Source organism: Neorhizobium sp. AL 9.2.2 (genome assembly GCF_013317225.1).
In the GTDB taxonomy this organism is placed as follows: Bacteria; Pseudomonadota; Alphaproteobacteria; order Rhizobiales; family Rhizobiaceae; genus Neorhizobium; species Neorhizobium soli.
Genome location: NZ_JAALXU010000003.1, coordinates 894,957 through 1,124,391 on the forward strand (window position 1 = coordinate 894,957; position 229,435 = coordinate 1,124,391).

Sequence of the window (229,435 nt, forward strand, 5' to 3'; positions counted from 1 at the left end):
GAAGACATGCTCGCCTCGATCGACGCTTTCGCCGAGGCGAATGGATTTACCCGATCCGGCTTTCTCGCCCGTGCAGCCAAGCATGAGATGGAGTCCGCCGAGTCGGGCAATGTCCGGAAGTTGGCGCTGGGCGCCTGAACCAGCTTCCTTCATCCCCGGCTTCCATTCATCTTTCGTTCTTTTCAGTTGCGCTGACGGGCAGAATCCTGCCAAGTCGCGGCCATGCAATTTGCGCCGCAACAAGACGAGGCCTTGAAGGCCGTTTCGAAATGGCTGAAGGAAGGCCGTAGCCAGGTTTTCCGTTTGTTCGGGTATGCGGGCACGGGCAAGACGACGCTTGCCAAGCATTTCGCCGAGCACGTCGATGGCGACGTGCTGTTTGCCGCGTTTACCGGCAAGGCGGCGCAGGTGCTGCGGTCGCGCGGCGCGCGCAATGCCAAAACCATCCACTCGCTGATCTATCGCCCCCGGGGCGAGGAAGAGGTTGAAAACGAGGAAACCGGCAAGACTTCCGTGTCGCCGATGTTTTCGATCAACCGCCAGAGCCCGCTCACCAAGGCCGCTTTGATCGTCATCGATGAATGCTCGATGGTAGACGAACAGCTTGGGCGTGACCTCTTAAGCTTCGGCACGCCTGTTCTGGTTCTGGGTGATCCCGGCCAGCTGCCGCCGGTCACAGGCGGCGGGTTCTTTACCGAACAGGAACCGGACTATCTGCTGACCGATATCCATCGCCAGGCGCAGGACAACCCGATCATCCAGCTCGCCATGACCGTGCGCGAAGGCAAGGAGATCATGCGTGGCGACTACGGCAAGGCGAAGGTCATCTCCCGCAACGAGGTGACGCAGGAACTGGTGATGGAGGCCGATCAGGTTCTGGTCGGAACCAACCGGACCCGCAAGCGCTACAACCAGCGCCTTCGCGAACTGAAGGGCTTTACCGCCGATTACCCACAGTCCGGCGACAAGCTGGTCTGCCTTCGCAACGATCAGGTCAAGGGCCTTTTGAACGGGTCTCTGTGGCAGGTGATGAGTTCGTCGCGAGAAACCGTCAAGCCCGGTATCAACCTGATGATCCGCCCGGAAGACGACGACATGGATCGCGGTGCAGCCAAGATCAAGCTGCTGAAGACTGCGTTTGAGAGCGACGAGGAAATTCCGTGGTCGACACGCAAACGCTATGACGAGTTCGATTACGGCTATGCGCTGACCGTCCACAAGGCGCAGGGTTCACAGTGGCAGAACGTCGTTCTGTTCGACGAGAGTTTTGCCTTTCGCGATACGCGGGAGCGCTGGCTCTACACGGCGATCACCCGCGCTGCCGAAACGCTGACGATCGTCCGCTAGAGCGGTTCAGTTGAGGACGACACCGGCAACCAGTGCCTTGGCGATAGCCTGAAAACGGTTGCTCGCCTCGAACTTGTCGATCAGCGCGATCTCGATTCGGCGCATTTCGTCGAGATCAATCTCAAGCTCGCGGGCTATCCTTGATGCGGAATATCCATCGCTCATCAACGAGAGGCATCGGCGTTCGATATCGGCAAGCGGCGGACAGGCTGCAGTCCGGCTGGTCTCGGCACGGTCGTCGGTGTCCTGCGACACCAAGGTCTCGATCTGCTGCATCTGCCGCCGGATCTGGGAGATCTCTGCGGTCATCTCCCGTTTGCGTTGTTGAAGTGCGGTACTGAAGATGTCGTCGGCCTTGGCCTGGCTGGCGGCTCCTGCCAGCTCCGCCAGAAGGTCCTGGATCATCACGATGCCGATGCCGACCTCGCGGCAGGCCGTGATAACTGCCATGCGACGGATCTGATCTGATGCGTAAACCCGCATCGGGGCCGTTCCGCGTCCCGTTGCACGGCCTGCGACCAGCAGCCCTTTTTCCTCGTAGAAATGCAGTGTCCGGTGCGTTACGCCGAACAGGTCCGCCACGTCGGCAATCGGCACAGGCTGATCCGGCAGCTCGAACGGCAACTGGATTTGCGGGAAAAATCTGATCGCCAGGAATTCCGGCGACAACAGGCAGGAGGGCTGGGAAGTCTGGCTCGGTGCATCAAACAGGTCGCTTCGCATCGGATCCTTCGGTCGCTACCTGGTCCTGCTCGATTGCATCCACAGGCCGCTTTATGCGTCATGATGAGCGGATGATCTTCGGTGAAAGGAATGCGGACCCGATTGATCGTGACAGCAGAATTCGCCTCGCCGGCCTCATGTGCCGCATCTTGCCGACTTGGCGAATTCTGCATGAAGACAACGTACGTAAAGTTTTAACGATTACTACTCCGGATTTTTGTAGATTATAATATGCTTACGTATCGGAAAGATCTATTTTCTACGTAATGTTCCCAAACGGTGGTCAACACGCTGCGCATGTCCTAAAAGCAGGCTGACATTTCTCGCTTCGGACGCTGCCATGACCACTACGCTCTCCGTCAATCTCAATGCTGTCGCCATGCTCCGCAATCGCCGCGATCTTCCGTGGCCGAGCGTTGAAGCTTTGGGGCGGATTGCGTTGCAGGCCGGGGCATCCGGACTGACGGTTCATCCGCGTCCCGACCAGCGCCATATCCGCTTTTCCGATCTGCCGGTTTTGCGCGCCCTGATCGACGACGAATTCCCGGATGCAGAATTCAACATCGAAGGCTATCCGAGCGAGGATTTTCTGGCGCTGTGCGAACGTATCCAGCCGGAGCAGGTGACATTGGTGCCTGACGATCCGGCCCAGGCGACGTCCGACCACGGTTTCGATTTCCGTGCGACAGGCGAAATGTTGAAGCCGATTGTGGCGCGCTTGAAAAAGGGCGGCATGCGGGTTTCGCTGTTTGCCGATGGTGACGGCGATGTCGAAGCGGTGGCGCTTGCCAAGGCGACCGGTGCCGATCGGATCGAACTTTATACCGGTCCCTATGGCGGCTGTTTCGACAATCCGGAACGCGGCATCGAATTTCTCGAGCTGTTGGGAAGGACTGCGGATGCTGCATTGGCGCACGGCCTTGGCGTCAATGCCGGGCACGACCTGACGGTCGACAATCTCCCCGCGCTGGTGAAGCGCATTCCGGCGCTTGCCGAAGTCTCGATCGGCCACGGGCTGACGGCCGATGCGCTGGAATACGGAATGGCCGAGACGGTGCGTCGTTTCTGCCGCGCCTGCGGTCAGACGATCTAACTGAACCCGCAGCCGCGGTTCTCTCTTCGACCATGAGGCTGTCAGCGTCTGGTGCCGTCACGGCAGGCTTGTCACCGCGTGAAGGCGACGGGTCGGATGCTGACCCCACGCGGCGCTATCGAGCGCCTGAATGCCTTGCATCAGGCGGCTCCCTGCCTTGCACAAAAGGCAGATGGACAAAGTGCCGCAGTTCCGTTGACTGAGAACTTGATTAAGACCTGCATCATATTGCGCTGCAGCATTTCATTGTCATTCGTCATTCGGGGAAGCATCCATCGTGAGCAAGCATAGAGTTGTCGTCGTCGGGGGAGGTTTCGGGGGATTGCAAACGGTGCATGGGCTGAAAGGTGCCGATGCCGACATCACGCTGATCGATCGTCGCAACCATCATCTGTTCCAGCCGCTCCTCTATCAGGTCGCGACGACGGTGCTCGCCACGTCGGAAATAGCATGGCCGATCCGCAGGCTGTTCCGCGATCGGCGCGATGTCACGACGGTGCTCGATGAGGTTCTCGGAATCGACAAGGGTGCGAAGACGGTGAAGCTCGCGTCCGGCCGTACGGTGCCCTATGATACGCTGGTTCTTGCAACCGGCGCACGCCACGCCTATTTCGGCCGCGACGAATGGGAAAGTGTCGCGCCCGGCCTGAAGACGTTGGAGGATGCGACGACATTGCGCCGCCGCATCCTGCTCGCATTCGAGCGGGCAGAGATGGCGGAAAAGACGTCGGAGCTGGATTCCGAGCTGACATTCGCGATCATCGGCGCCGGTCCAACAGGCGTGGAAATGGCCGGCATGATCGCGGAACTCGCGAACAAGGTGCTGCCAAAGGAATTCCGCAAGATCGACACGACCCGCACACGGGTGATGCTGATCGAGGCAGGTCCACGCGTGCTGCCGGCTTTCACCGAGGATCTGTCGGCTTACACGAAGACGGCGCTCGAAAAGCTCGGCGTCGAGGTTCATACCGGCAAGCCCGTCACCGCGATCACCGAGGAAGGCGTCACCGTTGGCGACGCGTTCATTCCCTGCAAGACGGTGATCTGGGCAGCCGGTGTTCAGGCATCGCCCGCAGCGCGTTGGATCGGCGCGTCGGCGGACCGGGCAGGGCGCGCCGTCGTCGGTCCGGATCTGTCAGTCCCCGAGCAGCCCGAGATCTTTGTCATCGGCGATACCGCGCTGGTCTCGCAGGACGACGGCAAGCCGGTGCCCGGCATCGCGCCGGCCGCCAAGCAGCAGGGCGAGTACGTCTCGAAGGTGATCAAGACGCGGCTCGCCGGCAAGCCTGTGCCTGCGGCGTTCCACTATCGCCACCAGGGCAGTCTCGCAACCATCGGCAAGCGTGCGGCGGTGATTGATTTCGGCAAGTTCAAGCTGACCGGCGGACTTGCCTGGTGGATCTGGGGGCTTGCCCATATCTACTTCCTGATCGGCACGAGATCACGCGCCGCCGTTGCCTGGAGCTGGCTGTGGATTTATCTGTCCGGCCAGCATAGCGCGCGGCTGATCACCCAGAAGGAAACGCTGAAGGACGAGTCCTGATCGCCTGGCGGGGTATGGATCCTCGGGCGTGATCCAGGGATTCAGCACGATCTCAGACATCGGTGCATTGAGCGTTCGTCAGATCGAGTTCCCAGGTCTGGCCAATGCATTCCGGGCCGAACATCGCGTGTCTCTCCTCGGCGACAAGCGTGAAGCCGGTGGCCTCGTAGATGTGGAGGGCAGCCTTCAGCACGTCATTGGTCCACAGCGACAGCTTGGCATAGCCTGCCGCCTTCGCGAAGGCGATGCAGTGCTCGACAAGGGTCCTGCCAAGGCCGAGGCCACGGCCTGCAGGATCGACATAAAGGACGCGCAGCTTGGCGATGTTTTCGCCAGCGTCAGCGACCAGAACCGAGCCTATGCGCTGTCCGTCTCTTTCGGCAATCCAGCACCGCTCCCTGTCCGGATTGAAGTTCTGGATGAACCGTCCCGCCACCTCGGCGACGAGACCTTCGAACCGGTCGTTCCACCCGTATTCCCGCGTATAGGCAACCGCCTGCGCCTCAATCAGCCAGCCCATGTCGCCGGTTCGGTGTTCACGGATCACGACCGGTGCCGTGGAGCGCTCTGTGGTTGCCAGGATGCCGTGGATGGTAGCCATCGCGGTGACCAATCTGTCTCGATCACCGTCGCTGACGCCGGAAAGCTCGCGGGCGATCTGCGCTCTCGATCGCGTGCCGAGCATTTCGTATTCCGCTTTCCCCGGCGCGGTAATCGTCAGGATTTGACTGCGCCGGTCCAACGGGTCGGGTTCGCTCTCGAGAAAGCCTGCTTCGCGGAATTTCTTCAGGATGCGGCTGAGATAGGCAGGATCGAGCCCGAGTTCACGGTTGAGCTCGGTGGCCGAAATCCTTTGGCGCGCACCGATCTCGTAGAGGATACGCGCTTCCGTCAGCGTGTGGTCGGTATCGAGGTATCCCTTTGAAAGCACGCCGAGCTTGTTGGTGTAGAAGCGGTTGAAGGCGCGGATTGCCTCGAAGGTCTCTGCTTTAGAAATGATGATCCTCCCATTCAGGAGGATAGATGTTCCGGTATTTAGTTGACTGAGTCAACTAAATACCGGAACTAGGTCGCCTGTTGTCTTACGCGGTGAGGTCGGCCTTGCGGCTGTCGAAATAGGACGCAAGCGATTGGGGCTTTGCACCCGTCAGCGTCTCGTAATCGTCGGTCACCAGATCGAAGTTGCCCGCCCTGATATTGGCATCGGCGGATACGAGCATCTTGATCAGGAAGTCGGGAAGCCCCGCATTGGCCATTCCGCCCGCAAGTTGCTCCTCGGTGACCTTGACGACCGCAAGCGTCTTGCCTGTGACCTTCGAAACCAGTGCTGCGATGTCGTCCGCGCCGAGGCTTTCCGAGCCCGTCAATGTCACCGTCCTGTTGCCGGCCGGGGGATTGGCGAGCGCTGCTGCGGCGGCGCGGGCGCAGTCATCGCGTGAGATGTTGGAAAGCTTGCCGTCGCCCATGGCCGTGTACCAGGTGCCGGTCGCGAGGTTATGCGGCATCGACATCAGATAATTGTCGCCGTACCAGGCGTTGCGCAGGATCGTGTAGGACAGCCCCGTCGCCTTGATGGCCTCCTCGGTGCCGAGATGATCCGGCGCGAAGCTCACCAGCGATCTGTCCGGGTTCGGCATCGATGTGTAGATGAGGTGCTTGACGCCGGCCTTTTCAGCAGCGGCAACGGCAGCCTTGTGCTGCTTGAGGCGACCGCCCGGCGTGGCGAGATCATCGGTCGAGATGATCAATACGCGATCGATCCCTTTGAACGCCTCTACCAGCCCGGCTTCGTCGGTGAAATCCGCCTTGCGGGTTTCGATACCCTTGGCCGCAAGCTCCGACAGTTTGGACGGATCGCGGCTTGCGGCAACGATATCGCCTGCGGAAACCTTCGATGTCTCCAGGAGGTGATGAAGAACGGCGCGGCCGAGCTGACCGGCGGCACCGGTGATGAGAAGTTTGGTCATCCTGCGTTTCCTATCTCTATAAGTCTCAAAAAGAGACCAGCACTAGAATAGGAATTGACGGTCTCCTGTAAAGGAGGCAGGTTTGAGGGAGATCGTTACCAAAAGGGAACCACCGCGATGGCCGTTACCGCACGCAAGCCGACGCTGGCTGAGCGACCCTGTGACACCTCGACCTGGGATGCCGGGAACTGTCCGGTCCGGGACGTGATGAACCAGATCGCAGGCAAGTGGTCGACGCTCATTCTTCAGGCGCTTTCGGAAAAGCCGTACCGGTTCGGCGAGCTGCGGCGGCTTGTGCCCGATATTTCCCAGCGGATGCTGACGCAGACGCTGCGGGATCTGCAGCGCGACGGTTACATCGATCGGCAGGTGTTTCCGACCAAGCCGCCAAGCGTCGAATACCGGATGACGCCGCTAGGCTACTCGCTGTTTGAACCACTCTCGGCAGTGCTTGCGTGGGCGGCAAGCAACCACGCCAACGTCAGGGCGGCACGGTCGAAGTTCGACGCGAGCGATCTTCGCTAACACAAAGGGCGGCCCGAAGACCGCCCTTGTCATTCCACTCTACCAAACGGATCAGGCGTCGAGCGATGCCATGTCGATGACGAAGCGGTAGCGCACGTCGCTCTTCAGCACGCGCTCATAGGCTTCGTTGACATCCTGGATCTTGATCATCTCGATTTCCGAAACGATGTCGTGCTTGCCGCAGAAATCCAGCATGTCCTGGGTTTCCTTGATCGAGCCGATCATCGAACCCGACAGGCTCTTGCGGCCCGGGATCAGCGAGAAGGCATGAACCGGGATCGCATGCTCCGGTGCACCGACAATGACCATCGAGCCGTTGACCTTGAGCAGGCCGAGATAGGCGTTCCAGTCGATCGCCACGCCTGCCGTGCAGATGATCAGATCGAATGTGCCGGCAAGCTTGGTGAAGGTTTCCGCGTCGCTCGTCGCGTAATATTCCTTGGCGCCGAGCTTCAGGCCGTCTTCCTTCTTGGAAAGGCCCTGCGAGAGGACGGTGATATCAGCGCCCATCGCGGAACCGATCTTGACACCCATATGGCCGAGACCGCCCATGCCGACGATCGCGACCTTCTTGCCAGGGCCAGCCTGCCAATGGTGGAGCGGCGAATAGAGCGTGATACCGGCGCACAGCAGCGGAGCGGCAGCGTCGAGCGGAAGATTGTCCGGGATCGACAGGACATAGCCTTCCTTGACGACGATGTGATCGGAATAGCCGCCCTGGGTGGCCGCATTGCCGTTCAACGTATCCACGTCGTTATAGGTCTGGACGAGGCCTGGCATATACTGCTCGTTGTCGACATCACGCGCTGCGCAGCCGACGCAGCTATCGACGAAGCAGCCGACGCCGACGCGGTCGCCGACCTTGAATTTGGTGACGGCCGAACCGACGGCGGTAACGATGCCGGCGATCTCGTGACCGGGAACGATCGGGTAGACGGCGTTCTTCCATTCGTTGCGGACGGTATGGATGTCGGAATGGCAGATGCCGGCAAATTTGATATCGATCACCACGTCATCTTCGTTCGGCTCGCGGCGCTCGAAGGTAAACGGTGTGAGCGGCTTGGTGGCGTCGGTCGCGGCATAGCCTCGTGCAATAGCCATGGAAAACTCCATTCATTTTCAGTTGAAATCAACTGCCGGACTATGCCGATCCGTCGTCACAAGCGTTAGATCGATCCTGCAAGCTTCTTGCACGATCCTACAAATTCCGTTTTCGGATACTACCTCTGTCTTGTGCCTGATATGGATTTGCCATGTCAGTGCCGGAACGCGCGACGGTGGTAAGACTTCATGACAATTTCCTTCATGCCCTATCAGGAACTGACGGCACTCGCTGCCCGGCATGCAGTCGAAGGCAATGATGGCACGACTGCGATCGAAGGGTTGCGGCTGCACCGATGTTCGGCTCCAACAGCGCCGCTTCATACGGCCTATTCTCCCAGTTACACGCTGGTCCTACAGGGCTCCAAGAGCCTGACGCTTGGCCGTGAGACGTATCGCTATGGCGTTGGTCAGTATCTTCTGACATCACTCGATCTGCCCGTCGCGTCCTGGGTGGTGGAGGCCAGCGGCGATATTCCCTACTACTGCCTCTGCCTCGATCTGAAGATGGAGCGGCTGCACGAATTGTTCGACCGTATCAACTTCCAGCCAGACTCTCTGGCAAGCGAGGGATACCGCGGGCTGACGGTCAACCATGCGTCGCCTGATCTGATCGATGCGACAACCAGACTGGTGCGGTTGCTCGATACGCCATCCGATATCGCTGCGATGGTGCCGCTTATCGAACAGGAGATCTTCTACCGCCTGCTGACCTCGCCCGATGGGCCAAGGCTTGTCCATATGGCCATGTCGGAAACGCAGAGTTCCAGAATCGCACGCGCCGTCAGTTGGTTGCGATTAAATTTCCATCGTCCGCTCAAGATCGAGGATCTGTCGGATCACGTGGGAATGAGCCCGTCCTCGTTCCACCATCACTTTAAGGCCGTGACGGCTCTCACGCCTGTCCAGTTCCAGAAGCATCTCCGCCTTCACGAGGCGCGCCGGTTGATGCTGGTCGACGGGCTGGATGCAGGCAATGCCGGCCACCGCGTCGGTTACCAGAGCCCGTCCCAGTTCAGCCGCGAATATGGCCGTCTCTACGGCATGTCGCCGAGCCGTGACATCAGCGCAGTGCGTGAGCCGTCCGCCGGCTGACGCGGATTAGCGAGAGTTCTCTCCCGGCTTGGCCGACCAAACTCTTCCCGCATCTTATTCGCATGACCTGCCAGAAGCACTTGACGGGCATGTGAAATCATTTATACCGGCAGAACCGTACCGTACGGTACTTCAGAGGTGAGCCGTGAGAACCGAAACCGCAGACATGCCCGACTTTTCGCCGCGCCAGAACGAGGTTCTGGAGCAGGCGCTGCGTCTGCTCGTCGAAGGCGGTGAGAAGGCGCTCACCACATCCGGGCTTGCACGGGCTGCAAGCTGCTCGAAGGAAAGCCTCTACAAGTGGTTCGGTGACCGCGAAGGCCTGCTGGCGGCGATGATCGCGCATCAGGCCGCCAAGGTCCGCACGTTCGAGCGGTCCGGCGAGCGGCTGAGTGCCGAGCTTTTGCGGGATCATCTCGAACTTTTTGCACGCGATCTGCTGGAGGTTTTATCCGGCGATGTGTCGCTGGCGCTCAACCGGCTGGCGATCGGCCAGTCGGGACCGGGTGCCGGACCGAACGGATCCAAGCTCGGCAAGCTGCTGGTCGAGCATGGCCGCCGCCAGATCGATCGTCGCGCAATGGCGCTGATCGATGCGGGCAAACGGGTAGGGCTCCTGCGGTTCGACAACGCGGATGCCGCCTATCATACGCTTTACGGCCTGATCGTCTCCGACCTGCATGTCCGCATGCTGCTCGGCGAACCCGGGCTGAAGGATACTGCACGCCAGGCGGAAAGAGCCATCGATGCCTTTCTGTCGCTGTATCGCACCGAGAAACAGCCGCTGGAGGTGTCACGCACCTCCGCGGCCCGCTAATCATCAACAACAGTTACGTTCATAGGGAAGGAACATACGATGCGCGTTTATTACGATCGGGATGCTGATCTCAATCTCATCAAGTCCAAGAAGGTTGCCATCATCGGTTACGGTTCGCAGGGTCGCGCCCACGCGCTGAACCTGAAGGACAGCGGTGCCAGCAATGTCGTCATCGCCCTGCGTGCCGATTCGCCGACCGTAAAGAAGGCCGAAGCCGATGGCTTTAAGGTCATGACCGTTGCCGAAGCTGCCGCCTGGGCAGATCTGATGATGATGGCGGCTCCCGACGAGCTGCAGGCAGACATCTACAAGGCCGACATCGCCGGCAACATTCGCGACGGCGCTGCCATCGCTTTCGCCCACGGCCTCAACGTCCATTTCGGCCTGATCGAGCCGAAGGCTTCCGTCGACGTCGTCATGATCGCACCAAAGGGCCCAGGCCATACGGTTCGCGGCGAATATCAGAAGGGCGGCGGCGTTCCTTGCCTCGTTGCCATCGACCAGAACGCGTCGGGCAATGCGCTTGAGATCGCTCTCTCCTACGCTTGTGGCGTTGGCGGCGGCCGGTCCGGCATTATCGAGACCACGTTCAAGGAAGAGTGCGAAACCGATCTGTTCGGCGAACAGGCTGTTCTCTGCGGCGGTCTCGTCGAACTGATCCGCGCCGGTTTCGAAACGCTGGTCGAAGGCGGATATGCGCCTGAGATGGCCTATTTCGAATGCCTGCACGAAGTGAAGCTGATCGTCGACCTGATCTATGAAGGCGGTATCGCCAACATGAACTACTCGATCTCCAACACGGCCGAGTGGGGCGAATACGTCACCGGTCCGCGCATCATCACCGCCGAGACAAAGGCCGAGATGAAGCGGGTTCTGACCGATATCCAGACTGGCAAGTTCACGTCCGACTGGATGCAGGAATACCGTGCCGGTGGCGCCCGCTTCAAGGGCATCCGCCGTATGAACGACAAGCACCAGATCGAGGAAGTCGGCACCAAGCTTCGCGCCATGATGCCATGGATCGGCAAGAACAAGCTGGTTGACAAGGCCGTCAACTAAGCGATTGTTGCAGATTGAAACGGAGGCCGGAGCCAAAAGCTCCGGCCTTTCGCATTTCTGGGTGACGTCGAGCGGGTGAAGTCGCCGGTCGAGGCTCCCCGGTCAACCATTGCTTAAGCAAGTTCTGCGATTCTCTCTCGCAGTTCGGATCGATCCTGATCCAGTTTAGCGTAATGGGTAGGCGTCTCGTGAGCATGTGGACCAAGCATCACAAGAAAAGAAAATTCGGTCGTTTCGTCCTGCCTGCCATCACGATCGCATTCGTTTCCTATTTCGGATATCATTCCGTGCATGGCGAACTCGGGCTGATCGCGACGGAGAAATTCGAGAAGCGGCGGATCGAGCGGGTTGCCGAACTGACAAGGCTGACCGACGGTCGCAAGGCGTTGGAGCGTCAGGTCCAGCTGATGAGCGACGGGTCTCTCGAGAAGGACATGCTCGACGAGATCGCCCGCTACCAGCTCAACGTCTCCAAGCGCGACGAGATCGTCATCTTCAACAACTACTTCTAAATTAACCAAAAGCTGGTTAATTTCACAATTCAGCAACGATATCAGTGATTTAATTTGGATGTGAGCCATGCAATTATGGCATTGCTGGTCCGTGCTTTCTTCCCTATGTTACGCTCCGAAACCAGGGTGCGTCATTTTGACATGATGTCCCCTTTATAAAGAGCAGCACACAGGGAGGGATCGATGGCGCAAGCTAAAACCGCGTCTACGTCCGGCCGCAAAACGGCGGCAAAGTCTGCAACCCAGAACGTTTCAAAGGATTTTACCGGCAAGAATATGTCGGACTTCGGCAAGGATGACGAGCTGCACGCGTATCGCGAAATGCTGCTCATCCGCCGCTTCGAGGAAAAGGCCGGCCAGCTTTACGGCATGGGCTTCATCGGTGGTTTCTGTCACCTCTACATCGGCCAGGAAGCTGTCGTCGTCGGCATGCAGATGGCGCAGAAAGAGGGCGATCAGGTCATCACCGCCTATCGTGATCACGGCCATATGCTGGCAACCGGCATGAGTGCCCGTGGCGTGATGGCGGAACTGACGGGGCGTCGCGGCGGCTATTCCAAGGGGAAGGGCGGCTCGATGCACATGTTCTCCAAGGAAAAGCAGTTCTACGGCGGCCACGGCATCGTCGGCGCGCAGGTGTCTCTCGGCACCGGTCTTGCCTTCGCCAATGCCTATCGCGGCAATGACAGCGTATCGGTCGCCTATTTCGGCGATGGCGCTGCCAACCAGGGTCAGGTCTACGAGAGCTTCAACATGGCTGCTCTCTGGAAGCTCCCGATCGTCTACATCGTCGAGAACAACCGTTATGCGATGGGCACATCGACCGCCCGCGCGACGGCGCAGTCGAACTATTCGCTGCGCGGCTCCGGCTTCGGCATTCCCGGCATCCAGGTGGATGGCATGGATGTGCGCGCCGTCAAGGCCGCCGGCGACGAGGCGCTCGCTCACTGCCGTTCCGGCAAGGGTCCGATCATTCTCGAAATGCTGACCTACCGCTACCGTGGTCACTCGATGTCCGACCCGGCGAAGTATCGCTCCAAGGAAGAAGTGCAGAAGATGCGCTCCGAGCAGGATCCGATCGAACAGGTGCGTCTGCGCATCCTCGACGGTGGCTGGGCGACCGAGGACGAACTGAAGGCGATCGACAAGGATATCCGTGACGTGGTCTCGGATTCTGCAGATTTTGCCCAGAACGATCCGGAGCCGGATGTATCCGAGCTCTACACCGACATTCTGCTCTGATCGCGGGGAGGGAACCTCAATGCCAATCGATATCCTGATGCCCGCGCTTTCTCCCACGATGGAAGAAGGCACGCTCAGCAAGTGGCTGAAAAAAGAGGGTGACAAGGTCACCTCCGGCGACGTGATCGCCGAAATCGAGACCGACAAGGCGACCATGGAAGTGGAAGCTGTGGATGAAGGCGTGATCGGCAAGCTGCTGATCGAGGCCGGCACCGAGAACGTCAAGGTCAACACCAAGATCGCAATCCTGCTTGCCGAAGGCGAAACCGCCGACGACATGAAGGCTGACAAGCCTGCACAGGAAAGCGCGCCCCAGGCGGATGCTCCGAAGGCCGATGCAGACACTCCGGCGGCGACCTCCGATGCGGCCGGCGGCAAGGCCCGCGAAGCCAAGGACGAGACACCTGCTGACGCCAAGGTTCCGGCCCAGCCGAAGATCGAAATTGCTGCCGATCCGGACATTCCGGCCGGCACCGAAATGGTGATGACCACGGTTCGCGAAGCGCTTCGCGATGCCATGGCCGAAGAAATGCGTCGCGATGGCGATGTGTTCGTGATGGGTGAGGAAGTCGCCGAATACCAGGGCGCCTACAAGATCACGCAAGGCCTGTTGCAGGAATTCGGCGCGCGTCGCGTCGTCGATACGCCGATCACCGAACACGGCTTTGCCGGCGTCGGCGTCGGTGCTGCAATGGCCGGCCTGAAGCCGATCGTCGAGTTCATGACGTTCAACTTCGCCATGCAGGCGATCGACCACATCATCAACTCGGCTGCCAAGACGCTCTACATGTCCGGCGGCCAGATGGGTGCGCCGATCGTGTTCCGTGGTCCGAACGGCGCCGCTGCCCGCGTTGGCGCACAGCACAGCCAGGACTATGCCGCTTGGTACAGCCAGATCCCGGGCCTCAAGGTCGTCATGCCCTATACGGCTGCCGATGCGAAGGGTCTTCTGAAGGCTGCGGTCCGCGATCCGAACCCGGTCATCTTCCTGGAAAACGAGATCCTCTACGGGCAGCAGTTCGAAGTGCCGAAGCTGGACGATTTCGTCCTGCCGATCGGCAAGGCGCGTATCCACAAGACCGGCAAGGACGTGACGGTCGTGTCCTTTGGCATCGGCATGGCCTATGCCACGAAGGCGGTTGCCGAACTCGAGAAGGACGGCATCGATGTCGAACTGATCGATCTTCGCACCATCCGTCCGATGGACCTGCCGACCGTGATCGAATCGGTGAAGAAGACCGGTCGTCTTGTGACCGTCGAGGAAGGCTATCCGCAGTCGTCGGTTGGTACCGAAATTGCCACCCGCGTGATGCAGCAGGCCTTCGACTATCTCGATGCGCCGATCCTGACGATCGCCGGCAAGGACGTGCCCATGCCTTACGCCGCCAACCTTGAAAAGCTGGCGCTGCCGAATGTCGGTGAAGTCGTTCAGGCGGTTAAGACCGTCTGCTACAAGTAAGGATCCGGTTATGCCGAAATCTTCTGTGAAGCAGATTCTGCCGGTTTCCGGTTCTTGGTTCCGAGTGATCGGCACCAAGAACAACCCGGTCTTTGAAAGAATTGTGTTCTGGGCCTTGGTCAAGACCGAAGACACCGAGGTGATCGTCGGTGTCCCGCGCGAAGAGATTGGCGTGATTGGTGCCGTAGACGGCTGGCTTGAAGACGTTGCCGGTTACATCGAAGTGACGCCTGAGGACGTCACCCGGCTGACGGAACATCCTGACGAACTTGCCCAGTTTGAACTTGTGTGGGCGGAGGATTAACATGCCTATCAACATCACCATGCCTGCCCTGTCGCCGACCATGGAGGAGGGCAACCTCGCCAAGTGGCTGGTCAAGGAAGGCGATACGGTCAAGTCCGGCGACGTGATCGCCGAAATCGAGACCGACAAGGCGACGATGGAAGTCGAAGCCGTCGACGAAGGCGTTGTCGCCAAGCTGGTGGTTCCGGCCGGCACCGAAGGCGTCAAGGTCAACGCCCTGATCGCCATCCTTGCGGTCGACGGCGAAGATGTTTCGGCTGCCGCTTCCGGCGGCGAGGCTCCGAAGGCTGAAGCCCCGAAGGCAGATGCTCCGAAGGCTGAAGCAGCTCCTGCGGAGAAGGCGTCCGAAGCGCCGAAGTCCGAAGCCAGTTCCGACAAGCCGCTGACGGATGCCGCTCCGGCACCGTCGACGCCTGCTCCGAAGGCAGAAGACGGCAAGCGTGTGTTTTCGTCGCCGCTCGCCCGTCGTATGGCCAAGGAAGCCGGTCTTGATCTCACCGGTGTTACCGGCACCGGTCCCCATGGGCGTGTCGTCAAGGCCGATATCGAGAAGGCCGCCGCTTCCGGTGGTGCAAAGTCTGCTCCGTCTCAAGCGACTTCGGCAACGGCTGGTGCCGCACAGGCTGCAGCCGCGCCGATGGCAAAGGGTCCGTCGGACGACAACATCATGAAGCTGTTTGCGGAAGGCTCGTACGAGCTTCTGCCGCATGACGGCATGCGCAAGACGATTGCCTCGCGCCTGACCGAGTCGACCCAGACGGTTCCGTCGTATTTCGTTTCGATGGATTGCGAACTCGATGCCATGCTCAAGCTGCGCGCCGAGATCAATGCGTCCGCGCCGGTGAAGAAGACGGAAAAGGGTGAGGTTCCGGCCTTCAAGCTTTCCGTCAATGACTTCATCATCAAGGCGATGGCGCTGGCGCTGCGGGATGTTCCCATGGCAAACGCCTCCTGGACGTCTTCTGCCCGCGTCCTGCACAAGCATGCGGATGTCGGCGTCGCCGTGTCGATCCCGGATGGTCTGATCACTCCGATCGTCCGCAAGGCCGAGACGAAGACGCTTTCGGTCATCTCCAACGAGGTCAAGGACCTTGCCAAGCGGGCCCGCGACAAGAAGCTGAAGCCGGAAGAATACCAGGGCGGCACCACGTCGGTGTCAAACCTCGGCATGTTCGGTGTCTCCAACTTCACGTCGATCATCAACCTGCCGCAGGCCTCGATCGTCTCCATTGGCGCCGGTGTCGAAAAGCCGATCGTTCGTGGCGGCAAACTCGAAGTCGGCACTGTGATGACGGCAACCTTTGCCTTCGACCACCGAGTCATCGACGGGGCGCTCGGCGCAGAGCTGGCCTCGGCCTTCAAGCGCTACATCGAAAGCCCGATGGGCATGCTGGTTTAAGAAATCTCCCTCCCCCTTGCGGGGAGGGTGTCCGCGTCAGCGGACGGGTGGGGGTTGGTCTGTCGGCGGAGGCGCTGCATGGCATGGAATCGAGAGAAGCCAAATCCACCCCGTCCCGCTGCTGCGCGGAATGCTTCGCGATTGCGAAAAGCGATGACCGATGCGGAACGCCGTCTCTGGACGGCGCTTCGTGGCGAAATGTCTAAGTTACCTGGAACGCATTTTCGCCGGCAGATGGCGATTGGTCCTTATGTTGCGGATTTTGTCTGTCTGGGGCGGCGATTGATCATCGAAGTTGATGGAAAAATTCACGATGATCGGGATCAACGTCTTCGCGATGCTGACCGGAATTCCTATCTTGAGGGTCAGAACTTTCGCGTGCTGCGCTTCTCGAACAGTGACGTGATGTTGGATGTGCCCTGGGTGCTGAAACTGATCGCGGCGGCAACGGCCACCCCCACCCCTGGCCCCTCCCCACAAGGGGGCGGGGAAAGAGAGACATGACTATGAAAACCGTTCTCTGCTTCGGCGACAGTCTCACCTGGGGATATGACCCCATCGGTCCCGGCCGTCACGCGTTCGAGGATCGCTGGACGAGCGTGCTCGGCGCCGCACTCGGAGACGAGGTCACGGTGATTGCCGAGGGCCTGAACGGGCGCACGACAGGCTATGATGATAACCTCGCCGATTGCGATCGCAACGGCGTCAGAAATTTTCCGACCGTCCTCCACACCCACATGCCGCTTGATCTGGTCGTCATCATGCTCGGCACCAACGACATGAAGCCAGTGATCGCCGGCACGGCGCATGCGGCGCGGGCCGGGATCCAGCGGCTGGTCGCTTTGATCCGGCACCACGAATGGTCGTTCGACTATGATGCACCTGACGTGCTGATCGTTTCGCCGCCACCACTTTGCGAGACCGGAGATCCGATCTTTTCGGCGATGTTCCAGGGCGGGATCGAGCAGTCGTCGATGCTGGCCTCGCTGTACCGCGATCTCGCCGACGAGCTCGGGTGCGGCTTCTTCGATGCAGGATCGGTCGCAAAGACCAGCCCGCTCGATGGTGTGCACCTGACGGCGGAAGACACCCGCGCCATCGGTCGTGGGCTTGAGCCGATCGTCCGGATGATGCTCGGCATCTGACCCAAGAATTCACATCGGCAGGCCGCGTATGGATGGTCGCCGCAGACACAGACTTAAAAAGACAAAGGCAGGAAACAATGGCTCAGTCCTACGATCTCATCGTTATCGGCGCCGGTCCGGGCGGTTATATCGCCGCGATCCGTGCATCCCAGCTGGGCATGAAGGTTGCCGTCGTCGAGCGCGAGCATCTGGCTGGCATCTGCTCCAACTGGGGCTGCATCCCGACCAAGGCGCTGCTGCGAACCGCTGACGTGCTGCACACCGCGCAGCATGCCAAGGATTACGGCCTGACGCTGGAAGGCACGATCACGCCTGACGTCAAGGCGGTCGTTGCGCGGTCGCGCGGCATTGCCAACCGCATGAACAGCGGCGTCGGCTTCCTGTTCAAGAAGAACAAGATCGATATCATCTGGGGCGAGGCCAAGGTCACCAAGCCGGCATCCGGTTCGCAGATGGCCGAAATCGTCGTCGGCAAGATCACCAAGGAGATCGTCCAGCCGCAGGGTCCGGTGCCCAAGAACACGCTGGGCGAGGGCACATACAACGCCAAGCACGTCATCGTCGCCACCGGCGCCCGTCCGCGTGCGCTGCCGGGTATCGAGCCGGATGGCAAGCTGATCTGGACCTATTTCGAAGCGATGAAGCCCGAAGAGCTGCCGAAGTCGCTGCTCGTCATGGGGTCTGGCGCGATCGGCATCGAGTTCGCGTCGTTCTACCGCACCATGGGCGTCGACGTGACCGTGGTCGAAATCATGAGCCAGGTCATGCCGGTCGAGGATGCCGAGATTTCGGCCTTCGCCAAGAAGCAGTTCGACAAGCAGGGCATCAAGATCCATCTCGAAGCCAAGGTCTCGAAGGTCGAGAAGGGTGCAAACTCGATCACGGCCACGATCGAGAAGAAGGACGGCACGTCGGAGAAGATCACCGCAGACCGGATGATCTCGGCTGTCGGCGTGCAGGCCAATATCGAGAATATCGGCCTTGAGGCTGTCGGCGTGAAGACCGACCGCGGCTTTATCGTCATCGACGGTTACGGCAAGACCAATGTCGAGGGTATCTACGCGATCGGCGATGTCGCAGGCGGTCCGCTGCTGGCGCACAAGGCCGAGCATGAAGCCGTCGTCTGCATCGAGAAGATCGCCGGCCTGCCCAACGTCCACGCCATGGACAAGAGCAAGATCCCGGGCTGCACCTATTGCAATCCGCAGGTCGCGTCGGTTGGTCTGACGGAAGCGAAAGCCAAGGAGCAGGGCCGCGAGATTCGCGTCGGCCGCTTCTCGTTTGCGGCCAATGGCAAGGCCGTGGCCCTCGGCGAGGACCAGGGCATGGTCAAGACGATCTTCGACAAGAAGACAGGCGAGCTCATCGGTGCACATATGGTCGGGGCGGAAGTGACCGAACTGATCCAGGGTTTCGTCGTCGCGATGAACCTCGAGACGACGGAAGAAGACCTGATGCACACCATCTTCCCGCATCCCACGATTTCGGAATCGATGAAGGAAAGCGTGCTCGACGCCTATGGTCGCGTCCTGAACGCTTAGGTTTCAGCGCCGATTGCATATGGGCGGCTCGCCGCCCATATCTGCTGAAGAGGTTTGAACGGAGTAAGACATGGGCGTGGGCTGGTTTGCAGCAATCATCATCGGAGGCCTGGCAGGCTGGCTTGCCGGCAAGCTGATGGATATGCGCTTCGGCATCTTCATGAATATCGTGATCGGCATTGTCGGCGCGGTGATTGCCAATGCGATCTTCGATTCTGCCAACATCCATGTTGCCAGCGGTTGGCTGGGTTACCTCGTGCAGGGTTTCGTCGGCTCGTGCATTTTGCTATTTGTCGCAAAACTCGTCAGGCGTTGACGGTACCCGCATTCAAGGCGGTTGAGGACAGTAATTTATGGTCACCATTCTCGACAGGATAAACCTCATCACCCCGGCAACGGGCGATGAGAAGCGTGTCCGCCATCCGGAAAAGGCGCATCGGCCCGATACCGAAGTGTTGCGCAAGCCGGAATGGATCCGTGTCAAGGCGCCGGTTTCCAAGGGCTATCAGGAAACCCGTTCGATCGTGAAGGAGCACAAGCTCGTCACTGTTTGTGAAGAAGCGGGTTGCCCCAACATCGGCGAGTGCTGGGACAAGAAGCACGCCACGTTCATGATCATGGGCGAGATCTGCACGCGCGCCTGCGCGTTCTGCAACGTCTCGACAGGAAAGCCGAACGCGCTCGACCTGTCAGAGCCTGAAAACGTCGCAAAGGCCGTCAAGGAGATGGGCCTCAGCCACGTCGTCATCACCTCGGTCGATCGTGACGATCTGGCCGATGGCGGTGCGGAGCATTTCGAAAAGGTGATCTGGGCAATCCGTGCAGCGTCACCGTTGACGACGATCGAGATCCTGACGCCGGACTTCCTCAAGAAGCCGGGCGCTCTCGAGCGCGTCGTTGCGGCAAAGCCCGACGTCTTCAACCACAATATGGAGACGGTTCCTGGCAACTACCTGACGGTTCGCCCCGGTGCGCGGTATTTCCACTCGGTTCGTCTGCTGCAGCGGGTGAAGGAACTGGATCCGACGATGTTTACCAAGTCGGGCATCATGGTCGGCCTCGGCGAAGAGCGCAACGAAGTGCTGCAGCTGATGGACGACCTGCGGACCGCCGACGTCGACTTCCTGACGATCGGCCAGTATCTGCAGCCGACCCGCAAGCATCATGCGGTGATGAGTTTCGTGACGCCGGAAGAGTTCAAGTCCTACGAGACTGTGGCCTATACGAAGGGCTTCCTGATGGTGGCGTCCAGCCCGCTGACGCGATCGTCGCATCACGCAGGCGATGATTTCGCCCGTCTGCGCGCCAATCGCGCCCGCAAGCTGCTCGCAGCAGCGGTGTAATCCGCACTTCTGCGGTCTGGCGGCCGATCACTCGGCCGCTTGAACCTTCTCGATCTTATCCTGGTTCTTGTCCTGCCCGCGGCGGCGCTCGCGCAGCGTCGTACGATGTCCGCGTGTCTCGGCTTTCGCCATTTCCACAAAATAGGCGAGCATGGGGAGCTGGTTCATATCGGCCAGTTGCTTGGCGGATTCGAGCAGCTTGATCATTTGTGTGAAGTCATCCATGGAATGCGTCTTTCCGACAGGTAAAAGCCAGTCATCTCCCGTGAAGCGTTATACGCAGGATTGATCCCGCGGATCATTACAACTTCATTGCTGAGACATTAAAATTATTTAATCTTCGGGCGTCCCGTTATCGAGCCGAGCGGCGACGTCCCAGATATGCCTTGAAGCAACAACCCGCCAGAGGGCAGGGCCATTTTTTTGGACGACAGCGAGAGCGCAGGATTTGGGCGCGCCTGATGTTGAAATCGCACCGACACATGCGTCAGCTTCTTGATCTTCTGCCTGTGCGCGATTAACTCCACGACATGCCCAAGTTCGAAATACGCCGCCCCGTCAAGCATAGTCCCGAGAAGATGTACGCGCTGGTCGCCGACATCGAGAAATATCCGGAATTCCTGCCGCTTTGTGAAGCGCTGTCGATCCGTTCCCGCAAGGAACGTGATGGCAAGGAGTTGCTGCTTGCCGACATGACCGTCGGCTACAAGGCGATCCGTGAAACTTTTACGACCCAGGTCCTGCTGCATCCGGCGGAGCAGGCGATCGATGTCAAATATATCGAAGGTCCGTTCAAGTATCTCGATAACCGCTGGCGGTTCGAGCCGGCGACGGACGGTTCCGACGGTTGCACCGTTGCCTTCTTCATCGACTATGAATTCAAGAGCATGATTCTCGGCGCGCTGATGGGTTCGATGTTCGACCGCGCTTTCCGCATGTTTGCTGAAGCGTTCGAAGCGCGCGCGGACAAGATCTACGCCTGATTAGGGTCAGGTTCAGGCCGCCGCCTCGAGCAGCATGTCCAACGCTGTGATGATGGTCGCAATCCGGATCTCGGTTCGGCCGATGTCGCCATAGCGCATCTCCCGGTGCAGGATCTTTCCGTTCCGGCCGCGCGCTGCGAGATGGACCAGCCCGACTGGCTTTTCGGACGAGCCGCCGCCGGGGCCTGCTATGCCTGTTACGGCAACCGCGAGACCGGCGCGGGAGCGGAACAGGGCGCCAGTTGCCATCAGCAGGGCAGTTTCCCTTGAGACGGCGCCGTGTGTTGCAAGCACCGACGAGGGCACTCCCAGCATGTCTGTCTTCGCGTCATTGGTATAAGTGACGAAGCCGCGATCGACGACCGCCGACGACCCGGCGATTTCGGTCAGCGCGCCTGCGATCAGGCCGCCGGTGCAGGACTCCGCCGTCGAGACCATCAGCTTGCGCGCCGAAAACGTCTCGATGATGCGCCGGGCCTGTGCCTCGATATCATCAGGAAAGAGGCTCATGCCCGCACCGATCCGAACACCACGGTGGCTGTGGCAATCGCTGCGATCCCCTCGCCACGGCCGACAAAGCCGATCTTCTCGTTGGTCGTCGCCTTGACCGAACAGCGGTCGAGCGAGATGCCGAGAATTTCGGCAAGCTTTTCGCGCATTTCCTGACGATGCGGACCGATCTTGGGGGCTTCCGCGATCAGCGACACATCGGCATTCATGATGGTGCCGCCGTGCTCGCGCACGATCTTCGCAGCATGTTCGAGAAAGATCCGTGAGGCCGCGCCCTTCCACTGCATATCGGAGGGCGGGAAGTGGTCGCCGATGTCGCCGGCGCCGCAAGTGGCGAGCAGCGCGTCGGTGAGGGCATGCAGCGCCACGTCGGCATCCGAATGGCCGCTCAGTTTCTGATCGTGCGGAATGAAGATCCCGCACAGCGTCACGCCGTCGCCCGGCACGAGCTGGTGGACGTCGTAGCCATTGCCGGTGCGAACATCCGGCAGATAGTGTGGGGCAGGGTTGCCCTGCGTGAGTTTTTCGTCAGCCATATCGATATCCCGCTTCAGCGTCAGTTTGATATTGTCGACGGAGCCTTCCACAATCGTCACGGCAAGGCCCGCCCATTCGGCGATCGAGGCATCGTCGGTGAAGTCGTCGTGGCGAAGGGCTGCGGCCTTTTCATGCGCGGTGCGGATTTCCGAGAGACGGAAGCTCTGCGGTGTCTGGGCCGCATAGAGCCCCGCCCGCGAAACCGTTTCGTGCACCAGCCCGTCCGATCCGCCACGCTTCAGCGTATCGGTCACCGCCATCGCCGGCAAGATTCCGTCATTGCCCGCGGCAAAGCCCTCTGCAATGCGATCCAGCAGTGCGTGGTCGACGAAAGGGCGGGCCGCGTCATGGATCATCACGTGGGTCGCCTCCGTTGCCGCAATCGCCCGCAGGCCCTCGTAGACGGAGCGCTGCCTTGTGTCGCCGCCGAAGGTGACAATGATGTTCTCGGCTCCGCCAAGTCCGTCCGTCGAGGCGGCGTAGAGCGCCTCGTCTTCTGGATGGATGACCACGACGATCGGGCCGCTCTTTGGCCAGGTCAGAAATTTCTGCAGCGTATGATGAATGACCGGCCGGCCACCGATACGGCGATATTGTTTCGGCCCGTCTCCCGGCGCGCCCGCACGCTCTCCGCGGCCAGCAGCCACGATGACGATGCCTATCTTGAAGATCTCGCCGTCCATGAGCCCTCGGAAATTGGTGGGAGGTTGACAGCCGCAGAACTATAGGACCAAAAGCCTTAATTCCAGCACGTCGCTTAAAAATAACGCAGCCTGTGAATTGCCCTTGGCAAACGCATGACTCCTGAATAAAAATAGTGCAGAAGAATTATCTGCCCGAAAGATCATCATTTGTCGCTCCCTGATCTATCCTCATCTTTTCATATCGGGCCAGTCGTCATCCGTAATCGGGTCGTCCTGGCGCCGATGTCCGGCGTCACCGATCTCCCGTTCCGCACGCTTGCCTGGCGTCACGGTGCGGGTCTGGTCGTGACCGAGATGGTGGCGAGCCGCGAGCTGGTGATGAACCGCGAGGAATCCTGGTCGCGCCTGCAGGGAACGGGGATCACGCCGCATATGGTGCAGCTCGCCGGTCGCGAAGCGCACTGGATGGCGGAGGCGGCAAAGATCGCCGAAGCCAATGGTGCCGATATCATCGACATCAACATGGGCTGTCCGGCGAAAAAGGTCACAGGGGGCTATTCGGGTTCTGCGCTGATGCGCGATCCCGATCACGCGCTGTCGATGATCGAGGCGACCGTCAAGGCGGTCAACGTGCCGGTCACCGTCAAGATGCGGCTCGGCTGGGACGAGAATACCATCAACGCACCGGAAATTTCGCGCCGTGCCGAACAGGCGGGCGCCCGGATGATCACCATCCATGGCCGCACCCGCATGCAGTTCTACGAGGGCAGGGCGGACTGGGATGCCATTCGTGCCGTTCGCGATGAGATCAAGATCCCGCTCATCGCCAACGGCGATGTCGAGACGCCGGAAGATGCGGCCGAGATCATCCGGCGTTCAGGCGCCGATGCGGTCATGGTCGGACGCGGTGCTCAGGGTCGTCCCTGGCATATCGGATGGCTGTCCGGCGCTTCTGCACCGGGCCGCGAGGAGATGGCTGTCATCGTCGTTGAACATTACGGAGCGATGCTGGAGCTTTACGGCCGCGAGGCCGGGCTTCGACACGCAAGAAAACATCTCGGCTGGTATCTCGACCGGTTCGCGCCGAACCTGCCCGCAGATCAGAAGGGCGCAATCATGATCTCGAAGGACGCGACCGACGTTTCGAAAAGAATGTCGTCGGCACTGCTCGACGGTGCGTTCGATGAGTCGGCAAGGAAGGCAGCATGACCAAGTCTCCCGCACCCGATGCCGCGCAGGGACAAGCGCTGGCCATGGCGGTTCTCAATTCCGTTCAGAACCCGGTCATTCTTGTCGATGCCGAAGGCAGGGTCGCATTTGCCAACTGGGAAGCCGAGTCGTTCTTCGGCTCCAGCGCCTCGCATCTGGCCAAGAACACGATCTCGAGTTTCATTCCGTTCGGAAGCCCGCTTCTTGCGCTGATCGATCAGGTGCGCGAGCGTAAGGCGCCCGTCAACGAGTACCGCGTCGACCTGTCGTCACCGCGCCTCGGCCAGGAAAAGCTGGTCGACCTCTATGTCGCGCCTGTCGTCAGCGAACCGGGGTCTGTCGTCGTGGTGTTCCAGGAACGCTCGATGGCCGACAAGATCGACCGCCAGCTGACACACCGGGCCGCAGCGCGCTCCGTCACCGGCCTTGCGTCGATGCTGGCGCACGAGATCAAGAACCCGCTCTCCGGCATCCGCGGAGCAGCCCAGCTGCTCGAGTCGGTCGTGCCGGACGAAGACCGCTCGCTGACCCGGCTGATCTGCGACGAGACCGACCGGATCGTCTCGCTGGTCGACCGCATGGAAGTGTTTTCCGACGAGCGTCCGATCGACCGGATGCCGCTCAACATCCATTCCGTGCTCGATCATGTGAAGGCTATCGCCAAGGCCGGGTTCGGACGCGACATCAAAATCGCGGAAATGTACGATCCGTCGCTGCCGCCGGTCTATGCGAACCGCGACCAGCTGGTGCAGGTGTTTTTGAACCTCATCAAGAATGCCGCCGAAGCGGTGGGTGATCAGCCGGATGCGGAGATCATGCTGACCACCGCCTACCGGCCGGGCATCCGCCTGTCGGTTGCCGGCACGCGGGAGAAGATCTCGCTGCCGCTGGAATTTTGCGTCATCGACAACGGTCCGGGCGTCCCGGCCGATATCCTGCCGCATCTGTTTGACCCCTTCATCACCACCAAGACGAACGGTTCCGGCCTTGGTCTGGCGCTGGTTGCTAAGATCATTGGTGCCCATGGCGGCATCATCGAATGCGACAGCCAGCCGCGCCGGACGATATTCCGCGTTCTTATGCCCATGCACAAGGAAGAAGGCGGCGATGGCCGCGCCTTGAACTTCACAGGAAGCGATTAATGACTGCCACGATCCTTGTCGCAGACGACGACGCAGCCATCCGCACGGTTCTCAACCAGGCGCTAACCCGCGCCGGTTATGACGTCCGCATTACATCGAATGCCGCAACGCTATGGCGCTGGATTTCCGCCGGCGAGGGCGATCTTGTCGTCACCGACGTGATCATGCCGGACGAGAACGCGTTCGACCTCCTGCCGCGCATCAAGAAGGCGAGGCCGGATCTTCCGGTACTGGTCATGAGCGCCCAGAACACGTTCATGACCGCCATCAAGGCCTCGGAGAAGGGCGCTTACGACTATCTGCCGAAGCCGTTCGACCTCACCGAGCTGATCGCCATCATCGGCCGGGCGCTGGCCGAGCCGAAGCGCAAGCCGGCCCGCCTCGACGACGATACGCAGGACGGCATGCCGCTGGTCGGCCGTTCGACGGCGATGCAGGAAATCTACCGCGTTCTGGCGCGTCTGATGCAGACCGACCTGACGCTGATGATTACCGGCGAGTCGGGCACCGGCAAGGAACTGGTCGCCCGCGCCCTGCATGACTACGGCAAGCGCCGCAACGGCCCGTTCGTCGCCATCAACATGGCGGCAATTCCGCGCGATCTGATCGAGTCGGAACTGTTCGGCCACGAAAAGGGAGCCTTCACCGGCGCCCAGAACCGCTCGACGGGCCGTTTCGAACAGGCCGAGGGCGGCACGCTGTTTCTCGACGAGATCGGCGACATGCCGATGGATGCTCAGACACGGCTTCTTCGTGTTCTGCAGCAGGGTGAATACACGACGGTCGGTGGCCGTACGCCGATCCGCACCGACGTCCGCATTGTTGCCGCGACAAACAAGGATCTGAAGCAACTCATCAACCAGGGTCTGTTCCGCGAGGACCTTTACTATCGCCTCAACGTCGTTCCGTTGCGCCTTCCGCCGCTCCGAGACCGCGCCGAAGATATTCCCGATCTCGTCCGTCATTTCATGCAGATGGCGGAAAAGGAGGGCCTCGACGGCAAGCGTTTCGAGACGGAAGCGCTGGATGCGATGAAGGCCTATGCCTGGCCGGGCAACGTCCGCGAGCTGGAAAACCTCGTGCGCCGCCTGATGGCGCTTTATCCACAGGATGTGATCACCCGCGAGATCATAGAGACGGAGCTTCGCTCCGATGTGCCGGATAGCCCGATCGACAAGATGACGGCCCGTTCAGGGTCTCTCACCATTGCCCAGGCGGTCGAAGAGAACATGCGGTCATACTTTGCCGGTTTCGGCGAAAACCTGCCGCCGCCAGGTCTTTACGACCGGGTTTTGACAGAAATGGAGTATCCGCTGATTCTTGCCGCGCTGACTGCCACCCGTGGCAACCAGATCAAGGCAGCAGATCTTCTCGGCCTCAACCGCAATACTCTGCGCAAGAAGATCCGCGAACTGGGCGTTTCGGTCTATCGCAGCTCGCGCGGCGCATAGTCCTGTCATTTCCGTTCGCCACAATCGCTTGACACTTCTGCTTCATCGTTGCATTTTCGCCACAAAGCGTTGCTTAAACATCACGCAGATTTACGCTTCAGGCTGAGCCTCCAGGCTCGGCCCGAGCAGCGCGAGTTTTCGTTGCAAATGAATGACTGGCGTCTGCGTCCGGATGAGATATCCGCACCGGCCACGCCACGAAGGCCGGGGTTTTAACGATGACGGATGGCGCTGCAACGCAGTCGGCCGAAACGGAGCCGGCAGCTGTAGTCCACGATCGGCGTGCATCCTTCGCGCTGCCGGGCCTGCTTCTTGCCGGTGGTGCACTGATCTGCGCCACACTCACACTGTTCGTGCTGCTGGGCGTGACGCCGGTCGCACCGACGACCAATGTTGTGATCGCGTCCGCCGCCATCAACTCGCTGTTTATTCTTGGCCTCGTCTACCTGATCGGCAGAGAGGTCGGACGACTGGTAAAGGCCAGGCGTCGCGGCCGTGCTGCCGCCCGTCTACATGTGCGCATCGTCGTCCTGTTCTCCTTCGTCGCCATCACGCCCGCCGTGCTGGTTGCGATTTTCGCCAGCCTGACGCTGAGCGTCGGTCTCGATCGCTGGTTTTCGCTGCGCACGCAGTCGATCGTGCAGTCGTCGCAGGACGTTGCACGAGCCTATATGATGGAGAACGCAAGTTACCTTCAGGGCCAGACCGTCTCGATGTCGAACGATCTCGAGCGGAACCGCGCGATGTATTATCTCGACCGCACCGGTTTCATCGATCTGCTGACCCGTCAGGCACGGGGCCGTGGTCTGCTCGGCGCCTTCCTGGTGCAGGAGGATGGCCAGGCGGTCGCGCAGGCCGACATCAAGACGGAAAAGCCGCTGCCGGCCATTCCTCAGGATGCCCTCAAGAGTGCTGCGTCAGGTCAGCCGACGCTTATCCCGCCGGGCATTACCAATCTGGTTGGCGCCGTCATCAAGATCGATACGATCCCGGGCGCCTTTCTCTACACGATCCGGGCCGTCGATCCGCGCGTCATGAACGCGATGCGGCTGATGGAGGAGAACACGGCCGAATACAAGGCGATGGAAGCCGGCCGCATGTCGCTGCAGGTCGCCTTCGCCGTGCTCTATCTCGGCTTTGCGCTGATCGTGCTTCTCGCCGCCATCTGGGCCGCGATTGCTGTCGCCGACCGTATCGTGCGTCCGATCCGGCTTCTGATCAGTGCGGCAGACAGCGTCGCCACCGGCAATCTTAACGTGGTCGTCCCGGTTCGCACTGTCGACGGCGACGTCGGCAGCTTGTCGCGGACCTTCAACAAGATGATTTCCGAGATCCGCAGCCAGCGCGATGAAATCCTCGAGGCCAAGGACGAGGTCGACGATCGCCGCCGGTTTATCGAGGCGGTGCTGTCGGGCGTCACCGCTGCCGTCATCGGCGTCGAGGCCGACCGCCGCATCACCATCGTCAATCCGACGGCCGAAGACTTCCTCGGTGCGCCTGCCGAAGAGCTGATGGGCAAGACGCTGGATGACGTGGCGCCTGAGATCGACCACGTTCTGACCGAGGCGACCGCCCGTTCGCGCGGCGATTTCCGCAAGCAGGTCAATCTGATGCGCAACGGTACCGAGCGGACGCTGTCCGTGCAGGTCACCCGTGAAGAGCAGCGTTCGCCGCAGGACGCCTATGTGATCACCCTTGATGACATTACCGACCTCGTGATCGCGCAGCGTTCCACCGCCTGGGCGGATGTGGCGCGGCGTATCGCGCATGAGATCAAGAACCCGCTCACCCCGATCCAGCTTTCCGCCGAGCGCCTGAAGCGCCGCTACGGCAAGCAGATCGACCCCAGCGACCGGGCCGTGTTCGACCAGTGCACCGATACGATCGTGCGCCAGGTGGGCGATATCGGCCGCATGGTCGATGAATTCTCATCGTTTGCCCGAATGCCGAAGCCGGCCAAGGAAGATGCGGACTTACGCGATATCCTGCGCGATGCCATCTTCCTGCGCGAAATGGGTGAGACACATGTGGACTTCATTCGCGAGCTCGGAGATCAACCGCTGAAAGGTCTTTTCGATGCCCGCATGCTGGGCCAGGCTTTCGGAAACCTCGTCAAGAATGCAGTCGAGGCAATCGAGGCTGTGCCGAGCGATCAGCAGCGCGACGGCCGCAAGATCATGGTTCGCGCAGCGCTTGAAAAAGGTCGGGACACGTTCGTCGTCGATATCATCGACAACGGCAACGGACTGCCGACCGAGAACCGGCACCGCATTCTGGAGCCTTACATGACGATGCGCGAGAAGGGCACGGGCCTTGGCCTCGCGATCGTGAAGAAGATCATCGAGGAGCATGGCGGGCAGCTGGAGCTGCACGATGCTCCCAACGATTTCGATCATGGCAAGGGCGCCATGATCCGGGTGCTGCTGCCGCATGTCGAGCGGGTGGCAAAGCCCAACACAGATAATAACGATAGGGAACTGGCATATGGCATCTGATATTCTTGTCGTCGATGACGAGGCCGACATTCGTGACATCGTTTCGGGGATCCTGTCCGACGAGGGCCATGAAACACGAACGGCACACGATGCGGACAGCGCGCTTGCGACGATATCCGACCGTGTGCCACGGCTCGTCTTTCTCGATATCTGGATGCAGGGATCTCGTCTCGATGGTCTAGCGCTCCTCGAGGAGATCAAGTCCCGTCATCCGGATCTCCCTGTCGTCATGATTTCCGGTCACGGCAATGTCGAGACGGCGGTATCAGCCATCAAGCGCGGTGCCTTCGACTTTATCGAGAAGCCGTTCAAGGCCGATCGGCTGATCCTGATCGCCGAGCGGGCGCTCGAAAACTCCAAGCTGAAGCGCGAAGTGACAGAGCTGAAACGCCGTACCGGGGACGCCGCCGAACTGGTTGGCACGTCGGTTGCCGTGTCGCAGCTTCGCCAGACGATCGAGAAGGTCTCGCCCACCAACAGCCGCATCATGATCCTTGGCCCTTCCGGTTCCGGCAAGGAGCTTGTGGCGCGGATGATCCACAAGAAGTCCTCGCGGGTAACGGGGCCGTTCGTTGCACTGAATGCCGCAACGATCACGCCTGACCGCATGGAGATCGCGCTGTTCGGGACCGAGGGCGGCCCCGGCCAGCCGCGCAAGATCGGCGCGCTGGAAGAGGCGCATCGCGGCATTCTCTATCTCGACGAGATCGGTGAAATGCCGCGCGAGACGCAGAACAAGATCCTCCGTGTGCTTGTCGATCAGCAGTTCGAACGCGTCGGCGGTTCCAAGCGGGTCAAGGTGGATGTGCGCATCATCTCGTCGACCGCCCTCAATCTCGAGAGCCTGATTGCCGAAGGGGCGTTTCGCGAAGATCTCTATCACCGCCTCGCTGTCGTGCCAGTCAAGGTGCCGGCGCTGGCCGAACGGCGGGAGGATATTCCGTTCCTTGTCGACATGTTCATGCGCCAGATCTCCGAGCAGGCGGGTATCCGTGCCCGCAAGATCGGGGACGATGCCATGGCGGTGCTGCAGGCGCATGACTGGCCGGGCAATATCCGTCAGCTGCGCAACAATATCGAACGGCTGATGATCCTTGCCCGCACCGATGGTCCGGACACCGCGATATCAGCGGACATGCTGCCGCCGGATCTCGGCGACATGCTGCCGAAAGTCTCGGCGAAGGGCGATGTGCATATCATGACGCTGCCCCTGCGTGAGGCACGCGAAATGTTCGAACGCGACTATCTCGTCGCGCAGATCAACCGCTTCGGCGGCAACATTTCGCGAACTGCAGAATTCGTCGGCATGGAGCGCTCGGCGCTGCACCGGAAACTGAAGTCGCTGGGCGTATAAGGGATCAGCATGCGTATCGCTTACGTCAACGGCCAGTATGTAAGGCATTCCGAGGCTGCGGTTCATATCGAGGACCGCGGTTTCCAGTTCGCCGATGGTGTCTACGAAGTCTGCGAGGTCCGGGACGGGCTGATCGTAGATCTGACGCGGCATCTGAAACGGCTCGACCGGTCGCTGAGCGAGCTGCGCATGACCCAGCCGATGAGCCGCGCGGCACTCACCCTCGTCATCCGGGAAGTGCTGCGCCGCAACCGGGTTCGCAACGGCATCTTCTACATGCAGGTGACACGCGGTGCGGCAAAGCGCGACCATTTCTTCCCGCCGGAAGGGACGGCTCCGACCATCACGATCACTGCCAAGAGCACCGATCCGTCGCTGCTTGCCAAGAAGTACGCCACCGGCATCAAGGTGATCACGCTGCTCGAAAACCGCTGGGACCGCGTCGACATCAAGACCGTCGGTCTGTTGCCCAACGTTCTCGCCAAGCAGCAGGCCCGTGATGCGGGTGCGCATGACGCGATCTTCGTTACGCGGGACGGCATGGTGCTGGAAGGTGCGTCCGCCAATGCCTGGATCGTCACGCCGGATGGCGAGCTCGTCACGCGGCCGGCCGAGCGCGGCATCCTGAAGGGCATTACCCGCACGACGGCGATCGATGTTGCGGCGAAGCTCGGTCTCGTTTTTGTCGAGCGGGAGTTCTCCGTGGACGAAATGCTGTCCGCCCGCGAGGCCTTCATGACGTCTGCAACCGGCATTTGTGTACCGGTCGTCGAGGTCGATGGTAAGCCTGTCGCCAACGGCCATCCAGGCACCGTCTCAAGCGATATAAGGGACGCTTTTTTCGCGATTGCGGAGAAGACGGCGATTTGATAACCACACTGTCAGGGGAAGGGAAACACGAGGGCGTTTCCCGCTCAACTCTAGAAATTTTGATCAGCTTCCGGCAATGACCGGCAAGAAAGAAAGAAGCGACGCTATGGCGGAACGTTCTCAGAACCTGCAGGATTTGTTTCTCAACACAGTCCGCAAACAGAAGATTTCCCTGACGATATTTTTGATCAATGGGGTAAAGCTCACGGGCGTCGTGACCTCGTTCGACAATTTCTGTGTGCTTCTACGCCGTGACGGACACTCGCAGCTCGTGTATAAGCACGCTATCTCCACCATCATGCCGGGCCAGCCGATGCAGATGTTCGAGACCGAAGAAAACGCTGCTTAAGGATCGATAGAATCTCCAATCGCGATACCTCGAACGAATCAATAGTCCCGGAAGCTGAAAAGCACCGGGACGACATGCGCGCTGTTGTCATCGTGCCGGTACTAAAACAGAGCCGGACACGCGGCGGGCAGGGCGATGCGACAGCCACGCCTGTGCCCTCAAGACCTGCCGCACCGCAGCGATCCAACGAAGCCCGGCTTGAAGAAGCGACCGGCCTTGCGCGCGCGATCGATCTCGAGATCGCCGAAGGCATGATCGTGACCGTCGGTCAGCCGCGTCCGGCCACGCTGATGGGAACCGGCAAGATCGAAGAGATCAAGGCGCTTCTCGACGAGAAGGATGCCGGGCTCGTCATCGTCGACCATCCGCTGACGCCTGTGCAGCAACGCAATCTCGAAAAGGAATGGGGCGCCAAGGTCATCGACCGCACCGGCCTCATTCTGGAGATTTTCGGCCGCCGTGCCTCCACCAAGGAAGGCACGCTGCAGGTCGATCTCGCTCACCTGAATTACCAGAAGGGCCGTCTCGTTCGGTCCTGGACCCACCTTGAACGCCAGCGCGGTGGTGCGGGCTTCATGGGTGGTCCCGGTGAAACCCAGATCGAAGCCGACAGACGGCAGTTGCAGGACAAGATCATCAAGCTCGAGAGGGAGCTTGAACAGGTCGTGCGGACCCGCCAGCTGCACCGCGCCAAACGCCGCAAGGTGCCGCATCCGATCGTGGCGCTGGTCGGCTATACCAATGCCGGCAAGTCGACGCTGTTCAACCGCATTACCGGCGCCGGTGTGCTGGCCGAGGACATGCTGTTTGCGACGCTCGATCCAACGCTGCGCCGGATGAAGCTGCCGCATGGCCGCACCGTCATCATGTCCGATACGGTGGGGTTCATCTCCGATCTTCCGACCCACCTTGTCGCCGCCTTCCGCGCGACGCTGGAAGAGGTGCTGGAAGCCGATCTCGTGCTGCATGTGCGCGACATGTCCGACCCTGACAATGCCGCCCAGTCGGCTGACGTGCTGCGCATCCTCGCCGATCTCGGGATCGACGAGAAGGAGAGCGAGAAGCGCATCATCGAGGTCTGGAACAAGATCGACCGGCTCGACCCGGAAAGCCACGACGCGCTGTTCGAGCGTGCCCAGGGGCGCGCCAACATCATGGCCGTCTCGGCGATCACAGGCGAAGGCGTCGAGGCACTGCTCGATGAAGTCTCGAACCGGCTTTCCGGCGTGCTGACCGAGGCCGAGATCGTGATCCCGGCCGATAAGCTGGCACTCGTCTCCTGGGTCTACGGCAATGCCGTGGTGAGCGAGCGTGAGGACAATGAGGACGGCTCGGTGACGCTGGTCGTCAAACTCACGGATCGGCAGGCTTCTGAACTGGAGCGCAGGCTCGGGAACGGCGCAAAGCCGGACAAGGAAGAGTGGGAGCGGTAAGACGCTCCTTCTTCATTCCCTGTAGCTGCTGCGAAGGTTCGCGGGAGCGTATTTCCCTCCATACGGATGGTAATTCGCTTTGTGAACCTATGTCGGAAAACGCCAGTCCAGTAACGCTCCATTGTGATACGTATTCATCTTCGTGGCGCGAAGCTAACACACTGACAATATTTGAGTATTAAATAGGGTTTACGCGTAATTCACGGGCGGCGGAAGCAACCAAAGCTTGGCGGATGCATTTAGGCTGCGCTCTCCAGCTAAGGTTCGCTCCTGATGACATCATCCGTTCTTCACAAATCTGCGGGTGGCAATCCACCGCGCATCTTCTCCGACCGATCTCTGGCGGCGCTCTGCCTCCTCAATTTCTTTCTAGCCGATGCGCGTGATGGGCTCGGGCCGTTTCTTGATGCTTTCCTTGCGACGCAAGGCTGGTCATCGATGTCACTCGGCCTGATCGCCACAGTCGGTGGTTTGATCGGACTGGCGGCCACGCCGCTTTGCGGGGCGCTGGTCGATGGAACGTCGTGGAAACGGGCGCTCGTTGCCATTCCGGTCGTGGTGGTCACCGCTGCAGCGCTGGTGACGCTTCTTTCCCCCAATCCGGCAATTGTCTGGATCGGTCAGATCGGGACCGCCGTCGTCGGCGCCGTGATCGGTCCGGCACTGGCCGGCCTGACGCTGGGTCTCGTCGGCGAGAAGCTGTTTTCGCAACAGATCGCTCGCAACGAGTTCTGGAACCACACAGGCAATTTCGCCTCGCTGTTTGCCGTCTATGTCATCATCTCGCTGTTCGGCCAGGGTGGCATGATCTGGCTGATGATCGCGACGGCGTTCGGTGCTCTTGCGGCAGTCGCAATGATCGATCCTGATCGCATCGATCACAAGGTCGCCCGCGGCCTTGCGGCGAACGACGGCAGCGGAGCAGACGCTAGCGCGGCGGAGGCGCCATCCGGTTTTAGTGTGCTTCTGAAAAGCCGGGGACTTATTCTGCTTGCACTGATCCTGATGATCTTCCATTTCGGCAACGCGCCGATGAGCCGGTTGATCGCCCAGCAGTTCGCCATCGAACTCGGAACACCATTCCGGACCACGGCGATCATCACAGGCATCGCCCAGCTTTCGATGGTGGCTGTCGCGGTCGTGACGCCGTTCCTGATCCGAAGGCTTGGCCTTGCCGCGACGCTTGCGATCGGGCTTGCAGCGCTGCCGATCCGCGGGTTGATCGCCGGCAGCTTCGACGGTTTCTGGGTCGTGTGGCCCGTCCAGATCCTCGACGGCGTCGGTGCCGGGCTGCTTGGCATCGTCACACCGGTTGCAGTGGAACGCATCCTGAAGGGTACAGGCCGTTTCAATGTCGGCTTTGCGAGCTTGATGACGGTCCAGGGCCTCGGCGCATCGCTCAGCAACGTCGTTGCCGGCTATGTGGTCAGCCAGGGAGGCTATGCGGTCTCGCATCTCGTCGGGGGCGGCGTCGCGCTGATCGCCGTGGCCGTCTTCGCGATCTACCACAAGGAAATCGCGCCATCGCAAAAGTCGATTGGCTGAAAAATGAATGCCGCGATCCCGGCTCAGTTCGGGGATCGCGGCATTTATGTTCAAATCATTAGGTCGGTCTTTTAAACCAATATCTCAGAAGCTCAGCCGACGAACGCGCGTTCGATAACGAACTCGCTCGGCTTGTTGTTGGCACCTTCGGTGAGGCCTGCATTCTCCAGACGTTCCTTGGTGTCTTTCAGCATCGCAGCCGAGCCGCAGATCATGCCGCGGTCGACCGCGGGGTCGAGCGGCGGCACGCCGAGATCGGTGAACAGCTTGCCGTTGTCGATCAGGTCCGTGATGCGGCCCTGATAGGGGAATGCCGCGTCGCGGGTGACGGTCGGATAATGCTTCAGCTTGGTGCCGACGACTTCGGAGAGGAACTCGTGATTTCGGATCTCTTCCATCAGGTCGAAACCGTATTTCAGCTCCGCCACTTCGCGGCAGGTATGGGTCAGGATGACCTCATCGAACTTCTCGTAGGTTTCCGGATCGCGGATCAGGCTTGCGAACGGAGCGATGCCTGTACCTGTCGAGAACATGTAGAGACGCTTGCCCGGCGTCAGCGCGTCGAGCACAAGCGTTCCTGTCGGCTTCTTGCGCATCAGAACCGTATCGCCCGGCTTGATCGCCTGCAGATGCGAGGTCAGCGGGCCATCCGGAACCTTGATCGAGAAGATCTCGATCTCCTCGTCCCAGGAGGGGCTGGCAATCGAATAGGCGCGGTAGATCGGCTTGTCGCCGACCATCAGGCCGATCATGGCAAATTCGCCGGACCGGAAGCGGAAGCCTGCCGGACGTGTCATGCGGAAGCGGAACAGATGATCCGTGAAATGCTCCACCGAAAGCACGGTTTCGGCGTAGACTCCATCCGGGATCTTCACGGCAAACTCTTCGGTCTTGGCAGGTGCGTTCATAGTCTCGTCCGTTACTCGGTCAGATTGGTCTCGCAGCAGCGAAATACACTATCGAGCCGCGCTTATGAAGCAATCGGCCGCGCTTTCTGGCCGATCGCTTAGAAAATATGTCTTCTGGGGTCAGCTTTTCAAGCCGGCACAGAGCGGCGGCGCCAGCTATAGCCTTCACCCGGTTCCGCAGGACGCGCCGTCGGCTGGTAGTGAACGTCAATGCCCGGCAGGCGGCCTTCCTCCAGACGCTGCAATGCCGTCGCGTTGGTGACCGCGAAGCTGTCGATGCCACAGCGCAGCATCAGCGGGACCTGGTCGATCAGGACATCGCCCACGGCGCGCAACTCGTTCTTGTAGGCCAGACGATCGCGCAGCAGCGAGGCGTGGCTGAAAGCGCGGCCATCGCTGAAGGCCGGAAACTCCACCGCCACAAGCTCGATGCGGTAGAGATAGGGCTCAAGCTTCCGGACGTCGTCGGCGGGCTTGATCAGCACACCGAGACCGACATCGTTGCTGGCTTCCGCCTTCTCGATGAATTCGGCAAGGGCTAGAAGCGGCTTCTGCTCGCCCTCGGCCTTTACCTCTTCCGTCTCGATCACCCATTGGTCGTTGGCGACGAAGCCGGTTTCTCTCCAGATCTTCGCCATCACGCCGCCTCCGCCTTCGCGTCACCGTAGAGCGCATCCTTGAAGGGCTGCGGTCCAACCCGGCGATAGGCGGCGAGGAAGGTTTCTTCCTGGCCATGCCGAAGCCCGAGATAGGTGTTGACGATGGTTTCGATCGCGTCCGTCACCTTCGACGGCTCGAAGCCGCGACCGATGATTTCGCCGATCGAGGTGTTCTCGTCGGCCGAACCGCCAAGCGTGATCTGGTAGAGCTCGGTGCCCTTCTTCTCGACGCCCAGAAGGCCGATATGGCCCACATGGTGGTGGCCGCAGGCGTTGATGCAGCCGGAGATCTTGATCTTCAGCTCACCGATTTCCGCCTGCCGCTCCGGGGAGCCGAAGCGTGTGGAGATTTCCTGCGCGACCGGGATCGAACGGGCGTTTGCTAGAGCACAATAGTCCAAGCCCGGACAGACGATCATGTCCGTGATCAGGTTGGAATTTGCCGTTGCCAGATTGTGGGCGGCGAGGGCGCGATAAAGCGGCTCGAGATCGGCCAGCGCCACGTGCGGCAGGATGACGTTCTGCTCGTGGCTGATGCGGATCTCGTCATGGCCGAACTCTTCCGCGAGATCGGCCATCGCATCCATCTGCACATCGGACGCATCGCCCGGAATGCCGCCGATGGGCTTCAGCGAGATGGTAACCATGCCGTAGTCCGGATGCTTGTGCGGCTGGACGTTCTGGTCCACCCAGCGGGCAAAGTTCTCGTCCTGCCGCTTCCAGCTCGCGAGTTCCTTCCATCCTTCGGCGCGGTTCGCCAAGGCGGGCGGTGCGAAGTAGGCGGTGATCGCCTCGATATCCCGTTCCGGCAGTTTCAGCTCGGTGCCCTGCAGGTGCTGGAATTCTTCCTCCACCTGACGGGTCAGTTCCTCGACGCCGGTTTCGTGCACTAGGATCTTGATGCGAGCCTTGTACTTGTTGTCGCGGCGACCGTTGAGATTGTACACCCGCATGATGGCGGTCGTGTAGGAGAGGAGGTCCTCTTCCGGCAGGAAGTCGCGGATCTTCTTGGCGATCAGCGGTGTGCGGCCCTGTCCGCCGCCGACATAGACAGCAAAGCCGATCTCGCCCTTGTCGTTCTTCTTCAGGTGCAGGCCGATGTCATGCACCTGGATCGCGGCGCGGTCGCGCTCGGCGCCGGTCACGGCGATCTTGAACTTGCGGGGCAGGAACGAGAATTCCGGATGGACCGACGACCACTGGCGCAGGATTTCCGCATAAGGGCGCGGATCTGCAACTTCATCGGCTGCAGCGCCGGCGAAATGATCCGCGGTGACGTTACGAATGCAGTTGCCCGATGTCTGCAGCGCGTGCATTTCGACGGTTGCGAGTTCGGACAGGATATCCGGCGTGTCCGACAGTTTCGGCCAGTTGTACTGGATGTTCTGCCTGGTGGTGAAATGGCCGTAGCCGCGGTCGTACTTGCGGGCGATATGCGCCAGCATCCGCATCTGCTTTGCATTCAGCGTGCCGTAGGGGATGGCGACGCGCAGCATATAGGCATGCAGCTGGAGATAGACGCCGTTCATCAGGCGCAGCGGCTTGAACGCATCCTCGGCAAGCGCGCCGGACAGGCGACGCTCCACCTGATCGCGGAACTGCTCCACGCGGCCTGATACAAATGCGTGGTCGAATTCGTCGTAACGATACATGATCTCTGTGAACTCTCGGTATCAGACTGCGATGAATGCCGGATCGGCGTGGCTGTAGCCGACGGCATAATCCATTGTCGGGCCCTGTGCACGAATGCGTTCTCGAAGACGCGTGGGCCACAACCTGCCTTCGGTTTCCTCGACATCGATGACATTGACGTCGACAACCTTGTTTTCGGCGAAGTCGCGCTTGCCGATCGCTTCCAGAGAGGAAACGGCTTCCGCATGGCGCGCCACGAGCGCGTCCTGCAGGTTTTCCGTCCAGCGGCCGGCGGCATCGAGCCATACGGCGATGCCATCGGACAGGCGGTTGGCAGTCAGAACCTTGTCGGCCATTATTCCACTCCAATGCTTGTCCGCTCTTCCGTCCTTGCAAAGGCGGAAAGCGGTTCGGACTTCTCAAAATTCGCACCAGCGACGGCCTCGCCGATAATCACCATAACCGGGCCATCGAGATCATCCCGCGTCTCCAGCGCCGGCAGTTCCTGGAGGACCCCGTGGAACAGCTTGCGGTCGGTGCGGCTGGCATTCTCGATGACGGCGACGGTGGTGAGCGGGGATACTCCGGCCTGCATCAGCCGTTCGGCGACCGATGCTGCGACCGTGCGGCCCATATAGACGGCGATGGTGGCGCCGGAGATCGCAAGGCTTTCCCAATCCGGCAGGGCTTTGCCGGTGAGATCATGGCCGGTGGTGAAGATCAGCGACGAGGCGACACCGCGAAGGGTCAGCGGCAGTTCAAAATCGGCAGCAGCAGCAAAGGCCGAGGTGATGCCGGGGACGATCTCATAGGCGATGCCGGCTTCGCGCAGGGCTGCCATCTCTTCGCCGGCGCGGCCATAGACCAGCGGATCGCCGCTTTTCAGGCGCACGACGCGCTTGCCCTGGCGACCGAGATCGACCAGCAGGCGATTGATTTCGTCCTGGCTCTTGGAATGGCAGTTCTTGCGCTTGCCGACCGAAAGGCGTTCCGCATCGCGGCGGCCCATATCGACGATCGCTTGGGGAACGAGAGCATCGTAGACGATCGCGTCCGCTTCCATCAGCACGCGCTGGGCACGCAGTGTCAGGAGATCCTCGGCGCCAGGACCTGCTCCGACCAGCCAGATCTTGCCTTCGGCCTTGCCGGTGACCGAGAGAAGAGCATCTGCGGCACGGCGGGCCGCGGTAGGATCATTGGCGTCGACGGCATCGGCGACGTCGCCGGAGAAGAAGCGGTGCCAGAAGATGCGACGCGAGACACCGCGCGGGACGGCGCGTTCGACGGCATCGCGGTAATCGGTCGCAAGCGAGGCAAGTTTGCCAAGCGATGGCGACAGCATCTGATCGATGCGGGCGCGGATCATCTGGGCAAGCACCGGACCAGCACCCTCGGTGCCGATGGCGATGGCAAGCGGAGCGCGATTGACGAGGGCCGGCGTGAAGAAATCGCAGTGATCCGGCTGGTCCACGGCGTTGGACGGGATTCCGTGAGCGCGGGCGGCGATGACGATGGTCTGGTCGAGCGCCTGATCGCCGGTTGCGGCAAACACGAGGGTGGCGCCCGCAACCTGAGCGGCGGCAAAGGTCTCGCGGATCGGCTCGATCTTGCGCTCGGCCAGCCATGCCGCGTAATCGGCTTGCGGATCATCCGCATAGGCAATGATCAGGGCGTCCGTATTGGCGATCAACCGCGCCTTGGCATAGGCCTCGTCGCCGTTGCCGAACACGGCAACGTTTTTTCCGCGCACGCGAAAAAACGCCGGGAAGACCGACAGGCGTTGAAGGCTCTGAGACATGCGATTATCCTGCATCATATGAACCTGAATATCCACAATGCGGTGGCATAATTGAAGAAATGGATGTGCAAAAGGCCGGGGCGCCCGGTATTTCTGTTTCCCGTTCGCTCGCTTCTTGAGCAAAAGCCACCGCCATTGACCAGTCCATTGTGTGCAGCTCCACACGACCACAACCCTAGACACGTCCGATTTCGCTCTGCGGCAGACCTGGAGATGAGTGCCCCATGACCATTGCTTCCCGCCTTCTCGATGTCATCGAGCACGATATTCTGCCACTGACGCAAACGGGCGTTGCCGCCGGGAACAAGGTGTTCGGGGCGGCGATCCTGCGCAAGTCGGATCTGTCGCTGGTGATCGCCGAGACCAATAACGAGCTCGAAAATCCGCTCTGGCATGGCGAGGTGCACACGCTGAAGCGCTTCTACGAGATTGATTCCGGACTTCCCGCCAAGGATCTGATTTTCCTCTCGACTCACGAACCGTGCACGATGTGCATGTCGGCGATTACCTGGGCCGGGTTCGACAATTTCTACTCGTTCTTCAGCCATGAGGACAGCCGCGATGCGTTTGCCATTCCGCATGACCTGAAGATCCTGAAGGAGGTGTTCGGGCTGGAGCCCGGCGGCTACCGGCGCGCCAACGCCTTCTGGAATTCCTTCTTCATCGCCGACCTGATCGAGGCCGAGGAGGACGACGCCATCCGGCAGGACCTGAAGGCCCGGGCCGGGCGGATCAGGCAGCGCTACCAGCTGCTGTCGCAGAGCTATCAGGCCGGCAAGGCTGACAACACGATACCGCTCAATTGAAGGCCAAGGATTTCGGCATGCATGCTTCCAAGGATATTTCCCGCCTGATCGAGATCATGGCGGCGCTGCGCACGCCGGTGACCGGTTGCCCTTGGGATCTCGAACAGAGTTTCGAGACGATCATTCCCTATACGATCGAGGAGGCCTACGAGGTGGCCGATGCGGTCGAGCGGCATGACATGGACGATCTGCGCGAGGAACTGGGCGACCTGCTTTTGCAGGTCGTGTTTCATGCTCGGATGGCGGAGGAGGCCGGTGCGTTTGCCTTCGGCGACGTGGTCGAGGCCGTCACCACCAAAATGATCCGCCGGCATCCGCATGTGTTTGCGCGCTCCGATGCGGATACGCCCGGCGCCGTGAAGCTGCAGTGGGATGCGATCAAGGCCGAGGAGAAGCGCGAGCGGGCCGAGCGACGCGCGCTGCGCGGCACGACCGACACTGCCAAATCCGGCTTTCTCGGCGGCGTGCACCGGGCCCAGCCGGCGCTGAGCGAGGCGGTGAAGCTGCAGCAGCAGGCGGCCCGCGTCGGGTTCGACTGGTCGGAACCCGGCCCGATCCTCGACAAGATCGAGGAGGAAGTTGCCGAGCTGCGCGAGGCCTTGGCGGCCGGGCAGCCCGATAAAGTGTCCGACGAACTCGGCGACCTCATCTTTGCCCTCGTCAACATCGGCCGCCATGTGGACGCCGATCCGGAGACGGCGCTGCGTGGGACGAATGCCAAATTCCGCAGACGTTTCAGACATATAGAGACGGAGCTTCAGAAATCAGGCGAGACGCTGGAGGCCGCGACGCTGGAGCGGATGGAGGGGCTTTGGCAGGCGGCGAAGGCGATTGAGCGGGCGCTGTAAGCCGCTCAGCTTCCTGCCGCCCATCTCGGCCCGGCGGAGCTGGTTCCATCCGCGGTCCGCATCACGGCAGGGTTGGCGGGGGCAGTTTTTCGCGGGCCCGGTAGGCCGCCATCCATCGCTTGGCATCCTCTTTCGGGAGCGCGTTTCGGGCGACCTCGACACAGGCATCCTGCAATTCACGCTCGATGGCGGAGGGCGATGCGAACATCATGCCCTGCCGGCCGAGATCGGCGCGGGCGGCAAGCGCGATGAGGTAGATCAGGGTAAAGCTTTCGGGGTAGTCGGGGCCGAAATTGATCAGACAGGCCGGGGCGCGGGTGTCTAGATCGACATGCAAGCATCGGTTGGCGCGACGGCATTCGCGCCGGAGGCAGGCCTGCGGAAAGGCCAGGATCTCTGCCGTGCAGCAGGCCAGATGGGTCTCGATTTCCGTGATTTCGACAGACATGGTGCTTCTCCTGTCCGGTTTCGGATGATCCGCCCCGCTGGGCAGACCTGTGCCTTGGCGATCGAGGGGTGGAAAATTCGGACGGGGCGCCGGAAGCTGCCTCGATATAGAAAGTAGTGGGTGACACCTTTCGGCACCCCGTTCGGCGGTTTTTGCCCGCGACTCCGGTCTCTCTGCAATGACCCGGCCGGGCGGTTGTTCGCCGCCAGCTTCCCGGTGTTTCCGACGGATCAGGAATCCGGCGAAACCACCCGGCGGGCCACCTTGTGTGCCGCACAGGCACATCCGGCGCGCTCTTTCGGGCATCGGAAACCGGCGGTCGGTCCGTGACCCGCCTGTTTCCCCCGTGTCGCCGGAGGGAGACCATTTTCCGCGGACCCGGAGCATGGGGTGTTGCGTCCTTTCCCCATGACCCGCGCCGGTTCCGCCTCGCCGGGACGCCTCCCGGTGTATCCGCGACGGAACGCAGCATTATAGGCACGGAAAAAATCCGTGAGGATGTAACCTGCGTTAAGTCATTGAAATTGAGTGGGGCGGTGCGTCAAAAGTCGCCGCAGCGCAAACAAAAGCGCTGTTCTCGAGTCGCATCTAAGGACCGGAAATGCGGGCGTTGCGCCCTCGGCGCAAAAAGCTGCCGCTCAGCGCGGCGCGGTGCCGGCCAGTTTCGACTGCACGAGATCGACGCTGCCGCGAACATGGATCGTCACCGGTTTGCCACCGGCACCCGTGACCGCCAGCGCAATCACCGAGACGTCTTCCTCATAGGTGGTGACGTAGAGGACCTGAGCCTGATTGACGTAAACGGGCTGATTGTGGGTGTTCTTGAAGCCAATCATCGTGGCTGTGCTCCATCTTCGTTGTGAAGAAGGTATCGCATGGAAGGGGTTGATGGAGGGTGAATGCGGGGGGTGATGGTGTATGGGGATGTGGAGGCGGGGAACTGTCGAGACGAGAGGTTTTGCCGACGGATCTATTTCTTCTCGATCCACCGGGTAGCTTCGCCGTCGTTGGGCGGTTGCCTTCGCATCTAATGGAGGCGCTTTGGCAGGCGGCGCAGGCGACTGAGCGGGAAATTGGGTAGGGTGGTCGGTCGCTCCGTAGAGATTTGAAGAGCAGCAATAGGGAAATTCGCTGCAATGGGACTATGTATCCGCCGGCCCCGTGTCGAGGAGCGATAGATAATGCACATTGATTGGCGCTTCCGAGCCTTCATATCCCGCTCGCTGCGACACTAGGGAGATGGGAAAGACACGGCGAGCCGTTAGGGCGGCATGCGCAGGGATGAATCATCCCAGGTTTGATCTGAGAACATGCTTACACGAGGGATTGACTGCGAAAGACTGTCCATACACGCTATTCCGTAACTCTATCCACGATGGGCCCGTTCTCACCACTACCGAATGCGAGGAGGAAATAGCAAAGTATTCTGCACCGATTCGTAGGCGAAAAAACAATGAAGACCTGTTCACTTTTTGTTCTTAATGTGTTAGCGATAAAGGCATGACAGACGATACGGTCCCCGACCCCGCAGCAAAGACGCGCCGCCGTGCGACGAAGATCGATGCCGTTTCAGCGGCACTTGCCAAGCCGAAGGGCAAAAGTCTTCAGAGCCATGGCAAGAATTCGAAGGTATACGTTCCCGTAATCCTGAAATTGTTTCAGGATCGTTGGCGACCTGGGGCATCGACAGTTGTGTTCTCACTCGACGATGTGCGAACGACTGTTGAGGCAGTAAGGGCAGTATCCGCCAATCCTGACTCTATTTCGTCGCGTAACCCAGCTGACGTAATTTATCGTATGCGATCACGTACCAAGCTTCCTGACGAAATTCTTGCGAAGGGATTTCATGTCCTCCGCGCTGTTGGTCGTGGTCGCTATCAGTTCGAGAAGGCGTCGAGTGGCATCATGGAAGTGCCTGTTTGCGACCTTACGGCGGCGATCGACCAAACGCCTATGCCAGTTAGGCGCCTGCTGCCCGAAACTATGGCGGAAATGGATGAGCAAGCGCTGCTGTCCGTCGTTGGCTACTGCCAACTACTTGACCATTTCACCGGTATGAAGGTTTACAGATTGCGGTCTCATGTACGGAAAAGTGTGCCTGGCGTTGGTCAAGCCGAACTGGATGCCATTGACGTAGGCATTGCATCGGGAGACGATGATGTGCCTGTTATTTTTCCAATTGAGGCAAAGGCTGTTTCAGACGAACTTAATCGCGTTCAGATTTTTAACATGATTCAATACGCTTCCCATTATTTTCCCGGTTTGAAAGTTCGGCCGCTGGCCCTGAAGGTCGATTTCCAGTCTGCCGTACATCTTATGGAGTTCAATATAGCTGCTCGTCCGGGCGACCTGCGGATTATTCGAAACGCCAGTTACGCCATCAACACGTCGGAGGCTCAACTAGCCATGATCCGCGCAACGAACGTGCCAAAGCAATGAATATAACTCCTCCAAATGGAATTGAACTTTTCGCCGGATGCGGTGGGTTATCAACCGGTTTCCTGGATGCGGGCTTGCAAGTCGCTGCAGGTTTCGAGATAGACGCACGCGCTGTGGATGCGTACAATTACAACCATGAGTATAGAGGCGGTCGGGGATTTATAACGGATCTTAGTGTCGCTTCGGGAGCCGAACTGTTAGAGAAGGCTGGAATAACAAATGCAGACTTCGTAATCGGCGGGCCGCCATGCCAACCCTTTTCAATCGCCGGAAAGCGACGGGGTAAAGGTGATGTTCGTGCTGATCTAATCCACCACTTCATCCGCATTGTAGAAGAACTAAAGCCGTCCGCATTTGTGCTGGAAAATGTTCCTAATCTTACTGCAATTCACGACGGGGAATTCCTCAACGAAGTCAAAGCCCAATTCTTTTCCCTCGGCTATAATGTAAATCATTTCGTTGTCTCTGCCGCTGATTTTGGAGTTCCGCAGAACCGCAAGCGACTCGTTATGCTTGGCGCAAAGGGGATTGACGAAATTAGTGTGCCAAAAGCTACTCATGGCACGACTGAAAGCCCGTACGTATCCGCGTCGCGTGCCATCGATGATTTACCTGACGCTGGTGAGTTTGGCGAAATCGGCATTTACAACCACGAACCCACAATGCATTCGGAAGATATGGTCTTGCGTTTGAGTGCCTTGGAGCCGGGTAAGCGCGAACGGGGATCCTTTCACGATCGTCTGCATCCGGAGCGGCCATCGTACACATTACGTGCAGGGTCGGGCAACTTTAGTCCGCTGCGGCCAGTCCACTACAGGTACCACCGCGTGATCACTGTTCGTGAAAGTGCACGATTGCAGGGTTTTTCGGACGATTTCCTTTGGCCGGATCGTATTCCCCGCCTACAGCAGTACCGTCAAGTCGGCAACGCTGTTCCGCCGCCGATGGCGCGTGCGTTCGCTAAATGCCTCGCGGATCAAATGGGTTGGCCCCTCGATCCAGCGTTGTGTGCTGGTGATCCCTCCATGCGAGAGCCTGCGAATACGTTTACCGACGCTCAAAGGAAAGCATTGCGCACTGCCCGGATGCGCGGGGCATCTCTTGGTAAGGTCGCGCTCGCTGCGAAAATAGCGTAGCAAAAAAAACCGGGTCGGACCGAAGGTCCGGGGTGGGGTCATCCGAGGTGGACGTGTCACCCCCACTCGCCGCGTTGCGGCGACGTCCCCCTCAAGGGGGAGGTGTTTTTAGGGATGCCCGGGGGCGAGTGACCGCTGCCTATTCGCAGAAGTCATGTCGGTGCCTACCGCCCCGGTCGTCCCGTCTTCCCCTTGGTCCGGCGCTTTTGCTGCTTGGCGCCGCCAGCATCCCCGTAACTCCCGGAGCCGACCGTCCTTACCCGCCCCTTGAGGGGGAGGGTCGGACCGGAGGGGTGGGGTGATGGTTTGAGGTTTTGGCGGGTCACCCCCGCCCGTCGCGTTGCGGCGACCTCCCCCCTCAAGGGGAGGTGTTTTCCGGGGTTCCCGAGGGCGAGTGACCGCTGCCTGTTCGGAGCCGTCATGTCGGTGCCTACCGCCCCGGCGTCCCGTCTTGCCCTTGGTCCGTCGCTTCTGCTGCTTGGCGTCGCCAGCATGCTCGTAACTCCCGGCGCTGGCCGTTTCTTACCCGCCCCTTGAGGGGGAGGGTCGGACCGGAGGTCCGGGGTGGGGTGATGGTATGAGGTTTTCGCGGGTCACCCCCACCCGCCGCGTTGCGGCGACCTCCCCCACAAGGGGGAGGTGGTTTCCGGGGTTCCTGAGGGCGAGTGACGGCTACCTATTCAGAGCCGTCATGGCGGTGTCTACCGGCCCGGCCGGCCCGTCTTGCCCTTGGTCCGACGCTTTTGCTGCTTGGCATCGGTCGCATCCTCGTAACTCCCGGCGCCGACCTTGCCGCGGACGATGGGGCGGGGGTCGTCCTTGCCTTCGCCGCGTTCCGGCTGGCCTTCCAGCAGCGGGGAGAAGCGTTTCTTGGTGCTGATCGTTTCCGGTGGGCGTTCCGGCAGGGTGCCGGGGGCGGGTTTTTCGGTGCGGCCGACGGTCATCTCGTCGAGGGAGTTGCGGCGGAACAGTGGGGTGGCCGTGTCGGTGCCCGGGCCCATGTCGTCGAGTGAGGGTTTGGCGAAGTAGGAGGGTGACGCCTCGTCTCCGGCCTTGGCGGCTTTGCCTTTGCCACCGCCGAGCGAGGTGCGGGTGGCTTCGGCGCTGCGGCGCACGCCTTCCTGCGCCTTGGATTCCTCGCGGGCGATCGGGTCGTCCATGGTGGCGAGTTCGGAGGCCTTGAGGCGTTTGATTTCGTCGCGCAGGCGGGCGGCCTTTTCGAAGTCGAGGTCGGCTGCGGCGTCGCGCATGGATTTCTCCATGGCGTTGAGATGGCTCTGGAGGTTGTTGCCGACGAGGTGGCCGCCGTCTGCGAAACCCTTGCCCGAGGCGCCGGAGATATCGGCGCGGACGTGGTCGCGTTCGTAGACGCTGTCGAGGATGTCGGAAATGCGGGCCTTGACCGATTCCGGGGTGATGCCGTGTTCTGTGTTGTAGGCGACCTGCTTTTCGCGGCGGCGGGCTGTTTCGTCCATGGCGCGCTGCATCGAGCCGGTGATCTTGTCGGCGTAGAGGATGACCTTGCCATCGACGTTACGGGCGGCGCGGCCGATGGTCTGGACGAGCGAGGTTTCCGAGCGCAGGAAACCTTCCTTGTCGGCATCGAGAATGGCGACGAAGCCGCATTCGGGAATGTCGAGACCTTCGCGCAGGAGGTTGATGCCGATCAGCACGTCGAAGGCACCGAGGCGCAGGTCGCGGATGATCTCGATGCGTTCCAGCGTGTCGATGTCCGAGTGCATGTAGCGGACGCGCACGCCCTGTTCATGCAGGTATTCGGTGAGGTCTTCGGCCATGCGCTTGGTGAGCACGGTGACCAGGGTGCGGTATCCCTTTTCGGCGGTCTCTCGGATCTCGCCGAGCACGTCGTCGACCTGGCTGCGGGCGGAGCGGACTTCGACCGGCGGGTCGATGAGGCCGGTCGGGCGGATGACCTGCTCGGCAAACACGCCGCCGGCCTGTTCCATTTCCCAGTTGCCGGGCGTGGCCGACACGGCGACGGTGAGGGGGCGCATGGCATCCCATTCCTCGAAGCGCAGCGGCCGGTTGTCCATGCACGACGGCAGGCGGAAACCGTATTCGGCCAGCGTCGCTTTTCGGCGGAAGTCGCCCCGGTACATGCCGCCGATCTGGCTGACGGAGACGTGGCTCTCATCGATGAACAGCAGCGCATTGTCAGGGATGTATTCGAACAGCGTCGGTGGCGGCTCGCCGGGCGTGCGGCCGGTGAGATAGCGCGAATAGTTCTCGATGCCGGCGCAGGAGCCGGTCGCCTCGAGCATTTCGATGTCGTAGCGGGTGCGCTGTTCCAGACGCTGCGCTTCCAGCAGGCGGCCGCCCTTTTCGAGCTCGTTGAGGCGGAGCTTCAGCTCTTCCTTGATCGACTTGATGGCGCCGTTGAGGGTGGGGCGCGGCGTCACATAGTGGGAGTTGGCGTAGATCTTGACCGACTTCAGGTCGCCGGTCTTGTGGCCGGTCAGCGGGTCGAATTCGGTGATTGAGTCGATCTCGTCGCCGAACATCGAGATGCGCCAGGCGGCATCTTCAAGGTGGGCGGGAAAGATCTCGATCGTATCGCCGCGCACGCGGAACGATCCGCGGATGAAGTTGATGTCCTGGCGCTTGTATTGCTGGGCCACGAGATCGGCCAGAAGCTGGCGCTGGTCGAGCTTGTCGCCCACCGCCATCTGGAAGGTCATGGCGGTGTAGGTTTCGACGGAGCCGATACCATAGATGCAGGAGACCGAGGCGACGATGATGCAGTCATCGCGTTCCAGCAGCGAGCGGGTGGCGGAGTGGCGCATGCGGTCGATCTGTTCGTTGATCGAGGATTCCTTCTCGATGAACGTGTCGGAGCGCGGCACATAGGCCTCCGGCTGGTAATAGTCGTAGTAGGAGACGAAATATTCCACCGCGTTGTCGGGGAAGAAGTTCTTGAATTCGGAATAGAGCTGCGCCGCCAGCGTCTTGTTGGGCGCAAGGATGACGGCCGGGCGCTGGGTGGCCTCGATCACCTTGGCCATCGTGAACGTCTTGCCGGAGCCGGTGACGCCGAGCAGGACCTGCGAGCGTTCGTTGTTGTTGATGCCCTCGACGAGATCCTTGATGGCGGTCGGCTGGTCGCCGGCGGGCTGATAGTCCGAGGCCATGCGGATGGTGACGCCGCCTTCGGACTTTTCCGGACGGTGGGGACGGTGCGGCGTCCACATTTTGCCGTCCTTGAACAGCGGGTTGCCGCTTTCGATCAGCGCCGACAGGGCCTCCACCGTCGCGGTGACGGCGCCGGTGGCGAGGTGTTCGGCCTCTTCCAGCGATACGTCCATGCCCGCGACCGGATTGAGGCCGGCGGCGGCGCGGGTTTTGGGATCGGACGAGCCGCCCATCGACGTGCCGCGAGACGATTTCGACGAGGTCGTGTGCTTGGCGGTTTTCGGCGTCTCTTTCGCGGCGGCCTTGATGGCCTCCTCGCGGGCGGCGATCTCGATCTTCTTGCGGTGCTTGCCGGCCTTGGAGGCGATCTCGCGCTGGGTCTCGACGCCGGACATTTCCGCCTCGGATTCCAGCTGCCTCACCCAGTCCGAAACATTCCCCTCCAGCGGCGCGCCTTCAAACGACGATTGCGGGGATTCCTCGAAACCGCTGGGCTTGGAGGAGGGGGATTTTTTCGGAGATCTGGCCATGCCGCGAATATGGAGGCGGCACGGCGGAAAGTGAAGAGGGGGATGGTGGGAAAATGAGTACAAAAGGGCAACGGGGTAGTTTGTGCTTTTGGCGCGGTCTCCAGCAGATCCCGAAGGCTACCATTGTCCACAGTTCTACGATGCATAGCGTGGGCTGCGTCTCTCACATCCCCACGCCGTAAAGTGACCGGATGACAGAATGTTGTATCGACCGTGGCTGGACAGGCGAGCCGTCGTTGGCGATATCGCAGCTGATGGCATTCTTGCCGAGGCGTGTCGAAATCGTTTAGAGGAGCCACTTCCGAGGTTCTTCGGTCCCAGACCGCGGTTGGCTGGCGGCAAATCGTCCGGGTCGCGAAATGGCCGTAATTGTCTTTCGTTTCGGACACATTCGTCTCCGACTCTGGGGGACCGAAACAGGAGTGGCCGGATGGCGATCTCGAGACCGACATTGGCAGCGATTCGCTTCGGCTACGGGCTGCGTCCCGGCGAGGAGCCGCCCCGCGATGCAGAGGCTCTGCTCGCCCAGCTCGATCAGGCCGCAAAGCGGAAGCCGCGTTTTCCGCGCGAGGGAGCGGGTGGCCGCCGCGAGACTGCGTCTCGCGTGATGTCGCTGCGGGCGGCCGAGGCGAAGGCGGCCAAGGACGGCAAGCCGAACGAAAGCATTCGCAAGGAAACCCAGAAGGAAGCGCTGCAGATCTATCGGCAGGATGCGATGGCGCGGCTGGCGCAGGCGATCCTGTCGCCCTTCGGGTTTCACGAACGGCTGGCATCGTTCTGGACGGACCATTTTTCCACCAGCGCGCTCAAGTCGCTGCCGATGCGGATGGTCGTGCCTTTGTACGAGGCGGAGGCGATCCGTCCCAATCTGGCCGAGTCGTTCGCGAACCTGCTGAAAGCCGCCATGCTGCATCCCGCGATGCTGATCTATCTCGACCAGAGTGATGGTGCCGGCATGGACGCCCCCGCGGGGCGGCCGGGCGGGCGTGCCGTGAACGAAAGCCTTGGCCGCGAACTGCTGGAACTGCACACGCTGGGAGCTGGGAGCGGGTATACCCAGGAGGATGTCCGGGCCGCCGCGCTGATCCTGACGGGACTGTCGGTCGATCGCCGCGCTCTCGAAGTCGTCTACCGGCCACGCATTTCCGAAGGCGGCTCGATCAGCTTGCTCGGAGAGGTTTATGAGGACGACGAGGCGGGGAGCCAGGATCACGTGCGGATGCTCGAGGATCTGGCTATGAACCCGATGACGGCGGAACATGTCTGCCGAAAACTGGTGATCCACTTCGTTGCCGACGAACCCCCGGCGGATGTGGTTGCCGCGATGACGGCAGCCTGGGCTGAAACCGAGGGTGATCTGAAGGCCGTCTATCGTGCCATGCTAAATCATCCCCGTGCCTGGAGCGATCCTGGACAGAAGATCAAGCGTCCGTTCGAATTCGTCGTGTCCGGATTCCGAGCCGTCGACATTTCCGATAAAGACCTCTCCCGGTTGCTGGACGAGATGGACGACGATGAGCAGGAAGACGACGGACCGATGCGAAAGGCGCTGAAGATGGCCAGCAGCACGGCTGCCCGCGAGGATGCCAAGCAACGTGCCGCACGCGCCAACGACCTGACGCTTGCCGCGCTCCAGCGGATGGACCAGCCGATCTGGCAGCCACCGAGCCCGGCCGGCTATGCCGACCTGGCGAGTGTCTGGCTGTCGCCGGGCCAGCTGAGCGAGCGGATCGCCTGGGCGCGGCTGATGGCCGGCCGTTTCGGCCAGAGGCGCGATCCCGGCACGTTTCTCGATGCGGCGCTCGGGGACGCGGCGGGCCAGAATACCAGGGACGTGATTGCTCAGGCACCCAACACCAACCACGCCATCGCGATGGTTCTGGCGTCGCCCGAGTTCAACAGGAGATAGCGATGACGATCAAGCCAAGCTTTTCGCTCTCCCGCCGCGGCTTTCTGGCCGGCGCATGCTGCGCCGCTGCCGCACCCGTGCTGACACCGTTCAGCGTTGCGGCTGCTCCTGGCGAAAGCCGGTTCGTGACGATCATATTGCGCGGAGGGATGGACGGCCTGGATCTGGTGCAGCCCTATGGCGATGCGGCTTTCGCCGGATTGCGACCGACGCTCGGTCTGACGCCCGGGACCGGACTTGTTGATCTCGACGGATTTTTCGGTCTCAACCCGGCGGCGTCGGCATTGATGCCGCTCTGGCAGGAGAATGCGCTTTCCTTCGTGCAAGCGGTCGCGACGCCCTACCGCGACGGGCGCAGTCATTTCGACGGCCAGACCATGCTGGAAAACGGTGGTACCGACGCATCGCAGAAGAGTGGCTGGCTCAACCGGACGCTGGCGGTCATTCCGCGCACCGACGGTCGCAAGGCGCTCGACATCCATACGTCGATGGAACTGATCCTGAGCGGGCCGAACAAGGCCGACAACCGTCCGGGAACGGGCGACGTGGAGATGGCGCAGGACGAGATCGGCTTTCTCGAGCGGCTCTACGCAGCCGATGCGCCGTTTGCCGCGGCGATGGAGGAGGTCAAGCGGACGGGGTTTTCGGCTGACGGGTACCGTCAGAAGCGGAGCCGCAGCGTCGTCGACATGGCGCGGCTTGCCGGTGGCATGCTGCGGGAAGACTACCGGATTGCCAGCTTTTCGATCAACGGCTGGGATACGCATCGCGAACAGGCTAGCCAGTTCGGATCGGTGGCTGGCGAGCTTGCCGCTGCCATCGTGGCGCTCAAGGACGCATTGGGTGCTGACGCCTGGGCCCACACGGTGGTGCTGGCCGTCACGGAATTCGGACGTTCCGTGCGTGAGAACGGCACCGGCGGGACCGATCACGGCACGGGCAGCGTTGCAGTCCTCGCGGGCGGTGCGGTGTCGGGTGGGAAGGTGATGGGGACCTGGCCCGGTCTTGCCGAGGACAGGCTTCTGGATGGCCAGGATCTGATGCCGACCGGCGATGTGCGCGAGATCGCCGCGGCCATGCTGCACAAGCAGTTCGGCATTGCGCCGGACAAGCTGACGTCGCGCGTCTTTCCCGGGCTGTCCTTCGACAGGTCCTCCATCTATCTTCAGGGGTAACTGGCTATCTACAGCGATAGACCGGCTAGCTAAAGGGATAGACTAGGGCCAGTCCGACCTGGCCACTATTCTGCCGGGACGGGTCTTGGCTTGCCGTCGTCTCCCAGCGCCACCATGACGAAGGTCCCGGCCGTTACCTTTTCCAGCATCCGGTACCGGGCACGCTGCGCCCAGGCTTCGACATTCAGCGTGATCGAACTCGTGCCGACGCGGGTGATCTCGGTGTAGACGTTCAACGTGTCACCGATCTTGACTGGGAGCTGGAATGCCATTTCCTTCACGGCTGCGGTCACCGTGCGGCCATGGGCCCGCTCGGTGGCGCGGATGCCGCTGGCAAGGTCCATCTGGGCCATCACCCAGCCGCCGAAGATATCCCCCGCTGGATTGGCGTCGGCCGGCATCGCAAGTGTGCGCAGTGTCAGTTCGCCGGTCGGAGAGGCAGGTTGCGGCTGTTCGGTCATTCGTCACGTCCTTGCTGAGTCTCGTATCTGTTGAGACCAGACTAGAGCGAAAGACGGGTCCGGCCCACCCTTGTTTTGGATTGGAGCAATGCTCCAGCAACATGGCTTGGATACATGCCGCTTTGATGCGTGCGCACCCAATCCGAGTAAGTGTTTCCGCCGCTTACATGCTTTACGACCTGCTAACCCTCTTCACCTAAGCTCCGCGCAGTTTTACTGGAGGGGGAAACTATGCAGCGTATCGCTATTTCTTGGCGTCTCTACAGCCTTGTCGTCCTGTCGCTCGTCATTCTCGGTGGCGCGATGGTGTTCAGCCTGTTTCAAAGCTATCGTTCGTCGGAGCAGGAGCGCAAGGCGGGTCTTGCCCAGATGAACGACAACGCTGTTGCCATCCTGAAGAAGTACCAGGGTCTCGAAGCTGCCGGCACGATGAGCCGTGACGAGGCGCAGGCAGCCGCCAAGGCCATCGTCAGCGCCATGCGCTATGGCGGCGGATCGGGGTATTTCTGGATCAACGACATGCACCCGACCATGGTGATGCATCCGATCAAGCCGGAACTGAACGGGTCGGACCTGACCCAGAACAAGGACCCCAACGGGAAATTCCTGTTTGTGGAATTCACCAATGTGGTGAAGGCAGGCGGTCAAGGCTTTGTCGACTATTACTGGCCCAAGCCCGGTGCCGCCGAACCGGTCGAGAAATACTCGCATGTTATCGGTTTTTCGCCCTGGGGCTGGATCGTCGGTACCGGTGTCTATACCGATGACCTAAAGGCGATGTTCCGCCAGGACGCGATGAAGTTTGCCGCCATGTTTGCGGGTGGTGCGGTGCTGCTGCTTGCCGGCGCCTGGTTTGTGGTCAGAAGCGTGACCCGACCGATCCGTCAGGTAAAGGGCGTGCTGACCGCGATTGCGGCCGGCGAGACCGGCATGGCTGTTCCGTGCACGGCTTATCCGAACGAGGTGGGCGAGATGGCACGTGCCGTCGAAGTGCTGCGTAACAGCGTCGAAGAAAGTGCGGCACTTCGGGCACGCGAGGCCGATCAGCAGCGTGCCATGGCGACGGAACGTTTTGAAAGCGAGCGCAGCAGCGGTGCTGCGGCCGAGAGACAGGCGCGGGCGATCGGCGAGCTGGGATGGGCGCTGGAGGCACTTGCCGCCGGCAACCTCTCCGTTTCGCTCGGTGATATTGGCGCTGATTATGCGAAGCTGCGGCGCGATTTTAATGCGGCGGTCGAAGCGCTTCACAATGCCATCGCTGCAATTTCGGAAACCGGCCATGTGGTGCGCGACAGCGCTTCCGACATTTCCGGCGCTACCGGCAACCTTGCCAAGCGGACCGAGCAGCAGGCTGCGGCACTGGAAGAGACGGCCGCCGCACTCGACGAGATCACCGCGACAGTCGGAACTGCGGCAGAGCGGGCTCGCGAGGCACGCGTCATGGTCGCCGAGACCAAGGCAAGTGCCGGCCGTTCCGGAGAGATCGTCCGCAGCGCGGTGGATGCTATGGGCCGTATCGAAACGTCGTCCAGCCGTATCAGCCAGATCATCGGGGTGATCGACGAGATCGCGTTCCAGACCAATCTTCTGGCGCTCAATGCCGGCGTCGAGGCGGCGCGGGCAGGCGAGGCGGGTCGCGGCTTCGCCGTGGTTGCGCAGGAAGTGCGCGAACTGGCGCAGCGCTCTGCCAAGGCCGCCAAGGAGATCAAGGCGCTGATCAGTGCTTCCGTGCACGAGGTCGAGACCGGCGTGGCGCTGGTGCGCTCCACCGGTGATGCGCTGGTGGAGATTGCGGTGCTGGTCGAAAAGGTCAACGCCCATGTGGATACGATCGCGACGACCGCGCACGAACAGTCGGGCGGGCTGCGGGAGATCAACGCGTCGGTCAACCACATGGACCAGATGACCCAGCAGAACGCTGCCATGGTGGAGGAGACGACCGCTGCCAGCCAGACTCTGGCCGACCAGAGCCATCATCTGCAGCATCTGCTTTCGACCTTCCGACTGAATGGCGAGGCCGTAAAGGACACTCGTCAACCGGACCGGGTTCGCGCGGCCTGAGTGACTGACGTCGATGCGCCCGTCCGCAGCTTGCGGGCGGGCGTTTTTACGCGCGGCGGACATGCGATGGTCTTCACAAAGGTGCAGTTGTAGTGTGTGGCAGCTCGCGCTGCCTGCATGAAATGACCATGAAACGGCCTCGATTGGGCAAGGCTTCGTTTACCGAATCTTCCTACAATTTGCGCTTGTGTGATTTCGGCACCAGAGGGTGGCAACTGGTATGGCGTATGCGCTTCTCGAGAAGCAGGCCCAACGGATGGCCCCGAAGACTTTTATGCGCAAAGCTTTGGCGCTGCTGATGGTCTCCACCATGCTTGCCGCCTGTTCTTCCAGCGACCTTGTTCCGCCTGCGTCGATCGATAGCGGGACGCGCGTCGGCGCGATCCAGCCTGTCGCGCCGCTGCCGCCCGACACGATCGCCCAGTCGCCCTACCAGACAAACGCCGGTTATCAGGCTGGTCCTTCGCCAGCCGCTTCGGTTGGCATGATGAATGCTCCGGTCGCCTCGAACAGCCCTCCCGGTGACGGGGGACATTATCTGCGCGCGCCGCAACCGATGCAGTCAGCCTCGCTGGCGCCACCCGTATCCTCCTCGCCGCTCGGGCAGGGCGGAATGCCCACCGCCTCGCCTGAAGAGGGCGTCAACATGGATAGCGAGCTCGGCTTCGATCCGGACGAGAGCGGTGTGACGGGCCTTGCGGAAGAGCAGGACAGCGATATCGCCGAAGGCGTCGGCGACCAGCCGGTGGTCGATGGCATCGGCACGGACAATCCGCGTGCACTGAGTGCGAGACGCCAGCCGATTTCCAACGTCGAAGATGATCGTGTCATTGTGCCGCCGAAGCGTTCCGGCGCGGGCGCGCGCGATGAAATGATGAATGACGGATTGGCCGGCGGTAGCCAGGTCTGGGGCGACCGTTCGCCCGTGACGCCGCCGAGCCGTGCGCCGGTTCGCAGCCAGCAGGTGGCGATGCTGCGTCCGAACAATCCAACGATCCAGTCGGGTCCGATGAGCGAGCCGGACAAGCCGTTTCTGCGCAACGTCATGCCGCAATCGGAAGTGAGCTGCCGGGCGGAACTGCGCCGGATGGGCGTCGAGTTCCGGGATCAGCCGCGCATCTCCAACGGTCCGAGCTGCGGCGTCGACTACCCCGTGAAGCTTTCCGGTCTTTCCGGCGGCATCGATGTCAAGCCGGCGGTGACGCTGAACTGTCAGGTGACGCTTGCCTTCGCCAAGTGGGTGAAGAGCGAACTCGCACCATCGGCACGTCTGCGCTACCTCTCCGGCATCCAGAAGATCCAGCCGATGGGTGGCTATTCCTGCCGTCGCATGAACAATTCGCGGCAGCGCTACAACCCGATGTCGGAACATGCCAAGGGCAACGCAATCGATATCGGTGCCATCGTGCTGAAGAACGGTCACGATATCAACGTGCGCAAGAAGGGGCTGTTTTCCTTCCGCGAGGGTGCGCTGCTCAAATCCGTGCGCACCGACAGCTGCAAGTATTTCAACACGGTGCTTGGACCCGGCAGCAATGCCGAGCACTGGAACCACTTCCACTTCGACCTGCGCCCACGCAAGGGCGGTCGGCGCTACTGTAGCTGACGTCCACGCTACGGTTGCCCAAGCTCACGCAGCACAAGAAAAAGCCGGCTCTGGGTTTTCACCCGGAGGCCGGCGAAAGTGGAGACGGCTCGCGGGGGGAAGCCTGTCTCCCGGTAGGAGACCCGCCTTTGGCTGAGGCGGGGTGATGCGGCAAGCGAAAGAAAATGCTGAAAAGGATCTGGTGATAACGGCCGACCGGCTTGGTGTTGCGGCACTCCAGAAACCTGGAACCGGGCGCCCATTGCTTGCCTCTGCGCAATCATGCTGTCAGAACGTCACGGGAAAATGACAGCGGCATGCAGAATCCAATTTTTGAGCGCTGCCTTCGGAGACGAACGATGCAGCCTCTCATGCCGCCGCTGGCCGACCTTTTGCCTTTCATCGCAGCACTTCTGGCAGCGGGCGTGCTGGCGGGACTTCTTGCCGGGCTGTTCGGGATCGGTGGCGGCGCGATCCTGGTGCCGATCTTCTTTCACGTGTTCGGCCTGCTGGGCATTTCCGACGCGGTGCGTATGCATCTGGCGCTCGGCACCTCTCTTGCGATCATCGTGCCGACGTCGATCCGCTCCTTCATGGCGCATCGAAAGAAAAACGCCGATGCTGTCGACATCGATCTCCTGAAGGGCTGGATCATTGCCGTGCCGCTCGGCACGATGATCGCCGCCGTCGTCGCGGCATGGTCGTCCAGCACCGAGCTCAGGATCATCTTTGCCGTCATCTCGCTGCTTCTGGCGCTGCGGATGATATTCAACCGGGCAAGCTGGCGGCTGGGTGACGATCTGCCCAGGAACCCGGTGAAATTCCTGGTCGGCACGGGGATCGGTATTCTCTCAGGCCTGATGGGCATTGGCGGCGGTGTGATGAACAACACTTTCATGACCCTCTATGGCCGCTCCATCCATCAGGCGGTCGCGACATCGTCCGGCGTCGGCGTGCTGATTTCGCTGCCGGGCCTGATCGGCTACGTCTGGGGCGGATGGGGTGAACCCGGCCTGCCGCCGTTTTCCACCGGCTATATCAACTGGATGGCGGTGGCTCTGCTGATCCCGGTGACGCTGCTGATGGCACCCTATGGGGCGAGACTGGCGCACGCGCTTTCGAAGCGGCAGCTGGAATTCGGTTTCGCGCTGTTTCTGGTGGGAATATCGATCCAGTTCTTCCTGAGCGTGTTTGCCTGACACCATTGGTCGCGAAATCCGAACGCAATATTCGACTGCCTGGGGATGGTTGCGCGATGCGTTGAGCCTATATCTGATGCCAATTCAGAAATTCAGTTCCCCATTCAAGTCTCCCAGCGAGTAACAATGACTTCTATCGTTTCCATCCGCCAGCTGACCAAGACCTACGGTAATGGTTTTCAGGCGCTGAAGGGCGTCGATCTCGATATCGAGGAGGGCGAAATCCTTGCGCTTCTCGGCCCCAACGGCGCCGGCAAGACGACGCTGATCTCGATCATCTGCGGGATCGTCAACCCGAGTTCCGGCACTGTCAAAGTCGGCGGCTACGACGTCGTGAAGGACTTTCGCAAGACCCGGTCGCTGATCGGACTGGTGCCGCAGGAACTCACCACGGACCAGTTCGAAACCGTGTGGAACACCGTCTGCTTTTCGCGCGGCGTCTACGGGTGCAAGCCGGATCCGGCCCTGATCGAGAGGATCCTCAAGGACCTCTCGCTCTGGACGAAGAAGGACAGCATGCTGCGCGAGCTTTCCGGCGGCATGAAGCGTCGCGTGCTGATTGCCAAGGCGCTGTCGCATGAGCCGAAAGTGCTGTTCCTCGACGAGCCGACCGCCGGCGTCGACGTCAACCTGCGCCGCGACATGTGGCTGGTGGTGGAAAAGCTGCGCGAAAGCGGCGTCACGATCATTCTTACCACCCACTATATCGAGGAGGCCGAGGAGATCGCCGACCGGGTCGGTGTCATCGATGGCGGCAGCCTTCTTCTGCTGGAGGAAAAGGCAAAGCTGATGACGAAGCTCGGCCGCAAGCAGTTGCGGCTGGAGCTTGCAGCACCGCTTTCTGCGCTGCCGGACAGCCTAGAATCCTACAATCTGACGCTGTCCGACGATCGCACGACGCTGATCCACGACTATCAGGGCGAGGAAGCGCAGGACAGTATCGCCTCGCTTCTGGCGACGCTTGCGCGGGAGAACATCCATTTCCGCGATCTCTCCACGCGGCAAAGCTCGCTGGAGGATATTTTTGTGGCGCTGGTGGCTGAAAAAGCGGGAGAACGGGCATGAATTTCGAAGCCGTCAAATCGATCTACTATTTCGAGATGGCCCGTATGCGCCGCACTCTGCTGCAAAGCGTGCTGTCGCCGGTCATCACCACGTCGCTCTATTTCATCGTGTTCGGCACGGCGATCGGCTCGCGTATCCAGACCATCGAAGGCGTGTCCTACGGGTCGTTCATCACGCCGGGCCTGATCATGCTGACATTGCTGACGCAATGCGTTTCCAACGGCTCGATCGGCATCTACTTCCCGAAGTTTACAGGCACGATCTACGAGATCCTTTCGGCGCCGGTGGCGATGACGGAGGTGCTGCTCGGCTATGTGGGAGCGGCGGCGAGCAAAGGGCTGATCATCGGCCTGATTATTCTCGCGACCGCGTCCTTCTTCGTGGAGATCCGTATCGCCCATCCATTCATGATGATCCTCTTCCTGGTGCTGACGGCGATCACTTTCAGCCTGTTCGGCTTCATCATCGGCATCTGGGCGAAGAATTTCGAGCAGTTGAACGTCGTGCCGATGCTGGTCGTGCCGCCTCTGACGTTTCTCGGCGGCAGCTTCTACTCGATCGACATGCTGCCGCCCTTCTGGCAGGCGGTCAGCCACCTCAATCCGGTTCTGTATCTGGTCAGCGGTTTCCGCTGGAGCTTTTACGAAATCGCCGACGTCAACCCGATGATCTCGGTCGGCATGATCGCGCTGTTTCTGGTGATCTGCCTGTCGGTGTTGGGCTGGATGTTCAAGACCGGGTATCGGTTGCGGAACTAACCGGCTCAGCCGGTCCGCACCTGGCTGCCTCCACTAAATAGACCCTCACAGAAACGCCCGCAACATTGCTGTTGCGGGCGTTTCTTTTGCGCGTTGGTTCAGGCCTGTCTAGCCCAGTGACAACCGGCGGCGTTCGCCGCGGGCGGCCATGACCGAGGTGCCGGCGAGGGCGGCGAGGCCGAGGAAGGAGATGACGGCGATCGGTCCCTGTGTTTCGATCAGGATGCCGCCGAGGACGGCACCGCTGGAGATCGCGATCTGGAAGGCGGGGATCACGAGCGCACCGGCGCTTTCGGCCTCGTCAGGGGCGTGACGCACGACGAAACTCTGGATGCTGACCGGGAATGCACCGAAGGCGAGGCCCCAGAGGGCTATTGCGACAGCTGAGACGACAAGCGATGCGCCGCCGATCGCCAGTATCAGGGCCGATACGGCGACAAGGCTGCCGAAGATCGTCACCGACAGACGTGCACTGCGTTCCGAGACAATGCCGCCGAGGATGTTGCCGACGAAGCCTGCGATGCCGTAGCCGAGGAGGATGAGCGAGATCGTTTCGACGTCGAGCTTCGGCACGCGCTCCAGGAACGGACGGATATAGGTGAAGCCGGCGAAATGGCCTGCGACGAAGAGGAGGATGGTGAAGAGTGCGGTGCGGATGGCCGGACGGCGCATCAGGGCCGCGAGCGTTCCAAGACCTGCGTGGCCGGTCGGCGGCAAGGCGGGCAGGGTGAAGGCCTGAACGGCCAGTGCGACCACGCCCACGGCTGCGGAGAGGTAGAATGCCGAGCGCCAGCCGAGTGTCGAACCCAGCCAGGCGCCGAGCGGGGCAGCGCAGACGGTGGCAAGCGAGACGCCGGCCATGATGATGGCCATGGCGCGCGGCATGCGGGCCGGCGGCACGAGGCGCATGGCAAGTGCTGCCGACATGGCCCAGAACCCGCCAAGGCCGATGCCGAGCAGGACACGGGCGGCCAGCAGCATGACGATGTGGTTGGCGACCGCCGCCAGCAGGCTCGAGATGATCAGAAGCGTGGTCAGGGCGAGAACCGTCCAGCGCCGGTCGATATTGCGGGTGCCGATGATGACGCCGGGGCCGGCGATGGCTGCAATGACCGCGGTCGTCGTGATCGACTGGCCGGCAACGCCGGTGCCGACGCCAAGATCCGCCGACAGCGGCGTCAGCAGGCTGACGGGCAGGAATTCCGCGGTGACAAGGCCGAAGACGCCAAGGGTCAGCGATATGACAGCTCCCCAGCGCGCGGGTGTGTCGTCGGCCTGCGGCGACGTGGCTCGTTGGACGCTCATATCCATTGGTATAGACTCCTGACTGAATGATGCGCCCTGGATAGGCTTCACTCGCCGGATGTTCCATGCTAGATAATCCGATATGCTTGATCATTCGTCCAATCTGACTGCTGAGCTCATTTCCGATCCGCTGACCGAGATGTTGCGGGGCTTGCGTCTCGACGGGGTCGACTACGGTCGTTGCCGTCTGGCCGAGCCGTGGGGAACGGCGTTTCCGGCGCAGGACGCCGCGCGGTTTCATTTCATCAAATGCGGCCGGGCGATCATCAAGACCGAAACCGGCGACTGGCAGGAACTGAAAACCGGCGATGCGGTGCTGATCCCGCGGGGCGAGGCGCATGTTCTGGCCAGCGCTGCCGATGTGCCGACCTTGCCGTTCGAAAATTACGGCCGCAAGGAAGTCTGCACCGGCATCTATGACCTGAAGTGCCGCAATACGGCGGAGAGCGGCGGTACGCTGGTGTTCAGCGGCTCCCTGCGCTTCAACGTCGACCGGCTGCATCCGCTGCTCCAGATGATGCCGGAGACGATGCTGACCAGCGATCTTGCCAAGGATGACCCGGCCATTCCGCATCTCCTCGAGGCGATGACGCGCGAAGTGGATATGGACCGAGTCGGTGCCGGTGGCATTCTGGCACGATTGGCTGACGTGCTGATGGCGACGATGATCCGCACCTGGGTGGAACACGGTTGCGGCGAGACGCGCGGTTGGATTGCAGCCGTCCGGAGCCCCGATGTCGGCCGGGTGCTCGCGGCCATCCATCTTCAGCCGGAACGCGACTGGAACAATGTGGAACTGGCGCGGCTGATGGGCATCTCCCGCTCCGGCTTCGCAGAACGGTTCGCGCGCGTCGTCGGCGAAACGCCGGCGCGGTATGTGGCAAGGGTACGGATGCACCAGGCCCGGCTGTGGCTGAAGGACGGGATGCGCGTGGCAATGGTTGCCGAGCGGCTGGGCTATGACGCCGAGGCCTCGTTCAGCCGCGCCTTCAAACGCGTGATCGGCGATCCGCCCAGCCATTATCGCAGCAAGGCCGATCCGGTCCGAGCGCTGGCGCCCCTTGCTGCGGTGTCCTTGGTCGCTGCCGAGTAGGTTTGGCAGCGGAAGCCGCTAATCCTTTAGCCTCAGCTCATCGGACTGCATCTGCATCGAGCTGAGTGTGGAGAGGAAGGTCATGCCGAGAAGGCTTTCGTCGAGCCTGCCTTCTTCCGCCACCATGGCGCGGACATCGCGCCGGACGATCGGGCCGATCGAGACTTCGCTCAAACGCACCGGCGCTGCCTGGGCGCGGCCGTTGGCGGTCATGACAGTTACCGAGTAGCTCAGCGCCGAAGGATCAAGGCCGATGCGGCGTGCATCTTCGTAGGTCAATACGATGCTGCTTGCACCGGTATCGACCAGCATCGGCAGGACCTTGCCGTCGACGCCGACATTGGCTTTGAAATGGTCGCCGAGCGTCTTGTGGATGACTACTTCGCTGCTGCCGTCGCTGGATGTGGTGACGACCGCGGTGCCGGGCAGCAGGCCTGCCGTCATGCGGGCGCCAAAGCTGCTGAAGTCGTTTCGGTAGAGATAGCCCGCAACCAGCGCCATGATGATGACCAGCCAGATGGCAAGCTGGCGGGCAACGGTTCCGAGGTTGCCGCGGCGGCCCTGCAGGACGCCGGCGGATAAAAGTGCGGCGATCGGGATCAGATAGACGAGGCTGCCGAAATCCTCGTTGGCCATGCCGAATGTGCGGCCGCTGTCGTGGTTGTAGACGAGCAGCGCCAGACCGGCACCGAGGATGAGGAGGACAACGGTAAAGCCGTTCATGCGGTGGTTGTTTCCTTCCTGACGGTGGCGTTTGCTGTTCTTCTGCGCTTGAGCTCACCGAGCTTTTCGGGTTCGACGGTGTCGAGCCGTGTGGGCAGCAGATCCATCAGCTGAACGCGCTCGTCATCGGTGAAACCGGTCCATCCGGCTATCTCGTCGCCGGTGCGTCCGCAGCCGAGGCAAAAGCCTGTTTTCATGTCGATCGAACATATCAGTGTGCAAGGCGAAATCATCGCGTCCATATCGTGGGTTCAGAGGCCGAGAGCAAGGGCCGATAACAGGGCGATCTCGCAGAGTTGTTGCGTGGCACCGATCGTATCGCCGGTATGCCCGCCGAGTTTTTTCGAGACGTAGCGGGTAAAACCCCAGGCGGCGGCGGCAGACAGGCCAAGCGCGATCAGCGCATGCAGCAGGCCGAAACCGGGTATGAGCAAGACAAGGCCGGCGGCAGCGCCGATCAAGAGCGCGAGATTGCGGGCGTCGTCGTCGGGCATTCCGGCACCGGCTGCGACGCCGTTGTTTCGAGCGGGGGGCAGGGCGCGCCAATGGGCAACCAGCAGTGCGCGGCTGACGGCGGCGCTGGAGAGAAGGGCAAGAGCCGCCGCTTCCGGTGAAAGGCGCGCAATGCCGGCCAGTGCTGCGGCGCGCAGGCCGAAGGATAGAATAAGCGCGACGACGCCGTAGGAGCCGATGCGGCTGTCTTTCATGATGAGAAGCGCATGATCCGCATCGCGTCCGCCGCCGAGACCGTCGGCGGCATCGGCAAGGCCATCTTCGTGTAGCGCGCCGGTCAGGAGGGTGATGAGTGCGAGTGCGATCAGAACCGGCAGGAGCGTATCCCCAGCGGTTGACTGGATGCTGCAGAGGCTCAGGAGAAGGAGAGCGGGAAGAAACGCGATCAGCAATCCGGCGACCGGAAAGGCGCGCACGGCGCGTGAGACGGTGCCATCATAGCCGGCAAAGAAGCGATCCGGCACGGGCAGGCGGCTGAGGAACCCTACCGAGCGGGCGAGATCTGCAACGAAGTGGTTTGCGTGTAGCAGTTTGTCTCTCCTGCCTTTGCGAGGCCTGTTTTTAGAATGGGTTTTTCGGCCGCAGCCTTTTTGACCTTGTCCCGTCCGACCTGACCTTGTCGCGTCGCTGATAGCCGATTATGAGATGGCGCATAAAGTATGATTTGCTGAATGATCAATCCCTACCCGATCCAGCGTCAGAAGACGATACCGCCCGAAAAGACCGAAGAGAGTTTTCCATGAGCATGACCGGCCTGCCGTTCGACGATTTCCGCACCCTGATGCAGAACCTTCCCGGCCCCGATGCAAGGGCATTGGTGGCGGCCCGCGAACGCGACGCGCAACTGACAAAGCCGGCGGGCTCGCTCGGACGTCTTGAGGAGATCGCCTATTGGCTGGCGGCCTGGTCTGGGCGGGCGCCGAGCGTGACGCGGCCGCTGGTGGCGATCTTTGCCGGCAATCACGGCGTCACCAGACACGGGATTACGCCGTTTCCCTCGTCCGTGACGCAGCAGATGGTCGAGAATTTTGCGGCTGGCGGTGCGGCGATCAACCAGATCTGCGTCACGCATGATCTAGGCCTCAAGATCTTCGACCTGGCGCTCGATTATCCGACCGGCGACATCGCCACCGAAGCGGCACTGTCCGAGCGCGACTGTGCGGCGACCATGGCGTTCGGCATGGAGGCGATTGCCGGCGGCACGGATCTCCTGTGTATCGGCGAAATGGGGATCGGCAACACGACGGTTGCGGCCGCAATCAACCTGGCGCTCTACGGCGGCGAAGCGGAAGACTGGGTTGGTCCCGGGACCGGTTCGCATGGCGAGCTTCTCGCCCGCAAAGTGGCCGTAGTGAAGCAGGCGGTCGAGTTCCACAAGGAGCATCTGTCGGACCCGCTGGAAGTGCTGCGTCGCCTCGGCGGGCGCGAGCTTGCAGCGATCGCCGGCGCTATCCTCGCGGCGCGGATGGAGAAGATCCCCGTTCTGCTCGATGGTTATGTGGTGACGGCTGCGGCCGCTATCTTGAAGGCGGCCAATCCGTCGGCGATCGATCACTGCCTGATCGGCCATGTCTCTGGTGAGCCGGGGCATCTGAAGGCCATCGAGAAGCTTGGCAAGACGCCGCTTCTGGCGCTCGGCATGCGGCTGGGCGAGGGTACCGGTGCAGCGCTTGCGGCCGGTATCGTCAAGGCGGCGGCTGCGTGTCACACCGGCATGGCGACTTTCGAGCAGGCCGGCGTCAGCAACAAGGACTGATGCTGGATGGAAAAGACGCCGCTGGACAGCCATATCGAAAAAGCGGCGACCTTTCGCAGGATCATCGCCTCGTTCCGGTATTCGATGCAGGGCCTCGCCAGGCTCTGGCGCGAGGCGGCGTTCCGGCAGGAGGTTTACGCCTTCCTGATCGGGATCGTCATCTTTGCGGTCGCCGGAGCGGGCTTTGGCGACTATTTCATCTTCATCATCCTGATGCTCGTGCTGTTTTGCGTGGAAGCGCTCAACACGGCAATCGAGGAACTTGTCGATAGGGTGTCGCCGGAGATTTCGGTTGTCGGGCGGCACGCGAAGGATCTTGGCTCCTTCGCCGTGTTCTGTCTGCTCTGCGCCAACGGCCTGTTTGCGCTCTATGTGGTGGTGAAGCAGATCTGGATCTGATCCGAAATGCGCTTGTGCCTCAGCCGATGATGTCGAAATCGGCGGCGGTGAGGCCGAGGTTCTTGTCAAGTTGGGCAAATTGCACGGCGGCGGTCTTGCCGGCGCCGTCGGCGTCGTAGAACAGTTTGCCTGTCAGCTTTTCGTAGATGATCCGGTCGCTGGCATCATGCGCCTTGGTGCCGGTGTGGAATGCGCTGGACAGGAGATCTCCGACCTTGCCGGCCTTGGCGAAGATATCGTCGTCCAGCCAGATGGTGTCGTCCTTCGCACTGAAAGCGCTGATCGTGTCGCTATTGGACACGCCGAACTTCGTATCGAACACGAAGATATCCGCGCCGGTGCTTCCGGACAGGACGTCCTTGCCGGCGCCGCCGTAGAGTTTGTCGTTTCCGGCCCCGCCGGAAAGCTTGTCGTTGCCGGATCCGCCGATCAGGGTGTCGTTGCCCTTGCCGCCATCGAGGCGATCATTGCCGTTGCGTCCGTCGATCCGGTCGTTGCCGGCAAGACCGTCGATCGTATCGGCAAGCTGCGAGCCGCGCAGGCTATCGTCCTTGTCGGTGGGGCGGATGAAGGCCGGGTCGCCGTCATGGGGGGCGGCCAGGCGGTCGAGATCGCGATCTGGTGCGGCGTATGGGATGAACCCGTCTTTCAGAGCGAGCTTGTTGAACTCATCGATCCGCGCCGTGCCGTTGATATAATCGACGGCGAAGACCGGTTTGCCGTTCGCGAGGAAATCCTTTTTGAGGATGTCGATCGTCTCGCGGTCCGGGTTGAGCTTGTTGTTCTCATCCGCATCGCCGCCATAATAGACGTCCTCGACTGCGATGCCGCCGATTGCGCCGAGATAGGCCTTTTTGCGGGCGCTGTCGGAGCCGAGGTCCTCCATGATGAAGGCACCGTTTTGCGGAATGACGAAAAAGTCGGGATTGGTTTTGCGGGCATGGTCGGTCAGCGCGACGATGAAATCCACCATGCGCTGCGCCGCTTGCTTCGTGTTTGCGGGATCGCCCGGCTGTCTGTCCTTGGCGGAGGCCTCGGCGCCCCAGAAATAATAGGCATCGACGATATCGAGATAGGCGGCGTCGAAGCCTGCCTTGACGATCGCATCGAAATCCCCGGTCTTCTTGTCGTTGAAGATCAGGTCCTGCCAGTCCTTGTCCCAGTAGCGAACCTTGCGCGATTCCGGCCAGTCGGCGTTGACGGGACCGAGCCAGTCAGGGGCTTTCGACGTCAGCTTGTCGCTGGCTTCGCCGCCCGATGTCCACGTCGTCTTCCAGTAGTCGCGAAACTCCGCGGCCTCGCCGATCGAGATATAGGACGCGACCACCGAGGGGCCGCCCATGCCGTCCTTCATCCGGGTGATCTCGTCGGCGGTAAACCGCTCCGCATTGCTGCCGTCACGCGTGGAATCGATGACAAGAAAATCATGGGTCGCGGACGCCAGCAGACCGCCATCAAGCGGATTGCCGTTCGTGCCCTGGAGCTCATAGCCCCAGTTGTCGACTGTGACTTTGCCGGACGACGTTGTGAAACTGACCATTTGGTGCCCCGGCTCGTGACTGATGTCGCAACGTGATGTTAAGCGAAACTCTTGCGGCGGCGTTCGATGGCGGGGGCGTCGGCGATGGCGGGGACGCTTTGGAGGATGCGGGTCGAGGGCAGGATGGCGATGGCTTCGGTGCCTTCGCGCAGCTTCGAGCGCAGGATGAACTGACCGTCGTGCTTGGCAAGGATCGCCTGGACGATCGGAAGGCCGAGACCGGTCCCCTGTTCGGCGTTCTTGATGGCAATCGATCCCTGACCGAAGGCGGAGAGCACGATCGGGATTTCCTCTTCCGGAATGCCCGGTCCGTTATCCTTGATCGCCACATACTGGCCGCCGCCCGCGGTCCAGCCCACCTTGACGGTGATTTCGCCACCCTGGGGCGTGAACTTGACCGCGTTGGAGAGAAGATTGAGCATGACTTGGCGCATCGACTTCTCGTCGGCCCAGACCTGCGGCATGTGCTTTTCGAACTGGTCGCGGATGGTGATGCTTTTCGCCCGGGCCCGCAGTTGGACCATGCCGATGCAATCTTCCGCCACTTCCAGAAGCGACAGCGAATCCTCCGTCAGATCGTAGCGGCCCGCTTCGATGCGCGACAGGTCGAGGATCTCGTTGATGAGGTTCAGGAGGTGTTGGCCGGAGCGGTGGATGTCGCCGGAGTATTCCCGGTAGGTCGGGTTGGCGAGCGGGCCCAGGACCTCGGAACTCATCACCTCCGAGAAGCCGAGGATAGCGTTGAGCGGGGTGCGAAGCTCGTGCGACATCGAGGCAAGAAAGCGGGATTTTGCCAGATTGGCTTCTTCTGCACGGCGGCGGGCCTCGTCGGACATGGACTTTGCCACTTCGAGCTCGGCGATCAGATCGTCCTTTTCCGACTGATAGGACATCAGCGTCAGGTTGGAGCGGTAGAGGCGCTCGGCGACGTAATGGAAAAACACGACCGCCGTCGCACACATGGCGGTAAGGCCGATATCGAGGACCTGACCCGACAGGATGGCGATGCTGAGAAGCGCCGCAATCATCGGCACGAAGCCGTAGAGAACGCTCTGGCGCAGCATGAACGTGCTCATGGCGGTGTAGGACACCGCAAACAGAAGCACCGCGCCCTTGTAGAAATAGAAGCTGTCGCCAGCGCAGGTGGAGCAGCCCTGAAGCGCGAAGACGCCCCAGCCGCAGCCGAGCAGGATATGTCCCGTCAGAAGGCGTCTACGCCATTTCCTGGTGTCGGCAGCCGTTATCTCCACCTTGCTCGCACGGCGTGCCAGAAGCACGTTGATCGCGTGCAGGCACAGCATCAGCAGCGCCCAGGCGAAGATGTGGATATCCGGATTGAGATAGAAGCCGATGGCGGTGACGACAGCAACAACGAGCGGCGTCATCAGTGCCGCCTGCAAACCGGAGCCGATATGGATGGAGAGCATATCGCGATCAAACGCGAAATTGCCATTGGACGACGACTGCAGCCGATCACGGGTCGCACGGACAGCCTTCGAGACAGCCTTGTTGCGGTGGCTGCGCGTGCGATCGACGATATTCTTGTCGGTTGATGTGCTGACGCCGCTACTCATAGGCTGTGTACTGGGCCTGTAAACTGATATCCCCGGGGTACTTGAGAGGCTAATCCGCAAACCTTAAGAAGATGCTGCCGGGAAAGGATTTGTTTGCCATTTCCGTGAAGCTTCCGTTTTGTTGTAAGGCTCAAATGTGACCCGTATCGTTAAAATAGGCCGCGACGCCGTGTTCCTGGCGGCGTTCATCTTCCTGGGCTCGCTGATTATCGCCAAGCTCGATATCGGCCAGGGAAGCGCGATCAACGGTCCGTTTTTTGCGATTGATGGCGACACGCTGGCCGCCGGTGCTGAGCGGCTTCGGCTTGTCGATATCGATGCGCCGGAGGCTGGCCAGACCTGTGGCGATGGCAAGGGCGCAGAGTGGGCCTGCGGCGATGCGGCTCGCGAAGCCTTGTCGAAGCTTGCGGCGAGTTCCATGACCGAGTGCCGCGGCGACGCGCGCGATCGCTACCGGCGTGTTCTGGTCTCCTGCCGCCGCGGTGACCTCGACATCAATGGCGAGATGGTGCGCCAGGGCATGGCTGTGGCGTCCGGTGGTTACGGGCGCGAGGAGGCGGCCGCGAAGGGTGCAGGCGAGGGGATCTGGGTCGGACCGTTCGAGAGGCCGAAAGCGTACCGGGCGGCGAAGGGGGCGATGGATGACGACGAGGGCACAACGGCGCTTGTCGATCGCGTAGGCGAGATGTTCGACCGGCTGAAGGCTGCGGTTTCGTGGTGAATGGCGATCCGGCTGGCATCGCGTCCCTCGCGGCCTCGTTCGCGCAGTGTCGCATCTGTCGCGATCATCCACTGAAAGGTGAAGCGGACCGGCTGCCGCACGAGCCGCGGCCGGTTGCCGTGCTGTCTGCCACCGCTCGGTTGCTGATCGCCGGGCAGGCGCCGGGCTTGAGGGTTCACGAGAGTGGTCTGCCGTTCAACGATGCATCGGGCAACCGCCTGCGGGACTGGATGGACGTGACGCGCGAGGAGTTCTACGATGCGCGGCGACTTGCGATCGTGCCGATGGGGTTCTGTTTTCCGGGCTATGACGCGAAGGGCAGCGACCTGCCGCCGCGCAAGGAATGTGCGCCGGCCTGGCGCAGCCAGGTGATGGCGGCGATGCCGCAGATCGATACGATCCTCGTGATCGGGCAGTATGCGAGTGCATGGCATCTCGGGTCGCAGCGCAAGCCGAGCATGACGGAAACGGTCATGAACTGGCGGCAGTATTTCCTCGCCAATGAGGGCCCGCGCGTTCTTCCGCTTCCGCATCCGAGCTGGCGCAATAGCGGTTGGCTGCGCAAGAATCCGTGGTTCGAGGCAGAGGTTATTCCAGCGCTTCGGCATCATGTGGATAGCCTGGTGCGGGGAACAAATTTCGCTTAACTGTGCGATAATGGGGTATATAACGGAAAATCATTTCGAAAGGACGTTTGATGGACCGCCTGGACCGCAAGATTCTGCGCATACTGCAAGAAGACTCCACGCTCGCCGTTGCAGATCTCGCAAAGAAGGTCGGACTGTCGACGACTCCGTGCTGGCGGCGCATCCAGAAGATGGAAGAGGACGGCGTGATCCGCCGTCGCGTGGCGCTTCTCGATCCGGTCAAGGTCAATACCAAGGTCACGGTGTTTGTCTCCATCCGCACCGCAAGCCACTCGATCGAATGGCTAAAGCGGTTTTCCGAAGTGGTGGTGGATTTCCCCGAAGTGGTTGAATTCTACCGCATGAGCGGTGACGTCGATTATCTGCTGCGCGTGGTCGTGCCCGACATTGCTGCCTATGACGCGTTCTACAAGCGCCTCATCGCCAAGATCGAGATCCGTGACGTGTCGTCCGTGTTCGCGATGGAGCAGATCAAGTACACGACCGAACTGCCGCTCGACTATATGTTGCTCGACAATCAGAAGTCCGGCGACAGCGACTGATGGTCAAGGCGCTTCACAGGGCTGTTATTTTCGATTGCCCTTAATGAGGCCGGACCTACCTTGGGCGTGTGACCCGGTGCATGCCATGTGCCGGGCGCGAGCCTCAAGGAGACCTGATGCCCACGCCATTCCTACGTTCTATCGTTGTCGTTGCTGCTGCCTTAGCCCTGCCGGGCCTCGGCGCCGCGCAAGGCGTGTCCTCGGAGCACCCGACCTATGGTCCGAGGCTTGAAGGCTTCGAGTATCCGTTCAAGACTGAAGTCTTCAGCGTGGCGGGGCAGAGGCCGGATGCCGCGGCCGCAGGCGACAGCCAGCCGCTGGAAATGGTCTTCATGGATATCGCCCCTGAGACGCCGAACGGGCGCACCGTGGTGCTTCTGCACGGCAAGAATTTCTGTGCGGCAACCTGGGAGGCGACGATCGGTCGGCTGACGGGCGCCGGTTACAGGGTGATCGCACCCGACCAGATCGGTTTCTGCAAGTCGAGCAAGCCGGCCGCGTATCAATTCAGCTTCCAGCAACTGGCGCAAAACACCAAGGCGCTGCTCGACGCGCGCGGTATCGACAAGGCGACGGTGGTTGGTCATTCGATGGGCGGCATGCTGGCGACGCGGTTTGCGCTGATGTATCCGGACTTTACCGAGCAGCTGGTTCTGGTGAACCCGATCGGTCTCGAAGACTGGAAGGCGAAGGGCGTGCCCTACCAGTCGATCTCGACGGCCTTCGAAGGTGAGCAGAAGACCAGCTTCGAGAGCATCAAGGCCTACCAGCAGAAGTTCTATTATTCCGGCCAGTGGAAGCCGAGCTATGACAAGTGGGTGGAGATGAGCGCCGGCATGTCTGCGGGCGAGGGAGGAGATCAGGTGGCCTGGAACCAGGCGCTGACTTCCGACATGGTCTTTACCCAGCCTGTTGTCCACGAGTTCGGGCAGGTGAAAACGCCGACCCTGCTCATCATCGGCACGACGGACAAGACGGCTCCGGGCGCTAACCGCGCCAGCAAGGCGATCGCCGCATCGCTTGGCGATTATACCAAGCTCGGCAAGCAGGCGGCGGAATCGATCCCCGAGGCGAAGCTGGTGGAGTTCGAAGACCTCGGCCATTCCCCGCAGATCCAGGATCCGGACCGGTTCCACAAGGCGCTGCTCGATGGGCTGAATGATCGCTCGTGATACTAGGAACCGCGTTCGCTTCAGAGAACGCGGTTCCTGATCAGCTTTCCGGCACGATTGCCGGCATGCGGAAGGTGAACACCGTCTGGGTATCATCAGAGGTGACATCGATATGGCCACCATGGGCCTTGGCGATCTGCGACGCGATGTAGAGGCCAAGGCCTAGACCCTGATCATGGGTGCCCGCATCGCTGCGGCTGAAGGGCTGGAACAGTTTTTCGATCGCCTTGCCGGTGATCGCGGTTCCGGCATTGGCGATTTCCAATTTCAGTTCGTCCCCTTCGACCGTTCCCAGAATGCGGATCGGATGTTCTGTAGAGCCGTGGGTGATCGCGTTGCCCAGAAGGTTGGAGAACATCTGCGCAAGGCGGTCATGGTCGACATCGAACAGGCCCGGCAGCTCTATCTCGACGTCAATCTGCCGCTCTGGATGGGCAGAGCAGATTTCCGAGACGACCTGCATCAGTGTGGGGCCAAGCGGACGATCTGCTTCCCTGCGTAGACCCAGACCGCCACCAAGCCTTCCGCGGGCGAAATCCATGACGTTATCGATCAGGCCGGACATGCGCAGGATACTGCCGCGCATCATGTTGAGCACCCTGGTAGACCGCTCGCTTTGCGCTTCGCGCTGCAGGATGTTGATGCCGCCGTCGAGCGACGCAAGGGGATTTCGAAGATCGTGGCCGAGGACTGCGATGAACTGTTCCCGCAACCGAGCCGTCGCTTCCGCATCGAGCAGACTTGCATTGGCCCGATCGAGCTTCTCGTCGGCTTCCAGATGGTAGGCAATCAGTTCGGCAAACAGCTTGAATGTTCCAATCACCAGCGGATTGTTAAGCGCTGCCGGCTTGGGATCTATGGCGCACAGGGTTCCGAAATAACGGCCATCCGGCAGGATGATAGGCATGGAAATGTAGCTCTTCAATCCGTAGAGCTTCGGGGTTTGATGCTGGAAGTAAACAGGGTCTTCGGCGACGTTGTCGATGACGATAACGTCGCGCGATTGCCGGACTTCGTGGCAGAGCGTCGTTTCGACCGGCAGTTCGCCTCCGGCCGGGAGGCCGAAATGGATGTTGTCGAGAACCTGGCAGGCAACCCACCGATCCTCCGTGACGCGAACCACTGCCGCATATCCCATCCCGGTCGCGCGACAGACAACATCAAGGATCGTTGGTACGGCACCGATACGCTGGACTGCGTCTATGTCGTCCTGAAAGTCATGCGCCATCAATATTCACCAATCCGGCTGACCTTGGTCCTCCAAAATACCCTCTACCCATGGGGCGTCGCAAGGACATCCACCACGCGTCAGGCTCACCGTCGCCGCATAATGCCGATGTAACCGCGAGTCCGGGTTTGCACCAGTCTGCTCTAGCTAAGGATAGAGCAACGGCCAATGTCAACGGGCCGTCGCCACGACTACTGTCGTATCGATAAATTACTTCCGCTCCAGCCGTGCCAGCAGCGACGACGTGTCCCAACGCTTGCCGCCCATCGCCTGCACTTCAGCATAGAACTGGTCGACCAGTGCCGTCATTGGCAGGTTTGCGCCGTTGCGACGGGCTTCGGTGAGGACGATATCGAGATCTTTGCGCATCCAGTCGACGGCAAAGCCGAAGTCGTATTTGCCCTGGTCCATCGTCTTGTGGCGGTTTTCCATCTGCCAGGATCCGGCAGCTCCCTTGGAGATGACGCCGACGACGGTCTCGATGTCGAGGCCTGCCTGCTTGCCGAAATGCACGGCTTCCGCCAGGCCTTGGACGACGCCGGCAATGCAGATCTGGTTCATCATCTTGGTCAGCTGGCCGCTGCCGACCGGACCCATCAGGCCGACCATGCGGGCATAGGCCTCGATCACAGGCTTTGCCGTGTCGAAGGTTTTCTGATCGCCGCCGCACATGACAGTCAGCACGCCGCCTTCGGCACCCGCCTGGCCGCCGGAAACCGGTGCATCGATAAAGCCGATGCCTTTCTCGCTGGCGGCTGTCTCCAGTTCACGGGCGACTTCGGCGCTGGCGGTCGTGTTGTCGATCAGGATCGCGCCGGATTTCATGCCAGAGAGAACGCCGTTCTCACCTGTGGTCACCTGGCGCAGATCGTCGTCGTTGCCGACGCAGATGAAGACGAAATCGGCATCTTTTGCGGCTTCGGCTGGCGTTGCACCGGTTCCTCCGCCGAACTTCTTTGCCCACTCGGCAGCTTTGGACGCGGTGCGGTTATAGACCGTGACGTCATGGCCGCCCTTTTCCTTCAGGTGGCCTGCCATGGGGAAACCCATAACGCCAAGACCGATGAATGCCACTTTCGCCATGCCGGAACTCCCTGAATTGCTGTGATGCGAGGATTAGAACAAAGCAAGGCCGACGGGAAGGGCAAAGCGCTCGCAAGCCTAACTAGCTGACCTGTCACGACGCTCCACCCGCCGGCTGCGGCGCGTTGGAGATTGGTTCGGTGATACCGTCGTGCAGAGCAGGGTCTCTCTTCTGATCAGAACGGCTTGATCACGGCGAGTGCCACGATCAGCACGAGACAGATCATGATGATTGGCATGCCGAGACGCACGAAGGCGTTCGGATCGCGTTTCGGATCGGCCGCCATCTTGCGCATGGCCGCCCCCTGCATGCCGTGCAGCGCGGAAAGCAGGATCACCAGCACGAACTTGGCGTGAAGCCAGCCGCCGGAAAAGCCGACGTAACCGATCGCCAGCCAAAGGCCGAAGATCCACGCGCCGGCAAGGGCTGCGGTCGTGACGGTGCGGTCGTATTTGCGCAGCGACTGGATGACGCCGACCCGGATCGTCGGGGGCACCATGGAGATGACGAAGGCGTTCACCAGCATGCCGCCGATCAGCAGGAAGTCGGAGATGAGGTGCAGGGTTTTTAGAACGAAATACAGCATGGGTCAGTCACTCCAGATCATGGATTCGGTAAAGCCGAGTTCGGCGAAGTCTTTTGCGCGCAATGCCTGTTCCTGCGGGTCCGACGGAAAGAACTCGTCGAGCTGCGGTGGGGAAACAGGGGTGGAAGACAGCATCGCATGCACCTGGCCGCGATGATGGATCTGGTGCTGGAAGAGGTGCAGCAGAATTCGATCGGCACGCTCGACCTGGACATGGTTTTGTCGCGGGATCCGGATTTCCCCGGCGAGGTCGGCCTCGCTCGGCGACGACAGTGATCGATCATGCGACGGTCGACGGCCCGTTGTTCCCGATCGAGATCCGCGATCGCGGGGAAGGGTGTCTGCGGCTCGAAGGCCGAAGCGCCGGGACAGTGTCCTTCGAGCGCACCGACGTAAAGCCAGTCCACCGTGAGAATGTGGTTGAGCGTGTGGATGATCGACGGGAAGAAGCTTTGCCGCGGCGCATCAAGATCCGCGGCCGACAGCAGCGCACAGGCTTTGAGCAGCCGATGATTGGCCCAGGCATTGTTATAGGCCTGGGCGAGAATATAACGCTGCGGTCCCATCGCCACCTCCATTGCGAAGTTGGTTTAGCCGTTCGGCACGGAGATGAGAAGACGGAAGTTGGTGTGGCTGCTCCGATGATGAACGGGGGGAGCTCAATGCCTAGACAGTATCCGATGCTGGACCTGACGTTTCCTGCTTTTTGTTCTGGGGATTGCGCTTGGAATCCCGGAAGTAGGAGGATCCTGGCTCGAGGCTGTCAGCAATGTCGTTCCACAACCGACGCAGGCGGCGGACGTGCAGATCGTCCGAAATCCATGTCATCAGATGTTCGGCGGCTTTCGTGATCAGTTTCGGCTCGCTGCTGACCCGCTCCCGGGCCCACTTGGCGTATTCGTCCACCGAGACCGGGCGGGCATTCGTACCGTCCATGATCATGAAGTTCATTTTCGCGATGTCAGCAAGCCTGCGCAGGTTGCTGGTCGGCGACATGAGGATGCTCATGTAGATGTCGTCGAATTCTTCCGGAGAATCGACGCTGTCGATTGCGCGTTCGAGGTCGAAGATCGTCCGGATGTTTAACTCCCGCAAAGCCAGGAACCGCTCGAGGCCGACGATATGACAGAGCTGCGCCTGGGCGACCCAGTCGATGCACTGATAGATCCCGAACGGCGTTTCGACGTGAAGGAGGATGGGATTGTAGGTGGCAAGGTTCTGGATGTCGTAGATGCCGCAGTCTTCAAGACGGAAGCGGATTTCGTAATCGATGCCGTTGATCACATCGAGCGACACGATCGGGGTGATGGACACGAAGCGGTCGTCGCTCACCTTGACCCAGGTGAAGATCTGCTGGAGCTTGACGAAGAGGAACTTGGTCGAGCTCTGCGGGAGCAGCCCGAGCATCGGCGCGAGTGCTATCCATGTGAGCGGCAAGGATTGGCCCGTGGTTTCGGCACCTGAGGTTGCCCCACCAGTCAGAACACGTCCGATGCCGCCGAGCGGGTCCGGAAAGGCTGCAAACAGGATGGCCGCAAAGAGAACCGATGCCAGGCTTTCGATGGTGATCCTCAGAAATGTGGTCGACGAAAGATCGAACACAGCGAGGCGGGCAAGAAGGGTGCGTGCCGAGGAAATGTAGGCGCCGATAAAGGCGAGCGACCCTATCACGATAAGCTTCGAGGAGGTGTCACCGCCGACGAGACCGGGCACAGGGCACTGAACGGAGATTTGTAGCCCGCAGCAGATCGCGGAAATGAAGATGTGGAAGCCGATATAACTGAGAAGGACAAACCCCAGCGACGACAGGAACAGACGATACGCGAATGTCACGCGGCCCTTTGCCGCGAGACTGATAAACTGCCGCAGCTTGTCCGCTTCCGGGAGAGCATCGAATTTGTCCTTCTCCGGAAAAACCAGATCGGCCGTGTATTTCGAGCGGACGAATTCGAAGGATGGATTGGTGCCGAGTCGCGAAGCTACGGTGTTTGAGGTACTGCCTTTTTCACTGCTGAAGTTGACGTAGAAATCCTGGATCTGTCGCAGCCGGCGCAAGCGCACTTCGTTTCGAGCTGCGAAGATGAGAAGCGGGCCAAGCAGGGCGATGACGAGAGCTATCCAGTCAATGCTCGAAAACAAGCCGCCCAAAAACGATAGTTTTGAGAAGGGGCTATCCAGCAGCCCAGTCCAAGACGTGGCATCCATAGCAATCCCCCCAATCAATCCGAATGCTATTATCGGTTGATTGGGTAAGATTTGCGCAACTTATACGTAATGTCAATATGACTCGACGAACCGTCCAGTTTAAGGTCTCAGCCCTTCAACTTCGCAATCACCAGATGGCCGGGGCTCGGGTTGCCGTCCTGCATCCGCACATTGATCTCGGTCATTTCCACGACGGTAAAGCCGGTCTCTTCAAGCCGCGAGCGGATGTAGGATTCCGAGTGGACAAAGCGCTGGTGGGGGCCGACCCGGTAGGGGGTGGTGTCGGATGCGGGGAGCGTTTCGGACGAGAAGGCGAACAGGCCGCCTGGCACCATGTTTTCGGCAGCGCCGAAGAACAGGGGCTCAAGCGCGCCGAGATAGGGCAGGACATCGGTTGCGGTGACGAGGTCGAAAGGCTCGTCGTCGTTGTCGTCAAGGAAGTCCTCGACCTCAGCGACGTAGAGCGTCTCGTAGAGATCCTTCTCATGGGCGATCTCGACCATTTTTTCGGAGAGATCGATACCGGTGATGTCGTCCACCATGTCGCGCAGCGTACCGCCGGTCAGACCGGTGCCGCAGCCGAGATCGAGCATGCGCTTGAACGGGCCAAGGTTCAGTTCCTGCAGACGCTGGCGCAGGATGACGGGCACGGCGTAGCCGAGCTGTTCGACAAGAATGTCTTCGAAGCTTTCGGCATGCTGGTCGAACAGGGTTTCGACATAGGCGTCCGGCGCTCTCGGCGGCGTTTCGCCACGACCCATGGAGGCGATGCGCACGGCTGCGCCACCATGATCCTCGGGGTCGATTGCCAGCACGTCTTCGTAGGCTTTTACCGCCGCGTCAATATCGCCGGCCTTTTCCAGCGCCAATGCGCGGTTGTAGGCCTCGGCCAGAGCTTCCTCGTCGATCTTCGTCATCGCCATCATCCTTTTCGTTGCGAAGCGCTTTAAGGGGCGGAGCGCCGTTTGGCAATCTGGACTAGCGTTTCAGGTGACGGGTCAGGCGGGCTTCCATGAATGCCCAGAGGTGCCTCAGCGCTTCCACCATCGTCAGGTAGAAGATCGCCGCCCAGAGATAGGTCTGGTAGTCGAAGGTGCGCGAAAAGGCATAGCGCGTCTCGCCCATCAGATCGAAGACGGTAACGATCGCGACCACGGCGGAGCCTTTGATCATCAGGATCACTTCGTTGCCGTAAGGGCGAAGGGCGACGATCAGTGCCTGCGGCAGGATGACCTTGCGCAGCGTGATGCGCTTGGAAATGCCCAGCGCCGCGGCGCCTTCGTGCTGGCCGCGCGGCACGCTTTCGATGGCACCGCGCAGGATTTCGGCCTGATACGCGGCCGTGTTGATCGTCAGCGAAAACAGTCCGCAATACCAGGCCTCGCGGAAGAACCACCATAGACCGACGGATTCGAGTTCCGCCCTGAAACTGCCGAGACCGTAATAGATCAGGAAGAGCTGCGCGAGCAGCGGCGTCGAGCGGAACAGATAGACGTAGGCGTAGGCGATCGTGTTGAGCACGCGGTTCTTCGACATGCGGGCGAACGCGATCGGCAGCGAAAGCAGCGCGCCGAGAACGATGGAGATGCCGACAATCGAGATGGTCGTCCACAGGCCGTTGAGGTAGCGCGGCCCATAGCGCTCAAACTTGGCCGTATCCCAGCCGTTGATGACCATCATCACCAACCCTGCTGCGAGCAGGCCCCAGAGTACAAGAACGACGATGCCCGCAACCTTGGCAGCGGTCAGCGGCCTCGCGACGACGGCGGGCGCAGGGCGTGGCGCTATCAGCTCTTTCACAAAGCTCATCGCGATACTCCCGAGCGTTTGGCCCAGCGTTCGATGAAGCCCAGTCCGAACGAGGAGATCATCGCAAGCACAAGATAGAGAAGGCAGGCGATGGTATAGAAGAAGAACGCCTCACGGCTGACGCGCGCGGCAATGCCTGTCTGGCGGATGATATCGGCAAGGCCGATGACCGAGACATAGGACGTATCCTTCAGCAAGATCAGCCAGAGATTGGTGAGGCCCGGCAGCGCGATGCGGATCAGCTGCGGCAGGACGATCAGGAACATCGTGCGCCAGCGACGAAGACCAAGCGCATCGCCCGCCTCGTACTGGCCGCGTGGAATGGCTCGAAAGGCGGAGAGGAGCACTTCCGACGAATAGGAGGAGAACACGACCGCGAGCGCCACCATGCCGGCGACGAAGGCGTTGATCTCGACGCGGCCGTCATAGCCGAAGGTCGACAGCACCGTCTGGAGAAGGATCTGGGCACCGTAATAGACGATGAACAGCGTCAGCAGCTCGGGAAGGCCGCGAAAGATCGTGGTGTAGATGCCGGCAGCCAGCCGCAGCAGCCGTTCTTCCGACTGCGCCGCGAGCGCGATCAGGAAGCCGATGATGAGGCCGACCGGCAGGGTCGCCAAGGCCAGCGTGATCGTGACCTTGACGCCAAAGGCGATCTCGTCGCCCCATCCGGCGTCGCCGCAGGCGATCAGGGAACCTTGGCCGAGCCAGGTAAAGATGCCGGCCGGGCCGCAAAACGGGTCGAGCGTATCGAAGAGGGCGGAGAGCCATCCGCTCATAGGGTCATTCCGGTTCGTTCCCCATGCGGCTTTTAAGATGCCGCTTCAGTCATAGGTGTCATTAAAAAGGAAAACGGCGGAAGGGCAAGCCTTCCGCCGTTCATATTCCGGCGTATAGACGATTACTTGTCGCCGTACACGTCGAAGTCGAAATACTTCTTGTTGATTTCGGCGTATTTGCCGTTGGCGCGGATCGCGGCGATCGCGGCGGTGAACTTGTCGGCCAGTGCCGTTTCGTCCTTGCGCACGGCGATGCCGGCGCCTTCGCCGTTGATCTCAGCATCGACCGGGAGCGGTGCAAGGATCTTGCAGCAGTTGCCGGCTTCGGACTTCACCCATTCCGACAGGACGACGATGTCGTCCACAACGCCGTCGATGCGGCCGTTGGTGAGGTCGAGCTTGTACTCGTCAGACGTCGGGTAGAGCTTCAGTTCGGAATCGGGGAAATGCTTCTCGGTGTAGTTCGAGTGGGTGGTCGAACCCTGGGCACCGAGCGTCTTGCCCTTGAGCGAGGCCGCGGTCGCATCCTTCAGCGGCGAATCCTTCGGTACGGCGACTGCCGGCGGCGTGTTGTAGTATTTCTTCGAGAACGCAACCTGCTGCATGCGTTCCGGCGTGATCGACATGGAGGCGATGATAGCATCGAACTTCTTCGACTGCAGCGCCGGGATGATGCCATCCCAGTCGTTGGTGACGAAGGTGCAGGTGACCTTCATTTCGTCACACAGCGCCTTGGCGATGTCGATGTCGAAACCGGTCAGATTGCCGTTGGATTCGAGAACGTTGAAGGGCGGGTAAGCGCCCTCGGTGCCGATCGTGAGCTTTTCCTGGGCAAGCGCGGATCCGGCGAAAAGCGATACAGCCGCGATGGATGCAGCTGCGAAAAGGCGGGACATGGTCATAATGATCCTCTCTGTTGGCAAGACCGGCGGCGTTGAATTCATACGCCATCCGGGTTGCGGGGCTTAAGGCCAGCTCGCCCCGTCTGACGTTTTATAGATACCGGCCAACGGGAAATTGCAACGGCATTTTCCTGCCCCATGACACCTCGAGGGAGGTGAACGCGGCATTCAGTTGTCATTCATGTGGTTGGGAACAGTCTTTGCGGAACCATATCGGTTGAATACCCGTTCAGCCGGCGCGTCAGCCCGAGGTCATTCTTTCGAACGATGCATAATACGGGATGCGCCAAGGGAAGAGACGCTTGAGAAGAGGAAGATTGCATGTCTAAAAAATTCAGACTGTTTGCCAGCGTGGCTGCGCCGGTGCTGTCGCTGCCGCTGATGCTGCAGCCGGTTGGTGCCATGCCGCTGAAGGCCGCCATTGAAGTCAACCAGGCTCCGGCCTCGGTACCAGGTTTCATCCAGGTTCAGCAGGAAGTCATCGCGCCTGAAGATGGTGGTGGCGAAAAGCCGCAGCGTCCGCGCCGCGAAAAGAGCGAAGCAGGCCAGGGCGAAGACAAGCCAGAGCGGCCGCAGCGTCGCCAGGCCGCGGAAGACGGTGGCGGTGCCAGCGAGCGCCCGCAGCGTCGCCAGCAGGCTGAAGACAACGGCGGCGCAAGCGAGCGTCCAGCACGCCGCGCGCAGGCTGAACAGGGCGAGCCCGAGCAGAAGAAGCCAGCGCGCCGCGATGCCGAGCGTCAGCAGGATGCACCTGCAGCAGCCGAACGCCCGCGCCGTGAAGCGCAGGGAAGCGATGCCAAGGAGCGTCCGCCTGCAGCGGACCGTTCCAATGCCGAAGGCGAGCGCCCGAAGCCATCCCGTGACCGCGCCGATCCGTCCAAGGCCGATGCTGCCGACAGGGCAAAGCCGGACGATGCAAAGCCGGCCAAGCCTGAAAAGGCACAGGCTGATCGTGCAAAGCCAGACCAGGCCGATCCGGATCAGGCTCGTCCGCAGCGCCAAAAGGCAGGCGATGAACAGTCGCCTGAGCGTCCGCGCGCGCAGGGCGATCGCAGCAAGGTAGATCCGAAGGCCGACCCCAAGGTTGATCCGAAGGCTGCGGAACGCAATGCTCGAGACACCGACGCTGAGAACGGGGCTACGCCTCCGCGCGACGCCAAGGATCGCAACCAGCGCGACCAGACCCGTCCGGATACTGCCGCGCAGCCAGACGCGGCTCGCCCAGACCGTAATCAGGCTGACCGTAACCCAGCCGATCGCGACCAGAACAACCGTCGCCCGGGTGATGCCGATCAGGCCAGTCCGAACGAGCCCGGCCGTGATCGTCCCGATCGCAACCAGGCCGATCGCAATCAGCCAGAGACCGATCAGCCCGCAAACGGCCGTCCACGGCCGCCGCAGGTTGCCGATACGCCTGACAAGGTGGAGCGCGCCAAGGAACTGGCGAAGGATCCGAAGTCTGCGCAGCGTGGCGAACAGCCGACCCTGCCGGTCGAAAACGGTGCAGCGGTGCTCGACAGCGCCAAGGAAGATGCACGTCCGCGTCGTCCGGACCGCGATGGTGAGCGTCCGCGCCGCGACCGCGACCGCGATGCCCAGCAGGCCGATCGTGCACCACCACGTTCCGACGCTGATTCCCAGTCCAACACCCGGGAGACAGCCGACCAGAGGCGCAATTTCCGCGAACTGTCCGAAGAGCGCGGCGAACGGCTCGACCGTCGTCCACAGTTCGATCGCCCGCGTGGCTGGGATTATCGGGGTCAGGACGGCCAGGATGTCGGTCGTAACGATCGCGGCAGGGATCGTGGCCGCGTGATCATCTCGATCGACAACCAGTCGGTCGTGCGCCACGACGACAGCCGCCGCTTCTACGAAGAAGACGGTCGCCAGCCGGAATACGAGCGTCTGCGCGATGGTCGTGTACGTGAAGTGATCGAGCGCGACGACGGCACCCGGATCGTCACCGTGCGGAACCGTTACGGCGAGATCGTCCAGCGGTCGCGTATCGTGCGCGGGGGCGAGGAATACGTTCTCTACTATGCTCCGGAACTGTCGGAACAGAACCGCGGTGCAGATTATACCTGGCGCGATCCGGGTGACGATCTGCCGCCGATGCGTCTCGACGTTCCACTCGACGACTACATTATCGACACGTCGTCGGAGCCTGACCGGAACTACTACGAGTTCCTCGAACAGCCGCCGGTCGAACAGGTCGAGCGCGTCTATTCGCTGGATGAGGTTCGCTACTCGGCCCGTATCCGCGACAAGGTTCGTCGTATCGACTTGGATACGGTCACCTTTGCAACAGGCAGTGCCGAAATTCCGATGAACCAGGCAAGCTCGCTGCGCAAGGTTGCGGATGCGATCAACCAGGTGCTGAAGAAGGACCCGGCTGAAACCTTCCTGATCGAAGGCCATACCGACGCCGTCGGCGCGGATGATGCCAACCTCGTCCTGTCCGACGAGCGTGCGGAAAGCGTTGCCCGCGTTCTGACCGACGCTTACGGCATCCCGCCGGAAAACCTGGCGACCCAGGGCTACGGCGAACGCTACCTGAAGGTTCGCACCGACGGACCGAACCAGGAAAACCGCCGCGTCACCATCCGCCGCATCACGGCGCTGGTAAAGCCGGTTGCGTCGAAATAGTCTGGTTCACCAGAGTTGATCAGAGAGCGCCCGGTTTATCCGGGCGTTTTCATTTCTGCGGGAGAGAAACGACGTTCGCGATGAAATCCGCGATGGCGACCGTGTCGTCGAGATCGAAGACGGGCAGGGACGTACCCTCCACCGCATGATCGGCAGCGATGGCAACAATGTGCGGATCGGTCGGAGCCAGTGGCTCGCGGCTTTTCGATTCGAGCCTGCGAGCCTCGATCTTGGGCACAGGCTCGCGCTTGTAGCCCTCTATCAGCACCAGATCGCAGGGCGCGATACGATCGAGAACGTCCTGCAGACTGGGTTCCGGATCGCCGCGCAGCTCGTGCATGATGGCAAACCGGGTGCCGGAGACGATCGTCACTTCATGCGCGCCGGCCTGACGGTGCCGGAACGAGTCGGCGCCGACCTTGTCGATGTCGAAATCGTGGTGGGCGTGCTTGATCGTCGAGATCTTGTAGCCGCGGCGGGTGAACTCGGTCACCAGTCGCACGGCAAGGCCGGTCTTGCCGGAGTTCTTCCAGCCGGCAATTCCAAAGACACGGGGCGGCACTGTCATCTCAGAGCCTCGGTGAAGCGCTTGGCCAAGGCCAGATCCTCCGGAGTGTTGATATTGAGAAAAGGATCGAGCATTTCGCCGCCGATGTCGAGAATTGGGAAATCCACATAGACCGTCGAATGGCGATCCAGAAATGCCCTGAGGCGACGGTTGTCGGGATCGACAAGCCAGTGTTCGAGATCGTCGGCGATCGACTTCGGCCAGAGCGCGAAAACGGGATGCGTGCGACCATCCGACGTAGCGACGGCAATGGTTTCAGGGCCAGCGTCGGCTTCGAGACGTGCCACCAGATCGAGCGGCAGGAACGGACTGTCGCAAGGGACCGTCACCAGATGGGACGCATCGGTGTCCTGCGCCTGAAGGTCGAGAAGACCGGCCAGGACGCCTTCGAGCGGGCCGGCCTGGCCCGGTCTCAAGTCGGGAACGAGACGTAGCCCGCGAATATTCTCTGAGGCTTCGGGCGCATTCAGAACGATCGATATCACCTGAGGCGCGAGCCGATCGACGACATGGCCGAGGATCGTCTTTCCGGCGAGCGGCAGATCAGCCTTGTTTTGCCCCATGCGGCTGGATCGGCCGCCGGCGAGAATGAGAGCCGGGAGATCGTTTGAGGCAGTTATCATCGGCCCGTTTCTCTCGTCTGCGTGGAGCCGGGCGGGGCGACGTCGGCGGCGGTCGCGACCTGCTGCTTCCTCTTCTTTTCGCGCGCGAACGTGTAGAGACCGGAGCCGATCACGATTGCCGCTCCCGCAAGCATGCTGCCGCTCGGCTCCTCGCCGAAGAACAGGATCCCGATCGCCAGAGCCCAGATCAGGCTCGTGTAGCGGAACGGCGTCACGAACGAGACCTCTCCCGTGCGCATCGCCATGATCACGGTCTGATAACCCGCAAAAACCAGGAGCGATGTCAGGACGAGAATGGAGAAGGTGCCGGCGCTCACCGGTTGCCAACCGCCCATCGGCACGATCAGGATAATGCCGAGAAGCGTGTTGGCGAAACTCGTGAAGAAGGTGATGCTGATGGTCGGGATTTCAGCGCTGATCCGCCGGGTCGTCAGGTCACGGCAGGCGGTGAAGCATAAAGCGATGAGCGGATAGACCGCGTCCGCCGAAAAGCCTTCCGCGCCGGGGCGCAGAATGAGAAGGACGCCAACGAGCCCGACCCCGATCGCGCTCCAGCGCCGCCAGCCAACCGGTTCACGAAAAATGAGTGCTGCGCCGAGCGTGACGACCAGTGGCAGCGACTGCATGATGGAGGCAGCGGTGGCAAATTCGAGCCGGGCGAGCGCGGTGAAATACGCAAGGGTGGCGCCGAGTTCGCAAAATCCTCGCAAAAGGACGAGGGGATGGCTCAGCGTTTTCAGCGAAATCGACGCGCGAAGGTGGCGCGCGATGAAATAGACGAGGGTTGTGGTCATGACCCCGCGCACGGCAATGATCTGTGCAATGCTGAGCTCTGACGTAACGGATTTGACCAAAGCGTCGTTGAAGGTAAATGCCGCCATGGCGAACGCCATAACCAGGGCGCCGCGTGCGTTTTCGGACAGACTCATGATGTCTCCTCGGGACCGCGCCGTCTTAACGCAGCTTCAAACGGTCCGCCAGCAGCCACATGTCCCCGTTCTTGCGAAATCGCAACTCGGACGTCCTTGAGTTAACGCTTGTTCAACCGAATTTGCAGATTGTGTGCAGCAATGTTACCCGCATGACGTGGGGGCGCTTGCTGGATAACCCGCGAATGAACAGCGGAGCCGGGGGCTACTCAACAACCCGGGGGTTCCATGTCATTCGTCGATCGTCTGCTTCAAAGACGCAAAATTGTCACGAAGGTTCTTCTCTTCGTCGTGCCACTGGTGCTTCTCATTGCAGGCGTGGGAATGGCTGGCTTCTATACGGCCGAAACGCTGAACGGTCATATGACCGTGACGCGTGCCACGATCGAAAATATCGGCGATTTCGAAGATCTCCAGTCATCGCTTCAGGCATTCACCGAGGCTCCGTCGGATCAGACCGTCGCGACCCTGCGGTCCAGTATCGCGCGTCAGGCTGACGGCGTCGGCCGGTTGCAAGGGCTGTTGCAGACCGAGGGTGACCGTAACCGGATAGCCGTTGTCCGCGAGCTTGCGGCTAAGCTCTCAGCCGACACGGATGGGCTGTGGGCGATCGAACAGATGCGCAAGCGCAATGTCGAGGAGATCAATCAGATCCTCAAAGGCGTGCGCGATGCTTCCAACGGCGTCGACAAGCAGGTCGAGATCATCCAGAAACAGTTTGACGGCAAAGAGAAATTCGCCAAGCGGCAGCTGTTTGAAGCCTACGCGTATCGATCCGTCGCGCGTCGGCTGGAAAATCTGCGCAATGCCGTGCGGGCCTCCGAAACCGACGAAGCCACCGTCAAGGGCGCGGAGCTTTACGGCCACACGCTTAAAAAGGAATTCGCGATCGTCGCTCCAATGCTGTCGTCCAACGGCAAGGCGGCCATGGCGCCGATCGAGCAGTCAGCCGATCAGCTTCTGGCCGTCATCGCCAGCGACAAGCCGGTTGCCGACAAGGCCCAGGCTTTGCGCATTGCGACAAGTGCCTTCATGAGACCGCAGGGGGAACTTGCCGCCGAAGTGACGAAGAAATCCGGTGACGCAGCCGAGCGTTTCGTCGATCTCGAAGGCGAGGTGGAAGTGCTGAAGAGCGTTCTCGACCAGATCGACCAGTCGCTCCAGATTTCGAACGCGATGCAGCTGCATGCCGAGCGTTTCATGACGGTGCCGACCGATGAAGCACGTTCGCATATCATTGCCGACATCGTGGCGCTGAGGGCAACAAGCGCAAAAGTCTCCGAACTCAATTCACGCAATGCCGCCACCCGCGACTTTGGACCGACCCTTGCGACACTGCTGAGCGCGCTCGACAAGAGCACGGCGACGACGATTGTCAACGCGGGTGAATGGACTGCGGCACGCACGAAGGCGACAGAAACGTTGACGGCAGGCATGGCCGGCCTCAAGAACTTCGTGGCGCAGGCGCAGGAGGTCGGCAAGGCGGACAGCGAGCGTTCGGCCACCGTTTCCGTGATCGCCATGGTGGCGGGCACGCTGCTTGCCATCGCCGGCGGCCTCATGCTGGTCGAGACGCTGCGCGGACCTTTGCGCCGCGTCACCGAGATCATGAAGCGTCTGGCCGATGGCGATCTCGATGTGAAGATCGAAGGCCGCGAGCGGGGCGACGAGATCGGCGACATGGTGCGCTCGGTCAGCGTGTTCCGCGATTCGGCGCTGGAGAATATCCGGCTGGAAAAAGAGGCGACGTCGGCACGGGAGCTTTCGAGCGCCGAATCGGACCGCCGCACAAGCGAACGTGCCCGGATTGCCGCCGAACAGCGTCAGGCGCTGACCGCTCTCTCGAGCGTTCTTGGTCAGCTTGCCGAAGGCGACCTGGAGCAGACCATGGATGAAAACCTGCCCGAGGATTTCATCGAGATGGCCCGCACATACAACCGCGCTGTCGAAGAGTTGCGCGGCACGCTTGCCGACGTCCGTTCCACGGCCGACGAGATCGAAGGCGGCACCGGCAATCTTGCGGCATCCGCCGACGACCTTGCCCGGCGCACCGAGCAGCAGGCGGCGGCACTCGAGCAGAGTTCGCGTGCGCTCCGCCATCTCGGCGACATCGTCCGCGCAACGGCGCAGAGCGCTCGCGAAACCTCGACATCCGTCAACGAGACTGAAGCTTTTGCGGTGCGTTCGGGCGAGGTCGTGGCACGCGCTGTCGGCGCCATGGGCGAGATCAGCCGGTCGTCGGAGAAGATTGCAACCATCATCGGCGTCATCGATGAGATCGCCTTCCAGACCAACCTGCTTGCGCTCAATGCCGGTGTCGAAGCCGCACGCGCAGGTGAGGCGGGTCGCGGTTTTGCCGTGGTCGCGCAGGAAGTCCGCGAACTGGCGCAACGCTGCGCAGGTGCTGCCCGGGAAATCAAGGGGCTGATCTCGGCAAGTTCCGCCCAGGTGACCAATGGCGTGCACCTGGTTGAAGAGACAGGTGGCGCGCTCTCGCAGATCATCGCCCATGTGACCGACGTGCGCAAACTGGTGACGCAGATCTCCGATGCTGCCGAGGAACAGTCGACGGGGATCAGCCAAGTCACCCGCGCGGTTCAGGAAGTGGAACACATCACCCAGCGGAACGCCGCGATGGTGGAAGAAAACAATGCCGAGATCCACGGCCTGCGCCAACGGGTCGGCGTTCTCTCCGAAAAGATCGAGCGGTTCAAGACCCGCGAACCGCATGCACAGTTCGGCATGGGAAGTTATGACCGGCGCGATCAGCAGCGGCGCGACGTCGCCTGAGACGATCGCTGCAGTCCCAAAATGAAAAGAGCCGGCTCAAGCCGGCTCTTTTCACATCTGAGCTTTGCTTCGTTTACATCACCCGCCGGTGACGCTCATGTGCCGCGACACCGCCGGGCGGTTGTTGCGGTCGATGATGAAGTCGTGGCCTTTCGGCTTGCGCGAGATCGCCTCGTCGATCGCCGCCGAGAGAACGGCCGGATCGTCCGAGGAGCGCAGGGCGGCACGAAGATCGGCGGCGTCGTTCTGGCCGAGGCACATATAGAGCGTGCCGGTGCAGGTCAGGCGGACGCGGTTGCAGCCCTCGCAGAAGTTATGGGTCATCGGCGTGATGAAGCCGACGCGGCCACCGGTTTCGGCGACCTCGACATAGCGGGCAGGGCCACCGGTCTTGTAGGGGATGTCGGTGAACGTGAACTGCTGTTCGAGATCGGCGCGCAGCTTCGACAGCGGCAGATAGCGGTCCGTGCGGTCTTCCTCGATCTCGCCCATCGGCATGGTCTCGATGACCGTCAGGTCCATTCCGCGGCCATGCGCAAAGCGCAGCATGTCGGCGATCTCGAATTCGTTGAAATCCTTGAGCGCGACCGCATTCAGCTTGATCTTCAAGCCCGCCTTTTGCGCCGCATCGATGCCTTCCATGACCTTGGAGAAGTCACCCCAGCGCGTGATGGCCTTGAACTTGTCGGGATCGAGCGTATCGAGCGAGACGTTGATGCGACGCACGCCGCAATCGTAGAGTTCCTGTGCATGGCGGGCGAGCTGGGAGCCGTTCGTCGTCAGCGTCAGCTCGTCGAGATTGCCCTCTTCGATGTGGCGACCGATCGAGCGGACCAGATACATGATGTTCTTGCGCACCAAAGGTTCGCCGCCGGTTAGCCGAAGCTTTCGGACGCCCTTTGCGACGAAGGCCGAACAGAGCCTGTCGAGCTCTTCGAGCGTCAGCAGGTCCTTTTTCGGCAGGAACGTCATGTTTTCCGCCATGCAATAGGTACAGCGAAAGTCGCAGCGATCCGTGACCGAGACACGCAGATAGGTGACCGCGCGACCAAACTTGTCGATCATCGGTGCGTTGGTCGCGGCAGGGCCGGCAGTCAGTGGCGGTATGACAAATGAATTCACGGGTAAATACTCCTGACGCCAGAACTTGGGTCCGATCCGGGGCAACGTCAAGGTTTGTACTCCTTAACGTGATGATGGACCGTTCACGGCGAACGGGCTTGCGAGGCATGAGCGAAGTCCATAATCGTGAGACATTCAAATTGGAAGAGAAACATGACTGACGTTCCCAACGACAGCTGGCCGACGGAATTGCGGGTTTCGCCGGACAAGAGAACACTGACCGTGCACTTTGAAGACGGTGCGTCTTACGCCCTGTCCGCCGAGATGATGCGCGTGCTCTCGCCTTCCGCAGAAGTTCAGGGCCACAGCCCGGACCAGAAGGTGACGGTACCGGGAAAGCGCCTTGTGGGCATACGCAACGTCGTCGCGACCGGCAATTATGCGGTCCGCATCGCGTTCGACGACGGCCATGACAGCGGTATCTTTACCTGGCGCTATCTGCGCGAGCTCGGGACCGAGGGCGACGCGCTTTTCCAGGGTTACGAAAATGATCTGGCGGCCAAGGGACTGAGCCGCGATAGTGTCACGCAGACGCGCTAAAGCGATTGCGAAAACAAAGGGGATTGTCGGGGTGGCAGCGGAATCAAATGCGGGCGATCTGGTTCAGGTCGTCGCGCTTCTCGGGGCAGCGGTTATTGCGGCACCCCTCTTCAAGAAGATCGGTCTCGGATCCGTGCTCGGCTATCTCGCCGCCGGTTTGGCGATCGGGCCTTTTGGACTGAAGCTTGTCTCGGATCCGCAGGCGATCCTGCACATTGCCGAACTCGGCGTCGTCATGTTCCTGTTCGTCATCGGCCTGGAAATGCAGCCATCGCGGCTTTGGAGCATGCGAAAGGATATTTTCGGGCTTGGCGCACTTCAGGTGTGCGCCTGTATTGTTTTGCTGATGGCTGTCGGGATCGGCTTCGGTTATCCGGCGCCTGTCGCCTTCGTCGCCGGCACCGGCTTCGTCCTGACCTCGACGGCAATCGTCATGCAGATGCTTCAGGAGCGCAACCATCTGCATACGCCGAAGGGCCAGCATATCGTTGCGATCCTGCTGTTTGAGGATCTCGCCATCGTGCCGCTGCTGGCTATCGTCGCCCTCCTGGCGGCGCAGGGCGAGGCCGTTTCCTTGACCGAGCGGCTGCAATCGGTCGGCATCGGGTTTGCAGCGCTTGCCGCACTCGTTCTTGCCGGGCGATACCTGCTCAACCCGTTCTTCCGGCTGCTTGCCAATTCCGGCGCTCGGGAGGTGATGACCGCCGCGGCTCTGCTCGTCGTGCTCGGATCGGCGCTGCTGATGCAGTTTGCCGGTCTGTCGATGGCGATGGGCGCGTTTCTTGCCGGCGTTCTCCTGTCCGAATCATCCTTCCGGCACCAGCTTGAGGCCGATATCGAGCCGTTTCGCGGTATCCTGCTCGGTCTGTTCTTTCTCGGCGTCGGCATGGCGGTCGATCTGTCGGTGATTGCCGCCAACTGGCAGCACGTGCTCCTCGCCGTCATCGCCTACATGATCGTCAAGGGGCTGGTGATCTATGGGGTCGCAAGGCTGCTTGGCACGTCTCATGCCGAGGGTCTCGGCCGTGCGATCCTGATGGCGCAGGGCGGCGAATTTGCGTTCGTGCTCTACGCGGCGGCGGCCTCCGTCGGCATCTTGGATTCCGATACGAATGCCGTGCTGACGGCGACGATCGTTATCTCGATGGCGGTGACGCCGCTGGTCGTTGCGATCTACGTGCGCACCGCGCCGAAGCCGGAAGTGGATACGAGCGGTTTGGCCGAGCCAGAGAATATCGAAAATACGGTGCTGTTGATCGGCTTCGGGCGTTTTGGACAGATCGTCAGCCAGCCGGTTCTGGCGCGAGGCTATACGCTGTCGATCATCGACAGCAATGCGGAGTTTATCCGCGACATCGGCGATTTCGGCTTCAAGGTCTATTACGGTGACGGTGTCCGACCCGAGATCCTGCATGCAGCCGGTGCAGCGACGGCAAGGGCGATCCTGATCTGTGTGGACGACAAGGAAGCGGCGCTGAAGATCGCCGAGATCGTCAAGGAAGAGTTCCCGCTGGTTCCGGTTCTCGCCCGCGCCTATGACCGCGGCCATGCAATCGATCTCCTGAAGGCCGGCGTCGATTACCAGATCCGCGAAACCTACGATTCGGCGCTGAGCTTCGGAGGCGAGGTACTGCGCGCTCTGGGTGAGGCCGACGAGACCGCGCTTCAGATGGTCGAGGAGTTCCGTGAGATCGATCGCGAACGGTTTGCGCTGGAACAAGTCGGCGGCATCTATGCCGGCCGGTCGCTAATCAAGGGCAATGCGCAACCGGCAGACATCATCGCCGCCAAAACGGCGCGCGAACGGGAACGACGGGCGGCCGCACAGGACGCGGCGCAAGGGGCAGCAAGATGACAATCATCACAACGGTCGACGAACTGAAGGCGATCTATGGCGACAGCAGCGAGGCATCGCTTGCCAAGGTGACCCGCTTCCTGACGGCTGAATATCGGCAGATGATCGAGGCGTCACCGTTCGTGGCGCTGGCAACCGTCGGGCCGGAAGGGATCGACTGCTCGCCGCGCGGCGATCTCGGCGGGGTGGTGCGGATCGAGGACGAGCGGACGCTGGCGCTTCCGGACTGGCGTGGCAATAACCGCATCGATTCGCTGATCAACATCGTTCGAGATCCGCGGGTCGCGCTGATGTTTCTCGTGCCGGGCTCGACGATGACGATGCGGATCAATGGTCGCGCGGTGGTGTCGGTGGAGCCCGGACTGCTCCAAAGCTTCGAGATGGACGGCAAGCACCCGCGCAGCGTGACGGTGATTGCTATCGGCGAGGTCTATTTCCAATGCGCGCGGGCGCTGATGCGGTCGGAACTGTGGAACCCTGCGCGTTTTGTGGACCCGAGGACCCTTCCCACGCCCGGCACATTGCTGAAGGCGGCCAAGGCCGACTTCGACAAGGAAACCTATGACCGCGACTGGGCGGACCGTGCCGCCAAGACGATGTGGTGAGAGCAGGCGATCACTTCTTGTAGATCAGCCAGCTCTTGCTGACGTAATCCTTGGTCATGCTGTCTTCATAGAACACGGTCCGGTTTCGTCCGGAGTTCTTGGCATGATAGAGCGCCGTGTCTGCGCGGGCGTAAAGATCGCCCGGATCGGCTGCCTGCGAGGCCATCGAGTATCCGAGCGAGATGGTGACTGGCCCATAGTTGATGCCCGAGCGGGAATTGCGAAAGGCGCGCGTTTCGAGAGCACGACGCACCCGCTCGCAGATGATCATGACCTCGTCGGGTGTGTTGCCCTGAACGATGATCGCAAACTCCTCGCCGCCTGTGCGTGCGACGAAGACTTCCTTGCGGACGTTCGAACGGATGACCGAGGCGACGGTCGACAGGATCTTGTCGCCGACCGGATGGCCGTAGCTGTCGTTGATCTTCTTGAAATTGTCGATGTCGGCAAGGACCAGCGCCGTCACGGGCAGGCTTGGCGCATGGTCGAAGATCGTTGCCAGGCGCTCGTCGAAGGCGCGTCGGTTGGAAAGCCGCGTCAAGGAATCGGTATTGGCGATCCGCTTGTACTCGTCGAGTTCGCGGCGAACCTGATCCATCTCCTGCGAGCGCTGCTCCATGTCGCCGGCGGTCTTTTCGCCCTGCGCGATCTTGTCGCCGGTCGCATCGTTGAGAAGGCTGACGGCATTGCGGATCAGTTCGCTCGAAAAGCTGCTTTTGGCATTGATACGGACGGCGGTCTCGCCAAGAAGACGGCTGTAGCTTTCGAGCGACGCCTGTTCCTGACGCAACAGCTTCAAAACGGAGTCCAGCTCCGTCAAGATGCGGTCATGCGCCTTCTCGATGACATCGACCTGACCCGTTCCCAGATGCCGGGCAGAAAGGTCGTCGAGTTCCTCTTGCGTCGCGCGTGAGCCCAGCGCCGCAAGATCCTGTGCCAGCTCGGGGTTGGAGCCGATGTAAGCTTCATAGAATAGCTGATAATTACGCGGTATCGAAGCGACCCCCATCGCCCGAATTGCGTATATGACTTGACTGATCAAATCACTGGATTGCGCCTTCGGCGCCACACCCGTCGTCATCGACGACCCCCACTAGACCTCATCCACTGTGTGGATAAATTTATATGTGACGAATATTGGAAAACAATTAAGAGCAGTTTGTATTTGCGCAATTTTGTACGCGTTATTTTAATTATGATTCTATGTTATATTGCGTGAAAGTGCAAATCTTGGCTGAGCTTGCCATGCGAGCAAAAGATATGGTTCGATCTAGCTCATTCCGGATGTAATCTTGACGACGGGGCCTATCGGTTGACCGACCCCGTCATCGCTCTAGCGACCGATTTACTTGGGGCCGATCATGTTTTCCGGACGGACATACTGATCGAACTCCTCGTTCGTCAGATAGCCACCGCCAACGGCTTCCTCACGCAGGGTGGTGCCATTCTTGTGCGCGGTCTTGGCGATCTTCGCGCAGGTGTCGTAGCCGAGCCTGGAATTCAGCGCGGTGACCAGCATCAGGGAGTTTTCGACGCCCTTGCGGATATTGTCTTCACGCGCTTCGATGCCGACGACACAGTTGTCGGTAAAGGAAACCGCAGCATCACCGAGCAGCTGAACCGACTGAAGGAAGTTGTAGGCCATCATCGGATTGTAGACGTTCAGCTCGAAATGCCCCTGGCTGCCGGCGAAGGTGAGGGCAGCATGGTTGCCGAAGATGTGGGCGCAGACCTGTGTGAGCGCTTCCGACTGCGTGGGGTTGACCTTGCCCGGCATGATCGACGAGCCCGGCTCGTTTTCCGGCAGCGACAGTTCGCCAAGGCCGGCACGCGGACCGGAGCCCAGGAAGCGGATGTCGTTGGCGATCTTGAACAGCGCCGCAGCGGCCGCATTGATCGCGCCGTGCGAAAACACCATCGAGTCGTGTGAAGCGAGCGCCTCGAACTTGTTCGGCGCCGTCACGAAGGGCAGGCCGGTGATCTTCGAGATTTCGTCGGCGACCTTTTCGGCAAAGCCGACCGGGGCGTTGAGGCCTGTGCCGACTGCAGTGCCGCCCTGAGCAAGCTTGGAGAGCGCCGGAAGCGTCAGCTCGATATTGGCAATGGCTGAGGCGACCTGCGCCGCATAGCCGGAAAATTCCTGGCCGAGCGTCAACGGCGTCGCGTCCTGCGTGTGGGTGCGGCCGATCTTGATGATGTGGGCGAAAGCCTTCACCTTGGCTTCCAGCGCCTCATGCAGATGCCTGAGCGCCGGCAGGAGATGGCGGACGATGGTTTCGACGCAGGCAATGTGCATGGCCGTCGGATACGTATCGTTCGACGACTGGCTCATGTTGACATGGTCGTTCGGGTGCACAGGCTTCTTGGAGCCCATGACGCCACCGAGGACTTCGATCGCCCGGTTGGAGATCACTTCGTTGGCGTTCATGTTCGACTGCGTGCCGGAACCGGTCTGCCAGACGACCAGCGGAAAATGATCGTTGAGCTTGCCGTCGATCACTTCCTGGGCGGCATCGACGATCGCCTTGCCGACGGTCTGGTCGAGGCCTGCCAGTTCCATATTGGCGACGGCTGCGGCCTGCTTGACGATGCCGAGCGCACGGACCACGGCCAGCGGCTGCTTTTCCCAGCCGATCTTGAAGTTTCCTAGCGAACGTTGCGCCTGAGCGCCCCAGTAGCGGTCTGCGGCCACGTCGATCGGGCCAAAAGTATCGGTTTCGGTGCGCGTTGTGGTCATCGTGTCGCCTCTGTCTCCCATGCCCGCGAACGCGGGCGAACTATCGCGTGCCGGGCACGAAACCGGCGCCGGCATTACTATACCATTACCGGGTGACTTCAAGCGCAGCCGGGGTCGATTTGTGACCGTGTCCGCGTGCCATTTCGGTCACGCCGCGTGGAATTGTGCCCGATGGAACAATGGTCGGCCAAATAAACTAGGTTACCCATTGGTGAAAATTTAACGAATAATTTCTTAATCTTCGCCGGCGTTCGCGTATGCTTTGCCGCTCAGATCCGGCTTTGTGTGCGCTCGGGCGTTTCTTTCCACAGGCCACGCGATCGGATAGATGGCGGGCTGCACGAATTGATCCCGCAGATTTGCAAGCGGGTGGAAATGACGGGGACAAAATTGCCGCAAGATACCAAAAAGACTTCGCTCGCTCTGGCTTTGGTTTCCGGAATTTCGGCCTTTGCCGTCCTGGCCGGCCCCGCCAACGCCCTGACCCTGATGGATTTCCTGAAAGGCGGCCCTGGCAAGAGCCGCGCCGCCGACAACGGCGTTCCGGGTGTGACGACTGTTGCTCCTACCGAAAAGGCGCTGGCCGATCCCGAGCCGCTGCCGAAGGTGTCCGGACCCCGCTACTATACGTATAAAGCCGATGCCAGCCGGGCTGTGCAGACCGCAGGCTTTGCCGCGGCTTCAGCGACCGATGCGACCCGCCTGATCGCGCAGGCAAAGGTTTCGGCCCCGTCTGCGATCGCGTCCGCACTCGAAGCCTATTACAGCAAGAACGCAGCTCCGCTCTGGGTCTCCGGCGGCGATGCCAACGACCATGCGCGGGCGCTGATCAGCGTGCTGGAAAAGGCCGCCGACTTCGGTCTGGATCCCGCCGACTACGCGTTGAAGGTTCCGAACCTGACGACCGCCAGCGTCGCGCCGGTCGCGTCGGCTGAAGCCGAGGCCACTGTCGACCCCGCAGCGGCGCCGGAAGCTGCAACCGCCACACCCGTCGCTGCCACGCCGGACACAGCTACCACCTTGGCTGAGACGCCTGCCGTAGCATCACCTGCCGCCGGTCCGGCCGAGGGTCACGACCGCGATCTGATGCAGTTCGAGCTTGCTCTGTCTGCCAAGGCATTGACGTTTGCGCAGGATATGACGCGCGGGCGCATCGATCCGAACAAGATCTCCGGATTCCACGACTTCAAGCTGAAGACCGTCGATCTGAATGGCGTCATGGCGTTCCTGGCGACAGGTCATGAACCCGGCGCCTATCTTGCAGGCCTTGCTCCGCAGGATCGGCATTTCACGGCTTTGAAAGCCGAGCTTGTCAGGCTGCGTGCTGAAGCTGCGAGTGAAGCGACCGCCGTGAAGCTTCCGGACAATCTGCTCCTGAAGCCGGGCAACAGCAGCCCTGATCTGTCAGCTGTTGTTGCGGCGATCCAGCATTCGGGGTCCGATGCGCTGAAGACCAAGCACGAAGCGACGCTTGCGAGCTACCAGCAGACGCCGGAATACACGCCCGAGCTGGTCGATCTGGTCAAAAGTTTCCAGAGCGAAGCAGGCCTGAAGGCCGATGGCGTCATCGGTGCGGCGACCGTTCGCAAGATGGTCGGCCATACGTCGCAGGACAAGATCAAAAAGCTTGTGGTCGCCATGGAACAGGCGCGCTGGCTGCCGAGCGATCTCGGTCAGCGCTACGTGTTCATCAACCAGCCTGCATTCCGCGTTTACTACAACGAGAACGGCGCCGAGCAGTTCTCGATGCGCACAGTTGTGGGATCGAAGGCGCATCAGACGTTCTTCTTCCAAGACGAGATCGAGACTGTCGAGTTCAACCCATACTGGGGCGTGCCGCAGTCGATCATCGTCAACGAGATGCTGCCGAAGCTTCGCGCGGACCCGTCCTATCTCGATCGTCTCGGCTATGAAGTCGCGGTCAATGGCAAGGCGGTGCCGTCGCGCAGCGTCAACTGGTACACTTCGACCCAGAACGTCTCGGTCCGTCAGCCTCCGTCGAGCGACAATGCTCTCGGCGACCTGAAGATCCTGTTTCCGAACGCCCATGCGATCTACATGCATGACACGCCTTCGAAGAGCTTCTTCCAGCGTGACATGCGTGCGCTCAGCCATGGCTGCGTGAGACTTGCAGAGCCGCGCAAGATGGCTGCGGCCGTCCTCGGCATTTCGGAGCAGGAGGTCGATGCTCGGATCGCCGGTGGTGAAAACGTTGCGGCCAAGGTCACCGCAAAGATCCCGGTCTACGTTTCCTACTTTACCGCATGGCCGAACAAGGACGGAAAGGTCGAGTATTTCGACGACGTCTACGATCGCGACGCGGCCGTGAGAAAGGCATTCGAGGCAACCACGAAGGCACGTTCGGCTTAAAGCTGAAAATCTTGACGTCCAATTGGAAACGGCGGCCTTCGAGCCGCCGTTTTCGTTCGTGTTGACCTCAGATCATCTGCCGGATGACCTGGACGGTCAGGTCGTCGAAGTGATCAATGACGATGTCGGCGTTGAGGTCCACGACGGGGACGTCTGAATAGCCGAAGCTGACGGCGATCGAGCCAATCCTTGCATTTTGCGCGGCGAGGATGTCGTTGATGCTGTCGCCGATCATGATGCTGCATGCCGGGTCGGCGCCTGCCTTCTCGATCGTGCCGAGAATATGCCCGGCATCGGGTTTGCGGACCGCAAACGTGTCTCCGCCGGTGATGACGTCGAAACGCGAGGCAAGGCCAAGGCCCTGCATCAGCGGCAGCGCCAGTTCTTCCAGCTTGTTGGTGCAGACGGCAAGCCGGACGCCCGCACATGCGAGGCGATCAAGACAGTCGATGACACCCGGATAGACCTTGCTCTTGCCCGGCATATTCGCCTTATAATGCGCCATGAAGCGATCAAAAAGCCGCCCCGCCAGGTCATCGTCGAGCGGCGTGTTGCGCAGGTGGAAGGCGCGGGCGATCATCATCCGCACGCCCTGGCCGACGAGATGGGTGATGTCCTCATAGGCGACAGGCTGCAGATCGGCCGCGGCAATCGTGTGATTGAGGCTATCGATGAGATCGGGCGCGGTATCAACGAGGGTACCATCCAGATCGAAGATGACGAGGGGAGTTTTCACGGGTGCCTCTTGGTTTCGATGAATGCCGGCTGGAATATCAACACAGAAAAAAGCAAGGCAGCGACTAACACGGATCCGGCGACGCCGCAAAACCTCAGCAAGCCTGTGTGCAAGACGTTAGGCTCTTTCGTTTGTCAAAAGAGCCGTGTAAACAGCGACCGCAGGAACATTCTGGAGCTTTTGGCGGATGGACGCCCGAGAAATGAAGGTCAAGGCGGCTGAGGCTGCGCTGGGATATGTCGAAGACGGAATGCGTCTTGGCATCGGCACAGGCTCGACTGCCGAAGAGTTCGTTCGTCTCCTGGCCGAAAAGGTGCATGGCGGCTTGAAGGTTCTCGGCGTGCCGACCTCGGAGCGGACCGCCCGCCTTTGCGTCGAACTCGGCGTTCCCCTCAAATCGCTCGACGAACTGCCGGAGCTCGATCTGACGATTGACGGTACCGACGAGGTGGACGGGAACCTGATCCTGATCAAGGGCGGCGGCGGGGCTTTGCTGCGTGAAAAGATCGTTGCGGCGGCGTCTGCTCAGGTGATCGTGATTGCCGACGAAAGCAAGGTCGTGGAAACCCTCGGCGCGTTTCCGCTGCCGATCGAGATCAATCCGTTCGGGATGGCCTCGACACGCATTGCCATCGAAAAGGCGGCCTCCAGGCTTGGTCTTTCCGGCGAACTGAAGCTGCGCCGCGGTGGCGAAGATGTGTTTCGCACCGACGGCGGGCACTATATTCTTGACGCATCTTTTGGCCGCATTCCTGATGCAGAGGCCTTGTCAGCTCAACTTCATCTCATTCCCGGCGTCGTCGAGCACGGGCTGTTCATTCACATCGCGTCCTTTGCGATCATCGCCGGCGAGGCTGGTGCGCGGACGTTGAAGGCGAAATAACCTTAGGAGCAATCAACCCATGATCAAATTCGCGGTTCTTGGCCGTGCCGCCGCCCTCGCAATTGTGATGTCCGGCGCCGTTTCCGTTTCTGCTCAGGCCCAGGAAATTCCTGAGGCCCATATGGCGGCTGCGCGCGATGCTATCGCTTCGCTCAACGTCACCGATCGGTTCGACAACATTCTGCCCAACATGGCCGAAGCGTTGAAGGGTCAGTTTATCCAGTCTTCGCCGAACTTCCAGGAACAGATCAACGCCATCGTCGACGAAGAGGCGCTGGCGCTTGCTCCGCGTCGTGCGGATCTCGAAAAGGAAGCCGCGACGATCTACGCCAAAAGCTTTTCCGTGGATGAGCTGAAGACGATCTCGACCTTCTTCACGACCGAAGCCGGCAAGAAGCTTTTGAACAACCAGCCGCTGGTTGCCCGCGAACTCGGACGTGCGGCTGAAATCTGGGCCAACGGCATTTCGCGCGACCTGAACACCCAGGCGACCGCCAAGCTGCGCGGCGTTATCGATGCCAACCCGATCAAGGCACCTGTCGTCGATACGCCGGCACCTGCGGCGGCTGGCGCCAAGCCGGCTCCGACGCCTGCTGCCAAGCCCTGATCGACTGATCCACAAGACTTCTGAAAAGCCCGGAGAAATCCGGGCTTTTGTTTATGGCGGCTGCAGCATTATATGTGGCTGGCACCTATCTATGCCCCAAGCATCCCACCCATGTTCTTTCTTCAGGAGCCTGCCATGACCGCCTATGACTATGACCTGTTCGTGATCGGTGCAGGCTCCGGTGGCGTCAGGGCAGGGCGCGTTGCCGCGTCGCTCGGCAAGACGGTCGCCGTGGCCGAGGAATATCGGTTCGGCGGCACCTGCGTCATCCGCGGCTGCGTGCCGAAGAAGCTGCTTGTCTACGCGTCGCAGTTCTCGGAGCATTTCGAAGATGCTGTCGGCTTCGGCTGGACGGTCGGCGAAACCAGCTTCGACTGGAAGAAGCTGATCGCGGCCAAGGATGCCGAAATCGCGAGGCTCGAGGCGATCTACAAGCGCAACCTCTCCAATAGCGGCGCCGAGGCGATCGAAGATCGGGCCGAGCTTGTCGATGCCCATACGGTGCGCCTGGTGAAATCCGGAAGAACCGTGACGGCGGACAAGATCGTGATTGCCACGGGCGGCACACCCAACCCGCATGTGGCCCTTCCCGGCTACGAGCTCTGCATCTCGTCCAACGAGGCTTTCGATCTGCCGGAACTGCCGAAATCGATCCTGATCGCCGGCGGCGGTTATATCGCGGTGGAATTCGCCAACATCTTTCATGGCCTCGGCGTCGAGGTGACGCTGATATATCGCGGCCAGGAGATCCTGTCGCGGTTCGACCAGGACATGCGCCACGGACTCCGCAAGGCGATGGAAGACAAGGGGATGCGGGTCATCCTGACGGACGTGATCGCCGAAGTGACGAAATCTCCGGCCGGTCATCTCATCGCGTCGACCATGGGCGGCGAAACGCTTGCCGTTGATACGGTGATGCTGGCGCTCGGTCGTGATCCGAACACCGATGGATTGGGGCTTGAGGCTGCCGGTGTCGAGGTGGATGATCTCGGTGCCATCGTCGTCGACGAGTATTCGCGCACCAATATCGAAAACATCTATGCGCTCGGCGATGTCACCAACCGGGTACAGCTGACGCCGGTCGCGATCCATGAGGCGATGTGCTTTATCGAGACCGCGTTCAGGAACAATCCGACCAAGCCGGATCACGAGCTGATTGCGACGGCGGTGTTCTCGCAGCCGGAAATCGGCACGGTCGGTCTTTCGGAAGAGGAAGCGGCCAAGCGCTATGCCGAGCTCGAAGTCTACCGCGCGGAATTCCGGCCGATGAAGGCAACGCTCTCCGGCCGGCAGGAAAAGACGATCATGAAGCTGATCGTCGATGCCGAGAGCCGCAAGGTGATCGGATCCCACATCCTTGGTCACGAAGCCGGAGAAATGGCGCAGCTGATCGGCATCTGCCTCAAGGCCGGGGTGACGAAGGACGATTTCGACCGCACGATGGCGGTGCATCCGACGGCTTCGGAGGAACTGGTGACCATGTACACGCCGAGCTACCGCATCAGGAATGGCGAGCGGGTCTGAGGTCTGCTTGGACCGGGACGAATATAATTTAGCAATGTGAGATGGTTCGACGTCGTTTGTTGCACTGGTGGAAGCCCGGCCGGGCGCTTATCTACCCGCTATGCAAACGAGGCCGTTCGGTCTATAAGCCCCGCAAAATTTGAAGCTTTGCCCGGCGGGGGAGCCGGGGTGGAAACAGGTGAGTATCATGGCGCAGAACTGGACCCCGAGCACGTGGCGGAACAAGCCGATCCAGCAGGTTCCGGACTATCCGAACATGGCTGCATTGGAAGCAACCGAGGCGCAGCTTTCCACATTCCCGCCGCTCGTGTTTGCGGGTGAGGCTCGCCGCCTGAAATCCCAGCTTGCCAAGGTGGCGGAAGGTGACGCGTTCCTTCTGCAGGGCGGCGACTGCGCCGAAAGCTTTGCCGAGCATGGCGCCGACAACATCCGCGACTTCTTCCGCTCGTTCCTGCAGATGGCCGTCGTGCTCACCTACGGTGCGCAGCTTCCTGTCGTGAAGGTTGGCCGCATCGCCGGTCAGTTCGCAAAGCCGCGCTCGTCCAATATCGAGAAGCAGGGCGATATCGAGCTGCCGTCCTACCGCGGCGATATCATCAACGGCATCGATTTTACCGAGGCCTCACGCATTCCGAACCCGGAGCGCCAGCTGGATGCCTATCGCCAGTCGGCGGCAACGCTGAACCTTCTGCGTGCGTTCGCGATGGGTGGCTATGCCAACCTCGAAAACGTCCACAAGTGGATGCTGGGCTTCGTCAAGGACAGTCCGCAGGGCGAGCGCTATCGCATGCTGGCTGGCCGGATCAGCGAAACAATGGAGTTCATGCGGGCGATCGGTATCACGGCCGACAACCAGCCGAGCCTGCGCGAGACGGATTTCTTCACCAGCCATGAAGCCCTGCTTCTCGGCTATGAGGAAGCTTTCACGCGCGTCGATTCGACATCCGGCGACTGGTACGCAACGTCGGGCCACATGCTGTGGATCGGCGACCGCACACGCCAGCTCGACCACGCGCATGTGGAATACTTCCGCGGCATCAAGAACCCGATCGGCCTTAAATGCGGTCCGTCGCTGCAGCCGGACAATCTGATCCAGCTGATCGACGCGCTGAACCCGGCCAACGAGCCGGGTCGGTTGACGCTGATTGCGCGCTTCGGCCACGACAAGGTTGCCGATGGCCTGCCGAAGCTGATCCGTGCCGTCGAGCGCGAAGGTCGCAAGGTCGTCTGGTCCTGCGATCCGATGCATGGCAACACGATCACGCTCAACAACTACAAGACCCGTCCTTTCGAGCGGATCCTGTCGGAAGTGGAAAGCTTCTTCCAGATCCACCGGTCGGAAGGGACCCATCCGGGCGGCATCCATATCGAGATGACCGGCAAGGATGTGACCGAATGCACCGGAGGCGCCCGTGCGGTGTCGGCCGGCGACCTGCAGGACCGCTACCACACGCACTGCGATCCGCGCCTCAATGCCGACCAGGCGCTGGAACTGGCGTTCCTCCTGGCCGAGCGCATGAAGAGCGGTCGCGACGAGAAGCGAATGGTCGTCAACGGCTGAACCCCGGTTCGACACAACGCAAAAGGCCGGCGTGAAAACGCCGGCCTTTTGCGTTGCAAGGGCCGCCTACTGGACGAGAACGGGGTTGCGGCAGGACGCGCCACCGACCTGGACATCCGCTTCACCAACGCGCACGCCGAGGGTCAGCAGGACGTTGTAGAGGACGGTGTCGACCGGGGTCATGGCCGCACCGAGCGTGGCGCCGACGGCAGAGATAATGGGTTGCGGCAGCCCGAGCCCAAGGCCGAGAAGGTCTACCCGCACAACGAGCTTGGAAAGCAGGCTCGTCGTCAGCGACTCAAGCACGTTCTTGACCGACGTCGACTTTACCCTGTTCGCGCTGATATCCGCCGGCGAGAACGTCAATCGCTCTGTCTTGAGATTGGTCGACGTGGTGTCCGCCATGGCGGAGACCTTGAGAAGAAGGGTCGAGATGATGTCGGCTCGCGTGACACGCGGATCTTTGCCGAAGTTCGTGAATGCCGTCGTATCGACGTCGCCCAATGCGATCGACGCGATGCCCGGGACGGCGTCGACATCGACGGTGGCGCTGTTGGCCGCGCCCGTACAGGTGATGCCGGCAAGCCGTCCTTCGGCATAGGCAACTTCCAGGTAGAGGGGGACGCGGACCTTGAGCCCGAGGATCGCCTGAAGCCCATCAACCACGACCTCGACCGCCACGCGTGTCTGAGCGGTGCGGACGATCGTGCCCGGCGCGCCGACTGCGAGGTAGGACGACCCGACGGGCGGCTCCCCGATCGCAACGGTCACCTTGGACGAGGCGACACCGGGAATGGATGTCCCAAGGTCGACAGAGAGCTGCTTGCCGCCGCTGGCAGCGGTTGCGGCCGCCGACAGCAGATCGAAGACGCTGGTGTTGACAGATAGTCCACTCGATTGGCCGATCAGCTTTTGAGATACGGGTCCCAGCTTCAGCGTATCCTCGAGCTTGACCACGACCTTCGTCTTGTTGAGCGTCTTTTCGAGATTGGAGAGGACCGTCGAGACCGAGGGGGTAAGTCCGGTCGTCTTGCCGAGGGCTCCGACAAACTTGCCATAGTTGATGTCAGTTGTGAGAACATCCGCGTAAGTCCCTGACTGGAGACCAAGATCAAGAGCAAGCTGGTCGATCGTTTTCAAGGCATTGACCTGGGCATCGGCGAGGGCCCGATAATCCATCGCCTTCAGGGAAATCGTCGTTCCGAGCATCTGGCCAAGCAGGGCATTGAGGACACCCTCGTTGACGCTTGCCAAACGACTGCCGATCGAGAAGGACGCAAGCTTATCCGTTGCTGCTGTGCCGGATGCGGCAAGCGCCGGCGGGGTGGTGAGACTTGCCCCGAACATCAGGTTGCTCTTGCTGCGGAGCGTCAAGCGGACCGCATCGGGCGGTGTTGCGCCGGCGACAAAACGGTTCGCGGCAGGCTGCGCGGGATCGGGTACATAGCGGCCCCTGGTGATCTCGGCATAGCTGCCATAGGCTTCGAGCGCCGTCTTGGGGTTGAATGGGACAACCCCCTTGGTCGTCAGCAGGCCGCCGGCGCTGACGACGCCAATGCTTTGACCGTTCATCGCGAAAAAGTCGAAAGCGGATTTTTCTGCAGTCGAAATGTTGGCCGCTGCTGCAATCGCGGCAAGGTCGGCGCTTGCCTGCAACTGCCGCTGCTGGAGCGTCAGGCTGCCATAGTCGACGCCGAGTGCCAGCGCTCCGATGGCAAGCGGCATGGCAAGTGCAGCAGTAATGGCAATGTTGCCGGCTCGGTCACCGGCGATAGTCTGACGACGCTTCAGGCGGAAAAGCATCTCAAATGCCTCCGATCCGCATGGTCGAATAGCGCCTTATGTGCTTGTCCGGCATGGCGTAGCTGTAGAGACTGAAGATCGGCAGGGTACTTGCGTCGTATTCGATCGAAACGGTGAACTGGTTGGGGTTGCTCGGGTCGCTTTGCACCTTCGTCGTGAAGTTCTTCTTGTCGAGAAGCGCATAGTCCATCGTCGACTTGGTGAGATACTCCTGCACCAGCTTCTGGCGTTCGCTGGCATCGAGGCCGGCAACAGCCGTGCGTGCCGCATCCGCGGCAATCTGCTGCACGGCGTGGGCCGCAGCGAGGTAGACGCCATAGCCGATCAGGCTGAAGAGCATCAGAAGCAGGACCGGCGCGATGATTGCGAATTCGACGGCGGAACTGCCCGAACGGCATCGCAGCAAGGATCGGATTCTCATCACCAACTCCCATTGTATGAGTATATTCGAATATAATGTTATGCGGTTATAAAGAATCCATGAATCGCGTCCGTCAGTTTTTAATGATGTGTTTTTAGAGTTCCGAAGGCTAATCTCGCGTGACTTGCCACCTTGTGTTCAGGCGTCGTAACCTCACGCTGGCAGCAAATCGCCGGGAGAGAATGCAATGCGCAGTTCGGTCGAAATTTATAATATCCGGACGCGACAGAGCCGGATTGTCTGGCAAACGAGCGCGCTTTTCGAAGCGCCGAACTGGGCGCCGGACGGACGTTTCCTCATGCTCAACAGCGACGGGCTGATCTATCGGCTGCCCGTGGCCGGCGACACGCCTCCGATGATCGTTGACACCGAGTTCGCGGTTGCCTGCAACAACGACCATGGCATCTCGCCCGACGGCACGCTGGTTGCGATTTCCGATAAGGTCGAATTCGGCAAGTCCGCGATCTATGTGCTTGCCGCGACCGGGGGCAAGCCAAGGTTGGTAACACGGAACCTTCCCTCCTACTGGCACGGCTGGTCTCCGGACGGACAGCGCTTCGCCTATTGCGGCATCCGCGACGACGTTTTCGATATCTATACGATTGCGGTCGAAGGCGGCGAGGAGATGCGGCTCACCCATGGCGAAGGCCGCAACGACGGGCCTGACTACTCCCCGGACGGGAACTGGATCTATTTCAATTCGAGCCGCACGGGCACCATGCAGATCTGGCGCGTGCCGGCTTTGGGCGGCTCGGCGGAGCGCATCACCGACAGCCCCTATGGCGACTGGTTTCCGCATCCGTCACCGAAGGGAGACAAGATCGTTTTCGTATCCTATGACGGCGACGTGTTCGATCATCCGCGCGATCTCGATGTCCGGGTTCGGCTGATGGATATGGATGGCCGCAATGTCGAAACGCTGTTCGAACTGTTCGGCGGGCAGGGCACGATGAATTCGCCAAACTGGTCACCGGACGGTGACGAATTCGCCTATGTCAGGTATTTTCCTGTTTCGTGATGGGCTTGCGATATCTGGTATGGTCGGGCATAGCCTCGGCAGTTTTGCTTCAGCCGTCGCAAGCATTGTTGGGGATAGACGATGCCGCCAATTCCAGACCCGTCCGACGATACGCAAGCGGGCCTTGCTCCGGCAGGCGCCTTTTCCGCGGCGGAGCGGGCAGCGATCTACCGGGTGATCGAAACGCGACGCGACGTTCGCGACCAGTTTCTTGGCGATCCCTTGAGCGACGAGCTTGTATCCCGTCTTCTGGCGGCCGCGCATGCCGCACCGTCAGTCGGTTTCATGCAGCCGTGGAATTTCATCCTCGTCCGTGACCAGGCGATGCGGCAGGCGGCCTGGGAGGCCTTTTCCAAGGCCAATGACGAGGCGGCGGAGATGTTTTCCGGCGGCGAGCGCGAGCTTTATCGCAGCCTCAAGCTTGAAGGCATTCGCAAGGCGCCACTGTCGATCTGCGTTACCTGTGATCCGGACAGGGCGGGACCGGTCGTACTCGGTCGCACCCACAATCCACGCATGGATGTCTACTCCACCGTCTGCGCCGTGCAGAACCTGTGGCTTGCCGCGCGCGCCGAAGGCGTCGGTGTCGGCTGGGTCAGCATTTTCCGCGATGAGGACGTGCGCAGGCTGCTGGGTATCCCAGAGCGCGTGGCGATCGTCGCTTGGCTCTGTCTCGGCCATGTGGACCAGCTCTACAGCGAGCCGGAACTGGCCGTGCGCGGCTGGCGCCAGCGCCTTGCACTGGAAGACCTGGTGTTTTCCGAGCGCTGGCAGGGTGACTGACTACTGCTGTTGCTGCGGACCATTTTCGCGGGGGTGGCGCAGATCAATACTGGCTTCAGGGAGAAAAATCGGACCCACCGTGCGGACCTTTGCGGAGGTTTCGTAATTCCGCTCCGGTACCGGCGGCGTGGGATCGATCGCAACCTTCTGGACGGTGGCAGGCTTGCGGGTCCGCAGGTCGGTGATGCTGCCGGAATAGGCCTCCTCATCCTTCGGTAGCGCGATCCCCTTTACCCGGATCCGTTCCTTTTCCTCCTCCTTCGCGACATCCTGGAAATCGGACGGAATGCAGGCATTCTGACGGATGGCAACGATGGTTGCGCCGCGCTCTTCCCCGGTGACGGACAGGTTGCGGGCTTTGTTGCGCTCGTCAACAAGCACTTCGCGGTTTTCCTCCAGGGCTTGCAACTGCTCGAGAAGGGGTTCGCACTGGTCGGCCTTGGCCGCGCCAAAGGAAACAATGCTGCCGCCACCGCATCCGGCGCGGCGCATGTCGACGCGAAGTTTGCGGATGTCGGAGTTTGCCTGGCTGAGGTCCTGCGCATATCGGCGCATCTCAGCGGTATTGCCGATCACAACGGGTGTGCTGTGAAGCTTGCGGTACAGATCTGCGCAAAGCTGCGCATCCCGCGCCAGGACGGAGGCGGGGACGAAGACGAGCGGAATGAAGATCAGGCCGCGAAATCGCATCGCTTTTCCGGCAATTCGTTGAAACCCATCAAACATAGGCCGGGGCGGATGAAGATATCCTAAACCGCCCCGGGTTCTGTGAGACCTAGCCGAACAGCGACTCTGGCTGCGAGGCTTCGACGACGGCCAGAGCCGCCATATTGACGACGCCGCGGGATGTGACGGACTGGCCGAGAACATGGGCGGGTTTTGCCGTGCCAAGCAGGATCGGGCCGACATGCAGCGCGTCCATCATGGTGCGCACCAGGCCAAGCGAGATGCTGGCCGCATCGAGGTTCGGGAAGACCAGCAGATTGGCTTCACCGGACAATGTGGTGCTCGGCATGGCGCGCTTGCGCAGTTCCTCGGAAAGCGCCGAGCCACCCTGCATTTCACCGTCGACTTCCAGATCCGGCGCCCGTTCGCGAATGATGGCGAGTGCGTCGCGCATCTTCGCGGCACTTTCGGAATTGCGCGAGCCGAAGTTGGAGTGGCAGATGAGGGCTGCCTTCGGTTTGATGCCGAAGCGGCGCACTTCCTGGGCCGAGAGAATGGTGATCTCGGCAATCTCTTCGGCGGTCGGATTGTAGTTGACGAACGTGTCTGTGAAGAAGATCGCACCGCGCTGCGAAATCAGCAGGCTGAGGCCGGCGAGCGTCTTCGTGCCTTCGCGTTTGCCGATGATCTGGTTGACGTCGCGCAGATGCCGGTCGTAGCGGCCTTCGATGCCACAGATCAGTGCATCGGCCTCGCCGCGCTGGACCGATAGCGCGCCGATGACCGTGTTGCTGGTGCGCACGATGGTTCGCGCTGCTTCCGGATTGACGCCCTGGCGGCCGACAAGCGCAAAATAGTCGTCGACATAGCCGCGGTAACGCGGATCGTCTTCCGGGTTGACGACGGCGAAATCGACATTCGGGCGGATGCGGATGCCGAAACGCTGAAGACGGGCTTCGATGACCGAGGGACGGCCGATCAGGATGGGCCTTGCGATCTGCTCTTCGAGCAAGATCTGTGCGGCCCTCAGAACGCGTTCGTCCTCGCCTTCGGCGAAGATGACACGGTTTCTTTCGGCAGTCTTGGCCGCCGTGAAGATTGGCTTCATCACGAAGCCGGAGCGCCAGACGAATCGGCTAAGCTGGTCGAGATAGGCCTCGAAATCCTGGATCGGACGAGCGGCGACGCCGCTTTCGGCCGCGGCCCTTGCGACGGCCGGCGCGATGCGCAGGATCAGCCGCGGATCAAATGGCGACGGGATCAGGTAGTCGGGGCCGAAGATCGGCGTTTCGCCGGAATAGGCTTTCGCGGCGACGTCAGAGACTTCCTCGCGGGCAAGTGCTGCGATCGCCTTGACCGCCGCCATCTTCATTTCTTCGTTGATCGTGCGGGCGCCGCAATCGAGTGCACCACGGAAGATGTAGGGGAAGCAGAGGACGTTGTTGACCTGGTTGGCGAAGTCCGAGCGGCCGGTGCAGATCATCGCGTCGGGACGCTCGGCGCGGGCGAGTTCCGGCATGATTTCCGGCGTCGGGTTGGCGAGCGCCATGATCAGCGGCTTTTCGGCCATCTGCACCAGAAGTTCGGGCTTCAACACGCCTGCGGCCGACAGGCCGAGGAAGACGTCTGCGCCGGCGATATTGTCGGCCAGAACGCGGTTGTCGCTCTTCTGGGCATAGATCGCCTTCCACTCGTCCATCAGCTCGACGCGGCCCTCATAGACCAGTCCTTCGATATCGTGGACCCAGATGTTTTCCTTCTTCGCGCCAAGCGACACGAGAAGATGCAGGCAGGCAAGCGCCGCTGCACCGGCGCCCGACGTGACGATCTTGACGTTATCGATCGTCTTGCCGGCAAGCTCCAGGCCGTTGAGGATCGCGGCGGCGACAATGATCGCCGTTCCGTGCTGATCGTCATGGAAGACCGGGATGTTCATCTTTTCGCGAAGACGACGCTCGACTTCGAAACATTCCGGAGACTTGATGTCTTCGAGGTTGATGCCGCCGAAGGTCGGCTCCAGTGCCGAGATCGTCGAGACCATGGCTTCGATGCCCGGCGCGTCGATTTCGATATCGAACACGTCGATGCCGGCGAATTTCTTGAAGAGGACGGCCTTGCCTTCCATCACCGGCTTGGAAGCGAGCGGGCCGATATTGCCGAGGCCGAGCACGGCAGTGCCATTGGAGACCACGGCGACCAGATTGGCACGCGCGGTGAATTCCGCGGCCATTTCCGGATTGTCGCGGATCGCAAGGCAAGGGGCGGCCACACCCGGGGAATAGGCAAGCGCCAGATCGCGCTGGTTGCCGAGCGGCTTGGTGGCCTGGATTTCCAGTTTGCCGGGGCGGGGATAGCGGTGGAAGAAGAGAGCCTGTTCGTCGAGATCTCCGGTTACCGGCGATGGTTTCGGATTGTCGTGCCCATCCATGCTCTTATGGCTCCTCGTATCGATTTCCGTCCTGACATGCGAGTCCCCTCCTTACATCAATCGATCCATCGAGAAACTACAATATTTGCGATGCTGTCGGATTTTGCCGCCGGTTTCGGGTGGTCGCCGACTGCGGCGATCGCGCCCCTGTCATCATCCTGAAACACGAGTCTGATTTTCGAAGGGTAGGACAAGGTAGGTAACGAAGGGACGTTTCCGTGGCCGATGCAATCGAGACAAGGCATTTCAGAACCCTGTTCATTTCGGACGTGCATCTCGGCTCCAAAGCCGCCCGCACGGACTTTCTCCTCGATTTCCTGCGCTACCACGAGGCGGAAACGATCGTGCTGGTCGGCGATATCGTCGACGGCTGGCGGTTGAAGCGCAGCTGGAACTGGCCGCAGGGCTGTAACGACGTGGTTCAGAAGCTTTTGCGCAAGGCGCGCAAGGGCACGCGGATCGTCTACATTCCGGGAAACCACGACGAATTCCTGCGCGATTTTCCCGGCATGCATTTTGGCGGTATCGAGGTCGCAGACCGGATGATCTACGAGATGGCAGACGGGCGGAAATACCTGGTGCTGCACGGTGACGAGTTCGACGTCGTGGTGCGCAATGCACGGCTGCTCGCCTATCTCGGGGACTGGGCCTACGACGCAGCGATCGCCATCAATGTCGGTCTTGCCGCCGTGCGCCGCCGCATCGGCCTGCCATACTGGTCATTCTCGGCCTGGGCCAAGCTGCAGGTGAAGCACGCGGTGAACTTCATCGGCGAGTTCCAGAAGGTTGTCGTCGACGAGGCTCGTCGCAACAATGTCGACGGGATCATCTGCGGCCATATCCATCATGCTGTGATGGAAGACATCGACGGGATCCACTACGTCAACACGGGCGACTGGGTCGAAAGCTGCACGGCGATTGCCGAGCATCGCGACGGGACGCTGGAGCTGATCTCCTGGCAGAAGATCGCGAAGACAGCGGAAATCACGACGCTGCCGGCACCGGAGACGATCAGGGGCATGCAGGCCGCGTAACGGCCTGACGATGCAAGGGACTCATTATCCCCAGAGGTTCGTCCGGGGCGGATAGACCAGCGATCCGTCGTATCGCAGCCCGTCCGGGCGGTCTTGCGCCAAGAGTAGCGGACCGTCGAGATCGGCGTAGTCGGCATCCTGCGCCAGAAGAACTGCGGGGGCCATGGCGAGCGACGTTCCGACCATGCAGCCGATCATGACGGCAAAGCCCAGTCGCTGCGCCTCCTCCTTCATGATCAGCGCCTCCGTCAGCCCGCCGGTCTTGTCGAGCTTGATGTTGACGGCGTCGTAGCGGTTTCTCAAACTTGCAAGATCGCCGGTCGCGTGCACGCTTTCGTCAGCGCAGATCATCACCTTGCGGCGGATGGTGGCAAGGATTGCATCCTTGCCGGCTGGCAGCGGTTGCTCGATCAACGAGATACCGAGGGCGTCGGCCACATCCAGATGTCGGGCCAGATTGTCCTCTGTCCAACCCTCGTTGGCATCGACGATCAGACGCGAATCGGGCGCTGCTTGCCTCACCGCCCGCATTCGGCTTTCGTCATCGTCTGTGCCGAGCTTGACTTTGAGGAGAGGGCGGTCCGCATTCCTGCGCGCATCCGCGGCCATTGCCTCCGGCTCGCCAAGCGACAGCGTGAAGGCGGTAATGAGCGGCTTTTCGGCAGCTTCAATCATCGATGCGACCGATCGGCCAAGGCTTTTGGCTTCCAGATCCCACAAGGCGCAGTCCACCGCGTTGCGGGCGGCTCCCGGTCGCAGGCGCGTCTGCAGTGTGTGTCGATCCATGCCATCGTGCATCATCGAAGCGAGGGAGTTGATCTCGTCGAGGACGCCTTCGGTTGTTTCACCGTAGCGTTTGTAGGGAACGCATTCGCCCCGGCCGGTCAGGCCGTCGCGGGTGATCGCACAGGTCACCACCTCGGCTTCTGTCTTGGAACCGCGGGAAATCGTAAACACCCCCGCGATCGGGAATTTCTCGATTGTTGCTTCGAAGTGACGCGTCATGGTTTTCCACCTGGGCGTTGTGGCAAATCCGTTCAGGGTCGCTATATTGCCGCTCTCAGTGCTGCGATCAACAGCAGATCGCAGCCGCGTGCTGCTTAACCTAAGCCGAAAGAAACCTGTGCCGTCACAACCTGCCGAAATCAAAGCCGAAGACCTGCCCGGCGGCGATGGCGAGCGCTACATTCTGGCCGGAGAATGGCGCAATCATTCGATTTCGCCGGTCCTCAAGGCGTTTGGCGATCTTGAAAAGAGCAGCGGGTCTGGATCCCTCGAGATCGACGTCTCGGGGATCGACGGAATCGATACATCCGGCGCCTGGCTGATTCGCCGTCTTCTGTCGGCAAAAGCCGAGCAGGGTCGCGACGCGAAGTTGGTCGGGGCGGAAGGGACGATCGAGGAACTGGTTGGCGCCCTGCCGGAAAAGACCCCGGCACCGCCGCCCAACGATCAGGACAAGCGGTCGCTGTTTGATCGCGTGTTCAGCCCGGTCGGCAAGACGATGACGGAATTTGCCGGTGACTTCGTCGCCGCCATGCACATTCTCGGCTCGGCGGTCCGTGGCGCACAGCTGAAATTCGGCCGCGGATCCGGCGTTTCTCCGGCATCCGTGGTGACGCATATCGACCGGATGGGCGTGCGTGCGGTTCCGATCATCCTGCTGATGTCGTTTCTGATCGGCGCGATCATTGCCCAGCAGGGCGCTTTCCAGCTCCGGTATTTCGGGGCAGAAATCTTCGTCGTCGACTTGGTCGGCATTCTGCAGCTTCGCGAAATCGGCGTTCTGATCACGGCGATCATGATCGCCGGCCGTTCGGGAAGCGCGATCACCGCCGAAATCGGCTCCATGAAGATGCGCGAAGAAATCGACGCGCTGACCGTCATCGGCCTCAATCCCGTCGGTGTGCTCGTGTTCCCGCGTCTCGTGGCGCTGACGATCGCGCTGCCGCTTCTGACAATCGTCGCAAACCTGTCGGCCCTCTACGGCGCCGCGGTGATCACGCTGGTCTACTCCGGCATTACTTTTGATACGTTCCTGTCGCGCCTCAAGGAGGCGGTCGACTTCTCGTCGGTGGCATCAGGCATGATCAAGGCGCCGTTCATGGCGCTGGCAATCGGCATCGTGGCGGCTGTCGAGGGAATGAAAGTTGGCGGCAGCGCAGAATCGCTCGGCCAACACGTCACCTCGTCGGTGGTGAAATCGATCTTCGCGGTGATCCTGATCGACGCGATGTTTGCGATTTTCTATTCCGCGATCGATTTTTGATGGGGACCGGCGTGGAAGACGTTCAAACCTTTGACAATACCAAACCCGCGGAGACGAAGAGCGACGAGCGCAAGGTCGTGCTGTCGGTCAAGGATCTGACGGTCGGCTTCGGCTCGAAGCTCGTGCTGGACAATCTGAACCTCGATATCTACCGGGGCGAGATCCTCGGCTTCGTCGGAGCGTCGGGCACCGGTAAGTCGGTGCTGATGCGCACGGTTCTCAGATTGCTGCCGCAGCGCTCAGGTACGATCGAGATCCTCGGAGTTGATTATGCCACGGCCGACGAACAGCAGCGCGTGGCGCTCGATACGCGGCTCGGCGTGCTGTTCCAGCACGGTGCGCTGTTTTCGGCGCTGACGGTGAAAGAAAACATCCAGCTGCCGATGCGCGAGTATCTCGATCTGCCGCAGTCGCTGATGGACGAACTCGCCTATGTGAAGCTCGAGATGGTGGGCCTGCCGCCCGATGCGGCTGACAAATATCCGTCCGAACTATCCGGCGGCATGATCAAGCGTGCAGCCCTTGCGCGCGCTCTTGCGCTCGACCCCGATCTGGTTTTCCTCGACGAGCCGACATCCGGCCTCGATCCCATCGGCGCTGCCGATTTCGATGCCTTGATTGCAAGGCTGCGCGATACGCTTGGCCTCACCGTCTACATGGTGACCCATGACCTCGACAGCCTGTTTTCCGTTTGTGATCGCATTGCCGTGCTTGGGCAGAAACGGGTCTTGGTGGAAGGCACGCTTGAGGATATGTTCGCCTTCGACGATCCGTGGGTTCAGTCCTATTTCAAGGGCAAGCGCGCGCGTTCCGTCGTGACCGATGAGACCAGGCCCGACGGCGAATCTGAGAAGTGATGTAACCTATGGAAACTAAAGCAAATTACGCCCTCGTCGGCTTTTTTACCTTGCTGGTAATGGCTGCCGCTTTCGGGTTCGTCTACTGGATGGCTTCGTCCGGCCGGGGAGGCCCCACGGCTGAGCTGGCGATTCGCATTCCGGGCTCCGCAAACGGTCTTTCCGTTGGTTCGGCGGTGCGCTTCAACGGCATCCCGGTCGGCTCCGTGCGCAGCCTCAGCATCGACCCGGATGATCCGCGCTACTCGATCGCGTTCACCGAAGTGCGCGCTGACGCACCTGTCTACCAGTCGACCAAGGCCGTTCTGGAAGTTCAGGGCCTGACGGGCGCTGCCTATGTGGAAATGTCGGGTGGTGCCAAGGGTGAAGAAAACATCCTGCAGAAGGCGATCGAGAGTGGCCGTCCAGCGGTGCTGATCGCCGACCAGTCGAGCGTAACCAACCTTCTTGCGACCGCCGACAAGATCCTCGACCGGGCCGACCAGGCGATCGGCGACATCCAGGGATTTGTCGGAGACGCACGTGGTCCGCTGACGCAGACCATTCGCAACGTCGAGACGTTTACGGCTGCGCTCAGCAACAATTCGGACAGCATCGACAAATTCCTGAACAGCCTCTCGACGCTGTCGGCGACGGTCGATCGCGTCTCCGGCACGTTGAACTCGACGCTCGAAGCAGCTGACCAGCTGGTACGGGCGATCGATGCCGAACGGGTCAACCAGGTTGTCACGAACGCCGAACGGGTGACTCGCAACATTGCCAATGCCTCGGACAACTTCGGCCCTCTGGTGCAGAACGTGACCCAGGCGGCTGCGAGCTTCCAGCAGGCAGGCGTCGATGCGCAGAGCGCCCTGAAACGCGCCGATACGCTGATGGCGGCTGTCGACGTCAATCAGGTCGGCGCTACGATCCGCAACATCTCGTCGGCATCCGAAGACGCACGCCAGACGCTCAGCTCGGCGCGCGACGTGATCGACGACGTGTCGCGCCGCCGCGACGACATCAACGGTGCGATCTCCAACTTCACGGACATGTCGACCAAGCTCAACAACGCTTCGAACCGCGTCGACGGAATTCTGGCGAAGGTGGACGGGCTGGTCTCCAGCGACGACTCGCAGGGTCTGTTTGCCGAGGCGCGCAAGACGCTCGAATCCTTCCGCACCGTCGCCGACAATATCAATTCGCGCGTTGGACCGATTGCCGACAACCTGTCGCGCTTTTCGTCCGGTGGCTTGAGAGACATCCAAACGCTGATCAACGACACGCGCGGAACCGTGCAGTCGCTCAATCAGGCAATCAGCAATTTTGACCAGAACCCCCAGCGCCTGATCTTCGGCGGCGAAACGGTGAAAGAGTACGATGGCAGGACACGGCGCTAACATGCGGGGAGTTCAGGGTTTCATGCAAGGATCTGCGATGCTTCGCGTCATGCGCCATCCGATCATCATCGCAGCCCCTTTGATGGCAGCACTTCTGGCCGGTTGTGGCAGCAAGGCGAACAACGACACGTTCGACCTGTCGATCACGCCGATGGCAAGTGGAGCAACCGCGAAGAGCCGGCAGATCCTGGTGCCTGAACCGACTGCGGTCAAGATGCTCAACAGCGACCAGGTCGTTGTGCGTATTTCGCCCTCAGAGGTTCAGTATCTGGCCAATTCCCGCTGGGGCGACAGGCTTCCGGCACTGGTCCAGTCGAAGCTGGTCGAAGCGTTCGAAAACTCAGGACGGGTTGGCGGCGTCGGCAAGCCGGGGCAGGGTCTGGCGATCGACTATCAGGTCGTAACCGATATCCGCAGCTTCGAGGTGGTGACTGAGGGCAACAGGCTTGCCACGGTGGAGATCTCGGCAAAGCTCTTGAACGACCGCAACGGCAGCGTTCGTGCACAGACCGTCTTCAAGGCAACGGTGCCGGTCGCCGGAACCGAGAACCGCCGCTTCATCGAAGCGCTGGACAAGGCATTTGCACAGGTCGGCGCGAATATTGTCGACTGGGCGCTGAAGGCCATGTGATCCCTTTCGTGCGGGGACGACCCGCGCGATATCGGCCTGGGGGAGACTTCTCTGGTGAACAATTCGCAGCAGAGAAGCACTCTCCTGCAGTACGTAATCTTACCCGAGCGAACGCTACCCAAGGGCGCTGGCGGTGAAGCTTGGCGATGGTCCCAAGCATCGCGTTAGGATGCCCACCCGGCTCCCGGACCCGCTCTGCCAGCTGAGCGATACGATACTGGTTCCAGCACTGCGATCCTCACGAGATCTGACATGCGTCTGTGACAGCTGGCTTTGCAATCCGAACTAATAGCCTGGCCGTTATGGAGTTGACCTGCGCTATAAACAGCGCTCCGATCTCGGTTGCCTCTCATGAGAGCCAAGCGAATGGCCGAACTTCCAATTCCCGTCTATCTTTTCACGCAGTCCGGTTTTGCTCCCTCCGGTGACACCGTGGTCAGCGTTGCACCGTTGGAAAGTGTCGTGGCGGTTTATGGCGCAGGCGGCGTGGTGGGCGAAGGCGGCCTGGCTTCTGCCTTTGGCGGCGCCGTGGTGTTTCGCAACGATGTCTCCGGCGCGTGCTATATCGGCGTCTGGGGCGCCCGGAACGCGTCACGCTTTCGCAGCGACCTTCGTGCACGGATGGAGATCATTCTCCTCAGGCACGCGCCCGATGCGCGGCTCAGTTTCTGGGGCGCGGCAAAAGAGCGGCCGTTGAGGAACTGCGTAGAAAGAGGGCCAGACTCAGGTTCGCTCCGATGTAGTGCAGCCCATCGAAAGCCGGCTTGATGGGCGACTGAGCGTTCTGTGAAGTACTGGCGAAAAACTCCGCAGGTCGCTTTGGAAACTGAGCCTGTAACATACTCCCTCATCCTCGCCCTTGTGTCGGGGATCCAGTCCGCTCGTGTCCTTGAGGTGAAGGAGTCTGTGACCCGGCAGACCTCGTGCCGCTGGGATTTCGGCACAAGGGCTGGGAGGGATGAGGGAGGTCGGGGTACCCCTCTCGCCAACAGCTTTTTCAGGGTTTATCCGCCAACGAAAAAGCCGCCCCGAAAGGCGGCTTTTCTTGTTTTTGGCACTCCCTGCGGAATGGATCGATCAGCTGAAACGTCCGGCCGCGTGGGCGAGCATGGTGTAGACCTTGCCCGTATCCGAGGTCAGGTAGCTCTGGGTGACCGTCTTGTCGCGATCTGTGCGGGCGACATCGGCGAGCAGCTTTTCGAAATCGGCGATGTAGCGATCGACTGCGGTGCGGAATTCCGGCTCGCGTTCGTATTTCCGCTTGATGTCGTCGAATGTCTGCTGACCCTTCAGCGTGTAGAGGCGGCGTGTGAACACGTCGCGCTCGCCGCGCTGGTAACGGCGCCAGAGGTCGACCGAGGCGTCGTGATCGATCGCGCGGGCGATGTCGACCGACAGAGAGTTGAGCGATTCCACCATGTGACGCGGGTTGCGGTTGTCGCCGTTGGTGCGAACAGGCTGGGCCGGTTCGGCTGCTGCCGGGCGTGCAGGCTGCTGCGGCTGGCGAGCAACTGTGCCTGATGTATCGTCACGCGATGCACCGCGAAGGAGATCGCTGATCCAGCCGCCTTCACCTGGACGCTGCGTTGCGTCAGGCGCGCGGGAGACCGGGGCCTGAGGCTGTGCGAGAACCTGCGTTACCGGTGGCGTCTGTGAAGGCGCCTGGGCAACCGGCTTGCTGACGCCCTGTGCGATGCTCGGCGTCGGACGATCGAGTGGCAGACTGTCACGAAGGACAGACGAGCCAAACGGTGCGCTCGTCGCCGCGGCTGGTGCCGTCGGGGCTGCAGGGCGCGGGGCCGCCGGCTGCGGAGCCGGCTGGGCGACCGGAGCAGGGCGCGACACTGCAACCGGCTCGGACACGTCGAGGCTCTGGGCGGACCGGCCGACTAGCTGCGAGATGTCCTGCAGGGCCTTGATCTGTTCAGCCACGGCACGGCGCATGGCGGCTGCGCTTTCCTTGGCTTCTTCGGGCAGATCGAACGCGCCGCGCTTCAGTTCGGTGCGAGTCGCATCGAGTTCCTGGCGAATGTCCTGGGCCGAGCGGCGGATCTCGTCGGTTGCGCCGGTAAAGCGGCCGATCGCCTCTTCAACGGAAACCCGCAGCGTATCGCGCAACTGCTGGGCTGCGCCATCGGTGCGGTTTGCGGCGTCGGCCAGCAGGCGCTCGATGTCGCCCATCGAACCGGTGATGCTGCCGCGCAGGCGCTCGGATAGATCGCGGGCGCGTGTCTCGGCATCCGACAGTGTCGTCTCGATGGCGCGGCTTGCCTCGTTGCCAGCCTCGCTCAGCGTCTCGCGCATAGCCTGGGCCGTGAGGTTGGCACGCTGCTGGGTTTCGCCCAGGCCGCGACCGATATCTGCGAAGGAAGCGTGCAGGCTTTCGCGCAGCGATGCGCCGATCTGCGAGGTGCGATCTTCGGCGCGGGTAAAGGCGCCATCGACGAGCGAGGTCAGACCATTGAGCGTGCCTTCGATTTCCTCCGAACGCTTGACGAGACCGGCAGAGAGGGTGCGGAGCGCCGTCTGGCGTTCGTCGAGCGTGCTGGCAAGGTTCGACTGGGCAGCGCCGAGCAGCTCGGATGCCTGAGCGAGAACCTTGGAGTGATCGTCGAAGCGACCGACAATGCCGCCGACCTGGCTGAGCGTCTGGCCGGAAATGCTGACCAGGCGATCGATGTTGTTTTCGAGCAGGCGGCTCGAACCGTGCACGAGGTCGGCCGCGCTGTTGGCCGACTCGGCAAAGCGGTTGGCGGTCGCATCGAGCTTCTGATCGGCGTCGGACAACTGTTCGCTGACACGGTCCGCTGCCTGGCCGAGATTGCGGGCGGCCTGTTCGACCAGCGATGCGATGCCCGAATTGCTTTCGGCAAGGCGCTCGATCAGGCTGTTGACGTTTGCCGACAGGCTCTGCTCGACGGCGCGCATGGCACCGGTGGCATTCTCTGTCCGCTGGCTGATGGCAGCGAGCGTCTCGTTGGTGCGGGCGGAAATCGCCTCCACCAGTGCGTCGTTCTCGTTGCGGATGCGGTCGGTCGTATCGCGGGCGGCCGTGGAAAGGCGCTCGGCGCTTTCCTGTGCGGCCTGGCTGATGCGCTCGGCGGCGGACCGGCCGGTCTCGGCATATTCCTCGACGAGAGGGCGTGCCTTTTCGTCGATCAGCTTGGAGAGTTCGGCCGAACGGCTTGAGAGCATCGAGTTCAGGTCGCGGGTGCGGCTGTCGAGCGACGAGCGGATCGATTCGCCACGGGCAGCGAGCGCCTTGTCGACGGCCGAAAGAGCGCTGTCGAGTTCGCCTGCGGTTTCGGCAAGCGTGTCGCGCAGAGACGTGCCGCGAGCATCAAGCGCCTTTTCGGCATCGCCGAGGGCTTCCGAAATCGCGTTGACCTGCTTCTTCACCAGGCTGTCTGCTTCGGCGACCTTGTGGACGATCGCGTTGCCGGCTTCCGAGAAGGCCTGCGCCACGGTTGCCGCCTGACCGGCAAGCCGGTTCTGGGTTTCCGAAATGCGGTCGACGATATCGTTGGAGCGCTGTTCGATCGAGCGGGCAAACTCATCGTTGCGGGTGCTGAGTTCTTCCGTGAAGTCTGCGCCGGCGCGGGCAAGAAGCTCTGCCGAACGGCTGGCTTCGCTATCCATGCCCTGCGCTGCGGCGCTGACGGCGTCGCGCAGGCTGGAGGCGAGGCCGACAGCCTTGCCTTCGATGGTGCGCGACACGGCGTCTAGGCCGACGGTGAGCGCCCGGTCCATGGTGCCGAGGCGTTCCTCGATGCGGGCGGTGCGTGTATCCAGCGTTTCGGCGATCCGATCCGAGGTTTCGGATCCGATGCGCTCAAATTCCTGCGTGCGGGATGCGAGCGCCTGATTGATGCGGTCCGCAGTTTCTCCCGACAAGCGCTCCAGTTCGGCCGTGCGATCACTCATCACCGTGGAAACGCGATCGGTCGCAAGGCTGGTAACGCGCTCCAGTTCCGCGGTGCGGGCGCCGAGTGCATCGGCGATACTGTTGCCGGCCGTGTCGACCAGGCTGGTCGCATTGCCCAGTTCCGAGCGGATGCGTTCTTCCAGACCACCGAAAGTCGTCTCGATCCGGGTGCCGGCGCCATCGAGGGCGGTAGAAACGCCGCCGACAGTTTCTTCGACGCGGCTCGAGAATCCCTCTGCGGAGGCTGTGATTTCGCGGGCGGCTTCGTTGAGCTGGCCTGCAATCGCGCCGACGTTTTCGCGCAGACGCGTTTCCAGGTTTTCACCGGCGCCGTCGATCGTGGCGCGCAGCGATTCCTGCTGGGCTTCGAGGGACATTTCCAGCATGCCGGCGCTGGTTGCGATGGTGGCGCCGATCGATGTTGCCTGATCCAGCATCAAGTCGGCCAGATGGTTTTGCGCATTGGTGAGCGTGCTGGCAATCAGGCCGCCGCGATCGTCGAGTGTCGAGCGAATGCGATCGTAGCCGCCATCGAGTGTAGACGAGAGCTGGCGGTTTGCCGTGTCGAGCGTCTCGGCCATCTGACCGTGTGCCGTCGTGACCTTTTCGGATATGTCGCGGCTTGCGGTATCGACGACGCCGGAGATCTGTACGGCAGCGGTGCCGACCGTGTCGCTGATGGTGCGGGTTGCTCCATCCAAGGTCGAAGCGATGTTGCGCGTTGCGTCGCCGACGGACTGAGAGATGTTCTGGGCGCCCGAACCGACCGTCGAGGAAATCTCGTAGTTGGCGGCGCCGAGCGTCTGCGCGATGTCCTGTCCGGCTGTGGCAAGCGTATCGGCGAGCTGCTGGTGACCGAGGCCGATCGTTGCAGCAATCCGCTGCTGGGTGGCGTCGAACATTTCGTCCATCCGCTGCAGGCCATCGGCCATGCCGGTTTCGAAGCGGCTGGTGCCATCGGTGAGGGCGGATTCAATACGTGTGGCTGCGCCACCGACCGAGTTTTCGAGACGAGCGCTGCCACCGTCGAGGATGCGGGACAGTTCCGCAGCCTGGGTTTCGAGCGTGATGTCGAGGCCGAGCTGGCCGTCCTGGTAGGCACTGCGGATTGCATCCGTGCGATCTGCAAAGGCGCTTTCGATGCGTTCCGCTGCACCGCCGACGGATGTCTCAAGCTGCGCGCTGCCGGACTGGATGATGCGCGACAGTTCCGAGGCGTGGGTCTCGAGCGCGATGTCGAGGCCGAGCTGGCCTTCCTGATAGGCGCTGCGGATGGCATCGGTACGATCGGCAAAGGCGCTTTCGATGCGCTGGGCTGCACCGCCGACGGACGTCTCAAGCTTCTCGCTACCGCCCTGGATGATGCGGGTGAGTTCCGAAGCGTGCGTTTCGAGTGTGATGTCGAGGCCGAGCTGACCTTCCTGATAGGCGGTGCGGATCGCATCGGTGCGATCGGCAAAGGCGCTTTCGATCCGCTGGGCTGCGCCGCCGACGGATGTCTCAAGCTTCTCGCTGCCGCCTTCGATGATGCGGGTAAGTTCCGAAGCGTGCGTTTCGAGTGTGATGTCGAGGCCGAGCTGACCTTCCTGATAGGCAGTGCGGATTGCGTCGGTACGATCTGCGAACGCCGTTTCGATACGCTGGGCTGCGCCGCCGACGGATGTCTCAAGCTTCTCGCTGCCGCCTTCGATGATGCGGGTGAGTTCCGAGGCGTGGGTTTCGAGCGAGATGTCGAGACCGAGCTGACCTTCCTGATAGGCGTTGCGGATCGCTTCGGTACGATCGGCGAAGGCGCTCTCGATGCGCTGGGCTGCGCCGCCGACGGATGTCTCAAGCTTCTCGCTGCCGCCTTCGATGATGCGGGTGAGTTCCGAGGCATGCGTTTCGAGCGTAATGTCGAGACCGAGCTGACCTTCCTGATAGGCGTTGCGGATCGCGTCGGTGCGATCGGCAAAGGCAGCTTCAATGCGGCCAGCAACCCCTTCTACGGAATTCTCGAGGCGTTCGCTGCCGCCGTCGAGAATGCGCGCCAGTTCCGAGGTCTGGGTCGCAAGCGTGATGTCGAGACCGATCTGGCCGTCCTGATAGACGCTGCGGATCGCTTCGGTGCGTTCGGCCAACGTGGCTTCGATCCGTTCGGCTGCACCGCCGACAGACTTATCGAGCCGTTCGCTGCCGCTGTCGATGATGCGGGAAAGCTCGGAGACGTGGCTTTCGAGCGAGAGATCGAGACCGAGCTGGCCGTCCGTATAGGCCGTGCGAATTGCCTCGGCGCGAGCGGCGAACGTGTGTTCGATACGGCTGTCTGCATCCGATACGGCGCCGATCAGAGCTGCCGTCTTTTCTTCGAGTGCGCCTGTGAGGCGATCTTCGTGCAGGGCAAGCGAAGTCGCGATGTCCATCGACCGGTCATCGAAGATCTCAGCGAGGCGGTCGCGGTTGGCGGCGAGCGTCGTGTCGAGGCTCGTCACCTTGCGCTCCAGTTCGCTGCCGAGCCGGATCTCGCTGTCGGACAGTGCCTTCGACAGGACTTCAGTCTTGTCGTCGAACATCGAGGACAGGCGCTCGGGTGTTCCCGACATCAGCTCGCTGATTGCCGAGGTGCGGCTGTCGAGGACTTCTGCAAGACGATCGTGGCTGCCGGTGACCGCATCGATGATGGCATCCGCACGCGAACCGACGGCGTCCTCGAAACGGGCCTGGCTATCGGAGAGTGCGGCGGCAAGTGCCGTGCCGCGTTCAGCCATGACGGCATCGACCTTGTTGTGGGCGTCGCCGAAGCTGTGGCTGATTTCGTTGCTGCGGGCAGCAAGCGCATCGGAAAATTCGCGGGCGCGGTTTTCGAGCATGGAGTCCAGCACTTCCTGGCCGGTTCCAAGCGTCGTTGCGAGCGCCAGCGACTGGTCGGTTAGTGCATTGCCGATCCGGTCGATGCTGGACGACAGGATGCCTTCTATCGCATCCGAACCGCCTGCGACGGTTTCGTTGATGCGGGCGAGGCTGTCCATCAGCTTGCTGTCGAGCGTGCCGGCGCGCTGGTCGAATGCCGTGGTAAAATGCGACAGGCCGTCGTCGAAGGTTGCCGAAAGCTGGCCAACGGTTGCCTGGAGACGGTCTTCGAACAGGCCGGAGCGGAGGTCGAGATCCATGATCGCATCGTCGGAAGCAGTCTGCAGGCTTTGACGGAAGGTGGCGCTCTTCTGGTCGAGCGAGCGGTTGAGCGCGGCGATTGCCGTGTCCAGCGTGCCGCCGAGCGTCTTCTCGCTGTCGTTCAGGCCCTCGGTGATTTCGCGGGTGCGGGCAAGCAGCGTTTCGTTGAGCTGACGGGTGCGGTCGGCGAGGGCGGCGTTGAGCTTTTCGGTGTTGGCATCGATGGTCGACGCACGGGTTTCGAACTGGCCGAGCAATTCCTGACCGCGTTCGGACATGGTCGATGTGAGCGTGTCGAGGCGGATATCGAACTCGGTGGCCAGAGCGATACCGGACGATGCCAGGCTCGAGACGAGGTTTTCGGCACGGGCCGCCATCAGGGAGCTGAGCGCTTCACCGGCAGCGTCGGATTTTGCGATGAGAGACGCGGCGCGGGTGTCGATCATCGAGGCAAAGGCCTCGCCTGACGTGGCAAGGCGAACGGAGATCTCCTCTGTCGACAGCGACAGGTCTTCCTTCAGCTGCTCGTGCACGCCGACGATCGACGAGCGGATACGTTCTGCGTGGTTGACGATCGCGTCGCGCTCGGCGCCGAGTTCGTGAACCAGGCCGCGGACGCGCAGCTCGTTGTCTGTATAGCTGCGTTCCAGCGCGTTGACTTCGGAATGAACCAGCGTTTCCAGCTCGGAGGCACGCGCAATGGTGCGCTCGATGCCTTCGTTCATCGCAGACACTTCGCGGCGGACAGCCTGGCCGACCGACATGATGCGCTCGGAGGCAATGGTTTCCGGTTCGGAGAGACGCAGGGCCACTTCCGCCATCGAGCGGGCCGCATTGCGCAGATCAGCAGCTCTCGCCATCATGATCGCGAAGGCGAAGAACAGCATGATCGGCAGCAGGATGCCGACGACGAGGGCGACGATTCCCGGTGCAGCGAGGACGCCGGCGACCGAGGTGAATTCCCACAGCTGGCTGCCGTAGATCAGCTGGCCGAGACCGATACCCGCAACAACCCAGAAGAACGAGATAATGGCGGCGTTGCGGACGGCGCTCTTGATCGAGCCGCCTTCGAGCGAGCGAAGAATCGCATTCGGGGTGCGGCGACCGGCATCATTGGCCGGCTCGAAAGCGGGCTGTCGGGCTGTCGTTTCGGGACCGGCCTGACGAGGCGGAGCGGATTGCGGATTTTGTGAGGACGATGGGGAGCGCTGCCTTGGCGTATCCGACACTCTGGTCTCCGAAGCGGTCTGAGTTGGTCGGGCGCGAGGCTGCTCGCCGTTGAAGTCGATCTTCAGCGCTTCTTCCAGTGCCTGGAAAGCCGTCTCATCGACCGACTCGCTGCTCGTTTTCTTCGCCATGCGGTTACGCCTCGTTACACTCACCCGGCGCTTTCGTTCCAGCTCTGCCGCCTGCAGGCTGGAAGTCGGGTCGCCGACCGGAACCCGGCCCGTGCGTCATGCTGGCCGCAATTCCACTTTACTCACAATTCGAACGGCCGTTGTTGCAAACGGATGATAATGAAAGCTTACCACCGTTCCGCCGTCAGACGCAGGATGGTTTACACACCCATCTCAACCGTCCTGTAGTGACACATTCGTGTCTTTCACACAATTGCTCGGCCGGGATCGGCCCGGAAAGCAGATTTGTTGTTAACAGAATTTAAACCACGAAAAATGTCGAAACCCCTGACATTCCGTGAGGTTGATGGAAATTAACCATGTCCCGAAATTTGCGCCGTGATTGTGCCGGAATTTAACGGGATAGGCAGCCGCTGTCCCGCATCACTGGGACGCATGATTGAGCCCCAAAGAGGAACAGAGTTTCATGTCAGCGGCGAATACTGCTTTTTCAACGCCCACTAGCCCGCGCGGGGCATGTCCTTCGCAGTCGCGCCCGATCGATCTCGTGCATCTTGCCCGCCAGACGATGGGCGACAAGACACTGGAAAACGAAGTGCTGATGATGTTTGCCCGCAACGCCCGCCGGGCGCTGCAGGACATGACGGGCGCAGACGCTGCCGGGGTTGCGATGACGGCGCATCGCCTGAGGGGGGCTGCATCTGCGGTCGGCGCGTTCGGCGTTTCCAAAGCTGCAGAAAAACTCGAAGCAGACGGTGCCGACGCCGCGCATTTGGCCGCGCTTGCCGCGTGTGTCGAGGAAGCGGAGAACTTCATCCTGAAACTCTGCCGCTGATCCGTGACAGTTGGAGGGCGCCGCAAGACAACGGCGCGTCGTCCGTTCGTGTTGACTGGACCGGTGATTTATCGGAAGACAACCGGCCAAGACTGCCACTCAATGCGGATTTCCTGATTATGACGAAACTGACCCTCGTTGCCTTCGACGGTACGCGCTTCGATATCGAAGCTGACAACGGCTCCACAGTAATGGAGAACGCCGTGCGCAATTCCGTGCCAGGCATAGAGGCCGAATGCGGCGGCGCCTGTGCCTGTGCCACCTGTCATGTCTATGTCGACGATGGCTGGACCGAAAAGGTCGGTCCTCCGGCAGCGATGGAAGAAGACATGCTCGACTTCGCCTTTGAGGTGAAGCCGACCTCGCGGCTGTCCTGTCAGATCAAGATCAAGGCCGATCTCGACGGTCTGATCGTGCACGTTCCAGAACGTCAGGCCTGAACCAAACCAGACGACCCTCTTCCAAAAAAATGCCTCGCTGCGCAGTTAGCGCAAGCGAGGCGAGGCAGGCGCATAGCCGCAAGGCGAGGGAGGAAAACGCCTGCGGCCGCAATTGCGCCGGGGAGACCTGTGAAGCTTGTACAAGGCAACAACGCGGGACCTCTCTCGGTCCAAGTGCCTGATCGCGGCCGCGAACATCTGCGGCGCCTGAACTGGTGGATCCGGGCACCGTGGCCGGGATCACGGGCGGCTGGATGACCCTTGATATGGGTCGTTGGCAGCGCCGTTCTGTTGCTACGGTTTTAGCCCAGACACACACATTAGTATATTGTTATAAGTCACCGATGAATGACAGGGTGGTGCGAAAGCTCCGCGCAAGTCTCGGGAAAGGTCGGGCTACGGGTCGGTGGATTGGCTGTGCCGATCAATGTCGTCTTTCGCTGCCCGATCAGTCGCGCTTCATCCGGTATTTCAGAAGACGGGTCATCCGCTCGTCGAAGTTCTTCGACTCGACCTGGTCGAACCGCATCTGTTCCCGGTCGTGTGCTTCCAGAAGATCGCGAGTCGCATCGGCCACCTTCTTTTCGAGACTATCGCAACTGCTGGGCGTCGATAGGTCCAGAAGCTGTCTCTCGAGAATGCGGGCGTGGGTGCGGGCAATCTCGGCATGGCGTTCTTCGTGGCGCTTGATGTCTGCCGAAAGCGTGTCCCATATCATGCCAAGATCCGCGTCTGCACGACGTCGATTGATCCAGCGTGGCAGAACGATATGGGTACGCAGTGTGACCCTTGCGGCGCCGACCGTGCAGCGATTGGCGCGCTCGACATAGGTCACTTCCCCGCCGAATTTGATTTCGGTTGCACCGGGATGACGGTGGCCGGTCGTGCGGGTCAGCGGACCGCGTTTTTCCAGCTCCTTGTCGAGGTCTTCGGCAGTTTTGCCGCCGATCTGAAAATACGAGTAAGTCTTGGTGATGATCGGTGCGGCCGATGCGGGAGAGGCGAAGACGCCTGCAAGAAGTACGGTACCGATGAGACGGCGAACCGCGCGCATTGAAAACATTCTGTGGCCTGCAACGTTGAACTTTAAAAGAGCTTGGGGCATAGCGAGACCAAGCGCAACACGAGGTCCCTGAATTTTGCGTCAACTCTCCGAAGATGATTGGCCGGTGATATCGCGGCGCAACACGCACTGGCAATTGGCGCGCGGACGCGTGCTGGAACTCGGCGCGCAAGGCCATATCATGGCGATCGTCAACGTGACCCCAGACTCGTTTTCCGACGGCGGTCGGCATGCGCAAACGGATGGCGCCGTGCGGCATGGGATGAGCTGCGTCGCCGAAGGTGCTGCCATCCTCGATATCGGTGGCGAATCGACACGGCCCGGCGCGGCGGCGGTGACGCCTGCCGAAGAACAGGATCGCATCCTGCCGGTGATCGAGAAGCTTGTCGGCGAAACCGACGCTATCATCTCGGTCGATACCTATCGTGCGGTAACGGCGCGGCTGGCGATGGCTGCCGGCGCCCACGTCATCAATGACGTACATGGACTTCAGCGCGAACCCGACATGGCTGATGTCGCGGCCGAGACAGGTGCTGGTATCTGCATCATGCATACGGGACGCGACCGGACGGATCGACGTGCGGACATGATCGAAGACCAGCAGTATTTCCTCACGCGGTCTCTCAAGATCGCGCATGCTGCCGGGATCAAGGATGCGGCGATCGTGCTCGATCCCGGGTTCGGATTTGCCAAGAACCGGGACGACGACATGGAACTTATCGCCCGATTCGGCGAGTTGCATACGTTCGGATTTCCGTTGCTCGCGGGGACGTCGCGAAAGCGGTTTATCGGTGCGGTCACGATGCGGGATCCGGCCGATCAGCGGGATATCGGCACAGCGGCAACGACAGCGATTCTCAGGCTTGCCGGGGCTGCGATCTTCCGGGTCCATAACGTGGCGGCCAACCGCGATGCACTGCTGATGGCAGATGCGGTTCTGGCATCCCATGCAGCACGAGGTAAGGACATCTGATGGGGACCTACAGCATCGCCCTCAAGAACTGCGCGTTCTTCGCTCGTCATGGAGCCTTTGCGGAAGAAGAGAGGCTCGGTCAGCGATTCTATGTCGATCTCGTCATGCATGTGGATGCCGAAGAAGCGCTGGAGGACGACAACGTCGAGAGCACCGTGCACTATGGCGAAGCCTATGAAATCGTCGAGAGGATCGTGACCGGCACGCGCCGCAACCTGATCGAGACGCTGGCCAAGGACATCGCTAAGGCGCTTTGCGCCTGGTCGTCGCAGATCCGAAGGGTCGAGGTGACGGTGCGCAAGCCGAGCGTGCCGATCCCGGGAATTCTTGATCATGCCGAAGTCAGGATCGAGCATGTCGCGTGACGGCTCGATGGAATTGGTAGCCCTTGGGCTCGGCGGTAACGTCGGTGATCCGCGGGCCGCGATGGCGGATGCGTTGAGGGAACTTGATGCCCGATCGGACTGTCGGGTGCTCGCCGTATCCCGGCTTTATGCCACGCCGCCATGGGGGAAGACGGATCAGGCCGAGTTCCTGAACTGCTGCGCCCTGATCGAGACGTTGCTTCATCCCGAGCCGCTTCTCGATGTCTGTCTTGATATGGAAAGGCGGCGCAAGCGCCAGCGCGTCGAGCGCTGGGGCCCGCGAACGATCGACATCGATATCCTGACCTACGGCGACAGCGCGTATCACTCCGAGACGCTGGAGCTTCCGCATCCGCGCATGACGGCGAGGGGCTTTGTGATGATGCCGCTTGCCGATGTCGCGCCGGAAATGGTCCTCGGACAGAAAAATGTCCGCGACTGGCTGACAGAGGCGGACATCGAAGGCATCAGGATCGCTGACGCAGACAGGGACTGGTGGATTAGGGCTTGATCGAACCGACGGCGATCGAATCGAGATCGCGATCCAGCGACAGGCCGATTACGGGCACCATCTGGTCTTCGACCTTCACCGAAATGGTGATGTTCATCTTGTTTTCGCCGCGCAGGCTGGCGACCATTGCGCCGTTCAGCTGTGCACGGTTGATGCCCATCACGACCTTGTCGCCATTGACGGAGCCGGAGACGATGTCGAGGCCCTTGCCCTGGGCGCCGTCCAGGAACTTGCCGGAATAACCGGTGCTGCTCTGGCTGATGACCGCGGACATCGGCTGCTGGAAGACGCCGACGCGGCAGGTGCCGTCGAGCTTGATGCCGACAGTGCCATCCGGCTGGGCAGCGCCAATCAGGTTGCAGCTGAACTTCGTACCCTTGTACTTGCCCGCGACGATTTCGCCCGGACCCTTCCAGACACCACCGACCTGCTGGAAAAAGGATTTGTCACGCGAAGCCGCGGAGGCCTCCGGTGCCAGGGCGGGAGCAGTTGCGATGGTCAGTGCAACGATGCCACCGAAAAGCGAAAAGAAGCGCGAATACATGTGCTTTCCCTTGGAAACCAGAAACTTCAAGTGCCTCGCAAATTAGCTTGGAATGGTTAATGACTGGTATCTTTTCGGGTCATTAGGGGTCACAGAGGCGCGATCAATCGGTCTTGCGCGGGCCGACGGGAGAGATGTCGGACATGAAATCGCCGATCCCCGGGCGCTTCACAGCGCGGAAGGGAAGCGGGCGGCAAAGATCCATCGCGGCAATGCCGATACGCGCCGTCAGCAGGCCGTTGATGACGCCTTCGCCGAGTTTGCTTGAAATCCTCGATGCCAAACCATGGCCCAGAACCTGCTGCGCGATTCCGTCTCCAACCGCGATCGAACCTGTCACCGCCAGATGCGCCATCACGTCCCGCATGAGCTTCAACAGTCCGAGCGTGCCTGGGCGCCCGCCGTAGAGGTCCGCCATCGCGCGGATCAGTCGTGTCACCTCGAACAGGACATAGACGAGATCAACGACCGCGCGGGGGCTGACAGCGGTGACGACCGAGACCCGTTTCGAGGCGCCAAGAATGAGGACGCGTGCCTGCCGGTCGAGCGGCGACAGGAGTTCGCGCTCCGCAAGATCGATCAGTTGCGGGCCGTCGATGATGTCGTCTTTCGTCGCATCAAGCGCGGCACGTCCGCGGGCGGTCTCCGCCCGGTGACCTGTCAGTTTCGTGAGCGCGGCGACGACGGTTCTGGCTGCCGTCGGCCTTGGCGATTTCAGGGCGTCTTCCGCTTGCGTCTTCAGCGTCTGGACCGCAGCTAGCCGCATCATCCCGATGATTTCACGACCGACCATGACCAGAAGCGCGACGATGCCGACGCCCAGTGCTGCCGCTGCGGCGTAACCGAGCCAGTCGGACCGTGCAAAGAGATCCCGGATGATCCGATCCGCCCAGAGGCCGAACGCAAGCGACAGGAACGTGCCGAAGGCCGCGGCCGCGAGGTTGGCGAAGGAGAAACGCTTTCGCTTCACCGGCACGGCGACGGCCAGCGCGTCTGCTGAAAGTTCCTGGGGGCTGATGAACGGATCGAGCTCGTCCGGCGTGATGGCAACGCCATCGTCAAACCGGCGGGGTGCGCGGTTCGGGTGGGTCTGCGGCTCTTCTTTTGTCGGAATGTCGTCGTCCACGGCGAAGGAAGACGGGCGGCGGCGGTCATCGGTGATCTTGCGGTCGGTCATGCGAGGCGATCTCCCAGCAGGAACTGCATGGCGCGGTCGAGCCTGATATGCGGGACCGATAGGGTGATGCCGCCCTTTTCGTCGAGAGCCGGGGGACGGAAGCGCACCACGTTGACATCCGGAAGCTCGGAGCCCGGCTGACCGAGCTGCCGAAACAGGGCTTCCGGGTCGGCCGGAAGGTCGCCAGGGAAGATCGCCGTCTGCCGCGTGCCGTCGAAGACTTCGCCATTGATGGTTTCGCCTGCCATCGGTGTGCCGACGATGACCGGCAGTTGGTGACTGCCGTCCTTCACGGAAGCTTCACGCGTGGCGCGCACGGAGGCGATTGCCATCACGTCGATGCCGGCGCCGGCCATGCCGATCCGCTCGATGGCGCGGTCGACGAGGCGGCCGGTCAGGCGCTCCAGCCGGTCGTGGCTTTCATGATGCAGATGGTCGGCCTTAGTGGCCGCGACCAGCACCTTGTCGATGCGTCGGCCGACCAGCGACGAGAAGAAGCTGTTGTGGCCGGGACGGAAGCAGGCGAGTACGTCGGTCAGTGCGCGTTCCAGATCCTGCACGGCCTCAGGGCCGCGGTTGATCGCCTGCAGCGCATCGATCAGCACGATCTGCCGGTCGAGACGCGCGAAATGCTCGCGGAAGAAGGGTTTGACGACGATTGTCTTGTAGGCGTCGTAGCGGCGCTCCATCATTGCCCGGAACGACCCCTTCGGGGCCGGCGTATCCGGAAGATCGGCGAGGGGCGCAAAGGTGAGGGCGGGCGAACCTTCCAGGTCGCCGGGCATCAGAAATCGCCCGGGCGGCAGGGTGGAGAGCGAGCGCTCATCAGATTTGCAGGCTTTCAGGTAGGCCGCAAAACTCTCGGCCAGCCGACGCGCGGTTCCTTCGTCCGCCGGTGCGTCCATGTCTATGCCGGAGGCGAACGAAAGCCAGTCCTTCGACAACTCGGCGCGAATGCCGGTCCGGGCAAGGTCTACGGTGTTGCGGCTGAAGGTCTCGTAATCCTGTGCCAGCAGCGGCAGATCGAGCAGCCATTCGCCGGGATAGTCGACGATGTCGATCGAAAGCCTTCCGCGGGAAAACATCCGGTTCCATCCACTGGCGCTTTGATATTCCAGCGTGACGCGGAGTTCCGAGATCGCGCGCGTCGAATCCGGCCAGATCCGTTCGCGCACCAGTGCGTCGATGTGATCCTCATACTGGAAACGCGGTATCGCGTCGTCCGGCTGCTGCTCGAGCCGCGCCTGCGAGACCCGGCCGGAGCGCATTGCCTCGAACAGCGGCAGTCGGCCGCCGTTCAGGAGATTGTGGACAAGCGACGAGATGAACACTGTCTTGCCGGCACGCGACAAGCCGGTAACGCCAAGCCGCATCGACGGGTTGACCAAGTTCGAGGCGCGATCGGCGAGATTATCGAGAGCAATCTTCGCGTCGTCGGTGATACTGGTGAGCGCTGGCGGCAAGGTTTCGTCCCAAAACTGTTTGTCGCTATATAGGGACCGTCAGGCAATGCGCAAAGGGATGGGATGCCTTGGAATCTGTGGTCACGGCGTGATGAAATCCGTCAGGTTCCATGCGGGTCGCGAGCCGTCGCTTCGGCCTGCGTGATCGATGACAGCAAGGCCTGCCGTCGGATACCCTGAGGGCAGGGCGCGGGCTGCATGCTCTTTTCCGATCAGTTCCCCGAACACGTCCTCGATCGTCGGGTTATGCCCGACGAGCATCACCGATCCGCTGCGGTCGCTGGTGAAAATCAGCGCGAGATAGGTGCCGACCGATCCGTTGTAGACCTCGTCGATGAATTCGGGCTCGATGGTTTCGCTGATTGCGCGGCGCACCGCCTCCGCAGTCTGGCGGCAACGCATAGCCGTCGAACTGATGACAGCGTCGGGGCGGTAGCGACGGTCCGCCGCCTTGTCGGCAACGATTTCCGCTTCGGCGAAACCATCCGTCGTCAGTGTTCGATCGAAATCTCTCTGACCCTGTTCCGGGTTGGCCGCCCGGCCGTGCCGGAGAAGGTAGATGCGTGACGGCGGCGGCGCGAGTGTCGGCATATCGGTGAAAGACGCCATTTCATTCTCCTTTGACCGCCTGGACGGTAATTCCGTGACTTCTGAACTTCAACCACGCCTGCGCCATGATTGCCAGTTGCGCTGCCCAGGAACCGGTTTCAACCGAAGTCGATTAAAGCATAGAAAATAGTCATTTAGCTGATTTTTGTGACAATTTTAAAATTGCCTCAATAACGAGCGGAAGGCTTGAACCGGAACAACCAAAGCGATATAGAGCGGCCACGAGATGTTCTTCAGGAGAATCGCGTTGAGTGAGAAGATCGATCTTAGCAATTATGTACTCTCGGAAACCGACGAGTTCATGAATGCAAACCAGAAGGCGTATTTCCGGGCAAAACTGACGGCCTGGAGAAACGATATCCTGCGGGAGGCGCGGGAGACTCTGGATCATCTGGCAGAGGAAAGTGCCAACCATCCCGATCTGGCCGATCGCGCATCTTCGGAAACCGATAGAGCCATCGAGCTTCGTGCCCGTGACCGGCAGCGCAAGTTGATCTCCAAGATCGATGCGGCGATGCAGCGCATCGACGACGGGACCTATGGCTATTGCGAAGAAACCGGCGAGCCGATCGGACTGAAGCGTCTTGACGCCCGGCCGATCGCAACCCTGTCGATCGAGGCCCAGGAGCGGCACGAGCGTCGCGAAAAGGTCTATCGCGACGAATGATTTCTGCTTGACGCATGGTCTACGGCAGAAACGACAAAAGGCACGGGAAACCGTGCCTTTTGTCGTTTGATGTCATGGATACGGGCAAAGCCCGCGGCCCTGCATGTCATTTATCGCGCGTGGCGGACATTTCCCCAAATATACGGGCGACTTCGTCCTGAAGTGATGGCTCGGCAGTCGCGCCGGTAATCGGTGCGACAGCAGGATCGCGCTGCGGCAACTGGCGGTTTGGTGCAGGCACCGCGATCGTCTCGCGGCCGGCGTTTTCCCGCGCCGCAAGGTTTTGTGCCATTTCCTCTTCCAGAATTTTCTCGAAATCACTCCCGAGCATCTTCGGCTTTTCGAGAGCCGATTGTCCGCCGGTCGAGAGGTCCTCAGGATTGATCGGGACAACGCGTGACGGTTCTGTCGGCTGGTCGGGCTCGGCGTGAGCAAGAACCCGACTGCGCGCGGCTTCAAGCGCGTTTGCCGCATCGTCGACCCTGGATGGTGCAGGCTGCGGGATCGCCGTGATCGCTGCCGCGGCGATCGGCGCTGTGGCAACGCCAGCGGCTGTCGAAACCGTTGCCGGGATGACGACGGTCGGTGCCGGCCGCTGCGGCTCGGGGGCGGACTGTCTCGCTGGCGGATCCAGTCGCTGCGGGGCGGGTGGTGATACGGACGCAGTCGGCGTCGGCTCCGACCGGGATACCGGGCTCACAGGGCGAGCGGGAATGGGAGATGGCTGGGTCGCGAGTGGTGGCTTCGCACGCGGGGTGTCGTCGCGCACAGAAATCTCCCGCATGGGCTCAGGCCGTTCGGCCTCTGGCAGAGCTGCCGGGCGAGGGTCCGGACGCTGCCTCTGGGCAAGTGCGGGACGTGGTTCAGAAGGCGCGCTTTCAATGACGGATGGCTGTGAGGGCGAGTTCGTCGCGATGCCGGTTTCGATCACGATATCGGTCGGCCCGCCGATCATGACGAGGTGCTCCACGCCGTCGCGGCGGATCAGCACGAGGCGGCGACGTGCATCGACGGCTGCCGCATCCAGCACCTGCAGCCGCGGATTGCGGTTGCGTCCCCCGCGGACGAACGGCGACGGTCCATTGCGACCGCGCAGCATCCACAAGATGCCGAACAGGAAGAGAAGCCCGATGCCGACACCGAGGACCGCGATAACCATCCGGCTGCCATAGGCGCCCATCAGTTCTTCGGCCATATGCTGATACTCCTCATGCCAATCGTCACATTTGAAAAGACGACAATTTTCGCTTCGATCAAGGGGTGCTGCGATGCTGTCTTGATGGAAAACATCACTTCGGAGAGGAAAGATAGGGCACAAGTCTTCACTGTCCCGGGTTTTCTGGCACAACGGAGCTTTTTGCGTCGCCGACAACTTGCTAAGAAGGAATCATAGGGTTTTCGGCTCCGTGGAGCATGACGGCCGCAGTAGGATGGCTTCGGCAGTCGGCCGTTGCGAAATGCGAGGGATTGATGACGAAGTTGCAGCAGGGCGGCAACTACGAGACCCCACTGGTCGAGCGTAAGACGCGGGGTGGAACCATTCTTCGGATCGTGCTTCTGGCGCTGGTGCTGCTGGGCGTTGCAGTCGCTTTTGTGGTTTTTCAGCAGGCACTCGACAATGAAATTGTGCTCGGCCTGCTGGGCATCCTTGCCATGGTCGGCATATTTTTCCTCGTCTCTTCGATGATAGGCCTCGTGGAAGTCATGCCGCAATCGCGGTCCGACGATCTCGCCCGCGCTTTCCTGGCCGGCCATCCGGACGGTATCCTGATCACGGACATCAAGGGTCGCATCGTCTACGCGAACGCTGCCTATGGTCGGATGACCGGTGCGACGAAAAAGAGCGATATCCAGTCCCTTGAAACGCTTCTGTCCAAGTCGCGCGAATCCAACGAGGCGCTTTACAGGCTGACATCCGCGCTGCGGGAAGGCCGCGAGGGTCATGAAGAATTCCGCCTGCTGCAGCCGCTTGGCCGCAGCACGGGCACTGCCGTCGTTGGAGAGAATGGTGCGGGCGCCTTCTGGTACAGGCTCAAGGCCGGCCTTCTGGCGGGTTCCGGAAACAACAAGGCGCAGCTCGACATCTGGCAGATTACCGACACGACCTCGGAACGGTCGGACCAGGAGCGCTTCTTTCGCGAACTGCAAAACGCCATCGACTACCTCGATCATGCGCCGGTCGGGTTCTTTTCCGCGGGCAAGAAGGGCGAGATCTTTTATCTCAACGCCACGCTGGCTGAATGGCTGGGTCTCGATCTGACCAAGTTTTCTCCGGGATCGATGACGATCGACGATCTCGTGGCGGGCGAGGGCATGGCGCTGATCCAGTCGGTTCAACCGGCGCCAGGCCTGAAGCGCACGGAGACTCTCGATCTCGACCTGCGCCGTGCCAACGGCCAGAGCCTGCCGGTGCGACTTGTTCACAGCGTCAGCTCCATGCGCGACGGTGCGCCCGGCGAAAGCCGCAGTGTCGTGATCAACCGGCCGCATGGTGAGGACACCGATCAATCCGCGTCTGCGATGCGTTTCACGCGCTTTTTCAACAACACGCCGATGGCCATTGCATCCGTCGATGGCGAGGGCCGGATCCTGCGCATCAATGCGCCGTTCCTGCGACTGTTCGCCGGGGTTCTGACCCGCGACGACGTGGAAAGTGGTGCGTCGCTGGAGCGTATCGCGCACGAGACGACCCGCGATCAGCTGATGGCGGCGCTTGCTGCCGCACGCGACCGGCAGGGCGATATTACCCCGATCGATTCGCGGCATCCGGGCGACGAGACCCGCTATCTGCGTTTCTACGTCAATGCGGTGATCGACGAGAGCGACGAGGCACCCGAAGAGGCGGCGATCATCTATTCCGTCGAGACGACCGAGCAAAAGGCGCTCGAGACGCAGATGGCGCAGACCCAGAAGCTGAATGCGGTCGGCACTCTTGCCGGCGGTATCGCGCACGATTTCAACAACGTGCTGACGGCTATCCTTCTGTCGTCCGATCACCTGCTTCTGCAGGCGCGTCCGTCCGACGCAAGCTTTGCCGACCTGATGGAAATAAAGCGCAACGCCAACCGGGCCGCCGTTCTGGTGCGCCAGCTTTTGGCCTTCTCGCGTAAGCAGACGATGCGTCCGGCGGTGCTGAACCTCACCGATGTGGTGGGCGACCTGCGGATGCTGGTCGACCGGCTGATTTCCGGCACCAATGTCAAGCTCGATGTCGACTACGGGCGTGACCTGTGGCCGGTGCGTACCGACCTGTCGCAGTTCGAACAGGTTCTCATCAACCTCTGCGTCAACGCGCGCGATGCGATGCCGCAGGGCGGCACGATCCTGATCAAGACCCGCAATGTGATGGCCGAGGAAACCAGCAGCTTCCATCAGGCCGATCTGCCGGCGGAAGATCTCGTGATGGTTGAGGTTGCCGACAGCGGCACGGGCATTCCGCCCGAGATCATGGACAAGATCTTCGAGCCGTTCTTCACCACCAAGGAAGTGGGCAAGGGGACAGGTCTCGGCCTTTCGATGGTCTATGGCATCATCAAACAGTCCGGCGGCTATATCTATCCGGAATCCGAAGTCGGTCGCGGAACGAGTTTCCGGCTGTTCCTGCCGCGTCACATTCCCGAAATACCGGTCATCACGCCGGAGGCGGCAGAGGCTGCAGCTCTGGCAGCCGCACAGCCCGTGGCTTTGAAGGCGCCGGCAGAGGATATGGATCTCACCGGCAAGTCCGCGGTCGTGCTCCTGGTGGAAGATGAAGAAGCGGTTCGCCGGGGCGGCAAGCGGATGCTGGAGACACGCGGTTATACCGTGCACGAAGCCGGATCCGGCGTCGAAGCACTCGACATCATGGACGAGCTCGAAGGCAAGGTTGATATCGTCGTTTCCGACGTTGTCATGCCTGAGATGGACGGGCCGACGCTTCTGACGGAGCTGCGGAAATCCTATCCGGATCTGAAGTTCATTTTCGTCTCCGGATACGCGGAGGACGCGTTTGCGCGCAACCTGCCGGCCGATGCGAAGTTCGGTTTTCTGCCCAAGCCGTTTTCGCTGAAGCAGCTTGCCGTTGCGGTTCGCGAGATGCTCGACTCGGACTGATTTTCTGATCCGCCTGCCAACCTTTATGGAGCCTCGCGATTCGTCCGTCGAACCGCGAGGCTTCTTGCTTTAACGCCTGATTTTCCACAGGTTATGCGCGCGAGAACGTTCCAGGAACGAAATCGCGATAACGCTGTTCGATCAAGCTGATAAAAGCCTCTTGATTAATGAGAACAAAAAGAGTACACGATGTCCATCGGCTGCTTCATTGCTTGCGTGGCGGCAATAACCTAAAGGTGGGACCTCATGGCACAGAATTCATTGCGGCTCGTAGAGGATAAAGGCGTGGACAAGAGCAAGGCGCTCGAAGCAGCACTCTCACAGATCGAACGATCCTTCGGTAAGGGATCGATCATGAAGCTTGGCTCGAACGATAGCATCGTCGAGATCGAGACAGTTTCCACCGGTTCCCTGAGCCTCGATATTGCGCTCGGCATCGGCGGTCTGCCGAAGGGCCGTATCGTCGAAATCTATGGTCCGGAAAGCTCGGGCAAGACAACGCTTGCCCTGCAGACCATTGCCGAGGCTCAGAAGGGTGGCGGTGTTTGCGCCTTCGTTGACGCGGAACACGCACTCGATCCGGTTTATGCCCGCAAGCTCGGCGTCGATCTGCATAACCTCCTGATCTCGCAGCCGGACACCGGTGAGCAGGCGCTTGAGATCACCGATACGCTGGTGCGTTCCGGTGCTGTCGACGTTCTCGTCATCGACTCGGTTGCGGCATTGACGCCGCGTGCCGAAATCGAAGGCGAAATGGGCGACAGCCTGCCGGGTCTTCAGGCCCGTCTGATGAGCCAGGCACTGCGCAAGCTGACAGCGTCGATCTCCAAGTCGAAGACGATGGTGATCTTCATCAACCAGATCCGCATGAAGATCGGCGTGATGTTCGGTTCGCCGGAAACGACGACAGGCGGTAACGCGCTAAAATTCTACGCGTCCGTTCGTCTCGACATTCGCCGCATCGGCCAGGTCAAGGAACGCGAAGAAGTCGTCGGCAACCAGACACGCGTCAAGGTCGTCAAGAACAAGATGGCGCCTCCCTTCAAGCAGGTCGAATTCGACATCATGTATGGCGAGGGCGTTTCCAAGACCGGCGAGCTCGTTGATCTCGGCGTCAAGGCAGGGATCGTCGAGAAGTCGGGTGCCTGGTTCTCCTACAACAGCCAGCGTCTCGGTCAGGGCCGCGAGAACGCGAAGTCGTTCCTGCGAGACAACCCGGAAGTGGCGCGTGAAATCGAGACGTCGCTGCGCCAGAATGCCGGCTTGATCGCCGATAAGTTCCTGCAGAATGGCGGACCCGATGCCAATGACGGCGACCAGGCCCCCGACCCTTGATCGGGCTTGGGTTGGGATGCCGGTCTAGGGCTTCCTGACGCTGATCTTCGCCAGTTTTTCGGCTTTCAAATCTTGCCGGCCGCCATCTACGAGATGCGCGGCCGGTCTGCGTTTCGGGCGGGTTTGGGATGATTAGGGGTGCTGTGGCTGGACAGTCGGGAACGCGGACGATACAAGCCTTTCGTCTTCGAATAACAGCATCGCACCCGGCGATAAAAAGGGCTTAGCATGAGCGGCGTGAATGAAATCCGGTCGACGTTTCTCGACTATTTCCAAATGAACGGCCACGAGGTTGTGTCCTCGTCCCCGCTTGTGCCGCGCAATGACCCGACGCTGATGTTTACCAATGCCGGTATGGTGCAGTTCAAGAACGTCTTTACCGGTCTTGAAAAGCGCCCCTACACCACGGCCACCACCTCCCAGAAATGCGTGCGCGCCGGTGGCAAGCACAACGACCTCGACAATGTCGGTTACACCGCCCGCCATCTCACCTTCTTCGAAATGCTCGGCAACTTCTCGTTTGGCGACTACTTCAAGGAAAACGCGATCGAGCTTGCCTGGAAGCTGGTTACCGAAGGGTTCGATCTGCCCAAGCACCGGTTGCTGGTCACCGTCTATTCGGAAGACGAGGAAGCTGCGACGCTGTGGAAGAAGATCGCCGGCATTTCCGACGACAAGATCATCCGCATTCCCACCTCCGACAATTTCTGGCAGATGGGCGATACCGGCCCCTGCGGTCCGTGCTCGGAAATCTTCATCGACCAGGGCGAAAATGTCTGGGGCGGACCTCCGGGCTCGCCTGAAGAAGACGGCGACCGCTTTCTGGAATTCTGGAACCTCGTGTTCATGCAGTACGAGCAGACCGCTCCCGGCGAGCGTTCGCTACTGCCGCGCCCGTCGATCGATACCGGAATGGGTCTCGAGCGCATGGCCTGTGTCCTGCAGGGCAAGCAGAGTGTGTTCGACACCGACCTGTTCCAGACGCTGATCGGAACGATCGAGGATGTGCTGAGCGTGAAGGCCGAGGGCAGTGCCAGCCACCGCGTCATCGCCGACCATCTGCGGTCGTCCGCGTTCCTGATTGCCGACGGCGTGCTGCCATCCAACGAAGGCCGTGGTTACGTGCTTCGCCGCATCATGCGCCGCGCCATGCGCCATGCGCAGCTGCTCGGTGCCAAAGAACCGGTCATGTACAAGCTGCTGCCGACGCTGGTGCAGGAAATGGGCCGCGCCTATCCGGAACTGGTGCGCGCAGAGGCGCTGACCGCGGAAACGCTGAAGCTCGAGGAAACCCGCTTCCTCAAGACGCTCGAACGTGGTTTGTCGCTGCTTTCGGACGCGACCAGCACGCTCGACAAGGGCGACATGCTGGACGGCGAGACGGCGTTCAAGCTTTACGACACCTACGGCTTCCCGCTCGATCTGACGCAGGACGCGCTCCGCGCCCGCGAAATCGGCGTCGATTTGTCGGGCTTTACCGATGCGATGGAACGCCAGAAGGCCGAAGCCCGCTCGCATTGGGCAGGTTCCGGCGACAAGGCGACCGAAACCGTCTGGTTCGAAATCAAGGAAAAGTTCGGCGCCACCGAATTCCTCGGCTATGACACCGAAACTGCCGAAGGCGTCGTTCAGGCGATCGTCAAGGATGGCAAGGCCATCGACAGTGCCTCGAGCGGCGATGCCGTTCAGATCGTCGTCAGCCAGACGCCGTTCTACGGTGAATCCGGCGGTCAGATGGGCGATGCCGGTTTGATTTCGACCGACCACGCCAAGCTTGAAGTGACCGACGTCCAGAAGCGGGGCGAGGGGCTGTTCGTCCATATCGCAACCGTGACCGAGGGCACGTTGAAGGCTGGTGACGCGGTCATTCTCGCCGTCGATCACGCCCGCCGTTCGCGCCTGCGCTCGAACCATTCCGCCACGCATCTGCTGCATGAAGCCCTGCGCGAAGTGCTCGGCACCCATGTGGCGCAGAAGGGCTCGCTTGTCGCTCCTGAGCGTCTTCGTTTCGACGTGTCGCATCCAAAGCCGATGTCATCAGAAGAACTGCAGGTCGTCGAGGATATGGCCAACGCCATCATCCTGCAGAACGCACAGGTTACGACGCGCCTGATGAGCGTCGACGACGCGATAGCCGAAGGGGCAATGGCGCTGTTCGGCGAGAAATACGGCGATGAAGTTCGTGTCGTCTCGATGGGCAAGGCTGTCGATGGCCCGAAAGCCGGCAAGCCCTACTCGATCGAACTCTGCGGCGGCACGCATGTCAACGCGACGGGTGATATCGGCCTCGTGCGCATTCTGTCTGAAAGCGCCGTCGGCGCCGGTGTTCGCCGTGTCGAAGCGGTCACGGGGGATGCGGCGCGTGTCTATCTCGCCGAGCAGGATGAGCGCGTGAAGACCTTGTCCGGTGCGCTGAAGGTTCAGCCGACCGAACTCGTTTCTCGCGTCGAGGCGCTGATCGACGAGCGTCGCAAGCTTGAGAAGGAACTGGCGGATGCCAAGCGTCGGCTCGCCATGGGTGGCGGTCAGCAGGGCGGCTCTGCCGACGACATCCGCGAGATCGTTGGCATCAAGTTCATGGGCAAGGCACTGGCCGGCATCGACGCGAAGGACCTGAAGGGGCTCGCGGACGAAGGCAAGGCCACGCTCGGTTCGGGCGTCGTGACGCTGATCGGTGTGTCCGAAGACGGCAAGGCGAGTGCGGTCGTGGCTGTCACGCCTGATCTTATCGGCCGCTTCAGCGCTGTCGATCTGGTGCGGATTGCTTCGGCCGCGCTCGGCGGCAAGGGCGGCGGCGGACGGCCGGATATGGCGCAGGCCGGTGGCCCTGACGGTGCCAAGGCCAATGAAGCGCTGGAAGCCGTGGCCGCAGCGCTCGGCGCCTGAGAGTTGGAATGATCGGGCGGCCACTGGCCGCCCGTTTCACATGAGGTTTGGACATGGGATTGAACGCAACAATACCGGATGAGATCGACAAGGTCGTGGATGGCCTCGTGCCGTCCCTATTCAGGGATGCGCCGAGTTCGGTCTCGTTCAACAAGTTGCGCAAGCGGCTGCTGCGGCAGGTTCGCCAGGCGTTCGACGATTTCGGCATGCTGAAGGATCAGAAGCGTTGGCTTGTCGGCCTGTCGGGCGGCAAGGACAGCTATTCGCTGCTGGCCATCCTTCTTGATCTGCAATGGCGCGGCCTGCTTCCGGTCGAGCTGCTGGCCTGCAATCTCGATCAGGGACAGCCGAATTTCCCCAAACACATCCTGCCGGACTATCTCACCTCGATCGGCGTCAAGCACCGGATCGAGTATCGCGATACCTATTCGATCGTGAAGGAAAAGGTGCCGGCGGGCGGAACCTACTGCGCGCTCTGTTCGCGGCTTCGGCGCGGCAATCTCTACCGGGTTGCCCGCGAAGAGGGTTGCGACGCTCTGGTTCTCGGGCACCACCGGGAGGATATTCTCGAAACCTTCTTCATGAACTTCTTTCACGGTGGACGGCTTGCCGGGATGCCGGCGAAGCTTCTGAACGACGAAGGCGACGTGATGGTGCTGCGGCCGCTCGCCTATTGCGCCGAGGACGATCTGGCGAAGTTTTCTGCTGCCATGGAATTCCCGATCATCCCGTGCGACCTCTGTGGCTCGCAGGACGGGCTGCAGCGCAATGCGATGAAGGCCATGCTTGCCGATATCGAGACACGCATGCCGGGCCGCAAGGACACGATGCTGCGGGCGCTGGCGCATGTGAACCCGTCGCATCTGCTTGACCCGAAACTGTTCGACTTCTCCGGCCTCAGCGCCAACCCCGCCGCCTGATCCCCAACAAGCTGCTCCCACCACTGCAGGATCACACACCATGACCATGCCGCTCGATACAGCCAAGCTTGCCGACATCCTGCGCCTTGCGGCGAAGGAAGAGATCCTGCCGCGATTCCGGCGGCTTGGAAGCGGCGACGTGCGTTCCAAAAGCGAGCCGTCGGATCTGGTGACCGAAGCGGACGAGGCAGCCGAGCGTCTGATCCGCCGCGAGCTTGAAGCGCTGGCGCCTGATGCTCTGTTTGTTGGCGAAGAATCGGTGGCCGCCGATCCGTCGCTTCTCGCCAAGCTTGGAGGCTCGGATTTCGCGATCGTCGTCGATCCTGTCGATGGCACGTTCAATTTCGCCTCCGGCATTCCTGCCTTCGGTGTCATGGCCTCTGTCGTCTGGAAAGGCGAAACGGTCGCCGGCATCATCTACGATCCGATGGGTGACGATTGGGTGATGGCGGAAAAGGGCGCAGGCGCCTTCCTGCGCCGTCCTGACGGCGATGCGGTGCGCCTTGCGGTCGCGGAAGCGACACCGATCGGCGACATGGTCGGAATGGCGTCACCCGGGTATTTCTTCGGCGAGGAGAGAGAGCGGCTGCTGGCCAATCTGGCGAAGGTGCGTTTCTTTGCCAACTATCGATGTGCCGCGCACGAGTATCGCACCTTTGCCGGCGGGCACGTGCAATACCTTCTCTACAACAAGCTCATGCCTTGGGATCATCTGGCGGGCACCCTGATTGCCACGGAGGCCGGCGGTTATGCGGCGCGCTTCGACGGATCCGATTACCTGCCGAACCACGTGGATGGCGGGCTGCTGGTCGCGACCTGCAAGGACAGCTGGCAGATGCTGCGCCGCGAACTCATCGGCGACTGAGCCTTCAAGGGGTCGGTCCCAGTAGAGGGCGAAACGACACCGTAAGCCAACTCCGTTGTCCTCGTTGAACCCTCGTGTATTTTGGTGCCGGAAGGCGGCATGCGGAAGCATATCCAGGTTCTCGAACGAGCGGGGCTCGTTGTCACCGAGTAGATCGGACGGGTGAGAACCTGCAGGCTTGCGAGACACGGACTTGAGGCGGAGGCAGAGTGCGTAGAGGCGCATCGAAAGCTTTTCGAGGCCCGCTTCGAACCATTGAATGAACTCATCAGTACCATGCAACGGGAGGTAACCGATGAATCAGCAAGTTGACGTGACATCATTGGAGCGCAGGGGCGATCGCGAATTGGTCGTCACGCGGACATTCAATGCGCCGCCGATTGCCGTTTTCAGGGCGTGGAGTGAGCCCGAGATGTTCCAGGCTTGGTGGGTTCCCAAATCGGTCCCTGGCCTCTCGCTCGTATCGTGCGACATGGACGTGCGTACCGGCGGCAAGTATCGGCTGGAATTCGGTGCTGGCGGCGATTCCGATACCATGGCCTTTCATGGCAAGTATCTCGAGGTCGTACCGAACGAGCGCATTGTCTGGACCAACGACGAGGGCGAAGAGGGCGCGGTCACGACCGTGAGCCTCAAGGACCAGGGCGGAATGACGCTGTTGCGTTTCCACGAGGTCTATCCGTCCAAGGAGGTGCTTGAGGAGGCCCTGCAGGGCTCGGCGGTCGCATTGCCCGAGCAGTTGGACCAGCTCGACGAATTGCTGACCAGCAAAGCTGAGTAGCGCTGTTGCGGAAACGCATCGGGGCAACGTATGCCTTAGGCGCGCTAACCTCCCGAGCTTTTCGCGGGTGGTGAAGGCAAAGCAAACCAATCTCGCGGCGCCGTTTTATGTCCGCAACGGGCCGAAAGGCGTCTTCGGCAGCGTTGCGCCAGAAGCGGACGTGCCATGTGGCAAGAGATCAAAATCCGTAGTAGATGAACCCGATGAAAATCAAAGAGAGCTTGATTGGCTTTCGCCGGTGGGAGCGGCGTCACCCCTTCTTAGGCTTCATCGCCTTCATAATCATTTCCTGCATCACCGTGCCCATATTCTTCGGCACGATTTTCTACCTCTTGTGGCCGGAGGGGTTTTGAACAGACCGGCGGTTACCGGTGGTGAACCATCGGAAGTATGACCGCAAAGGGCCGAAAGCTGTCTCTCTCCGTTAGAGTGTCATTTCGCACTCTACCGGAACCGACCCCTTCAAGACAAAGCGGATACGAAAAAGGCCGGATCGCTCCGGCCTTTTACGCGCTCTGACGTGATGGACTGTCAGGCCTTGTGGTTGTGGGGCCGGAAGAGCTTTCCCTTTTCGCCGACCAGCACGAAGATCAGGCCGATGACGGAGACGGTAAAGAAGCCTGCCACCATCGGGGTTGCCGTGCCGTCGAAGGCCTGGCCGATGGATGCGCCGATGATTGCGCCGCCGACCGTGCCCATGAAGCCGAGAACGGAGGATGCGGTGCCCGCCACGTGGCCGAGGGGCTCCATTGCCAGCGAATTGAAGTTCGAGGCGATCACGCCGAACAGGAACATGGCCATGGCGAAGAAGGCCAGGAACAGCAGGAAGGGCATCGGTTCGGATGACAGCAGTTGTACGGTCAGCCACAGGAAGGTGACCACGACGAAGCCGATGATGGCGGCATGCGACAGCTTGCGCATTCCGAGCCGGCCGACCCAGCGGGAGTTGAGGAAGGCCGAGATCGACATGAACAGAGCGACCGCAGCAAACGCCACCGGGAACCAGACGCCGAGCTGGTAGATGCCGACATAGACCTGCTGGGCCGAGTTGATAAAGCCGAACAGGGCGCCGAAGATGAAGGTGCTCGCAAGCGTGTAGCAGAGCGCCATGCGGTTGGTGAGAACGATCAGGAAGCCGGCGACGATGGACTTTACCGTGAACGGGCGGACATCGGCCGGATCGAGCGTTTCGGGCAGCTTGCGGGCAACCCAGATCGTGACGATGACCGCGACGACGGCGATGAAGACGAAGATCAGGTGCCAGTCACCAAAGAGCAGCACGAGCTGTCCCGTTCCGGGCGCGATAATCGGCACAATCATGAACACCATCATGATGAGTGACATGACTTCCGCCATGGCACGCCCGCCGAACACGTCGCGGACGATCGAGACCGAGATGACGCGGGTCGCAGCCGATCCGATGCCCTGGATAAAGCGCAGGATGAGCAGGCCGGCAAACGAGGGTACGAAAACGACGGCGATCGCGGAGACGATGTAGATGCCGAGACCGATCAGGAGCGGCGTGCGGCGACCGAAACGGTCGGAGATCGGGCCATAGAAGAGCTGGGCGATGCCGAAGCCGAACAGATAGGCCGAGACGACATACTGTCGATGGTTCTCGTTCTCGACGCCGAGTGCTGCACCGATCTGCTGTAGTCCGGGAAGCATGATATCGATGGCGAGGGCGTTGAGTGCCATCAGAGCCGCCATCATGGCAATGAATTGTGCCCTTCCCATGCCTTGCAGCTTTGGGACAACGGGATGTGAAGGATTTGTCACGGGGGATTTCCTAAAGAATGGGAAAGGCGCCGTGGGAGCGGCGCCTTCAAAATTTTGGAGAGTATATCAAGCCGGATCAGGCTGCGCGGACGGTAATGCCCTGTTCCTCGATATGGGTTTTGAGCTCGCCCGACTGGAACATTTCGCGGACGATATCGCATCCGCCAACGAACTCACCCTTGATGTAGAGCTGGGGGATCGTCGGCCAGTTGGAATAGTCCTTGATGCCCTGCCGGATTTCCGCGTCGGCCAGAACATTCACGCCCTTATAGTCGAGCCCGAGGTAATCGAGGATCTGGACGACCTGGCCGGAGAAGCCGCATTGCGGGAACTGGGGCGTGCCCTTGAGGAAGAGAACGACATCGTTCGTCTTGATTTCGTTTGCGATGAAGTCGTGAATGCCGCTCATGATCTTTCCTTTCACATGCGGTTTCAAGGACCGCTGCGGTGTATTGCCCCTTAAATAGCAAGGTGACCTTACTAATTCCAGCGCAATTCCGCTTGGGGTGTCAAACTGTTTTTTGCCTTCGCGCAACGCCACCAATGACGTGCCCCTTAGGGCTATCGGCTGCGTTGCTTGCTGCGGCTGGTGGCAGTGCGCCGGCGGCTCGTCTGCTTTTTCGCTGGCTTCGCAAGTTTTGATCGCGTTCTGGGCTTTTTGCCGGTGAACCTACCCGTTGTCGCGGACCGCGTGCTTCCCGATGCAGCGGTGCGGGTCTGACGCTTTTTGCGCTTGGAAGGCGTGCGGCCGTGCGACTTGCCCAGAAGCTGCTTGACGACATCGTCGACAACGCTGGTAACGATCTGCTTGATCAGGTCGGACATCGCACCGGCAGCCTCGTTACTCGGCGGGGGCGGAGGTCTGAAGCGCCAGGGCGTGCAGAACGCCGCCCATATTGCCCTTCAGCGCTTCGTAGACCATCTGGTGCTGCTGGACGCGGCTCTTGCCGCGGAACGCGTCCGCGACGACCTCGGCTGCGTAGTGGTCACCGTCACCCGCCAGATCGCGGATCGTGACCTTGGCGCCGGGAATTCCGGCCTTGATCATGTCTTCGATATCGCCGGGACGCATGGGCATAGTGTCTTCCTCTTCTTCGGCCGCAGACTCATATCGCGGCATGCTTTGACCGAAAGACTGCCTGAAAGCCGTCCTCCGGTCAAAGAGGTAACAACCTCAAATCCAGATTGCTAGAGGATTTGGATCGATCGACGCCGCCCGGTCGTTGCTCATGCCATGAACGAGGGGAACCAGCTCTCGTGAGCGATGGTGAGATCCTCGACAGTGATGTCGACGATGTCATCGACGACGACGCGTTCGCCGGCGACCTTGCCGAGGCGGCGGAAGGGCACGGCTGCACCTTCAGCATTGGCCTGCAGGAAATTGGCGATGTCGGCCGGAACGGCGATCACGTAACGTGCCTGATCTTCCCCGAACAGGAGAGCATGCGACGGTCCGCGCTGTTCCGACAGGCTGACGGTCATGCCCTTTTCCGACGCCATCGCCATTTCGACAAGTGCGAGACCGAGGCCACCGGAGGAGATGTCGTGGCAGGCGCTGACATGGCCGTTGCGGATCGCCGAGCGCACGAAGTCGCCATTGCGGCGTTCGGCGGAAAGATCGACGGTCGGTGCTGGACCTTCTGTCGAGCCGAGGATGTCGCGCAGGTAGATCGAGGAGCCGAGATGGCTACCATCGGTGCCGATCATGATCAGCACGTCGCCGTCGCCAGCGGAGCCGATCCTTGCCATCTTCTGCCAGTCGGGCAGCAGGCCGACGCCGGCGATCGTCGGGGTCGGCAGGATGGCGACGCCGTTGGTCTCGTTATAGAGCGACACGTTGCCGGAGACGATCGGGAAATCGAGGGCGAGGCACGCTTCGCCGATACCCTTGATGGCGCCGACGAGCTGGCCCATGATTTCAGGCTTTTCGGGATTGCCGAAATTGAGGTTGTCGGTGGCCGCGAGCGGCTCGGCGCCGGTTGCGACGATGTTGCGCCAGCATTCGGCCACAGCCTGCTTGCCACCTTCATACGGGTCCGCCTCGACATAACGCGGCGTGACATCAGACGAGAAGGCCAGCGCCTTGGTGGGATGGGTCTCGATGCGCACGACACCGGCATCGCCGCCGGGGCGCTGCAGCGAATTGCCCTGGATCAGCGTGTCATACTGTTCCCAGACCCAGCGGCGGCTGGACTGGTTGGCAGAGCCGACCAGCTTCAGAATGGCATCGTTGTAATCCGTCGGGGCTGCAACGTCTGCCGCCGGCAGATCAGGGCGCGGGTTGTGCTGGATCCAGGGACGGTCGTATTCCGGTGCCTCGTCACCCAGCTCCTTGATCGGCAGGTTGGCGACTTCCTCGCCCTGATGGATGACGCGGAAACGCAGGTCATCCGTGGTCTTGCCGACGATTGCGAAATCGAGGCCCCATTTGACGAAGATCGCCTTGGCGACTTCTTCCTTCGAAGGCTCCAGCACCATGAGCATCCGCTCCTGGCTTTCCGAGAGCATCATTTCGTAGGCGGTCATGCGCTCTTCGCGGACCGGGACCTGATCGAGCTGCAGCTCGATGCCGAGGCCGCCCTTGGCGCCCATTTCGACGGCCGAGCAGGTGAGGCCGGCGGCACCCATATCCTGAATGGCGATGACGGCGCCGGTCTTCATCAGCTCGAGGCAGGCTTCCAGCAGGCACTTTTCGGTAAAGGGGTCGCCGACCTGAACGGTTGGGCGCTTCTCCTCGATATCGGCGTCGAATTCGGCCGATGCCATCGTGGCGCCGCCGACACCGTCGCGGCCTGTCTTCGCGCCGAGATAGACGACGGGCAAGCCAACGCCCTTGGCTTCCGACAGGAAGATTCCGTCGGATTTTGCAAGTCCGGCTGCGAAGGCGTTGACGAGGATGTTGCCATTGTAGCGTTCGTCAAACTCGACTTCGCCGCCGACCGTCGGCACGCCAAAGGAGTTGCCGTAACCACCGACGCCGGCAACGACGCCGGAGACGAGGTGTTTTGTCTTTGCGTGGTCAGGGGCACCGAAACGCAGGGCGTTCATGGCCGCAATCGGCCGTGCACCCATGGTGAAGACGTCGCGCAGGATGCCGCCGACGCCCGTCGCCGCACCCTGGTAGGGCTCGATATAGGACGGGTGGTTGTGGCTCTCCATCTTGAAGACGACGACATCGCCGTCATCGATATCGACCACGCCGGCGTTCTCGCCAGGGCCCTGGATGACGCGCGGGCCCTTGGTGGGCAGCGTGCGCAGCCAGCGCTTGGACGACTTGTAGGAGCAGTGCTCGTTCCACATGGCCGAGAAGATACCGAGTTCGGTATAGGTCGGCTCGCGGCCGATCAGATCCAGGATCCGCTGATATTCGTCGGGCTTGAGGCCGTGGGATGCGACGAGTTCTGGCGTGATCGGGAAGCTGTTCGGAATGGTCATGATCTTCTCTATGTTGCGGAGCGAGATATGCGCCGCTCTTTAGCCTATGTCTTGACGAGGCGCGACAAGAAAATGCCGGCGCGCCACAGGCAAAAGCCGAGCTCAGAACCGGTAACCTACCGTGAGACCCGCGCGGGTCAGACCATCGTTTGGTCCGTCGCAGAGATTGGCGTGAGACGAATGGCCCGCCTGCGCCAAGAGCTGCCAGTTTCCGAGAAGTTTGACGCCTGCGGCCAAATATTCGTGGAAGAGTGCGCGGCAGCCAAGCTGAGGGTCGTCGCCGCTGTCCAGGTTGCCGTCATGCACCGCGCCGCCGAAGCCTGCTTCCACGAAGACATTGCGCGTGACCGGCATTGTCCACGAGAAGCCTGCATAGACCTGGCTTGTTTCTCCCGTGGTGCTGAGTTCGCCGCCGACGTGAAGACGTGGCCGCAGGACCTTCTCAACGCCCGTCGCCTGTTCACGACCGAACGGATCCATGAGGACCATTCCCGTCAGGAAGACGCCGTTTTCCTTGCGACCGCTGTCCAGGGAGGTGAGGACTCCAAAACGCGCGTCGTCGAACAGCTGTTCGGCAGCAACGATCGGTGTCGCGACCATGGACAGGAATGCCAAGGGTGCAGCGAGGGCGATCCGCGCCGGCAGTGTCAGGGAAATCGGCGGCAAACTACTCTCCTCGAATCGGCATTATGTTGCCGTTTGACGAGAGAGTGGTCTGCGAAACTCGTACGGAGCTTACGCTATAGACCGAAGGCTTCTGACGGTCGAGATCAGCAGTTGGTGTTGCCAGCGGCCCAGCGTTGCACATCGGCGTTGACGCGGCCCGACACAGGCTCGCTCATCAGCGGGCCGAAGGTGGAAAGCTTGGCAGGTCTGCCCTCCGCCTGCACCACGAGAAGTGGACGGATATCGGACGAGCCCTTGCGTGTCAGAAGAAAGCGTGGACGACCGGAGAAGGACGTCAGTTCCGGCGCGAACGCGTAGGACTTGAAGGCCGGGTCGCCCGACCGGAACCAGCAGCGATTGGCGCCAACGGCAACCTTTTCCATCACGTCGAGCGCCGATGCGTTGCTGACCGCTTTGACGGGTGGTTTCGACTGGCAGGACGCGAGCGCGGTCCCGAGAGCGACAAGAGAAATGGCAGTCATAGTACGGTAAGAGATCTGCATGTCGTTCCCGGAGGGTTATGGTATTGTCTGCTACGGAGACCTGAGACAGGTCAGGCAGCGATCACGTCGAGCGCCGAGGCAAAAAGGCCGCGACCGTCACTGCCGCCATGCGCGGCTTCGATCAGGTTTTCCGGGTGCGGCATCATGCCGAGAACGTTGCCGCGCGCGTTGATGACGCCAGCGATATCGCTCAACGAACCGTTGGGGTTGGTGCCTTCCGCATAGCGGAACACGACCTGGCCCTTGTCTTCCATGGAAGCGAGCGTGTCTGCGTCGACAAAGTAGTTGCCGTCATGGTGGGCGACCGGGCAGCGGATGATCTGGCCCTTGCCATAGGCGCGGGTAAAGTCCGTTTCGGCATTCACCACTTCGAGCTTCACGTCCTTGCACACGAACTTCAGCGACGTATTGCGCATCAGTGCACCCGGCAGCATGCCCGCTTCGACCAGGATCTGGAAGCCATTGCAGACGCCCATGACCTTCACGCCCTGTTCGGCCTTCTGCTTGATGGCCTGCATGACCGGCATGCGGGCAGCAATTGCGCCACAGCGCAGATAGTCGCCGTAGGAGAACCCGCCCGGAATGACGATCAGGTCGATATCATCAGGGATCTCGGTTTCCGTCTGCCAGATGGTGACGGGCGCCTGGCCGGAGATCTTGGTGAGGGCGGCGATCATGTCGCGGTCGCGATTGAGGCCGGGAAGCTGGACGACGGCGGACTTCATGGGTGCGGTTCAAACCTTGCCTGTGCCTCAGACAGCTCGCGCAGCTCGAGGCGGGTTTCGATACGGTCGAGACGCAGGTCGTGGCGCGCCAGTGCCGTGTGGATATTATGCATGTCCTGATGGAGCGATATCATCGCACCACGCATGGCATTCACTTCTGCCTTCAGATCCCGTTGGCCGATTTTGATGTCAGATATGTCTGCTTGCACGCGCTTCATCAGTTCGTACATGAGTTCATTCGTGACGTCGGCCATGACACACCCCGCAACCGTTAGTCGATTGCGATAGTATAGTTCTCGATTACCGTGTTAGCCAGAAGCTTTTCGCACATCGACTTCAGGTCTGCTTCGGCTTTTACCTTATCGGTGCCCTCAAGGGAAAGGTCGAACACCTTGCCCTGACGAACATGGCCGACGCCTTCGAAGCCCAAGCTTCCGAGCGCGCCTTCGATGGCCTTGCCCTGCGGGTCTAGAACGCCGTTCTTGAGCGTAACGGTCACGCGTGCCTTGATCACTGAATATCCCCCGAATTACTTGACAAGAACCGGGCCGGTCCCGCGGAGCGGCTCGTTTTCGTTGATGATGCCGAGACGGCGCGCCACCTCGGAATAGGCTTCGACCAGACCGCCGAGATCGCGGCGGAACCGATCCTTGTCCATCTTTTCCTTCGTCTCAATATCCCAGAGACGGCAGCTGTCGGGCGAGATCTCGTCAGCCAGGATGATGCGCATCATGTCGCCTTCGAAAAGGCGGCCGCATTCGATCTTGAAATCGACGAGCTGGATGCCGACACCGAGGAAAAGGCCGGACAGGAAGTCGTTGACGCGGATGGCGAGCGCCATGACATCATCGAGCTCGGCCGGGTTTGCCCAACCGAAGGCGGTGATGTGCTCTTCGGACACCATCGGATCGGCAAGCTGATCGGACTTGTAGTAGAATTCGATGATCGAGCGGGGAAGAACGGTGCCTTCCTCGATGCCCAGACGTTCCGAAAGCGAGCCGGCGGCGACGTTGCGCACGACGATCTCGAGCGGGATCATCTCCACTTCCTTGATCAGCTGCTCGCGCATGTTCAGCCGACGAATGAAATGCGTGGGAATGCCGATCTTGTTCAGGTGTGTGAAGAGATATTCCGAAATGCGGTTGTTCAGAACGCCCTTGCCGTCGATCACACCGTGCTTCTTCTTGTTGAAGGCTGTGGCATCGTCCTTGAAGAACTGGATCAGCGTGCCTGGCTCCGGGCCTTCGTAAAGGATCTTTGCCTTGCCTTCGTAAATACGGCGGCGACGGTTCATGATTGTTTTCTCGTTGTTGGCACCCGGGGCAGGCGCAATGGATCGTGTTTGTGGGGTCCATATCGGAAAAGATCGCATTTCACAATGCGGGGGCCTTCCGTCCGGTTTTCATCCCGATGAAAAAAGCTATGCCGGCTCCCTCTACCGCATAGGCCGCAGACGAGTCAGTCGTGTACCGCGGCAACGCTCCAGCCTAGCAGGAAAAATGCGTCATGATTCCGGCGTGACCGCCAAGGTCAGGGCTTCAGTTTGCCGAGGAACTGGGCAAACACCATCGTACCCTCCGGCCATGGACCATGCCCCGATTCTTCGTTGATATGCCCGGACTCGCCCGCATCGACCAGTACCGATCCCCAGGACGCGGCGATATCGTCGGCGTGATCGTAGGAGCCGAAAGGATCGTTGCGGCTGGCGACGGTCAAGGTCGGAAACGGCAGTGGATCGCGCGGGTAGGGTCCGAACGTCATCAGGTGCTTGGGTCTGATCTTCGGATTGGCCACCTCGGGCGGTGCGACCAGAAACGCCCCGGCGACCTTCTTCTTGAAAAGAGGAATCGCGTGGATGGCTGTTGCCACGCCAAGCGAGTGCGCGACGAGCACAACGGGTCGCGTCGAAGCATTCACTTCGTCCGCGAGCCTTTGGACCCAGTCGTCCTTGACCGGCTTTGCCCATTCCGCTTGCTCGACCCGGCGAGCGGTGGCGAGCTTAGACTCCCACCGCGTCTGCCAGTGTGTCGGGCCGGAATTGGTGTAACCCGGGATGATCAGGATATCGGCTTCGGATGCTTTCATGCCGCTAATCTGTGTTTGCGTGATTTCAATATCAAGTTGTCGATATCAAGCTTCGCCAAAGACGCGGGTGAAGATCGTGTCGACATGCTTGGTGTGGTAGCCGAGATCGAACTTTTCGCGGATCTCTTCCTCGGAAAGGGCGGCCCGCACTTCCTGATCGGCCAGCAGCTCTTCGAGGAAGTCCTTGCCTTCCTCCCAGACCTTCATGGCATTGCGCTGCACCAGGCGATACGCATCCTCGCGCGACGTGCCTGCCTGCGTAAGCGCCAGAAGGACGCGCTGGCTCATGACCAGACCCTTGAACTTGTTCATGTTCTTCAACATGTTCTCTGGGTAGATCACCAGCTTTTCGATGACGCCGGCGAGACGGTTGAGGGCGAAGTCGAGGGTGACGGTCGTATCAGGGCCGATGGCGCGCTCGACGCTCGAGTGGCTGATGTCACGCTCATGCCAGAGGGCGACGTTTTCCATCGCCGGAACCACCGACATGCGGACGAGGCGGGCAAGACCGGTCAGGTTCTCGGTCAGGACCGGATTGCGCTTGTGCGGCATGGCCGACGAGCCCTTCTGGCCGGGCGAGAAGAATTCTTCCGCTTCCAGAACTTCCGTACGCTGCATGTGGCGGATTTCGATCGCGACATTTTCGATCGACGACGCGATGACGCCGAGGACCGCGAAATACATTGCATGGCGGTCGCGCGGGATGACCTGCGTGGAAACCGGTTCGGCCTTCAGGCCGAGCGCTGCTGCGACATGTTCCTCGACGCGGGGATCGATGTTGGCAAACGTGCCGACGGCGCCTGAGATTGCGCAGGTGGCAACTTCTTCACGGGCTTCGAGCAGGCGGGTCTTGTTGCGATACATTTCCGCATAAAAGCGGGCGAAGGTCAGGCCCATCGTGGTGGGCTCGGCATGGATGCCGTGGCTGCGGCCGATGCGGACCGTATCCTTGTGCTCGAAGGCACGGGTCTTGAGGGCTTCAAGAACACGATCAATGCCGGCGATCAGGATGTCGGTCGCCCGCACGAGCTGGATGTTGAAGCAGGTGTCGAGGACGTCCGAGGATGTCATGCCTTGGTGGATGAACCGGCTGTCGGGGCCGACGAATTCCGCGAGGTGGGTGAGGAAGGCGATGACGTCATGCTTGGTGACGGCTTCGATCTCGTCGATGCGCGCGACATCGAACGTTGCGCTGCCGCCCTTTTCCCAGATTGTCTCAGCCGCCGACTTCGGGATCACGCCGATCGCGGCAAGCGCGTCGCAGGCATGCGCCTCGATTTCGAACCAGATGCGGAACTTCGTCTCTGGCGACCAGATGGCGACCATCTCGGGCCGGGAATAGCGAGGGATCATGAGCGTGCGGCTTTCCTGTCAAGTGTTGCCCAGCCTGTAGCAACAAGCGGGCCAAAGCTCAATAACTTCGGGTTTGTTTGCAGGAAAGAGGGCGCCGGATGGTTAGCGCGCGCTGCTTGCCGCTGTTCTCAGTGCTTCGATATTGCCGCGATAGGCCTCCATGCCGTCACCCTTGTAGATGGCGGAGCCGGCAACGAAGACGTTTGCGCCGGCAGCGCTCGCAGCGCCGATCGTGTCTGCAGTAATGCCGCCGTCGACTTCGATCTCGATCGGGCGGTCACCGATCAGGGACTTCGTCGCACGGATCTTGTCGAGCATGGCGGGGACGAATTTCTGGCCGCCAAAGCCTGGATTGACGCTCATGATGAGGATCAGATCGACGTCATCGAGCACGTTTTCGAGCGCCGACAGCGACGTTGCCGGGTTGAGTGTCACGCCGACCTTCTTGCCGAGGCTGCGGATTGTCTGCAGGGAGCGATGCAGGTGAGGGCCCGATTCAGCGTGTACGGTGATGCTGTCGCAGCCGGCCTTTGCGAAGGCCTCAAGAAAGGGGTCGGCCGGTGCAATCATCAGATGGCAGTCGAAGAACGCATCCGTATGCGGTCGCAGCGACTTGATGACGTCAGGTCCGAATGAGATGTTGGGGACGAAATGACCATCCATGACGTCGAGATGCACCCAGTCGGCGCCGGCCTGCACAACGTCGATGACTTCCTGGCCAAGCTTGGAGAAATCGGCGGCAAGAATGGACGGGGCGATGCGGATCGGCAGGGTCATGGGATGGGTCTCCGGTTTGAGGGAGGCTTTATCATCCCGTGGCGACAGGAACAATCGCCTGGCCAGACCATCAGTCGGTGGCGGGCCCGATCTCCACAAAGTCCGTACCTTGCCACTCCACTAGGCGGAACGGGTTCTGCTTCAACTCGTGGTCCGGGCCGAAGGCGACGGGACCGATCGCAGTCGTGAAGGAGCCTGCCGCAAGAGTGTCGGTCAGGGAACGACCATTGGACGTCTCGGTCACCGCCCGGTGAACAAGTTCCGTTGCCGCATAAGCGGGCAGAACGTAGCCTTCCGGCTCGACATTGCCTGCGCGAAGTTGCGTGACGGCGGTGGAAGCTTCAGGCGCAACTGCGTAATCCGGAAGGGCTGCCGCGAGCACGCCGTTGGCAAGGCCAACAGGACGGTTTGCGGCACGCAGCGCATCTCCGCCCATGACTGTCAGGGAAACGCGTTCGGCTGCAGCGTCGCGAACGATGATGGCGGTATCGTTTCGGTCGCCACCGATGAAGACATGAGTCGCGCCGGCCTTTGCCAGGCGGCGGACGAGAGCGATCTGTTGCTCCTGGCCTGGCCTGAACACGTCGGTGAACGCGGGGCGGATGCCTGACGGTTCCAGCTTCTGGCGCACGGCGCTTGAGAGCTCGCGGCCATAGATCGTGCCGTCGTCGATGAATGCGATCGGCTCGGCTTTCCAGCGGGATAGGATGGCAGCTGCAACAGCATCCGCTTCGGTGGTTTCGGTCGGTGCCAGACGGAAAAACGGCCAGTCGTTGCGAAGTGCATCCTCCATCAGGATCTTCGACCGCACCGAGACCGAAACGGCTGGAATAGCGGCGGCCTTCAGAGCGGGCATCGCCGTCGTCAGCGTTTCCACGCAGAGGAAGCCGATGGCCGCGCTGGCCTTTGCATCCGTCAGAGACTTCGATACCGCGAGCCCGCCATTCTCGTCACAGCTCTCGTCCAGCTCCACCAGCGTATCGCCATTGGCCTCGGCGGCCGCACGGGCGCCTTGGTAGATCTGGGCTCCGAGGAGGGCGTATGGACCCGATTTCGGTGCGACCACGCCGATGATCGCGGCCGATGCAGACGGAGCAGCGAGGAATGAGGCAAACAGGCCGGCTGATATCAAAGTGCGAATGTCCATGCCTTCCCTTAACTCATTGCGGCTTGCGTTCCAGCACATTTAGCTTTCCCATCCGACCGGTCAAAGAGAATCGCGTCACGACGATAAAAACTGCGCGCAGACGTGGAAAAGCGCGGGTAAGGCTTCCATATCGTCACAACGCGCCGATGCGTGTTTCGAAAATTGCCGTCTGAAAGGCACCGATGACCGTCACATCCAGTCTTGATCCACTCGTCACCGCCCAGAATTGGGCCGAAAGCGGCCGCGATGTGGCGATCGCAACCGTCGTTGAGACCTGGGGATCTGCACCACGTCCGATCGGAAGCCATCTTGCGATCGATGGCGAGGGAAATTTCGTCGGCTCCGTTTCGGGCGGCTGCGTCGAGGGCGCCGTGATTACCGAGGCGATAGAGGTGATTTCGTCAGGCACGCCGAAGATGCTGGAATTCGGCGTTGCCGATGAGACGGCGTGGCAGGTCGGGCTTTCCTGCGGTGGCAAGATCCGCGTCTATGTGGAAAGGCTCGGCCGATGAAGTTCGATGATCTGGCGCGTCTCAACGGCGCCCGGCAGGAAAGACGGGCCTCAGCGACAATAACCGACCTTGCGTCGGGCGAAATTTCTCTTGTTTCCGAGGAAACGGTTCCGGAGGGTCCGCTTGGTGCCGCCATCGCGGACGCGATGCGCAGCGGCAAGGCCACGAGCGTCGAAATCGACAATCGCATTCTGTTTATCAATGTCTATCTGCCGCCGCCAAGGATCGTCGTGATTGGCGCGGTTCATATCAGCCAGGCGCTCGCCCGTCTGGCGCCGGTGGCGGGCTACGACCTCACGATCATCGATCCTCGGACAGCCTTTGCCACCGAAGAACGGTTTGGTGATGTCGATGTCATCGCGGAGTGGCCCGAAGACGTGCTGAGAGAGCGACCGTTCGATAGCTATACGGCTGTCGCGGCCCTGACGCATGATCCGAAGATCGATGATTTTCCCTTGTCGCAGGCGCTGAAGGCGGGCTGTTTTTACGTCGGCGCGCTCGGTAGCCGCAAAACTCATGCGAAGCGCGCTGATCGACTGAAGGATATGGGACATTCCGAGGAGGAGATTGCCCGGATTTCAGCGCCGATCGGTCTCGACATCGGTGCTGCGAACCCGGCCGAGATTGCGCTTGCCACACTTGCCGACATCGTCAGGTCGTTGCGCCGGCGCGACCTCCTTACGCAGGGTTAGGGAATGAAATACGCCAGCTTCCCGTTGCGTGAGGCCGAAAACATAGTGCTTGCCCATTCAATCCGGTTTGAAGGTCAGCGCGGACGACTGCACAAGGGTCACCGGCTAGCGCCTGATGACATCGAGCGTCTTCGCGAAGAGGGTATCGCTTCCGTCATAGGCGTGCGGCTAGATGCAGGAGACGTTCTTGAAGACAAAGCGGCGGGAATGCTGGCCGCCGCAATCGCACCTGATCACCTCACGTTTTCGGAGCCAGCAACGGGACGTGTCAACGTTTATGCGGCAACGGCCGGTCTGTTCGTCGCCAACACGCACGTCGTCAACGCGCTCAACGGCGTGGACCCGTCGATCACGCTTGCCTGTCTCAAGGATCGCGTATCGGTCAAGGCAGGCGACATGGTCGCAACGTTCAAGATCATTCCGCTCGCTGTCGATGGCGATTGTCTCGGGAAGGCTGTGGCGCTGCTTGGGGCTTCTACACCGTTTGAGGTCAAACCGTTCGAGGCTCATGCTGTCACGTTGATTGCAACGGAGCTTCCGACGCTGAAGACGTCGGTGATGGATCGAACGGCGAAGCTCATCGAGCAGCGGCTTGCACTTTCGGGCAGCACACTGGTGCGCGAGATCCGTATTCCGCATACGCACGACGCCCTGACCGCCGCACTGCAGGCGCTTGATCTCGGGAACTGTCGCGAGCCTTCGCTGGTGATCGTGTTTGGTGCGTCCGCCGTTGCCGATGAAGAGGACGTCATTCCGGCTGCGATCCGAGCCGCTGGCGGTGTGGTGATCCGCGTCGGCATGCCCGTCGATCCCGGCAATCTTCTTGTTTACGGCCATATTGGTGGTGTCACGGTGCTGGGAGCACCCGGTTGTGCACGGTCTCCGAAGGAAAACGGTTTTGACTGGATGCTCCACCGGCTGCTTGCCGGTGAAAGACCGACATCGGACGATATTGCCGGAATGGGTGTGGGAGGACTTTTGATGGAGATCCCGACAAGGCCTGCGCCGCGGGACCGCAGCGAGAGCAAGGACGATGTCTCGCTTTCGGTTGCGGCTGTCCTGTTGGCCGCCGGTCAGGCCAGGCGCATGGGAGAAAGTGGCCTTCACAAGCTGCTTGCTGAGTTTGACGGTGTGCCGCTCGTGCGCCGCTCCGCCGAGATGCTGTTGGCCTCGAAGGCCACACCCGTGGTCGTTGTCACCGGTCACCGACAGCAGGATATTGCGGCCGAGCTATCTTCGCTCGACGTCCGTCTCCAAGACAACCCCTCCCATGAAGCGGGGATGGCGAGTTCTCTGATTGCCGGCTTCACGAGGCCCGATGTCGCGGCAGCCGATGGGGTCCTCGTCATGCTGGCAGATATGCCGGGCGTGACCGTCAGCCATATCGATGCCTTGCTCGGTGCCTTTGGGGACGCCGGTGGCGAGGCGATCGTGCGCGCAGTCTCCAACGGCAAGCGCGGCAATCCGGTTATTCTGCCGCGCGCCACCTATGATGCTGTACGGAACCTGCAGGGCGATGTCGGCGCAAGGGCGATTATCGAAACCTCCGGTCTTCCGGTGATCGATGTCGATATCGGTCCGGCAGCCCATCTTGATGTGGATACGCCCGAAGCCGTCATTGCTGCAGGTGGCGTTCTGAGGACGTAACGATGGATAATATTGCGATCGAAGAGATGTTCGAAGGTCTCGGGCCCGTCAGCATCCGTCGGATGTTCGGCGGCAAGGGCATCTACCATCAGGGCCTCATCGTCGCGATCGAGCTGCGCGACGAACTGATGCTGAAAGCCGATGCCGTAAGCGCGCCTGAGTTCGCTTCTGCAGGCGCGAGGCAGTGGAGCTACGAAGGCAAGAAGGGCAAGTCCGTGATGATGCCTTACTGGACGGTACCGGAAGACGCGTTCGAGGACCCCGACCTCATGTCAAAGTGGACAAGACTGGCTTACGAGGCCGCAATCCGGAGTGAAATCGACAAGTAACCTATATTTTTGGCACTGCGAGATTTCGCGTATTGAATAGGCAATAGGTGTCGCGCTAAAATAGGCATCGTAATGGGGGATGCAGGCTTACCGAGCAGTCGGTGCGTTTCCATCTGACGTAAAATACAACGCTATTTCATCACGGGCAGCCGTTCCGGGAAACCGGGACGGCTTTTTGCGTTGCTGTTTTATCAACGTCCGCCGCGGGCTGGAAGTTGTGTGTTCAGATTTTGGAAAGATGTTCAAATGCGCGGATCGAGAAGACCGAGAGTGGCAGCGGCGGATCGGCAGGGTCAAACCATCCCAGATCCGAAAGCTTGTCCGGTTCGGTCAAGCGTGGCTCGCCGGAGAAATCGCGTGTGACGTAGATCATGGAGATCCAGTGTTGTGCGTCTTCCGGGAGGATCTGTTCAGTCGTGCAGAGAAACTCAACTTTGCCGATCGACAGGCCGGTTTCTTCCTCGGCCTCACGACGTGCCGCATCCGCGGACGGCTCCATCTTATCGACCTTGCCGCCGACGATGTTCCAGTAACCGGCTTCCGGCGCCTTCAGGCGACGGCAGAGGAGAACCCTCCCATCATCCCGCAAAATGACCAACCCGGCGCCGACGCCGGGAAAGTCTATGCCGGGTCTCAAGGACAAATTCAGACCTTGGCGTTGGCGACGATCAGCATGAATGCCGGAATGTCGTCACCGAAACCGACTGGTGTCGGGCCGTCATCGTGGTCGCGGTAGTGACGGCGACGCTCGCGGTTGTCGTCATTGGCAGGATTCGGAGCAGGGGCCGGGCGAGGAGCGCGTTGTGCGCCATTGTTCTGCGGCTTCCTGTCGGCGCTACGTTCGCGCTTTACGTCTTCTACCCTGGCTTCAATCATATTTTCCGTCTGGCTCCGATCATCCTGGCTCGTCGGTTCTGCAATCTTGACCGGAGCTTCTACGCTCCTGGTCTGCTCGGCGCGCTTGCCGCGACCGCGATCCTTGTCGCGCTCGCCACGCTTGCCGCCACGATCGCGACCCTGGCCGCGTTCCTGACCCTTGTCGCTGCTTTCCATCGGTGCCGGCAGGGCAGCGATGTCACCGTTCAGCCATTCGATCTTTTGAGTGATCAGCTTTTCGATGGCATCGAGATACTTAGCATCGGATTTTGTCACAAGCGTGAACGCACGACCGGACCGTCCTGCACGGCCGGTACGGCCGATGCGGTGGACATAGTCTTCCGCATGGATTGGAACGTCGAAGTTGAAGACGTGGCTGACGTCGGGAATATCGAGACCGCGCGCTGCGACGTCGGAGGCGACCAGAAGCGTGATCTGGTTGTCCTTGAAGCCTGCCAGCATGTTGGTACGCGAGCGCTGGTCCATGTCGCCATGGAGCGCGCCGACCGAGAAGCCGTGGCGCTCAAGCGAACGGAAGAGATCGGCGACATCCTTCTTGCGGTTGCAGAAGATGATCGCGTTCTTCAGGTCGTCCTGCGCGCGGATGAGGTCGCGAAGGGTTGCCCGCTTCTCGTAATCCTTGTTATGAGCGGCGACCAGGCGCTGCGTCACCGTCGTTGCTGTCGAAGAAGGCTTTGCCACTTCGATGCGTTCCGGGTTCTGCAGGAAGCGGTCGGCCAGCTTCTGGATTTCCGGCGGCATGGTTGCCGAGAAAAACAGCGTCTGACGCGTGAACGGGATCATCTTGGCGATCTTTTCGATATCCGGGATGAAGCCCATGTCCAGCATGCGGTCGGCTTCGTCGATCACCAGGATCTCTACGCCGGTCATCAGCAACTTGCCGCGCTCGCAATGGTCGAGCAGGCGGCCTGGCGTGCAGATCAGCACATCGGCGCCGCGCTCAAGCTTGCGATCCTGCTCGTCGAACGACACGCCGCCGATCAGGAGAGCGACGTTCAGCTTGTGATTCTTGCCGTATTTTTCGAAGTTCTCGGCGACCTGTGCCGCGAGTTCGCGGGTCGGCTCGAGGATCAGCGTCCGTGGCATGCGGGCGCGGGCACGGCCTTTTTCCAGAAGTGTCAGCATCGGCAGCACGAAGGATGCCGTCTTGCCTGTTCCCGTCTGCGCGATGCCGCAAATATCGCGGCGCTGCAGGGCAAAGGGGATGGCACCAGCCTGGATCGGTGTCGGGATGGTGTAGCCCGAGTCGGTGACTGCAGAGAGTACTTTCTGGCTAAGGCCAAGATCAGCGAATGTGGTCAAAGGGAAATCTGTTTCCGTTGCAATTCGGGGAAGTGATCCGGTGCCGACGGTAACTGGCGTACGACAACTGGCCCGCGACATAGGACCAAAATGCCGGAAAGTCAAGAAATCCCGGAATATTGCTGCCGGATGTGGTGAATAGAGGCGGCAAGGCTTCCAATGTGTTGTCGAACGCGCTCAGTTTCGCAACGCATGACCCATTCCGGACCTCTCGCGCATCTTTGCGGCCTAATTGAGATAATTGTAGAGCTTCATACCGGCGTTCAGGAAATGCACGGGGTCGACCGGCGAACCGTCGCGTCGCACTTCGTAATGAACATGCGGTCCCGTGGACCGTCCGGTGGAGCCTGCACGTCCGATCACCTCGCCGGGAGCCACGGTTTCTCCTGCTCTGACAAGGATGCGCGACATGTGGCCATAGCGCGTGGTGATGCCTTGGCCATGATCGATCTCGACCAGATTGCCATAGCCTGCTGAGGGACCGGCGACAACGACTTTGCCGGCGCCCGTACTCTTCACGTCGTCACCGGTCTCGGCTTGAAAATCGATGCCTGCATGCAGCGCAAGGCGTCCGACAAACGGGTCCATCCGATTACCAAACCGGCTGGTCACGGAACGGCCGGGGGCCGGGTTTCCGAACGGCAGCTCGCGCGCCACGTCGCGGACGCTTTCGAGCCGGTTAAGCGCGGAATCGAGATCATCGAGCGATGTGTCGAACGTGTCCGAGAACAGCTGAGGCTGGACGTAGGGGCCACCGATACCCGGGTCCGGTTCGGTCGGAGGAGCGGCCGCGACCTGCACGCCCGTACGCCGGAGGATGGACGTGATGGCGTCTGCCGTCTGCGATGCGCCAGTGGTAAGAACGGCGATCTTGACGATCTGGCGCTTCTCGATGTCCTTCAAGGACAGAGTCACCTTGGAAAAGATGCGGTCGGCTCGATCCGCGAGATTTTCGCGAAGCGGGGTGTAGGCCAATGGGTTGGCGACGCCGAGATCCGCCGGAGCGGAACGGTTCGACAACAGGCCTTCGATCGCGTCCAGTCCATGACTGACGGATGCCTGCTTGTCCTTGCCTTCTGCCTGGTAGGCTGAAGCTGGTGACGACGAGGTGCCGGCGGACGGGACGACGCCCGATTCTTCCGCGCGGTCTAGAAGCGAACCAAGCTTGCCGTGCCGCGAAAAGAGGGCGTTTTGCTGTTCAAGCAGTTTCTCGACCTTTTGCTCCACGACCTGCTGATCGAGCAACTGGCGGGATGTGATGCGGTCGAGCTGGGCGCGCAGGGCAGAGATCCGGTCTTCGTAATCATGCTGCATGCGCGCCTGGCGCGCCATCGTTGCGCCGATCAGATCGTCGCGGATCACGAGATAGCTGGTGGCGCCGAGATATCCGATCGCCAACGCGCCGACGACGCAGACGGAGACTGCCGCCATCCAGGGGCGGATCGTCATGTGGCGGATCTTTTCGCCGCTTGCGAGAATGAGAACGTGCTCGGGAGCACGATTTCCAAAAACGCGGCTTTGAGTTCCGTTTGCCACCTTCTGCTCCTGAAGATGCGCATGAGACGAGTCGTGCGCGGTGATCCTTCCTCCGCACTAGACCGCTTTATAGTTAACAAACCGTTGTTTTTCGTGCCGCAGGGCAGGAGGCGTGACACCTCCCTGTCGCATCAACATGCGACAGGGAGGTGGCTGGCTTACAGGGTCTGTACGGCTTTCAGCACCTCTTCGGCGTGACCGGCAACCTTTACCTTCGGCCAGACATTTGCGATCCGGCCATGGGCATCGATCAGGAACGTCGTGCGGTCGATTCCCATGTACTTGCGCCCGTACATGCTCTTTTCCTTCCAGACGCCGTAGAGATTTGCGACGGCGGTATCCTCGTCCGATCCGAGGATCACTGCGAGCGCATGTTTCTCGACGAACTTGTCGTGCTTCTTCACCGTGTCCGGGGACACGCCGATGACGGCGGCGCCGGTTTTTTCGAACTCGGGGAGGAGGGCCGTGAACGCCAGCGCTTCGGTGGTGCAGCCGCTGGTATCGTCCTTTGGATAGAAGTAGAGAACCACCGGCTTGCCGGCGAACGTCTGCAGCGAGACGGTACCACCGCCGTCGCGGGGAATATCGAACTGTGGGGCGATGTCGCCAATGGCCAATTCAGACATGAATTTCCTTTCTTTCGCCGGGATCTTGAGCAATTGTCGGCCCATCGGTAGTCTATTGGTGCCCGTTGCGTCTAGTCAGGCTGCAGCGGGTCTTGAGAAGGTAATGTCAGCCTGATGGCGGAAATTCGCGGCGAAAAGGTCAGCTTCAACCGCAAGGATATGGTTCCGCTGCACGAACTTCCCTCTGCACAGGCGGAAGATCCCATTATCGTACACTGCCCACCGCGCCGATCGCGCATGCGCCGCGTGGGCAAGACCTTTTTGCTGTTTACGATGCTGATTCTGGCTGCTGCCGGAACTGCGATTGTCGCCATCGAGAGCGGCGTCGTCGACGGCGCGCTGACGGCGCGGGCCCAGTCGGCCCTCAACAACGCGATCGGGCCCCGTTATGTCGCTTCGGTCGGTTCGACGGCGATCCGGTTTGATTCGGTGATGCGGATCGCGATCGAGGCGCGCGACGTGGATATCGTCGAGCAAGCGAGCGGTCAGCGGCTGAGCCGTGCCGAAGCGCTGCGGATGGCGATCGATCCGATGAAGCTTCTCGGTGGTCGCGTTTCCATCAACAACATTTCCGCGCAAGGCATTCGGCTGGAGACGGCGCAGTTGCCGGCAGGCGACCCTATGGCGCTGTCGCAGGTTCGCGTCGATGCGATGCCGAAGCTGCTCGAGCAGGCGTTCCAGCGCCTTGATGAAGTGCGCGGCCTGATCGAGCGTACCGGCACCGCATTCGTCCGGATTGCCGGCATCGAAATCGTGCTTCCGTCTGCCCCTGGCCAGAAGCCGCTGATGTTCGTCGTCAACGAGCTCAATATGCAGCGCAACCTGGAGGGCGAGATCGATATCAGGGGGATCGTCAGCCTTAACGACCGCCAGGCAACGCTGGTGGCAGGATCCCAGACTATCGAAGGCGTGACGACCGGACTTTCCGCAAAGCTCATGGGGCTGGACGTGACGTCCTTCCTGTTGCATCGGGATGCAGCCGGGATGCCGCGCGAAGGGCTGGACAGTGCCGTCGATCTTGAACTTGCTGCCACCCGTTCGCGCGAGACCACTGTTCCGGTCATCACCGCAAAGCTCAAACAGTCGCCAGGACGGTTCTATTTCGACAGTATCGAGCAGCCCTTCAGCGGCGCGGATATCGACGTTGCCTATGATTTCACCAAGGACGCGATCGAAATCCAGAGATCGGAAGCGCGTTTTGGCCCGACTGTCCTTCCGTTCACCGGCGCGGTCGTCGATCTCAACAGGGTCGATCCGGCAGACCACCGGCCGGGGTTCGGCCTCGATCTCCTCGTCAGCGGCGGAACAGCAGCCGGCGCGTCGAATGCCGAAGAACCGGCACAGTTCGATCTGAAAGCCGTCGGACGCTATCTCTCGGCCGATCGCGAGTTGCAGTTCGACGAGATGGCGATGTCCAGTCCGCTTGGGCGGATGGCCGCTGCACTGAAAGTGCGCTTCGGCACGCAGTCTCCGGAAATCAGCTTCGGCGGTCAGTTGCCACAGATGCAGGTGACTGCAATCAAGCAGCTCTGGCCGTTCTGGATGGCCCGCAAGGCACGCGACTGGGTGATGGGAAACATGTTCGGGGGAACGCTGAGCAACGGCTCCATCGCCGTCTTCATTCCGGCAGGACGGATGAAGGGACCGGGCGTTCCGCTCGATCTCAACCGCAACGAACTGCAGATCAGTTTCGACCTTGCCGACGGGCGCGTCAACCTGCCCGCCGACATCCCGCCGCTTCGCGACATCTACGGCCGTTTCGACCTGAAGGGTGAAGCGATGCAGGTCGACATCACGCAAGCGGGTTCGTTTTTTCCGTCGGGGCGCGCGGTCAAGGTTGAGGGAGGGCGTTTCTCGATCCCATCGACCTACGCGAAGCCGCTGATGGCCGATATCGCGCTGAAACTGAGCGGGCCGGCGGATGCCATCGCGGAACTCACGAGTTTCAAGCCCATCAACGGTCTAAAAAACACAGAGTTCAAGCCATCGGATTTTTCCGGCACTGCCAAGGTGGATGTGAAGGCGCAGTTTGGTCTGGTCAATGACCAGAACCCGCCGAAGCCGGTCTGGAATGCGCATGCGGATCTGCGCGACGTTGCGCTGGCGACGCCGGTGTCCGGTCGCAAGATTTCCAATATCGACGGCACGCTCGATATCGATCCGCAGGCCGCCAGACTGAGCGCGAAGGCTGCGATCGACGAGGTGCCGGCAGACGTCACCCTCGTGCAGCCGATCGACAGCGCGTCGACTGTCAAGCGTGAACAGGTCATCAAGGCAGTTCTCAGCGACAGCCAGAGGGACAAACTGGTGCCCGGTCTCTCGGAGATCGTCCAGGGCACGATCAGCGTGGAACTGACCAGGCTCGATGATACCAGGCAAGGCGTCAGCCTCGATCTGACGCGCTCTGCGCTCTCGATCCCGGGCATCGGCTGGACGAAGGGCAACGGCGTCGGTGCCAAGGCGCAGTTCGAGATTGCCGGGGAGGGCCTCCAGCGGACAGAGCTCAAGAACTTCGAACTGGTGGGCGACGGGTTTGGCGCGCAGGGCAATATCGTCCTCACCAATGGTAGCCTCTCGTCGGCGGAGTTTTCGAGCGCCCGCCTGTCGCCGTCCGATAATTTCAGCGTTGCGGTGAAGCAGTCGAAGGGTGTCTTCGATGTGTCGATCGGCGGATCCTCTGCCGATATAAGGCCTATCATCACCAAACTTCGCTCGGCTACGCCTAGTGCAAGTGGGTCGGGTTCCTCTGCCAAAAGCAGCGGTGGCGCGACGATCCGTGCCAAGCTCGATCGCATGGTCGGCTTCAACGACGAGGCCCTGTCGAACGTCAATCTGTTGTTTGCGATACGCGATGGCGACATTGCCTCGGCCGACCTTTCCGCCGTAACGGAAAGCGGGCAGGCGGTTGTCAGCGACATAACGAAGGGCAACACGATCTCGATGACCAGCGGCGATGCCGGCGCCGTCGTGCGGTTTGCCAATATCTACAACAACATGCGGGGCGGTCTTCTCAATTTGCGGCTGCGATCGCAAGGGTCCGACTGGGCCGGCAATGTCGACATCCGAAGCTTCGCTTTGGTGGACGAGCAGCGCCTGCAATCGCTGGTGTCGACCCCTGTGGGCCGGGATGGGGAAAGCCTCAGCAAGGCGGTCAAGAAGGAAATCGATCTCAACGCCGCGCGCTTCCAGCGCGGTTTTGCCTCGCTCGTTTACCGGAACGGTGCGCTCTCTGTTGCCAACGGCATCGTTCGTGGCGAGCAGATCGGCGCGACATTCCAGGGCATGCTGCGCGACGCCCGCGGCAGCATGGACATGACCGGCACCTTCATGCCGGCCTATGGAATCAACCGGCTTTTCGGCGAGCTTCCGCTGATCGGTGCCATTCTCGGCAACGGACGAGACCGCGGACTGATCGGCATCACGTTCAAGCTCGAAGGTGTGTTCGACAAGCCCAAGCTGACGATCAATCCGCTGTCGATCATCGCGCCCGGTGTGTTCCGACAGATCTTCGAGTTCCAATAAAAAAAAGGCCCCGCGAACGAGGCCCCTAACTTAAATGTATAATACTTTCTTTCGGAAGGAACGTTCGCAAAACTCCGACTTTTGTGAGTGAGTTTTGGGATAGATATCACCCTGAATAAAAGGCGGTTTCGAATTTCTCGCTTCACTTAGGATTTCTGCGGTAAATGCTTGCCCATCAGAATCCATTCTCCCGGTTCATCTGAACCAGGAAACGGGAAAAATGACCGTCTGCTCCATTCGGTAAAGCCACTTGCCTGATATAGGCCATATGCTTTCGCGTTGAAGCTGCCAACCATGAGCGTCAGACGGTCGCTTCCTGCAGATCGGGCCACGCGCTCCGCTTCTACCAGCAGTGCCTTCCCGAACCCCTTACCCTGGAATTCTTGGTAGATCGCAGCGGCAGAGATATACCACGTCCCGGCAGCCAGTGCTTTCAACTCGTTGAGCGGTTTTACGACCTCCATGTTAGGAGCAGGACCGGATATTTCTGGAATTATATACCCGTTTAAAGCACCAACGCTCTGGCCTTTATGTTCGGCGATACGCCAATTCGTGAAGTGGGTAAAATGACCCTCGTCATTGCGGATAACGTTCCGGCCGATCTCGCACGCCGATTCTCCGGGAGAAGCCATGTTCCCCCACAGGAATGAGGTCAGTCGGCGTGTTGCCATGTCCGCGAAAAGAACGAGATGGGCACAATCTTCTTGGGTTGCGCTGCGAAACTTGATGGGCATAAGGGCTGGCGTCGAGGTCATGCTTGCTCCCTGATTTGAGGGTTCAGACAACAAAAAACCTGCCGACATAGGGGTGGGCAGGTTCCGGGAAGTCCCATGATGGTGGGGAGGGCTATCCCTCCGGAAACTCACGCCACCGCAGAATCAACACGCCACGCTGCACAGTCATGCAGCGTCGGCGTCGGATGATGTTTGCGGAGCCAGTGTTCATGATGGTGAGAATGTTCGAGCTTGCAAAGAAGGTCAATAGCCGCTGATCGGTGCCATCCTCGGCAACGGACGAGACCGCGGACTGATCGGCATCACGTTCAAGCTCGAAGGTGTGTTCGACAAGCCCAAGCTGACGATCAATCCGCTGTCGATCATCGCGCCCGGTGTGTTCCGACAGATCTTCGAGTTCCAATAAAAAAAAGGCCCCGCGAACGAGGCCTTTTCATTGTTCTGCAGACCGCTGGCACTCAGGCCGGGCGGACGAGGATATGCTTCTTCTTGCCGAGAGACAGCTTGATCACGCCGTCGGCCGTAACGTCGCCGGTGCCAATGACAGCGCGTTCGTCCGAGACCGCCGTATCGTTGATGCGCACGGCACCACCCTGGATATGCCGGCGAGCTTCGCCGTTGGAGGCTGCAAGGCCTGCCTTGACGATCAGTGCCAGGAGGCCAAGACCAGCCTCCAGTTCCGACGATGCGACGTCGATCGACGGCAGGTTGTCGGCAAGCGCACCTTCCTCGAACGTCTTGCGGGCGGTTTCAGCCGCTTGCTCGGCATTGTCGCGGCCGTGCAGCATGGCGGTGACTTCCGTCGCGAGGATCTTCTTGACCTCGTTGATTTCCGAACCGGCAAGTGCTGAGAGGCGGGCAATCTCGTCCATGGGCAGAGTGGTGTAGAGCTTCAGGAAGCGCGAGACGTCTGCGTCCTCGGTGTTGCGCCAGTACTGCCAGAAGTCATAGGCCGACAGCATGTCCGGGTTGAGCCAGACCGCGCCGTTCATGGACTTGCCCATCTTCGCACCCGACGATGTCGTCAGAAGCGGCGAGGTGAGGGCGTAGAGCTGCGGTGTCCCCATGCGGTGACCAAGGTCGATCCCGTTGACAATATTGCCCCACTGGTCCGAGCCGCCCATCTGCAGGCGGCAACCGTAGCGCTGGTTGAGCTCCACGAAATCATAGGCCTGAAGGATCATGTAGTTGAATTCGAGGAAGGACAGCGACTGCTCGCGGTCGAGGCGCGTCTTGACGCTGTCGAAGGACAGCATGCGGTTGACCGAGAAATGACGGCCGACATCGCGCAGGAATTCGAGGTAGTTGAGATCGCGCAGCCAGTCGCCGTTGTTGATCATCAGCGCATCCTTCTGACCTTCGCCGTAGCTCAGGTAGTTGGAAAAGACGCGCTTGATGGAAGCGATATTGCTTTCGATCGTGTCGATCGTCATCAACTGGCGCGCGTCATCCTTGAAGGATGGATCGCCGACCATGCCGGTGCCGCCGCCCATCAGCGAGATCGGCCGGTGGCCGGTCTGCTGCATCCAGTGCAGCATCATGATCTGGATGAGACCGCCCGCATGGAGGCTTGGTGCCGTCGGGTCAAAGCCAATATAGGCCGTCACGGTTTCCTTGGCGAACAGTTCGTCGAGACCCGATTCGTCGGAAATCTGGTGAATGAAGCCACGCTCATCGAGCGTGTGGAGGAAATCGGACTTGAACCTGGACATCTTACTTCTCTGTGGATGCGTTTTTTGTCTTGAGAGCCGGCGTCTAGCACTGTTTTGGTGGTTTATCACTCCAAAAATGCAGCGAAATGCGCTTGCACTTATCTGTGACTCGCCGTCATGGTTCATTAATCTTTTGTTTTCTGCCAAGCCACTAAGGTGAAGGCAGGACTGCGGCATTCCTTATTTTCTAAATGCATTGTTGGGTTGATGAACGGGGCAGTTTTTTTCCTGGGGGTGAATTTCGTCGTCGCGATATGTTTCTGTATCGTGTTTGCGGTTGTTTCCACCCGCAGTCGGTCGCGCGTTGCCGCGCTTTGGTTCGGGGCCGGTTTCGGCGTCGCTTCACTGGCCGCTGTTTGCGAGATTGCCGTCGCCTATCTGCCCTGGCCGCGTCCCTGGGCGATCGGAGCTTTTGCAACCGTTCTCGGTGGCATGATTTTCCTGCTTTTCGGCATTGGCAGTCTCTATGACGTTCGCATCAACCGTCGACTTGCCGGATTGATGTTCGCCGTCAGCTCCTTCGGAAACGTCTTCGTCTATGATCTGCGGCCCGGCACGCCGCTTCACGCATTTTCCTACCAGACTCCGTTTGCCCTGGTTATCCTCGCAAGCGCCGGCGTGGTTCTGCAGGCTTTGTTGCGCTCGAACCGGCAACTGCTGATCGACAAGGTCGTGTGCGCGCTCCTTGCGGTCACAGGGGTACACTTCATCGCGAAGGCCGTACTTGCGATCGCCGTTGGTGCCGGGTCCGTCGCGACAGACTATATCCGCACCGACTATGCGCTGATCTCCCAGAGCCTGACGGCTGTTCTGATGGTCGCGGTCGGCCTGACACTGCTGTCGGTGCTGGTGCTCGAAATCATGGCGGATGAACGCAGCGTGTCGGAAAGCGACGCTCTGTCGGGCCTTGCAAACCGGCGCGGCTTCGAGCGCCGGGTGAGATCCGCGATCGCGACGTTTCCAAAAGGACCGCATGCGGTGGTTTTATGCGATCTTGACAGGTTCAAGACCATCAATGACACCTATGGGCATCATGCCGGGGATATGGTGATCCAGAGTTTCGGGACCTTGCTTTCCTCGTGCGCGCCAAAAGAAGCAATCGTCGGCCGGATGGGCGGCGAAGAGTTCTCCGTGTTCCTTCCCAACACGCCGATGGACGTTGCGCTGATGGTGGCTCAGGCTCTGAGGGGCGGCACGATGGCGATGTCGGTGGCGGGTCTGCCACCCACCTCAAGGATCACGGCGAGTTTCGGCGTCGCCAATCTCACCAGCCCCGACGCGCTCGACGAAATGTTCCGGCAGGCGGATGTGGCGCTCTATGCCGCGAAGCGGGCCGGCCGTAACCGGGTTCATGAAGCGACGTCAGACGATGGGCGTCCGCGTGCGGCACATGTGCGACCGGTCAACTGAAGATACGAAAATGGCCGCAAACGCGGCCATTTTTGTTTCTTCGATGCACAGTAGCCTTAGCGGATGCGCTTGGCAGCCGGCTCGGGGACGAGTTCGCCATTGAGGCGGCGATCGAGGTAATCCTCGCATTCGCCCATCAGCGTTTCGGTCTGACCGTTGAAGAAGTGGTTGGCGCCCTCGATGATCTTGTGCGTGATGAGGATACCCTTCTGGGTCTTCAGCTTCTCGACGAGGCCGTTGACGTCCTTTTCAGGCGCAACCCTGTCTGCATCGCCGTTGATGATGAGGCCGGAGGAGGGGCAGGGCGCCAGGAACGAGAAGTCGTAGATGTTCGGCTGCGGCGCAACGGAGATGAAGCCTTCGATTTCCGGGCGGCGCATCAGAAGCTGCATGCCGATCCAGGCGCCGAAGGAATATCCGCCGACCCAACAGCTCTTGGAATCCGGATGCAGGCTCTGGACCCAGTCGAGTGCCGAGGCTGCGTCGGACAATTCACCGGCGCCGTGGTCGAACTCGCCCTGGCTGCGTCCGATCGAACGGAAGTTGAAGCGGAGCGTCGTGAAACCGCGCTTCTGGAACATATAGAAGAGCTGGTATACGATCTGGTTGTTCATCGTGCCGCCGAACTGCGGGTGCGGATGCAGGATGATGGCGATCGGCGCGCTCTTTTCCTTGGAAGGCTGATAGCGGCCCTCCAGGCGGCCTGCAGGGCCGTTGAAAATCACTTCGGGCATCGGTACTCCGGTCGGTCAAACGTGATCTGATGCCAGACTGGGTTGCTATCCACGGTTCATCCGTCGAGTTTGACTTGACGAAGCCGCTCAGCTTTTCTAAAACCCAGTTTAGAACCATTCGAAATTGGGGCCGCCTTGGCAGCGCCCGATGCGATGTCTCTTAAGGCAAGCGTGGCCGGAATTTCAAGAAAAATGCGGCCTGCGGCAACCCTAGATGAGACCCAACGGTAATTAGGGACGGAATCTGATCAGGCAATGGCGTTGAACCGCACCTATCTCGACTGGAACGCGACCGCGCCTTTGAGCGCGCCGGCGCGTGCCGCGATGCTGGAGGCCCTTCAGCTTCCCGGCAACGCGTCGTCGGTGCATGGTGAGGGCCGGTTGTCTCGCGCGGCCGTCGACAAGGCGCGTCGCCAGGTTGCGGCCCTGGTCGGTGCAGATTCCGCGCATGTTACCTTTACCAGCGGTGCGACGGAGGCATCGAACCACGTTTTGACCCCTGACTACCGGATGGGCCGTTCGCCGGTCGCGATCGGCGCTCTTTACGTTTCGGCGATCGAGCATCCCGCGATCCGGGAAGGCGGAAGATTCGATCCTGCGCAGGTGATCGAGATACCGGTGACGCCCACAGGCATCGCGGATCTTTCGGCGCTGGAAACCCTGATGGCGGCGCATGACCATTCTCTTGGCCTTCCGATGGTTGGGCTGATGCTGGTCAATAACGAGACCGGCGTGATCCAGCCGGTGGCGGAGGCTGCGGAGATCGTCCACAGGCATCGCGGGCTTCTGGTCGTCGATGCGGTGCAGGCCGTCGGTCGTATCCCGGTCGATATCACCAGGCTTGATGCCGACTTCATGGTGATCTCGTCGCACAAGATCGGCGGACCGAAGGGCGTCGGCGCCCTGATTTCGCGCGGCGAAGTTCTGATGCCGAAGCCGCTGATCCGGGGTGGCGGGCAGGAGAAGGGTCACCGTTCGGGGACCGAGAATTTTCACGCGATCGTCGGCTTCGGCGCGGCGGCTGCGGCGATGAGCGAAGACCTCGATGATCGCAATGCCGGTATCGGCGCTTTGCGGGATCGGCTTGAGGGCGAGATGCGCAAGGCTGCTGCCGATGTGATGATCCATGGCGCGGACGTTCCCCGCGTTGGCAATACCTGCTTCTTCACCCTGCCGGGGCTGAAAGCGGAAACGGGTCAGATCGCTTTCGATATCGAGGGGATCGCGCTTTCGGCCGGTTCGGCCTGCTCTTCGGGCAAGGTCGGCGAGAGCCATGTGCTGACGGCGATGGGCCGGGATCCACAGCTGGGTGCCCTGCGCATCTCGCTCGGTCCCGACACGACAGACGAAGACATTACGCGTGCGGTTGCGGCTTTTGCCAAAATCGCATCCCGTCGCAAGGCACAAGGCGTTGCGGCGTAATAGCGCTCTAATTTGAGAGAGCGCAACTTTCTACTTGCCTAAAGGTGTGAAAACCGCCTTTTGGCGCCTACATACGGGAGGAACAGAACCTCCCGGAGACATGACAGAATTGCCGGAATTTGAGCCGGCAAGATTTGGAGAATGAACATGCCAGCTGTCCAGGAAACAATCGATCAGGTCCGTGGGATCGATATCGATCAGTACAAATACGGCTTCGAAACCATCATCGAAGTGGACAAGGCGCCCAAGGGCCTTTCGGAAGACATCATCCGCTTCATTTCCGCCAAGAAGCAGGAGCCCGAATGGATGCTGGAATGGCGTCTCGACGCCTACAAGCGCTGGCTGACGATGGAAGAGCCAACCTGGGCGCGCGTCGATTATCCCAAGATCGACTTCAACGATCTCTATTACTATGCCGCGCCGAAGACCACGTCCGGTCCGAAGTCGCTCGAGGAAGTCGATCCCGAGCTGCTGCGCGTTTATGAAAAGCTTGGCATTCCGCTGCGCGAGCAGGAAATCCTTGCGGGCGTCGACAAGCCGCGGGTTGCCGTCGATGCGGTGTTCGATTCCGTGTCTGTTGTCACGACCTTCAAGAAGGAACTTCAGAAGGCCGGCGTGATCTTCATGTCGATCTCGGAAGCCATTCGCGAGCATCCGGACCTGATCAAGCAGTATCTGGGCACGGTCGTATCGGCCACCGACAACTATTACGCCACGCTGAACGCTGCCGTGTTTACCGATGGCTCGTTCGTGTTCGTGCCGAAGGGCGTTCGCTGCCCGATGGAACTGTCCACCTACTTCCGTATCAACGAGAAGAACACCGGCCAGTTCGAACGCACGCTGATCATTGCCGAGGAAGGCGCTTACGTGTCCTACCTCGAAGGCTGCACGGCGCCGCAGCGTGACGAGAACCAGCTGCATGCCGCAGTGGTCGAACTTGTTGCTCTCGACGATGCCGAGATCAAGTATTCGACCGTTCAGAACTGGTACCCGGGCGATGCCCAGGGCAAGGGCGGTATCTACAACTTCGTGACCAAGCGTGGCGATTGCCGCGGCCACCGTTCGAAAATTTCCTGGACCCAGGTCGAGACAGGCTCAGCGATCACCTGGAAATACCCGTCCTGCATTCTGCGTGGTGACGATAGCCGCGGCGAGTTCTACTCGATCGCCGTGTCGAACGGTCACCAGCAGATCGATAGCGGCACCAAGATGATCCACCTCGGCAAAAACACGTCGAGCCGCATCATCTCGAAGGGGATTTCGGCAGGCGTCTCGCAGAACACCTATCGCGGTCAGGTCTCCATCCACCGCAAGGCTGAAAACGCCCGAAACTTTACCAACTGCGATTCGCTGCTGATCGGCGACAAGTGCGGCGCGCATACCGTGCCTTACATCGACGTGAAGAACTCGTCGGGCCAGATCGAGCACGAAGCGACGACCTCGAAGATTTCCGACGACCAGAAGTTCTACGTCATGCAGCGCGGCATTCCCGAAGAAGAAGCGATCGCCCTGATCGTCAACGGCTTCGTCAAGGATGTCATCCAGCAGCTGCCGATGGAATTTGCGGTCGAAGCGCAGAAGCTGATCGGGATTTCGCTCGAAGGCTCCGTCGGCTGATCGGCCTGTCATTTGAATAGCGCGCCTGGCGCGTCACTAAAGAGTATCCGGAAAGATAGACCTATGCTTGAGATCAAAAACCTGCATGCCCGCATTGCCGAAGACGGCACCGAAATCATCCGTGGCCTGAACCTAACCGTGAAGGCTGGCGAAGTTGCTGCAATCATGGGGCCGAACGGTTCCGGCAAGTCGACGCTGTCCTACATCCTGTCCGGACGTCCGGACTACGAAGTCACCGAGGGGGAAGTCCTTCTGAACGGTGAGAGCATTCTGGAGCTCGATCCGGCGGAGCGTGCCTCCAAGGGCATTTTCCTCGCCTTCCAGTATCCGGTCGAAATCCCGGGCGTCGCCACCATGCAGTTCCTCAAGGTGGCCATGAACGAGCAGCGCAAGGCGCGCGGCGAAGCCGAACTGACGACGCCGGACTTCATCCGTCGCGTCAAGGAAGCCGCTGCCGAGCTGAAGATCGACATGGACATGCTGAAGCGTCCGCTCAATGTCGGTTTTTCCGGCGGCGAGAAGAAGCGTGCAGAAATCCTGCAGATGGCGCTGCTCGAGCCATTGCTCTGCGTGCTGGATGAGACCGATTCCGGCCTCGACATCGATGCGCTCAAGATCGTGGCAGATGGCGTCAATGCGCTGAAGTCGCCGGATCGTGCGACGATCGTCATTACCCACTACCAGCGCCTGCTCGACTATATCGTGCCGGATACGGTTCACGTCCTCTACAAGGGCCAGATCATCCGCACTGGTGACAAGGCGCTGGCGCTCGAACTCGAGGCCAATGGCTACGCGGACATCATCGGCAAAGCAGCCTGAGACGCGGGAAGGAATTTGGCATGAACATGCAAATTAATCAGCCCGTCCGGCTGACGGCCGCCGAAACGGCGCTCGTCGAGGCTTTTGCGGCCCAGGTTGGCGAACTGCCGGGCAACGGTGCCGTCACGGGGACCCGCGACCGTCTTCTCGACGATCTGAAGCGGTTCGGCCTGCCGACGCGACGCATCGAGTCCTGGCACTACACGGATCTGAAGAACCTGCTGCGCTCTGTTCCAGAGCGTGTCGTCGGCGGTGTTTCGGTTCAACCGGTCGCGCCGCTGGTCGAAGGGGCAAAAGTCCTGTCGATCGTTCAGGGCGTAGCGGACAACCGCGCGACGATCGATGGCGTCGAGCTTTCGGTCTTTAGGGACCAACTCGCCGATGGTTCGGCCGTTGCTGGGCTTGCGGCGTTCGACAAGGACGACGCGATCGCTCGGATCAACGGCAGCTTCGTGCGGGACGGCTTTGCGCTTTCCGTACCGGCGGATGTTGCGGTCGAGCAGCCGATCGAGCTTCAGGCGGTCCACGGCGCCGGTCAGGTCCATACGCGGTTTCCGGCGGTGTTCGGAGCGCGGTCCAAGGCAACGATCATCGAGCGTCACTGCGCGGTGACTGATGATGCGGCACTCGTGTCGTCAATCAGTGACCTGACGCTGCAGGACGGCGCTGAGATCACCTGGATCATTCTCCAGACTCAAGGGGCTGACGACACCCATCTCGGTCAGATCCGCATATCGCTCGGTACAGATACCAAGCTGCGACTGTTTATCGTCAACGCCGGCGGCAAGCTGGTGCGCCAGGAGCTTCGCGTCGAGGTTCAGGGTGAGGGGTCGGAGTTCACGCTGCGCGCCGTCAACCTGCTCGGTGGCGATACCCATACGGACGTGACGATGGTACTCGGCCACAACGTTCCCCATACGAGCTCCACGGAAATCATCCGCAACGTCCTGTTCGACAAGGCGAGCGGTGTTTTCCAGGGCATGATCAAGGTTGCCCCGGACGCGCAGAAGACCGACGCGAAGATGGCGTGCAATACGCTTCTGATGTCCGACGACGCCGATTTTTCGGTGAAGCCGGAGCTGGAAATCTTTGCCGACGACGTGATCTGCGGCCATGGCGCCACGGTTTCCGATATCGACCGCAACCATCTCTTCTACCTGATGGCGCGCGGCGTTCCGGAAAACAGGGCCCGTGCCATGCTGGTCAACGCCTTCGTGGCGGAGATCGTCGAGGAACTGGAAGAAGAAAAGCTCGTGGAAGCGCTGGAAGGCGTCATCTCCGACTGGCTCGAAAAGCACGCCTGATTCTCAGGTGTGTCTCAGAAAATGAGGCATGACATGGACCAGATCACACCTGCGACAGCTTACGACGTCGAAGCGATCCGAAAGGATTTCCCGATCCTTTCGACCATGGTGCATGGCAACAAGCCGCTGGTCTATCTGGACAACGGGGCTTCTGCCCAGAAGCCGCAGGCCGTGATCGACGCGATCGCGCATTCCTACTCGAACGAGTATGCCAATGTGCATCGCGGGCTCCACTACCTGTCCAATGCGGCAACGGATGCCTATGAGGCGGCGCGCGAAAAGGTGCGCCGTTTCCTGAATGCCGGTTCCGTGGACGAAATCATCTTCACCAGCAACTCGACGGCGGCGATCAACACCGTCGCCTACGGTTACGGAATGCCGCATATCGGTGACGGCGACGAGATCGTCATCACCATCATGGAGCACCATTCCAACATCGTGCCATGGCACTTCCTTCGCGAACGCCAGGGTGCGAAGATCGTCTGGATCCCGGTCGATGACGACGGTGGCTTTCATCTCGATGACTTCGAGAAGGCGCTGACGGACAAGACCAAGCTGGTCGCCATCACACATATGTCGAATGCGCTCGGGACAGTCGTTCCGGTCAAGGACGTCTGCCGCATCGCCCACGAGCGCGGCATTCCCGTTCTCGTCGACGGCAGCCAGAGCGCCGTCCACATGCCGATCGATGTTCGCGATATCGACTGCGACTGGTTCGTGATGACCGGCCACAAGCTCTACGGTCCCTCGGGTATCGGCGTTCTCTACGGCAAGGCGGACCGTCTGAAAGAGATGCGGCCGTTCATGGGCGGTGGCGAGATGATCATTGACGTGGCCGAAGATTTCGTCACCTACAACGAGCCGCCGCACCGGTTTGAGGCCGGCACTCCGCCGATCGTTCAGGCGATCGGTCTCGGTCATGCGCTGGACTATATGGACAGGGTCGGCCGTGATGCGATTGCAAAGCACGAGGCGGATCTGACCGCCTATGCGACCCAACGGCTGAGTGCGATCAATTCGCTGCGGATCATCGGCAATGCGCCGGGCAAGGGCGGGATCTTCTCGTTCGAGCTTGCCGGCATTCATGCGCATGACATTTCTATGGTGATCGACCGGCGCGGTGTGGCGGTCAGAGCCGGCACCCATTGCGCCATGCCGCTCTTGAAACGCTTCGGCGTTACCTCCACATGCCGTGCATCCTTCGGCATGTACAATACCCGGGCCGAAGTGGATGCGTTGGCCGATGCACTCGACTACGCCCGCGATTTCTTTTCCTGAAGGACTTTTGAAGGCCATGGACGACCAGATACCGAAATGGGATGCCCGCGAGGGGATCATCCAGTCCGCCATTCCCGAGGACGAGGTGGCGCGGCTTTCCGACGACATCGTCGCGGCGTTGAAAACCGTCTATGATCCGGAAATCCCGGCCGACATCTTCGAACTCGGATTGATCTACAAGGTCGATATCGAGGACGACCGGATGGTGAAGATCATGATGACGCTGACAGCGCCCGGTTGCCCGGTTGCCGGGGAAATGCCGGGTTGGGTGGAAAATGCCGTCGGCGCCGTCGAAGGCGTGTCCGGCGTCGAGGTCGAGATGACATTCGATCCGCCATGGACGCCGGAGCGGATGTCCGAAGAGGCGCAGGTTGCTGTCGGGTGGTATTGATCGGTTAAGGCACCGGTACTAAGTTGGTAACACGAGACGTACTCTCGAAACATCAGGTCTAGAAACACCGGGCCTTGAACCCGGTCGTGGAAGGAAAGAATGCCATGGGCTTTGCTGTCATGACGATCACCGACGCTGCTGCACAGCGCGTCAACCAGATCACCTCGAACTCCGGTCCTGATGCGCTCGGCTTGCGCGTCGGTATCAAGAAGGGCGGTTGCGCCGGCATGGAGTACACGATCGATCTCGTGACTGTGCCCAATGCCAAGGACGACCTGATCGAGCGGGACGGCGCCAAGGTGTGGATCGAGCCCTCGGCCGTTCTTTACCTGCTCGGCACCCAGATGGATTTCGAGACGACCAAGATGCGATCCGGCTTCACCTTCGTGAACCCGAACCAGACATCGGCCTGCGGTTGCGGCGAATCGGTTGAACTGAAGCCTGCCGATCTGGCGGCGCTTGCCCAGCAGCGCACCACGCAATCTCCGGCTGCTTAAGGCGGTAATTTCGGATGTTGAAGAGAAAGGGCCGCGAGGCCCTTTTTTCATGCGCGTTTATTCGTGGCGTAGCGCCTCGATGGGGTTGAGCTGGGCCGCCCGTCGAGCCGGAAAGTAGCCGAAGATCATGCCGATTGCTGCCGAAAAGGCGAAGGCCATAAGGATGATCGTCGGGCTGGCCACGAACGGCACCTGGAGGAAGCTGACAACGCCGTAGGCGAGCGCAAGGCCTGTTATGATGCCGGTCACCCCGCCGAAGATCGACAGCATCACGGCCTCCACTAGGAACTGCCGGAGAACCTGGCTTTCGAGCGCGCCGATGGCCAGCCGGATGCCGATCTCGCGGGTGCGCTCGGTGACCGAGACCAGCATGATATTCATGATGCCGATACCGCCGACCAAGAGGCTGACGGCAGCAACGGCGCCGAGAAGGCCCGTCAGCAGGACCGTCGTGCCCGTCATCGCCGCCGCGATCTGCGACATGTCGTTGACGGAGAAGTCGTCATCGCGTCCGATCGCGATGCGCCGCCGCTCGCGCAAGAGGCCTTCGACGTCCGACTGGACCTTGGCGGTCGAGACGCCGTCCTGGGCAGAGATAACGATGCTGGAGATCGTCGTCGTTCCACCGATCCGGCGCTGGTGCAGTTTCAGCGGCATGATGACGGTATCGTCCTGGTCGTCGCCCATGCCGGACTGACCTTTGACCGCGAGAACGCCGACGACCGGGCAGGCGATGTTGCTGACCCGGATCAACTGTCCGACGGGATTGGCAGCGCCGAACAGCTGCTTGCGGACGGTCTCGCCGATGATGCAGGCGGCATGGCTGCCGCGATCCTCGTTCGGATTGAAATTGCGACCGAGCGCCATATCCCAATCCTGCACGATGAAATAGTCGTTGGTGGTGCCGACTGCGCTCGACGAATGGTTGGCGCCGCCGGCGATAACAGTGGCAGTTCCGCGGTTGATCGGGGCGACGCCCCGAAGGCCGGAGACCTGCTCCTTGATCGCCAGCACATCCTTGTCGTTGAAGCGCTTGGCTTCCGTGCTCGCGCGGCCCGGTCCCCACTGACCGGGGCGAATGAACAGCGTGTTGGTGCCGAGGCGGGAAAGTTCATCGCGCACCTTCGCAGTCGTACCATTGCCGATCGTCACCATGGCGATGACGGCCGCGACGCCGATCACAACGCCCAGCACCGTCAGGAAGGACCGCAGCAGATTGCGGCTGATTGCCCGCCAGGCGAGCTTAGCGGCTTCCAGCAGCATGGCTTGCCCTTTCGAGATTGGGTTCGTCGGAGACGAGATGACCGTCGGTAAAGCGCAACAGACGCGACCCGTAGGCTGCGATATCTTCCTCATGGGTGACCATGATGACGGTGATGCCGTTGTCGCGGTTGAGCCGGGTGATCAGCTCCATGATCTCCGTGCTGGTCTTCGTGTCGAGATTGCCGGTTGGTTCGTCGGCAAGAAGCACGGCCGGATCGGTGACGATCGCCCGTGCAATCGCGACACGCTGCTGCTGGCCGCCGGAGAGTTCCTGGGTGGTATGCCCTTCGCGCCCGGCGAGGCCGACCTGCGCCAGCGCCGCAGTTGCGCGCTCACGCCGCTCCTTGTGCGCCATGCCGCGATAGACGAGCGGCAGTTCCACGTTCTCGACGGCCGATGTGCGGGCGAGAAGATTGAACCCCTGGAACACGAAGCCCAGCATGTGGCGTCTCAGAAGCGTGCGCTGCTCCCGGCTGAAATCTGTCGTCGGCACGCCCTGAAACAGGAACTCGCCGGATGAGGGGATATCGAGCCCGCCGATGATGTTCATGGCAGTCGATTTGCCGGAACCGGAGGGTCCCATGATCGACACGAATTCCCCGGCCGATATGGCAAGGTCGATCTGGTCCAGCGCCCGGATCGTCGCTTCGCCGCGCCCGTAGAACTTCGAGACCTTGTCGAATGCGATGAGGGGGGCAGGCGTGACGGCGAGGTCCATCACTGCGCCCTTGCGACGGCATCCGTCACCAGTTCATCGCCGTCGCGGATTTCGCCTGATTTCAGAACCGTGAACTGGCCATCGGTCGGCCCGGTTTCGACCGGCACCCGCTGGGCTTCGCCGTTGCGCAGCACCCAGACGGCGCGGGTGTTATTCGCTGCCTGTTCGCCACGATTGCGGTTGCGGGGCGGGCGTGGTGGCGAGAACAGCCGGGAGAGGACATTGCCGCGCTGCCGTGCGGTGGCGGCCGGCGAGTAACGAAGCGCAGCGTTCGGGACAAGCAGCGCATCCTTGACCGACTGGACCGTGATGTCTGACGTGGCGGTCATGCCCGGCCGCAGCAGCAGATCGGCATTGTCGACGGTCAGGATCGCCTTATAGGTCACGACGTTGGACACGGTTTCGGAGGCGAACCGGACGGTTTCGATTGTGGCCGGAAAGCTCCGCTCCGGATAGGCGTCGACCGAGAAGCGCGCAGGCTGCCCGTCCTTGACCTGGCCGACATCCGCCTCGTCGACGGAGACCTGGAGTTCCATGCGCTTGAGGTCGCCGGCGATTGTGAAGAGGACCGGTGCATTGAGCGACGAGGCGACCGTTGCACCGGGATCGACTTCGCGGGTCAGCACGATCCCGTCGATCGGAGACACGATCGTCAGTTTGCCGAGGTTAACCTCGGCGAGCCTCAGGCTTGCTTCGGCAGACAGGATCGCGGCCTGATTGATGTCCTTCGTCGCAACCGCCGATTCGTAGGCATAGCGCGCCGCATCCAGATCCTGCTGGCTGGAAATGCGATTGGCGACGAGTGCCGTCAGGCGGTCGAATGAAATCTTCGCGGAAGCCGCTTCTGCCTCGGCCTTCAGGACGTTGGCCTTCGCAGACGCAAGTTGCGCGCGCGCGCTCTGCACATCCGCTTCCTGCTTGCTGGTGTCGAGTTCGAGCAGCACATCGCCGGCCTTGACCGCGCTGTTATAGGTCACGTTGACTTTTCGGACCGTGCCGGAAAGCTCGCTGGAGATGTCCACCTGATCGGTCGGCTGGACGGAGCCGGTGGCCGTGACAACCACCGCGAGGTCGCCGCGCTTGGCGGCCTGCGTCGTGTAATCGTATCGTGGGCCGCTGCTGCCGAAATAGGAGTAAGCCAGCAGGGCTGCGGCGGCGATGAGGATGAGGAGAGGCCAGACAAACCAACGTCCACGCTTTTTCCGCTTGCCCGAAGACGCAAGGATCGCGGCGAGATCAGGCGCATCCTGTTTACGGCTGGCTGGGGGAGTGGACTGGACGTTCAATGGCTATCCTCGATGCGGTGGAAATAGCGCGAGCCGTTCCGGTCTAGCGAGGGATCGCGTCGAAACCGCGGCTTTGCAACTCTGGAACGAGGCATTCGCATGAAAGCAGCCGGTGGCCAACTTAAATGTCGGTAATGTATCGGAGGCACTGCATCGAACTTCGCGGTTGTGCGTTATGGCTGAACACACAAAGGAGAACTCAGATGATCGATGTCGCCCTTATCAAGGAACATGCGGAAGTGATCGGTGCGGACGGCGTCCACATCGGAACGGTCGACCGCGTTGAAGGAAACCGTATCAAGCTGACCAAGAAGGATAGCGGTGAGGGGAGCCATAAAGGCCATCACCATTTCATTTCGCTTGAACTCGTTGCCGATGTCGAAGGCGACAAGGTTCGTCTCTCTGCAGATGGTGACGTCGCAGTGACGTTCGAAGAAGAAGACGGCGGAAAGCCGATCCACTGAAGCAATTCAGCATGCAAAAAGGCCGGCGTTTCTGACGCCGGCCTTTTTTGTTTACGCGTCAAAAATTTTAACGGGTTGGATGGGGGACCCCGAAGCGCTCGGGAAGAAAAGCCGTTTCAGTCGCGGCGCCACTCAAGCGAGCGGATTTCTCGTGCGCAACAGGCGTGCTTGGAATGCCAACAAGAATTACAAAGACGGCACCAACAGCAGCTGAACAACACACCAGCAGAATATTACGCATGGTCATGCTTGCACTTCCTCTCGTGATGCGATCGCTTGAGATCGCGATGATGTAAGCTGGTCCTTTTTCTCTTTGGGATGATCCTAGTTGGCAGCCGACAACTGGGTCGGAGACGCGAGTATTTCCGTATCGCCAAGCGAGTGATCAGAATACTTGAACACCAGAATACTGAGGACCGAACCGATAAGAGCGACGAAGACTATTCTCATGCTGAGACTCCTTTGCCCTCAGAACGGCGGTCCTGAAGTAAGGTTCCGTAAACCAATTCGTGATAGCCGCCGATTCAAGAACTTTGCGGATTGTTGATTGACAAATGGTTTGGCCCGGCACGTCCTTGGACGACAGCGGGGCACTTGTGCCGGAGCGATCTCTCTGCCGCGCGGCTTTATTGAACTTTAAACCCGTTACGGGTAATAGGTGTGATCCCTGCATCAGGATTGCGCATTATGGCCGAAACCGCTTCGGGATCCCCACGGCAAGCCTCCAAAGATCCGATGAGCGAAGCCATTGCGCGGAGCAGAACCGGTCTCGTTGCGGTCGCGGTCGCGAGCGGACTGGTCAACGTGCTCTATCTCACCAGCTCATTCTTCATGCTGCAGGTCTATGATCGCGTCATCCCGAGCCGCAGCATCCCGTCGCTGATCGCGCTCAGCTTGCTGGCATTGATGCTGTATCTATTTCAAGGCGCATTCGAGCTTACCCGCAGCCGCATGCTGACAAGGATTGCCGGCATCATCGATGATACGATGGGGTCGCGGGTTTTCAAGATGATGCTCAAGGCGCCGGTCAAGACGAAGGCGTCGATCGACGGTCTTTCGATCATGAAGGATTTCGACCAGGTCCGTTCGTTTGTCTCGAGCGCGGGGCCGCCGGCCTTTTTCGACCTGCCGTGGCTGCCGTTCTATGTCGCCATCTGTTTTCTGTTTCATCCGGTCATCGGCTATATGGCAGTCGGTGGGGCGCTCATCCTGATGGTGCTCACCTACCTCACCAACCGCAGCACGCAGGTTTCCGCCAAGAAAGTGCACGAACTGACCGGCCAGCGCAGCGCCTTTCTTTCGGCGGCACAACGCAATGCCGAAGTCATTGAGGCCATGGGCATGGCAAACGACTTCTCACGGCAATGGACTGCGACAAACGCCAACTATCGCAGCAGCTATCAGACCAATTCCGATACCTCGAACGGATACCTGTCCGTTACCAAGATTTTTCGCATCGCGCTGCAGTCGGCGGTCCTCGCCGTCGGCGCGGTGCTCGTCATCGAAAACCAGGCATCCGGCGGCATCATCATCGCGTCGTCCATCCTTACCTCCCGCGCGCTCGCCCCGGTCGAGCAGGCGATTGCAAACTGGCGCGGCTTCGTTTCGGCCCAGCAGGCCTGGAAACGGTTGCGGCATATGCTCAATGCTCTGCCGGAGGCCGATATGCCTCTGTCGCTGCCCGCACCGAAGCAAAGTCTGGCGGTGGAGAGCCTTTCGAGCGGCCCGGCCGGGCTGCAGAAACTGGTGATTTCCAATGTATCGTTTACGCTTCAGGCCGGCAGCGCTCTCGGCGTGATCGGACCGAGTGCATCCGGCAAATCATCGCTCGTGCGGGCTCTGACGGCCGTCTGGCCGATCTATCGCGGCAGTGTCAGGCGGGATGGCGCAGCGCTCGACCAGTGGAGCGACGAGGACCGTGGTCGCCATCTCGGATATCTTCCGCAGGAGATCGAACTTTTTGCGGGCAGCGTTTCGGACAACATTGCGCGGTTTCGTGAAAACCCTGATGCGGCCGATGTCATTGAGGCGGCAAAGGCTGCAGGCGTCCACGACCTCATCCTGCGCCTGCCGAACGGCTATGATACCGATATTGGCTTGAGCGGTTCCATGCTTTCGGCCGGTCAACGCCAACGCATCGGGCTTGCGCGTGCGTTGTTCGGCAAGCCGTTTCTGGTTGTTCTGGACGAGCCCAATTCCAATCTCGATTCGGAAGGCGAGGTCGCGCTGACGGACGCGATCATCGGCATCCGCAAACGCGGGGGCATCGTGATCGTGGTTGCGCACCGCCCGAGTGCGCTCGCGGCGGTGGATTTCGTGCTGATGATGAAGGACGGTGGTCTTGCGGCCTTTGGTCCCAAGGACGAGGTGCTCTCGAAGGTGCTTCGGCGCGAGAACCAGCCGAACGAGAGAAGTTCGCCGCTCAAGGTCGTCGGGGAAAGCCCGGAACAGATAAGGCAATAGGTCTCAAGATGACAACAGCCGAGCGTTCGCTGAAGCGCCATATCCTGCTCGTATCGACGTTGAGCGTGTTGCTCGTCGGCGGCATCGGCGGCTGGGCACTCAGCACGACATTGTCGAATGCGGTGGTGGCCGAAGGCAGTGTCGTGATCGAGGACAATGCCAAGAAGGTGCAGCACCTGACCGGCGGTATTGTCTCCGAGCTGCTCGTCAAGGAAGGGGCGCATGTCAAAGCGGGGGACGTCCTGCTGCGGCTGGATGGTACGTCGCTCAAATCCAATCTCGGCATTACCAACAGCACGCTGGCACAGCTTTACGCGCGGCGCGCGCGGTTGCAGGCGGAACGCCGCGGTGAGGAGAACTTCACGGTCAAAGAAGCCGAGGCCGCGGGTATCAATTCCCAGACGAACCGCATCCTGATCGAAGGCGAACAGCAGTTCTTCCTCAGCCGTCGCGCCTCGCTCGAGGGTATGAAGAAGCAGCTCGCCGAGCGGAAGAGCCAGCTGGCCGAAGAAATTGAGGGCGCCACACTGCAGATCAAGTCGATCGACGATTCGATCGTGCTGATTGATGAGGAACACACGGCTATCAGCTCGCTCTACGAAAAGCAGCTCGTGACGATGCAGCGTGTCAACACGCTGAAGCGCCAGCGCGCCGAGCTTGACGGCAATCGCGGACGGATGATCGCGACGCGGGCGCAGGCGCATGGCCGCATCAACGAGATCAACCTGCAGATCCTGCAGCTCGACGAAGACAGGCAGACGGAAAACGCGCGTGACCTGACCGATGTCGAGGCAAAGATCGCCGAATCAGAAGAACGCCGTATCGCCATACAGGACCAGCTCGACCGTCTGGACGTTCGCGCACCGCTCGACGGTTACATCTATCAGTTGGCGCTGCACACGGTGGGCGGCGTTGCCAATCCGGGCGAGGCGCTGATGCTTCTTTCGCCGGAGACGCGCAGCCTGACGGTCGAGGCGAAGGTCGCTTTGCGCAGCATCGACCAATTGAGCGTGGGACAAAGTGTCGACATCCGCTTCAGCGCTTTCGACCAGAAGACCACGCCTGAAGTCCAAGGCAAGATTTCGTCGATCTCGCCCGATTCGGTTGTCGATCAGCGTAGCGGCGCTGCCTCCTATATCGTGCGGATTGCGCCTGATGCAGGCGATATCGCGCGGTTACAGGGCCTGTCGCTCTATCCAGGAATGCCCGCGGAGGTGTTTATCAAGGTCGCCGACCGGTCGGTCATCTCCTATCTGACCAAGCCGATGATGGATCAGATCAACCACACGTTCCGTGACGAGTGAGCGGAAAGCGACCAATAGGCAGCTATTGGTCTCAGGCGCTGACGAGAACGCCGGCTTCCTCGGCAGCAGCGACGAAGGCCGCACGGGCGTCTTCCGGCTTGCGTTTTCCACCATCCACTTCGGCGCACACGATCAGCGCACGGTCGATCAGCGGACCGTCTTCGACAGGCCAGTCCTCGATCATCGCCCAGGCCGCAGCCTGGGTCGTTTCGACTGTCGTTTCGACAGGCGGCTCGCCAATCAGGACGACGACAGGTTTTGACCATGGGTTGTTCATCATCGGGGGAATTTCACATGATTTGATGCAGGTCGAAGACTACGGAACATCTGAAGTCCATCTTCGCCAGCGTCGAGTTTCACCACATTATCTGGATAAATGGTGAGAGCGCAGGGGTTCGAACCCTGGACCTACTGATTAAAAGTCAGTTGCTCTACCAGCTGAGCTACGCTCTCCCTAAAGACTGCCGAGGCATCCTTTGAAAGTGCGCGGAACATATGCAGGTCACTCTTTGCGGTCAACCCCGCTAGCTGTGCAAAATTGCGTTCCTAACGCTTTTCCCCGGCCGCTTCGCCTGCGCGCAAAAAGGTGACTGGCTTTCCGCGCGCGGCATGCTTAGGTGAAATCGATCCCACGGTCGGACAATGCCGATCAAAACCTGCGGACCAAAACGTGTCGATTGCTGATATCTCTCTTCTGAGTGCCTTGATTGCCGGCGCTCTATCGTTTCTTTCCCCGTGCGTCCTGCCGCTGGTGCCGCCCTACCTGTGCTACATGGCCGGGATTTCCGTCGACCAGTTTCGCGACGGGCATGCGGCCGTGTCGCGGTCAAAGGATACGCGCCGCGCGGTTCTTTTGGCCGCGTTCTTCTTCACCCTCGGCTTTGCGACCGTGTTCGTTGCGCTTGGCGCCGGTGCGTCGACGATCGGTGTTCTTCTCCGGCAGCATCTCGACCTGCTCTCCAAGATCGGCGGCGTGATCATCATCATCATGGGCCTGAATTTCCTCGGCGTGTTCCGCATTGGCCTGCTTGCGCGCGAGGCGCGGTTTCATGGCGGTGGACAGCCGGCGACGCTGTCTGGCGCCTACGTGATGGGGCTGGCTTTCGCGTTCGGCTGGACGCCGTGCATCGGTCCAGTTCTCGGCGCGATCCTCGGTGTTGCCGCGTCGCGCGATACGGTGGGCGAGGGCGCCATGCTTCTGGCGATCTATTCGCTCGGTCTCGCCGTGCCGTTCTGGATCGCTGCCGGGTTCTCCGGTGCCTTCATGCGGTTCCTCACCCGCTTTCGACGGCATCTCGGTCACGTCGAGAAGGCGATGGGCGTGTTGCTGATCCTGACGGGTCTTGCTTTCATCTTCGGTTTCGTGACGTCAGCCGCGATCTGGTTCCAACAGACCTTTCCAATCCTGATGCAAATCGGCTAACGGAACGACCTCAAGGACAACCGCGGTAAGGATTAAAGGCGGCATGGGCGACATTATCGGCTTGCTGCTACCGTTTTTCGGACTGATCCTGATCGGCTACGTGGCCGCAAAGGTCACCAAACAACCTGCCGAGGCGCTTGGATGGATGAACACGTTCATCATCTATGCGGCACTTCCTGCGCTGTTCTTCAAGCTCGTCTCGCGCACGCCGATGGAGCAACTGGCGCGGGTCGACTTCATTCTTGGCGAGATCTTCGCGACCTATCTGATCTTCACGGTCGTGTTCCTGATCGGGTTCCTGATCCGCAAGACGTCATTCGAGGACTGCACGATCCAGGCGTTTGCCGGCGCTTACGGCAACATCGGGTATATGGGGCCGGGGCTTGCACTGCTCGCTTTCGGCGAAGCTGCGGCCGTTCCGGTGGCGCTGATCGTGTGTTTCGAGAACGCCGCCCATTTCATCGTGGCACCCGCCATGATGGCGGCAGCCGGCGGCGACGGTCGATCACCGCTGGCGGTGGCGGGCGATATCGCCCGCAAGGTTCTGCTGCACCCGTTCATCATCTCGACAGCTGTCGGCTTTGCATTCGCCGCGATGGCGTGGCAGCCGGCCGAACCGGTACAGCGGCTTATCGATTATCTGGCGCAAGCGGCGGCGCCCTGCGCGCTCTTTGCAATGGGGGTGACGCTGGCGTTGAGGCCGGTGCGGCGTGTTCCGGTCGAGATCGGCTATATCGCCGTCTTCAAGCTGATCATACTGCCACTGACGACGTTTTCGGTCCTGTCGCTGATCGGTGGTTTCGAACCGGTTTGGATCTACTCGGCGACGCTGCTGTCAGCCCTGCCGACAGCCACCAATGTCTTCGTCATCAGCCAGCAATATGGCGTCTGGCAGGAGCGCGCGTCGGCGAGCATCCTGATTATCACGCTGGCGTCTGTCTTCACCCTGCCAGCGATCCTTTATCTCATCCATTCCGGTTTTCTATCTGCGGGCTTGCTTCCTTAGGCCAGAAAAAATTTCGCGCAGTCCGCGGCCCGGTTCGATCCCCTCCCGCATCATCAGATTGCGTAACGGCGGGGCGTTTTTCAAGACCTGCAGACCGCCCGCCCGCAGCATCTGGACGGGCAAGAAGTCCGACAGAAGTGAGCGGTTGAGGAGATCGACACCGAAGGTGCGGGTCATGATATCGGGGCGGCGGCTCCGGTTGAAACGATCGCCGATATCCGCGCCAATCGGTCTGTCCGGTTCGTCCGTCACCAGATCACTCAGCGTGATGATATCACGCAGCGAGAGGTTGAGGCCCTGAGCGCCGATCGGGGGGAAGGCATGCGCGGCTTCGCCGACAAGTGCGACACGACCCTTGCCGAACCGGTCTGCCATCAGGCTCGAAAGCGGCCAGGCCTGCGGGGCGGCTTCGACGGTCACCTTTCCAAGCATCGACTGCATGCGGTCTTCGACGAGCTGCGACAGCTGGTCGAGATCGGTCGCCATCAACCGCTCGGCTTCTTCGGGCCTCACAACCCAGACGAGGCTGGAGCGGGAACCGGGTAGGGGAACCTGCGTGAACGGTCCGGTTTCGGTATGGAATTCCGTCGAAACGTTGTGATGCGGCACCGTATGGGCAAAGTTCATCACCAGGGCGGACTGCGGGTAGGACCAGCGGCGGACACCTATCCTGGCGGCCTCGCGCGTGCTCGACTTGCGCCCGTCCGATCCAATGACCAGATCGACCGCCATAGCTGATCCGTCCGACAAGGTAAGGCGAGCGCGATCGCCGTCGAGGTCGAAGGCTTCGACCTGATGCGTGAACCGGGTGACGTTCGGTTCCAGGTCGATCGCCTTTTCCAGTGCCGGCGACAGAGCGTTGTTGGGAATGTTGTAGCCGAACGCGTAAAGGCCGACATCCTGCGCGCGAAACTGGGTGGTGGGCGCGCGCAGCAGACGCGTCGTGCCGTCAATGATCTGCATGATAGACAGCGGTGCTGCCGAGGGTGCGATGATATCCCACAGGCCCAGACGATCCAGCAGGCGGATGGATTGGTCCATCAGCGCGGTCGTGCGTCCATCGTCTCGCTCAGGTGTCGGCGAAATGAGCGCCACCTTGCGACCGGCCCGTCCAAAAGCCAGCGCTGCTACCGATCCTGTCAGGCCGCCACCGACGACGCCAATTTCGAACTCGTGCATCTGTCACCTCCGGAGCCACTCGCTCTCTTTGTTATTTATAGACTGCTGTGCGTAATTCCAGCGGTAACGGCGTCAGATTCGCCATGCTTTGCTTCTGCGCGATCGAGAGGAATCCGGGTTTTCCCGGTCAGAATCAGGTGTCTGGCCGCATGCGCAGTTGCAAACGCGGACAATTGGCCGCATATCTCGAAGGCTTCACGAAAGGCGGGGGACGCGTGTTCAGGCGACTATTCAATTATCGGAACGTCCCTTACGCGGAAATCCGGGCTTTCTCCGTCCATCTCCTGACAGCGTCAGGCTCCTTCCTTGCGTTCCTCGGTGTCGTGGCTGCGGCAGAACATCGATTTGTCGACATGTTCTGGTGGCTGGGGCTGGCACTTCTGGTTGACGGGATCGACGGACCGATTGCGCGCAAAGTGCATGTGAAGGAAGTCCTGCCGAACTGGTCGGGCGATACGCTCGACAATATCATTGATTACGTGACTTACGTTCTCCTGCCGGCCTTTGCGCTTTATCAAAGTGGAATGATCGGCGAACCCTGGTCATTCGTTGCGGCCGGCGCCATCGTCGTTTCGAGTGCGATCTACTATGCCGACATGGGCATGAAGACCGACGAGTACTTCTTCTCCGGTTTCCCGGTCGTCTGGAACATGGTGGTGCTTACGCTGTTCGTCATCGATGCCAGTGCGACGACGGCCATGATCGTGGTCTCCGTATCCGTGGTTGCCACTTTCCTGCCGATCAATTTCCTCCATCCGGTGCGCGTCAAGCGCCTTCGGCCGCTCAATCTCGGGATCTGCCTGCTCTGGTGCGCGCTCGCCGGCTACTCGCTGCTCCTGCATTTCCAGTCACCGGACTGGCTCGTCTGGGGCGTCGTGATCAGCAGTCTTTATCTCTATTGCATCGGCGGCATCATGCAGCTTTTTCCAGGTCTTGGAAAATAGCTGCGTTTTTTCGCAACGCGTCTCTTTGCTGTTGTGCAAGGCAACAAAAACGGTATCAATATCAACCCAGTATCCGGTCAGACCGGACGGGTTCAGCATTTGAAATAACTGCGACGCGGAAATACCGGCACTCAAGACCGGGCGCGCGGGTGAACGAGGGGACGTCGTGACTTTTTCCGAGAGCGAGCAGGCTGCTTCGCTTTTGTCGGTCCGTGGACTGACGAAGCTGTTCGGCGATTTTGCTGCGTGCACTGGTATCGATCTCGATATCGCGCCGGGCGAAATCCATGCGCTGCTTGGGGAAAACGGTGCCGGCAAATCCACTCTCGTAAAGATGCTGTTCGGCGTGCTTCAGCCATCGGGCGGGCAGATTGTCTGGCAGGGGAACCCGGTGACGATTGGTTCGCCTGGGGAAGCCCGGCAGCTCGGCATCGGCATGGTGTTTCAGCACTTCTCGCTGTTCGAAGCGCTGACGGTTGCCGAAAACATTGCGCTCTCGCTCGATCCGAAGACACCACTTGCCAAGATCGCCGAAGAGGCTGCCTCGCTTTCCAAGGCGTACGGACTGCCGCTCGACCCTTATGCGCATGTGGCAGACCTTTCGGTTGGCGAACGCCAGCGGATCGAGATCGTTCGCGCGCTTCTGCAAAACCCGAAGCTGATCATTCTCGATGAGCCAACGTCCGTTCTCACCCCGCAGGAAGCGGACCGGTTGTTCGAGACACTGTTCAAGCTGAAGGCCGAGGGACGCTCGGTGCTTTATATCAGCCACCGGCTGGAAGAGGTGCGTCGGATCTGCGACCGCGCCACCGTACTTCGCCACGGCAAGGTGACTGGCGCCTGCGACCCGAGGCAGGAGACGCCTGCGTCACTTGCCCGGATGATGGTCGGGACGGAAGTTGCCGCGGTGCATCGGGACGAGACGGTGGCGCTTGGCGACATTCAGCTCGATGTCACCGACTTGACCGTGAAGGCGCGCTCGCCCTTCGCGGTCAGCCTGAAAAGCATTTCGATGCGCCTGCGCGCTGGCGAAATCCTCGCGATTGCGGGCATTGCGGGCAATGGACAGAGCGAGCTTTTCGATGCGCTGTCTGGCGAATATCCGGTTGCCGATGATGACCGGATCAAGGTCCGCGGCAAGTCCGTGGGTCGTACGGGCATCAACGGGCGGCGTCTGCTCGGTGCGAGTTTCGTGCCGGAGGAGCGGCATGGTCATGCTGCTGTGCCCGGCATGTCGCTCACCGACAATCTGCTTCTGGCGCGCAGCCAGCCGGACCGGAAGGCATTCCTGTCGGGCGGTCTGGCGTCGATCGTGCGCTCCGGTGCGATCCGCTCTGCCACCAAACGCATCTGCCAGCAGATGGACGTGCGCAAGAGTGGCGAGGATCCGCTGGCCGGCTCGCTCTCCGGCGGCAATCTGCAGAAATTCGTCGTGGGGCGCGAACTCGATCGGCAGCCATCGATCATGATCGTCAACCAGCCGACCTGGGGCGTCGATGCCGGGGCTGCGAGCCGCATCCGGCAGGCGCTGATCGATCTGGCGAAATCAGGCTCCGCCGTCGTCGTGATCAGCCAGGACCTTGATGAGATTTTCGAGGTGGCAACCAATATCGCTGTGATCTCGGAGGGCAAGTTGTCGGAGCCGCATCCGGTCGGCAGCCTGTCGCTGGAGCGGATCGGGCTGATGATGGGTGGTATCCACGAGAGCCATTCGATCCCTGACGCCGTGCCGTCCTCGCCGGAGGAAACGCATGCGCATTGAACTGCAAAAGCGCGCCCGCGTCTCGACCCTGTTTTCGGTTCTCTCCCCGCTTCTGGCGCTGGTGCTGACACTGATCGGCGGGGCGATCCTGTTCTGGGCGCTCGGCAAGAACCCGGGATCGGCGCTCTACAGCTTCTTTATCGAGCCGCTTCTGGAAGTCTGGTCGCTGCATGAACTGGCCGTCAAGGCCGCACCGCTAATCCTGATCGCGGTCGGACTTTCGATCTGTTACCGCTCCAACAACTGGAATATCGGCGCCGAGGGCCAGTTCACGATCGGTGCGATTACCGGCTCGATCCTGCCGGTTCTCTATCCCGAGTGGCATTCGCCGATGATCCTGCCGCTGATGCTGCTGATGGGCATTGCCGGTGGGGCGCTCTACGCGGGTATCCCGGCACTTTTGAAGACACGCTTCAACACCAACGAGATCCTGACCAGCCTGATGCTGGTCTATATCGCGCAGCTGTTTCTCGACTGGCTGGTTCGCGGCCCGTGGCGCGACCCGCAGGGTTACAATTTTCCGCAGACCAAGAGTTTCCAGATCGAGGCGGTGCTGCCGGAAATGCTCGCCTCCGGCCGCGCCCATTGGGGCTTTGCGTTCGCAATCATCGCGGCGGTGGCGCTCTGGTTCATGATGCGCTTCATGCTGAAGGGTTTCGAGGTTCAGGTGCTCGGCCAGTCGGAACGGGCAGGGCGTTTTGCCGGCTTTTCGGCACGCCGCATGGTGTGGTTCTCGATGCTGGTCTCCGGCGGGCTTGCCGGGCTTGCGGGGATCTCGGAAGTGTCCGGTTCGATCGGCCACGTACAGCCGTCTATCTCGCCCGGATACGGTTTCACCGCGATCATCGTCGCGTTTCTGGGGCGTCTCAATCCGCTCGGGATCATCGCGTCGGGCCTCGTTCTGGCGCTCACCTATCTCGGCGGTGAGGCAGCCCAGCTTTCGATCGGGATTTCCGACAAGGTCAGCCGCGTCTTCCAGGGCCTGCTGCTGTTCTTCGTTCTGTCCTGCGATACGCTGATCCATTACCGCATCCGGCTGATCTTTGCCGGAAGCCAGGCGGAGGCAAAGGGCTGATGTTCGAGGCGATCCTTCTCACCGTCATCACTGCCGCAACGCCGCTCGTCATCGCAGCGCTCGGCGAGCTCGTCACCGAACGTGCAGGTGTGCTCAACCTCGGCGTCGAAGGCATGATGATCATGGGCGCCGTCTGCGCCTTTGCGGCGACGCAGATGACCGGTTCGCCCTATATCGGCATCGTCGCCGGCATTGTCGGCGGTGGGCTGTTCTCGCTGCTGTTCGGGTTCCTGACGCTGACGCTGGTGGCAAACCAGGTGGCGACGGGACTGGCGCTGACGATCCTGGGTCTCGGCATTTCCGGCCAGCTCGGCGAGAGTTTCGTCGGCCAGCCGGGCATCAAGCTGCAGCCGATCGTCATTCCGCTCCTGTCCGATATTCCCTTTTTCGGCCGCGTTCTCTTCGCGCAGGATCTCACCTTCTATCTGTCTATCGCGCTTGTCATCGGCATCAACTGGTTCCTGTTCAAGAGCCGTCGCGGCCTGAAGCTTCGCGCGATCGGCGACAACCACGGATCGGCGCATGCGCTCGGCATCAACGTCATCCGCACGCGCTATTTGGCAGTGCTGTTCGGTGGCGCCTGTGCGGGTCTTGCCGGTGCGCAGCTGTCGCTTGTGTATACGCCGCAATGGGTGGAAAACATGTCGGCTGGACGCGGCTGGATTGCGCTTGCGCTCGTCGTCTTTGCTTCGTGGCGGCCATGGCGGGTTCTCGCCGGCGGCTATCTTTTCGGGGCCGTGACGATCGGGCAGCTGCATGCGCAGGCGTTCGGTATCGGCATTCCGTCCCAGGTTCTGTCCGCACTTCCTTACGTGGCGACTATTGTCGTCCTCATCATCATCTCGCATAATCGTCGCACGACGCTCATCAATACGCCGGCTTCGCTCGGAAAGGCATTCGTCCCCGATCGGTGACCGCGGTAAGCACACCCCGTCTTCAAGCCAATAGAGGTTTAGGAAATGAAGAAACTGATTATCGCCCTAGCCGCGTCGGCCGCCCTTCTGGGTGGTTTCTCGACCGGCGCGCAGGCCCAGGAAAAGAAGAAGGTCTGCTTCATCTATGTCGGTTCCAAGACCGACGGCGGCTGGACCCAGGCGCATGATCGCGGCCGTATCGAGCTGGAAAAGGCGCTTGGCGACAAGATCGAGACGCCGTTCCTCGAAAGCGTGCCGGAAGGTCCGGATGCCGAACGTGCGATCGAGCGCATGGCCCGCTCCGGTTGCGCGATCGTCTACACGACCTCGTTCGGCTTCATGGATGCGACCGTGAAGGTTGCCGCGAAATTCCCGAACGTGAAGTTCGAACATGCAACCGGCTTCAAGGCTGGTCCGAACCTCGCGACCTACAATTCGCGCTTCTACGAAGGCCGCTACATCCAGGGCCAGATCGCTGCGAAAATGTCGAAGAAGGGCGTTGCCGGCTACATCGCATCCTTCCCGATCCCGGAAGTGGTGATGGGCATCAACGCTTTCGAACTCGGTGCGAAGTCGGTCAATCCTGATTTCAAGCTCAAGGTCGTATGGGCCAACACCTGGTTCGACCCGGGCAAGGAAGCCGATGCCGCCAAGGCACTGGTCGACCAGGGCGTCGATATCCTGACCCAGCACACCGACACGACGGCACCGATGCAGGTTGCAGCCGAACGCGGCATTTTCGCATTCGGTCAGGCCTCCGACATGATCGCCGCCGGTCCGAAGACGCAGCTGACTGCGATCGTCGATACCTGGGGCGCCTATTACATCAAGCGCACCAAGGCACTTCTCGACGGCTCCTGGAAGTCCGAGCAGATCTGGGACGGCTTGAAGGACGGCATTCTCACGATGGCGCCCTACACCAACATGCCTGACGACGTGAAGGCGATGGCCGAAGAGACCGAAGCCAAGATCAAGTCCGGCGAACTGCATCCGTTCACCGGCCCGATCAACAAGCAGGACGGTTCTGAGTGGCTGAAGGCCGGCGAAAAGGCCGAGGACGGCGTTCTGCTCGGCATGAACTTCTACATCCAGGGCGTGGACGACAAGCTGCCGAAGTGAGCTCGTCTCCAGTCTGAGTTTGAAAGGGCGCCTTCATCAGCGCCCTTTTTGTTTCCGATGGACATATGCCGTTTATCGCCCTTCAAGACACTTGCTGCTACACAGGCGGCGATCGCCGAAGGAGATTCTGAAATGAGCCGTTCCTGCCTTGCCGTCATTCTTGCCGCTGGCGACAGTACGAGAATGAAATCGTCCATGTCGAAAGTGCTGCATTCGGTCGCCGGGCGGCCGATGATTGCGCATGTGATGGCAGCGGTCGCTTCGGCTGGGATGACGGACGCAGCACTTGTGGTCGGCCGCGATTCGGACAAGGTCGCCAAGGCAGGTGCTATCGACGGGATATCGGTCAAAGCTTTTCTGCAGACGGAGCGGCTCGGTACCGGACATGCAGTTCTCGCGGCCCGTGACGCCATCGCCGAAGGCTTCGACGACGTTCTGGTGGCCTATGGCGACGTGCCGCTGATCACTGCCGCTCCCTTCATGGCCGCCCGGGCCGAGCTTGAGAAGGGCGCCGATGTTGTGGTCATCGGGTTTCATACGGACAAGCCGACCGGCTATGGCCGTCTTCTCGTGGATAATGGCGAACTTGTCGCCATCCGCGAGGAGAAGGATGCGACTGACGAGGAACGCAAGGTCACCTGGTGCAATAGCGGCCTGATGGCAATCAACGGTGCCAAGGCTCTGGCCTTGCTCGAACAGATCGGCAATGCCAATGCCAAGGGTGAGTACTACCTGACGGATCTCGTGGAGATCGCCCGGGCGAACGGCGGCAAGGTCGTTGCCGTGGATGCGCCCGAAACGGAACTGACCGGCTGCAACAACCGGGCGGAACTGGCTTACATCGAGCGCCTGTGGCAGGAGCGTCGCCGACATGAACTGATGGTGTCCGGTGTCACCATGATTGCGCCGGAAACCGTTTTCCTTGCTTTCGACACGCAGATCGGACAGGACGCGCTGATCGAGCCGAATGTGGTGTTCGGACCCGGGGTGACGATCGATAGCGGTGCGGTCATTCACGCGTTTTCCCATATCGAAGGTGCGCATGTCAGTTCGGGTGCGACAGTCGGGCCATTCGCGCGTCTTCGCCCAGGTGCTGATCTCGCCGAGGGCTCGAAGGTCGGAAATTTCTGCGAGGTGAAGAACGGCAAGGTCGGCGAGGGCGCCAAGGTGAACCACCTGACCTATATCGGCGATGCCGTCATCGGCGCGCATGCCAATATCGGTGCCGGCACGATCACCTGCAACTATGACGGCGTCAACAAGCATGAGACCCGGATCGGCGCGAACAGCTTTATCGGGTCCAACTCGTCGCTGGTTGCGCCGGTGTCGATCGGCGACGGGGCTTATGTCGCGTCAGGCAGTGTGATTACCGAGGATGTGCCTGATGATGCGCTGGCCCTTGGTCGCGCCCGGCAGGACGTGAAGCCGGGCCGCGCGAAGGTCATTCGCGAGCGGGCGCTGGCGATCAAGGCATCGAAGGCGAAGTAGCCGTCCGGGGCTACATTGAAGACGGAAGGATCCGTCGCTGCGGGAGGGGCAAGAACTGCTTCGAACAGGCCGCAGCGGCAGGTCCGACCCATTAAGGATTTCGCGTTACTGTTCGACATCGAAAGTGACCGCGCCGGTGATTGCACGGCGGGGGCAATCGGCTAGGACTTCGCGATCGAACGATAAGAACTGGAGAGGCCTATATGTGCGGGATTGTCGGGATCGTGGGCCATGAGCCGGTAGCGACGCGTCTGGTCGAGGCGTTGCGGCGGCTGGAATACCGCGGCTATGATTCCGCTGGCGTCGCCACCATCCACGACGGCAAGCTCGATCGCCGCCGCGCCGAGGGCAAGCTGTTCAACCTCGAAAAGAAGCTCGATGGAGAGCCGCTGCCGGGCATGATCGGCATTGCCCATACCCGCTGGGCGACGCATGGCGTTCCGGACGAGACGAACGCGCATCCGCATTTCGTCGACGGAGTCGCGGTTGTTCATAACGGCATCATCGAGAATTTCTCCGAACTCAAGGACGCCCTGATCGCCGACGGGGCTGTGTTCACCAGCCAGACGGATACGGAAGTCGTGGCACATCTGCTGGCGCATTACACGCGCGAAGGCCTGGGGCACCGCGAGGCAATGCTCGCCATGCTCAACCGCGTTTCCGGTGCCTATGCGCTGGTCGTGATGTTCGAGGACGAGCCTGGCACGATCTTTTCGGCGCGATTCGGACCGCCGCTTGCCGTCGGTCATGGTCGGGGAGAGATGTTCTTGGGATCGGATGCGATTGCGCTGTCGCCCTTTACCAACGAGATCACCTATCTGGTCGATGGCGACTGCGCCATCATCACCCATGATCGTCTCGACGTCATCGATTACGAAGGCCGGCCGGTTACCCGCAGGAGCCAGATTTCGCAGGCCGCGACCTTCATGGTCGACAAGGGCAACCACCGCCACTTCATGGAAAAGGAGATCTACGAGCAGCCGGAGATCATTTCTCACGCGCTTGCCCATTACATCGACTTTGCCACCAACACGGTGAAGCCGACGGATACGGCGATTGATTTCTCGACGGTGTCCGGTCTCGCGATCTCCGCCTGCGGTACGGCCTATCTGTCCGGTCTGATCGGCAAATACTGGTTCGAGCGGTACGCTCGCCTTCCCGTCGAGATCGACGTCGCCTCGGAATTCCGCTACCGCGAACTGCCGCTGTCGCCCAGCCAGGCGGCGCTGTTTATCTCGCAGTCCGGCGAAACCGCCGATACGCTCGCATCCCTGCGCTACTGCAAGGAACAGGGACTGAAGATCGGCGCCATCGTCAACGTCCGCGAATCGACGATCGCGCGCGAATCGGATGCAGTGTTTCCAATTCTCGCAGGACCGGAGATAGGTGTCGCCTCGACCAAGGCGTTCACCTGCCAGCTCGCGGTTCTGGCGGCGCTTTCGATAGGCGCCGGTCGCGTCCGGGGCACGGTGACGGAGAGCGACGAGAAGGCGATGGTAAAGCACTTAGCCGAGATGCCGCGAATCATGAGCCGGGTATTGAACGACATCCAGCCGCAGATCGAGGCGCTTTCGCGTGAGCTTTCGCGCTTCAAGGATGTGCTTTATCTCGGGCGCGGCACGAGCTATCCGCTTGCACTGGAAGGTGCGTTGAAACTCAAGGAAATCTCCTACATCCACGCGGAAGGCTACGCAGCCGGTGAATTGAAGCACGGACCGATCGCCCTCATCGACGAGCACATGCCGGTCATCGTCATTGCGCCACATGACCGCTTCTTTGAAAAGACTGTTTCAAACATGCAGGAAGTTGCAGCGCGCGGCGGCAAGATAATCTTTATCACCGACGAGAAGGGGGCCGCTGCCTCGAAACTTCCGACGATGGCGACGATCGTGCTGCCGAATGTAGACGAAATCATTTCACCGATGATCTTTTCGCTGCCGATCCAGCTGCTTGCCTACCACACGGCCGTGTTTATGGGCACCGATGTCGATCAGCCTCGCAACCTCGCCAAATCCGTCACTGTGGAGTGATCGGGAAAGATTGCTTTCCCTTGCATCGCAGCATTGCATCTTGCATTGTCGCATTCGATGAATGCGACAATGCAAGTCACAGGTAAGGAATTTTCATGAGCGACAGCCCAGAGCGCTTATCGCTGGCCGGTCGGCTCAGAAACAACTTCCTGACAGGCCTGATCATATGCGCGCCTTTGGCGATCACCATATGGCTTACCTTTACCTTCATCGACTGGGCCGATAGCTGGGTAACGCCCTACATCCCGCAGCGTTACGACCCCCAATATTACTTCGATGTAACGATTCCCGGCACCGGTCTGCTGCTGGCGATGGTGATGATCACCATCATCGGCTTTCTCGGCAGGAACCTGATCGGTCGCTCGATCGTCAGTTTCGGCGAGTCGATCCTCAACCAGATGCCGCTTATCCGGACCATCTACAAGAGCGTCAAACAGATCCTGGAGACGGTTCTGAAGGAACAGTCCACGTCCTTCAAGAAGTGCGGCATGGTGGAGTTTCCGACACCCGGCACCTGGGTGCTCGTGTTTATTGCCGGCGATGCACAGGGCGAGATTGCCGAGAAGCTCAACGCAGACGGCGAGGAGATGGTGGCGGTGTTCATGCCACCGACGCCTGTTCCGACGGCAGGTTTTCTGATGTTCGTGCGCAAAAGCCAGATCATCATGCTCGACATGACGCCGGAAGAGGGCGCCAAACTGTTGATCTCGGGTGGGCTTATATCGCCGGCCTATACGCCGAAGCCGGGCGAGGTCCCGATCCTGCCGGCACCGCAGGACATGCCCACTGTTACCACTCCGCCGACCGCCCTTTAGCCTGCGCGCAGGAAGCGGATCGCTTCGTCGCGTCGATGTAGATAGAGCAGGGCGCGTACGGCCTCGCCGCGTTCGCTTGTGAGGTCCGGATCTCGATCGAGGAGGTAGGTCGCGTCCTTGCGGGCGATCTCGAGAAGATCCGCGTGTGCTTCGAGGCTTGCGATCTTGAACCCTGGCGTGCCTGACTGGCGGGTGCCGAGGAGCTCTCCCTCGCCACGCAGTTTCAGGTCTTCCTCGGCGATCAGAAATCCGTCCTCGCTGTCGCGGAGAATCGACAGGCGCGCGTGGCCGGTCTCGCTGAGTGGTCCCTTGTAGAGAAGAATGCAGGTGGAGGCTTCGTCTCCACGCCCCACACGCCCACGCAACTGGTGGAGCTGCGCCAGACCGAACCGCTCCGCATGTTCAATCACCATGATCGTCGCATCGGGCACGTCGACGCCGACCTCGACGACGGTGGTTGCGACAAGCAGGCGGATCTCGCCGTTCTTGAAGGCGCTCATGACGGCGTCTTTTTCCGGTCCGGCCATTCGGCCATGCACGAGGCCGACATTGTCGGCACCGAGTTCGCGGGCCAGTACCGCGTAGCGCTCCTCGGCCGACATGAGTTCTGATACATCCGATTCTTCGACCAGCGGGCAGATCCAGTAGGCCTTCTTTCCCTCTGCGACGGCGCTGCGCAGGCGGCCGACGACATCGCCGATCCGTTCGGTCGGGATCGTCACGGTCTGGATCGGCTTTCTGCCGGCCGGCTTTTCGGTCAGCTTGGACACGTCCATGTCGCCGAAGGCTGCCAGCACCAGCGTGCGCGGGATGGGCGTCGCGGTCATGACGAGCATATGCGGGGATATGCCCTTGGCGGTCAGACGCAGACGCTGATGCACGCCGAACCGATGCTGCTCATCGACGACGGCCAGCATCAGGCTGTGATAGCTCACGGTATCCTGGAACAGCGCGTGGGTGCCGATGACGATCTGGGCCTCGCCGGATGCAATCCGCTCGACGATGGCTTCGCGTTCGCGACCCTTGGTGCGGCCGGTCAGCAGTTCGACCGTGACACCTGCGGCACCGGCCAGTTTCGAGATGGTCGAGAAATGCTGGCGGGCGAGGATTTCAGTCGGTGCCATCAGAACGGCCTGGCCGCCGGCTTCGACGGCGGCTGCCATCGCCAGAAGGGCCACCAGCGTCTTGCCGGCGCCGACATCGCCCTGCAGCAGCCGCAGCATGCGGTCTTCGCCTGCCATATCCTTGGTGATATCCTCGACAGAGGATTTCTGGCTCGGCGTCAGCGAAAAGGGCAGCGCGGCAACGAGACGGGCGGCAAGCTCGCCCTTTACCCGGATCGGCTGTCCCGGCACTTTGCGGATCTTCTGGCGCACCAGTGCCAGCGACACCTGGCCTGCGAGAAATTCGTCATAGGCCAAGCGGCGGCGTGCCTTGGACTGGGGATCGATATCCGTTTCGTCCCGCGGATCGTGAAGTTCATGAAAGGCTTCCGTTACGGTAGGAAAGCCCTGACGCTGCGTGAGGCTCAAATCCGCCCATTCCGGGAACTGGGGCAGTCGCGCGATAGCAGCTTCAATCGTCCGGCGGAATGTCTTCGAAGAGAGGCCGGCGGTCATGGGATATACGGGTTCCACAAGCGGTAGGTTTTCGGCTTCCGACACCTTCACCATGAAATCCGGATGGATCATCGAGGCGCGGCCGTTGAACCAGTCGACCTTGCCGCTGACCATGACCTGTTCGTCGACCGGAAGCGTCTTGTGCAGCCAGTCTCCCTTTGCCCGGAAGAAGGTGAGGGCGAGTTCGCCCGTCTCATCGTGCAGGAAGACCCGGTAGGGCTGGTTGGTCCGGGCCGGTGGCGGCTGATGCCGGTCGACGCGTCCCTCGATGGTGACGATCGCTCCCTGCGGCGCGAGCGCGATGCCCGGACGATTGCGGCGATCGATCAGCGAATAGGGCGCATGGAACAGGAGATCGACGACCCGGCAGTCTTCCGCATCCTCGCGTCCGGTGACACGCGCGATCAGGTCGGCGATCTTCGGGCCGACGCCGGGCAGCGATGAAACGGAGGCAAACAGCGGATCGAGTATGGCAGGGCGCATGGTTGGCTAAATGGCGCAAGTTTTGCCCATTTGGCAAGGTGACGCGAGCCGAAAACAATCCTATATGAACCGCAAAACAGGGACTTGGCTTATGACTGGATTGGCACGCACCAGCGCGGATCTCAACCCCCGTCGCCGACGTATTCTCTATCGCTGCTGGCATCGCGGCATTCGCGAGATGGATCTCGTGTTCGGCAGCTTCGCCGAGGCGGAGATTTCCAACCTCTCCGATACGGAACTGGACGAGTTTGAAGTGATCATGGATGAGCAGGACCACGACCTGCACGCCTGGATCACCGGCGCTATGGCGCTGCCCGAGGAACGCAATACGCCTCTGTTTGCGCGTATCGCCGCCTACAAGCCGGATTTCGATCCCGTGACCAGAGAGTCGTTGCAAGAGAAACTCGGCCAATGATTTCCGGATTTAACGCGAAGAAGATCGCGGCGGCCTCAACACCGCTGACCATCGGCAGTGTGCCGGCCGGCACCGAACCGCTTGTTCTTGCGGAACTGGCGCGGGCCGGACAGTCGGTTGCCTACGTTCTCTCGGACGGCCAGCGGATGCCGGATCTGGAGCAGATGCTGTCCTTTGTGGCGCCGGAAATCCCGGTTCTGTCGCTGCCGGCCTGGGACTGTCTGCCCTATGACCGTGTGTCACCGAGTGCCGATGTCTCCGCGCGGAGACTGGCCGCCCTGTCGGGGCTGATCGCGCATGCCAAGAAGCCGCATCCGGCCATTGTGCTCGTCACGGTCAATGCGATGTTGCAGAAGATCGCGCCCGCCTCGGTCATCGAAAGCCTCGCGTTTTCGGCCAAGCCGGGCAACGTGATCCGCATGGATGACATCGCGGCGCGGCTTGAGCGCAACGGATTCGACCGCGTTTCCACGGTGCGCGAAGTCGGCGAATTTGCGGTGCGCGGCGGTATTCTCGATGTGTTCGTGCCGGGTTCGGAAGAACCGGTGCGGCTGGATTTCTTCGGTGACACGCTGGAAACGATCCGGTCCTTCGATCCGGCAAGCCAGCGCACGACGGGCCAGGCCCGCTCGCTCGACCTCAACCCGATGAGCGAAGTAACGCTGACGCCTGATACGATCAGCCGTTTCCGCACGAACTATCTGTCGATGTTCGGGGCTGCGAACCGTGACGATGCGCTCTATCAGGCCGTGTCGGAGGGACGTCGCTACGCCGGCATGGAACACTGGCTGCCACTGTTTTACGAGAAGCTCGAGACCGCGTTCGACTATCTGCACGGTTTCCGGATCGTCACGGATCACAATGCACGCGAAGCGGCGACTGAGCGCTCAAAGCTCGTCACCGACTACTTCGAGGCACGCCGCGATCAGGCGAGCCTGGGCAAGGGTGCCGCCGCACAGGCAACGCCCTACAAGCCGGTATCGCCCGGCCAGCTCTATCTCGACGGCAAGTCGTTTGCGGAAACGCTCGATCAGGTGGCCGCCATCAGGCTGACGCCCTTCAACGAGATGGATTCCGCCGGCCGTCCGGTTCTGACGCTGGATGCCCATACGGGGCCGCGCTGGGCGAAAAGCCAGGCGGAGACCGGATCCGAGACCCAGGAGCACGATTCCGATAGCGACGTTCGTGTCAACATTTTCGATCTCGTCGTCAAGCACATCGCCGACAAGCGCGCCGAAGGCACGAAGGTTCTGATCACCGGCTGGTCCGCCGGCTCGCTCGACCGACTTCTGCAGGTTCTGGATGAACGCGGCCTGAAGCGTATCAAGCCGATCGAGAAGCTGTCGGACCTGCAGAAGCTTGAAAAAGGCGAGGCGGCGTCCGCCGTGATGAGCCTGGAGGCGGGTTTCGAGACGGGCGATATCGCTGTGATCGGCGAGCAGGATATTCTCGGCGACCGCATGGTTCGGCGCGGCAAGCGTCGCAAGCGCGGTGCCGATTTCCTCACTGAAGTCGCGGGTCTCGACGAAGGGTCGCTTGTCGTCCACGCCGAACACGGTATCGGCAAGTTTGTCGGCCTGATCACGATCGAGGCCGCCGGCGCGCCGCGCGCCTGCCTGGAACTGCATTATGCGGATCAGGCCAAGCTCTTCCTGCCCGTCGAAAACATCGACCTTCTTTCCCGCTACGGGTCGGATGCAGCGGAAGCCAATCTCGACAAGCTTGGTGGCGGCGCCTGGCAGGCCCGCAAGGCCAAGCTCAAGAAGCGCCTGCTGGATATGGCCGGCGATCTGATCCGGATCGCTGCGACGCGCATGGTGCGTCGTGCGCCGGTTCTGGCAACGCCGGAAGGGCTCTACGACGAGTTCGCGGCGCGCTTCCCCTATGACGAGACGGAAGACCAGGCAACGGCGATCGAGGCCGTGCGGGACGATCTCGCCGCGGGCCGTCCGATGGATCGCCTCGTCTGCGGCGACGTTGGTTTCGGCAAGACCGAAGTGGCGTTGCGCGCAGCCTTCTTTGCCGCGATGAACGGCGCCCAGGTTGCGGTCGTCGTTCCCACGACCCTGCTGGCACGCCAGCATTTCAAGACGTTTACCAACCGTTTTCGCGGGCTGCCGATCCGGATTGCTCAGGCTTCGCGCCTCGTTCCGGCCAAGGAACTGGCGCTGACGAAGAAGGAATTATCCGAGGGCAAGGTCGATATCGTCGTTGGCACCCATGCGCTGCTGGGCAACAGCATCCAGTTCGCGAACTTGAGCCTGCTGATCATCGACGAGGAGCAGCATTTCGGGGTGAAGCACAAGGAACGGCTGAAGGACATGAAGACCGACGTGCATGTGCTGACGCTGTCTGCGACGCCGATCCCGCGCACGCTGCAGCTGGCCATGACGGGCGTTCGCGAACTGTCGCTGATCACCACGCCGCCGGTCGACCGGATGGCTGTGCGGACCTTTATCTCGCCGTTTGATCCGCTGGTCATTCGCGAGACGCTGATGCGCGAGCACTACCGCGGCGGTCAGAGCTTCTACGTCTGCCCGCGGCTGGCCGATCTTGCCGATATCCAGGCGTTTCTGCAGTCGGACGTGCCGGAACTCAAGGTAGCCGTTGCGCATGGACAGATGGCTGCGGGAGAGCTGGAAGACATCATGAATGCCTTCTACGACGGCAAGTATGACGTGCTTCTCTCGACCACGATCGTCGAATCCGGTCTCGACGTGCCGACCGCCAACACGCTGATCGTGCACCGGGCCGACATGTTCGGGTTGGCGCAGCTCTATCAGCTGCGTGGCCGCGTTGGGCGCTCCAAGGTCCGGGCATTTGCGCTGTTCACGCTGCCAGTCAACAAGACGCTCACCCAGATGGCGGACCGTCGCCTCAAGGTGCTGCAGTCGCTCGATACGTTGGGCGCCGGTTTCCAGCTGGCAAGCCACGACCTCGACATCCGCGGCGCCGGCAATCTCTTGGGCGAGGAACAGTCGGGTCACATCAAGGAAGTAGGTTTCGAGCTTTACCAGCAGATGCTGGAGGAGGCGGTTGCCGAAGTGAAGGGCGAAGACGAGATCCTCGATACCGGTTGGTCACCACAGATCTCCGTCGGCATCACCACGATGATCCCGGAGAACTACGTGCCGGATCTGCATCTGCGCATGGGTCTCTATCGCCGCCTTGGCGAAGTGCAGGAACTGTCGGAGATCGATGGCTTCGGTGCGGAAATGATCGATCGCTTCGGGCCGATGCCGCCCGAGGTGCAGAACCTGCTCAAGGTCGTCTATATCAAGACGCTCTGCCGCAAGGCGAATGTCGAGAAGGTCGATGCCGGTCCGAAGGGCGTGGTCATCGTCTTCCGTGACAAGCAGTTCCCCAACCCGGCGGCGCTGGTCGGCTATATCGCCAAGCAGGGTTCGCTTGCGAAGATCAGGCCGGACCAGAGCATCTTCCTCAACCGCGACCTGCCGACGCCGACAAAGCGGCTGACGGCTGCAGCCCAGGTGATGACGCAGTTTGCGGAACTGGCGAAGACCTGAAGCGTCTCGTCGCTTCGACAACAAAAAAAGGCCGGTGAGCAGAGCTCGCCGGCCTTTTTCGTTCAATCGATACTGTGGCTTTCAGGGCTTCGTGTCTGGCGCTTCCGGCGCCATCACCGCGGCGGCCTGCGTATCCGAGCCAAGGGCCGGCGGAAGCGGCGTGCCGCGAACGCGTTCGCGAATGAGGGTCAGCATGCCCGAGCCGATGATCAGGATGATGCCGATCACCATCGGCAGGTCGATATGGTCGCCGAAGACCAAGTAGCCGAACAGCACCGCCCAGATCATTTGGCTATATTGCGTCGGACCGATCAGGGTCGCGGGTGCATAGGCGGCTGCATACATGACCAGGATCGCGCCGAGTGCTGCCAGAAGCCCGTAGCCGGCCAGCCAGAGCCACTGGATTGCCGTCGGTGCCTGGAAGCCGGGCAGGGCAAGCGCGCCGCACACGACGAGCGTTCCGAGCACGCCGGCCCCGTAGAGCGATATGTTCTTCTCTGATGGTCCCATGGCCCTGAACACGACGATCGAGATGGCTCCGCTCAAGCCGCCGAAGACGGCGCCGAGATGGCCGATCGAGAGTTCGCGAAATCCGGGGCGGAGCACGATCATGACGCCGACAAAGCCGATGACGACCGCGGCCCAGCGCCTGTATCCGACCTGTTCCTTGAGGAAGATGACCGACATGATGGTGACGAAGGACGGAAGAAGAAAGATCAGCGCGAACGCTTCGGCCATCGACAGATGGGTGAAGGCAGTGACGCTGCCGATCGTGCCGCCGGCCTGCGCCACAAATCGCAGGATCCAGAGCGATCTGTTGGTGGTGTTGAAGATATCCGTCCAGCGGTCGCCCTTCTTCATGAGGAAGGGAAGACCGACGAGGCAGAAGACCGCGCCGAGGAACGAGGATTGATAGGGGCTCAGCTGGCCCTCGATCAATTTGACGCTGGCGTCGCTCCATGCATAGGCGGCGAAGGCCGCAAAGGCGATGAGGACACCCTTGAGGGTCTGGTCTTTCTGCACAAAGATGACTTTCAGAGAGCTAGATCATGCCCTTGCGAGCTTCGGCTTTGAGCTGGGCGATTTCGCGGAAAGCGTTGGCGAGAACATCCGGCATCTGGGCACCGCTCACCGCATACTGTCCATCGACGATGAAGAACGGCACGCCGTTGACGCCCATCTTCTGCGCAGCGTCGATCTCGGCAAGGACCGTGTCCTTATCGGCGTCACCTGCCAGAAGGTTCTCGACGACCGTGCGATCCATACCGGCTTCGACGGCGATGTCTGCGAGAACCGCGTGGTCCCCGACAACGCGCCCCTGCTCGAAATTCGCCTTGAACAGCGCGGTCACAACGCGATCCTGAACCTCGCGGCCTTCCACCATCGCCCACTGAAGTAGACGGTGGGCATCGAGCGTGTTCGAGCCGACCGTGATCGCGTCGAAATTGAATGCGATGCCGACTTCCTGGCCCAGCTGAGTGAGCGCCCCGTGCGCGCGGGCGACCGTTTCGCTGCCGCCGAGCTTTGCTTCCAGAAACGCTTTGTGGTCCACACCTTCAGGCGGAATGTCCGGGTTGAGGCGATAGGGACGCCAGTTCAGGTCGACACCGATCTCGTCCTGAACTTCGGCGATTGCCAGCTCGAGCCGCGCCTTGCCCAGATAGCACCAGGGGCACACGACGTCGGAGACAATATCTACGGTGATGCGCTCCATCGGCGTTCTCTTTCCAATCAGGTTTGGCTTGCGATCGGGAGGTGGCGAGCTGTCTACTGCGCCCGCTCATCCCACCAAGTGTTGAGCTGATAGCCGTATAGCGGCAAGGTTTCCGGATAGCGTATCTGCTTGCGCCGCGCCACCCACTGGTCGGCAATATGGTAGAGCGGCACCATGTAATGGCCTGAAATCAGCAGGCGGTCATAGGCGCGAACCGTTGCTTCGAAATCTTCCTTGCTACGGACGGCTGTCATGGTCCCGATCAACCGGTCGATATCGGGATCCGCTGTTCCCGCAAAATTGAAGCTGCCGGGCGTGTCGCGGGAGGTCGAGCCCCAGCGTCCCATCTGTTCGATCCCGGGAGACAGCGACGACGGGTAGGATTTGACGATCATGTCGTAGTCGAAGCTACCCGACCGCGCCTGGTACTGCGAATCGTCGACTGTGCGGATCGCCATGTCGACGCCGATCATCCGAAGGGCTCGCTGGTAGGCGATGGCGAGCTTTTCCTGATCGACGGTCTGGGTCATGACCTCGAACGACAACTGGCGCCCGCTGGCATTTGTCATGCGGCCGTTCTTGATCGTGTAGCCGCCCTTGTTCAGAAGGTCGACGGCCTTTCGCAACACTCTGCGGTCGGCACCGGACGCGTTGGTCTTTTCGATACGGTAGGTACCATCGAGTACGTCGGGCTCGATTCGGTTCTTGGTGTCACCGAGGATTTCTAGCTCGCGCTGGTCCGCCGGTTTGCCGAGAGAAGTCAGCGGCGAGCCCTGCCAGAAGCTTTCTGTGCGGGTATAGGCGTTCTCGAACAGGTTCCGGTTGGCCCACTCGAAATCGAAGGCCAGCGAAAGGCCGGCGCGCACATTGACGTCTGCAAAGATCGACCGGCGCGTGTTGAACACGAAGCCCAGCATGCCCGTCGGCAGTTGCGGCGTGAAGGCTTCCTTGACCGCGTCTCCAGTCCGGATGGCCGGGAAATTATACGCGCGCGCCCAGTGGGTCGGGCTGCCATCGGGATAGATGTCGATCTCGCCCTTCTTGAAGGCTTCGAACAGGGTGTTGTCTTCCAAAAAGTATTCGACGCTGATTCGGTCGTAATTGTCGAAACCGACTTTGGCCGGAATATCCTTGCCCCAGTACTTCTCATCGCGCTCGTAGACGATGCGCTGGCCGGGCGAGACGGATTTGATAAGATAGGGTCCCGAGCCCAGCGGCACCTTCAGGGTCGACTGATCGAATGTCTCCGGGTCGATCGCGTGTTTCGGCAGGATCGGGGTGGAGGCGGCGATGATCAGCGGGAATTCCCGGTCGACCGTGTCGTTGAAGGTAAAGCGGACACTGCGCTCGCCGACCTTTTCCATCTTCTCCACGGGGGCGAGACGCCTGGAGAACGGTACCCGACCCTTGTCGCGCAGCACCTCGAAGGAAAAGATCACGTCCTCAGGCGTCACCGGCTGGCCGTCGGACCATTTTGCCTTGGGATTGATGTTGAACTGGATGAACGTGCGCTCATCATTCCACTCGACGCTTTCGGCCAGAAGCCCGTAGAGCGTGAAGGGCTCGTCGGCGGAACGTGTCATCAGCGTTTCATAGATCAGGTTGCCGAAGGCCGGATCCCAGACGCCGCGGGCGGTGGTCCGGATGCTCTTCAGATTGAACGGGTTGAGGCTGTCGAACGTGCCGACGACGCCGTAGCGGACGCTGCCCCCCTTCTTCACTTGCGGATTGACGTAGCTCAGATGCTGGTAATCGGCAGGCAGGGCAGGTTCGCCATGCATGGAGATCGCGTGCACAGGCTGCGCCCGCGCCCCGGATGCCATGACAGGCACAAACAGCGTCGCTGCGATCAAGAAGGATATACTGCGCTTCATGAAAGCATTCCGTTTCTCTCAATACTGCTGATTCGGGCGGAAAATAGCGGATAGGTGACAATGCACCAAGCACAGGCTCTTCAAACTTGCGTTGCAACGGTGAGGTTTGTCAAAATAGCAAAAGAAAGGCTGGATATCGCCGTCGCGTCGATGTAACAGATTGGCAACACCCGCCGAGTCATTCAATTGCCTCATTTGAGCGACAGGTGACAGGCAGTAGGACATCTCGACGGGGTGGACGGCGCATGCTGCGCCCGCGGATTTCAGGAGACGGATTTCGTTATGATGCTCAAGGCAACCAAAGTTATGCGGACGGCCATGTCTGCTCTTGCTGTTTCGGTCGGCGTAGCTGCGCTGCCGGTTGCAGCCTTCGCCCAGCAGGCAGCTCCCGCACAGGGCGGCGCCGGTGCCGGCGGTCCGCCGCTTGGCTGGTTCAAGACCTGCACCAAGCAGGACGATGCTGATCTCTGCGTTGTGCAGAACATCATTCTGGCCCAGAACGGCCAGCTGATCACGGCAATCGGCCTCATCAGCGTCGAAGGCAAGGTCAACCGCAAGATCCTTCAGGTTTCGGTTCCGACCGCACGTATGGTGCAGCCTGGCATCATCATGCAGATCGACGGTGCCAAGGGTCAGAAGCTCGACTACGCCGTCTGCCTTCCCGACAAGTGCACAGCTGAAGTGCCCCTAACGGATGCGATGATCGCCAGCCTTAAGAAGGGCACCGACGTCGTGTTCACGTCGATGAACTTCCGTCGCGCGCCGAACCCGATCAAGGTTTCGTTGACCGGCTTTACCGGTGCCTATGACGGTGCCGCAATCACCCAGTCGCAGCTTGCGGAAAGCCAGCGTAGCCTGGAAGAAGGCATGCAGAAGAAGGCTGAGGAAGCGCGCAAGAAGCTTGAAGAAGCTCAGAACGCTGCCAAGCAGGGCCAGTAAGTTCAAATCTCAAAGCAACAAAAAAGCCCGGTCGAAAGACTGGGCTTTTTTCGTTTTGACGATTTATCTCGACACGGCTGGCCCCCATCAATGGGCGAGGATGACCTTCGGCTTTAGATTGCCGGAGGGGCCGGCGTCGAAGATCTGGTAGACCTGCGGGTTGCGCAGGGGTTGGTCGCTCTCGTCATGGACCAGGTTCTGTTCCGAGACATAAGCGACGTATTCGGTTTCGTCGTTCTCGGCCAGAAGGTGGTAGAAGGGCTGATCCTTGCTTGGGCGGATCTCGGCCGGAATCGCGTTCCACCATTCCTCGGTATTGTCATATTCGGGGTCCACATCGAACACGACGCCGCGGAACGGGAACACTTTGTGGCGAACCACTTCCCCGATCGTAAATTTGGCGTTTCGCTGTTTCATGGTGACATCCTTTCACGTCCCAATGTGGGAGTAAATCCACCGCTACTCAAGTGGGAAATGCAGCGTTTGGAGGATAGTTCCAGTTTGTTCTCATGGCGTTCTTGCGCGGGCGCGCTTTACCGTTGCCAGAATGACGCCGCCGAGAACGCAGACGATGCCGACAGCATGGTAGGCCTCGAAGGTTTCGCCGAGAAACGCCACGGCCATGACGATCGAAACCGGGGGCATGAGGTAGAGCGTGGTTCCGGCCGTGACCGAACCGAAGATCCGCACCACCTGCTGGAAGCAGAAGAAGGCGGCGAGCGAGGCGAAGAGAATAATGCCGGCAAGCTTCATCCAGGCGGACTGGCTGGTGGGAAGAAGACCGCCATGAAACAGTTCCCAGATCGCCGGCGCGACCAGGATGAGCGAGCCGGAGAAGGCGATCAGTCCGAACAGTGTGAGCGGACGAACGGCTTGAGCTGCCGGGCGCCGCAGCAGGATCGAGTAGAAGGCAAACGCGATCGCGGCGATCAGAATGCCGAGATCGCCGAGATTGAAGCGCATGTGAAGAACGGCAGCCAGGTCTCCGCGCAATACGATGACAGCCACGCCCGCAAAGGCGAGCGCCATGCCGCAGATCTCCTTGATGCTGATGCGTCGACTGGCGAACAGCCATTCCAGCAGAATGATGAAGAGCGATGAGGTGCTGTAGATCAGCGTGGCGTTCGAGGCCGTCGTCATGGTGAGCGCCCAGTAGACGAAACCGCCGCAAATGCCCATGCCGAGAAATCCGAGCGAGAGCCACAGCCAGGTATGGGTGCGCACAAAGGCCGCAGCCGCCCTGCGATCCGCATAGAGCAACGGCAGCATGATGAGCGTCGATCCTGCCCAGCGGATGAACGCGGTCATATAGGGACCGATTTCGCCGACGATGCCGCGACCGAAAACGAGATTGCTGGAGAAGAAGACCGGGACGAGAAGGAAGATCAGCCAGTCGAGGGGACGGGGCGTGCTGCCGGTATCGGTGCGCATGAGGCAATCCAGGGGGCGGTGACGCAGGTACGTGCCTGTGACCGCAGGTTAGGAGCCTGCTGCTCCGATGGCGCGAATGAAAAACGGCGGGTCAGGCCCGCCGTTTCTGGTTGTCAGGTTCGTCCGCCGGATCAGGCGGAATAGTACATGTCGAACTCCACCGGGTGTGGCGTCATTTCGAAGCGCATGACTTCCGTCATCTTCAGTTCGATATAGGCGTCGATCTGATCGTCGTCGAAAACGCCGCCGGCGGTGAGGAACTTGCGATCCTTGTCGAGGCTGTCGAGCGCTTCGCGCAAGCTACCGCAGACCGTCGGGATCTTGCGCAGTTCCTTCGGCGGCAGGTCGTAGAGATCCTTGTCCATGGCCTTGCCGGGATGAATCTTGTTCTTGATGCCGTCGAGGCCGGCCATCAGCATGGCGGCAAAACCGAGATAGGGGTTCTGGGCCGGATCGGGGAAGCGGACTTCGACGCGCTTTGCCTTCGGGTTCGACCCGAACGGAATGCGGCAGGAGGCGGAACGGTTGCGAGCCGAGTAGGCAAGCAGAACCGGTGCTTCGTAACCCGGGACGAGACGCTTGTAGGAATTCGTCGTCGGGTTCGTGAAGGCGTTGATCGCCTTGGCGTGCTTGATTATGCCGCCGATGTAGTAAAGGCAGCTTTCCGACAGGCCTGCATACTCGTCACCAGCAAAGGTCGGCTTGCCGTCCTTCCAGATCGACTGGTGAACGTGCATGCCCGAGCCGTTGTCGCCGAAGATCGGCTTCGGCATGAAGGTGGCCGTCTTGCCATAGGCATTGGCGACCTGATGCACGACGTATTTGTAGATCTGCATCTTGTCGGCGTTGCGCACCAGCGTATCGAACTTCACACCGAGTTCGTGCTGGGCAGCGGCCACTTCATGGTGATGCTTTTCGACGACCACACCCATTTCGGTGAGGACGGTGAGCATTTCCGAGCGCATGTCCTGGAGGCTGTCGACCGGCGGAACCGGGAAGTAGCCGCCCTTGACGCGCGGACGGTGGCCAAGGTTGCCGGTCTCGTAATCGGTGTCGTCGTTGGACGGCAGTTCCGAACTGTCCAGCTTGAAGCCCGTATTGTAGGGATCGGCCTTGTACTTGACGTCGTCGAAGACGAAGAATTCAGGCTCGGGGCCGACGAAAATCGTATCGCCGATGCCCGATGCCTTGAGATAGGCCTCCGCCTTCTTGGCCGTGCCGCGCGGATCGCGGTTGTAGGCTTCACCGGAAATCGGATCGAGAATGTCGCAAACGATGACCATCGTGGATTGCGCGAAAAACGGGTCCATGTGCACGGTCTGCGGATCGGGCATCAGCACCATGTCCGACTCGTTGATGGCCTTCCATCCGCCGATCGAGGAGCCGTCGAACATGACGCCATCGGCGAACATATCCTCATCGACGGCCGAGACGTCCATCGTCACGTGCTGCAGCTTGCCGCGCGGGTCCGTAAAGCGCAGGTCCACGAACTTGACGTCGTTTTCCTTGATCTGTTTCATGATTTCGCTTGCGCTCGTCATATGACCTTTTCCTCGCCTGTATGATTGTTATGAACTGTCCGCGCGGCTTCTTATCAGCCTTCAAAGTGCGGTCAGATAGCGTCCACACCCGTTTCGCCGGTGCGAATACGAATGACTTCCTCCACGTTGGAAACGAATATCTTGCCGTCTCCAATTCGTCCAGTCTGTGCCGCGTTGCGGATGGCCTCAATGACCGCGTCTGCATTCTCGTCAGCCAGCACAACTTCAACCTTCACCTTCGGGAGAAAGTCGACGACGTATTCCGCGCCACGATAAAGCTCGGTATGTCCTTTTTGGCGTCCAAAGCCCTTGGCCTCGGTCACCGTAATCCCTTGCAAGCCGACTTCCTGAAGGGCTTCCTTCACTTCATCCAGCTTGAACGGTTTAATGATCGCTTCGATCTTCTTCATGAGAAACCAACTCTCCGCTTCTCCCAGTCGCAGGCCCATGCCCGCCAAACAGGCCGATGCACTATTCGTGCCAAACTCTTTCACGTTTTTAAGAAAATAACACGGGTTTGCGTCAAAACTTTCCATTTTTCGGTGGATTGCCTGCTGAACGCGGTCGGCCACGTCCGGGTTTGTGCGCCTGACGCCGTATCCTTGCCGAAATCGCTTCCGCCCGCCGCACCGAGCGCATGCCTGTCCACCTACTAAATAAGCATGTTTTCTGTGCATTTGATGATGTTTTGATCACTAAGATCGCGCTTGTATTTCCCCTGTTTTGCCTTTGAATAGACAAATGACCAATTCATTCGCTCATTTGCTCCTGACGCCCAACGATATGGCAGCCATCGACACGGCCGCGGCAGCATCAGGCATGTCCTCGATAGGGCTGATGGACCGCGCGGGCCGGGCTGTCGCGGCGTCGGCTCTTCGACATTTTCCCGGCGCGTTGCGCTTTGTCGTCCTGTGTGGACCCGGCAACAATGGCGGTGACGGCTATGTCGCAGCGGCGGCCTTGAACGAAGCCGGCACACGCTGCGTGGTCTACAGTCTGGGGGATCCCGCACAATTGCGCGGCGATGCCCTTGAGGCCCGTTCAAGCTGCCCCCTCGATACCCAGCCGTTGGACAGTTATGTGCCATCGCCAGGTGATGTCGTCATCGATGCGCTCTTCGGGGCAGGGCTCTCCAGAAACGTCCCCGATAGCGTGGCGGCACTCGCTGATCGTCTGGTAGCCACCAATACACCCGTGCTTGCCGTCGATCTGCCGTCCGGACTATGCGGCCGGCGCGGCGTGGCGCTTGGCGCGGCGTTGCGTGCTGATCGGACGGTGACATTCGTTGCGCGCAAGCCGGGCCACGTCCTCATGCCGGGACGCGAGCTCTGCGGCGAACTTGAGGTTTTCGATATCGGCATCCCCCGACGAATCGTTTTGAGCAAGGCCGGCAGTCTTGCCGAGAACGCGCCGTCGATCTGGAGCTCAGCTGTGCCGTCACCGTTGAGTGACAGCCACAAGTATACGCGCGGCCATATGGTCGTGTTCAGCGGTCCCGCGGACAAGACGGGCGCAGCCCGGCTTTCGGCGACGGCGGGTCTGAAGCGCGGGGCAGGGCTCGTTACCGTTGCAAGCCCGACGGACGCAATTCCCGTCAATGCCGCCTCGCTGACAGCAATCATGCTTCATGCAATCGACGATGTCGCAGACCTCGCCGACTGGCTGGGTTCGGCAAAACTCTCCGCCTTCGTGCTCGGCCCGGGGTTCCGCGTCGGGGAGAAAGCCCGCGAGTTCGTGCTGGCACTGAAGGGCAAGCGGCTAGTGCTGGACGCGGACGGCATTTCCTCGTTCAAGGACGATCCTGATACGCTGTTTTCAGCCTTCTCGGAGGGCGAGACGCGCCTGGTACTGACCCCACATGAGGGGGAGTTTGCCCGGCTGTTTCCGGATTTGGCTGAGGGCAAAGAACTCAGCAAGCCGGAGAAGGCGCTGAAAGCCTCGGCGCGGGCCAACGCCGTCATCGTCTACAAGGGTGCAGACACGGTGATCGCTTCACCCGATGGCCGCGCCCTGATCAACACGAATGCGCCGCCCTGGCTTGCCACCGCAGGCTCCGGAGATGTGCTCGCCGGAATGATCGGAGCGCTGCTCGCCCAAGGCATGCCCGCCTTCGAGGCCGCGGCGGCAGGCGTCTACCTACACGGCGAAGCGGCCAATAGCCTGACCCCAGACATGACCGCGGAAGATCTGGCCAAAAGGGCAGGGATCATGCCGAACAGAGAGCCCTAGCTCTTGGCGTCGAGCATCTCCTGCATGGCCATTGCGCCGCCGGGGGCGTTGACCTTGCCCTCGTGAATGAAGAAGGCGTAGACGTCGCGCGGCTTTTTGGCGGGATTTCGCGATTCGTCGATCAAAGGTAGATCGTCGGGGACGCTACCGGCAGACCAGGTTTTCAACCTTTTCGCCCAATCTTTCATATCCGGCTTCGTGTAACAGGTTTCGATCTCGTCCGACCCTTTTTGCAGCCGCGCATAGACGAAATCAGCGGTAACGTCGGCGATCATCGGATAGTCGAAATGATCGGCGCAGACGGGCGCGACATTGTATTTCGCGATAAGTTCGACGAATTCCGGAACCTTGAAGCTGTCGTGGCGGACCTCGACGACGTGGCGCAAAGGCAGCCCTTCCAGCGCGTCCGGCAGCAGCTTCAGAAACGCTTCGAAATCGTCAGGCTCGAATTTCTTGGTCGGCGCGAACTGCCACAGCAACGGCCCAAGATGGTCGCCGAGTTCGACGAGCCCCTGCTGCAGGAAGCGTTCGATCGATTCGCCCGCCTCGGCCAGGACCTTGCGGTTGGTAGTGTAGCGGCTGGCTTTGAGCGAGAAGATGAATCCGTCAGGCACTTCGGACGCCCATTTCGCAAAAGTCTCGGGCTTTTGCGACCCGTAATAGGTGCCGTTGACCTCGATGACCTTGAGCTTGGACGCCGCATATTCAAGCTGGCGTTTCTTCGCCAGCTTGTCCGGATAGAACGTGCCCTCCCAAGGCGCGAAGGTCCAGCCGCCGATACCTGTTCGAATTATGCCTGGTGTCATCACTCATCTCCCCGGAACAGGTATTGGCGGCGGTAAAAACTATTCTGCCGCTTGGACTTTCTTGACCGGACGCCGTTCCAGAAGCTCCTTAAGGAACTGGCCGGTATAGGAGCGCTTCTCCTTGACGACCTGTTCCGGCGTGCCGCAGGCAACAATCTCCCCACCACCCGTGCCGCCTTCGGGGCCAATGTCGATAACCCAATCGGCGGTCTTGATGACTTCGAGATTGTGCTCGATGACCACGACCGAATTGCCTTGATTGACCAGCTCGTGCAGCATTTCCAATAGTTTCGCGACGTCGTGGAAATGCAGGCCTGTCGTTGGCTCGTCCAGAATGTAGAGCGTGCGGCCGGTGGCGCGCTTCGACAGCTCCTTGGCAAGCTTGACGCGCTGCGCTTCGCCGCCTGAGAGCGTGTTTGCCTGCTGGCCGACCTTGATATAGCCGAGACCGACATCGAACAGCGATTGCAGCTTGTCGCGCACGGCCGGAACCGCGGCAAAGAACTCGACACCTTCCTCGACCGTCATATCCAGGACATCGGCGATCGACTTGCCCTTGAAATGCACGTCGAGCGTTTCGCGGTTGTAGCGTTTGCCGTGGCAGACATCACAGGTGACATAGACATCCGGAAGGAAGTGCATCTCGATCTTGATGACGCCGTCGCCCTGGCAGGCCTCGCAACGGCCGCCCTTGACGTTGAAGGAAAAGCGGCCGGGTGCGTAACCGCGGGCCTTGGCTTCCGGCAGGCCGGCAAACCAGTCGCGGATGGGGGTGAAGGCACCGGTATAGGTGGCCGGGTTGGAGCGCGGTGTGCGACCGATCGGCGACTGGTCGATATCGATCACCTTGTCGATATGCTCGAACCCGTCGATCCGATCGTGCTCGGCCGGGATTTCTCTCGCGCCCATGACGCGGCGTGCGGCCGACTTGTAGAGCGTTTCGATCAGGAAGGTCGACTTGCCGCCACCCGATACGCCGGTCACGGCGGTAAAAACGCCGAGCGGTACCGCCGCGGTAACGTTTTTGAGGTTGTTGCCGCGGGCTCCGAAAACCTTGAGTTCCTTGCCTTTTTTGACCTTGCGCCGCTCAGCGGGAACTGCGACGCCGAGTTCGCCCGACAGGTATTTACCGGTCAGTGACTTGGGGTTTGCCATGACCTGCTGCGGCGTGCCTTCGGCGACGACCGTGCCGCCGTGAATGCCGGCGGCAGGGCCGATATCGACGACGTAATCGGCGGTCATAATGGCATCCTCGTCATGTTCCACGACGATGACGGTATTGCCGATGTCACGCAGATGCTTCAGCGTTTCGAGCAGGCGGGCATTGTCGCGCTGGTGGAGGCCGATGGATGGCTCGTCCAGCACGTAGAGAACGCCGGTAAGGCCGGAGCCGATCTGCGATGCCAGACGGATGCGTTGGCTCTCGCCACCGGAGAGCGTGCCGGAGTTTCGCGACAGGCTGAGATAATCGAGCCCGACGTCGTTCAGGAACTGAAGGCGCTCGCGGATCTCCTTGAGGATACGGACAGCGATCTCGTTCTGCTTCGCGTTCAGGTGCTCGGGGAGCGCCGCAAACCAGTCGCGCGCCAGCCGGATCGACATTTCTGTCGTCTGGCCGATATGCAGCTTATTGATCTTGACCGCCAGCGCTTCCGGCTTCAGGCGATAGCCGGCACAGGACGGGCATGGAGCGGCCGACATGTAGCGCTCGATCTCCTCGCGCGCCCAGGCACTGTCGGTTTCCTTCCAGCGCCGTTCGAGATTGGGGACGATGCCTTCGAACGTCTTGGTCGTCTTGTAGGACCGTGCGCCGTCGGCATAATTGAACTCGATCTTTTCCTCGGTGCCCTCAAGGATCGCCGAGCGGGCGCTATCCGACAGCTTGTCCCAGCGGTCCGTCAGCTTGAAACCAAAGACCTTGCCGAGACCCTCGAGCGTCTGGTTGTAATAGGGCGAGGTGGACTTCGCCCAGGGCGCGATCGCGCCATCCTTCAGTGTCCGGCCGGGTTCCGGCACGATCATGTTCCGGTCCACCTTCTGCTGTGATCCAAGACCATCGCAGGTGGGGCAGGCACCGAAGGGATTGTTGAAGGAGAACAGCCGCGGCTCGATCTCCGGAATGGTGAATCCGGACACAGGGCAGGCGAATTTCTCCGAAAACAGAACCCGTTCATGGGTTTCGTTGAGCGACTTGTTGGCAGATCCGCCTGCGGAGGTTTCCTTCTCCGGCAGAGGCTTGTCGGCGAACTCCGCAACGGCCAGGCCATCCGCCAGTTTCAGCGATGTCTCAAGGCTGTCGGCCAGACGCGCGGCAATGTCGGATCGCACCACAAGGCGGTCGACGACGACGTCGATGTCGTGTTTGTATTTCTTGTCGAGCGCTGGAACGTCGGCGATCTCATAGAACTGGCCATCCACCTTGACGCGCTGAAAACCCTTTTTCATCAGCTCGGCGAGTTCCTTCTTGTACTCGCCTTTGCGCCCGCGGATCATTGGTGCGAGAATATAAAGACGGGTGCCTTCTTCGAAAGCAAGGACCCTGTCGACCATTTGGCTGACGGTCTGGCTTTCGATCGGAAGCCCGGTCGCTGGCGAATATGGAACGCCGACGCGCGCAAACAACAGGCGCATGTAGTCGTAGATTTCCGTGACTGTGCCGACCGTCGAGCGGGGATTTCGAGAGGTCGTCTTCTGCTCGATCGAGATCGCCGGAGACAGGCCTTCGATCTGGTCGACGTCAGGCTTCTGCATCATCTCCAGAAACTGGCGAGCATAGGCCGAAAGGCTCTCGACATAGCGTCGCTGTCCCTCGGCATAGATCGTGTCGAACGCAAGCGACGACTTGCCTGAGCCGGACAGGCCGGTCATCACGATCAGCGAGTTGCGGGGCAGATCGAGATCGATCCCCTTAAGATTGTGCTCGCGCGCACCACGGATGGAAATGGTTTTGAGTTCGCTCATCGTTATGCCTTCGGGGAGGATCGAAGGTCCTTATGTAGTTATCGAAAGCCGCCTGTCGAGACGAAACTGTTGCAACGCAACCCGGTTCCGAATGCTTGACAGAACTATACGGAGAAAATAGAACAAAGAAAGAACAAAATTCACTGTGGATTAAACCTCGGCATTGCCCAAACCGGGCGGTCGATGGTTTAAGGTGGGGTAATTGGTTTTCAAAGCCGCGCTTGGCGGCAAACGAGGTGAATACGATGGCGGGCAGCGTGAACAAAGTCATTCTGGTGGGCAATGTCGGCGCCGACCCGGAAATCCGCCGGACGCAGGATGGCCGCCCGATTGCAAACCTGCGCATCGCCACGTCGGAAAGCTGGCGCGATCGTACGTCGGGCGAGCGTCGCGAAAAGACGGAATGGCATACGGTCGTCGTGTTCAACGAAGGCCTCTGCAAGGTCGTCGAGCAGTATGTCAAAAAGGGTGCCAAGCTTTATATCGAAGGCGCGCTGCAGACCCGCAAATGGCAGGACCAGACCGGCAACGATCGTTATTCAACCGAAATCGTGCTGCAGGGCTTCAACTCGACCCTGACAATGCTCGACGGTCGTGGCGAAGGCGGCGGTGAGCGCGGCGGCGCACGTGGTGGCGCAAGCGACTTCGGCGGCGGTGGCGGCGGTGATTTCGGCGGCAACTACGGTGGCGGCGGCGATGACTATGATCGTCCGCGTTCCGGGGGTGGAGCACCGGCAGGGCGCGGTGCTCAGGGCAGCCAGGGTGGCCAGTCCTCCGGTGGTGGCGGCGGGAACTTCTCCCGCGACCTCGACGACGACATCCCATTCTGATCAAAAAAAAGGCGCCGCTCAGGCGCCTTTTTCATGTTCGGTTGGAGCATGAGTGGCGCGGTCCGAAAGCATCGCTACAAGCACGTCGGACTGCGAGAGTATCCCGGCGAGTTTGCCGTTCTCGCCGACGATCGGCAGGTAGTGCAGGCCTTCCTCGGCAAACATGACGACCGCGTCGTTGAGCGGTGCCGACGGCTCGATCGTCCGGACCGGCGCGGTCATGATATCCCTTACGATATGGTTTGGCGCTGTTGCGCCTTGCATCATCAGCCGCAAACGCTGGCGCGGGCCGATCGTCGGGCGACCGCCGGTCCAGATTGGCTTGTCCAGAAAATCCGTCTGCGTAACGATGCCAACCACCTCAGCCTTTTCGTTGGTGACGGGCAGGGCCTTCAGACGGTGGTTGCGCATGGACTGATGCGCCTTCCCCAGGGGATCATCCGGTGACACCGCGATCACGTCGCGGGACATGACGTCGGCGCAGGTGAGGTGGCTCGCGCGCTGGCGGTAGGAGCGCAGTTCGGTCAGGCGAATAATGGTTTCGAGGTCGCTGCGATCGATATCGAGGACCTGGTCATAATCCCTGAGGACGGCGTCGAGATCCTCCCGGCGGAACCCGATACGGCCGCTCGGCGGCGGATCCGTGGTGCCGTGCGAAGGGGAAGGCGTAGCGGGCGCATGCGGATAGCGCCGGCCTGCGAGATTGTTGAGAATGATCGCAAGCAGCAGCAAAGCCAGCGAGTTGCCCAGAACCGGCCAGAGGATGAATCCGTATCCCATCGCGTGAATGGACGGGCCGCCAAGCACTGCGGTCAGGGCAATCGCACCGCTTGGCGGGTGCAGGCAGCGCAGCGCCATCATCGCCGCGATCGCTATGCCAATGGCGAGGCCTGAGGCGAGGGCAGGGTCTGGCACGAGTGCAGCGACTGTGACGCCGACAGTGGCCGAGAGAATATTGCCGCCCAAGATGGACCAGGGTTGTGCGAGCGGGCTCGACGGGACGGCAAAGAGCAGCACGGCCGAGGCACCCATCGGGGCGATCAGTGCCGGCAATGACGGTTCGAAGCCGACGACGAGACTTCCGCCGAGTCCCGTCAGGGAAATGCCGAGCAAGGCGCCGCCCGCAGAGCGAAGCCGTTCCCTCATGCTGATCGGGTTCGGTGCCTGTCCGATGAGACGGTTTAGAATGTGCATGGATTGAGCTTTCGGCCGTCCGTCCCAGGAAGGATCAGGGTATCGCGAATGCCGACCGGATGCCATCGACCACGAACTGAACGGACAAGGCAGCGAGGATGACCCCGAGAAGCCGGGTGAGGATCGCGCGCCCTGTCACACCCAAGAAACGGTCGAGCTTTTCCGCGATCAGAAGCGTTGCGTAGAGCACCACCATGATCAGCGCGAGGACCCCGATAAGAAGGGCGCGGTCGAGAGCGCTGGTGAATGTTCCGGACAAAAGGACGGTCGCGGAAATCGCTCCGGGGCCGGCGATCAGCGGCAGGGCGAGCGGAAACACGGCGATATCGTGGATATGGTCGATCGTGATCGCCTTTTGCGACGTCTTTTCCTTTCGCTCCTGGCGCTTCTCGAAAACCATTTCGAACGAAATCCAGAACAGCAGCAGGCCGCCCGCGATGCGGAAGGCGCCGATCGAGATACCGAGCAGGCCAAGGACGCTCGATCCGAACAGCGCAAACACCGCGAGGATACCGAAGGCGATCAGCGCACCGCGGAAGGCGACAAAGCGCCGTTGCGCCGTCGTCATGCCGACCGTCAGGCCCAGAAAGACCGGCGCCAGACCCGGCGGGTCGAGCGTGACCAACAAAGTGGTCAACGCGTTGATGAGAGCATCGGGTGAGGCCATGGATACTCCTAGAGGACGCTCGGCTTGCCGTTCAATGATAAGATTGTTAGGACAGCCGGGCGCTTTAGGGAAGTCTTGCAACGAATGTATCCAACGATCGTGGCAAACACCTTCCAAATGCCGCAAAACCTGTTCACAACTACAAAGCAAATTCAGTGGAAATTGGCGCCCGGAGCCGCTTTCCGCTATAAAAATTCAAATGATTCCGAACAGAGATCGTGATCCGATTTGACTGAGCAAAGCACACCCGGCGGCGGAAAGCTGCCTCCAGGCATTGAACCCATTTCCATTATGGAAGAGATGCAGCGGTCCTATCTCGATTATGCGATGAGCGTGATCGTCAGCCGCGCACTTCCCGACGTTCGTGACGGACTGAAGCCCGTTCACCGGCGCATCATGTTCGGCATGTCCGAGCTCGGGATCGACTGGAACAAGAAATACGTCAAATGCGCCCGCGTAACCGGTGACGTGATGGGTAAATTCCATCCGCACGGCAACTCCGCGATCTATGATGCGCTGGCACGTATGGCGCAGGACTGGTCGCTGCGATTGCCGCTGATCGACGGACAGGGCAATTTCGGATCGATCGACGGGGATCCTCCGGCGGCCGAGCGCTATACAGAGTGCAGGCTTGAAAAGTCGGCCCATGCGCTGCTCGATGATCTCGACAAGGAAACCGTCGACTTCCGCGACAACTATGACGGCACGCTGTCGGAACCGGTGGTTCTGCCGGCGAAATTCCCGAACCTGCTCGTCAATGGCGCAGGCGGCATCGCCGTCGGCATGGCGACCAACATCCCGCCGCACAATCTGTCGGAAGTGATCGACGGCTGCATCGCGATGATGGACAATCCGGCGATCGAACTGCCCGAGCTGATGCAGATCATTCCCGGTCCGGACTTTCCGACAGGTGCAATGATCCTTGGCCGTGCCGGCATTCGGCTGGCTTACGAGACGGGCCGCGGCTCCGTCATGATGCGCGGTCGTGCGACGATCGAACCTCTGCGCGGCGACCGTGAGCAGATCATCATCACCGAAGTTCCCTACCAGGTGAACAAGGCCTCGATGGTCGAAAAGATTGGCGAACTCGTCCGCGAAAAGCGGATCGAAGGGATTTCCGATCTGCGCGACGAGTCCGACAGACAGGGTTACCGCGTCGTCGTCGAACTGAAGCGCGATGCGAATGCCGACGTCATTTTGAACCAGCTCTACCGCTACACGCCACTGCAGACGTCGTTCGGCTGCAACATGGTGGCGCTCAATGGCGGCAAGCCGGAGCAGCTGGCGCTGATCGACATGCTGAAGGCATTTGTGTCCTTCCGCGAGGAAGTCGTCAGCCGCCGCACGAAATACCTGCTGCGCAAGGCGCGCGAGCGTGCGCACGTGTTGGTGGGTCTGGCGATCGCCGTTGCCAATATCGATGAAGTCATTGCGCTCATCCGCCGTGCACCGGATCCTGCGACGGCGCGCGAGCAGTTGATGACGCGCCGCTGGCCGGCCCATGACGTCGAGGCTCTTATCCGGCTCATCGACGATCCGCGTCACAAGATCAACGAGGACCTGACCTACAACCTCTCCGAGGAACAGGCCCGCGCGATCCTCGAACTGCGTCTTGCCCGCCTGACGGCGCTCGGCCGCGATGAAATTGGCGACGAGCTGAACAAGATCGGCGCCGAGATCTCCGACTATCTCGACATCCTGTCGTCACGGGTTCGCATCCAGCAGATCGTCAAGGACGAACTCATCGCCGTTCGCGACGAATTCGGTACACCACGCCGCACCGAGATCCTCGAAGGCGGTCTCGAAATGGATGACGAGGACCTGATTGCCCGCGAGGACATGGTCGTTACCGTTTCGCATCTTGGCTATATCAAGCGTGTTCCGCTGGCGACGTATCGCGCCCAGCGTCGTGGCGGCAAGGGTCGCTCCGGTATGGCGACGCGTGACGAGGATTTCGTTACCCGGCTATTCGTGGTCAACACCCATACGCCGGTGCTGTTCTTCTCCTCGCGTGGCATCGTCTACAAGGAAAAGGTCTGGCGCCTGCCGATCGGCACGCCGCAATCGCGCGGCAAGGCCCTGATCAACATGCTGCCGCTCGAAGCCGGCGAGCGCATCACCACGATCATGCCGTTGCCCGAAGACGAAACGTCCTGGGATAACCTCGACGTGATGTTCTCGACGACACGCGGCACGGTTCGCCGCAACAAGCTGTCGGACTTCGTGCAGGTCAACCGCAACGGCAAGATCGCCATGAAGCTCGAGGAAGAGGGTGACGAAATCCTCTCCGTCGAGACCTGCAGCGGTCCGAACCTCGACCTTAACGAGCCCGGCGACGACGTGTTGCTGACAACCGCGCTTGGACAGGCGATCCGCTTCCCGGTCGAAGAGGTCCGCGTCTTTGCCGGCCGTAATTCCATCGGTGTCCGCGGTATCAATTTGGCCGAAGGCGACCGCATCATCTCGATGACGATTGTCGGTCATGTGGATGCCGAGCCGTGGGAACGTGCGGCTTACCTCAAGCGCTCGGCGATCGAGCGCCGTGCTGCCGGGGTGGACGAAGACGATATCGCTCTGGTTGGTGAGGAAGTCACCGAAGAGGGACAGCTTTCCGATGAGCGCTACGAATATCTGAAGCAACACGAGCAGTTCGTGCTGACGGTTTCGGAAAAAGGCTACGGCAAGCGCTCGTCTTCCTATGACTTCCGCACATCGGGCCGTGGCGGCAAGGGTATCCGTGCCACCGATACCTCGAAGACTGCGGAAATCGGCGAACTCGTGGCCGCCTTCCCGATCGACGAGGGTGACCAGATCATGCTCGTTTCGAATGGCGGTGTTCTGATCCGTGTTCCGGTTGGCGGCATCCGCATTGCCAGCCGTGCGACGAAGGGCGTCACGATCTTCTCGACCCACAAGGATGAGAAAGTGGTCTCCGTCGAGCGCATCAGCGAGCCTGAGAACGAAGACGAGAACGGCGAGCTGCCGGGTGAGATCTCGGCCGAAACCGGTGACCTCGGGATTGCTCCCGATACCGACACCGACACGCCCGAAACCGATACGCCTGATGTTGACGGGGATGCGACCGAATAGGTCGCGTCCACCCGGACGGCAAAAGACGAGAAAAACGAAAAAAGCCGGAGGATGGGAAACCATCCTCCGGCTTTTGTTTGAGTAGCTCCACGGGGTTGGGCATCTCGCCAGTATTTGGCACCGGCGATCAAACTAGTGGCGCGGTGTTCGATCATTGGATTGGGATGCGACCGAGTAGGTCGCGTCCTTCCGGAGGGCAGAGGACATCAACAACGAAAAAGCCGGAGGATGGGAAACCATCCTCCGGCTTTGTTTGAGCCGCTTGGCGCGGAAAGGGCATCGCGCCCTGTTCGCTACCGTTCACGAAAATAATGGTGTGGCTTGTCGCTCTAGATCTTCCCGACAACGTGCCCAAAGAGCAGGGGGCACGATTGCGGTTTCTGTGATCGCGGATGTTTCAGAGGAGCGGCCAAAGGGATGAGGTCCCAGTCCCGCTCCTCGCGGCAGGCGATCAATAGTAGGAGATGTCGCTGTAGCGACCGGTAACCTGCGGGTAGTTGGAGCCGTCGACATCCGAGCGGTCCTGGTAGAGAGTGACCGTCGCCGTCAACATGACAGCAATCATGGCGCTCCATACGAGGTTAATCATGGTGATCTTGTCGGGCATAGCCATCTTTTTGTTTGCGATCATCATATCCGATTATCCTTTTAATTGCCTGAGCGCGTGACTTGCGCGCAGCGACACCACATTATGAGAGTGACCTATCTGAACGGCTCTGAAGCATGCTTGAATGGCGCGTTCATCTGGCGTTCAGGTTCCGGATCGCGTTTCCACTTCTCAGAGGTCTGGCGATCCGAATACGTAAATCGCGGCGTCCAATAAAAGCGCTGCAGCGATTGCAGCGAAAATCATCAAAGCCAGCATTTCCGTATCTCTCAACTCAGCGGGACGATGATCTCGCCCCGTCATATTTGTCAGTTAAACATGAGCCGGCTGAAACGGCCTTGAACGACGCATTCATCTTTCGTTCAGTTTTTGGGAAAGCCTTGCAGCGGGCGGCCTTCCGTGACAAAAGGCCGTTGAAATTCAGCTGGAACAGGCTCCGACTTCGGTATGACGATCGCTCTTTATCCCGGCTCATTCGACCCGATGACAAACGGCCATCTCGATATTCTCGTGCAGGCGCTGAACATCGCCGAACGGGTCGTCGTGGCAATTGGCGTTCATCCCGGAAAGGTGCCGGTATTCAGCTTCGAGGAGCGCGCGGCATTGATCGCAGCCGCAGTTTCCGACGCTCTGCCCGCTCGCCGCGACAGTCTTTCGGTCGTTTCCTTTCAAGGACTGGTGGTCGACTCAGCCCGGGAGCAGGGGGCAACCATTCTGGTTCGCGGCCTGCGCGATGGTACCGATTTTGACTACGAAATTCAGATGGCAAGCATGAACCGGACCATGGCGCCTGAAATCCAGACGGTATTCCTGCCCTCTGCGGCGGCCTCCCGGCCCATAACGGCCACATTGGTCCGCCAGATCGCTGCCATGGGCGGCAATGTCGGTGAATTCGTGCCGGCTGTGGTACTGCGCGCCCTGAACGAAAAGCACAAACGCTGATTCTGCGACAAAAGATAACAGGAGTCTTCTGATGAAACTGCTTCGCCTCGCCATAGCCGGCGCCCTCGCGCTCGCTGCCACGGTCGGAACAGCCGTTGCGGCGGCAGACGACTTTCTGACCATCCAGTTGAAGGATGGCCCTGTCGTGATCCAGCTGATGCCTGAGTCAGCACCGAAGCACGTCGCGCAGGTGAAGGCGCTGGCTGCCAAGGGTGCCTATGACAACGTAATCTTCCACCGCGTCATCGATGGCTTCATGGCCCAGACCGGCGACGTCAAGTTCGGCAAGCAGGGCGGCCCGAGCTTCAACGCTTCGCGCGCCGGCACCGGCGGCTCGGATCTTGCCGATCTTCCTGCAGAATTTTCCAAGACGCCATTCGAGCGCGGCACTGTCGGCATGGCCCGTTCGCAGAGCCCGAATTCTGCCAACTCGCAGTTCTTCATCATGTTCGATGAAGGCCCGTTCCTGAACGGTCAGTACACCGTAATCGGCAAGGTCGTGTCCGGCATGGAAGCCGTGGACAAGATCAAGCGCGGCGATGGCAGCAATGGCGAAGTCACCAATCCCGACAAGATGGTCAAGGTGACCGTCGGCAAGAAATGATCGACTAACAGTCGATTGAAACGGCAACGGCCCATAGGGCTGATGTCCTGAGACAGAGATAATCAAGGAGAAATACCATGGCCGAGATCAAGGATCCCGAAAACACCCTCATCATGGAAACCACCAAGGGCAAGGTCGTCATCTCGCTCCTGCCGGATCTGGCACCTGAGCATGTTGCGCGCATCAAGGAACTGGCCCGCGAAACCGCCTATGACGGCGTTGTATTCCACCGCGTCATTCCGGATTTCATGGCGCAGACCGGCGACGTCAAGTTCGGCAAGCAGGGTGGAGCGGACTTCAACCCTTCGCGCGCCGGCATGGGCGGTTCCGACAAGCCGGACCTGAAGGCTGAATTCTCGGCTGTATCGCATATCCGCGGCACATGCTCGATGGCCCGTTCGCAGAGCCCGAACTCCGCCAACTCGCAGTTCTTCATCTGCTTTACCGACGCTCCTTGGCTGAACAAGCAGTACACGGTCTGGGGCCAGGTCATCGAAGGCATGGACATCATCGACCTGATCAAGAAGGGCGAGCCGGTCAAGGATCCGGACTCGATCGTTTCCGTCCGCGTCGCCGCAGACGTCTGATCTAAACCGCAATCTCTGGCCCGCTCCGTCTTCTCGACGGGGCGGGCCTTGCCTATTCTGGAAGCTCTAACATCATGCGTGTCGATCTTTTCGATTTCGATCTGCCCGAGGAAAACATTGCGCTGCGGCCGGCAAACCCGCGCGACAGCGCCCGGCTGCTTGTCGTCGACGCCGGCGCCGATCCTGTCCTCTCCGACCAGCGGGTCAGTGATCTGGTGGCATTCCTGAAACCGGGCGATGCGCTGGTCTTCAACGACACGAAAGTCATTCCCGCGCAGCTCGAAGGCATCCGTCATCGTGAAGGCGCCGGCGGTCAGCAGGTTTCGGCGACGCTGCATATGCGCACCGAACCGGATGTCTGGAAGGCGTTTGCCAGGCCCGGCAAGCGGATCAAGGTCGGCGACCGGATCGAATTTGGCGATTTGGGATCGCTGAGCGCGACAGTCGAGGATAAAGGCGAGGGCGGCGAGGTGACGCTGCGCTTTGATCTTTCAGGCCCTGCGTTGGACGAAGCGATCCTGTCGGTCGGCCATATTCCGCTGCCGCCCTATATCGCCGCCAAGCGGCCCGAGGATGCGCAGGACGCCAAGGACTACCAGACGATCTATGCCCGCGAGCAGGGCGCCGTTGCTGCGCCCACAGCGGGTCTGCATTTCACGCCCGACCTGTTTGCCAGGCTGGACGCTGCAGGCGTCGAGCGGCATTTCGTGACGCTGCATGTGGGGGCAGGGACATTTCTGCCGATGAAGGTGGACGATACCGAAGACCACAAGATGCATCAGGAAATCGGTTACGTGAGTGCCGAGACCGCGCAGCATCTCAACGCCGTCAGGGCGAGGGGCGGGCGCATCGTCTGCGTCGGCACGACCTCGCTGCGGCTGATTGAAAGTGCTGCGGCTGACGACGGCACCATACTGCCCTGGAGCGGTGCGACCGGCATCTTCATCACGCCCGGCTATCGGTTCAAGGCAGTCGACATGCTGATGACCAATTTCCATTTGCCGAAATCGACGCTGTTCATGCTGGTTTCGGCCTTCTGTGGGCTCGAGACGATGCGCTCAGCCTACGACCATGCCATCTCGTCCGGCTACCGCTTTTACTCCTACGGCGACTCAAGCCTGCTTTTCAGGAACGACCGATGACCACCGAAAATTTCCAGTTCAATCTGAAGGCAACAGACGGCGGCGCCCGTCTCGGCGAAGTCTCCATGCCGCGCGGAACGATCCGCACACCGGCCTTCATGCCGGTCGGCACCGTCGGGACCGTCAAGGCGATGTATCTCGACCAGGTGCGCGATACGGGCGCCGATATCATACTCGGCAATACCTATCACCTGATGCTGCGGCCGGGCGCCGAACGGGTTGCGCGGCTCGGTGGACTGCACAAGTTGATCCGCTGGGATCATCCGATCCTCACCGATTCGGGCGGCTTTCAGGTCATGTCGC

At 60.8% G+C, this 229,435-nt stretch carries 206 protein-coding genes, 1 tRNA gene and 3 pseudogenes (2 of these 210 only partly in view); 115 read left to right on the forward strand and 95 right to left on the reverse strand.

Translation table 11 applies throughout. The features are described 5' to 3' along the window. Positions 1-138, forward strand: the end of a protein-coding gene (locus G6K99_RS10965; protein WP_174196549.1) for a type II toxin-antitoxin system HicB family antitoxin. The gene continues 294 nt to the left of window position 1, outside the view; the window shows 138 of its 432 coding nt (coding positions 295-432); its start codon lies beyond the left edge, outside the window; the stop codon is at positions 136-138. Positions 139-222: 84 nt separating this feature from the next. After that, positions 223-1,347, forward strand: a complete 1,125-nt coding sequence (locus G6K99_RS10970) for an ATP-dependent RecD-like DNA helicase (protein WP_062581019.1) — start codon at positions 223-225, stop codon at positions 1,345-1,347. Positions 1,348-1,353: 6 nt separating this feature from the next. Here G6K99_RS10970 and G6K99_RS10975 read toward each other — a convergent pair whose 3' ends face one another. Then, positions 1,354-2,070, reverse strand: coding sequence for a MerR family transcriptional regulator (locus G6K99_RS10975; protein WP_174196550.1), 717 nt, complete (start codon positions 2,068-2,070; stop codon positions 1,354-1,356). A gap of 340 nt (positions 2,071-2,410) precedes the next feature. Between G6K99_RS10975 and G6K99_RS10980 the strand changes: the two genes are divergently transcribed. Together G6K99_RS10980 and G6K99_RS10985 are read left to right on the forward strand one after the other, a co-directional pair. Next, the gene (locus G6K99_RS10980; protein WP_174196551.1) at positions 2,411-3,163 is read left to right on the forward strand and encodes a pyridoxine 5'-phosphate synthase; all 753 of its coding nucleotides are present in this window, start codon (positions 2,411-2,413) and stop codon (positions 3,161-3,163) included. A 277-nt stretch (positions 3,164-3,440) separates the two neighbouring features. Next, on the forward strand, positions 3,441-4,706 hold the full coding sequence (locus tag G6K99_RS10985; RefSeq protein ID WP_174196552.1) for an FAD-dependent oxidoreductase: 1,266 nt from the start codon (positions 3,441-3,443) through the stop codon (positions 4,704-4,706). A 52-nt stretch (positions 4,707-4,758) separates the two neighbouring features. Here G6K99_RS10985 and G6K99_RS10990 read toward each other — a convergent pair whose 3' ends face one another. Then, positions 4,759-5,703, reverse strand: a complete 945-nt coding sequence (locus G6K99_RS10990) for a GNAT family N-acetyltransferase (RefSeq protein WP_371816183.1) — start codon at positions 5,701-5,703, stop codon at positions 4,759-4,761. 85 nt (positions 5,704-5,788) lie between these two features. Beyond that, entirely contained in the window at positions 5,789-6,673 is an 885-nt protein-coding gene (locus G6K99_RS10995; RefSeq protein ID WP_174196553.1) for an SDR family oxidoreductase, read from the reverse strand. Between the two features lie 117 nt (positions 6,674-6,790). Here G6K99_RS10995 and G6K99_RS11000 point away from each other — a divergent pair, with 117 nt between their 5' ends. Then, the gene (locus G6K99_RS11000; protein WP_174196554.1) at positions 6,791-7,198 is read left to right on the forward strand and encodes a helix-turn-helix domain-containing protein; all 408 of its coding nucleotides are present in this window, start codon (positions 6,791-6,793) and stop codon (positions 7,196-7,198) included. A 51-nt stretch (positions 7,199-7,249) separates the two neighbouring features. Here the strand turns inward: G6K99_RS11000 and G6K99_RS11005 are convergent, their stop codons facing one another. Continuing rightward, the gene (locus G6K99_RS11005) at positions 7,250-8,299 is read right to left on the reverse strand and encodes an NAD(P)-dependent alcohol dehydrogenase (RefSeq protein WP_062457989.1); all 1,050 of its coding nucleotides are present in this window, start codon (positions 8,297-8,299) and stop codon (positions 7,250-7,252) included. A gap of 189 nt (positions 8,300-8,488) precedes the next feature. On the opposite strand from G6K99_RS11005, the gene G6K99_RS11010 reads away from it, so the two are divergent. The 13 genes from G6K99_RS11010 to lipA all read left to right on the forward strand — a co-directional run bounded on the left by G6K99_RS11010 (position 8,489) and on the right by lipA (position 20,215). Further along, positions 8,489-9,394 (forward strand): AraC family transcriptional regulator, encoded by a 906-nt coding sequence (locus G6K99_RS11010; protein WP_113165430.1) that lies wholly within the window; start codon positions 8,489-8,491, stop codon positions 9,392-9,394. Between the two features lie 166 nt (positions 9,395-9,560). Continuing rightward, the gene (locus tag G6K99_RS11015) at positions 9,561-10,211 is read left to right on the forward strand and encodes a TetR/AcrR family transcriptional regulator (RefSeq protein WP_062581008.1); all 651 of its coding nucleotides are present in this window, start codon (positions 9,561-9,563) and stop codon (positions 10,209-10,211) included. 39 nt (positions 10,212-10,250) lie between these two features. Further along, on the forward strand, positions 10,251-11,270 hold the full coding sequence (gene ilvC / locus G6K99_RS11020; RefSeq protein WP_062456348.1) for a ketol-acid reductoisomerase: 1,020 nt from the start codon (positions 10,251-10,253) through the stop codon (positions 11,268-11,270). Between the two features lie 194 nt (positions 11,271-11,464). Continuing rightward, positions 11,465-11,782 (forward strand): septum formation initiator family protein, encoded by a 318-nt coding sequence (locus G6K99_RS11025; RefSeq protein WP_062581006.1) that lies wholly within the window; start codon positions 11,465-11,467, stop codon positions 11,780-11,782. A gap of 183 nt (positions 11,783-11,965) precedes the next feature. Beyond that, positions 11,966-13,024 (forward strand): pyruvate dehydrogenase (acetyl-transferring) E1 component subunit alpha, encoded by a 1,059-nt coding sequence (gene pdhA / locus G6K99_RS11030; RefSeq protein ID WP_062456352.1) that lies wholly within the window; start codon positions 11,966-11,968, stop codon positions 13,022-13,024. Positions 13,025-13,043: 19 nt separating this feature from the next. Next, positions 13,044-14,483, forward strand: coding sequence for a pyruvate dehydrogenase complex E1 component subunit beta (locus tag G6K99_RS11035; RefSeq protein WP_174196555.1), 1,440 nt, complete (start codon positions 13,044-13,046; stop codon positions 14,481-14,483). A gap of 25 nt (positions 14,484-14,508) precedes the next feature. Next, positions 14,509-14,787: a hypothetical protein gene (locus tag G6K99_RS11040; RefSeq protein WP_162728313.1), complete on the forward strand. Its 279-nt coding sequence runs from the start codon at positions 14,509-14,511 to the stop codon at positions 14,785-14,787. Between the two features lies 1 nt (position 14,788). Continuing rightward, positions 14,789-16,186: a pyruvate dehydrogenase complex dihydrolipoamide acetyltransferase gene (locus G6K99_RS11045; RefSeq protein WP_174196556.1), complete on the forward strand. Its 1,398-nt coding sequence runs from the start codon at positions 14,789-14,791 to the stop codon at positions 16,184-16,186. 78 nt (positions 16,187-16,264) lie between these two features. Then, positions 16,265-16,690, forward strand: a complete 426-nt coding sequence (locus G6K99_RS11050; RefSeq protein WP_174196557.1) for an endonuclease domain-containing protein — start codon at positions 16,265-16,267, stop codon at positions 16,688-16,690. 2 nt (positions 16,691-16,692) lie between these two features. Next, entirely contained in the window at positions 16,693-17,331 is a 639-nt protein-coding gene (locus G6K99_RS11055; protein ID WP_062580993.1) for an SGNH/GDSL hydrolase family protein, read from the forward strand. 77 nt (positions 17,332-17,408) lie between these two features. Then, entirely contained in the window at positions 17,409-18,872 is a 1,464-nt protein-coding gene (gene lpdA / locus G6K99_RS11060; protein WP_062580991.1) for a dihydrolipoyl dehydrogenase, read from the forward strand. 70 nt (positions 18,873-18,942) lie between these two features. Then, on the forward strand, positions 18,943-19,188 hold the full coding sequence (locus G6K99_RS11065) for a GlsB/YeaQ/YmgE family stress response membrane protein (RefSeq protein WP_113167569.1): 246 nt from the start codon (positions 18,943-18,945) through the stop codon (positions 19,186-19,188). Between the two features lie 37 nt (positions 19,189-19,225). Beyond that, on the forward strand, positions 19,226-20,215 hold the full coding sequence (lipA, locus tag G6K99_RS11070) for a lipoyl synthase (protein WP_062580989.1): 990 nt from the start codon (positions 19,226-19,228) through the stop codon (positions 20,213-20,215). A 27-nt stretch (positions 20,216-20,242) separates the two neighbouring features. On the opposite strand, the gene G6K99_RS11075 is transcribed toward lipA, so the two are convergent. Then, entirely contained in the window at positions 20,243-20,440 is a 198-nt protein-coding gene (locus G6K99_RS11075; RefSeq protein ID WP_062456378.1) for a hypothetical protein, read from the reverse strand. 305 nt (positions 20,441-20,745) lie between these two features. Here G6K99_RS11075 and G6K99_RS11080 point away from each other — a divergent pair, with 305 nt between their 5' ends. Further along, positions 20,746-21,198, forward strand: coding sequence for a type II toxin-antitoxin system RatA family toxin (locus tag G6K99_RS11080; protein ID WP_062456381.1), 453 nt, complete (start codon positions 20,746-20,748; stop codon positions 21,196-21,198). Positions 21,199-21,210: 12 nt separating this feature from the next. Here G6K99_RS11080 and G6K99_RS11085 read toward each other — a convergent pair whose 3' ends face one another. Together G6K99_RS11085 and G6K99_RS11090 are read right to left on the reverse strand one after the other, a co-directional pair. After that, a complete protein-coding gene (locus G6K99_RS11085; RefSeq protein ID WP_174196558.1) occupies positions 21,211-21,708 on the reverse strand; it encodes a CinA family protein in 498 nt (165 codons plus the stop codon). Further along, positions 21,705-22,928, reverse strand: coding sequence for a bifunctional 2-C-methyl-D-erythritol 4-phosphate cytidylyltransferase/2-C-methyl-D-erythritol 2,4-cyclodiphosphate synthase (locus tag G6K99_RS11090; RefSeq protein ID WP_174196559.1), 1,224 nt, complete (start codon positions 22,926-22,928; stop codon positions 21,705-21,707). The genes G6K99_RS11085 and G6K99_RS11090 overlap by 4 nt, the downstream gene beginning before the upstream one ends. Positions 22,929-23,075: 147 nt before the next feature. On the opposite strand from G6K99_RS11090, the gene dusB reads away from it, so the two are divergent. From dusB to G6K99_RS11135, 9 genes are all read left to right on the forward strand, one after another. Further along, positions 23,076-24,098: a tRNA dihydrouridine synthase DusB gene (gene dusB / locus G6K99_RS11095; protein ID WP_174196824.1), complete on the forward strand. Its 1,023-nt coding sequence runs from the start codon at positions 23,076-23,078 to the stop codon at positions 24,096-24,098. Then, the gene (locus G6K99_RS11100) at positions 24,095-25,240 is read left to right on the forward strand and encodes a nitrogen regulation protein NR(II) (RefSeq protein ID WP_174196560.1); all 1,146 of its coding nucleotides are present in this window, start codon (positions 24,095-24,097) and stop codon (positions 25,238-25,240) included. The genes dusB and G6K99_RS11100 overlap by 4 nt, the downstream gene beginning before the upstream one ends. Beyond that, positions 25,240-26,691 (forward strand): nitrogen regulation protein NR(I), encoded by a 1,452-nt coding sequence (gene ntrC / locus G6K99_RS11105; RefSeq protein ID WP_062456396.1) that lies wholly within the window; start codon positions 25,240-25,242, stop codon positions 26,689-26,691. Before G6K99_RS11100 ends, ntrC begins: the two co-directional genes overlap by 1 nt. Before the next feature lie 218 nt (positions 26,692-26,909). After that, the gene (locus tag G6K99_RS11110) at positions 26,910-29,186 is read left to right on the forward strand and encodes a PAS domain-containing sensor histidine kinase (RefSeq protein WP_174196561.1); all 2,277 of its coding nucleotides are present in this window, start codon (positions 26,910-26,912) and stop codon (positions 29,184-29,186) included. Beyond that, complete coding sequence (locus tag G6K99_RS11115) at positions 29,176-30,540, forward strand: sigma-54 dependent transcriptional regulator (RefSeq protein WP_113110622.1); 1,365 nt, start codon at positions 29,176-29,178, stop codon at positions 30,538-30,540. The genes G6K99_RS11110 and G6K99_RS11115 overlap by 11 nt, the downstream gene beginning before the upstream one ends. A gap of 9 nt (positions 30,541-30,549) precedes the next feature. Next, on the forward strand, positions 30,550-31,410 hold the full coding sequence (locus tag G6K99_RS11120) for a D-amino-acid transaminase (RefSeq protein ID WP_174196562.1): 861 nt from the start codon (positions 30,550-30,552) through the stop codon (positions 31,408-31,410). A 106-nt stretch (positions 31,411-31,516) separates the two neighbouring features. After that, a complete protein-coding gene (gene hfq / locus G6K99_RS11125) occupies positions 31,517-31,759 on the forward strand; it encodes an RNA chaperone Hfq (RefSeq protein WP_007757453.1) in 243 nt (80 codons plus the stop codon). A gap of 2 nt (positions 31,760-31,761) precedes the next feature. Next, positions 31,762-33,192 (forward strand): GTPase HflX, encoded by a 1,431-nt coding sequence (hflX, locus tag G6K99_RS11130; protein WP_174196825.1) that lies wholly within the window; start codon positions 31,762-31,764, stop codon positions 33,190-33,192. 273 nt (positions 33,193-33,465) lie between these two features. Further along, positions 33,466-34,737 (forward strand): MFS transporter, encoded by a 1,272-nt coding sequence (locus tag G6K99_RS11135; RefSeq protein WP_174196563.1) that lies wholly within the window; start codon positions 33,466-33,468, stop codon positions 34,735-34,737. A 92-nt stretch (positions 34,738-34,829) separates the two neighbouring features. Here the strand turns inward: G6K99_RS11135 and G6K99_RS11140 are convergent, their stop codons facing one another. From G6K99_RS11140 to cysG, 5 genes are all read right to left on the reverse strand, one after another. Next, complete coding sequence (locus tag G6K99_RS11140; RefSeq protein WP_092660723.1) at positions 34,830-35,645, reverse strand: ferredoxin--NADP reductase; 816 nt, start codon at positions 35,643-35,645, stop codon at positions 34,830-34,832. A 128-nt stretch (positions 35,646-35,773) separates the two neighbouring features. Beyond that, positions 35,774-36,283: a DUF934 domain-containing protein gene (locus G6K99_RS11145; RefSeq protein ID WP_062456415.1), complete on the reverse strand. Its 510-nt coding sequence runs from the start codon at positions 36,281-36,283 to the stop codon at positions 35,774-35,776. Further along, entirely contained in the window at positions 36,283-37,956 is a 1,674-nt protein-coding gene (locus tag G6K99_RS11150; protein WP_174196564.1) for a nitrite/sulfite reductase, read from the reverse strand. Before G6K99_RS11150 ends, G6K99_RS11145 begins: the two co-directional genes overlap by 1 nt. 21 nt (positions 37,957-37,977) lie before the next feature. Beyond that, positions 37,978-38,292 carry a DUF2849 domain-containing protein gene (locus tag G6K99_RS11155; protein ID WP_113167558.1) on the reverse strand — a complete coding sequence of 105 codons (315 nt, stop codon included), beginning with the start codon at positions 38,290-38,292 and terminating at the stop codon, positions 37,978-37,980. Further along, the gene (gene cysG / locus G6K99_RS11160) at positions 38,292-39,734 is read right to left on the reverse strand and encodes a siroheme synthase CysG (RefSeq protein WP_174196565.1); all 1,443 of its coding nucleotides are present in this window, start codon (positions 39,732-39,734) and stop codon (positions 38,292-38,294) included. The genes G6K99_RS11155 and cysG overlap by 1 nt, the downstream gene beginning before the upstream one ends. Before the next feature lie 224 nt (positions 39,735-39,958). Here cysG and G6K99_RS11165 point away from each other — a divergent pair, with 224 nt between their 5' ends. After that, positions 39,959-40,540, forward strand: a complete 582-nt coding sequence (locus tag G6K99_RS11165; RefSeq protein WP_174196566.1) for a nucleoside deaminase — start codon at positions 39,959-39,961, stop codon at positions 40,538-40,540. Between the two features lie 17 nt (positions 40,541-40,557). Further along, positions 40,558-41,388: a nucleoside triphosphate pyrophosphohydrolase gene (gene mazG, locus G6K99_RS11170; RefSeq protein WP_174196567.1), complete on the forward strand. Its 831-nt coding sequence runs from the start codon at positions 40,558-40,560 to the stop codon at positions 41,386-41,388. A 61-nt stretch (positions 41,389-41,449) separates the two neighbouring features. Here mazG and G6K99_RS11175 read toward each other — a convergent pair whose 3' ends face one another. Together G6K99_RS11175 and G6K99_RS11180 are read right to left on the reverse strand one after the other, a co-directional pair. Continuing rightward, positions 41,450-41,836, reverse strand: coding sequence for a hypothetical protein (locus tag G6K99_RS11175; protein WP_174196568.1), 387 nt, complete (start codon positions 41,834-41,836; stop codon positions 41,450-41,452). Positions 41,837-42,474: 638 nt separating this feature from the next. Further along, the gene (locus tag G6K99_RS11180) at positions 42,475-42,672 is read right to left on the reverse strand and encodes a hypothetical protein (protein ID WP_062456430.1); all 198 of its coding nucleotides are present in this window, start codon (positions 42,670-42,672) and stop codon (positions 42,475-42,477) included. A gap of 664 nt (positions 42,673-43,336) precedes the next feature. On the opposite strand from G6K99_RS11180, the gene G6K99_RS11185 reads away from it, so the two are divergent. After that, the gene (locus tag G6K99_RS11185; protein WP_174196569.1) at positions 43,337-44,275 is read left to right on the forward strand and encodes a hypothetical protein; all 939 of its coding nucleotides are present in this window, start codon (positions 43,337-43,339) and stop codon (positions 44,273-44,275) included. Continuing rightward, positions 44,272-45,411, forward strand: coding sequence for a DNA cytosine methyltransferase (locus G6K99_RS11190; RefSeq protein ID WP_174196570.1), 1,140 nt, complete (start codon positions 44,272-44,274; stop codon positions 45,409-45,411). The genes G6K99_RS11185 and G6K99_RS11190 overlap by 4 nt, the downstream gene beginning before the upstream one ends. Before the next feature lie 701 nt (positions 45,412-46,112). Here G6K99_RS11190 and uvrB read toward each other — a convergent pair. Continuing rightward, positions 46,113-49,091, reverse strand: coding sequence for an excinuclease ABC subunit UvrB (gene uvrB / locus G6K99_RS11195; protein ID WP_174196571.1), 2,979 nt, complete (start codon positions 49,089-49,091; stop codon positions 46,113-46,115). 430 nt (positions 49,092-49,521) lie between these two features. Between uvrB and G6K99_RS11200 the strand changes: the two genes are divergently transcribed. Both G6K99_RS11200 and G6K99_RS11205 read left to right on the forward strand, forming a co-directional pair. Next, on the forward strand, positions 49,522-51,000 hold the full coding sequence (locus G6K99_RS11200) for a DUF1800 family protein (protein WP_174196572.1): 1,479 nt from the start codon (positions 49,522-49,524) through the stop codon (positions 50,998-51,000). A 2-nt stretch (positions 51,001-51,002) separates the two neighbouring features. Further along, a complete protein-coding gene (locus tag G6K99_RS11205; RefSeq protein WP_174196573.1) occupies positions 51,003-52,175 on the forward strand; it encodes a DUF1501 domain-containing protein in 1,173 nt (390 codons plus the stop codon). 65 nt (positions 52,176-52,240) lie between these two features. Here G6K99_RS11205 and G6K99_RS11210 read toward each other — a convergent pair whose 3' ends face one another. Then, positions 52,241-52,636, reverse strand: a complete 396-nt coding sequence (locus G6K99_RS11210) for an acyl-CoA thioesterase (protein ID WP_062456448.1) — start codon at positions 52,634-52,636, stop codon at positions 52,241-52,243. 231 nt (positions 52,637-52,867) lie between these two features. On the opposite strand from G6K99_RS11210, the gene G6K99_RS11215 reads away from it, so the two are divergent. The 5 genes from G6K99_RS11215 to G6K99_RS11235 all read left to right on the forward strand — a co-directional run bounded on the left by G6K99_RS11215 (position 52,868) and on the right by G6K99_RS11235 (position 59,304). Then, the gene (locus G6K99_RS11215) at positions 52,868-54,697 is read left to right on the forward strand and encodes a methyl-accepting chemotaxis protein (protein WP_174196574.1); all 1,830 of its coding nucleotides are present in this window, start codon (positions 52,868-52,870) and stop codon (positions 54,695-54,697) included. A 256-nt stretch (positions 54,698-54,953) separates the two neighbouring features. Then, complete coding sequence (locus G6K99_RS11220) at positions 54,954-56,303, forward strand: extensin family protein (RefSeq protein ID WP_092660750.1); 1,350 nt, start codon at positions 54,954-54,956, stop codon at positions 56,301-56,303. Positions 56,304-56,653: 350 nt separating this feature from the next. After that, a complete protein-coding gene (locus tag G6K99_RS11225; protein WP_174196826.1) occupies positions 56,654-57,481 on the forward strand; it encodes a sulfite exporter TauE/SafE family protein in 828 nt (275 codons plus the stop codon). A gap of 126 nt (positions 57,482-57,607) precedes the next feature. Continuing rightward, positions 57,608-58,546, forward strand: a complete 939-nt coding sequence (locus G6K99_RS11230) for an ABC transporter ATP-binding protein (protein WP_174196575.1) — start codon at positions 57,608-57,610, stop codon at positions 58,544-58,546. Next, entirely contained in the window at positions 58,543-59,304 is a 762-nt protein-coding gene (locus G6K99_RS11235) for an ABC transporter permease (protein WP_062456458.1), read from the forward strand. The genes G6K99_RS11230 and G6K99_RS11235 overlap by 4 nt, the downstream gene beginning before the upstream one ends. A 108-nt stretch (positions 59,305-59,412) precedes the next feature. Here G6K99_RS11235 and G6K99_RS11240 read toward each other — a convergent pair whose 3' ends face one another. Next, positions 59,413-60,615 (reverse strand): MFS transporter, encoded by a 1,203-nt coding sequence (locus G6K99_RS11240; protein ID WP_092660756.1) that lies wholly within the window; start codon positions 60,613-60,615, stop codon positions 59,413-59,415. Positions 60,616-60,727: 112 nt separating this feature from the next. On the opposite strand from G6K99_RS11240, the gene G6K99_RS11245 reads away from it, so the two are divergent. Further along, positions 60,728-61,702: a cupin domain-containing protein gene (locus G6K99_RS11245; RefSeq protein WP_174196827.1), complete on the forward strand. Its 975-nt coding sequence runs from the start codon at positions 60,728-60,730 to the stop codon at positions 61,700-61,702. Positions 61,703-61,720: 18 nt separating this feature from the next. Here G6K99_RS11245 and G6K99_RS11250 read toward each other — a convergent pair whose 3' ends face one another. The 3 genes from G6K99_RS11250 to cobS are packed head-to-tail and all read right to left on the reverse strand — an operon-like array spanning position 61,721 to position 63,468. Continuing rightward, the gene (locus tag G6K99_RS11250; RefSeq protein ID WP_062456468.1) at positions 61,721-62,425 is read right to left on the reverse strand and encodes a TIGR02281 family clan AA aspartic protease; all 705 of its coding nucleotides are present in this window, start codon (positions 62,423-62,425) and stop codon (positions 61,721-61,723) included. After that, on the reverse strand, positions 62,422-62,667 hold the full coding sequence (locus G6K99_RS11255) for a DUF1289 domain-containing protein (protein WP_174196576.1): 246 nt from the start codon (positions 62,665-62,667) through the stop codon (positions 62,422-62,424). Before G6K99_RS11255 ends, G6K99_RS11250 begins: the two co-directional genes overlap by 4 nt. A gap of 9 nt (positions 62,668-62,676) precedes the next feature. Continuing rightward, positions 62,677-63,468 carry an adenosylcobinamide-GDP ribazoletransferase gene (gene cobS / locus G6K99_RS11260; protein WP_174196828.1) on the reverse strand — a complete coding sequence of 264 codons (792 nt, stop codon included), beginning with the start codon at positions 63,466-63,468 and terminating at the stop codon, positions 62,677-62,679. A gap of 209 nt (positions 63,469-63,677) precedes the next feature. Here cobS and cobT point away from each other — a divergent pair, with 209 nt between their 5' ends. Both cobT and G6K99_RS11270 read left to right on the forward strand, forming a co-directional pair. Next, the gene (gene cobT / locus G6K99_RS11265; protein WP_062456473.1) at positions 63,678-64,694 is read left to right on the forward strand and encodes a nicotinate-nucleotide--dimethylbenzimidazole phosphoribosyltransferase; all 1,017 of its coding nucleotides are present in this window, start codon (positions 63,678-63,680) and stop codon (positions 64,692-64,694) included. Positions 64,695-64,700: 6 nt separating this feature from the next. Continuing rightward, positions 64,701-65,093: a diacylglycerol kinase gene (locus tag G6K99_RS11270; RefSeq protein WP_174196577.1), complete on the forward strand. Its 393-nt coding sequence runs from the start codon at positions 64,701-64,703 to the stop codon at positions 65,091-65,093. A gap of 19 nt (positions 65,094-65,112) precedes the next feature. On the opposite strand, the gene G6K99_RS23460 is transcribed toward G6K99_RS11270, so the two are convergent. Together G6K99_RS23460 and G6K99_RS11285 are read right to left on the reverse strand one after the other, a co-directional pair. Beyond that, positions 65,113-66,633 carry an endo alpha-1,4 polygalactosaminidase gene (locus G6K99_RS23460; RefSeq protein ID WP_305798277.1) on the reverse strand — a complete coding sequence of 507 codons (1,521 nt, stop codon included), beginning with the start codon at positions 66,631-66,633 and terminating at the stop codon, positions 65,113-65,115. Between the two features lie 38 nt (positions 66,634-66,671). Then, positions 66,672-68,207 carry a HAMP domain-containing sensor histidine kinase gene (locus G6K99_RS11285; RefSeq protein ID WP_092660767.1) on the reverse strand — a complete coding sequence of 512 codons (1,536 nt, stop codon included), beginning with the start codon at positions 68,205-68,207 and terminating at the stop codon, positions 66,672-66,674. Between the two features lie 136 nt (positions 68,208-68,343). On the opposite strand from G6K99_RS11285, the gene G6K99_RS11290 reads away from it, so the two are divergent. The 4 genes from G6K99_RS11290 (at position 68,344) to G6K99_RS11305 (ending at position 71,289) form a co-directional block, all read left to right on the forward strand. After that, positions 68,344-68,928 (forward strand): thermonuclease family protein, encoded by a 585-nt coding sequence (locus G6K99_RS11290; RefSeq protein WP_174196578.1) that lies wholly within the window; start codon positions 68,344-68,346, stop codon positions 68,926-68,928. Then, positions 68,925-69,575, forward strand: coding sequence for a uracil-DNA glycosylase family protein (locus G6K99_RS11295; RefSeq protein WP_371816184.1), 651 nt, complete (start codon positions 68,925-68,927; stop codon positions 69,573-69,575). Before G6K99_RS11290 ends, G6K99_RS11295 begins: the two co-directional genes overlap by 4 nt. A gap of 50 nt (positions 69,576-69,625) precedes the next feature. Continuing rightward, positions 69,626-70,117, forward strand: a complete 492-nt coding sequence (locus tag G6K99_RS11300) for an Lrp/AsnC family transcriptional regulator (RefSeq protein WP_062456489.1) — start codon at positions 69,626-69,628, stop codon at positions 70,115-70,117. A 116-nt stretch (positions 70,118-70,233) separates the two neighbouring features. After that, positions 70,234-71,289 (forward strand): alpha/beta fold hydrolase, encoded by a 1,056-nt coding sequence (locus G6K99_RS11305; RefSeq protein WP_174196579.1) that lies wholly within the window; start codon positions 70,234-70,236, stop codon positions 71,287-71,289. Positions 71,290-71,329: 40 nt separating this feature from the next. Here G6K99_RS11305 and G6K99_RS11310 read toward each other — a convergent pair whose 3' ends face one another. The 9 genes and pseudogenes from G6K99_RS11310 to G6K99_RS11350 form a co-directional block, all read right to left on the reverse strand. Next, positions 71,330-72,517, reverse strand: a complete 1,188-nt coding sequence (locus G6K99_RS11310) for a GAF domain-containing sensor histidine kinase (protein ID WP_174196580.1) — start codon at positions 72,515-72,517, stop codon at positions 71,330-71,332. Positions 72,518-72,727: 210 nt separating this feature from the next. Next, complete coding sequence (locus G6K99_RS11315) at positions 72,728-73,600, reverse strand: NAD(P)-dependent oxidoreductase (protein ID WP_174196581.1); 873 nt, start codon at positions 73,598-73,600, stop codon at positions 72,728-72,730. A gap of 176 nt (positions 73,601-73,776) precedes the next feature. Continuing rightward, positions 73,777-74,187 carry a CopD family protein gene (locus G6K99_RS11320; protein ID WP_062456502.1) on the reverse strand — a complete coding sequence of 137 codons (411 nt, stop codon included), beginning with the start codon at positions 74,185-74,187 and terminating at the stop codon, positions 73,777-73,779. Positions 74,188-74,190: 3 nt separating this feature from the next. Next, positions 74,191-74,753, reverse strand: a pseudogene (locus G6K99_RS11325) (DinB family protein). Positions 74,754-74,853: 100 nt separating this feature from the next. Continuing rightward, complete coding sequence (locus tag G6K99_RS11330) at positions 74,854-76,326, reverse strand: hypothetical protein (protein ID WP_174196582.1); 1,473 nt, start codon at positions 76,324-76,326, stop codon at positions 74,854-74,856. Positions 76,327-76,499: 173 nt separating this feature from the next. Further along, entirely contained in the window at positions 76,500-77,318 is an 819-nt protein-coding gene (locus G6K99_RS11335; RefSeq protein ID WP_371816164.1) for a methyltransferase domain-containing protein, read from the reverse strand. A 52-nt stretch (positions 77,319-77,370) separates the two neighbouring features. After that, positions 77,371-78,201: an ABC transporter permease gene (locus tag G6K99_RS11340; RefSeq protein WP_174196584.1), complete on the reverse strand. Its 831-nt coding sequence runs from the start codon at positions 78,199-78,201 to the stop codon at positions 77,371-77,373. Then, positions 78,198-78,980 (reverse strand): ABC transporter permease, encoded by a 783-nt coding sequence (locus G6K99_RS11345; RefSeq protein ID WP_113110595.1) that lies wholly within the window; start codon positions 78,978-78,980, stop codon positions 78,198-78,200. Before G6K99_RS11345 ends, G6K99_RS11340 begins: the two co-directional genes overlap by 4 nt. Positions 78,981-79,102: 122 nt before the next feature. Continuing rightward, positions 79,103-79,882 carry an ABC transporter substrate-binding protein gene (locus G6K99_RS11350; RefSeq protein ID WP_062456519.1) on the reverse strand — a complete coding sequence of 260 codons (780 nt, stop codon included), beginning with the start codon at positions 79,880-79,882 and terminating at the stop codon, positions 79,103-79,105. A gap of 321 nt (positions 79,883-80,203) precedes the next feature. Here G6K99_RS11350 and G6K99_RS11355 point away from each other — a divergent pair, with 321 nt between their 5' ends. After that, complete coding sequence (locus tag G6K99_RS11355) at positions 80,204-82,528, forward strand: OmpA family protein (RefSeq protein WP_174196585.1); 2,325 nt, start codon at positions 80,204-80,206, stop codon at positions 82,526-82,528. Positions 82,529-82,577: 49 nt separating this feature from the next. Here G6K99_RS11355 and mobB read toward each other — a convergent pair whose 3' ends face one another. From mobB to G6K99_RS11370, 3 genes are read right to left on the reverse strand one after another with little or no spacing between them, the layout of a single operon-like run. Further along, positions 82,578-83,096: a molybdopterin-guanine dinucleotide biosynthesis protein B gene (mobB, locus tag G6K99_RS11360; RefSeq protein WP_113110593.1), complete on the reverse strand. Its 519-nt coding sequence runs from the start codon at positions 83,094-83,096 to the stop codon at positions 82,578-82,580. Further along, positions 83,093-83,719 carry a molybdenum cofactor guanylyltransferase MobA gene (gene mobA, locus G6K99_RS11365; protein WP_180215482.1) on the reverse strand — a complete coding sequence of 209 codons (627 nt, stop codon included), beginning with the start codon at positions 83,717-83,719 and terminating at the stop codon, positions 83,093-83,095. The genes mobB and mobA overlap by 4 nt, the downstream gene beginning before the upstream one ends. After that, the gene (locus G6K99_RS11370; RefSeq protein WP_113110591.1) at positions 83,716-84,648 is read right to left on the reverse strand and encodes a DMT family transporter; all 933 of its coding nucleotides are present in this window, start codon (positions 84,646-84,648) and stop codon (positions 83,716-83,718) included. The genes mobA and G6K99_RS11370 overlap by 4 nt, the downstream gene beginning before the upstream one ends. A gap of 228 nt (positions 84,649-84,876) precedes the next feature. Between G6K99_RS11370 and G6K99_RS11375 the strand changes: the two genes are divergently transcribed. After that, positions 84,877-87,438 carry a methyl-accepting chemotaxis protein gene (locus tag G6K99_RS11375; protein ID WP_174196586.1) on the forward strand — a complete coding sequence of 854 codons (2,562 nt, stop codon included), beginning with the start codon at positions 84,877-84,879 and terminating at the stop codon, positions 87,436-87,438. Between the two features lie 78 nt (positions 87,439-87,516). Here the strand turns inward: G6K99_RS11375 and moaA are convergent, their stop codons facing one another. Continuing rightward, positions 87,517-88,503: a GTP 3',8-cyclase MoaA gene (gene moaA, locus G6K99_RS11380; RefSeq protein WP_174196832.1), complete on the reverse strand. Its 987-nt coding sequence runs from the start codon at positions 88,501-88,503 to the stop codon at positions 87,517-87,519. Positions 88,504-88,713: 210 nt separating this feature from the next. On the opposite strand from moaA, the gene G6K99_RS11385 reads away from it, so the two are divergent. From G6K99_RS11385 to G6K99_RS11395, 3 genes are read left to right on the forward strand one after another with little or no spacing between them, the layout of a single operon-like run. Further along, complete coding sequence (locus tag G6K99_RS11385) at positions 88,714-89,100, forward strand: gamma-butyrobetaine hydroxylase-like domain-containing protein (protein ID WP_174196587.1); 387 nt, start codon at positions 88,714-88,716, stop codon at positions 89,098-89,100. Positions 89,101-89,131: 31 nt separating this feature from the next. Next, positions 89,132-90,955 carry a monovalent cation:proton antiporter-2 (CPA2) family protein gene (locus G6K99_RS11390; protein ID WP_062456538.1) on the forward strand — a complete coding sequence of 608 codons (1,824 nt, stop codon included), beginning with the start codon at positions 89,132-89,134 and terminating at the stop codon, positions 90,953-90,955. Continuing rightward, positions 90,952-91,560, forward strand: a complete 609-nt coding sequence (locus G6K99_RS11395; protein WP_174196588.1) for a pyridoxamine 5'-phosphate oxidase family protein — start codon at positions 90,952-90,954, stop codon at positions 91,558-91,560. Before G6K99_RS11390 ends, G6K99_RS11395 begins: the two co-directional genes overlap by 4 nt. A 10-nt stretch (positions 91,561-91,570) precedes the next feature. Here the strand turns inward: G6K99_RS11395 and G6K99_RS11400 are convergent, their stop codons facing one another. Further along, positions 91,571-92,641: a GGDEF domain-containing protein gene (locus G6K99_RS11400; protein WP_062456544.1), complete on the reverse strand. Its 1,071-nt coding sequence runs from the start codon at positions 92,639-92,641 to the stop codon at positions 91,571-91,573. 264 nt (positions 92,642-92,905) lie between these two features. Beyond that, positions 92,906-94,297 carry a class II fumarate hydratase gene (gene fumC, locus G6K99_RS11405; protein WP_174196589.1) on the reverse strand — a complete coding sequence of 464 codons (1,392 nt, stop codon included), beginning with the start codon at positions 94,295-94,297 and terminating at the stop codon, positions 92,906-92,908. Between the two features lie 390 nt (positions 94,298-94,687). Here fumC and G6K99_RS11410 point away from each other — a divergent pair, with 390 nt between their 5' ends. Continuing rightward, positions 94,688-96,667: a murein L,D-transpeptidase gene (locus G6K99_RS11410; protein ID WP_244631430.1), complete on the forward strand. Its 1,980-nt coding sequence runs from the start codon at positions 94,688-94,690 to the stop codon at positions 96,665-96,667. Positions 96,668-96,734: 67 nt separating this feature from the next. Here the strand turns inward: G6K99_RS11410 and G6K99_RS11415 are convergent, their stop codons facing one another. Continuing rightward, positions 96,735-97,403: an HAD-IA family hydrolase gene (locus G6K99_RS11415; RefSeq protein ID WP_174196591.1), complete on the reverse strand. Its 669-nt coding sequence runs from the start codon at positions 97,401-97,403 to the stop codon at positions 96,735-96,737. Between the two features lie 187 nt (positions 97,404-97,590). On the opposite strand from G6K99_RS11415, the gene rpiA reads away from it, so the two are divergent. The 4 genes from rpiA to G6K99_RS11435 all read left to right on the forward strand — a co-directional run bounded on the left by rpiA (position 97,591) and on the right by G6K99_RS11435 (position 101,978). After that, positions 97,591-98,286, forward strand: a complete 696-nt coding sequence (gene rpiA, locus G6K99_RS11420; RefSeq protein ID WP_174196592.1) for a ribose-5-phosphate isomerase RpiA — start codon at positions 97,591-97,593, stop codon at positions 98,284-98,286. A 19-nt stretch (positions 98,287-98,305) separates the two neighbouring features. Next, complete coding sequence (locus G6K99_RS11425; protein WP_062580883.1) at positions 98,306-98,893, forward strand: DUF2059 domain-containing protein; 588 nt, start codon at positions 98,306-98,308, stop codon at positions 98,891-98,893. 135 nt (positions 98,894-99,028) lie between these two features. Continuing rightward, a complete protein-coding gene (gor, locus tag G6K99_RS11430; RefSeq protein WP_092661126.1) occupies positions 99,029-100,417 on the forward strand; it encodes a glutathione-disulfide reductase in 1,389 nt (462 codons plus the stop codon). 187 nt (positions 100,418-100,604) lie between these two features. Then, positions 100,605-101,978, forward strand: a complete 1,374-nt coding sequence (locus tag G6K99_RS11435; protein WP_092660807.1) for a class II 3-deoxy-7-phosphoheptulonate synthase — start codon at positions 100,605-100,607, stop codon at positions 101,976-101,978. Positions 101,979-102,157: 179 nt separating this feature from the next. Here the strand turns inward: G6K99_RS11435 and G6K99_RS23510 are convergent, their stop codons facing one another. From G6K99_RS23510 to G6K99_RS11445, 3 genes and pseudogenes are all read right to left on the reverse strand, one after another. Then, entirely contained in the window at positions 102,158-102,220 is a 63-nt protein-coding gene (locus G6K99_RS23510) for a hypothetical protein (RefSeq protein ID WP_371816185.1), read from the reverse strand. A gap of 1,063 nt (positions 102,221-103,283) precedes the next feature. Beyond that, positions 103,284-103,781, reverse strand: a pseudogene (locus tag G6K99_RS23515) (pilus assembly protein TadG-related protein); the annotation flags it as partial. A gap of 1 nt (position 103,782) precedes the next feature. Then, entirely contained in the window at positions 103,783-104,202 is a 420-nt protein-coding gene (locus tag G6K99_RS11445) for a TadE/TadG family type IV pilus assembly protein (RefSeq protein ID WP_062456567.1), read from the reverse strand. 187 nt (positions 104,203-104,389) lie between these two features. Between G6K99_RS11445 and G6K99_RS11450 the strand changes: the two genes are divergently transcribed. Both G6K99_RS11450 and bluB read left to right on the forward strand, forming a co-directional pair. Then, the gene (locus tag G6K99_RS11450; RefSeq protein WP_174196593.1) at positions 104,390-105,220 is read left to right on the forward strand and encodes a PD40 domain-containing protein; all 831 of its coding nucleotides are present in this window, start codon (positions 104,390-104,392) and stop codon (positions 105,218-105,220) included. A gap of 81 nt (positions 105,221-105,301) precedes the next feature. Then, positions 105,302-106,003 (forward strand): 5,6-dimethylbenzimidazole synthase, encoded by a 702-nt coding sequence (bluB, locus tag G6K99_RS11455; protein WP_174196594.1) that lies wholly within the window; start codon positions 105,302-105,304, stop codon positions 106,001-106,003. On the opposite strand, the gene G6K99_RS11460 is transcribed toward bluB, so the two are convergent. Both G6K99_RS11460 and G6K99_RS11465 read right to left on the reverse strand, forming a co-directional pair. After that, positions 106,004-106,693, reverse strand: coding sequence for a hypothetical protein (locus G6K99_RS11460; RefSeq protein WP_092660813.1), 690 nt, complete (start codon positions 106,691-106,693; stop codon positions 106,004-106,006). It lies immediately after the preceding gene. Between the two features lie 85 nt (positions 106,694-106,778). Next, the gene (locus G6K99_RS11465; RefSeq protein ID WP_062456577.1) at positions 106,779-109,097 is read right to left on the reverse strand and encodes an NADP-dependent malic enzyme; all 2,319 of its coding nucleotides are present in this window, start codon (positions 109,095-109,097) and stop codon (positions 106,779-106,781) included. A gap of 218 nt (positions 109,098-109,315) precedes the next feature. Here G6K99_RS11465 and G6K99_RS11470 point away from each other — a divergent pair, with 218 nt between their 5' ends. Further along, positions 109,316-110,131, forward strand: a complete 816-nt coding sequence (locus tag G6K99_RS11470) for a UDP-2,3-diacylglucosamine diphosphatase (protein WP_062580869.1) — start codon at positions 109,316-109,318, stop codon at positions 110,129-110,131. Between the two features lie 24 nt (positions 110,132-110,155). Here G6K99_RS11470 and dgcA read toward each other — a convergent pair whose 3' ends face one another. Then, positions 110,156-111,136 carry an N-acetyl-D-Glu racemase DgcA gene (gene dgcA, locus G6K99_RS11475; protein WP_174196595.1) on the reverse strand — a complete coding sequence of 327 codons (981 nt, stop codon included), beginning with the start codon at positions 111,134-111,136 and terminating at the stop codon, positions 110,156-110,158. Between the two features lie 58 nt (positions 111,137-111,194). On the opposite strand from dgcA, the gene G6K99_RS11480 reads away from it, so the two are divergent. The 5 genes from G6K99_RS11480 to G6K99_RS11500 all read left to right on the forward strand — a co-directional run bounded on the left by G6K99_RS11480 (position 111,195) and on the right by G6K99_RS11500 (position 116,035). Next, positions 111,195-112,400, forward strand: coding sequence for an MlaE family lipid ABC transporter permease subunit (locus G6K99_RS11480; RefSeq protein WP_371816186.1), 1,206 nt, complete (start codon positions 111,195-111,197; stop codon positions 112,398-112,400). Beyond that, positions 112,400-113,257 (forward strand): ABC transporter ATP-binding protein, encoded by an 858-nt coding sequence (locus G6K99_RS11485; protein ID WP_062456591.1) that lies wholly within the window; start codon positions 112,400-112,402, stop codon positions 113,255-113,257. The genes G6K99_RS11480 and G6K99_RS11485 overlap by 1 nt, the downstream gene beginning before the upstream one ends. A gap of 8 nt (positions 113,258-113,265) precedes the next feature. After that, positions 113,266-114,636, forward strand: coding sequence for an MlaD family protein (locus G6K99_RS11490; protein WP_062456594.1), 1,371 nt, complete (start codon positions 113,266-113,268; stop codon positions 114,634-114,636). Positions 114,637-114,658: 22 nt separating this feature from the next. After that, positions 114,659-115,267 (forward strand): ABC-type transport auxiliary lipoprotein family protein, encoded by a 609-nt coding sequence (locus G6K99_RS11495; protein ID WP_062458021.1) that lies wholly within the window; start codon positions 114,659-114,661, stop codon positions 115,265-115,267. A 366-nt stretch (positions 115,268-115,633) separates the two neighbouring features. After that, entirely contained in the window at positions 115,634-116,035 is a 402-nt protein-coding gene (locus tag G6K99_RS11500) for a hypothetical protein (RefSeq protein WP_174196596.1), read from the forward strand. Between the two features lie 309 nt (positions 116,036-116,344). Here G6K99_RS11500 and G6K99_RS11505 read toward each other — a convergent pair whose 3' ends face one another. Then, on the reverse strand, positions 116,345-123,700 hold the full coding sequence (locus G6K99_RS11505) for a hypothetical protein (RefSeq protein ID WP_174196597.1): 7,356 nt from the start codon (positions 123,698-123,700) through the stop codon (positions 116,345-116,347). Positions 123,701-124,166: 466 nt separating this feature from the next. On the opposite strand from G6K99_RS11505, the gene G6K99_RS11510 reads away from it, so the two are divergent. Both G6K99_RS11510 and G6K99_RS11515 read left to right on the forward strand, forming a co-directional pair. Beyond that, positions 124,167-124,535: an Hpt domain-containing protein gene (locus G6K99_RS11510; protein WP_174196598.1), complete on the forward strand. Its 369-nt coding sequence runs from the start codon at positions 124,167-124,169 to the stop codon at positions 124,533-124,535. A gap of 119 nt (positions 124,536-124,654) precedes the next feature. Next, positions 124,655-124,975 (forward strand): 2Fe-2S iron-sulfur cluster-binding protein, encoded by a 321-nt coding sequence (locus G6K99_RS11515; protein WP_062456606.1) that lies wholly within the window; start codon positions 124,655-124,657, stop codon positions 124,973-124,975. Between the two features lie 448 nt (positions 124,976-125,423). Here G6K99_RS11515 and G6K99_RS11520 read toward each other — a convergent pair whose 3' ends face one another. Further along, the gene (locus tag G6K99_RS11520; protein ID WP_082471927.1) at positions 125,424-126,038 is read right to left on the reverse strand and encodes a DUF922 domain-containing Zn-dependent protease; all 615 of its coding nucleotides are present in this window, start codon (positions 126,036-126,038) and stop codon (positions 125,424-125,426) included. Positions 126,039-126,219: 181 nt separating this feature from the next. On the opposite strand from G6K99_RS11520, the gene folP reads away from it, so the two are divergent. The 3 genes from folP to folK are packed head-to-tail and all read left to right on the forward strand — an operon-like array spanning position 126,220 to position 127,887. Further along, entirely contained in the window at positions 126,220-127,011 is a 792-nt protein-coding gene (folP, locus tag G6K99_RS11525) for a dihydropteroate synthase (RefSeq protein ID WP_174196833.1), read from the forward strand. Next, positions 127,011-127,376, forward strand: coding sequence for a dihydroneopterin aldolase (gene folB, locus G6K99_RS11530; RefSeq protein ID WP_174196599.1), 366 nt, complete (start codon positions 127,011-127,013; stop codon positions 127,374-127,376). Before folP ends, folB begins: the two co-directional genes overlap by 1 nt. Continuing rightward, positions 127,345-127,887: a 2-amino-4-hydroxy-6-hydroxymethyldihydropteridine diphosphokinase gene (gene folK, locus G6K99_RS11535; RefSeq protein ID WP_244631431.1), complete on the forward strand. Its 543-nt coding sequence runs from the start codon at positions 127,345-127,347 to the stop codon at positions 127,885-127,887. The genes folB and folK overlap by 32 nt, the downstream gene beginning before the upstream one ends. Here the strand turns inward: folK and G6K99_RS11540 are convergent. The 4 genes from G6K99_RS11540 to G6K99_RS11555 all read right to left on the reverse strand — a co-directional run bounded on the left by G6K99_RS11540 (position 127,877) and on the right by G6K99_RS11555 (position 131,662). After that, the gene (locus G6K99_RS11540; protein ID WP_062456618.1) at positions 127,877-128,431 is read right to left on the reverse strand and encodes a hypothetical protein; all 555 of its coding nucleotides are present in this window, start codon (positions 128,429-128,431) and stop codon (positions 127,877-127,879) included. The genes folK and G6K99_RS11540 overlap by 11 nt on opposite strands. Positions 128,432-128,534: 103 nt before the next feature. Next, positions 128,535-129,608: a YcjF family protein gene (locus G6K99_RS11545; RefSeq protein ID WP_174196600.1), complete on the reverse strand. Its 1,074-nt coding sequence runs from the start codon at positions 129,606-129,608 to the stop codon at positions 128,535-128,537. Further along, complete coding sequence (locus G6K99_RS11550; protein WP_062456623.1) at positions 129,605-131,071, reverse strand: YcjX family protein; 1,467 nt, start codon at positions 131,069-131,071, stop codon at positions 129,605-129,607. Before G6K99_RS11550 ends, G6K99_RS11545 begins: the two co-directional genes overlap by 4 nt. Positions 131,072-131,152: 81 nt before the next feature. Next, positions 131,153-131,662, reverse strand: coding sequence for a histidine phosphatase family protein (locus G6K99_RS11555; RefSeq protein WP_062458026.1), 510 nt, complete (start codon positions 131,660-131,662; stop codon positions 131,153-131,155). Between the two features lie 265 nt (positions 131,663-131,927). On the opposite strand from G6K99_RS11555, the gene dksA reads away from it, so the two are divergent. Further along, complete coding sequence (gene dksA / locus G6K99_RS11560) at positions 131,928-132,347, forward strand: RNA polymerase-binding protein DksA (protein WP_062456626.1); 420 nt, start codon at positions 131,928-131,930, stop codon at positions 132,345-132,347. Positions 132,348-132,453: 106 nt separating this feature from the next. Here the strand turns inward: dksA and G6K99_RS11565 are convergent, their stop codons facing one another. After that, positions 132,454-133,542, reverse strand: a complete 1,089-nt coding sequence (locus G6K99_RS11565) for a flagellar biosynthetic protein FliO (RefSeq protein ID WP_174196601.1) — start codon at positions 133,540-133,542, stop codon at positions 132,454-132,456. A 275-nt stretch (positions 133,543-133,817) separates the two neighbouring features. Between G6K99_RS11565 and cckA the strand changes: the two genes are divergently transcribed. From cckA to G6K99_RS11600, 8 genes and pseudogenes are all read left to right on the forward strand, one after another. Continuing rightward, complete coding sequence (gene cckA, locus G6K99_RS11570; RefSeq protein WP_174196602.1) at positions 133,818-136,439, forward strand: cell cycle histidine kinase CckA; 2,622 nt, start codon at positions 133,818-133,820, stop codon at positions 136,437-136,439. A 246-nt stretch (positions 136,440-136,685) separates the two neighbouring features. Further along, positions 136,686-137,774: a recombinase RecA gene (gene recA, locus G6K99_RS11575; RefSeq protein WP_062456635.1), complete on the forward strand. Its 1,089-nt coding sequence runs from the start codon at positions 136,686-136,688 to the stop codon at positions 137,772-137,774. 228 nt (positions 137,775-138,002) lie between these two features. After that, positions 138,003-140,660 (forward strand): alanine--tRNA ligase, encoded by a 2,658-nt coding sequence (gene alaS, locus G6K99_RS11580; protein WP_174196603.1) that lies wholly within the window; start codon positions 138,003-138,005, stop codon positions 140,658-140,660. Between the two features lie 53 nt (positions 140,661-140,713). Continuing rightward, positions 140,714-141,580 (forward strand): tRNA 2-thiocytidine(32) synthetase TtcA, encoded by an 867-nt coding sequence (ttcA, locus tag G6K99_RS11585; protein ID WP_174196604.1) that lies wholly within the window; start codon positions 140,714-140,716, stop codon positions 141,578-141,580. A 40-nt stretch (positions 141,581-141,620) separates the two neighbouring features. Next, entirely contained in the window at positions 141,621-142,445 is an 825-nt protein-coding gene (locus G6K99_RS11590) for an inositol monophosphatase (protein ID WP_174196605.1), read from the forward strand. A gap of 96 nt (positions 142,446-142,541) precedes the next feature. After that, positions 142,542-142,757: pseudogene (locus G6K99_RS23520) on the forward strand (ArsR family transcriptional regulator); the annotation flags it as partial. Next, a complete protein-coding gene (locus G6K99_RS11595; protein ID WP_174196606.1) occupies positions 142,741-143,226 on the forward strand; it encodes an SRPBCC domain-containing protein in 486 nt (161 codons plus the stop codon). The pseudogene G6K99_RS23520 and the gene G6K99_RS11595, both read left to right, overlap by 17 nt. A gap of 203 nt (positions 143,227-143,429) precedes the next feature. After that, positions 143,430-143,579, forward strand: coding sequence for a hypothetical protein (locus G6K99_RS11600; protein WP_174196607.1), 150 nt, complete (start codon positions 143,430-143,432; stop codon positions 143,577-143,579). A gap of 178 nt (positions 143,580-143,757) precedes the next feature. Here the strand turns inward: G6K99_RS11600 and G6K99_RS11605 are convergent, their stop codons facing one another. The 15 genes from G6K99_RS11605 to G6K99_RS11675 form a co-directional block, all read right to left on the reverse strand. Further along, a complete protein-coding gene (locus tag G6K99_RS11605; protein ID WP_174196835.1) occupies positions 143,758-144,963 on the reverse strand; it encodes a multidrug effflux MFS transporter in 1,206 nt (401 codons plus the stop codon). Positions 144,964-145,081: 118 nt separating this feature from the next. Continuing rightward, positions 145,082-145,414: a Grx4 family monothiol glutaredoxin gene (gene grxD, locus G6K99_RS11610; RefSeq protein WP_062456655.1), complete on the reverse strand. Its 333-nt coding sequence runs from the start codon at positions 145,412-145,414 to the stop codon at positions 145,082-145,084. 152 nt (positions 145,415-145,566) lie between these two features. Beyond that, entirely contained in the window at positions 145,567-145,830 is a 264-nt protein-coding gene (locus G6K99_RS11615) for a hypothetical protein (protein WP_174196608.1), read from the reverse strand. 16 nt (positions 145,831-145,846) lie between these two features. Beyond that, the gene (locus G6K99_RS11620) at positions 145,847-146,083 is read right to left on the reverse strand and encodes a BolA family protein (protein ID WP_062581431.1); all 237 of its coding nucleotides are present in this window, start codon (positions 146,081-146,083) and stop codon (positions 145,847-145,849) included. Between the two features lie 149 nt (positions 146,084-146,232). Then, a complete protein-coding gene (gene purL / locus G6K99_RS11625) occupies positions 146,233-148,440 on the reverse strand; it encodes a phosphoribosylformylglycinamidine synthase subunit PurL (protein WP_174196609.1) in 2,208 nt (735 codons plus the stop codon). 102 nt (positions 148,441-148,542) lie between these two features. Continuing rightward, complete coding sequence (locus G6K99_RS11630; protein WP_174196836.1) at positions 148,543-149,040, reverse strand: acyloxyacyl hydrolase; 498 nt, start codon at positions 149,038-149,040, stop codon at positions 148,543-148,545. Between the two features lie 170 nt (positions 149,041-149,210). After that, a complete protein-coding gene (locus G6K99_RS11635; protein ID WP_062456663.1) occupies positions 149,211-149,588 on the reverse strand; it encodes a hypothetical protein in 378 nt (125 codons plus the stop codon). Between the two features lie 71 nt (positions 149,589-149,659). Continuing rightward, positions 149,660-150,334: a phosphoribosylformylglycinamidine synthase subunit PurQ gene (purQ, locus tag G6K99_RS11640; RefSeq protein WP_062456665.1), complete on the reverse strand. Its 675-nt coding sequence runs from the start codon at positions 150,332-150,334 to the stop codon at positions 149,660-149,662. Beyond that, the gene (locus tag G6K99_RS11645; protein WP_062456667.1) at positions 150,331-150,588 is read right to left on the reverse strand and encodes a hypothetical protein; all 258 of its coding nucleotides are present in this window, start codon (positions 150,586-150,588) and stop codon (positions 150,331-150,333) included. The genes purQ and G6K99_RS11645 overlap by 4 nt, the downstream gene beginning before the upstream one ends. Before the next feature lie 17 nt (positions 150,589-150,605). Continuing rightward, on the reverse strand, positions 150,606-150,848 hold the full coding sequence (gene purS, locus G6K99_RS11650; RefSeq protein WP_062456669.1) for a phosphoribosylformylglycinamidine synthase subunit PurS: 243 nt from the start codon (positions 150,846-150,848) through the stop codon (positions 150,606-150,608). 15 nt (positions 150,849-150,863) lie between these two features. Continuing rightward, positions 150,864-151,628, reverse strand: coding sequence for a phosphoribosylaminoimidazolesuccinocarboxamide synthase (gene purC / locus G6K99_RS11655; protein WP_062456672.1), 765 nt, complete (start codon positions 151,626-151,628; stop codon positions 150,864-150,866). Positions 151,629-151,864: 236 nt separating this feature from the next. Continuing rightward, the gene (locus G6K99_RS11660) at positions 151,865-152,419 is read right to left on the reverse strand and encodes an alpha/beta hydrolase (protein WP_174196611.1); all 555 of its coding nucleotides are present in this window, start codon (positions 152,417-152,419) and stop codon (positions 151,865-151,867) included. Positions 152,420-152,464: 45 nt separating this feature from the next. Beyond that, the gene (gene purB, locus G6K99_RS11665; RefSeq protein WP_062456678.1) at positions 152,465-153,772 is read right to left on the reverse strand and encodes an adenylosuccinate lyase; all 1,308 of its coding nucleotides are present in this window, start codon (positions 153,770-153,772) and stop codon (positions 152,465-152,467) included. A 102-nt stretch (positions 153,773-153,874) separates the two neighbouring features. Continuing rightward, positions 153,875-154,549 carry a ribulose-phosphate 3-epimerase gene (gene rpe, locus G6K99_RS11670; RefSeq protein WP_174196612.1) on the reverse strand — a complete coding sequence of 225 codons (675 nt, stop codon included), beginning with the start codon at positions 154,547-154,549 and terminating at the stop codon, positions 153,875-153,877. Positions 154,550-154,619: 70 nt separating this feature from the next. After that, the gene (locus tag G6K99_RS11675; protein ID WP_371816187.1) at positions 154,620-155,681 is read right to left on the reverse strand and encodes a branched-chain amino acid ABC transporter substrate-binding protein; all 1,062 of its coding nucleotides are present in this window, start codon (positions 155,679-155,681) and stop codon (positions 154,620-154,622) included. Between the two features lie 197 nt (positions 155,682-155,878). Between G6K99_RS11675 and G6K99_RS11680 the strand changes: the two genes are divergently transcribed. From G6K99_RS11680 to G6K99_RS11695, 4 genes are read left to right on the forward strand one after another with little or no spacing between them, the layout of a single operon-like run. Then, positions 155,879-156,208, forward strand: a complete 330-nt coding sequence (locus G6K99_RS11680) for an XdhC family protein (protein ID WP_062456684.1) — start codon at positions 155,879-155,881, stop codon at positions 156,206-156,208. Next, positions 156,205-156,900: an XdhC family protein gene (locus G6K99_RS11685; RefSeq protein ID WP_174196614.1), complete on the forward strand. Its 696-nt coding sequence runs from the start codon at positions 156,205-156,207 to the stop codon at positions 156,898-156,900. The genes G6K99_RS11680 and G6K99_RS11685 overlap by 4 nt, the downstream gene beginning before the upstream one ends. A gap of 3 nt (positions 156,901-156,903) precedes the next feature. Continuing rightward, a complete protein-coding gene (locus tag G6K99_RS11690; RefSeq protein ID WP_174196615.1) occupies positions 156,904-158,547 on the forward strand; it encodes an NTP transferase domain-containing protein in 1,644 nt (547 codons plus the stop codon). Positions 158,548-158,549: 2 nt separating this feature from the next. Beyond that, positions 158,550-158,876, forward strand: coding sequence for a TfoX/Sxy family protein (locus tag G6K99_RS11695; protein ID WP_174196616.1), 327 nt, complete (start codon positions 158,550-158,552; stop codon positions 158,874-158,876). Between the two features lie 223 nt (positions 158,877-159,099). On the opposite strand, the gene G6K99_RS11700 is transcribed toward G6K99_RS11695, so the two are convergent. The 4 genes from G6K99_RS11700 to bcp form a co-directional block, all read right to left on the reverse strand. Beyond that, the gene (locus G6K99_RS11700; protein WP_174196837.1) at positions 159,100-159,525 is read right to left on the reverse strand and encodes an NUDIX domain-containing protein; all 426 of its coding nucleotides are present in this window, start codon (positions 159,523-159,525) and stop codon (positions 159,100-159,102) included. Continuing rightward, positions 159,522-161,075 carry a DEAD/DEAH box helicase gene (locus G6K99_RS11705; RefSeq protein ID WP_062456700.1) on the reverse strand — a complete coding sequence of 518 codons (1,554 nt, stop codon included), beginning with the start codon at positions 161,073-161,075 and terminating at the stop codon, positions 159,522-159,524. The genes G6K99_RS11700 and G6K99_RS11705 overlap by 4 nt, the downstream gene beginning before the upstream one ends. Positions 161,076-161,303: 228 nt before the next feature. Continuing rightward, entirely contained in the window at positions 161,304-162,611 is a 1,308-nt protein-coding gene (locus G6K99_RS11710; RefSeq protein ID WP_174196617.1) for a peptidoglycan DD-metalloendopeptidase family protein, read from the reverse strand. A 158-nt stretch (positions 162,612-162,769) separates the two neighbouring features. Next, positions 162,770-163,237 carry a thioredoxin-dependent thiol peroxidase gene (bcp, locus tag G6K99_RS11715; RefSeq protein WP_062456705.1) on the reverse strand — a complete coding sequence of 156 codons (468 nt, stop codon included), beginning with the start codon at positions 163,235-163,237 and terminating at the stop codon, positions 162,770-162,772. A gap of 114 nt (positions 163,238-163,351) precedes the next feature. Here bcp and G6K99_RS11720 point away from each other — a divergent pair, with 114 nt between their 5' ends. After that, complete coding sequence (locus G6K99_RS11720; RefSeq protein WP_174196618.1) at positions 163,352-166,759, forward strand: DUF3971 domain-containing protein; 3,408 nt, start codon at positions 163,352-163,354, stop codon at positions 166,757-166,759. Between the two features lie 146 nt (positions 166,760-166,905). Here G6K99_RS11720 and G6K99_RS11725 read toward each other — a convergent pair whose 3' ends face one another. The 3 genes from G6K99_RS11725 to tyrS all read right to left on the reverse strand — a co-directional run bounded on the left by G6K99_RS11725 (position 166,906) and on the right by tyrS (position 169,205). Beyond that, positions 166,906-167,514: a GNAT family N-acetyltransferase gene (locus G6K99_RS11725; RefSeq protein ID WP_174196619.1), complete on the reverse strand. Its 609-nt coding sequence runs from the start codon at positions 167,512-167,514 to the stop codon at positions 166,906-166,908. A 91-nt stretch (positions 167,515-167,605) separates the two neighbouring features. After that, complete coding sequence (locus G6K99_RS11730) at positions 167,606-167,896, reverse strand: hypothetical protein (RefSeq protein ID WP_174196620.1); 291 nt, start codon at positions 167,894-167,896, stop codon at positions 167,606-167,608. Positions 167,897-167,951: 55 nt separating this feature from the next. Then, on the reverse strand, positions 167,952-169,205 hold the full coding sequence (gene tyrS, locus G6K99_RS11735) for a tyrosine--tRNA ligase (RefSeq protein WP_062456711.1): 1,254 nt from the start codon (positions 169,203-169,205) through the stop codon (positions 167,952-167,954). Between the two features lie 207 nt (positions 169,206-169,412). On the opposite strand from tyrS, the gene G6K99_RS11740 reads away from it, so the two are divergent. Beyond that, positions 169,413-170,615, forward strand: coding sequence for a diguanylate cyclase (locus G6K99_RS11740; RefSeq protein WP_174196621.1), 1,203 nt, complete (start codon positions 169,413-169,415; stop codon positions 170,613-170,615). A 56-nt stretch (positions 170,616-170,671) separates the two neighbouring features. Here the strand turns inward: G6K99_RS11740 and G6K99_RS11745 are convergent, their stop codons facing one another. Further along, complete coding sequence (locus tag G6K99_RS11745; RefSeq protein ID WP_062456717.1) at positions 170,672-171,349, reverse strand: alpha/beta hydrolase; 678 nt, start codon at positions 171,347-171,349, stop codon at positions 170,672-170,674. 255 nt (positions 171,350-171,604) lie between these two features. Here G6K99_RS11745 and G6K99_RS11750 point away from each other — a divergent pair, with 255 nt between their 5' ends. From G6K99_RS11750 to sufA, 7 genes are all read left to right on the forward strand, one after another. Beyond that, positions 171,605-172,771, forward strand: a complete 1,167-nt coding sequence (locus G6K99_RS11750; RefSeq protein ID WP_174196622.1) for a cysteine desulfurase family protein — start codon at positions 171,605-171,607, stop codon at positions 172,769-172,771. Between the two features lie 147 nt (positions 172,772-172,918). Further along, complete coding sequence (gene sufB / locus G6K99_RS11755) at positions 172,919-174,388, forward strand: Fe-S cluster assembly protein SufB (protein ID WP_113110548.1); 1,470 nt, start codon at positions 172,919-172,921, stop codon at positions 174,386-174,388. A 63-nt stretch (positions 174,389-174,451) separates the two neighbouring features. Beyond that, the gene (sufC, locus tag G6K99_RS11760) at positions 174,452-175,207 is read left to right on the forward strand and encodes a Fe-S cluster assembly ATPase SufC (protein ID WP_174196623.1); all 756 of its coding nucleotides are present in this window, start codon (positions 174,452-174,454) and stop codon (positions 175,205-175,207) included. Positions 175,208-175,227: 20 nt separating this feature from the next. Continuing rightward, complete coding sequence (gene sufD, locus G6K99_RS11765) at positions 175,228-176,511, forward strand: Fe-S cluster assembly protein SufD (RefSeq protein WP_174196624.1); 1,284 nt, start codon at positions 175,228-175,230, stop codon at positions 176,509-176,511. Positions 176,512-176,544: 33 nt separating this feature from the next. Continuing rightward, the gene (locus G6K99_RS11770) at positions 176,545-177,789 is read left to right on the forward strand and encodes a cysteine desulfurase (RefSeq protein WP_174196625.1); all 1,245 of its coding nucleotides are present in this window, start codon (positions 176,545-176,547) and stop codon (positions 177,787-177,789) included. A 16-nt stretch (positions 177,790-177,805) separates the two neighbouring features. Beyond that, entirely contained in the window at positions 177,806-178,180 is a 375-nt protein-coding gene (locus G6K99_RS11775) for an SUF system Fe-S cluster assembly protein (RefSeq protein ID WP_062456735.1), read from the forward strand. Positions 178,181-178,284: 104 nt separating this feature from the next. Further along, entirely contained in the window at positions 178,285-178,677 is a 393-nt protein-coding gene (gene sufA / locus G6K99_RS11780; protein ID WP_062580792.1) for a Fe-S cluster assembly scaffold SufA, read from the forward strand. Positions 178,678-178,734: 57 nt separating this feature from the next. On the opposite strand, the gene G6K99_RS11785 is transcribed toward sufA, so the two are convergent. From G6K99_RS11785 to G6K99_RS11795, 3 genes are read right to left on the reverse strand one after another with little or no spacing between them, the layout of a single operon-like run. Next, positions 178,735-179,940, reverse strand: coding sequence for an ABC transporter permease (locus G6K99_RS11785; RefSeq protein ID WP_062456741.1), 1,206 nt, complete (start codon positions 179,938-179,940; stop codon positions 178,735-178,737). Then, on the reverse strand, positions 179,921-180,658 hold the full coding sequence (locus G6K99_RS11790; protein WP_174196626.1) for an ABC transporter ATP-binding protein: 738 nt from the start codon (positions 180,656-180,658) through the stop codon (positions 179,921-179,923). The genes G6K99_RS11785 and G6K99_RS11790 overlap by 20 nt, the downstream gene beginning before the upstream one ends. Next, a complete protein-coding gene (locus tag G6K99_RS11795; RefSeq protein ID WP_062580786.1) occupies positions 180,658-181,944 on the reverse strand; it encodes an efflux RND transporter periplasmic adaptor subunit in 1,287 nt (428 codons plus the stop codon). The genes G6K99_RS11790 and G6K99_RS11795 overlap by 1 nt, the downstream gene beginning before the upstream one ends. A 203-nt stretch (positions 181,945-182,147) precedes the next feature. Between G6K99_RS11795 and G6K99_RS11800 the strand changes: the two genes are divergently transcribed. Beyond that, positions 182,148-182,408: a DUF2171 domain-containing protein gene (locus tag G6K99_RS11800; RefSeq protein ID WP_062456750.1), complete on the forward strand. Its 261-nt coding sequence runs from the start codon at positions 182,148-182,150 to the stop codon at positions 182,406-182,408. 67 nt (positions 182,409-182,475) lie between these two features. Here the strand turns inward: G6K99_RS11800 and G6K99_RS11805 are convergent, their stop codons facing one another. Together G6K99_RS11805 and G6K99_RS23425 are read right to left on the reverse strand one after the other, a co-directional pair. Beyond that, positions 182,476-182,655 carry a hypothetical protein gene (locus G6K99_RS11805; protein ID WP_174196627.1) on the reverse strand — a complete coding sequence of 60 codons (180 nt, stop codon included), beginning with the start codon at positions 182,653-182,655 and terminating at the stop codon, positions 182,476-182,478. A 77-nt stretch (positions 182,656-182,732) separates the two neighbouring features. Then, positions 182,733-182,858, reverse strand: a complete 126-nt coding sequence (locus G6K99_RS23425) for a hypothetical protein (protein ID WP_256413796.1) — start codon at positions 182,856-182,858, stop codon at positions 182,733-182,735. 237 nt (positions 182,859-183,095) lie between these two features. Here G6K99_RS23425 and G6K99_RS11810 point away from each other — a divergent pair, with 237 nt between their 5' ends. Together G6K99_RS11810 and G6K99_RS11815 are read left to right on the forward strand one after the other, a co-directional pair. Beyond that, the gene (locus tag G6K99_RS11810) at positions 183,096-184,871 is read left to right on the forward strand and encodes a type I secretion system permease/ATPase (RefSeq protein ID WP_174196628.1); all 1,776 of its coding nucleotides are present in this window, start codon (positions 183,096-183,098) and stop codon (positions 184,869-184,871) included. A gap of 8 nt (positions 184,872-184,879) precedes the next feature. Continuing rightward, positions 184,880-186,175, forward strand: coding sequence for an HlyD family type I secretion periplasmic adaptor subunit (locus G6K99_RS11815; protein WP_062580782.1), 1,296 nt, complete (start codon positions 184,880-184,882; stop codon positions 186,173-186,175). Positions 186,176-186,206: 31 nt separating this feature from the next. On the opposite strand, the gene G6K99_RS11820 is transcribed toward G6K99_RS11815, so the two are convergent. Next, a complete protein-coding gene (locus G6K99_RS11820; protein WP_062458038.1) occupies positions 186,207-186,452 on the reverse strand; it encodes a DUF982 domain-containing protein in 246 nt (81 codons plus the stop codon). A gap of 100 nt (positions 186,453-186,552) precedes the next feature. After that, a tRNA-Lys gene (locus tag G6K99_RS11825) sits at positions 186,553-186,628 on the reverse strand. A gap of 217 nt (positions 186,629-186,845) precedes the next feature. On the opposite strand from G6K99_RS11825, the gene G6K99_RS11830 reads away from it, so the two are divergent. Both G6K99_RS11830 and G6K99_RS11835 read left to right on the forward strand, forming a co-directional pair. Continuing rightward, the gene (locus G6K99_RS11830; protein WP_062456760.1) at positions 186,846-187,598 is read left to right on the forward strand and encodes a cytochrome c biogenesis CcdA family protein; all 753 of its coding nucleotides are present in this window, start codon (positions 186,846-186,848) and stop codon (positions 187,596-187,598) included. A 43-nt stretch (positions 187,599-187,641) separates the two neighbouring features. Beyond that, positions 187,642-188,604, forward strand: coding sequence for an AEC family transporter (locus G6K99_RS11835; protein WP_174196629.1), 963 nt, complete (start codon positions 187,642-187,644; stop codon positions 188,602-188,604). Here G6K99_RS11835 and G6K99_RS11840 read toward each other — a convergent pair. Further along, complete coding sequence (locus G6K99_RS11840; protein WP_174196630.1) at positions 188,581-189,783, reverse strand: UbiH/UbiF family hydroxylase; 1,203 nt, start codon at positions 189,781-189,783, stop codon at positions 188,581-188,583. The two genes, G6K99_RS11835 and G6K99_RS11840, sit on opposite strands and share 24 nt — an antisense overlap. A gap of 215 nt (positions 189,784-189,998) precedes the next feature. On the opposite strand from G6K99_RS11840, the gene pcsA reads away from it, so the two are divergent. The 8 genes from pcsA to G6K99_RS11880 all read left to right on the forward strand — a co-directional run bounded on the left by pcsA (position 189,999) and on the right by G6K99_RS11880 (position 199,930). After that, a complete protein-coding gene (gene pcsA, locus G6K99_RS11845; protein ID WP_062456769.1) occupies positions 189,999-190,727 on the forward strand; it encodes a phosphatidylcholine synthase in 729 nt (242 codons plus the stop codon). A gap of 166 nt (positions 190,728-190,893) precedes the next feature. Beyond that, positions 190,894-192,489, forward strand: a complete 1,596-nt coding sequence (locus G6K99_RS11850) for an ATP-binding cassette domain-containing protein (RefSeq protein ID WP_174196631.1) — start codon at positions 190,894-190,896, stop codon at positions 192,487-192,489. After that, positions 192,479-193,564, forward strand: a complete 1,086-nt coding sequence (locus tag G6K99_RS11855; protein ID WP_062456776.1) for an ABC transporter permease — start codon at positions 192,479-192,481, stop codon at positions 193,562-193,564. The genes G6K99_RS11850 and G6K99_RS11855 overlap by 11 nt, the downstream gene beginning before the upstream one ends. After that, positions 193,564-194,478: an ABC transporter permease gene (locus tag G6K99_RS11860; RefSeq protein ID WP_062456779.1), complete on the forward strand. Its 915-nt coding sequence runs from the start codon at positions 193,564-193,566 to the stop codon at positions 194,476-194,478. The genes G6K99_RS11855 and G6K99_RS11860 overlap by 1 nt, the downstream gene beginning before the upstream one ends. Before the next feature lie 45 nt (positions 194,479-194,523). Next, positions 194,524-195,597 carry a BMP family ABC transporter substrate-binding protein gene (locus G6K99_RS11865; protein ID WP_092660893.1) on the forward strand — a complete coding sequence of 358 codons (1,074 nt, stop codon included), beginning with the start codon at positions 194,524-194,526 and terminating at the stop codon, positions 195,595-195,597. Between the two features lie 132 nt (positions 195,598-195,729). Further along, positions 195,730-197,085, forward strand: a complete 1,356-nt coding sequence (glmU, locus tag G6K99_RS11870; RefSeq protein ID WP_174196632.1) for a bifunctional UDP-N-acetylglucosamine diphosphorylase/glucosamine-1-phosphate N-acetyltransferase GlmU — start codon at positions 195,730-195,732, stop codon at positions 197,083-197,085. A gap of 203 nt (positions 197,086-197,288) precedes the next feature. Further along, a complete protein-coding gene (glmS, locus tag G6K99_RS11875; protein ID WP_174196633.1) occupies positions 197,289-199,115 on the forward strand; it encodes a glutamine--fructose-6-phosphate transaminase (isomerizing) in 1,827 nt (608 codons plus the stop codon). Between the two features lie 95 nt (positions 199,116-199,210). Next, positions 199,211-199,930, forward strand: a complete 720-nt coding sequence (locus tag G6K99_RS11880) for a DUF502 domain-containing protein (RefSeq protein WP_062456791.1) — start codon at positions 199,211-199,213, stop codon at positions 199,928-199,930. On the opposite strand, the gene recG is transcribed toward G6K99_RS11880, so the two are convergent. Next, on the reverse strand, positions 199,927-202,032 hold the full coding sequence (gene recG, locus G6K99_RS11885) for an ATP-dependent DNA helicase RecG (protein ID WP_174196634.1): 2,106 nt from the start codon (positions 202,030-202,032) through the stop codon (positions 199,927-199,929). The genes G6K99_RS11880 and recG overlap by 4 nt on opposite strands. 91 nt (positions 202,033-202,123) lie before the next feature. On the opposite strand from recG, the gene G6K99_RS11890 reads away from it, so the two are divergent. Then, positions 202,124-202,447 (forward strand): succinate dehydrogenase assembly factor 2, encoded by a 324-nt coding sequence (locus G6K99_RS11890; RefSeq protein ID WP_174196635.1) that lies wholly within the window; start codon positions 202,124-202,126, stop codon positions 202,445-202,447. Next, positions 202,444-205,974: a transcription-repair coupling factor gene (gene mfd, locus G6K99_RS11895; protein WP_174196636.1), complete on the forward strand. Its 3,531-nt coding sequence runs from the start codon at positions 202,444-202,446 to the stop codon at positions 205,972-205,974. Before G6K99_RS11890 ends, mfd begins: the two co-directional genes overlap by 4 nt. 81 nt (positions 205,975-206,055) lie before the next feature. Here mfd and G6K99_RS11900 read toward each other — a convergent pair whose 3' ends face one another. Genes G6K99_RS11900 through G6K99_RS11910 form a run of 3 tightly spaced genes read right to left on the reverse strand, consistent with a single transcriptional unit; the run spans position 206,056 to position 209,511 of the window. Further along, on the reverse strand, positions 206,056-206,997 hold the full coding sequence (locus G6K99_RS11900; RefSeq protein ID WP_062456805.1) for a DMT family transporter: 942 nt from the start codon (positions 206,995-206,997) through the stop codon (positions 206,056-206,058). A 19-nt stretch (positions 206,998-207,016) separates the two neighbouring features. Then, entirely contained in the window at positions 207,017-207,688 is a 672-nt protein-coding gene (locus G6K99_RS11905; RefSeq protein WP_062580750.1) for a DsbA family oxidoreductase, read from the reverse strand. Between the two features lie 53 nt (positions 207,689-207,741). Continuing rightward, positions 207,742-209,511, reverse strand: a complete 1,770-nt coding sequence (locus G6K99_RS11910; protein ID WP_062458041.1) for an extracellular solute-binding protein — start codon at positions 209,509-209,511, stop codon at positions 207,742-207,744. Between the two features lie 333 nt (positions 209,512-209,844). On the opposite strand from G6K99_RS11910, the gene G6K99_RS11915 reads away from it, so the two are divergent. After that, positions 209,845-210,501, forward strand: a complete 657-nt coding sequence (locus G6K99_RS11915) for an invasion associated locus B family protein (protein WP_062456811.1) — start codon at positions 209,845-209,847, stop codon at positions 210,499-210,501. Between the two features lie 87 nt (positions 210,502-210,588). Here G6K99_RS11915 and hspQ read toward each other — a convergent pair whose 3' ends face one another. The 4 genes from hspQ to G6K99_RS11935 all read right to left on the reverse strand — a co-directional run bounded on the left by hspQ (position 210,589) and on the right by G6K99_RS11935 (position 213,883). After that, on the reverse strand, positions 210,589-210,918 hold the full coding sequence (hspQ, locus tag G6K99_RS11920; protein WP_062456814.1) for a heat shock protein HspQ: 330 nt from the start codon (positions 210,916-210,918) through the stop codon (positions 210,589-210,591). A 90-nt stretch (positions 210,919-211,008) separates the two neighbouring features. Beyond that, a complete protein-coding gene (locus G6K99_RS11925; protein ID WP_174196637.1) occupies positions 211,009-211,932 on the reverse strand; it encodes a DMT family transporter in 924 nt (307 codons plus the stop codon). Positions 211,933-212,063: 131 nt separating this feature from the next. Beyond that, complete coding sequence (gene glnA, locus G6K99_RS11930) at positions 212,064-213,473, reverse strand: type I glutamate--ammonia ligase (protein WP_174196638.1); 1,410 nt, start codon at positions 213,471-213,473, stop codon at positions 212,064-212,066. A gap of 71 nt (positions 213,474-213,544) precedes the next feature. Beyond that, the gene (locus G6K99_RS11935) at positions 213,545-213,883 is read right to left on the reverse strand and encodes a P-II family nitrogen regulator (protein ID WP_007753933.1); all 339 of its coding nucleotides are present in this window, start codon (positions 213,881-213,883) and stop codon (positions 213,545-213,547) included. A gap of 331 nt (positions 213,884-214,214) precedes the next feature. Here G6K99_RS11935 and G6K99_RS11940 point away from each other — a divergent pair, with 331 nt between their 5' ends. Beyond that, positions 214,215-215,702: an NAD(P)H-hydrate dehydratase gene (locus G6K99_RS11940; RefSeq protein WP_174196639.1), complete on the forward strand. Its 1,488-nt coding sequence runs from the start codon at positions 214,215-214,217 to the stop codon at positions 215,700-215,702. On the opposite strand, the gene G6K99_RS11945 is transcribed toward G6K99_RS11940, so the two are convergent. Next, positions 215,699-216,508: a DUF72 domain-containing protein gene (locus G6K99_RS11945; protein ID WP_180215484.1), complete on the reverse strand. Its 810-nt coding sequence runs from the start codon at positions 216,506-216,508 to the stop codon at positions 215,699-215,701. The two genes, G6K99_RS11940 and G6K99_RS11945, sit on opposite strands and share 4 nt — an antisense overlap. A gap of 39 nt (positions 216,509-216,547) precedes the next feature. Continuing rightward, complete coding sequence (gene uvrA, locus G6K99_RS11950) at positions 216,548-219,469, reverse strand: excinuclease ABC subunit UvrA (RefSeq protein WP_174196641.1); 2,922 nt, start codon at positions 219,467-219,469, stop codon at positions 216,548-216,550. A 245-nt stretch (positions 219,470-219,714) separates the two neighbouring features. Here uvrA and G6K99_RS11955 point away from each other — a divergent pair, with 245 nt between their 5' ends. Beyond that, complete coding sequence (locus tag G6K99_RS11955) at positions 219,715-220,299, forward strand: single-stranded DNA-binding protein (RefSeq protein ID WP_062456831.1); 585 nt, start codon at positions 219,715-219,717, stop codon at positions 220,297-220,299. Between the two features lie 18 nt (positions 220,300-220,317). Here the strand turns inward: G6K99_RS11955 and G6K99_RS11960 are convergent, their stop codons facing one another. Both G6K99_RS11960 and G6K99_RS11965 read right to left on the reverse strand, forming a co-directional pair. Further along, a complete protein-coding gene (locus G6K99_RS11960; protein ID WP_174196642.1) occupies positions 220,318-221,493 on the reverse strand; it encodes an HPP family protein in 1,176 nt (391 codons plus the stop codon). Positions 221,494-221,527: 34 nt separating this feature from the next. Beyond that, a complete protein-coding gene (locus tag G6K99_RS11965; protein WP_062456837.1) occupies positions 221,528-222,160 on the reverse strand; it encodes a MarC family protein in 633 nt (210 codons plus the stop codon). Positions 222,161-222,388: 228 nt separating this feature from the next. On the opposite strand from G6K99_RS11965, the gene gyrA reads away from it, so the two are divergent. Continuing rightward, a complete protein-coding gene (gene gyrA, locus G6K99_RS11970; protein ID WP_113110523.1) occupies positions 222,389-225,250 on the forward strand; it encodes a DNA gyrase subunit A in 2,862 nt (953 codons plus the stop codon). Between the two features lie 451 nt (positions 225,251-225,701). Here gyrA and G6K99_RS11975 read toward each other — a convergent pair whose 3' ends face one another. Beyond that, positions 225,702-225,884, reverse strand: coding sequence for a hypothetical protein (locus tag G6K99_RS11975; RefSeq protein WP_062456843.1), 183 nt, complete (start codon positions 225,882-225,884; stop codon positions 225,702-225,704). A 420-nt stretch (positions 225,885-226,304) separates the two neighbouring features. On the opposite strand from G6K99_RS11975, the gene coaD reads away from it, so the two are divergent. From coaD to tgt, 5 genes are all read left to right on the forward strand, one after another. Then, the gene (coaD, locus tag G6K99_RS11980) at positions 226,305-226,799 is read left to right on the forward strand and encodes a pantetheine-phosphate adenylyltransferase (RefSeq protein ID WP_174196643.1); all 495 of its coding nucleotides are present in this window, start codon (positions 226,305-226,307) and stop codon (positions 226,797-226,799) included. Positions 226,800-226,830: 31 nt separating this feature from the next. Beyond that, entirely contained in the window at positions 226,831-227,403 is a 573-nt protein-coding gene (locus tag G6K99_RS11985) for a peptidylprolyl isomerase (protein WP_062456848.1), read from the forward strand. Between the two features lie 77 nt (positions 227,404-227,480). Next, positions 227,481-227,990: a peptidylprolyl isomerase gene (locus G6K99_RS11990; RefSeq protein ID WP_062456851.1), complete on the forward strand. Its 510-nt coding sequence runs from the start codon at positions 227,481-227,483 to the stop codon at positions 227,988-227,990. A 74-nt stretch (positions 227,991-228,064) separates the two neighbouring features. Further along, a complete protein-coding gene (gene queA, locus G6K99_RS11995; RefSeq protein ID WP_174196644.1) occupies positions 228,065-229,132 on the forward strand; it encodes a tRNA preQ1(34) S-adenosylmethionine ribosyltransferase-isomerase QueA in 1,068 nt (355 codons plus the stop codon). Further along, a protein-coding gene (tgt, locus tag G6K99_RS12000; RefSeq protein WP_174196645.1) for a tRNA guanosine(34) transglycosylase Tgt crosses the window boundary here: on the forward strand, positions 229,129-229,435 show its 5' end (the start). It continues 827 nt past the right edge of the window; only the first 307 of its 1,134 coding nucleotides appear in the window; the start codon lies at positions 229,129-229,131; its stop codon lies beyond the right edge, outside the window. The genes queA and tgt overlap by 4 nt, the downstream gene beginning before the upstream one ends.

What these genes read in the sequence shown, in the direction of transcription:
- G6K99_RS10970 (WP_062581019.1), top strand. Translation starts at nt 223, where the DNA reads ATGCAATTTGCGCCGCAACAAGACGAGGCCTTGAAGGCCGTTTCGAAA.
- G6K99_RS10975 (WP_174196550.1), bottom strand. Translation starts at nt 2,070, where the DNA reads ATGCGAAGCGACCTGTTTGATGCACCGAGCCAGACTTCCCAGCCCTCC.
- G6K99_RS10980 (WP_174196551.1), top strand. Translation starts at nt 2,411, where the DNA reads ATGACCACTACGCTCTCCGTCAATCTCAATGCTGTCGCCATGCTCCGC.
- G6K99_RS10995 (WP_174196553.1), bottom strand. Translation starts at nt 6,673, where the DNA reads ATGACCAAACTTCTCATCACCGGTGCCGCCGGTCAGCTCGGCCGCGCC.
- G6K99_RS11000 (WP_174196554.1), top strand. Translation starts at nt 6,791, where the DNA reads ATGGCCGTTACCGCACGCAAGCCGACGCTGGCTGAGCGACCCTGTGAC.
- G6K99_RS11005 (WP_062457989.1), bottom strand. Translation starts at nt 8,299, where the DNA reads ATGGCTATTGCACGAGGCTATGCCGCGACCGACGCCACCAAGCCGCTC.
- G6K99_RS11010 (WP_113165430.1), top strand. Translation starts at nt 8,489, where the DNA reads ATGACAATTTCCTTCATGCCCTATCAGGAACTGACGGCACTCGCTGCC.
- G6K99_RS11015 (WP_062581008.1), top strand. Translation starts at nt 9,561, where the DNA reads ATGCCCGACTTTTCGCCGCGCCAGAACGAGGTTCTGGAGCAGGCGCTG.
- ilvC (WP_062456348.1), top strand. Translation starts at nt 10,251, where the DNA reads ATGCGCGTTTATTACGATCGGGATGCTGATCTCAATCTCATCAAGTCC.
- G6K99_RS11025 (WP_062581006.1), top strand. Translation starts at nt 11,465, where the DNA reads ATGTGGACCAAGCATCACAAGAAAAGAAAATTCGGTCGTTTCGTCCTG.
- pdhA (WP_062456352.1), top strand. Translation starts at nt 11,966, where the DNA reads ATGGCGCAAGCTAAAACCGCGTCTACGTCCGGCCGCAAAACGGCGGCA.
- G6K99_RS11035 (WP_174196555.1), top strand. Translation starts at nt 13,044, where the DNA reads ATGCCAATCGATATCCTGATGCCCGCGCTTTCTCCCACGATGGAAGAA.
- G6K99_RS11045 (WP_174196556.1), top strand. Translation starts at nt 14,789, where the DNA reads ATGCCTATCAACATCACCATGCCTGCCCTGTCGCCGACCATGGAGGAG.
- G6K99_RS11050 (WP_174196557.1), top strand. Translation starts at nt 16,265, where the DNA reads ATGGCATGGAATCGAGAGAAGCCAAATCCACCCCGTCCCGCTGCTGCG.
- G6K99_RS11055 (WP_062580993.1), top strand. Translation starts at nt 16,693, where the DNA reads ATGAAAACCGTTCTCTGCTTCGGCGACAGTCTCACCTGGGGATATGAC.
- lpdA (WP_062580991.1), top strand. Translation starts at nt 17,409, where the DNA reads ATGGCTCAGTCCTACGATCTCATCGTTATCGGCGCCGGTCCGGGCGGT.
- G6K99_RS11065 (WP_113167569.1), top strand. Translation starts at nt 18,943, where the DNA reads ATGGGCGTGGGCTGGTTTGCAGCAATCATCATCGGAGGCCTGGCAGGC.
- lipA (WP_062580989.1), top strand. Translation starts at nt 19,226, where the DNA reads ATGGTCACCATTCTCGACAGGATAAACCTCATCACCCCGGCAACGGGC.
- G6K99_RS11075 (WP_062456378.1), bottom strand. Translation starts at nt 20,440, where the DNA reads ATGGATGACTTCACACAAATGATCAAGCTGCTCGAATCCGCCAAGCAA.
- G6K99_RS11080 (WP_062456381.1), top strand. Translation starts at nt 20,746, where the DNA reads ATGCCCAAGTTCGAAATACGCCGCCCCGTCAAGCATAGTCCCGAGAAG.
- G6K99_RS11085 (WP_174196558.1), bottom strand. Translation starts at nt 21,708, where the DNA reads ATGAGCCTCTTTCCTGATGATATCGAGGCACAGGCCCGGCGCATCATC.
- G6K99_RS11090 (WP_174196559.1), bottom strand. Translation starts at nt 22,928, where the DNA reads ATGGACGGCGAGATCTTCAAGATAGGCATCGTCATCGTGGCTGCTGGC.
- G6K99_RS11100 (WP_174196560.1), top strand. Translation starts at nt 24,095, where the DNA reads ATGACCAAGTCTCCCGCACCCGATGCCGCGCAGGGACAAGCGCTGGCC.
- ntrC (WP_062456396.1), top strand. Translation starts at nt 25,240, where the DNA reads ATGACTGCCACGATCCTTGTCGCAGACGACGACGCAGCCATCCGCACG.
- G6K99_RS11110 (WP_174196561.1), top strand. Translation starts at nt 26,910, where the DNA reads ATGACGGATGGCGCTGCAACGCAGTCGGCCGAAACGGAGCCGGCAGCT.
- G6K99_RS11115 (WP_113110622.1), top strand. Translation starts at nt 29,176, where the DNA reads ATGGCATCTGATATTCTTGTCGTCGATGACGAGGCCGACATTCGTGAC.
- G6K99_RS11120 (WP_174196562.1), top strand. Translation starts at nt 30,550, where the DNA reads ATGCGTATCGCTTACGTCAACGGCCAGTATGTAAGGCATTCCGAGGCT.
- hfq (WP_007757453.1), top strand. Translation starts at nt 31,517, where the DNA reads ATGGCGGAACGTTCTCAGAACCTGCAGGATTTGTTTCTCAACACAGTC.
- G6K99_RS11135 (WP_174196563.1), top strand. Translation starts at nt 33,466, where the DNA reads ATGACATCATCCGTTCTTCACAAATCTGCGGGTGGCAATCCACCGCGC.
- G6K99_RS11140 (WP_092660723.1), bottom strand. Translation starts at nt 35,645, where the DNA reads ATGAACGCACCTGCCAAGACCGAAGAGTTTGCCGTGAAGATCCCGGAT.
- G6K99_RS11145 (WP_062456415.1), bottom strand. Translation starts at nt 36,283, where the DNA reads ATGGCGAAGATCTGGAGAGAAACCGGCTTCGTCGCCAACGACCAATGG.
- G6K99_RS11150 (WP_174196564.1), bottom strand. Translation starts at nt 37,956, where the DNA reads ATGTATCGTTACGACGAATTCGACCACGCATTTGTATCAGGCCGCGTG.
- G6K99_RS11155 (WP_113167558.1), bottom strand. Translation starts at nt 38,292, where the DNA reads ATGGCCGACAAGGTTCTGACTGCCAACCGCCTGTCCGATGGCATCGCC.
- cysG (WP_174196565.1), bottom strand. Translation starts at nt 39,734, where the DNA reads ATGTCTCAGAGCCTTCAACGCCTGTCGGTCTTCCCGGCGTTTTTTCGC.
- G6K99_RS11165 (WP_174196566.1), top strand. Translation starts at nt 39,959, where the DNA reads ATGACCATTGCTTCCCGCCTTCTCGATGTCATCGAGCACGATATTCTG.
- mazG (WP_174196567.1), top strand. Translation starts at nt 40,558, where the DNA reads ATGCATGCTTCCAAGGATATTTCCCGCCTGATCGAGATCATGGCGGCG.
- G6K99_RS11175 (WP_174196568.1), bottom strand. Translation starts at nt 41,836, where the DNA reads ATGTCTGTCGAAATCACGGAAATCGAGACCCATCTGGCCTGCTGCACG.
- G6K99_RS11180 (WP_062456430.1), bottom strand. Translation starts at nt 42,672, where the DNA reads ATGATTGGCTTCAAGAACACCCACAATCAGCCCGTTTACGTCAATCAG.
- G6K99_RS11185 (WP_174196569.1), top strand. Translation starts at nt 43,337, where the DNA reads ATGACAGACGATACGGTCCCCGACCCCGCAGCAAAGACGCGCCGCCGT.
- G6K99_RS11190 (WP_174196570.1), top strand. Translation starts at nt 44,272, where the DNA reads ATGAATATAACTCCTCCAAATGGAATTGAACTTTTCGCCGGATGCGGT.
- uvrB (WP_174196571.1), bottom strand. Translation starts at nt 49,091, where the DNA reads ATGGCCAGATCTCCGAAAAAATCCCCCTCCTCCAAGCCCAGCGGTTTC.
- G6K99_RS11200 (WP_174196572.1), top strand. Translation starts at nt 49,522, where the DNA reads ATGGCGATCTCGAGACCGACATTGGCAGCGATTCGCTTCGGCTACGGG.
- G6K99_RS11205 (WP_174196573.1), top strand. Translation starts at nt 51,003, where the DNA reads ATGACGATCAAGCCAAGCTTTTCGCTCTCCCGCCGCGGCTTTCTGGCC.
- G6K99_RS11210 (WP_062456448.1), bottom strand. Translation starts at nt 52,636, where the DNA reads ATGACCGAACAGCCGCAACCTGCCTCTCCGACCGGCGAACTGACACTG.
- G6K99_RS11215 (WP_174196574.1), top strand. Translation starts at nt 52,868, where the DNA reads ATGCAGCGTATCGCTATTTCTTGGCGTCTCTACAGCCTTGTCGTCCTG.
- G6K99_RS11220 (WP_092660750.1), top strand. Translation starts at nt 54,954, where the DNA reads ATGGCCCCGAAGACTTTTATGCGCAAAGCTTTGGCGCTGCTGATGGTC.
- G6K99_RS11225 (WP_174196826.1), top strand. Translation starts at nt 56,654, where the DNA reads ATGCCGCCGCTGGCCGACCTTTTGCCTTTCATCGCAGCACTTCTGGCA.
- G6K99_RS11230 (WP_174196575.1), top strand. Translation starts at nt 57,608, where the DNA reads ATGACTTCTATCGTTTCCATCCGCCAGCTGACCAAGACCTACGGTAAT.
- G6K99_RS11235 (WP_062456458.1), top strand. Translation starts at nt 58,543, where the DNA reads ATGAATTTCGAAGCCGTCAAATCGATCTACTATTTCGAGATGGCCCGT.
- G6K99_RS11240 (WP_092660756.1), bottom strand. Translation starts at nt 60,615, where the DNA reads ATGGATATGAGCGTCCAACGAGCCACGTCGCCGCAGGCCGACGACACA.
- G6K99_RS11250 (WP_062456468.1), bottom strand. Translation starts at nt 62,425, where the DNA reads ATGAACGGCTTTACCGTTGTCCTCCTCATCCTCGGTGCCGGTCTGGCG.
- G6K99_RS11255 (WP_174196576.1), bottom strand. Translation starts at nt 62,667, where the DNA reads ATGGACGCGATGATTTCGCCTTGCACACTGATATGTTCGATCGACATG.
- cobT (WP_062456473.1), top strand. Translation starts at nt 63,678, where the DNA reads ATGAGCATGACCGGCCTGCCGTTCGACGATTTCCGCACCCTGATGCAG.
- G6K99_RS11270 (WP_174196577.1), top strand. Translation starts at nt 64,701, where the DNA reads ATGGAAAAGACGCCGCTGGACAGCCATATCGAAAAAGCGGCGACCTTT.
- G6K99_RS23460 (WP_305798277.1), bottom strand. Translation starts at nt 66,633, where the DNA reads ATGGTCAGTTTCACAACGTCGTCCGGCAAAGTCACAGTCGACAACTGG.
- G6K99_RS11285 (WP_092660767.1), bottom strand. Translation starts at nt 68,207, where the DNA reads ATGAGTAGCGGCGTCAGCACATCAACCGACAAGAATATCGTCGATCGC.
- G6K99_RS11300 (WP_062456489.1), top strand. Translation starts at nt 69,626, where the DNA reads ATGGACCGCCTGGACCGCAAGATTCTGCGCATACTGCAAGAAGACTCC.
- G6K99_RS11305 (WP_174196579.1), top strand. Translation starts at nt 70,234, where the DNA reads ATGCCCACGCCATTCCTACGTTCTATCGTTGTCGTTGCTGCTGCCTTA.
- G6K99_RS11310 (WP_174196580.1), bottom strand. Translation starts at nt 72,517, where the DNA reads ATGGCGCATGACTTTCAGGACGACATAGACGCAGTCCAGCGTATCGGT.
- G6K99_RS11315 (WP_174196581.1), bottom strand. Translation starts at nt 73,600, where the DNA reads ATGGCGAAAGTGGCATTCATCGGTCTTGGCGTTATGGGTTTCCCCATG.
- G6K99_RS11320 (WP_062456502.1), bottom strand. Translation starts at nt 74,187, where the DNA reads ATGCTGTATTTCGTTCTAAAAACCCTGCACCTCATCTCCGACTTCCTG.
- G6K99_RS11335 (WP_371816164.1), bottom strand. Translation starts at nt 77,318, where the DNA reads ATGATGGCGATGACGAAGATCGACGAGGAAGCTCTGGCCGAGGCCTAC.
- G6K99_RS11340 (WP_174196584.1), bottom strand. Translation starts at nt 78,201, where the DNA reads ATGAGCTTTGTGAAAGAGCTGATAGCGCCACGCCCTGCGCCCGCCGTC.
- G6K99_RS11345 (WP_113110595.1), bottom strand. Translation starts at nt 78,980, where the DNA reads ATGAGCGGATGGCTCTCCGCCCTCTTCGATACGCTCGACCCGTTTTGC.
- G6K99_RS11350 (WP_062456519.1), bottom strand. Translation starts at nt 79,882, where the DNA reads ATGACCATGTCCCGCCTTTTCGCAGCTGCATCCATCGCGGCTGTATCG.
- G6K99_RS11355 (WP_174196585.1), top strand. Translation starts at nt 80,204, where the DNA reads ATGTCTAAAAAATTCAGACTGTTTGCCAGCGTGGCTGCGCCGGTGCTG.
- mobB (WP_113110593.1), bottom strand. Translation starts at nt 83,096, where the DNA reads ATGACAGTGCCGCCCCGTGTCTTTGGAATTGCCGGCTGGAAGAACTCC.
- mobA (WP_180215482.1), bottom strand. Translation starts at nt 83,719, where the DNA reads ATGATAACTGCCTCAAACGATCTCCCGGCTCTCATTCTCGCCGGCGGC.
- G6K99_RS11370 (WP_113110591.1), bottom strand. Translation starts at nt 84,648, where the DNA reads ATGAGTCTGTCCGAAAACGCACGCGGCGCCCTGGTTATGGCGTTCGCC.
- G6K99_RS11375 (WP_174196586.1), top strand. Translation starts at nt 84,877, where the DNA reads ATGTCATTCGTCGATCGTCTGCTTCAAAGACGCAAAATTGTCACGAAG.
- moaA (WP_174196832.1), bottom strand. Translation starts at nt 88,503, where the DNA reads ATGATCGACAAGTTTGGTCGCGCGGTCACCTATCTGCGTGTCTCGGTC.
- G6K99_RS11385 (WP_174196587.1), top strand. Translation starts at nt 88,714, where the DNA reads ATGACTGACGTTCCCAACGACAGCTGGCCGACGGAATTGCGGGTTTCG.
- G6K99_RS11395 (WP_174196588.1), top strand. Translation starts at nt 90,952, where the DNA reads ATGACAATCATCACAACGGTCGACGAACTGAAGGCGATCTATGGCGAC.
- G6K99_RS11400 (WP_062456544.1), bottom strand. Translation starts at nt 92,641, where the DNA reads ATGACGACGGGTGTGGCGCCGAAGGCGCAATCCAGTGATTTGATCAGT.
- fumC (WP_174196589.1), bottom strand. Translation starts at nt 94,297, where the DNA reads ATGACCACAACGCGCACCGAAACCGATACTTTTGGCCCGATCGACGTG.
- rpiA (WP_174196592.1), top strand. Translation starts at nt 97,591, where the DNA reads ATGGACGCCCGAGAAATGAAGGTCAAGGCGGCTGAGGCTGCGCTGGGA.
- G6K99_RS11425 (WP_062580883.1), top strand. Translation starts at nt 98,306, where the DNA reads ATGATCAAATTCGCGGTTCTTGGCCGTGCCGCCGCCCTCGCAATTGTG.
- gor (WP_092661126.1), top strand. Translation starts at nt 99,029, where the DNA reads ATGACCGCCTATGACTATGACCTGTTCGTGATCGGTGCAGGCTCCGGT.
- G6K99_RS11435 (WP_092660807.1), top strand. Translation starts at nt 100,605, where the DNA reads ATGGCGCAGAACTGGACCCCGAGCACGTGGCGGAACAAGCCGATCCAG.
- G6K99_RS11445 (WP_062456567.1), bottom strand. Translation starts at nt 104,202, where the DNA reads ATGAGAATCCGATCCTTGCTGCGATGCCGTTCGGGCAGTTCCGCCGTC.
- G6K99_RS11450 (WP_174196593.1), top strand. Translation starts at nt 104,390, where the DNA reads ATGCGCAGTTCGGTCGAAATTTATAATATCCGGACGCGACAGAGCCGG.
- bluB (WP_174196594.1), top strand. Translation starts at nt 105,302, where the DNA reads ATGCCGCCAATTCCAGACCCGTCCGACGATACGCAAGCGGGCCTTGCT.
- G6K99_RS11460 (WP_092660813.1), bottom strand. Translation starts at nt 106,693, where the DNA reads ATGCGATTTCGCGGCCTGATCTTCATTCCGCTCGTCTTCGTCCCCGCC.
- G6K99_RS11465 (WP_062456577.1), bottom strand. Translation starts at nt 109,097, where the DNA reads ATGGATGGGCACGACAATCCGAAACCATCGCCGGTAACCGGAGATCTC.
- dgcA (WP_174196595.1), bottom strand. Translation starts at nt 111,136, where the DNA reads ATGACGCGTCACTTCGAAGCAACAATCGAGAAATTCCCGATCGCGGGG.
- G6K99_RS11485 (WP_062456591.1), top strand. Translation starts at nt 112,400, where the DNA reads ATGGGGACCGGCGTGGAAGACGTTCAAACCTTTGACAATACCAAACCC.
- G6K99_RS11490 (WP_062456594.1), top strand. Translation starts at nt 113,266, where the DNA reads ATGGAAACTAAAGCAAATTACGCCCTCGTCGGCTTTTTTACCTTGCTG.
- G6K99_RS11495 (WP_062458021.1), top strand. Translation starts at nt 114,659, where the DNA reads ATGCAAGGATCTGCGATGCTTCGCGTCATGCGCCATCCGATCATCATC.
- G6K99_RS11500 (WP_174196596.1), top strand. Translation starts at nt 115,634, where the DNA reads ATGGCCGAACTTCCAATTCCCGTCTATCTTTTCACGCAGTCCGGTTTT.
- G6K99_RS11505 (WP_174196597.1), bottom strand. Translation starts at nt 123,700, where the DNA reads ATGGCGAAGAAAACGAGCAGCGAGTCGGTCGATGAGACGGCTTTCCAG.
- G6K99_RS11510 (WP_174196598.1), top strand. Translation starts at nt 124,167, where the DNA reads ATGTCAGCGGCGAATACTGCTTTTTCAACGCCCACTAGCCCGCGCGGG.
- G6K99_RS11515 (WP_062456606.1), top strand. Translation starts at nt 124,655, where the DNA reads ATGACGAAACTGACCCTCGTTGCCTTCGACGGTACGCGCTTCGATATC.
- G6K99_RS11520 (WP_082471927.1), bottom strand. Translation starts at nt 126,038, where the DNA reads ATGTTTTCAATGCGCGCGGTTCGCCGTCTCATCGGTACCGTACTTCTT.
- folP (WP_174196833.1), top strand. Translation starts at nt 126,220, where the DNA reads ATGGCGATCGTCAACGTGACCCCAGACTCGTTTTCCGACGGCGGTCGG.
- folB (WP_174196599.1), top strand. Translation starts at nt 127,011, where the DNA reads ATGGGGACCTACAGCATCGCCCTCAAGAACTGCGCGTTCTTCGCTCGT.
- folK (WP_244631431.1), top strand. Translation starts at nt 127,345, where the DNA reads ATGCCGAAGTCAGGATCGAGCATGTCGCGTGACGGCTCGATGGAATTG.
- G6K99_RS11540 (WP_062456618.1), bottom strand. Translation starts at nt 128,431, where the DNA reads ATGTATTCGCGCTTCTTTTCGCTTTTCGGTGGCATCGTTGCACTGACC.
- G6K99_RS11545 (WP_174196600.1), bottom strand. Translation starts at nt 129,608, where the DNA reads ATGACCGACCGCAAGATCACCGATGACCGCCGCCGCCCGTCTTCCTTC.
- G6K99_RS11555 (WP_062458026.1), bottom strand. Translation starts at nt 131,662, where the DNA reads ATGCCGACACTCGCGCCGCCGCCGTCACGCATCTACCTTCTCCGGCAC.
- G6K99_RS11565 (WP_174196601.1), bottom strand. Translation starts at nt 133,542, where the DNA reads ATGGCCGAAGAACTGATGGGCGCCTATGGCAGCCGGATGGTTATCGCG.
- cckA (WP_174196602.1), top strand. Translation starts at nt 133,818, where the DNA reads ATGACGAAGTTGCAGCAGGGCGGCAACTACGAGACCCCACTGGTCGAG.
- recA (WP_062456635.1), top strand. Translation starts at nt 136,686, where the DNA reads ATGGCACAGAATTCATTGCGGCTCGTAGAGGATAAAGGCGTGGACAAG.
- alaS (WP_174196603.1), top strand. Translation starts at nt 138,003, where the DNA reads ATGAGCGGCGTGAATGAAATCCGGTCGACGTTTCTCGACTATTTCCAA.
- ttcA (WP_174196604.1), top strand. Translation starts at nt 140,714, where the DNA reads ATGGGATTGAACGCAACAATACCGGATGAGATCGACAAGGTCGTGGAT.
- G6K99_RS11590 (WP_174196605.1), top strand. Translation starts at nt 141,621, where the DNA reads ATGACCATGCCGCTCGATACAGCCAAGCTTGCCGACATCCTGCGCCTT.
- G6K99_RS11595 (WP_174196606.1), top strand. Translation starts at nt 142,741, where the DNA reads ATGAATCAGCAAGTTGACGTGACATCATTGGAGCGCAGGGGCGATCGC.
- G6K99_RS11600 (WP_174196607.1), top strand. Translation starts at nt 143,430, where the DNA reads ATGAAAATCAAAGAGAGCTTGATTGGCTTTCGCCGGTGGGAGCGGCGT.
- G6K99_RS11605 (WP_174196835.1), bottom strand. Translation starts at nt 144,963, where the DNA reads ATGGGAAGGGCACAATTCATTGCCATGATGGCGGCTCTGATGGCACTC.
- grxD (WP_062456655.1), bottom strand. Translation starts at nt 145,414, where the DNA reads ATGAGCGGCATTCACGACTTCATCGCAAACGAAATCAAGACGAACGAT.
- G6K99_RS11615 (WP_174196608.1), bottom strand. Translation starts at nt 145,830, where the DNA reads ATGTCCGACCTGATCAAGCAGATCGTTACCAGCGTTGTCGACGATGTC.
- G6K99_RS11620 (WP_062581431.1), bottom strand. Translation starts at nt 146,083, where the DNA reads ATGCCCATGCGTCCCGGCGATATCGAAGACATGATCAAGGCCGGAATT.
- purL (WP_174196609.1), bottom strand. Translation starts at nt 148,440, where the DNA reads ATGACCATTCCGAACAGCTTCCCGATCACGCCAGAACTCGTCGCATCC.
- G6K99_RS11630 (WP_174196836.1), bottom strand. Translation starts at nt 149,040, where the DNA reads ATGGTCGCGACACCGATCGTTGCTGCCGAACAGCTGTTCGACGACGCG.
- G6K99_RS11635 (WP_062456663.1), bottom strand. Translation starts at nt 149,588, where the DNA reads ATGACTGCCATTTCTCTTGTCGCTCTCGGGACCGCGCTCGCGTCCTGC.
- purQ (WP_062456665.1), bottom strand. Translation starts at nt 150,334, where the DNA reads ATGAAGTCCGCCGTCGTCCAGCTTCCCGGCCTCAATCGCGACCGCGAC.
- G6K99_RS11645 (WP_062456667.1), bottom strand. Translation starts at nt 150,588, where the DNA reads ATGGCCGACGTCACGAATGAACTCATGTACGAACTGATGAAGCGCGTG.
- purC (WP_062456672.1), bottom strand. Translation starts at nt 151,628, where the DNA reads ATGAACCGTCGCCGCCGTATTTACGAAGGCAAGGCAAAGATCCTTTAC.
- G6K99_RS11660 (WP_174196611.1), bottom strand. Translation starts at nt 152,419, where the DNA reads ATGAAAGCATCCGAAGCCGATATCCTGATCATCCCGGGTTACACCAAT.
- purB (WP_062456678.1), bottom strand. Translation starts at nt 153,772, where the DNA reads ATGATCCCTCGCTATTCCCGGCCCGAGATGGTCGCCATCTGGTCGCCA.
- rpe (WP_174196612.1), bottom strand. Translation starts at nt 154,549, where the DNA reads ATGACCCTGCCGATCCGCATCGCCCCGTCCATTCTTGCCGCCGATTTC.
- G6K99_RS11680 (WP_062456684.1), top strand. Translation starts at nt 155,879, where the DNA reads ATGACCGTCACATCCAGTCTTGATCCACTCGTCACCGCCCAGAATTGG.
- G6K99_RS11685 (WP_174196614.1), top strand. Translation starts at nt 156,205, where the DNA reads ATGAAGTTCGATGATCTGGCGCGTCTCAACGGCGCCCGGCAGGAAAGA.
- G6K99_RS11690 (WP_174196615.1), top strand. Translation starts at nt 156,904, where the DNA reads ATGAAATACGCCAGCTTCCCGTTGCGTGAGGCCGAAAACATAGTGCTT.
- G6K99_RS11695 (WP_174196616.1), top strand. Translation starts at nt 158,550, where the DNA reads ATGGATAATATTGCGATCGAAGAGATGTTCGAAGGTCTCGGGCCCGTC.
- bcp (WP_062456705.1), bottom strand. Translation starts at nt 163,237, where the DNA reads ATGTCTGAATTGGCCATTGGCGACATCGCCCCACAGTTCGATATTCCC.
- G6K99_RS11720 (WP_174196618.1), top strand. Translation starts at nt 163,352, where the DNA reads ATGGCGGAAATTCGCGGCGAAAAGGTCAGCTTCAACCGCAAGGATATG.
- G6K99_RS11725 (WP_174196619.1), bottom strand. Translation starts at nt 167,514, where the DNA reads ATGACCTCGACGCCAGCCCTTATGCCCATCAAGTTTCGCAGCGCAACC.
- tyrS (WP_062456711.1), bottom strand. Translation starts at nt 169,205, where the DNA reads ATGTCCAGGTTCAAGTCCGATTTCCTCCACACGCTCGATGAGCGTGGC.
- G6K99_RS11740 (WP_174196621.1), top strand. Translation starts at nt 169,413, where the DNA reads ATGAACGGGGCAGTTTTTTTCCTGGGGGTGAATTTCGTCGTCGCGATA.
- G6K99_RS11745 (WP_062456717.1), bottom strand. Translation starts at nt 171,349, where the DNA reads ATGCCCGAAGTGATTTTCAACGGCCCTGCAGGCCGCCTGGAGGGCCGC.
- G6K99_RS11750 (WP_174196622.1), top strand. Translation starts at nt 171,605, where the DNA reads ATGGCGTTGAACCGCACCTATCTCGACTGGAACGCGACCGCGCCTTTG.
- sufB (WP_113110548.1), top strand. Translation starts at nt 172,919, where the DNA reads ATGCCAGCTGTCCAGGAAACAATCGATCAGGTCCGTGGGATCGATATC.
- sufC (WP_174196623.1), top strand. Translation starts at nt 174,452, where the DNA reads ATGCTTGAGATCAAAAACCTGCATGCCCGCATTGCCGAAGACGGCACC.
- sufD (WP_174196624.1), top strand. Translation starts at nt 175,228, where the DNA reads ATGAACATGCAAATTAATCAGCCCGTCCGGCTGACGGCCGCCGAAACG.
- G6K99_RS11770 (WP_174196625.1), top strand. Translation starts at nt 176,545, where the DNA reads ATGGACCAGATCACACCTGCGACAGCTTACGACGTCGAAGCGATCCGA.
- G6K99_RS11775 (WP_062456735.1), top strand. Translation starts at nt 177,806, where the DNA reads ATGGACGACCAGATACCGAAATGGGATGCCCGCGAGGGGATCATCCAG.
- sufA (WP_062580792.1), top strand. Translation starts at nt 178,285, where the DNA reads ATGGGCTTTGCTGTCATGACGATCACCGACGCTGCTGCACAGCGCGTC.
- G6K99_RS11785 (WP_062456741.1), bottom strand. Translation starts at nt 179,940, where the DNA reads ATGCTGCTGGAAGCCGCTAAGCTCGCCTGGCGGGCAATCAGCCGCAAT.
- G6K99_RS11790 (WP_174196626.1), bottom strand. Translation starts at nt 180,658, where the DNA reads ATGGACCTCGCCGTCACGCCTGCCCCCCTCATCGCATTCGACAAGGTC.
- G6K99_RS11800 (WP_062456750.1), top strand. Translation starts at nt 182,148, where the DNA reads ATGATCGATGTCGCCCTTATCAAGGAACATGCGGAAGTGATCGGTGCG.
- G6K99_RS11805 (WP_174196627.1), bottom strand. Translation starts at nt 182,655, where the DNA reads ATGACCATGCGTAATATTCTGCTGGTGTGTTGTTCAGCTGCTGTTGGT.
- G6K99_RS23425 (WP_256413796.1), bottom strand. Translation starts at nt 182,858, where the DNA reads ATGAGAATAGTCTTCGTCGCTCTTATCGGTTCGGTCCTCAGTATTCTG.
- G6K99_RS11810 (WP_174196628.1), top strand. Translation starts at nt 183,096, where the DNA reads ATGGCCGAAACCGCTTCGGGATCCCCACGGCAAGCCTCCAAAGATCCG.
- G6K99_RS11815 (WP_062580782.1), top strand. Translation starts at nt 184,880, where the DNA reads ATGACAACAGCCGAGCGTTCGCTGAAGCGCCATATCCTGCTCGTATCG.
- G6K99_RS11820 (WP_062458038.1), bottom strand. Translation starts at nt 186,452, where the DNA reads ATGAACAACCCATGGTCAAAACCTGTCGTCGTCCTGATTGGCGAGCCG.
- G6K99_RS11835 (WP_174196629.1), top strand. Translation starts at nt 187,642, where the DNA reads ATGGGCGACATTATCGGCTTGCTGCTACCGTTTTTCGGACTGATCCTG.
- G6K99_RS11840 (WP_174196630.1), bottom strand. Translation starts at nt 189,783, where the DNA reads ATGCACGAGTTCGAAATTGGCGTCGTCGGTGGCGGCCTGACAGGATCG.
- G6K99_RS11855 (WP_062456776.1), top strand. Translation starts at nt 192,479, where the DNA reads ATGCGCATTGAACTGCAAAAGCGCGCCCGCGTCTCGACCCTGTTTTCG.
- G6K99_RS11860 (WP_062456779.1), top strand. Translation starts at nt 193,564, where the DNA reads ATGTTCGAGGCGATCCTTCTCACCGTCATCACTGCCGCAACGCCGCTC.
- G6K99_RS11865 (WP_092660893.1), top strand. Translation starts at nt 194,524, where the DNA reads ATGAAGAAACTGATTATCGCCCTAGCCGCGTCGGCCGCCCTTCTGGGT.
- glmU (WP_174196632.1), top strand. Translation starts at nt 195,730, where the DNA reads ATGAGCCGTTCCTGCCTTGCCGTCATTCTTGCCGCTGGCGACAGTACG.
- glmS (WP_174196633.1), top strand. Translation starts at nt 197,289, where the DNA reads ATGTGCGGGATTGTCGGGATCGTGGGCCATGAGCCGGTAGCGACGCGT.
- G6K99_RS11880 (WP_062456791.1), top strand. Translation starts at nt 199,211, where the DNA reads ATGAGCGACAGCCCAGAGCGCTTATCGCTGGCCGGTCGGCTCAGAAAC.
- recG (WP_174196634.1), bottom strand. Translation starts at nt 202,032, where the DNA reads ATGCGCCCTGCCATACTCGATCCGCTGTTTGCCTCCGTTTCATCGCTG.
- G6K99_RS11890 (WP_174196635.1), top strand. Translation starts at nt 202,124, where the DNA reads ATGACTGGATTGGCACGCACCAGCGCGGATCTCAACCCCCGTCGCCGA.
- mfd (WP_174196636.1), top strand. Translation starts at nt 202,444, where the DNA reads ATGATTTCCGGATTTAACGCGAAGAAGATCGCGGCGGCCTCAACACCG.
- G6K99_RS11905 (WP_062580750.1), bottom strand. Translation starts at nt 207,688, where the DNA reads ATGGAGCGCATCACCGTAGATATTGTCTCCGACGTCGTGTGCCCCTGG.
- G6K99_RS11910 (WP_062458041.1), bottom strand. Translation starts at nt 209,511, where the DNA reads ATGGCATCCGGGGCGCGGGCGCAGCCTGTGCACGCGATCTCCATGCAT.
- G6K99_RS11915 (WP_062456811.1), top strand. Translation starts at nt 209,845, where the DNA reads ATGATGCTCAAGGCAACCAAAGTTATGCGGACGGCCATGTCTGCTCTT.
- hspQ (WP_062456814.1), bottom strand. Translation starts at nt 210,918, where the DNA reads ATGAAACAGCGAAACGCCAAATTTACGATCGGGGAAGTGGTTCGCCAC.
- G6K99_RS11925 (WP_174196637.1), bottom strand. Translation starts at nt 211,932, where the DNA reads ATGCGCACCGATACCGGCAGCACGCCCCGTCCCCTCGACTGGCTGATC.
- glnA (WP_174196638.1), bottom strand. Translation starts at nt 213,473, where the DNA reads ATGACGAGCGCAAGCGAAATCATGAAACAGATCAAGGAAAACGACGTC.
- G6K99_RS11935 (WP_007753933.1), bottom strand. Translation starts at nt 213,883, where the DNA reads ATGAAGAAGATCGAAGCGATCATTAAACCGTTCAAGCTGGATGAAGTG.
- G6K99_RS11940 (WP_174196639.1), top strand. Translation starts at nt 214,215, where the DNA reads ATGACCAATTCATTCGCTCATTTGCTCCTGACGCCCAACGATATGGCA.
- G6K99_RS11945 (WP_180215484.1), bottom strand. Translation starts at nt 216,508, where the DNA reads ATGACACCAGGCATAATTCGAACAGGTATCGGCGGCTGGACCTTCGCG.
- uvrA (WP_174196641.1), bottom strand. Translation starts at nt 219,469, where the DNA reads ATGAGCGAACTCAAAACCATTTCCATCCGTGGTGCGCGCGAGCACAAT.
- G6K99_RS11955 (WP_062456831.1), top strand. Translation starts at nt 219,715, where the DNA reads ATGGCGGGCAGCGTGAACAAAGTCATTCTGGTGGGCAATGTCGGCGCC.
- G6K99_RS11960 (WP_174196642.1), bottom strand. Translation starts at nt 221,493, where the DNA reads ATGCACATTCTAAACCGTCTCATCGGACAGGCACCGAACCCGATCAGC.
- G6K99_RS11965 (WP_062456837.1), bottom strand. Translation starts at nt 222,160, where the DNA reads ATGGCCTCACCCGATGCTCTCATCAACGCGTTGACCACTTTGTTGGTC.
- G6K99_RS11975 (WP_062456843.1), bottom strand. Translation starts at nt 225,884, where the DNA reads ATGATGATCGCAAACAAAAAGATGGCTATGCCCGACAAGATCACCATG.
- coaD (WP_174196643.1), top strand. Translation starts at nt 226,305, where the DNA reads ATGACGATCGCTCTTTATCCCGGCTCATTCGACCCGATGACAAACGGC.
- G6K99_RS11985 (WP_062456848.1), top strand. Translation starts at nt 226,831, where the DNA reads ATGAAACTGCTTCGCCTCGCCATAGCCGGCGCCCTCGCGCTCGCTGCC.
- G6K99_RS11990 (WP_062456851.1), top strand. Translation starts at nt 227,481, where the DNA reads ATGGCCGAGATCAAGGATCCCGAAAACACCCTCATCATGGAAACCACC.
- queA (WP_174196644.1), top strand. Translation starts at nt 228,065, where the DNA reads ATGCGTGTCGATCTTTTCGATTTCGATCTGCCCGAGGAAAACATTGCG.